197 protein-coding genes and 3 tRNA genes (2 of these 200 only partly in view) are annotated in these 230,686 nt (G+C 69.9%); 111 read left to right on the forward strand and 89 right to left on the reverse strand.

Translation table 11 applies throughout. The features are described from left to right. On the reverse strand, positions 1 to 1,437 hold the 5' portion of the coding sequence (gene mfd, locus J2Y46_RS18355; RefSeq protein ID WP_310244300.1) for a transcription-repair coupling factor. Its footprint begins 2,190 nt before the window's first position; the window shows 1,437 of its 3,627 coding nt (coding positions 1-1,437); its start codon is at positions 1,435 to 1,437; its stop codon lies beyond the left edge, outside the window. A 70-nt stretch (positions 1,438 to 1,507) separates the two neighbouring features. Here mfd and J2Y46_RS18360 point away from each other — a divergent pair, with 70 nt between their 5' ends. Continuing rightward, complete coding sequence (locus J2Y46_RS18360; protein ID WP_310244302.1) at positions 1,508 to 2,155, forward strand: hypothetical protein; 648 nt, start codon at positions 1,508 to 1,510, stop codon at positions 2,153 to 2,155. A gap of 19 nt (positions 2,156 to 2,174) precedes the next feature. Here the strand turns inward: J2Y46_RS18360 and pth are convergent, their stop codons facing one another. Both pth and J2Y46_RS18370 read right to left on the reverse strand, forming a co-directional pair. After that, positions 2,175 to 2,759 (reverse strand): aminoacyl-tRNA hydrolase, encoded by a 585-nt coding sequence (gene pth / locus J2Y46_RS18365; RefSeq protein ID WP_310244305.1) that lies wholly within the window; start codon positions 2,757 to 2,759, stop codon positions 2,175 to 2,177. Between the two features lie 122 nt (positions 2,760 to 2,881). Further along, complete coding sequence (locus J2Y46_RS18370; protein WP_045299803.1) at positions 2,882 to 3,526, reverse strand: 50S ribosomal protein L25/general stress protein Ctc; 645 nt, start codon at positions 3,524 to 3,526, stop codon at positions 2,882 to 2,884. A 281-nt stretch (positions 3,527 to 3,807) separates the two neighbouring features. Between J2Y46_RS18370 and J2Y46_RS18375 the strand changes: the two genes are divergently transcribed. Further along, the gene (locus tag J2Y46_RS18375) at positions 3,808 to 3,930 is read left to right on the forward strand and encodes a hypothetical protein (RefSeq protein ID WP_262927523.1); all 123 of its coding nucleotides are present in this window, start codon (positions 3,808 to 3,810) and stop codon (positions 3,928 to 3,930) included. Here the strand turns inward: J2Y46_RS18375 and J2Y46_RS18380 are convergent. Next, positions 3,915 to 4,691 (reverse strand): FadR/GntR family transcriptional regulator, encoded by a 777-nt coding sequence (locus tag J2Y46_RS18380; RefSeq protein WP_045299805.1) that lies wholly within the window; start codon positions 4,689 to 4,691, stop codon positions 3,915 to 3,917. The two genes, J2Y46_RS18375 and J2Y46_RS18380, sit on opposite strands and share 16 nt — an antisense overlap. A 149-nt stretch (positions 4,692 to 4,840) precedes the next feature. On the opposite strand from J2Y46_RS18380, the gene J2Y46_RS18385 reads away from it, so the two are divergent. The 3 genes from J2Y46_RS18385 to gndA all read left to right on the forward strand — a co-directional run bounded on the left by J2Y46_RS18385 (position 4,841) and on the right by gndA (position 8,401). Further along, entirely contained in the window at positions 4,841 to 6,241 is a 1,401-nt protein-coding gene (locus J2Y46_RS18385) for a gluconate:H+ symporter (RefSeq protein ID WP_310244313.1), read from the forward strand. Then, positions 6,238 to 6,774: a gluconokinase gene (locus tag J2Y46_RS18390; RefSeq protein WP_245619599.1), complete on the forward strand. Its 537-nt coding sequence runs from the start codon at positions 6,238 to 6,240 to the stop codon at positions 6,772 to 6,774. The genes J2Y46_RS18385 and J2Y46_RS18390 overlap by 4 nt, the downstream gene beginning before the upstream one ends. 178 nt (positions 6,775 to 6,952) lie before the next feature. Further along, on the forward strand, positions 6,953 to 8,401 hold the full coding sequence (gndA, locus tag J2Y46_RS18395) for an NADP-dependent phosphogluconate dehydrogenase (protein ID WP_310244318.1): 1,449 nt from the start codon (positions 6,953 to 6,955) through the stop codon (positions 8,399 to 8,401). A 95-nt stretch (positions 8,402 to 8,496) separates the two neighbouring features. Here gndA and J2Y46_RS18400 read toward each other — a convergent pair whose 3' ends face one another. Then, the gene (locus tag J2Y46_RS18400; RefSeq protein WP_310244320.1) at positions 8,497 to 9,840 is read right to left on the reverse strand and encodes an FAD-binding oxidoreductase; all 1,344 of its coding nucleotides are present in this window, start codon (positions 9,838 to 9,840) and stop codon (positions 8,497 to 8,499) included. Between the two features lie 99 nt (positions 9,841 to 9,939). Here J2Y46_RS18400 and J2Y46_RS18405 point away from each other — a divergent pair, with 99 nt between their 5' ends. Then, a complete protein-coding gene (locus J2Y46_RS18405) occupies positions 9,940 to 10,929 on the forward strand; it encodes an SDR family oxidoreductase (protein WP_310244323.1) in 990 nt (329 codons plus the stop codon). Positions 10,930 to 10,947: 18 nt separating this feature from the next. Here J2Y46_RS18405 and J2Y46_RS18410 read toward each other — a convergent pair whose 3' ends face one another. From J2Y46_RS18410 to J2Y46_RS18420, 3 genes are all read right to left on the reverse strand, one after another. After that, positions 10,948 to 11,673, reverse strand: a complete 726-nt coding sequence (locus J2Y46_RS18410) for an ABC transporter ATP-binding protein (RefSeq protein WP_045299813.1) — start codon at positions 11,671 to 11,673, stop codon at positions 10,948 to 10,950. Between the two features lie 64 nt (positions 11,674 to 11,737). Next, complete coding sequence (locus J2Y46_RS18415; protein ID WP_310244708.1) at positions 11,738 to 13,213, reverse strand: ABC transporter permease; 1,476 nt, start codon at positions 13,211 to 13,213, stop codon at positions 11,738 to 11,740. A 169-nt stretch (positions 13,214 to 13,382) separates the two neighbouring features. Further along, positions 13,383 to 14,675, reverse strand: coding sequence for a vanadium-dependent haloperoxidase (locus J2Y46_RS18420; protein WP_310244327.1), 1,293 nt, complete (start codon positions 14,673 to 14,675; stop codon positions 13,383 to 13,385). A gap of 222 nt (positions 14,676 to 14,897) precedes the next feature. Here J2Y46_RS18420 and J2Y46_RS18425 point away from each other — a divergent pair, with 222 nt between their 5' ends. After that, positions 14,898 to 15,626, forward strand: coding sequence for a response regulator transcription factor (locus J2Y46_RS18425; protein WP_045299819.1), 729 nt, complete (start codon positions 14,898 to 14,900; stop codon positions 15,624 to 15,626). Between the two features lie 182 nt (positions 15,627 to 15,808). Next, on the forward strand, positions 15,809 to 17,203 hold the full coding sequence (locus J2Y46_RS18430) for a sensor histidine kinase (protein WP_396653215.1): 1,395 nt from the start codon (positions 15,809 to 15,811) through the stop codon (positions 17,201 to 17,203). Positions 17,204 to 17,219: 16 nt separating this feature from the next. Here the strand turns inward: J2Y46_RS18430 and J2Y46_RS18435 are convergent, their stop codons facing one another. The 8 genes from J2Y46_RS18435 to J2Y46_RS18470 form a co-directional block, all read right to left on the reverse strand. Then, on the reverse strand, positions 17,220 to 18,782 hold the full coding sequence (locus tag J2Y46_RS18435; RefSeq protein WP_045299822.1) for an FAD-dependent oxidoreductase: 1,563 nt from the start codon (positions 18,780 to 18,782) through the stop codon (positions 17,220 to 17,222). Between the two features lie 5 nt (positions 18,783 to 18,787). Further along, positions 18,788 to 19,342 (reverse strand): MOSC domain-containing protein, encoded by a 555-nt coding sequence (locus J2Y46_RS18440; protein WP_045299824.1) that lies wholly within the window; start codon positions 19,340 to 19,342, stop codon positions 18,788 to 18,790. Then, positions 19,339 to 20,274 carry an FAD:protein FMN transferase gene (locus J2Y46_RS18445; protein ID WP_045299826.1) on the reverse strand — a complete coding sequence of 312 codons (936 nt, stop codon included), beginning with the start codon at positions 20,272 to 20,274 and terminating at the stop codon, positions 19,339 to 19,341. Before J2Y46_RS18445 ends, J2Y46_RS18440 begins: the two co-directional genes overlap by 4 nt. Positions 20,275 to 20,277: 3 nt before the next feature. Beyond that, entirely contained in the window at positions 20,278 to 20,757 is a 480-nt protein-coding gene (locus tag J2Y46_RS18450; protein WP_045299828.1) for an FMN-binding protein, read from the reverse strand. Between the two features lie 76 nt (positions 20,758 to 20,833). Beyond that, positions 20,834 to 23,605, reverse strand: a complete 2,772-nt coding sequence (locus J2Y46_RS18455) for an HAD-IC family P-type ATPase (RefSeq protein ID WP_045299830.1) — start codon at positions 23,603 to 23,605, stop codon at positions 20,834 to 20,836. Positions 23,606 to 23,662: 57 nt separating this feature from the next. Further along, the gene (locus J2Y46_RS18460) at positions 23,663 to 24,697 is read right to left on the reverse strand and encodes a ribose-phosphate diphosphokinase (RefSeq protein WP_045299833.1); all 1,035 of its coding nucleotides are present in this window, start codon (positions 24,695 to 24,697) and stop codon (positions 23,663 to 23,665) included. Further along, positions 24,672 to 26,144 carry a bifunctional UDP-N-acetylglucosamine diphosphorylase/glucosamine-1-phosphate N-acetyltransferase GlmU gene (gene glmU / locus J2Y46_RS18465; protein ID WP_045299835.1) on the reverse strand — a complete coding sequence of 491 codons (1,473 nt, stop codon included), beginning with the start codon at positions 26,142 to 26,144 and terminating at the stop codon, positions 24,672 to 24,674. The genes J2Y46_RS18460 and glmU overlap by 26 nt, the downstream gene beginning before the upstream one ends. A 1-nt stretch (position 26,145) precedes the next feature. Then, positions 26,146 to 26,217, reverse strand: a tRNA-Gln gene (locus tag J2Y46_RS18470). Positions 26,218 to 26,316: 99 nt separating this feature from the next. Between J2Y46_RS18470 and J2Y46_RS18475 the strand changes: the two genes are divergently transcribed. Then, entirely contained in the window at positions 26,317 to 26,820 is a 504-nt protein-coding gene (locus J2Y46_RS18475; protein ID WP_045299837.1) for a MarR family winged helix-turn-helix transcriptional regulator, read from the forward strand. A gap of 7 nt (positions 26,821 to 26,827) precedes the next feature. Here J2Y46_RS18475 and J2Y46_RS18480 read toward each other — a convergent pair whose 3' ends face one another. Beyond that, on the reverse strand, positions 26,828 to 28,642 hold the full coding sequence (locus J2Y46_RS18480; RefSeq protein WP_045299839.1) for an ABC-F family ATP-binding cassette domain-containing protein: 1,815 nt from the start codon (positions 28,640 to 28,642) through the stop codon (positions 26,828 to 26,830). Between the two features lie 120 nt (positions 28,643 to 28,762). Here J2Y46_RS18480 and J2Y46_RS18485 point away from each other — a divergent pair, with 120 nt between their 5' ends. The 4 genes from J2Y46_RS18485 (at position 28,763) to J2Y46_RS18500 (ending at position 33,704) form a co-directional block, all read left to right on the forward strand. Beyond that, a complete protein-coding gene (locus J2Y46_RS18485) occupies positions 28,763 to 30,448 on the forward strand; it encodes an FAD-dependent oxidoreductase (RefSeq protein ID WP_045299841.1) in 1,686 nt (561 codons plus the stop codon). Continuing rightward, on the forward strand, positions 30,445 to 30,735 hold the full coding sequence (locus J2Y46_RS18490) for a metal-sensitive transcriptional regulator (RefSeq protein WP_157005555.1): 291 nt from the start codon (positions 30,445 to 30,447) through the stop codon (positions 30,733 to 30,735). Before J2Y46_RS18485 ends, J2Y46_RS18490 begins: the two co-directional genes overlap by 4 nt. A 41-nt stretch (positions 30,736 to 30,776) precedes the next feature. Further along, positions 30,777 to 30,938 (forward strand): hypothetical protein, encoded by a 162-nt coding sequence (locus J2Y46_RS18495; protein WP_169748700.1) that lies wholly within the window; start codon positions 30,777 to 30,779, stop codon positions 30,936 to 30,938. A 120-nt stretch (positions 30,939 to 31,058) separates the two neighbouring features. Continuing rightward, positions 31,059 to 33,704, forward strand: coding sequence for an AMP-binding protein (locus tag J2Y46_RS18500; protein WP_310244344.1), 2,646 nt, complete (start codon positions 31,059 to 31,061; stop codon positions 33,702 to 33,704). Here the strand turns inward: J2Y46_RS18500 and J2Y46_RS18505 are convergent. The 6 genes from J2Y46_RS18505 to J2Y46_RS18530 all read right to left on the reverse strand — a co-directional run bounded on the left by J2Y46_RS18505 (position 33,679) and on the right by J2Y46_RS18530 (position 40,917). Beyond that, positions 33,679 to 34,800, reverse strand: a complete 1,122-nt coding sequence (locus tag J2Y46_RS18505; protein ID WP_310244347.1) for an ABC transporter ATP-binding protein — start codon at positions 34,798 to 34,800, stop codon at positions 33,679 to 33,681. The genes J2Y46_RS18500 and J2Y46_RS18505 overlap by 26 nt on opposite strands. After that, positions 34,797 to 36,272, reverse strand: a complete 1,476-nt coding sequence (locus tag J2Y46_RS18510; RefSeq protein ID WP_310244350.1) for an iron ABC transporter permease — start codon at positions 36,270 to 36,272, stop codon at positions 34,797 to 34,799. Before J2Y46_RS18510 ends, J2Y46_RS18505 begins: the two co-directional genes overlap by 4 nt. 77 nt (positions 36,273 to 36,349) lie before the next feature. Then, positions 36,350 to 37,399 carry an iron ABC transporter substrate-binding protein gene (locus J2Y46_RS18515; RefSeq protein WP_310244353.1) on the reverse strand — a complete coding sequence of 350 codons (1,050 nt, stop codon included), beginning with the start codon at positions 37,397 to 37,399 and terminating at the stop codon, positions 36,350 to 36,352. Positions 37,400 to 37,492: 93 nt separating this feature from the next. Next, positions 37,493 to 38,863, reverse strand: coding sequence for a GNAT family N-acetyltransferase (locus J2Y46_RS18520; protein WP_310244356.1), 1,371 nt, complete (start codon positions 38,861 to 38,863; stop codon positions 37,493 to 37,495). A 63-nt stretch (positions 38,864 to 38,926) separates the two neighbouring features. Further along, on the reverse strand, positions 38,927 to 39,853 hold the full coding sequence (locus J2Y46_RS18525) for a 4-(cytidine 5'-diphospho)-2-C-methyl-D-erythritol kinase (protein ID WP_045299852.1): 927 nt from the start codon (positions 39,851 to 39,853) through the stop codon (positions 38,927 to 38,929). Beyond that, on the reverse strand, positions 39,850 to 40,917 hold the full coding sequence (locus J2Y46_RS18530; RefSeq protein ID WP_045299854.1) for an aldo/keto reductase: 1,068 nt from the start codon (positions 40,915 to 40,917) through the stop codon (positions 39,850 to 39,852). The genes J2Y46_RS18525 and J2Y46_RS18530 overlap by 4 nt, the downstream gene beginning before the upstream one ends. A 176-nt stretch (positions 40,918 to 41,093) precedes the next feature. Here J2Y46_RS18530 and J2Y46_RS18535 point away from each other — a divergent pair, with 176 nt between their 5' ends. Further along, a complete protein-coding gene (locus J2Y46_RS18535) occupies positions 41,094 to 42,680 on the forward strand; it encodes a stealth conserved region 3 domain-containing protein (protein WP_310244360.1) in 1,587 nt (528 codons plus the stop codon). Here J2Y46_RS18535 and J2Y46_RS18540 read toward each other — a convergent pair. Then, positions 42,628 to 43,548: a phosphodiesterase gene (locus tag J2Y46_RS18540; protein ID WP_310244363.1), complete on the reverse strand. Its 921-nt coding sequence runs from the start codon at positions 43,546 to 43,548 to the stop codon at positions 42,628 to 42,630. The two genes, J2Y46_RS18535 and J2Y46_RS18540, sit on opposite strands and share 53 nt — an antisense overlap. Positions 43,549 to 43,665: 117 nt before the next feature. Beyond that, positions 43,666 to 44,526, reverse strand: a complete 861-nt coding sequence (rsmA, locus tag J2Y46_RS18545; RefSeq protein ID WP_310244366.1) for a 16S rRNA (adenine(1518)-N(6)/adenine(1519)-N(6))-dimethyltransferase RsmA — start codon at positions 44,524 to 44,526, stop codon at positions 43,666 to 43,668. Between the two features lie 180 nt (positions 44,527 to 44,706). Here rsmA and J2Y46_RS18550 point away from each other — a divergent pair, with 180 nt between their 5' ends. Then, complete coding sequence (locus J2Y46_RS18550; protein WP_045299862.1) at positions 44,707 to 46,167, forward strand: sugar porter family MFS transporter; 1,461 nt, start codon at positions 44,707 to 44,709, stop codon at positions 46,165 to 46,167. Between the two features lie 76 nt (positions 46,168 to 46,243). Continuing rightward, a complete protein-coding gene (locus tag J2Y46_RS18555) occupies positions 46,244 to 47,548 on the forward strand; it encodes an MFS transporter (protein WP_045299864.1) in 1,305 nt (434 codons plus the stop codon). A 12-nt stretch (positions 47,549 to 47,560) separates the two neighbouring features. Here J2Y46_RS18555 and J2Y46_RS18560 read toward each other — a convergent pair whose 3' ends face one another. The 4 genes from J2Y46_RS18560 to J2Y46_RS18575 all read right to left on the reverse strand — a co-directional run bounded on the left by J2Y46_RS18560 (position 47,561) and on the right by J2Y46_RS18575 (position 51,755). Continuing rightward, positions 47,561 to 48,082 carry an NUDIX hydrolase gene (locus J2Y46_RS18560; protein WP_310244369.1) on the reverse strand — a complete coding sequence of 174 codons (522 nt, stop codon included), beginning with the start codon at positions 48,080 to 48,082 and terminating at the stop codon, positions 47,561 to 47,563. An 18-nt stretch (positions 48,083 to 48,100) separates the two neighbouring features. Further along, positions 48,101 to 49,012, reverse strand: a complete 912-nt coding sequence (locus J2Y46_RS18565; RefSeq protein WP_310244372.1) for a TatD family hydrolase — start codon at positions 49,010 to 49,012, stop codon at positions 48,101 to 48,103. Then, entirely contained in the window at positions 49,012 to 50,592 is a 1,581-nt protein-coding gene (metG, locus tag J2Y46_RS18570; protein ID WP_045299868.1) for a methionine--tRNA ligase, read from the reverse strand. The genes J2Y46_RS18565 and metG overlap by 1 nt, the downstream gene beginning before the upstream one ends. A 146-nt stretch (positions 50,593 to 50,738) precedes the next feature. Then, a complete protein-coding gene (locus J2Y46_RS18575) occupies positions 50,739 to 51,755 on the reverse strand; it encodes a LacI family DNA-binding transcriptional regulator (RefSeq protein ID WP_310244376.1) in 1,017 nt (338 codons plus the stop codon). A 197-nt stretch (positions 51,756 to 51,952) separates the two neighbouring features. On the opposite strand from J2Y46_RS18575, the gene J2Y46_RS18580 reads away from it, so the two are divergent. The 5 genes from J2Y46_RS18580 (at position 51,953) to J2Y46_RS18600 (ending at position 60,708) form a co-directional block, all read left to right on the forward strand. Then, the gene (locus J2Y46_RS18580) at positions 51,953 to 53,971 is read left to right on the forward strand and encodes a beta-galactosidase (protein WP_310244380.1); all 2,019 of its coding nucleotides are present in this window, start codon (positions 51,953 to 51,955) and stop codon (positions 53,969 to 53,971) included. 42 nt (positions 53,972 to 54,013) lie between these two features. Beyond that, positions 54,014 to 55,243: a maltose ABC transporter substrate-binding protein gene (locus J2Y46_RS18585; protein ID WP_310244383.1), complete on the forward strand. Its 1,230-nt coding sequence runs from the start codon at positions 54,014 to 54,016 to the stop codon at positions 55,241 to 55,243. A gap of 154 nt (positions 55,244 to 55,397) precedes the next feature. Further along, complete coding sequence (locus J2Y46_RS18590) at positions 55,398 to 57,017, forward strand: ABC transporter permease subunit (RefSeq protein WP_310244386.1); 1,620 nt, start codon at positions 55,398 to 55,400, stop codon at positions 57,015 to 57,017. After that, positions 57,017 to 57,937 (forward strand): sugar ABC transporter permease, encoded by a 921-nt coding sequence (locus J2Y46_RS18595; protein ID WP_045299877.1) that lies wholly within the window; start codon positions 57,017 to 57,019, stop codon positions 57,935 to 57,937. The genes J2Y46_RS18590 and J2Y46_RS18595 overlap by 1 nt, the downstream gene beginning before the upstream one ends. A gap of 41 nt (positions 57,938 to 57,978) precedes the next feature. Next, on the forward strand, positions 57,979 to 60,708 hold the full coding sequence (locus J2Y46_RS18600) for a glycosyl hydrolase 53 family protein (protein WP_310244388.1): 2,730 nt from the start codon (positions 57,979 to 57,981) through the stop codon (positions 60,706 to 60,708). A gap of 16 nt (positions 60,709 to 60,724) precedes the next feature. Here the strand turns inward: J2Y46_RS18600 and rsmI are convergent, their stop codons facing one another. Next, positions 60,725 to 61,543 carry a 16S rRNA (cytidine(1402)-2'-O)-methyltransferase gene (gene rsmI / locus J2Y46_RS18605; RefSeq protein ID WP_045299881.1) on the reverse strand — a complete coding sequence of 273 codons (819 nt, stop codon included), beginning with the start codon at positions 61,541 to 61,543 and terminating at the stop codon, positions 60,725 to 60,727. Between the two features lie 23 nt (positions 61,544 to 61,566). Between rsmI and J2Y46_RS18610 the strand changes: the two genes are divergently transcribed. Then, positions 61,567 to 63,150: a phospholipid carrier-dependent glycosyltransferase gene (locus tag J2Y46_RS18610; RefSeq protein WP_310244391.1), complete on the forward strand. Its 1,584-nt coding sequence runs from the start codon at positions 61,567 to 61,569 to the stop codon at positions 63,148 to 63,150. Between the two features lie 6 nt (positions 63,151 to 63,156). Here J2Y46_RS18610 and J2Y46_RS18615 read toward each other — a convergent pair whose 3' ends face one another. Then, positions 63,157 to 65,007 carry a DUF255 domain-containing protein gene (locus tag J2Y46_RS18615; protein WP_310244394.1) on the reverse strand — a complete coding sequence of 617 codons (1,851 nt, stop codon included), beginning with the start codon at positions 65,005 to 65,007 and terminating at the stop codon, positions 63,157 to 63,159. Positions 65,008 to 65,035: 28 nt separating this feature from the next. After that, positions 65,036 to 65,872: an aldo/keto reductase gene (locus J2Y46_RS18620; RefSeq protein ID WP_045299885.1), complete on the reverse strand. Its 837-nt coding sequence runs from the start codon at positions 65,870 to 65,872 to the stop codon at positions 65,036 to 65,038. A 79-nt stretch (positions 65,873 to 65,951) separates the two neighbouring features. On the opposite strand from J2Y46_RS18620, the gene hrpA reads away from it, so the two are divergent. Both hrpA and J2Y46_RS18630 read left to right on the forward strand, forming a co-directional pair. Beyond that, positions 65,952 to 69,896, forward strand: a complete 3,945-nt coding sequence (gene hrpA, locus J2Y46_RS18625; protein WP_310244398.1) for an ATP-dependent RNA helicase HrpA — start codon at positions 65,952 to 65,954, stop codon at positions 69,894 to 69,896. 29 nt (positions 69,897 to 69,925) lie between these two features. Next, complete coding sequence (locus tag J2Y46_RS18630; RefSeq protein ID WP_310244401.1) at positions 69,926 to 70,867, forward strand: NADP-dependent oxidoreductase; 942 nt, start codon at positions 69,926 to 69,928, stop codon at positions 70,865 to 70,867. A gap of 26 nt (positions 70,868 to 70,893) precedes the next feature. On the opposite strand, the gene J2Y46_RS18635 is transcribed toward J2Y46_RS18630, so the two are convergent. Beyond that, complete coding sequence (locus J2Y46_RS18635; protein WP_310244406.1) at positions 70,894 to 71,745, reverse strand: sulfurtransferase; 852 nt, start codon at positions 71,743 to 71,745, stop codon at positions 70,894 to 70,896. 115 nt (positions 71,746 to 71,860) lie between these two features. On the opposite strand from J2Y46_RS18635, the gene J2Y46_RS18640 reads away from it, so the two are divergent. The 11 genes from J2Y46_RS18640 to J2Y46_RS18690 all read left to right on the forward strand — a co-directional run bounded on the left by J2Y46_RS18640 (position 71,861) and on the right by J2Y46_RS18690 (position 84,304). Continuing rightward, positions 71,861 to 73,231 (forward strand): O-acetylhomoserine aminocarboxypropyltransferase/cysteine synthase family protein, encoded by a 1,371-nt coding sequence (locus tag J2Y46_RS18640; RefSeq protein ID WP_045299893.1) that lies wholly within the window; start codon positions 71,861 to 71,863, stop codon positions 73,229 to 73,231. Between the two features lie 62 nt (positions 73,232 to 73,293). Next, positions 73,294 to 74,151, forward strand: coding sequence for a hypothetical protein (locus J2Y46_RS18645; RefSeq protein WP_310244409.1), 858 nt, complete (start codon positions 73,294 to 73,296; stop codon positions 74,149 to 74,151). A 48-nt stretch (positions 74,152 to 74,199) separates the two neighbouring features. Then, positions 74,200 to 75,192, forward strand: a complete 993-nt coding sequence (locus tag J2Y46_RS18650; protein ID WP_045300068.1) for a Gfo/Idh/MocA family protein — start codon at positions 74,200 to 74,202, stop codon at positions 75,190 to 75,192. A 1-nt stretch (position 75,193) separates the two neighbouring features. After that, positions 75,194 to 76,069: an NYN domain-containing protein gene (locus tag J2Y46_RS18655; protein WP_045299897.1), complete on the forward strand. Its 876-nt coding sequence runs from the start codon at positions 75,194 to 75,196 to the stop codon at positions 76,067 to 76,069. 71 nt (positions 76,070 to 76,140) lie between these two features. Beyond that, the gene (locus J2Y46_RS18660; protein ID WP_045299899.1) at positions 76,141 to 77,343 is read left to right on the forward strand and encodes an ROK family transcriptional regulator; all 1,203 of its coding nucleotides are present in this window, start codon (positions 76,141 to 76,143) and stop codon (positions 77,341 to 77,343) included. 123 nt (positions 77,344 to 77,466) lie between these two features. Next, positions 77,467 to 78,510 (forward strand): sugar ABC transporter substrate-binding protein, encoded by a 1,044-nt coding sequence (locus tag J2Y46_RS18665; RefSeq protein ID WP_245619601.1) that lies wholly within the window; start codon positions 77,467 to 77,469, stop codon positions 78,508 to 78,510. 51 nt (positions 78,511 to 78,561) lie between these two features. Then, positions 78,562 to 79,494 (forward strand): ATP-binding cassette domain-containing protein, encoded by a 933-nt coding sequence (locus J2Y46_RS18670; RefSeq protein WP_310244414.1) that lies wholly within the window; start codon positions 78,562 to 78,564, stop codon positions 79,492 to 79,494. Next, entirely contained in the window at positions 79,491 to 80,738 is a 1,248-nt protein-coding gene (locus J2Y46_RS18675; RefSeq protein ID WP_310244417.1) for an ABC transporter permease subunit, read from the forward strand. Before J2Y46_RS18670 ends, J2Y46_RS18675 begins: the two co-directional genes overlap by 4 nt. A gap of 297 nt (positions 80,739 to 81,035) precedes the next feature. Next, a complete protein-coding gene (locus tag J2Y46_RS18680; RefSeq protein WP_045299903.1) occupies positions 81,036 to 82,115 on the forward strand; it encodes a sugar ABC transporter substrate-binding protein in 1,080 nt (359 codons plus the stop codon). Between the two features lie 93 nt (positions 82,116 to 82,208). Next, positions 82,209 to 83,039 carry an ATP-binding cassette domain-containing protein gene (locus J2Y46_RS18685; protein ID WP_045299905.1) on the forward strand — a complete coding sequence of 277 codons (831 nt, stop codon included), beginning with the start codon at positions 82,209 to 82,211 and terminating at the stop codon, positions 83,037 to 83,039. Then, positions 83,036 to 84,304, forward strand: coding sequence for a sugar ABC transporter permease (locus tag J2Y46_RS18690; protein WP_045299908.1), 1,269 nt, complete (start codon positions 83,036 to 83,038; stop codon positions 84,302 to 84,304). Before J2Y46_RS18685 ends, J2Y46_RS18690 begins: the two co-directional genes overlap by 4 nt. A gap of 63 nt (positions 84,305 to 84,367) precedes the next feature. On the opposite strand, the gene J2Y46_RS18695 is transcribed toward J2Y46_RS18690, so the two are convergent. The 3 genes from J2Y46_RS18695 to J2Y46_RS18705 all read right to left on the reverse strand — a co-directional run bounded on the left by J2Y46_RS18695 (position 84,368) and on the right by J2Y46_RS18705 (position 87,350). After that, the gene (locus tag J2Y46_RS18695; protein ID WP_045299910.1) at positions 84,368 to 85,075 is read right to left on the reverse strand and encodes an NAD-dependent deacylase; all 708 of its coding nucleotides are present in this window, start codon (positions 85,073 to 85,075) and stop codon (positions 84,368 to 84,370) included. After that, positions 85,072 to 85,692: a hypothetical protein gene (locus J2Y46_RS18700; protein ID WP_310244420.1), complete on the reverse strand. Its 621-nt coding sequence runs from the start codon at positions 85,690 to 85,692 to the stop codon at positions 85,072 to 85,074. The genes J2Y46_RS18695 and J2Y46_RS18700 overlap by 4 nt, the downstream gene beginning before the upstream one ends. A gap of 125 nt (positions 85,693 to 85,817) precedes the next feature. After that, positions 85,818 to 87,350, reverse strand: coding sequence for a CitMHS family transporter (locus J2Y46_RS18705; RefSeq protein WP_310244422.1), 1,533 nt, complete (start codon positions 87,348 to 87,350; stop codon positions 85,818 to 85,820). Between the two features lie 181 nt (positions 87,351 to 87,531). Here J2Y46_RS18705 and J2Y46_RS18710 point away from each other — a divergent pair, with 181 nt between their 5' ends. Both J2Y46_RS18710 and J2Y46_RS18715 read left to right on the forward strand, forming a co-directional pair. Continuing rightward, positions 87,532 to 89,184: a sensor histidine kinase gene (locus J2Y46_RS18710; RefSeq protein WP_310244425.1), complete on the forward strand. Its 1,653-nt coding sequence runs from the start codon at positions 87,532 to 87,534 to the stop codon at positions 89,182 to 89,184. Beyond that, positions 89,181 to 89,837, forward strand: coding sequence for a response regulator (locus J2Y46_RS18715; RefSeq protein ID WP_045299916.1), 657 nt, complete (start codon positions 89,181 to 89,183; stop codon positions 89,835 to 89,837). The genes J2Y46_RS18710 and J2Y46_RS18715 overlap by 4 nt, the downstream gene beginning before the upstream one ends. A gap of 13 nt (positions 89,838 to 89,850) precedes the next feature. Here the strand turns inward: J2Y46_RS18715 and J2Y46_RS18720 are convergent, their stop codons facing one another. From J2Y46_RS18720 to J2Y46_RS18740, 5 genes are all read right to left on the reverse strand, one after another. After that, complete coding sequence (locus J2Y46_RS18720) at positions 89,851 to 91,383, reverse strand: ATP-dependent DNA ligase (protein ID WP_310244428.1); 1,533 nt, start codon at positions 91,381 to 91,383, stop codon at positions 89,851 to 89,853. 96 nt (positions 91,384 to 91,479) lie between these two features. Continuing rightward, positions 91,480 to 91,881, reverse strand: a complete 402-nt coding sequence (locus J2Y46_RS18725; protein WP_310244431.1) for a hypothetical protein — start codon at positions 91,879 to 91,881, stop codon at positions 91,480 to 91,482. Continuing rightward, on the reverse strand, positions 91,878 to 92,642 hold the full coding sequence (locus J2Y46_RS18730; protein ID WP_310244434.1) for an LLM class flavin-dependent oxidoreductase: 765 nt from the start codon (positions 92,640 to 92,642) through the stop codon (positions 91,878 to 91,880). The genes J2Y46_RS18725 and J2Y46_RS18730 overlap by 4 nt, the downstream gene beginning before the upstream one ends. Then, entirely contained in the window at positions 92,639 to 93,514 is an 876-nt protein-coding gene (locus tag J2Y46_RS18735) for an LLM class flavin-dependent oxidoreductase (RefSeq protein WP_310244436.1), read from the reverse strand. Before J2Y46_RS18735 ends, J2Y46_RS18730 begins: the two co-directional genes overlap by 4 nt. 218 nt (positions 93,515 to 93,732) lie before the next feature. Further along, on the reverse strand, positions 93,733 to 96,291 hold the full coding sequence (locus J2Y46_RS18740; RefSeq protein ID WP_310244439.1) for an ATP-dependent Clp protease ATP-binding subunit: 2,559 nt from the start codon (positions 96,289 to 96,291) through the stop codon (positions 93,733 to 93,735). Between the two features lie 168 nt (positions 96,292 to 96,459). Here J2Y46_RS18740 and J2Y46_RS18745 point away from each other — a divergent pair, with 168 nt between their 5' ends. Beyond that, on the forward strand, positions 96,460 to 96,831 hold the full coding sequence (locus J2Y46_RS18745; RefSeq protein ID WP_045299928.1) for a VOC family protein: 372 nt from the start codon (positions 96,460 to 96,462) through the stop codon (positions 96,829 to 96,831). A 79-nt stretch (positions 96,832 to 96,910) separates the two neighbouring features. On the opposite strand, the gene J2Y46_RS18750 is transcribed toward J2Y46_RS18745, so the two are convergent. Both J2Y46_RS18750 and J2Y46_RS18755 read right to left on the reverse strand, forming a co-directional pair. Continuing rightward, complete coding sequence (locus J2Y46_RS18750) at positions 96,911 to 97,375, reverse strand: DUF3817 domain-containing protein (RefSeq protein WP_310244442.1); 465 nt, start codon at positions 97,373 to 97,375, stop codon at positions 96,911 to 96,913. Positions 97,376 to 97,438: 63 nt separating this feature from the next. Continuing rightward, positions 97,439 to 97,858, reverse strand: a complete 420-nt coding sequence (locus J2Y46_RS18755; protein WP_082497048.1) for a MarR family winged helix-turn-helix transcriptional regulator — start codon at positions 97,856 to 97,858, stop codon at positions 97,439 to 97,441. Positions 97,859 to 97,948: 90 nt separating this feature from the next. Between J2Y46_RS18755 and J2Y46_RS18760 the strand changes: the two genes are divergently transcribed. Beyond that, on the forward strand, positions 97,949 to 99,052 hold the full coding sequence (locus tag J2Y46_RS18760; RefSeq protein ID WP_310244446.1) for a methyltransferase: 1,104 nt from the start codon (positions 97,949 to 97,951) through the stop codon (positions 99,050 to 99,052). 11 nt (positions 99,053 to 99,063) lie between these two features. Here J2Y46_RS18760 and J2Y46_RS18765 read toward each other — a convergent pair whose 3' ends face one another. Beyond that, a complete protein-coding gene (locus J2Y46_RS18765; RefSeq protein WP_310244449.1) occupies positions 99,064 to 99,747 on the reverse strand; it encodes a hypothetical protein in 684 nt (227 codons plus the stop codon). A 299-nt stretch (positions 99,748 to 100,046) separates the two neighbouring features. Here J2Y46_RS18765 and J2Y46_RS18770 point away from each other — a divergent pair, with 299 nt between their 5' ends. The 21 genes from J2Y46_RS18770 to J2Y46_RS18870 are packed head-to-tail and all read left to right on the forward strand — an operon-like array spanning position 100,047 to position 126,944. Next, complete coding sequence (locus J2Y46_RS18770; protein ID WP_045299936.1) at positions 100,047 to 101,687, forward strand: phage tail sheath C-terminal domain-containing protein; 1,641 nt, start codon at positions 100,047 to 100,049, stop codon at positions 101,685 to 101,687. A gap of 17 nt (positions 101,688 to 101,704) precedes the next feature. Continuing rightward, a complete protein-coding gene (locus J2Y46_RS18775; RefSeq protein WP_056369810.1) occupies positions 101,705 to 102,226 on the forward strand; it encodes a phage tail protein in 522 nt (173 codons plus the stop codon). A gap of 9 nt (positions 102,227 to 102,235) precedes the next feature. Continuing rightward, on the forward strand, positions 102,236 to 102,976 hold the full coding sequence (locus J2Y46_RS18780) for a hypothetical protein (RefSeq protein ID WP_052676824.1): 741 nt from the start codon (positions 102,236 to 102,238) through the stop codon (positions 102,974 to 102,976). Next, complete coding sequence (locus J2Y46_RS18785; protein WP_310244454.1) at positions 102,973 to 103,620, forward strand: hypothetical protein; 648 nt, start codon at positions 102,973 to 102,975, stop codon at positions 103,618 to 103,620. Before J2Y46_RS18780 ends, J2Y46_RS18785 begins: the two co-directional genes overlap by 4 nt. Continuing rightward, entirely contained in the window at positions 103,617 to 104,942 is a 1,326-nt protein-coding gene (locus tag J2Y46_RS18790) for a DUF4255 domain-containing protein (RefSeq protein ID WP_310244458.1), read from the forward strand. The genes J2Y46_RS18785 and J2Y46_RS18790 overlap by 4 nt, the downstream gene beginning before the upstream one ends. Further along, entirely contained in the window at positions 104,939 to 106,810 is a 1,872-nt protein-coding gene (locus J2Y46_RS18795; RefSeq protein WP_310244459.1) for an ATP-binding protein, read from the forward strand. Before J2Y46_RS18790 ends, J2Y46_RS18795 begins: the two co-directional genes overlap by 4 nt. Further along, a complete protein-coding gene (locus tag J2Y46_RS18800) occupies positions 106,807 to 107,067 on the forward strand; it encodes a hypothetical protein (RefSeq protein WP_045299944.1) in 261 nt (86 codons plus the stop codon). Before J2Y46_RS18795 ends, J2Y46_RS18800 begins: the two co-directional genes overlap by 4 nt. Further along, positions 107,064 to 110,315: a DUF4157 domain-containing protein gene (locus J2Y46_RS18805; protein WP_310244463.1), complete on the forward strand. Its 3,252-nt coding sequence runs from the start codon at positions 107,064 to 107,066 to the stop codon at positions 110,313 to 110,315. Before J2Y46_RS18800 ends, J2Y46_RS18805 begins: the two co-directional genes overlap by 4 nt. After that, complete coding sequence (locus J2Y46_RS18810) at positions 110,312 to 110,812, forward strand: hypothetical protein (protein WP_310244467.1); 501 nt, start codon at positions 110,312 to 110,314, stop codon at positions 110,810 to 110,812. Before J2Y46_RS18805 ends, J2Y46_RS18810 begins: the two co-directional genes overlap by 4 nt. Continuing rightward, positions 110,809 to 112,491: a DUF4157 domain-containing protein gene (locus J2Y46_RS18815; RefSeq protein ID WP_310244470.1), complete on the forward strand. Its 1,683-nt coding sequence runs from the start codon at positions 110,809 to 110,811 to the stop codon at positions 112,489 to 112,491. The genes J2Y46_RS18810 and J2Y46_RS18815 overlap by 4 nt, the downstream gene beginning before the upstream one ends. Then, positions 112,488 to 113,132, forward strand: coding sequence for a hypothetical protein (locus J2Y46_RS18820; protein WP_310244473.1), 645 nt, complete (start codon positions 112,488 to 112,490; stop codon positions 113,130 to 113,132). The genes J2Y46_RS18815 and J2Y46_RS18820 overlap by 4 nt, the downstream gene beginning before the upstream one ends. Before the next feature lies 1 nt (position 113,133). Beyond that, positions 113,134 to 113,508: a LysM domain-containing protein gene (locus tag J2Y46_RS18825; protein ID WP_310244477.1), complete on the forward strand. Its 375-nt coding sequence runs from the start codon at positions 113,134 to 113,136 to the stop codon at positions 113,506 to 113,508. Further along, positions 113,501 to 114,640: a hypothetical protein gene (locus J2Y46_RS18830; RefSeq protein WP_310244480.1), complete on the forward strand. Its 1,140-nt coding sequence runs from the start codon at positions 113,501 to 113,503 to the stop codon at positions 114,638 to 114,640. Before J2Y46_RS18825 ends, J2Y46_RS18830 begins: the two co-directional genes overlap by 8 nt. After that, positions 114,637 to 115,164, forward strand: a complete 528-nt coding sequence (locus tag J2Y46_RS18835; RefSeq protein WP_045299955.1) for a phage baseplate assembly protein V — start codon at positions 114,637 to 114,639, stop codon at positions 115,162 to 115,164. The genes J2Y46_RS18830 and J2Y46_RS18835 overlap by 4 nt, the downstream gene beginning before the upstream one ends. Before the next feature lie 8 nt (positions 115,165 to 115,172). Further along, positions 115,173 to 115,490, forward strand: a complete 318-nt coding sequence (locus J2Y46_RS18840; protein WP_310244481.1) for a hypothetical protein — start codon at positions 115,173 to 115,175, stop codon at positions 115,488 to 115,490. Then, positions 115,487 to 115,861 (forward strand): GPW/gp25 family protein, encoded by a 375-nt coding sequence (locus tag J2Y46_RS18845; RefSeq protein WP_045299959.1) that lies wholly within the window; start codon positions 115,487 to 115,489, stop codon positions 115,859 to 115,861. Before J2Y46_RS18840 ends, J2Y46_RS18845 begins: the two co-directional genes overlap by 4 nt. Continuing rightward, positions 115,858 to 118,581: a putative baseplate assembly protein gene (locus tag J2Y46_RS18850; RefSeq protein WP_310244485.1), complete on the forward strand. Its 2,724-nt coding sequence runs from the start codon at positions 115,858 to 115,860 to the stop codon at positions 118,579 to 118,581. Before J2Y46_RS18845 ends, J2Y46_RS18850 begins: the two co-directional genes overlap by 4 nt. Next, positions 118,578 to 121,127 carry a baseplate J/gp47 family protein gene (locus J2Y46_RS18855; protein ID WP_310244487.1) on the forward strand — a complete coding sequence of 850 codons (2,550 nt, stop codon included), beginning with the start codon at positions 118,578 to 118,580 and terminating at the stop codon, positions 121,125 to 121,127. The genes J2Y46_RS18850 and J2Y46_RS18855 overlap by 4 nt, the downstream gene beginning before the upstream one ends. Further along, a complete protein-coding gene (locus J2Y46_RS18860) occupies positions 121,124 to 123,301 on the forward strand; it encodes a hypothetical protein (protein ID WP_310244490.1) in 2,178 nt (725 codons plus the stop codon). Before J2Y46_RS18855 ends, J2Y46_RS18860 begins: the two co-directional genes overlap by 4 nt. A 21-nt stretch (positions 123,302 to 123,322) precedes the next feature. Continuing rightward, positions 123,323 to 126,541, forward strand: coding sequence for a DUF6519 domain-containing protein (locus J2Y46_RS18865; RefSeq protein WP_310244494.1), 3,219 nt, complete (start codon positions 123,323 to 123,325; stop codon positions 126,539 to 126,541). A gap of 13 nt (positions 126,542 to 126,554) precedes the next feature. Beyond that, complete coding sequence (locus tag J2Y46_RS18870; RefSeq protein WP_310244496.1) at positions 126,555 to 126,944, forward strand: hypothetical protein; 390 nt, start codon at positions 126,555 to 126,557, stop codon at positions 126,942 to 126,944. A 288-nt stretch (positions 126,945 to 127,232) separates the two neighbouring features. On the opposite strand, the gene J2Y46_RS18875 is transcribed toward J2Y46_RS18870, so the two are convergent. Genes J2Y46_RS18875 through J2Y46_RS18890 form a run of 4 tightly spaced genes read right to left on the reverse strand, consistent with a single transcriptional unit; the run spans position 127,233 to position 131,584 of the window. After that, positions 127,233 to 128,447, reverse strand: a complete 1,215-nt coding sequence (locus tag J2Y46_RS18875) for a family 1 glycosylhydrolase (RefSeq protein WP_310244498.1) — start codon at positions 128,445 to 128,447, stop codon at positions 127,233 to 127,235. Between the two features lie 38 nt (positions 128,448 to 128,485). Next, positions 128,486 to 129,379, reverse strand: a complete 894-nt coding sequence (locus J2Y46_RS18880) for a carbohydrate ABC transporter permease (RefSeq protein ID WP_310244500.1) — start codon at positions 129,377 to 129,379, stop codon at positions 128,486 to 128,488. A gap of 1 nt (position 129,380) precedes the next feature. Beyond that, a complete protein-coding gene (locus tag J2Y46_RS18885) occupies positions 129,381 to 130,304 on the reverse strand; it encodes a sugar ABC transporter permease (protein WP_310244503.1) in 924 nt (307 codons plus the stop codon). Next, the gene (locus J2Y46_RS18890; RefSeq protein ID WP_084695627.1) at positions 130,301 to 131,584 is read right to left on the reverse strand and encodes an extracellular solute-binding protein; all 1,284 of its coding nucleotides are present in this window, start codon (positions 131,582 to 131,584) and stop codon (positions 130,301 to 130,303) included. The genes J2Y46_RS18885 and J2Y46_RS18890 overlap by 4 nt, the downstream gene beginning before the upstream one ends. A 163-nt stretch (positions 131,585 to 131,747) precedes the next feature. On the opposite strand from J2Y46_RS18890, the gene J2Y46_RS18895 reads away from it, so the two are divergent. Then, positions 131,748 to 132,746, forward strand: a complete 999-nt coding sequence (locus J2Y46_RS18895) for a LacI family DNA-binding transcriptional regulator (RefSeq protein ID WP_045299977.1) — start codon at positions 131,748 to 131,750, stop codon at positions 132,744 to 132,746. Positions 132,747 to 132,772: 26 nt separating this feature from the next. Here the strand turns inward: J2Y46_RS18895 and J2Y46_RS18900 are convergent, their stop codons facing one another. The 6 genes from J2Y46_RS18900 to nrdH all read right to left on the reverse strand — a co-directional run bounded on the left by J2Y46_RS18900 (position 132,773) and on the right by nrdH (position 138,272). Next, positions 132,773 to 133,237: an alpha/beta fold hydrolase gene (locus J2Y46_RS18900; RefSeq protein ID WP_211255928.1), complete on the reverse strand. Its 465-nt coding sequence runs from the start codon at positions 133,235 to 133,237 to the stop codon at positions 132,773 to 132,775. Between the two features lie 38 nt (positions 133,238 to 133,275). Then, a complete protein-coding gene (locus J2Y46_RS18905; protein ID WP_310244505.1) occupies positions 133,276 to 134,226 on the reverse strand; it encodes an alpha/beta hydrolase in 951 nt (316 codons plus the stop codon). Positions 134,227 to 134,444: 218 nt separating this feature from the next. Beyond that, positions 134,445 to 135,419 carry a class 1b ribonucleoside-diphosphate reductase subunit beta gene (gene nrdF, locus J2Y46_RS18910; RefSeq protein ID WP_045299980.1) on the reverse strand — a complete coding sequence of 325 codons (975 nt, stop codon included), beginning with the start codon at positions 135,417 to 135,419 and terminating at the stop codon, positions 134,445 to 134,447. Positions 135,420 to 135,452: 33 nt separating this feature from the next. After that, complete coding sequence (gene nrdE, locus J2Y46_RS18915) at positions 135,453 to 137,552, reverse strand: class 1b ribonucleoside-diphosphate reductase subunit alpha (protein ID WP_045300088.1); 2,100 nt, start codon at positions 137,550 to 137,552, stop codon at positions 135,453 to 135,455. 38 nt (positions 137,553 to 137,590) lie between these two features. After that, on the reverse strand, positions 137,591 to 138,037 hold the full coding sequence (nrdI, locus tag J2Y46_RS18920; RefSeq protein WP_084695628.1) for a class Ib ribonucleoside-diphosphate reductase assembly flavoprotein NrdI: 447 nt from the start codon (positions 138,035 to 138,037) through the stop codon (positions 137,591 to 137,593). Position 138,038: 1 nt separating this feature from the next. Further along, a complete protein-coding gene (nrdH, locus tag J2Y46_RS18925; protein ID WP_045299982.1) occupies positions 138,039 to 138,272 on the reverse strand; it encodes a glutaredoxin-like protein NrdH in 234 nt (77 codons plus the stop codon). A gap of 404 nt (positions 138,273 to 138,676) precedes the next feature. Between nrdH and J2Y46_RS18930 the strand changes: the two genes are divergently transcribed. After that, complete coding sequence (locus tag J2Y46_RS18930) at positions 138,677 to 139,885, forward strand: MFS transporter (protein ID WP_045299984.1); 1,209 nt, start codon at positions 138,677 to 138,679, stop codon at positions 139,883 to 139,885. Positions 139,886 to 139,935: 50 nt separating this feature from the next. Here the strand turns inward: J2Y46_RS18930 and J2Y46_RS18935 are convergent, their stop codons facing one another. Further along, a complete protein-coding gene (locus tag J2Y46_RS18935) occupies positions 139,936 to 140,340 on the reverse strand; it encodes a pilus assembly protein CpaE (protein WP_310244509.1) in 405 nt (134 codons plus the stop codon). Between the two features lie 65 nt (positions 140,341 to 140,405). On the opposite strand from J2Y46_RS18935, the gene J2Y46_RS18940 reads away from it, so the two are divergent. Continuing rightward, positions 140,406 to 141,164 (forward strand): alpha/beta hydrolase, encoded by a 759-nt coding sequence (locus J2Y46_RS18940; protein ID WP_310244512.1) that lies wholly within the window; start codon positions 140,406 to 140,408, stop codon positions 141,162 to 141,164. Between the two features lie 15 nt (positions 141,165 to 141,179). Here J2Y46_RS18940 and J2Y46_RS18945 read toward each other — a convergent pair whose 3' ends face one another. Then, positions 141,180 to 142,187, reverse strand: coding sequence for a TIGR00341 family protein (locus J2Y46_RS18945; RefSeq protein WP_045299990.1), 1,008 nt, complete (start codon positions 142,185 to 142,187; stop codon positions 141,180 to 141,182). On the opposite strand from J2Y46_RS18945, the gene J2Y46_RS18950 reads away from it, so the two are divergent. From J2Y46_RS18950 to J2Y46_RS18975, 6 genes are all read left to right on the forward strand, one after another. Next, positions 142,186 to 143,388 (forward strand): acyl-CoA dehydrogenase family protein, encoded by a 1,203-nt coding sequence (locus J2Y46_RS18950; RefSeq protein WP_396653212.1) that lies wholly within the window; start codon positions 142,186 to 142,188, stop codon positions 143,386 to 143,388. The genes J2Y46_RS18945 and J2Y46_RS18950 overlap by 2 nt on opposite strands. A 97-nt stretch (positions 143,389 to 143,485) precedes the next feature. Next, a complete protein-coding gene (locus tag J2Y46_RS18955) occupies positions 143,486 to 143,965 on the forward strand; it encodes a hypothetical protein (protein ID WP_045299991.1) in 480 nt (159 codons plus the stop codon). Positions 143,966 to 144,173: 208 nt separating this feature from the next. After that, positions 144,174 to 145,451 (forward strand): DUF445 domain-containing protein, encoded by a 1,278-nt coding sequence (locus tag J2Y46_RS18960; RefSeq protein WP_045299992.1) that lies wholly within the window; start codon positions 144,174 to 144,176, stop codon positions 145,449 to 145,451. Positions 145,452 to 145,525: 74 nt separating this feature from the next. Continuing rightward, positions 145,526 to 145,876, forward strand: a complete 351-nt coding sequence (locus J2Y46_RS18965; RefSeq protein WP_310244523.1) for a gamma-glutamylcyclotransferase family protein — start codon at positions 145,526 to 145,528, stop codon at positions 145,874 to 145,876. 20 nt (positions 145,877 to 145,896) lie between these two features. Beyond that, positions 145,897 to 146,793: an agmatinase family protein gene (locus tag J2Y46_RS18970; RefSeq protein WP_045299993.1), complete on the forward strand. Its 897-nt coding sequence runs from the start codon at positions 145,897 to 145,899 to the stop codon at positions 146,791 to 146,793. Then, positions 146,790 to 147,263, forward strand: a complete 474-nt coding sequence (locus J2Y46_RS18975; RefSeq protein ID WP_045299994.1) for a histidine phosphatase family protein — start codon at positions 146,790 to 146,792, stop codon at positions 147,261 to 147,263. The genes J2Y46_RS18970 and J2Y46_RS18975 overlap by 4 nt, the downstream gene beginning before the upstream one ends. A gap of 12 nt (positions 147,264 to 147,275) precedes the next feature. On the opposite strand, the gene hutI is transcribed toward J2Y46_RS18975, so the two are convergent. From hutI to hutH, 3 genes are read right to left on the reverse strand one after another with little or no spacing between them, the layout of a single operon-like run. Then, positions 147,276 to 148,469, reverse strand: a complete 1,194-nt coding sequence (hutI, locus tag J2Y46_RS18980) for an imidazolonepropionase (RefSeq protein WP_045299995.1) — start codon at positions 148,467 to 148,469, stop codon at positions 147,276 to 147,278. Positions 148,470 to 148,481: 12 nt separating this feature from the next. Further along, the gene (gene hutU, locus J2Y46_RS18985) at positions 148,482 to 150,191 is read right to left on the reverse strand and encodes a urocanate hydratase (RefSeq protein WP_045299996.1); all 1,710 of its coding nucleotides are present in this window, start codon (positions 150,189 to 150,191) and stop codon (positions 148,482 to 148,484) included. 2 nt (positions 150,192 to 150,193) lie between these two features. Further along, positions 150,194 to 151,765, reverse strand: a complete 1,572-nt coding sequence (gene hutH, locus J2Y46_RS18990; RefSeq protein ID WP_045299997.1) for a histidine ammonia-lyase — start codon at positions 151,763 to 151,765, stop codon at positions 150,194 to 150,196. Positions 151,766 to 151,853: 88 nt separating this feature from the next. Here hutH and J2Y46_RS18995 point away from each other — a divergent pair, with 88 nt between their 5' ends. Continuing rightward, positions 151,854 to 152,618, forward strand: a complete 765-nt coding sequence (locus J2Y46_RS18995) for an IclR family transcriptional regulator (RefSeq protein ID WP_245619603.1) — start codon at positions 151,854 to 151,856, stop codon at positions 152,616 to 152,618. A 9-nt stretch (positions 152,619 to 152,627) separates the two neighbouring features. Here the strand turns inward: J2Y46_RS18995 and J2Y46_RS19000 are convergent, their stop codons facing one another. Both J2Y46_RS19000 and J2Y46_RS19005 read right to left on the reverse strand, forming a co-directional pair. Continuing rightward, entirely contained in the window at positions 152,628 to 153,104 is a 477-nt protein-coding gene (locus J2Y46_RS19000) for a YbaK/EbsC family protein (protein ID WP_045300098.1), read from the reverse strand. Between the two features lie 15 nt (positions 153,105 to 153,119). Next, positions 153,120 to 153,917, reverse strand: a complete 798-nt coding sequence (locus tag J2Y46_RS19005; protein WP_056369745.1) for a methyltransferase domain-containing protein — start codon at positions 153,915 to 153,917, stop codon at positions 153,120 to 153,122. 192 nt (positions 153,918 to 154,109) lie between these two features. Between J2Y46_RS19005 and J2Y46_RS19010 the strand changes: the two genes are divergently transcribed. The 3 genes from J2Y46_RS19010 (at position 154,110) to J2Y46_RS19020 (ending at position 157,853) form a co-directional block, all read left to right on the forward strand. Next, positions 154,110 to 155,186: a Glu/Leu/Phe/Val dehydrogenase family protein gene (locus J2Y46_RS19010; RefSeq protein WP_045300000.1), complete on the forward strand. Its 1,077-nt coding sequence runs from the start codon at positions 154,110 to 154,112 to the stop codon at positions 155,184 to 155,186. A 179-nt stretch (positions 155,187 to 155,365) separates the two neighbouring features. Further along, the gene (locus tag J2Y46_RS19015) at positions 155,366 to 156,958 is read left to right on the forward strand and encodes an AMP-binding protein (protein WP_045300002.1); all 1,593 of its coding nucleotides are present in this window, start codon (positions 155,366 to 155,368) and stop codon (positions 156,956 to 156,958) included. Between the two features lie 82 nt (positions 156,959 to 157,040). After that, positions 157,041 to 157,853: a ZIP family metal transporter gene (locus J2Y46_RS19020; protein WP_045300004.1), complete on the forward strand. Its 813-nt coding sequence runs from the start codon at positions 157,041 to 157,043 to the stop codon at positions 157,851 to 157,853. Positions 157,854 to 157,877: 24 nt separating this feature from the next. On the opposite strand, the gene J2Y46_RS19025 is transcribed toward J2Y46_RS19020, so the two are convergent. From J2Y46_RS19025 to J2Y46_RS19035, 3 genes are all read right to left on the reverse strand, one after another. Beyond that, a complete protein-coding gene (locus J2Y46_RS19025) occupies positions 157,878 to 159,110 on the reverse strand; it encodes an MFS transporter (RefSeq protein ID WP_310244537.1) in 1,233 nt (410 codons plus the stop codon). Then, positions 159,107 to 159,706: a winged helix-turn-helix domain-containing protein gene (locus tag J2Y46_RS19030; protein ID WP_310244540.1), complete on the reverse strand. Its 600-nt coding sequence runs from the start codon at positions 159,704 to 159,706 to the stop codon at positions 159,107 to 159,109. The genes J2Y46_RS19025 and J2Y46_RS19030 overlap by 4 nt, the downstream gene beginning before the upstream one ends. A 128-nt stretch (positions 159,707 to 159,834) precedes the next feature. After that, entirely contained in the window at positions 159,835 to 161,082 is a 1,248-nt protein-coding gene (locus J2Y46_RS19035) for a glutamyl-tRNA reductase (RefSeq protein WP_310244543.1), read from the reverse strand. 17 nt (positions 161,083 to 161,099) lie between these two features. On the opposite strand from J2Y46_RS19035, the gene hemE reads away from it, so the two are divergent. From hemE to hemL, 6 genes are all read left to right on the forward strand, one after another. Next, positions 161,100 to 162,158: a uroporphyrinogen decarboxylase gene (gene hemE, locus J2Y46_RS19040; protein ID WP_045300012.1), complete on the forward strand. Its 1,059-nt coding sequence runs from the start codon at positions 161,100 to 161,102 to the stop codon at positions 162,156 to 162,158. Then, positions 162,151 to 163,356: an FAD-dependent oxidoreductase gene (locus J2Y46_RS19045; RefSeq protein WP_310244549.1), complete on the forward strand. Its 1,206-nt coding sequence runs from the start codon at positions 162,151 to 162,153 to the stop codon at positions 163,354 to 163,356. The genes hemE and J2Y46_RS19045 overlap by 8 nt, the downstream gene beginning before the upstream one ends. 174 nt (positions 163,357 to 163,530) lie before the next feature. Further along, the gene (gene hemQ, locus J2Y46_RS19050; RefSeq protein WP_045300016.1) at positions 163,531 to 164,214 is read left to right on the forward strand and encodes a hydrogen peroxide-dependent heme synthase; all 684 of its coding nucleotides are present in this window, start codon (positions 163,531 to 163,533) and stop codon (positions 164,212 to 164,214) included. Then, positions 164,211 to 165,128 (forward strand): hydroxymethylbilane synthase, encoded by a 918-nt coding sequence (gene hemC, locus J2Y46_RS19055; RefSeq protein WP_310244553.1) that lies wholly within the window; start codon positions 164,211 to 164,213, stop codon positions 165,126 to 165,128. The genes hemQ and hemC overlap by 4 nt, the downstream gene beginning before the upstream one ends. A 50-nt stretch (positions 165,129 to 165,178) precedes the next feature. Next, positions 165,179 to 166,105, forward strand: a complete 927-nt coding sequence (gene hemB / locus J2Y46_RS19060; protein ID WP_396653216.1) for a porphobilinogen synthase — start codon at positions 165,179 to 165,181, stop codon at positions 166,103 to 166,105. Next, positions 166,102 to 167,418, forward strand: coding sequence for a glutamate-1-semialdehyde 2,1-aminomutase (gene hemL, locus J2Y46_RS19065; RefSeq protein ID WP_045300019.1), 1,317 nt, complete (start codon positions 166,102 to 166,104; stop codon positions 167,416 to 167,418). The genes hemB and hemL overlap by 4 nt, the downstream gene beginning before the upstream one ends. A gap of 134 nt (positions 167,419 to 167,552) precedes the next feature. Here hemL and J2Y46_RS19070 read toward each other — a convergent pair. From J2Y46_RS19070 to galU, 4 genes are all read right to left on the reverse strand, one after another. Continuing rightward, positions 167,553 to 167,625, reverse strand: a tRNA-Ala gene (locus tag J2Y46_RS19070). A 66-nt stretch (positions 167,626 to 167,691) separates the two neighbouring features. Further along, positions 167,692 to 168,717 (reverse strand): large exoprotein, encoded by a 1,026-nt coding sequence (locus J2Y46_RS19075; protein WP_310244556.1) that lies wholly within the window; start codon positions 168,715 to 168,717, stop codon positions 167,692 to 167,694. Positions 168,718 to 168,854: 137 nt separating this feature from the next. Then, positions 168,855 to 169,484, reverse strand: a complete 630-nt coding sequence (locus J2Y46_RS19080) for a GNAT family N-acetyltransferase (RefSeq protein ID WP_045298292.1) — start codon at positions 169,482 to 169,484, stop codon at positions 168,855 to 168,857. Between the two features lie 23 nt (positions 169,485 to 169,507). Next, on the reverse strand, positions 169,508 to 170,395 hold the full coding sequence (gene galU, locus J2Y46_RS19085; RefSeq protein WP_045298290.1) for a UTP--glucose-1-phosphate uridylyltransferase GalU: 888 nt from the start codon (positions 170,393 to 170,395) through the stop codon (positions 169,508 to 169,510). A gap of 80 nt (positions 170,396 to 170,475) precedes the next feature. Between galU and J2Y46_RS19090 the strand changes: the two genes are divergently transcribed. From J2Y46_RS19090 to mscL, 3 genes are read left to right on the forward strand one after another with little or no spacing between them, the layout of a single operon-like run. Continuing rightward, on the forward strand, positions 170,476 to 171,072 hold the full coding sequence (locus J2Y46_RS19090) for a 5-formyltetrahydrofolate cyclo-ligase (RefSeq protein ID WP_045298288.1): 597 nt from the start codon (positions 170,476 to 170,478) through the stop codon (positions 171,070 to 171,072). Positions 171,073 to 171,092: 20 nt separating this feature from the next. Beyond that, complete coding sequence (locus J2Y46_RS19095; protein ID WP_310244561.1) at positions 171,093 to 171,392, forward strand: FmdB family zinc ribbon protein; 300 nt, start codon at positions 171,093 to 171,095, stop codon at positions 171,390 to 171,392. Positions 171,393 to 171,435: 43 nt separating this feature from the next. After that, positions 171,436 to 171,858, forward strand: coding sequence for a large conductance mechanosensitive channel protein MscL (gene mscL, locus J2Y46_RS19100; RefSeq protein WP_045298283.1), 423 nt, complete (start codon positions 171,436 to 171,438; stop codon positions 171,856 to 171,858). On the opposite strand, the gene J2Y46_RS19105 is transcribed toward mscL, so the two are convergent. Together J2Y46_RS19105 and J2Y46_RS19110 are read right to left on the reverse strand one after the other, a co-directional pair. After that, entirely contained in the window at positions 171,855 to 172,073 is a 219-nt protein-coding gene (locus tag J2Y46_RS19105; RefSeq protein WP_045298281.1) for a hypothetical protein, read from the reverse strand. The two genes, mscL and J2Y46_RS19105, sit on opposite strands and share 4 nt — an antisense overlap. After that, entirely contained in the window at positions 172,060 to 175,806 is a 3,747-nt protein-coding gene (locus J2Y46_RS19110) for an AAA family ATPase (RefSeq protein WP_396653217.1), read from the reverse strand. Before J2Y46_RS19110 ends, J2Y46_RS19105 begins: the two co-directional genes overlap by 14 nt. A gap of 211 nt (positions 175,807 to 176,017) precedes the next feature. On the opposite strand from J2Y46_RS19110, the gene J2Y46_RS19115 reads away from it, so the two are divergent. The 3 genes from J2Y46_RS19115 to J2Y46_RS19125 all read left to right on the forward strand — a co-directional run bounded on the left by J2Y46_RS19115 (position 176,018) and on the right by J2Y46_RS19125 (position 178,253). Further along, the gene (locus tag J2Y46_RS19115; RefSeq protein ID WP_310244566.1) at positions 176,018 to 176,614 is read left to right on the forward strand and encodes a methylated-DNA--[protein]-cysteine S-methyltransferase; all 597 of its coding nucleotides are present in this window, start codon (positions 176,018 to 176,020) and stop codon (positions 176,612 to 176,614) included. Positions 176,615 to 176,807: 193 nt separating this feature from the next. Next, on the forward strand, positions 176,808 to 177,731 hold the full coding sequence (locus J2Y46_RS19120) for a LuxR C-terminal-related transcriptional regulator (protein WP_084695531.1): 924 nt from the start codon (positions 176,808 to 176,810) through the stop codon (positions 177,729 to 177,731). A gap of 168 nt (positions 177,732 to 177,899) precedes the next feature. Continuing rightward, on the forward strand, positions 177,900 to 178,253 hold the full coding sequence (locus tag J2Y46_RS19125; RefSeq protein WP_045298277.1) for an Lsr2 family protein: 354 nt from the start codon (positions 177,900 to 177,902) through the stop codon (positions 178,251 to 178,253). 45 nt (positions 178,254 to 178,298) lie between these two features. Here the strand turns inward: J2Y46_RS19125 and pntB are convergent, their stop codons facing one another. Beyond that, a complete protein-coding gene (pntB, locus tag J2Y46_RS19130) occupies positions 178,299 to 179,714 on the reverse strand; it encodes a Re/Si-specific NAD(P)(+) transhydrogenase subunit beta (RefSeq protein WP_310244569.1) in 1,416 nt (471 codons plus the stop codon). Next, complete coding sequence (locus J2Y46_RS19135) at positions 179,711 to 181,258, reverse strand: Re/Si-specific NAD(P)(+) transhydrogenase subunit alpha (RefSeq protein ID WP_310244570.1); 1,548 nt, start codon at positions 181,256 to 181,258, stop codon at positions 179,711 to 179,713. Before J2Y46_RS19135 ends, pntB begins: the two co-directional genes overlap by 4 nt. Before the next feature lie 286 nt (positions 181,259 to 181,544). Between J2Y46_RS19135 and J2Y46_RS19140 the strand changes: the two genes are divergently transcribed. The 6 genes from J2Y46_RS19140 (at position 181,545) to J2Y46_RS19165 (ending at position 187,331) form a co-directional block, all read left to right on the forward strand. Beyond that, positions 181,545 to 182,537, forward strand: a complete 993-nt coding sequence (locus tag J2Y46_RS19140) for a phosphodiester glycosidase family protein (RefSeq protein WP_310244572.1) — start codon at positions 181,545 to 181,547, stop codon at positions 182,535 to 182,537. A 4-nt stretch (positions 182,538 to 182,541) separates the two neighbouring features. Continuing rightward, positions 182,542 to 183,696, forward strand: a complete 1,155-nt coding sequence (locus tag J2Y46_RS19145; protein WP_310244574.1) for a bifunctional glycosyltransferase family 2/GtrA family protein — start codon at positions 182,542 to 182,544, stop codon at positions 183,694 to 183,696. Further along, a complete protein-coding gene (locus tag J2Y46_RS19150; protein ID WP_310244575.1) occupies positions 183,693 to 184,313 on the forward strand; it encodes a DUF4956 domain-containing protein in 621 nt (206 codons plus the stop codon). The genes J2Y46_RS19145 and J2Y46_RS19150 overlap by 4 nt, the downstream gene beginning before the upstream one ends. Next, the gene (locus J2Y46_RS19155) at positions 184,310 to 185,167 is read left to right on the forward strand and encodes a polyphosphate polymerase domain-containing protein (RefSeq protein WP_310244577.1); all 858 of its coding nucleotides are present in this window, start codon (positions 184,310 to 184,312) and stop codon (positions 185,165 to 185,167) included. The genes J2Y46_RS19150 and J2Y46_RS19155 overlap by 4 nt, the downstream gene beginning before the upstream one ends. Beyond that, positions 185,119 to 186,894 (forward strand): carbohydrate-binding domain-containing protein, encoded by a 1,776-nt coding sequence (locus tag J2Y46_RS19160; RefSeq protein WP_310244580.1) that lies wholly within the window; start codon positions 185,119 to 185,121, stop codon positions 186,892 to 186,894. Before J2Y46_RS19155 ends, J2Y46_RS19160 begins: the two co-directional genes overlap by 49 nt. 155 nt (positions 186,895 to 187,049) lie before the next feature. Beyond that, positions 187,050 to 187,331: a Fe-S cluster assembly protein HesB gene (locus tag J2Y46_RS19165; RefSeq protein WP_310244581.1), complete on the forward strand. Its 282-nt coding sequence runs from the start codon at positions 187,050 to 187,052 to the stop codon at positions 187,329 to 187,331. Positions 187,332 to 187,399: 68 nt separating this feature from the next. On the opposite strand, the gene J2Y46_RS19170 is transcribed toward J2Y46_RS19165, so the two are convergent. The 3 genes from J2Y46_RS19170 to J2Y46_RS19180 are packed head-to-tail and all read right to left on the reverse strand — an operon-like array spanning position 187,400 to position 190,481. Then, complete coding sequence (locus J2Y46_RS19170; RefSeq protein WP_310244584.1) at positions 187,400 to 188,443, reverse strand: glutathione synthetase; 1,044 nt, start codon at positions 188,441 to 188,443, stop codon at positions 187,400 to 187,402. Positions 188,444 to 188,466: 23 nt separating this feature from the next. Then, positions 188,467 to 189,681, reverse strand: a complete 1,215-nt coding sequence (locus J2Y46_RS19175) for a tyrosine/phenylalanine carboxypeptidase domain-containing protein (RefSeq protein WP_310244587.1) — start codon at positions 189,679 to 189,681, stop codon at positions 188,467 to 188,469. Next, a complete protein-coding gene (locus tag J2Y46_RS19180; RefSeq protein WP_310244588.1) occupies positions 189,678 to 190,481 on the reverse strand; it encodes an N-formylglutamate amidohydrolase in 804 nt (267 codons plus the stop codon). The genes J2Y46_RS19175 and J2Y46_RS19180 overlap by 4 nt, the downstream gene beginning before the upstream one ends. 157 nt (positions 190,482 to 190,638) lie before the next feature. Between J2Y46_RS19180 and J2Y46_RS19185 the strand changes: the two genes are divergently transcribed. Beyond that, positions 190,639 to 190,710, forward strand: a tRNA-Arg gene (locus tag J2Y46_RS19185). A 209-nt stretch (positions 190,711 to 190,919) separates the two neighbouring features. Here J2Y46_RS19185 and J2Y46_RS19190 read toward each other — a convergent pair. Next, positions 190,920 to 192,050, reverse strand: a complete 1,131-nt coding sequence (locus J2Y46_RS19190) for a tyrosine-type recombinase/integrase (protein WP_310244590.1) — start codon at positions 192,048 to 192,050, stop codon at positions 190,920 to 190,922. A gap of 736 nt (positions 192,051 to 192,786) precedes the next feature. Here J2Y46_RS19190 and J2Y46_RS19195 point away from each other — a divergent pair. Together J2Y46_RS19195 and J2Y46_RS19200 are read left to right on the forward strand one after the other, a co-directional pair. After that, positions 192,787 to 193,773, forward strand: coding sequence for an alpha/beta fold hydrolase (locus J2Y46_RS19195; protein ID WP_310244592.1), 987 nt, complete (start codon positions 192,787 to 192,789; stop codon positions 193,771 to 193,773). After that, on the forward strand, positions 193,770 to 196,259 hold the full coding sequence (locus tag J2Y46_RS19200) for a toll/interleukin-1 receptor domain-containing protein (RefSeq protein ID WP_310244594.1): 2,490 nt from the start codon (positions 193,770 to 193,772) through the stop codon (positions 196,257 to 196,259). Before J2Y46_RS19195 ends, J2Y46_RS19200 begins: the two co-directional genes overlap by 4 nt. A 123-nt stretch (positions 196,260 to 196,382) precedes the next feature. On the opposite strand, the gene J2Y46_RS19205 is transcribed toward J2Y46_RS19200, so the two are convergent. Then, on the reverse strand, positions 196,383 to 197,477 hold the full coding sequence (locus J2Y46_RS19205; protein ID WP_310244595.1) for a DNA cytosine methyltransferase: 1,095 nt from the start codon (positions 197,475 to 197,477) through the stop codon (positions 196,383 to 196,385). An 81-nt stretch (positions 197,478 to 197,558) separates the two neighbouring features. Here J2Y46_RS19205 and J2Y46_RS19210 point away from each other — a divergent pair, with 81 nt between their 5' ends. From J2Y46_RS19210 to J2Y46_RS19230, 5 genes are all read left to right on the forward strand, one after another. After that, positions 197,559 to 200,138, forward strand: a complete 2,580-nt coding sequence (locus J2Y46_RS19210; RefSeq protein ID WP_310244598.1) for a Z1 domain-containing protein — start codon at positions 197,559 to 197,561, stop codon at positions 200,136 to 200,138. Then, positions 200,138 to 201,109: a PD-(D/E)XK motif protein gene (locus J2Y46_RS19215; protein WP_310244602.1), complete on the forward strand. Its 972-nt coding sequence runs from the start codon at positions 200,138 to 200,140 to the stop codon at positions 201,107 to 201,109. The genes J2Y46_RS19210 and J2Y46_RS19215 overlap by 1 nt, the downstream gene beginning before the upstream one ends. Continuing rightward, positions 201,106 to 202,956: a hypothetical protein gene (locus J2Y46_RS19220; RefSeq protein WP_310244605.1), complete on the forward strand. Its 1,851-nt coding sequence runs from the start codon at positions 201,106 to 201,108 to the stop codon at positions 202,954 to 202,956. Before J2Y46_RS19215 ends, J2Y46_RS19220 begins: the two co-directional genes overlap by 4 nt. 82 nt (positions 202,957 to 203,038) lie before the next feature. Then, positions 203,039 to 203,830, forward strand: coding sequence for a hypothetical protein (locus J2Y46_RS19225; protein WP_310244608.1), 792 nt, complete (start codon positions 203,039 to 203,041; stop codon positions 203,828 to 203,830). After that, positions 203,827 to 204,573, forward strand: a complete 747-nt coding sequence (locus J2Y46_RS19230) for a hypothetical protein (protein ID WP_310244611.1) — start codon at positions 203,827 to 203,829, stop codon at positions 204,571 to 204,573. The genes J2Y46_RS19225 and J2Y46_RS19230 overlap by 4 nt, the downstream gene beginning before the upstream one ends. A 155-nt stretch (positions 204,574 to 204,728) precedes the next feature. Here the strand turns inward: J2Y46_RS19230 and J2Y46_RS19235 are convergent, their stop codons facing one another. Next, positions 204,729 to 205,193, reverse strand: coding sequence for a very short patch repair endonuclease (locus tag J2Y46_RS19235; protein ID WP_310244614.1), 465 nt, complete (start codon positions 205,191 to 205,193; stop codon positions 204,729 to 204,731). Between the two features lie 198 nt (positions 205,194 to 205,391). Here J2Y46_RS19235 and J2Y46_RS19240 point away from each other — a divergent pair, with 198 nt between their 5' ends. Continuing rightward, on the forward strand, positions 205,392 to 208,133 hold the full coding sequence (locus J2Y46_RS19240) for an AAA family ATPase (protein ID WP_310244616.1): 2,742 nt from the start codon (positions 205,392 to 205,394) through the stop codon (positions 208,131 to 208,133). Between the two features lie 282 nt (positions 208,134 to 208,415). On the opposite strand, the gene J2Y46_RS19245 is transcribed toward J2Y46_RS19240, so the two are convergent. Then, on the reverse strand, positions 208,416 to 209,261 hold the full coding sequence (locus J2Y46_RS19245; RefSeq protein ID WP_310244618.1) for a hypothetical protein: 846 nt from the start codon (positions 209,259 to 209,261) through the stop codon (positions 208,416 to 208,418). A gap of 57 nt (positions 209,262 to 209,318) precedes the next feature. Here J2Y46_RS19245 and J2Y46_RS19250 point away from each other — a divergent pair, with 57 nt between their 5' ends. After that, positions 209,319 to 209,507: a hypothetical protein gene (locus tag J2Y46_RS19250; protein WP_310244620.1), complete on the forward strand. Its 189-nt coding sequence runs from the start codon at positions 209,319 to 209,321 to the stop codon at positions 209,505 to 209,507. Positions 209,508 to 209,764: 257 nt separating this feature from the next. On the opposite strand, the gene J2Y46_RS19255 is transcribed toward J2Y46_RS19250, so the two are convergent. Then, complete coding sequence (locus J2Y46_RS19255; RefSeq protein ID WP_310244622.1) at positions 209,765 to 210,577, reverse strand: nuclease-related domain-containing protein; 813 nt, start codon at positions 210,575 to 210,577, stop codon at positions 209,765 to 209,767. A gap of 181 nt (positions 210,578 to 210,758) precedes the next feature. Here J2Y46_RS19255 and J2Y46_RS19260 point away from each other — a divergent pair, with 181 nt between their 5' ends. Next, a complete protein-coding gene (locus tag J2Y46_RS19260) occupies positions 210,759 to 211,727 on the forward strand; it encodes a G5 domain-containing protein (protein WP_310244623.1) in 969 nt (322 codons plus the stop codon). Between the two features lie 223 nt (positions 211,728 to 211,950). Here the strand turns inward: J2Y46_RS19260 and J2Y46_RS19265 are convergent, their stop codons facing one another. Further along, the gene (locus tag J2Y46_RS19265) at positions 211,951 to 213,261 is read right to left on the reverse strand and encodes an ATP-binding protein (protein ID WP_310244625.1); all 1,311 of its coding nucleotides are present in this window, start codon (positions 213,259 to 213,261) and stop codon (positions 211,951 to 211,953) included. A 417-nt stretch (positions 213,262 to 213,678) separates the two neighbouring features. On the opposite strand from J2Y46_RS19265, the gene J2Y46_RS19270 reads away from it, so the two are divergent. Next, positions 213,679 to 215,100, forward strand: a complete 1,422-nt coding sequence (locus tag J2Y46_RS19270) for an LA2681 family HEPN domain-containing protein (protein ID WP_310244628.1) — start codon at positions 213,679 to 213,681, stop codon at positions 215,098 to 215,100. Between the two features lie 27 nt (positions 215,101 to 215,127). Next, positions 215,128 to 216,342, forward strand: coding sequence for a hypothetical protein (locus J2Y46_RS19275; protein ID WP_310244630.1), 1,215 nt, complete (start codon positions 215,128 to 215,130; stop codon positions 216,340 to 216,342). A 240-nt stretch (positions 216,343 to 216,582) separates the two neighbouring features. Here J2Y46_RS19275 and J2Y46_RS19280 read toward each other — a convergent pair whose 3' ends face one another. The 3 genes from J2Y46_RS19280 to J2Y46_RS19290 all read right to left on the reverse strand — a co-directional run bounded on the left by J2Y46_RS19280 (position 216,583) and on the right by J2Y46_RS19290 (position 219,287). Next, on the reverse strand, positions 216,583 to 217,923 hold the full coding sequence (locus J2Y46_RS19280) for a hypothetical protein (RefSeq protein WP_310244632.1): 1,341 nt from the start codon (positions 217,921 to 217,923) through the stop codon (positions 216,583 to 216,585). 38 nt (positions 217,924 to 217,961) lie between these two features. Further along, positions 217,962 to 218,960: an HNH endonuclease gene (locus J2Y46_RS19285; RefSeq protein WP_310244634.1), complete on the reverse strand. Its 999-nt coding sequence runs from the start codon at positions 218,958 to 218,960 to the stop codon at positions 217,962 to 217,964. Positions 218,961 to 219,107: 147 nt separating this feature from the next. After that, positions 219,108 to 219,287, reverse strand: a complete 180-nt coding sequence (locus J2Y46_RS19290) for a helix-turn-helix domain-containing protein (RefSeq protein ID WP_310244636.1) — start codon at positions 219,285 to 219,287, stop codon at positions 219,108 to 219,110. Positions 219,288 to 219,403: 116 nt separating this feature from the next. Between J2Y46_RS19290 and J2Y46_RS19295 the strand changes: the two genes are divergently transcribed. Further along, a complete protein-coding gene (locus tag J2Y46_RS19295; protein WP_310244638.1) occupies positions 219,404 to 220,018 on the forward strand; it encodes a hypothetical protein in 615 nt (204 codons plus the stop codon). Between the two features lie 717 nt (positions 220,019 to 220,735). Here the strand turns inward: J2Y46_RS19295 and J2Y46_RS19300 are convergent. Then, a complete protein-coding gene (locus J2Y46_RS19300; RefSeq protein ID WP_310244639.1) occupies positions 220,736 to 221,314 on the reverse strand; it encodes a DUF998 domain-containing protein in 579 nt (192 codons plus the stop codon). A 452-nt stretch (positions 221,315 to 221,766) separates the two neighbouring features. On the opposite strand from J2Y46_RS19300, the gene J2Y46_RS19305 reads away from it, so the two are divergent. Continuing rightward, a complete protein-coding gene (locus tag J2Y46_RS19305; protein ID WP_268776129.1) occupies positions 221,767 to 221,892 on the forward strand; it encodes a hypothetical protein in 126 nt (41 codons plus the stop codon). Between the two features lie 173 nt (positions 221,893 to 222,065). On the opposite strand, the gene J2Y46_RS19310 is transcribed toward J2Y46_RS19305, so the two are convergent. Both J2Y46_RS19310 and J2Y46_RS19315 read right to left on the reverse strand, forming a co-directional pair. Next, positions 222,066 to 222,794, reverse strand: a complete 729-nt coding sequence (locus tag J2Y46_RS19310; RefSeq protein WP_310244641.1) for a DUF72 domain-containing protein — start codon at positions 222,792 to 222,794, stop codon at positions 222,066 to 222,068. Between the two features lie 27 nt (positions 222,795 to 222,821). After that, on the reverse strand, positions 222,822 to 223,277 hold the full coding sequence (locus J2Y46_RS19315; RefSeq protein ID WP_056369975.1) for an SRPBCC family protein: 456 nt from the start codon (positions 223,275 to 223,277) through the stop codon (positions 222,822 to 222,824). A gap of 243 nt (positions 223,278 to 223,520) precedes the next feature. On the opposite strand from J2Y46_RS19315, the gene J2Y46_RS19320 reads away from it, so the two are divergent. From J2Y46_RS19320 to J2Y46_RS19340, 5 genes are all read left to right on the forward strand, one after another. Continuing rightward, complete coding sequence (locus J2Y46_RS19320; protein ID WP_310244643.1) at positions 223,521 to 224,798, forward strand: cytochrome P450; 1,278 nt, start codon at positions 223,521 to 223,523, stop codon at positions 224,796 to 224,798. Positions 224,799 to 225,017: 219 nt separating this feature from the next. Then, on the forward strand, positions 225,018 to 225,506 hold the full coding sequence (locus J2Y46_RS19325) for a GNAT family N-acetyltransferase (RefSeq protein ID WP_045298365.1): 489 nt from the start codon (positions 225,018 to 225,020) through the stop codon (positions 225,504 to 225,506). Positions 225,507 to 225,800: 294 nt separating this feature from the next. Then, on the forward strand, positions 225,801 to 226,811 hold the full coding sequence (locus J2Y46_RS19330; protein ID WP_310244646.1) for an acyl-CoA dehydrogenase: 1,011 nt from the start codon (positions 225,801 to 225,803) through the stop codon (positions 226,809 to 226,811). Next, positions 226,808 to 228,190 (forward strand): bifunctional PIG-L family deacetylase/class I SAM-dependent methyltransferase, encoded by a 1,383-nt coding sequence (locus J2Y46_RS19335; protein ID WP_310244648.1) that lies wholly within the window; start codon positions 226,808 to 226,810, stop codon positions 228,188 to 228,190. Before J2Y46_RS19330 ends, J2Y46_RS19335 begins: the two co-directional genes overlap by 4 nt. Then, a complete protein-coding gene (locus J2Y46_RS19340) occupies positions 228,187 to 228,909 on the forward strand; it encodes a glycosyl transferase (protein ID WP_310244650.1) in 723 nt (240 codons plus the stop codon). Before J2Y46_RS19335 ends, J2Y46_RS19340 begins: the two co-directional genes overlap by 4 nt. Before the next feature lie 935 nt (positions 228,910 to 229,844). Here J2Y46_RS19340 and J2Y46_RS19345 read toward each other — a convergent pair. After that, positions 229,845 to 230,057 carry a hypothetical protein gene (locus J2Y46_RS19345; protein WP_045298244.1) on the reverse strand — a complete coding sequence of 71 codons (213 nt, stop codon included), beginning with the start codon at positions 230,055 to 230,057 and terminating at the stop codon, positions 229,845 to 229,847. A gap of 394 nt (positions 230,058 to 230,451) precedes the next feature. Next, on the reverse strand, positions 230,452 to 230,686 hold the final stretch of the coding sequence (locus J2Y46_RS19350) for a glycosyltransferase family 4 protein (RefSeq protein ID WP_310244653.1). The gene runs 905 nt beyond the window's last position; the window shows 235 of its 1,140 coding nt (coding positions 906-1,140); the start codon falls outside the window, past its right edge — the gene reads right to left on this strand; it ends in the stop codon at positions 230,452 to 230,454.

Genomic DNA, 230,686 nt, shown 5'->3' on the forward strand with positions numbered 1-230,686 from the left:
GAGCTTCGCGTCGGCGGACTCGAACCCGCGCTCCAGTGCGCTGAGCACCACATGCGCGACGCCGGGCTCGGGCGCGTGCATCACCTCGTCGACCTTGCGCGCCGCAATGCCGCGCTCGGCGAGCACATCGCGGGCGCGCTCCACGAGTCCGGCTCCGGATGCTGCCACGACGACCCGCCAGCCGTCCGCGAGCAGTGCGCCCACGTGGTCGGTGGCGCCTTCGACGTTGCCCTGGAACGAGGGCACGGCCGCACCGGCAACCCGAATGGCGGCGGCGGCCTCGAGCGCGACGTCGATGTCGTCGTCGATGAGACCTTCCGCGGCGGCATCCGCGTGTCCGGAGTCGAACGCGCTGAGCGTCCACCAGACGCCGCTGCGATCGCGGGCCGCCTCGCGGAGCTCGGGCAGGGTCAGGAAGTCCCCGGCACCCAGGTCGATCGGGGTGCTCGCACCGGCGGTCGCGGCGCTCCACGCCGCATCGAGGAACTCGCGGTTGGTCTCGCCGAGGGTGATCGCACGCGTCACCGCGCGCTCGGGGTCGACCAGGGCGACCGCGGAGCCCTCGGGCAGATAGTCGACGAGGGTCACGAGGCGGTCGACGACGGCAGGCAGCAGCGACTCCATGCCCTCGACGGGGATGCCCTCCGACATCTTCTCGAGCATGCCCTTGAGGCCGGGGAACTCGTCCTTGAGCTGACGGGCGCGGCCGCGGACGGCCTCTGTCAGCAGCAGCTCGCGACTGGGCAGGAGGGTGACCTCGCGCACCTCGCCGGGGAGCGACCGCTGGTCCGCAACCGAGAACGCCCTCATCTCGTCGACCTCGTCGCCGAAGAACTCGACGCGGTACGGATGCGGCGCGGTCGGCGGGAAGACGTCGAGGATGCCGCCGCGCACGGCGAACTCGCCACGCCGCGACACCATATCGACGCGGTGATAGGCGAGCTCGACGAGGCGCGTCGACACGTCGCCGAGGTCGTGGCCACGGCCCCCCACGACGAGTTCGATCGGATCCACCGAGGTCAGGCCCGCGGCAAGGGGCTGGATCGCGCCGCGCACCGACGCCGTGATGACCAGCGGCGTCGCGGCATCCCAGCGCGCGATGCGCGTGAGGATGTCGAGGCGCGCACCGACCGTCTCGGCACTCGGGCTGAGGCGCTCATGCGGCAGTGTCTCCCACGCGGGGAAATGCACCACCTCGGCACCGGGCAGCAGCGCGCCCAGCGCGGGACCGAGCGACTCGGCTCGTCGCCCCGTCGGTGCGACGAGCAGCACGATCGGCGGCTTGCCCGCGGCACGGCGACGCTCGAGCAGAGCCGCGAGGAGGGGAGCGTCGAGTCCTTCGACGAGCGAGAAGTCGGCATCGACGGATGCCGCGGCCAGCGCGTCCCGGAAAGGCTCAGCCTGTTCGAGGGCGCGCACGATCCCGGGAACTGTCACCGGACGAGTCTACGACCCGCCACGGACACGGGGATCCGCCGTGGACCGGGCCCGCTCCTAGGATGAGGCTGTGAGCCAGCCCGACACACCCCAGAACCCGCCTGCTCAGCCCGCGGAGTGGGCGCCGCCGTCGGCCGCGCCGTTCGGGACGCCGACCGGCGAAGCCCCCGCCCCGGGGTATCCGGGTGCCGCGGCGGCGACCCCGCAGGGATGGGCGACTCCCCCGGCGGGCGCGTACGCACCGCCTCCCGGATACGCGCCCCCCGCGGGCTATCCGGTGCCGCCGGCCGCAGCATCCGTCATCGCGTACGGTGCTCCCGCTCCCGTCAAGCGCAGCGGCGCACTCGGGATCGTCGCGCTCGCGCTCGCACTCGTCGCCACGATCGGCGCGAGCCTGCTGGCCGCGATCGCAAGCTTCAACATCGGGCTCGGCGCCGGCCGCGAGATCTCGTCACGGCCGTTCACCGGCGACTTCGACTGGTCGGTCCTGACGCCCGTGCGCGACTGGGTGCTGATGGGCGAGGTCTCGTTCTGGGTCGGCACCGCGATCGGTGTGTGGGCTCTCGTACAGGGGATCATCGCGGTCGTGAAGGGACGCGGCCGCGGTGTCGGCATCGCTGCCGTCGTGGTCGCCGCACTCGGTCCCGTCGCCTTCGCCGCCGTGGTGCAGGGCTTCCTCACCGCAGGCCTCGCCGCCGGAACCGGCATCGGCGGCTGACCTTGAAGGACGCCCCCGTCTAGAGGCGGGGCGCGTGGTGCTTCTGCTGGGTGGCGAGCAGGCCCTCGGCCACCAGCTGCTCGACCGCGTCGGCGGCGTCGCCGACCAGGATCGGAAGGTTCTTCCGCTCGGTGGCGCCGAACGGGTCCAGTACCCAGTCGGCGGCGTCCTGGCGTCCGGGAGGCCGGCCGATGCCGACGCGCACGCGCGGGAACTCCGGTGTGTCGAGGGCCTTCGCCACGTCGCGCACGCCGTTGTGACCGCCGTGGCCGCCGCCGACCTTCAGCTTGATCGTGTCGAACGGGATGTCGAGCTCGTCGTGCACGACCACGACGTGGTCGGCGTCGATGCCGTAGAACTTCGCGAGCCCCGCCACGGGTCCACCCGAGACGTTCATGAAGGTGTTGGGCTTGGCGAGGATGAGCTTGGGTCCGCCGGGGCGCAGCCACGTCTCGACGACGCGGGCGTTCGCCTTGTGAGCTTTGAACGATTCGCTGCGCCGGCCGGCGAGCTCGTCGACGACCAGCTGCCCCACGTTGTGCCGCGTGAGCTCGTAGCGGGGGCCGGGGTTGCCGAGCCCCACGATCAGCCACGTGTCTGCCATGTCATCCATCCTGCCCGAGCCCGCGCCGCGTCGTCGGCGCGGACCCCTCGGCAAAAGCAGCGAGGGGGTGCGGCACCCGCCGCACCCCCTCGCCGGAAACGATCCGATCGCTCGGCGTCCGATTACTCGGCGGCGGCCTCCGCGGCCCCCTCCGACGCCTCCGACTGCTCGGCGGCGAGCTCGGCGTCGGCCTCGGCGATCTCCTCCTCGGCCGCGAGCGCAGCCGCGGGGACCGAGATGGCGACGATGAGCAGCTCGGCGTCGGCGATGAGGACCGAGCCCTTCGGCAGCTTCAGGTCGGCCGCGGTGATGTGCGTGCCGTCCTCGAGGCCTTCGACGTCGACCTCGATGTGCTCGGGGATGTGCGTCGCCTCGGCCTGCACGGTGACGGTCGTGTTGTCGAGGTTCGCGATGGTGCCGGGGGCGGACTCGCCCACGACCACGATCGGCACCTCGATCTCGACCTTCTCGCCCTTCTTCACGACGAGGAGGTCGATGTGCTCGATGATCTGGTGCACGGGGTCCTTCTGGACGTCCTTGACCAGCGTGAGCTGCGACTTGCCGTCGAGGTCGAGCTCGAGCACCGCGTTCGCGCGGCGGATGAGCAGCGAGACCTGGTGGCCCGGAAGAGCGACGTGAACGGGGTCGCTGCCGTGACCGTAGATGACGGCAGGGATCTTGCCGGCGGCGCGGAGGCGGCGGGCGAAGCCCTTGCCGAAGCTCTCGCGGAACTCGGCGTGGACCTTGGTGTCGGGCTCGTTCGACATGGGATTCTCCTTGGCGGGCGCGGTGCCCTGTTCTGAGTCGGCACGTGGCCGTTCCGAATCGGCCTGCGCGGTGGCGGGCCCGGGTATTGGGGATGTCTTCGACTCGAACGCACGCGCGTGAGGAAAGCCCGGGGGCCGGCATCACCGCGTCGATCACGGATGCCGCAGCCCGCCGCGATCGACAGGCGCGAGGCATCCCTCGCCGAAGTTCGGACATGAGTCTACCAGCGCCCCCGCTACGATGAGGAACGCACCTGCTTCCCGCTCACACGGAGGACCCTATGGACTACGGCTTCGCAAGCCACGCTCTTCTCTGGCTCATCGGCGCCATGGCCGCCGTGGGCGCTCTCGGCACGGTGCTCGCGTTCTGGAGCCTCGGCCGCCAGGGCTACCGCAAGGACTGACCTCGCCGCCCGGGTCCTGAGCGCTCGCGCTCCTCGGGCACTCCTGCGAGCTCGCCCGCGACGGCTTCGTCCATCGCGGCATCGGATTCGCTGACGATCCGCGACATCGCCTCGAATGCCGCATCCGCCTCGCCGCTCGCGACCGCGAACGCGACGTCGCGATGCCAGCGCACCGCATCGGGGTTCGCCTCGTGCGGCATCAGCGCGTGACGCGTTCGGCCTTCGAGAACCGCCTGCACCACTCCCCCGAGCACCCCGAGCATCGGGTTTCCGGATGCGCTGAGCAGCGTGCGGTGGAACTGCACGTCGGCGTCGAGGTACTCGGCCTCCGCGGCCTGCTGGTCATGACGCGCCATGGCCAGCGCCGCCGCCACGAGTTCCTGGCGCTGCGCATCGGTCGCGTTGGCGGCCGCAAGCCGCGCCGCGACCGGTTCGACCGCGCCGCGGAGTTCGCCCAGTTCGCGCAGCTGACGCGCGCGCCCGGGCCCGTCGAGACGCCACGAGATGATCTCGGGGGCGTAGACGTTCCACTGCTCCACCGGCAGCACCTCGATGCCCGCCTTGCGACGCACCTGGACGAGACCGAGGGATTCGAGGACCCTGACCGCCTCGCGCGCCGCCGATCGGGAGGCGCCCGAGGACTCCGCCAGCTCAGTGGTCAGCAGGCGCGATCCGGCGGGATGCTCGCCGTGCACGATCGCGGCGCCGAGCCGCTCGACGAGGGCGTCGTGAACGGGACTGCCGTGAGGTGTGTCGGCCATGGTCCGATTGTGCCGCACCACGCTCGTTTCGTCCGACATTCGAGCGTCGTGCACTTTTTATGTCGTACATATTGACAGCCACGGACGATCACGTCAGACTAAACAGCAGCCCGGGTCAAAGACCGACCCCGTTTCGATCAAGGACGCTCATGGATCTCTCCGGACTTCTCTCCCTCACCGCCGCCGCGGCCGAAGTGACGCCCGTCGGCCCGCCGTGGCAGCTGCTCACCGCCGCCGTGATCGGCATCGCGATCATCGTTGTGCTGATCACGTGGCTGAAGGTGCACCCCTTCCTCGCCCTGATGATGGGCGCCATCGCCACGGGGATCATCGCCGGATTCGAACCAGGCAAGACGATCGCCAGCTTCACGACGGGCTTCGGCGCGACGATGGGCGGCGTCGGCATCCTGATCGCCCTGGGCGCCATCTACGGCAAGCTCCTGGCCGACTCCGGCGGCGCCGACCGCATCGTCGACACCCTCGTCGCCCGCGCCACGCCCCGCAGCCTCCCCTGGATCATGGGCTTCATCGGTGCCATCATCGGCCTGCCGATGTTCTTCGAGGTCGGCCTCGTCCTTCTCGTGCCGGTCATCATCCTGGTCGCGCGTCGTTCGGGCCTGCCGCTGATGAAGATCGCGATCCCGGCGCTCGCGGGCCTGTCCGCGATGCACGGCCTCGTGCCGCCGCATCCCGGCCCGCTCGCCGCCATCGACATCCTCGGCGCCAACCTCGGCCTCACCCTCGCCCTCGGCGTGCTGATCGCCATCCCCGCGGTGATCGTGGCAGGCCCCTTGTTCTCGGGCCTCGCCGCGCGGTGGGTACGCGTCCCCGTGCCCGATCTGTTCGTCACCGCGGAGGACGAGGGCGAGCAGCAGACGCGGCGCCCCTCGTTCGCCGCCACGCTCGCCAGCATCCTCCTTCCCGTCGTGCTCATGCTCGCCCGCGCGATCGCGGACATCGTCGCGCCGGGCTCGACCGCCCCCGCCAAGGCCGTCGTCGACTTCCTCGGCACGCCCGCCGTCGCGCTCCTCATCGCCGTCATCGTCGGCTTCTTCGTGCTCGGCGGCGGAGCCGGATTCGGCCGCGCCGAGATCGCGAAGTCGGTGGGCTCGTCGCTCGGCCCGATCGCCGGCATCCTGCTCATCGTCGGCGCCGGCGGCGGTTTCAAGCAGGTGCTCGTCGACACCGGCATCGGCGACGTCATCGCGAACCTCATCGCCGAGTCGGGTCTCTCGATCCTCTTCCTCGCGTGGCTCGTGGCCGCCGTCATCCGCGTCGCCACCGGATCCGCCACAGTCGCCACGATCACCGCGGCCGGCATCCTCCAGCCGCTCACCGTGGGCCTCGACCCGGCGATGTCGGCACTGCTGGTGCTCGCGATCGGCTCGGGATCGGTCTTCCTCTCGCACGTCAACGACGCAGGCTTCTGGCTCATCAAGGAGTACTTCGGTCTCAGCATCACGCAGACGCTCAAGAGCTGGACGGTTCTCGAGTGCCTCATCTCGGTCGTCGGACTTGTCGGCGTCCTCGCCGTCAGCGTGTTCGTATGAGCGCCGAAGGGAGAACCCGGATGCTGTCGACCCCGCCGATCCTCGTCCTGATGGGCCCGTCGGGCACCGGCAAGTCGACCGTGGGCGCCATGCTGTCCGGCAGGCTGGGGTGGGCGTTCCAGGAGGGCGACGACCTGCATCCGGCCGCGAACGTCGAGAAGATGCGGCGCGGTCACGCGCTGACGGACGCGGACCGGATCCCGTGGCTCGAGCTCGTCGCAGCGTGGATCGACGAGCGCCGCGCGGCGGGCGAGCCCGGGATCGTCACCTGCTCGGCGCTCAAGCGCAGCTATCGCGACATCCTGCGCCGTGACAACGTCACGTTCGTGAACTTCACCGGAGACGTGGCGGTCGTGCGCGACCGCATGATGCGGCGACAGGGGCACTTCATGCCGCCGGCGCTGCTGGACTCCCAGTTCGCGACGCTCGAGGCGCCTGGGCCCGACGAGCAGGCGATGGACGTCGACATCGCGTTGCCGCCCGAGGACCAGGCAGCGCTCGTCGCGTCGGCGCTGCGGCTCGAAGGTTCATGACGCTCCGGCGGAGACCGACGACGCTCCCGGGCTAGGCTCGTCACGTCAGCCGCGAGCCGCCCCGCCCGAACCCCCACGCTCACAACCGGCCGCCTCGCGGCGTGAGCAGCCGGCCATGTCGTGTAACACGAACAGGTCAGACTTTAGGCTGAATAGCAACGAAGACAGGAGCTCGAGAGTGTCCGAGAATGCAGCGAACATCGGTGTGGTGGGTCTTGCGGTGATGGGGTCGAACCTCGCCCGCAACCTCGCCAGCCGCGAGGGCAACACGGTCGCGGTCTACAACCGCAGCCGGTCGAAGACCGACGAGCTGACCGCGGCGCACCCCGAGGCCGAGTTCGTCCCCGCCTTCTCGTACGAGGAGTTCGCCGCGTCGCTGCAGAAGCCGCGCGCCGCGATCATCATGGTCAAGGCCGGCCGCCCCACCGACGCGGTCATCGACTCTCTGGTCGAGGTGTTCGAGCCCGGCGACATCATCGTCGACGGCGGCAACGCCCTGTTCACCGACACCATCCGCCGCGAGAAGGCGGTCCGCGAGACCGGCATCAACTTCGTCGGCGCCGGCATCTCCGGCGGCGAGGAGGGCGCGCTCAACGGTCCGTCGATCATGCCCGGCGGCTCGGACGAGTCGTGGGTCACCCTCGGCCCGATCCTGAAGTCCATCGCCGCGGTCGCCGAGGGCGAGCCGTGCGTCACGCACGTCGGCCACGACGGCGCCGGCCATTTCGTGAAGATGGTCCACAACGGCATCGAGTACGCCGACATGCAGCTCATCGCCGAGGCGTACGACCTGATCCGCCGCGGCACCGGCAAGAGCCCCGCCGAGATCGCGGACGTCTTCGCCGAGTGGAACCAGGGCGAGCTCGAGTCCTACCTCATCGAGATCACCGCCGAGGTGCTCCGCCAGACAGACGCCGCCACCGGCCAGCCGCTGGTGGACGTCATCCTCGACCAGGCCGGCGCGAAGGGCACCGGCGCCTGGACCGTGCAGACCGCGCTGTCGCTGGGCGTCCCCGTCTCGGGCATCGCCGAGGCCACCTTCGCCCGCTCGCTCTCCTCCCACCCGGAGCAGCGCGAGGTCTCCCGCGACCTGCCCGGCCCCGAGGAGGGCCTGAAGGTCGACGACGCCGACTCGTTCATCGAGGACGTGCGCCTCGCCCTGTACGCGTCGAAGATCGTGGCCTACTCGCAGGGCTTCGACGAGATCCGCGCCGGCGCCGCCGAATACGACTGGACCATCGACCTGGGCGCCGTGTCGAAGATCTGGCGCGCCGGCTGCATCATCCGCGCCCAGTTCCTCAACCGCATCGCCGACGCCTACGCCGCCGAGCCCGAGCTGCCCGTGCTGCTCACCGCGCCGTACTTCGTCGAGGCCCTCGGCCGCGCGCAGGGCGCGTGGCGGCGGATCGTATCGGCCGCCGCAGGCGCCGGCATCCCGGCCCCCGCGTTCTCGTCGTCGCTGTCGTACTACGACGGCCTGCGCGCCGAGCGCCTGCCCGCCGCTCTCATCCAGGGTCAGCGCGACTTCTTCGGCGCCCACACCTACAAGCGCATCGACAAGGACGGCACCTTCCACACCCTGTGGTCGGGCGACCGCACCGAGATCGAAGCCGAAGACACCCACTGACTGACGCCTCGAGCGCGCGTCCGAGGGCGGATCCCCTGCAGGGGATCCGCCCTCGGCGTCTCAGCCCGCGACGGTTCGCTGGGCGCACTAACCGGTCAGCCGGCGTGACCGTTCGGGCCGGGCTTGACGTTGTGGTTGCGGCAGAACACGTTGCCCGGGTCCCATTCGCGCTTGACCGCGGCGAGTCGGGCCATGGTCGCCGGCGGGTACATCCGTTCGGCGAACGCGGCGTCGGTCGAGACGGTGAAGTTGCCGTACACGCCCGAGCCTTTCGCCTCGATCGCATCCCACTCCGCGATGACCTGCGCGCGGGTCGCGTCGTCGAGCATGCCCGGCACGTCGAAGGCGCCGGCCATCGCGAACCACGTCCCGTCGCGGGCGGGGAACGCCGAGTCGTCCTGCGCCACGTCGCCGTACGCACCGCCCAGCGAGCGGAGGAACGCGACGGACGCCGGGTGCTGCTCGCGGAAGGACACGAGCCTCTCGATCGCCTCGTCGTCGAGCACCGGCAACAGGGTGTTGCCGCCGACGAAGCCGGGCATCGGCTGCTCGGGGTCGAACTCGGGGGCCTCGAGCAGCACGTCGGGATACTCCTGCACCCCGAACTCGCGCTCGGTCACTCCGGGCGCCCCCGCCAAGGGCGCGAGCGCGCGACGCGCCGCCTCTTCGTCGGTACCGATCCACACCGCGGTGATCGAGGCGCCCGCGGGTGCGCTCGGGTCCATCGCGGGCACATCCATGTAGGTGACGGTGAGGCCGCGCGGGGCATCGGCCATCAGGTCGCGCAGCACGCGGATGATCGGGCGGGCATCGCCCTCGATGCCGTAGACCGCGTGCACCACCCCGTCGAGAGGGTGCGCCTCGAAGTCGAACCGGGTGACGACACCGAAGTTGCCCCCACCGCCGCGGAGTGCCCACAGCAGCTCGGGGTGGGAGGAGTCCGTCGCCTCGACCACGTCGCCGCGCGCGGTGACCAGCTGCGCGCCCACGAGCTGGTCGGACGCCAGGCCCCAGGCGCGCACCATCCAGCCGATGCCGCCTCCGAGGGTGAGGCCGCCGACCCCGACCGATGCGGTGTCGCCCGAACTGATGCCCAGCCCGCGCTCGGCGAGCGCGTGTGCGACGGAGCCCCACTGCGCTCCCCCGCCGACGCGGACGCGGGTGCCCTCGACCTCGATGTCGTCGAGCGCGGAGATGTCGAGGGTGAGGCCACCCGGCACCCCGCCCCAGGCGCTGTGACCGCCGCCGCGGATCATGATGTCGAGCCGCTCTGCTGTGGCGTAGCGGAGCGCGCCGCGCACGTCGTCGACGGTGGCGGCGCGGATGACGGCGGCGGGTGAGCCGATGCCGGAGTGGAAGCGGCGGGCGGATTCCCATTCGGAATCGCCCGGACGGATGACGGTGCCGACGGAGCCGGCGCTGAGGTCGTCGTTGCTCATGACGGCCAGGCTAGGGGTCGGCGCCGACATCGACCAGTGTTCAGCAGGCTGAGTCCCCGGGGCCGTGGCGCGTGGTCGGACCGGCGTAGGCTCGCGAGGGTGACGAGCATCCTCTACATCGGCGGCACCGGAACCATCAGCGCGGCGTGCGTCCGCCGCTCCGTCGCCCTCGGGCACGACGTCGCGGTCCTGAACCGCGGCGGAGCCCGGCGGCCCCTCCCGCCGGAGGTCGAACTCATCGGGGCCGACATCCGCGACGCCGTGGCCGTCCGCGCCGCGATCGGCGATCGGCGATTCGACGTGGTCGCCGAGTTCCTGGCGTTCTCGCCCGAGCACATCGCGACCGACCTCGACCTGTTCGAGGGGCGCACCGGGCAGTACGTGTTCATCAGCTCGGCCTCCGCGTACGTGAAGCCGCCGCGCCGGCTTCCGGTGACCGAGTCGACGCCCCTGCGCAACCCGTACTGGCAGTACTCGCGCGACAAGATCGCGTGCGAGGACGTGCTGGTCGCCGCCCACCGCGAGCGCGGCCTGCCCGTCACGATCATCCGTCCGTCCCACACCTACGACGAGCGGCTGCTGCCGACCCTCGGCCATTGGACCGACATCGCCCGTATGCGCGAGGGGCGCCCGGTCATCGTGCACGGCGACGGCACGAGTCTGTGGACCATCACGCACAGCGACGACTTCGCGGTCGCGTTCACGGGCCTGCTCGGCAACCCCGCCGCGATCGGCGAGGCGTTCACGATCACCGGCACGCACGCGCCGAGCTGGAACCAGATCTACGGGTGGCTGGCCGATGCGGCGGGCGTGGCGTCCCCCGACCTCGTGCATGTCGCCTCCGACACGATCGCCGCGTTCGAGCCCGAACTCGGGCCCACGCTCATCGGCGACAAGGCGCATTCGATGGTCTTCGACGTGTCGAAGGTGCAGCAGCTCGTCCCCGAGTTCCGCACCACGATCACCTTCGACGAGGGTGCGCGGCGCATCCTCGCCTACTACGACGCGACCCCCGACGCGCAGCAGATCGACGAAGGCCGCGATGCGCTCTTCGATCGCATCGCGGCCTTCGTCCGCTCGGCCGGCTGAGCGCCGATCGGGTCCTGATCAGCGTGTGATGTCGCGCACCGTGCCCTTGTCCAGGCGCAGGCGTCGCCGGGCTCGACGCGCGACGGCCGAGTCGTGGGTCACGACGATGAGGGTGAGCCCCTCGTCGCCCAGCGCCTGGAGCACCGTGAGGATCTCGTCGCGCATGCTCTCGTCGAGGTTGCCCGTCGGCTCGTCAGCGAGGAGCACGCGCGGCCGCTTGACGATCGCCCGTGCGATCGCGACGCGCTGCTGCTGACCGCCGGACAGCTCGCCGGGGCGGTGGTCGGCGCGCTCGGCGAGGCCGACGTGCGCGAGCGCCTCGGTGACCCGGGCGCTGCGCTCGTCCTTCGACAGCCCCAGCGGCTCCAGCGCCATGTCGACGTTCTCGTGAGCAGTGAGTGTGGGGATGAGGTTGAACCCCTGGAACACGAAGCCGATCTCGTGCGCGCGGATGCGGCCGAGCTCGCGGTTGTTCGCGGTCGCGATGTCGATCTCGCCCAGGTGCACCGAGCCGGCGGTCGGGCGATCGAGCGCGCCGAGCAGCTGCAGCAGGGTCGACTTGCCGCCGCCGGTCGGGCCCTGGATCGTGACGAAGTCGCCCGCGTCGATCGTGAGGTCGACGCCCGCGAGCGCCGTCACGACGCGGCCCTTCTGCGTGTAGGTGCGGGTGACGCCTTCGAGGCGGTATAGCGCCTGGGGCGCAGCATCCGCAGCCGCTGCCGGCTCGGTGTCGATCATGGTCATGACGTGCTCTCCCGTCGGTGAGGTGGGTTCGGGTTGGATGGGGATGGAGTCCGACATGGGATGCTCAGCCCACCGATCGCAGGGCTTCGGCGGGGCTGAGCCTGGCCGCGCGCCAGCCGCCGAACGCGCCGGCGACCAGTCCGCCGAGGACCGCGATGCCGACCGCCGCGACGACGACCCACAGGGTGATCGGCGCCGACAGCACGATGTCGGTGCCCGCGGCCTGCATGGTGTTGCCGAACGCACCGCCGCCACCGCCCATCGGGCCTGTCTGACCGCCGTCAGGGCCGAAGCTCTGCGCCGCGGGGGCCGTGGAGATCGTCGGCGAGATGAGGTTGATCAGGGCGATGCCGGCGAAGCCGATGACGAGGCCGATCACACCGCCGATCGCACCCTGGACGACGGACTCCCCTGCGACCTGGCCGACGACGCGGCCGTTCGACCAGCCGATGGCCTTGAGCGTGCCGAACTCGCGCGTGCGGCGCGAAACGCCCGAGATCGTGAAGAGCACGGCGAGCACCAGCGCGACGGCGAGCACGATCAGCGACAGCCAGGTGCCCAGGTTCGTGATGAGGGCCGAGGCGCTCGAGAGCGATCCCGACACCGTCGAGGCGAGGTCCGCCTGCGAGCTCACCGTGGCGTCCGGGAGCTCCTCCTGGAGAGCCGTCTGCACCGACGCGATCGCGTCGGAGGACTCGGCCTGCACGTACACGGTGGACACGACGTCGCCGGCGCCGGCGAGCTCCTGCGCAACGCCCAGCGGGATGTAGACGTCGGACGCGGTGTCGGCCTCGTCCGAGGTCGAGGCGACGATTCCCACGATCTCGAAGTCCTGGCCCCCGACATCGATCGTCTCGCCCACGGCCAGGCCGGCCGTCGACGCGTAGGCCGCATCGAGCACGGCGACGTACTCCCCCTCGTCGGACGACTCGAGACCCCGGCCGTCCGAGACCTCGACCGCCGAGAGCGGACCGACCGCGTCCGCCGACGGGTCGATGCCGAGCACGGTGAACGAGTCGACGCCGAAGGAGCCGCCGCCGAAGCCGCCGCCGCCGTCGCCCTGCTGCGGCGGCTGGCCCTGCGTGCCCGTGCCCGAGTCCGTCGCGTCATCGGGCCGCTGCGGCAGCTCCCCCGAGAACGTCATGTTGGTGAGGCTGAGTGCTGCGGATGCTGCGGACACGCCCTCGACGCCGGTCACGGTGTCGAGGGCCGAGGCGTCGAGCGTCGAACGCATGGGCTCGGTCACGAGCCGGGACTGGCTGAGCTCCGTGGTGCCGTCGTCGGTGGTCGAGCCGCCGTCCTGGCCGAAGTCGAACCGTGCGCCGCCACCCTCGCCGGGCTCCGCCTGGGCGCCGGTCACGGTGAGGTCGGTGCCGACCCCGTACACCGACTCGAGGGCCTGCGCCTGGGCCGCGCTCACCCCGGCGGCGAGGGAGTTCACGATCATCACGAGGGCGATCGCGATCGCGAGGCCGGCGGCCACGATGATCGTCTGCTTCTTGCGGCCGGCCAGCTCCCGCCGCAGATAGGTCACGTACATGGGTCTCCTCTTGGCGGGCGGAATGCCGGCCATCGACGTGACGCTACGAAGCGGCGTGATGCGCACCCTCAGCGCGACCTATGCACCCCTTATGAACGGTGAGACGACAGTCGCGGGACGAGACCCCGGGTTCTCCCAGGGTCTCGTCCCGCGACGGGGTCTCACACGGCTAGTCGTGCGAACGCTGGAAGTGGTGGGCGAGCTCCCAGGACGACACGCGCTTGCTGATCTGGACGCCGTCGTCCACCGCTGAGCGGAAATGAATGCCGCCCCAGACGCGAGCATTGCCGACCTCTTCGGTCAGATCGCGCGGGCGTTCGAACGTGCGATCGCCGAGTCCGGTCAGGCTGGGGACGGTGAAGTCGATCCGCTGCGTTCGGAGGAACTTCGCGACCACCTGCCCGCCCGCTGGCGTGATGCACGAATGCGCGCTCGGATACTCCGGGTGATTGGGCGTCGCAGGCAGCAGCGGTGACCACGACGGATCGCCGACGGTCCGCTGGTTCCCGTCGGTGTCGCCTGCGCGGATCGCGGTGATCGGACGCCAGAACGCGTAGTGGTACTTGGCGTCGAAGCAGGCGATCAGGGCATCCGCGTACGTCACCGAGACCATCGCCATGAATCGTGCGGCGTCCACCACGCCGAGCTGGTGGTCGAGGACGAAGGCGCGGAACGCGCCGCGGGCCTGCTGGACCGGCGGCTCTCCCCAGAACCGGGCGGCGAGTGTCTGATCGGGCGTCCGTGTGGTGCTGGTGCTCGATCCGACCGCCTTCGCCTCCTCGTAGTCGCGAGCCCATTTCCGACTGTCGAGGTCGGGCGGCCCGCCAGGGCGGAACTGGTCAGCGGACTCGAGTCCGAAGGGCTTCATCAGGCCGAGGTACGCGCCGATGGGCGGCGTCGGCGCGGTGGGGAGCCACACACCCGGAACGGGTGGGTCCGGCGGGGCGTAGGTCACCGCAACCCGGAACCCGTCGTCGGCGCGCTGGGCGATGAGCTCGCTCGCCACCTCCGCACCGGTCGCCACCCCGTCGGTCTCGGCCTGCCCGTCGGGAACCGCCACGAGTGCGGCCGTGTAGGCGGGTTCGACGATGGAGGCGGCCTGCCCCGGCAGGTAGTGCAGCAAGATGCCGCGCGCGGCGGCGGCCACGGCCGCCTCCGCCGAGGCGCCACCGGGGGCGTCCATGTCGACCGCGAACGCCTCGTAGCCGCCTTCCACGGCCATCACCGCGTCGTAGACCGCGATGGCCACGTACGCGAAGATCGTGTGCCCCTCCGCCGGCGACAGCCCGGCGGCCGTGAACGCCTGCGTGCCGACGGCGTCCCAGTATGCGATGGATGAATCCGGGGAACTGGTCGCCTCGGATCCGGGGTCGGCGGCCGCCGGTCCGGCGAGCCCGCTGATCGACGATGTCACGAGCACCGGCACGAGGAGCCACGCCGCGTTCGAAGCCTTCGACCTCATTGTCATCTCCTCTGTCTTCGAGCTTGCGCTGGTAGGTGTGCGATCGCCGTTGTGCCACATGCCGGTATCAGCCCGGTACCGGCGGCTGAAGGGACCCGGCAGTTCCTGCGACCGCGAGGGTCCGGCACGGAACCACCGCGGGTCGCCGTCGACCGCTGCACTCACAGCCGGCGCATAGCGGGCTCCATAGGAATCGCATAGGAAGGCCCGCACAATGGACGCATGACCAACCCCGCACCCGCCCTGCTGCGTCCCGACGGCTCGAACCTCCGCGTGCTCGTGGTCGACGACGAGCAGATGCTCACCGACCTGCTGTCGATGGCGCTGCGCATGGAGGGATGGGAGGTGCGCACAGCGGGCTCCGGCTTCGAAGCCCTGCAGTCGGCCCGCGACTTCGAGCCCGACGCGATGGTGCTCGACATCATGATGCCCGACCTCGACGGCATGGCCGTGCTGCAGCGGCTGCGTCAGGCGGGCGACGACGTTCCGGTGCTCTTCCTCACCGCGAAGGACGCCGTCAGCGACCGCGTCGCGGGGCTCACCGCCGGCGGCGACGACTACGTCACGAAGCCGTTCAGCCTCGAGGAGGTCGTGGCACGCCTGCGCGGGCTCATGCGCCGCGCCGGCACCGCGCACGCCGCAGGCGCCGAGCCGATCCTCCGCGTCGGCGACCTCACCCTCAACGAGGACAGCCACGAGGTCGAGCGCGCCGGCACCGAGATCGAGCTCACGGCGACCGAGTTCGAGCTGCTCCGGTACCTCATGCGCAACCAGCGCCGCGTCGTGTCGAAGGCCCAGATCCTCGACCGCGTCTGGAACTACGACTTCGGCGGTCGCTCCAGCGTGGTGGAGCTCTACATCTCGTACCTCCGCAAGAAGATCGACGCGGGACTCGAACCTCTGATCCACACCGTGCGCGGCGTCGGCTACATGATCAAGGCGCCGCAGTGACGGACGAGAGGACTCCCGAACCCACGATGATGGGGGCGACGGATGCCTCGACCGGCGCACGCGCGCAGGCCGAGGCATCTGCTGCACCCGTGGAGGACACCGAAGACGCGCTCCCCCGGCGAGCGCCGTGGACCCTCCAGCGCAAGCTGATCGTCACGGTCGTCGGAATCACGTCGTTCATCATGGTGCTCGTGGCCGTCGCGACGAGCGCGATCCTCGGACAGGTGCTGGAACAGCAGCTCGACGCCGAAGTGAAGGCGGAGCAGCAGAGCGTCAATTACATGAGGCCGCTCCTTGCCAATGGCCTCACCGCGGAGCAGATCCTGGAGGAGCAGCCCCGGCAGCTGGGATACTTCCTCGCAGTGCAGTCACTGCCGGGAGACGCCAGCGCTGCCGTCGTCGACCAGAACGGCGAGGTGGTCGCCCTGACCGATGACCAGATCGCCGAGATCAGCGGAAGCGTTCAGGGGCAACGGGGCCAGCTCGTTGTGACCATCGACGACCTCGGCACCTACCGCATCGAAGGCGTGTCGTTCGGCGGCACCACCATCATCGTCGGCCTGTCCCGCGCCGGGATCACCGAGACCCTCACGCGCATGCTGATCACGATCGGCCTGCTCACCGCGGGCGGCCTGCTGCTTCTCGCCGTCGCGACCGCGTGGACGATCCGCCGGGGCCTCGCGCCCCTGCGCGCGGTCGCCGACACCGCGGCACGCGTGTCGGCGCTGCAGCTCGACCAGGGCGAGGTGTCGATCGCCGAGCGCGTGCCGGTGCGGCAGGCCGATCCGCGCACCGAGGTCGGCCGCGTGGGCGCCGCGCTCAACACTCTGCTCGACCATGTGGACGAGTCCCTGACCGCCCGCCAGCGCAACGAGGAGCGCATGCGCAGCTTCGTCGCCGACGCCAGCCACGAGCTGCGCACGCCTCTGGCGTCGATCCGCGGCTACTCCGAGCTGTCGCTCACCGCACTCAGCCGCGGCCAGAGCACGGCCCTCGAGACGACCGAGGCGTCGCTGGAGCGCATCCAGGCGCAGTCGCTGCGCATGACGTCGCTCGTCGAGGACCTGCTGCTGCTCGCGCGGCTCGACGAGGGCCAGGAGCTCGTGTACGGCACCGTCGACCTGACGCGGCTCGCGATCGACGCCGTCGGGGACGTCACCCCGACCGGACCCGACCACGAGTGGGTGCTCGAGGTGGGCGACGAGCCGGTGCTCATCGCCGGTGACGCCGGGCGGCTGCATCAGGTCGCCGCGAACCTGCTCGCCAACGCCCGCACGCATACGCCGGCCGGCACGACGGTCACCGTGAGCGTCTCCCGCAACGGCAAGGACGCGATCCTCCGCGTGCACGACGACGGCCCCGGCATCGATCCGTCCCTCGAGGACGAGCTGTTCGAACGCTTCTCGCGCGCCGACCGCTCTCGTGCCCGTCAGACCGGCGGCACTGGCCTCGGCCTCTCGATCGCCCGGGCCATCGTGGATGCCCATGGCGGCAGCATCCGTGTCGCGAGCAAGCCCGGCGACACGACCTTCGAGGTCCGACTGCCGGCCCGCCCCGCCGACCCCGTGGCGAACTGACCCGCGAGGGCGCGAGTCAGTAGCCGCTGAAGGCGTCGGTCGTGATCGAGCGGGCCTTCTCGAGCGCGGGGGCGAGCTCGGCGATCAGCCCCGCCGGCCCGGAGATGTACGCGTGGCGCGCGGCGATGTCGGGGACGACGCGCACGAGGCCTTCGGCGTCGAGGCGGACCCCCTGCGCCCACACCCAGTGGGCGGGGAGGTCGGCCGGCCGGTCGCGCGTGAACACCACGACGCGGGCTCCGGATGCCTCGATCTCGTCGCGGTACGCGAGCTCCGACGAATCCGACGCGACGTAGACAAGGACCACATCGCGATCGACCCCGTTCGCCTTGCCCTGGGTGAGCTGCGACACGAACGGCGTGACACCGATGCCGGCCGCCACCATCAGGATCGGTGCCGCATCGCGCTTGGGGAGCAGGAAGTCGCCCCAGACGCCTGTGATGGCGAGCTCGTCGCCCGGCTCCACCAGCGCGAGCGCCTTCTTGTACGAGCTCAGCGGCTTCGTGGTCTTGCCCTCCTTGAAGGCGACCTTCACGAACGGCAGGTCGGCGGGCGCCGACGCGATGCTGAACTCGCGGCGGGTGCCGCGCGCGTCGGGGTGCCGGTGCGGCACCTCGAGCTCCAGGTACTGGCCCGGCAGGAACGCGAGCCGGTCGTGCACCCGGAACGTGAGCTCCTGGACGGTCGGCGTGGGTTCGGCGCGCGCGACCAGTGTGAGCCGCACGGCCGTGCGGACGGCGAACGCGAAGGCCACCAGGTTGCCGACGAGGAGTGCGCGCTCCTGGCCGAGGGTGATGTCGCCGATCGCGATCGGCCACCCGGCGAGCACGCCGACGACACCGGCGACGACGAACTGCTGCCACCGCCGGGGCGGGAGCGTCAGCGGCTCCGACAGCATGAACGCGCCGAGGAAGAGGAACGGCGACGACCACAGCACCGGCCACAGCAGATCGAGCACGTCGATCTCGAGGCCGGCGTCCTGGTACTGCACCGAGGTCCGGATGACGCCGACGGCCACGGCGGTCACGAGGAACACGAGGATGACGCGCACCTTCTCCGTGCGCACGAGCACGGCGAGGCCCAGCAGGATCACGGGTGCGGCGAGCGCGGGCGTGCCCACCCACCACGAAGACGCGCCAAGGTCGGGCCACGCCAGGCTCAGCAGGGTGAGCACGGTCGCGCCGACCGCCGCGGGGTTGAAGACATGCCGGCCGCGCCAGGCGAGGACGTACTTCGACAGCGACGCGACCGCGGCGGCGATCGCGATGCCGACCAGCGGGACGAACTCGTACGTCGGACGCAGCACGAACAGCAGGATGTGCGCCGTGATGAGCGACGATTCGAGGCGCCACGGGAGGTTCAGCACGCGCTGGGCCGCGGCATCCACCCCCACGCACACGGCCGAGAGCACGGCGAGCGTCGCGACCAGCTGCAGCGGGTCGGGACCGACCAGGTCGAAGAACGACAGCAGCAGCGCGACGGCGGCGAGGGCTGCGAGCGCGAAGTAGACGAGGCGGTACATCGACATGCGGCCGAGCACCGCGAAGACGCGGTTCCAGAGAGCGGTCAGCGATCCCATCCGCGTCACACCGGCTGCAGGGGCTCGAAGCGACCCGCGGGCGGGATGACACGGATGCTGTCGCCCGGGCGCACGACGCCGCCTGCGAGCACGACCGACATGACGCCCGCCAGACGCACGGTGGCGCCGCTGTCGTCGATGGAGACCAGTTCTTTCATGAGCCCTTCCGAGAGTCCGTTGATCTGCGCGCAGGGGTTGCGTAGGCCGGTGATCTCGATCACCGCGCCCTCACCCAGCTCGAGCCGCGTGCCGCGCGACAGCCCGAGCAGGTCGACGCCGGCCGTCGTGATGTTCTCGCCGAGAGCACCCGGAGCCACCTCGTGGCCGCGTTCGGCCATGTCATCGAACAGCTCGGCGTGGATGAGGTGCACCTGCCGCAGGTTGGGCGTCGTCGGGTCCCGCCTGATGCGGGAGAGATGCTGCACGGTGATGCCGGCGTGGGAGTCCCCCTCGACGCCGATCCCGGCTATCAGGGTGATGCTCTCGCGTGTCGGCTTGCTGAAGCGATGCGCGTCGTCGCGCGAGACCGCGACGACGTGTCCGGAGGGAGGCTCGGTCACCTTCCCAGGCTATTCGGTCGCGAAACCGGCGCGGTCACGGGTCCGACATCCGGGCGCACGAACAGCTCGGCGCGGCAGCCGGGCGACCACTCGACGCGGCCGTCGGTGGTCATGCGCACCCACTCCACGCCCCACTCATGTGCCAGGCGCGGGCCGCCGTCGAAGAACAGCGACGTCGCGATCGCGTCGGCGGTCATCGCGTCGGCCGCCACCGCCCAGGTCGCCGCGATCGCCCGGACCGGCTGTCCGGTGCGCGCGTCGAGCACGTGGTGCAGGGTCGAGCCCCTCGCGGACGGCCACGCGCGCCGGTTGATCGCCGACGCGCACAGTGCGGCATCCGTCACCTCCCAGACGCCGATCGCGCGACGAGGATCGAACGGATGCTCCAGCCCGATGCGCTGCGGACGCCCCCGTACGACGAGGTCGCCGCCGGCGTCCACGGTGAGGTCTCCGGACTCGGTGAGAATGAGGATCCCGAGCACGAGATCGACGAGGCGTCCCTTGCCGAGCGCGCCGACGTCGACGGTCGCCGGCTCGGTGAGGGCGAGCCGGCCATCCTGCCAGGTCAGACGCTCGCGCCAGTCGAACGGCGCGGCGAGCGGCCCCGCGTCGTCGAACGAGTACTGCGCGTCATAGCCGAGCGCGTCGAGCGAGTCCCCGACGAGCGGGTTCACGGCTCCCCCGGTGGCCTCCGACACGGCAGCGAGGGCATCGAGCATGGGCGCCGCGTCCTCGGGCGAGGGAAGAGATGCCGCACCGCCGGCCAGCGCACTGACGTCGGAGTCGTCGCGGAAACGCGACCACGCCCGGTCGAACGCGTCGATCCGCGTCGTCACCTCGCGCCGCACCTCCTCGGGCAGCGGGCGCTCGGTGACGATCTCCCACGTCGTGCCGATGGCGTCGAAGCGCCATGACGCCGGCACCGCGCTCATGGGCTAGCTCGCCGCTTCGGACTTGATCGTCTCGATCGCCTCGTTGAAGCCGCTGCTGGTGAGGGACGATCCGGCGACGCGGCTGACCTGGATGTCGTCGATGTCCTCCCCCACGACCACGTCGGCGATGCCCCCGATGAACTGGCCCTGGTACTGCTCGGACTCCCGCTTCTGCGGGTCGCCGGTCACCTCGACGGCGGTGATGACGTCGTTCTCGAGGGTCACCGTGACGTTGATCGTCTCGACCGACTCGGGCGTCGCGTACGAGCCGTCCGCCGAGTACGTGCCGTCGGCGTAAGAGCCAGAGGCCGTGCCGGAGTCCGTCGAGCCGGAGTCCGTCGACGACGCCCCGCTGTCGGTCGTCGTGCGTTCCTCGGCCTCGGAAGCTGTCGCCGCGCAGCCCGACAGGAGGGCGATGCCGGCGACGGCGGTGAGGGCCGCGCCGGCGCGGACGGGGCGGGAAGCGAGTGCGGTGCGGATCATGATGGTCCTCCTGGCTCGGGTCGGGCTCGTGGCGTCGACGCGATATCCGCGTCGGATTGGATCCTTTCAAGCCCGCCTATGAGCCGCCTTTGAGAGATGCGGCAGTGCGCGATGAGCCTCGCCGAGCCCGCAGCACCGCCTTCAGCACCTCCACCGCGAGGAAGATCCCGATCGACACGCCGATCGGGAGGATCCAGGATGCCGCGGGCAGGGGCCGCGACTCGAACAGCACGTTCATGAACGGCACGTACGTGTAGACGAGCTGCAGCCCCACCAGCGCCAGCGCCGACCACCACACCACCCTGTTGCCGCGCAGCACATCGAGGGTGAGGCTCGAACGGGTGAGGAACCGGCAGTTGAACAGGAACGCGAGCTGCCCGAACGCGAGCATCAGGACGGCCTCCGTGCGTGCCACCTCGAGGTCGGCTCCGGCCGCCGACACCCCGTAGAACACGCCCATCGCCGCGCCGCCGATGAGCAGCGACACGATGAGGATGAATCCGAGCTCACCGCGGTTGATGATCGGACCGCCGCTCGCGCGGGGCGGACGGCGCATGATGCCGCGCTCGGCGGGCTCGTACGCGAGGGCCAGCGAGAGCGTGACGGCGGTGACCATGTTCACCCAGAGCACCTGCACGCTGGTGAGCGGCAGCGCGAGGCCGAACACGACAGCGACCAGGATGACCAGCGACTGCGCCCCGTTCGTCGGCAGGAGGAAGACGATCGACTTGCGCAGGTTGTCGTAGATGCGACGGCCCTCGGCGATGGCGCTGCGGATCGTCGCGAAGTTGTCGTCGGCGAGCACGAACTCGGCCGCTTCCTTCGTCGCCTCCGTGCCCTTGATGCCCATCGCGATGCCCACGTCGGCGCGCGTCAGGGCGGGGGCGTCGTTGACACCGTCGCCGGTCATCGCCACGACCTCGCCGTGCGACTGCAGCGCGCGCACGATGCGGATCTTGTGCTCCGGACTGGTGCGCGCGAACACGTCGACGCCCTGCACCACCTCGCGCAGCTGCTCCTGGCTGAGCGCTTCGAGCTCCGCGCCGGTGAGCACCTCCGCGTCCGCGCCTGCCAGGCCCATCTCGTGCGCGATCGCGAGGGCGGTCCCGGCGTGGTCGCCGGTGATCATCTTGACCCGGATGCCGGCGGTGTGGCAGTCCGCGATCGCCTCGACGGCCTCGGGCCGGGGAGGGTCGACGATGCCCCACAGGCCGATGAACTCGAGGTCGACCAGGTCGTCGAGCGCGAACTCGTCCGTCGTGGGACGCACCGGTTTGCGTGCGGCCGCCAGGACGCGCAGGCCCTGGCCGCTGAGTCTGGCGACCGCGTCGTCCCAGCGCGCGAGATCGAGCGGCTCGGAGCCGTTCACGCCGCGCTGCGTGAGCGAGCGCTCGAGCAGGCGGTCGGGCGCGCCCTTCACGAGGATGGCACGTGACACCTCACCCGCCTCGCCTCCCGAACGCGCGCCCTCGTTCAGCGTCGCCATGAGCTTGTTGGCGGAGTCGAACGGGATGACGGCGACCCTGCGCCCTCCGGTGCTTCCGACGCCGCCCTTGATCGCGACGGCCTTGAGGGCACCCTCGGTGGGCTCGCCCACGAGGCTCCACGAGCCGTCGTCGGCTCGAACGATGTGCGCGTCGTTGCACAGGGTCGCGATCGCGAGGATCGCGGCGAGATCGCCCCCGCCCCCGGCAACCGGCTCTGCGTTCGCCGCCACGATCTCGCCTTCGGGCGCGTAGCCGAGGCCGGTGACGTCGTAGTCCGCAAGGGGGGTGACGATGTGGCGCACCGTCATCTCGTTCCGGGTGAGCGTGCCCGTCTTGTCGGAGCAGACCGTGGTGACCGAGCCGAGGGCCTCGACCGCGGGCAGCTTGCGCGTGATGGCGTTGTGGCGGGCCATCTGCTGCACGCCGATGGCGAGCGTGATCGTGACGAGCGCGGGAAGGCCCTCGGGGATCGCGGCGACGGCGAAGCCGATGGCCGCCGAGATCAGCTCGTCATACGGCATCCCGTGGAGGAACCGCCCGATCATCATCATGACCGCCGCCATACCGAGGATCACCACGGTGAGCACGCGACCGAAGCTGTCGAGCTGACGGGTCAGCGGGGTGGCCAGGGCGTCAGCCTCGTCGGCGAGGCTCTGGATGCGGCCGAGCTCGGTGGTCGGGCCGGTCGCGGTCACGACGCCCCGGCCCTGCCCGGCGCTCACGATCGTGCCCGAGAACGCCATCGACCCGCGGTCGCCCACGCCCGCGTCACCCGCGACCGGATCGGTCGCCTTGGACGACGGCACCGACTCGCCCGTGAGCGCGGCCTCGTCGATGCGCAGCTGGTTCGCCTGCAGCAGCCGGAGGTCCGCAGGCACCTTGTCGCCCGGCATCAGTCGCACCACGTCGCCGGGTACGAGATCGGCCGCCGCAACGGTGACCCAGCCGCCGTCGCGCCGCGCGCTGGCGTCGGCCGACAGCATGCCTCGGATGCCCGCGAGCGCCTTCTCGGCGCGGCCCTCCTGGACATACCCGATGACCGCGTTGATGATCGCGACCACCATGATCACCCAGAAGTCGAGCCAGTCGCCCATGAGCGCCTTGATCACCGCGGCACCCAGCAGGATGTAGATCAGGGTGTCGTTGAAGTGCGCGAGGAAGCGCAGCCACCCCGGCTTCCGCGCGGGCTCGGGCAGGCGATTCGGCCCCGCCACCTCGAGCCGTTCCGCGGCGTCAGCGGTGCTGAGACCCCCGGCGTCCGCTTCGAGATGCTCCAGCACATCGTCTGCGGGGACGGCCCACGGGCGCGCGACGGTCAGCCGGGCCTCCGTCAGCGGTCTGGACTCGAGCGGCTGCGACATTTCTGGATCGTCCTTCCGTCGCCGCCGCGGAGCCGGGGTCTCGACTCGGCGCCGGCGTCAGGCGGCCCCGTCGAACATGCTGGTGACGGAGCCGTCCTCGAACACTTCGTGGATCGCACGTGCGAGCAGCGGTGCGATAGGCAGAATCGTAAGCGTCGAGAAGCGCTTCTCCGCGGGGATCGGAACCGTGTCGGTCACCACGACCTCATCGACCGCGGGGCTCTGCAGGCGCTGAGCGGCCGGGTCGCTGAAGATCGCGTGCGTGGCGGCGACGATCACCTTGACCGCGCCGTTCGCCTTGAGCGCCTCGGCGGCCTTCACGATGGTGCCGCCGGTGTCGATCATGTCATCCACGAGGAGGCAGACCCGACCGTCGACGGCGCCGACGATCTCGTTGACCGTCACCTGGTTGGCGACGTTCGGGTCGCGGCGCTTGTGGATGATCGCGAGCGGCGCACCGAGGCTGTCGGACCACTGGTCCGCGACGCGCACGCGCCCGGTGTCGGGCGAGACCACCGTCAGGCGCTCACGGTCCTGAGCGCTCAGCGTGTTCTCGAAGTACTCGAGAAGCACGGGCTTCGCGAACAGGTGGTCGACGGGCCCGTCGAAGAAGCCCTGGATCTGCGCGGCGTGCAGGTCGACGCTCATGACGCGGTCGGCACCCGCCGTCTTGAAGAGGTCGGCGACGAGGCGGGCGCTGATCGGCTCGCGGCCGCGGCCCTTCTTGTCCTGACGCGAGTACGGGAAGTACGGCGCGACAACGGTGATGCGCTTCGCCGACGCGCGCTTGGCGGCGTCGAGCATGATGAGGGTCTCCATCATCCACTCGTTGACCGGCGGGCCGAAGCTCTGGATGAGGAACAGGTCGCACCCGCGGATCGAGACCTCGAAGCGGGTCAGGATCTCGCCGGACGCGAAGGTGCGGTACTCGGTCGGCACCAGCTCCGTACTCAGCTGCGCGGCGACCTCGGCCGCGAGCTCGGGGTGGGAACTGCCTCGCGCGATGACGAGACGCTTCTTCGTCTTGGCTACGAGTCCCGGGGCGATGTCATTCGCCCGGTCGAGTTCAACGGTCTTCTTCTTGCGCGCCATCGTCCGCCTTCTGTGCGCTGCGGGCCCTGGCGGCGACATCCGCCGCTCCGGTACCCGGTCTGTTCTTCTCGACCCACCCCTCGACGTTGCGTTGAGGGGCGACGCTGAGAGCGAGGGCACCGGCGGGTACATCCTTGCGGATGACCGCCCCGGCCCCGGTCTTCGCGCCGTCTCCGATCCTAACGGGCGCCACGAAGACGTTGTGCGAGCCGGAGTGGACCTCGTCGCCGATCTCGGTGCGGTGCTTCGCCAGGTCGTCGTAGTTCGCGGTGATCGCGCCGGCACCGAGGTTGACGTGCTTGCCGATCGTCGTGTCGCCGATGTACGACAGGTGCGGCACCTTGCTGCCCTCGCCGATCGTCGAGTTCTTGGTCTCGACGAACGTGCCGATCTTGCCCTTGTCGCCGAGGTACGTGCCGGGGCGCAGGTAGGCGAAGGGGCCGACGGTGGCCTTCGCGCCGATCACGGCGAGCGTCGCGTCGGTGCGGGTGACGGTGGCGTCCTCTCCCACCTCGCAGTCGACGAGGCTCGTGTCGGGGCCGACGAGGGCACCCGACGCGATGACGGTCGCCCGCAGGATGTGGGTGTTCGGCAGCACCGTCACGTCGGGTGCCAGCTTCGCGTCCACGTCGATCCACGTCGTCGCGGGGTCCAGGATCGTCACCCCCTCGAGCTGCCAGCGCCGCACGGTGCGCGCGTTCAGCACGCGAGCGGCCTCGGCCAGCTGCACGCGGTCGTTGACGCCCAGTGCGGCCGCGGCATCCGGAGCGGCCTGGGCCGCGACGAGGAGACCGTCACCCCGCAGCAGCGCCACGACGTCCGTCAGATACTTCTCGCCCTGCGCGTTCGCGGTGCCCACGAGAGCCAGCTCGGTGCGCAGCGCCTGCATCTGGAAGACGTACACCCCGGCGTTGATCTCGGTGACCGATGCCTCGTCCGCCGTCGCGTCCTTCTGCTCGACGATGCGCGACACGGCACCATCGGCGTCGCGGATCACCCGACCGTAGCCGGTCGCGTCGTCGAGCGAGGCGCTGAGCACGGTTGCGGCCACAGCGCGGTCGCGATGGGTGCGCACGAGCGCCTCCAACGTGTCGGCCTCGAGGAGCGGCACATCGCCGCTCAGGACGAGCACGTCGCCCGTGAAGTCGCCGAGGGCGTCCAGCGCCACCTCGACCGCGCGGCCCGTGCCGGGGATCTCGTCCTGGTCGACCACGACCACGCCCGGAACGGCCTTCACGACCGCCTCGGCGACGAGGTCGCGCTCGTGGCGCACGACGACGACGACGCGCTCGGGCTCGAGGGCGATCGCGGTGTCGAGCACGTGCCCGACGAGCGGACGCCCGCCGATGCGGTGCAGCACCTTGGGCACCGCGGACTTCATGCGGGTGCCTTGCCCTGCGGCCAGGACGATGACGGCCAGTGCGTTGTCGCGGGTCGTGTCGGTCATGCTCCGCCGCCAGGACTCGAACCTAGACCTCACAGCTCCAAAGGCTGTCGTGCTGCCATTACACCACGGCGGACCGCGGCGCTCCCGGGTGCCGGGCGCCGCCTGTCAAGTCTGCCAGACCGCACACCCGCCGCTGAGCCCGTCGAAGCGCCGCGCTCGGGATAATGGGGGCATGACGGCGCAGAGCGACGAGGTGGACCGCATCGTCGAGGCGTGGACCACGCAGCGTCCCGACCTCGACTTCTCGCCCCTCGGTGTGCTGTCCCGCGTGGACCGGCTGTCCCGGCACCTCGACCGCGCGCGCCGCGACGCGTTCAAGCGCAGCGAGCTCGAGCCCTGGGAATGGGACGTGCTGTCGGCGCTGCGGCGCGCGGGCGAGCCGTTCCAGCTCAGCCCGAAGCAGCTGCTGCAGCAGACGCTGGTCTCCAGCGGAACGATGACCAACCGCATCGACCGACTCGTCGGGCGCCGGCTGGTGCGCCGCGAATCAGACCCCGATGACGGCCGCAGCATCCTGGTCACGCTCACCGACGAGGGGAAGATCCGGGTGGATGCTGCGATCACGCGTCTCGTCGACGCCGAAGCGCTCCTGCTCGACGCCCTGTCACGGGGCGACCGCGACCGGCTCGCCGCCCTGCTTCGCAAGCTCAGCCTGGGATTCGACGCCGCGGACTGACCCGCGCTCAGCCGAGCTGCTCGGTGAGCTCGAACCAGCGCTCCTCAACGCCGTCGCGCTCCTTCTCGAGCTCGCCGATGCGGGCCATCTCGGCGCCGAGCCCGACGTAGTCCGACTGGTCGTGGTCGGCGAGCGCCGTCTTCGCGGTGGCGATCTGCGTCTCGAGCTTCTCGAGGCGCCGCTCCAGCGACGCGACCTCCTTCTGTGCGGCGCGCAGCTCCTGCCCCGACAACGACGGCGTGGTGGATGACGCGGATGCTGCGGCTGCAGCATCCGTCGCCTTCGATGTCGTCGGGCCGGCCGAGCGCTCACGCTCGCGCAGGCGAAGATATTCGTCGACGCCACCGGGGAGGTGGCGGAGGTGGCCGCCGAGGATCGCGTACTGCTGGTCGGTGACGCGCTCGATGAAGTACCTGTCGTGCGAGACCACCAGGAGCGTGCCGGGCCAGGAGTCGAGGAGGTCCTCGATGGCGGCGAGCATGTCTGTGTCGAGGTCGTTGGTGGGCTCGTCGAGGATGAGCACGTTCGGCTGCTCGAGGAGGATCAGCAGCAGCTGCAGGCGGCGCTTCTGCCCACCGGACAGGTCTTTGACGGGGGTCGAGAGCTGGGCGCTCTGGAATCCCATGCTCTCGAGCAGCTGGCCCGGAGTGAGCTCCTGCGCCTTCGAGCCGCTGCCGAAGGTGTATGTGGTGCGCAAGCGCGAGATGACGACGCGCACCGGGTCGTCGAGGTGCTCCTCGAGTTCGTCGAGGCGCTGCGTGAGCGTCGCGACCTTCACCGTCTTGCCGCGCTTCACGCGGCCGGCGGTCGGCTCCACGTCACCGGAGACGAGGCCGAGCAGCGTCGACTTGCCCGCGCCGTTGACGCCGAGGATGCCGGTGCGCTCCCCGGGAGCGATGCGCCACTCGACGGGATGCAGCACCTCTCGGTCGCCATACGAGACCGCGGCGTCGAGCAGGTCGACGACGTCCTTGCCGAGCCGTGAGACGGCGAGCGAGCGCAGCTCGGTGACGTCGCGGATCTCGGGCACGTCGGCGATGAGCACATTGGCGGCGTCGATGCGGAACTTCGGTTTCGACGTGCGCGCCGGCGCGCCGCGGCGGAGCCATGCGAGCTCCTTGCGGGCGAGGTTCTGGCGGCGCTGCTCGATGACGGCCGCCTGGCGGTCGCGCTCGACGCGCTGCAGGATGTAGGCCGCGTAGCCGCCTTCGAACGGCTCGACGATGCGGTCGTGCACCTCCCATGTGGTGTTGCACACCTCGTCGAGGAACCAGCGGTCGTGCGTCACGACCAGGAGGCCGCCCTGGTTCGCCGGCCAACGGCGCTTGATGTGCTCGGCGAGCCACGCGATCGCCTCGACGTCGAGGTGGTTCGTCGGCTCGTCGAGGAAGATGACGTCGTAGTCGCCCACGAGCAGCGCCGCGAGCGACACGCGTCGCCGCTGACCGCCCGACAGGCCCGTGACCGGACCGTCCCACGCCAGGTCGCCGAGCAGGCCCGCGATGACGTCGCGCGTGCGCGCGTCGCCGGCCCACTCGTGATCGGGGCGCGCGCCGACGACTGCTTCCCGGATCGTGAGGGCGTCGTCGAGGGTGTCGGCCTGATCGAGCACGCCGACGCGCACGCCGCCGCGGACCGTGACGCGGCCTCCGTCGGGCTCGAGCCGCCCCGCGAGCATCGCCAGCAGGCTCGACTTGCCGTCGCCGTTGCGGCCGACGACGCCGATGCGGTCGCCCTCGTCGATGCCGAGCGACACCCGGTCGAAGACGACCTTGGTCGGGAATTCCAGGTGAAGGGCCTCGGCCCCCAGAAGATGTGCCATGTCCCCTCAAGGCTAGGCGACCGGCAAGGACCGCTCCCGACGATTTCGCGCTTGATACCCCCTGGGGTATCGTAGATCTCTCGAGAACATACCCCTGGGGGTATCGAGGGAGGAGATGTCATGCGGATTGTGATCGTCGGTGGAGTCGCCGCGGGAATGAGCGCGGCGGCACGCGCGCGCCGTCACGACGAATCGGCGGAGATCGTCGTGCTCGAACGCGGCGAAGAGGTGTCGTTCGCCAACTGCGGCTTGCCGTACCACGTCAGCGGCGAGATCGAGAAGGCGTCCTCGCTCCTCCTCCACACCCCGGCGTCTCTGCGGGCGGCACTCAACCTCGACGTTCGCACGCGCCACGAGGTGCTCTCACTCGACGTGGACGCGCGCACCGTCACCGCGCAGTCACCGCGCGGCCTGGTGACACTGTCGTACGACGCGCTCGTGCTCGCCCCGGGCGCCGCGGCCGTGCGCCCGCCGATCCCCGGCATCGACTCGCCTCGAGTGCACACGCTGCGCACCGTGTCGGATGCCGTCGCCCTGCGCGAGCGCGTGACCGGCGGCGATCGCCGCGCCGTGGTGCTGGGCGCGGGATTCATCGGCCTGGAGGCGGCCGAGGCGCTTCGCGCGGCCGGCCTGGAGGTCGACCTCATCGAACGCGCCGACCATGTGCTGCCGCCGCTCGAGCAGGAGCTCGCGACCCTGGTGCGCGGCGAACTGGCCGGGCTCGGCATCCGAGTCCACGACGCCGTGGCCGCCGCACGTATCGAGGCCAGCGCCGACGCAGACACCGTGCATCTCGACGACGGCACGGTGATCGATGCCGACCTCGTCGTGCTGTCGGTGGGCGTCGCCCCCGACACGGGGTTCGCGCGCGACGCCGGCCTCGAGACGGCACGCGGCGCCATCCTCGTCGACGAGCGCGGTCGCACCTCCGCCCCCGGGGTGTGGGCGGCGGGCGATGCCACCGCGAGCCCCAGGGCCGTGACCGGCGCAGTCGCGCCGGCCGCGCTCGCCGGCCCGGCGAACCGGGCCGGCCGCCTCGTCGCCGACGACATCTTCGGCATCGCGGATGCGCGCCGGATCCCTGCCTCGTTCGGCACCGCGATCGTGCGCGTGGGCGGCCTCACCGCCGGGCTCACGGGAGCGAACCGCGCGTCCCTCGACGCCGCCGGCATCGCCTACCGCACGCTCCACCTGCACCCGAACCAGCACGCCGGCTACTTCCCGGGAGCCACCGCGCTGCACCTCGTCGTCCACATCGGCGCCGAGGACGGACGACTCCTGGGCGCACAGGCCGTCGGCGCGGAGGGTGTCGACAAGCGGATCGACGTCATCGCCACCGCGATGCGCGCCGGGTTCGCGGCATCCGATCTCATCGATCTCGACCTCAGCTACGCACCCCCCTACGGGCAGGCCAAGGACGCCGTGAACCTCGTCGGCATGGTCGCCGAGAACGTGCTCGCCGGACGCCTGCGGCTCTGGCACGCCGCCGAACTCGACGACGTCCGCACCGAGTCGCTCGTGCTGGATGTCCGGTCGGCGGTGGAGTTCGCAACCGGACACATCCCGGATTCGCTGAACATCCCGCACACCCAGCTGCGCGAACGGCTCGACGAGGTGCGGGACGCGGCCGACGGCCGGCCGGTGCGCGTGCTGTGCGCAGCGGGCGTCCGCTCGAACATCGCCCACCGCGTGCTCGCGAACAGCGGGTTCGACTCGGCATCGCTGTCGGGCGGCATCCAGACGCTCGAGCACTGGTACGGTGCCCGCATCGATCGGATCCTCACCCGCGAAGGAGCCCCCGCATGATGATCACCGGCACCCCCGAAGAGCAGGCCGCCACCCGCAAGCGCATCGCCAATCGCCTGAAGCGCGCGTACGGCCAGCTGGCCGGCGTCATCGCGGCGGTGGAATCGGATGCCTCGTGCCGCGACGTCGTCACGCAGCTCGCGGCCGTCACCAGCGCGCTGGATCGCGCGGGCTTCGCCATCGTGTCGGCGGCGATGCGCGACTGCGTCGCCGACCCCGAAGGCGCTGCGGGGGGCGAAGGCCTCACGGCCGACGAGCTCGAGAAGCTCTTCCTCGCCCTGGCCTGACGCCGGTCGCGGGATCATCCGAATCGAAAGGAACGACATCCATGTGCAGCAGGATCACGTGCACCACGTGCGGCAAGGCCACCTGGGCCGGTTGCGGCCAGCACGTCGAGCAGGCGCTCGCCGGCGTGCCGCAGACTCAGCGGTGCCAGGGACACGAGCCCGCGCCGCGGCGCGGCTTCTTCGCGGCGCTGCGAGGCCACTGAGCGGGCGCCATCGGAGTCACAGTTCGGGCATCGTCAACCGGACAGATTAGGCTAGGCATACCTTGGACTTGCGTCGGCGACTCTCCCCCGGCGGCGCGTCAGGAGAAAGCCACTCCCTCTATGACCGCGACTGCGCCCGCCCTCGGCCTGTCCCTCCTCGGAGGGGATCCCGACCACACCGCGCTGATCGCCAACGGCACGCGGCTCGACTACGCGGAGCTGCGCGATCGGGTGACGCGACGCCGTGACGAGCTCGGCGACGTGCGGCGGCTCGTGATGATCGCCGCGGGCAACGCCGTCGAGCCGATCGTCACCTATCTCGCCGCGCTCGAAGGCGGACACCCGGTGCTCCTGGTCTCCGGCGACGACGACGAGGCCGCGCGGGCACACCGCGCGTCGCTGATCGCACGGTTCGATCCGGACGTCGTCGCCCACGACGGGGCCTCGGGCTGGACGCTCGACGAGCGGCGGGCCGGCAGCCGCCACGAGTTCCACCCCGATCTCGCCGTCCTCTCGAGCACGTCGGGCTCCACCGGCTCGCCGAAGCTCGTGCGGCTGTCGGCCGAGAACGTCCGCAGCAACGCGGCGGCGATCGCCGAGTACCTTCGGCTGACACCGAGCGATCGGGCGGCGACGACGCTGCCGCTGCAGTACTGCTACGGACTGTCGGTGATCAACAGCCACCTGCTGACCGGGGCGAGCCTGCTGCTCACCGAGCGCTCCGTCGCCGACGACGAGTTCTGGGTCCGGGCGCGCGCGCACGCCGTCACCTCGTTCGCGGGCGTCCCGTACACGTTCGAGCTACTCGAAGCGCGAGGCTTCGACGGTGGCGACCTCCCGTCGCTGCGCTACCTCACGCAGGCCGGCGGACGGATGGCACCCGACGCCGTGCGGCGATTCGCACAGCTCGGCCGGGAGCGCGGGTTCGAGCTCTTCGTGATGTACGGGCAGACCGAGGCCACCGCCCGCATGGCGTACCTCCCGCCCGGCCTCGCGATGACGCACGCCGGCGCCATCGGACGCCCCATCCCCGGCGGCGCCTTCCGCATCGACGCCGTCGACGGTGCCGAGTCCGGCGAGCTCGTGTACGAGGGCCCGAACGTCATGATGGGGTACGCCCACGGACCCGAGGACTTCGCCCTCGGGCGCACCGTGACCGAGCTCCGCACCGGCGACGTCGCGCGGCTGCGCACGGATGGGCTGTACGAGATCGTCGGCCGCATGAACCGCTTCGTGAAGGTCTTCGGCCTGCGCCTCGACCTCGATCGCGTGGAGAACCTCCTCGCCGACGAGGGGATCGAGGCCCGCGCGGCGAGCGCCGACGAACGGCTCCTGCTGTTCGCGACCTCCGAGCGCGCGGCCTGCCGGGCACGCGAGCGCGCCGCCGCCCTCACGGGCGTCCCGGCGCGGGTGATCGGCGCGTACGCGGTGACCGAGTTCCCGCGGACGTCCAACGGCAAGCGCGACTATTCTGCGCTGGTGCGCTTCGCCGGCCCGCACGACCGCACCACGGCCGCCGCGGCGCCAGTGACCCCGGCCGCCGTCACGCCCGAGGCCGTGCGCGACCTGTACGCGTCGCTCCTCGGCGAGCCCGGCGCCGGTCTCGACGACTCGTTCGCCGGACTCGGCGGCGACTCCCTGAGCTACGTCGAAGTCTCCCTGCGCCTCGAGGACATGCTCGGCGCGCTCCCCCGGGACTGGCCGACGCGCTCCCCGCGCGAACTGGCGGCATCGCCCTCGCCGACCCCCGTCGCGAACGTGGAGACGGATGCCGCGCACACAGGTGCTGCGACGGCGACCGCCGTGCGCCCCTGGCGCCGCCGCCTCGCGTGGACGCGCCTCGAGACGCCGGTCGTGCTGCGGGCGGCGGCGATCTTCCTCATCGTCGCGACCCACGCCGATCTCTTCGCCCTCAAGGGCGGCGCGCACCTTCTCCTCGCCGTCGCCGGGTACAACCTCGCGAGATTCCAGCTGGCACCCGTTGCCGGAACCGCGCGCCTGCGGCGCCTCGCGCGCAGCGCCGCCCAGCTCGCGGTCCCCGCGGTGCTGTGGATCGGCGCGGTGGCGCTCGTCACCGGCCGATACGCGCCGACGACCGTTGCGCTCGTGAACAACTTCGTCCCTGACGACGGCCGGTGGAACGAGCAGTGGCAGTTCTGGTTCCTCGAGGCGATGCTCTGGTCGTTCGCGGGCGCCGCGGCGCTGTTCGCGGTGCGCCGCATCGATCGGCTCGAGCGCCGGGCGCCGTTCGCGTTCGCCCTCGTCGCGCTCGCGGTCGCGCTCGCCGCCCGCTTCGCGATCGCCGGCCCCACCGCGGAGTACGTGCAGCGGTACTCCGCCCCGGTCGTCCTGTGGCTCGTCGCGCTCGGATGGCTCGTGGCGCGCGCGGACACGACCGCCCGGCGGATCCTCGTCTCCGTCGTCGCTGTCGCGGCGACCTTCGGTTTCTTCGGCGAGCCGTGGCGCGAAGCGATCGTGGCGGGCGGGATCCTCGTCCTCGTCTGGGTGAGCGCCATCCCGCTCCCCCGCCCGGCGGTGCCCCTCGTCGTCACGGTGGCCGGCGCATCCCTGTTCGTCTACCTCACGCACTGGCAGGTGTATCCGCCGTTCGAGCAGAGCGCACCGTGGCTCGGCACGCTGCTGTCGTTCGTCGTCGGCGTGATCGCCTACCGCCTGTACGTCAGCGCCGGCGCGGGCGCCGCAACCGGGTGGGCGCGGCTGCGCCGCGCGACGACGCCGCTCAGCCTGCGGATGCGCCGCGCGTGACGACGCTTCCCGTCGCGGTGGTCTCACCCGCCGCGGCGTAGAGCACGACGCCGCCTTCGACGATCACACGCACAGCTGTGCCGGGCGCGAACGCGGCCGCGCGGTGCTGTGGCACGCGGTACATCAGCTCGGCCTCGAACTCACCGGTGCCGACGCGCAGCCGCAGGTCCGCGGTCGACCCGGCGGGACGCACCGCGACGACGGTGCCGTTGGCCACAGGGGCCAGCGTGGCTGCCGCCCCGTGTGCCGCCGCGGCCACTCGCAGCTGTGCGGGGCGCACCATCGCGCGCACGCGCGAGGCACCGCCCGACAGGTCGTGGCGCACGGCCAGCCGGCCGAACCCGCACTCGACACCGTCCGCGTCCGAGCGCGCAGGAACCACGAGCGCATCGCCGAGGAACAGCGCCACGCTCGCGTCGATCGGCGCGTCGTACACCGCCATCGGGTCACCCGACTGCACGAGGCGACCTCCGACGAGAACACCGACCTGGTGCCCGAACGACAGGGCCTCGTGCTGATCGTGGGTCACCAGCACGGCGGTGACGCCGCTGCGCTCCAGCACGTCGACGACGGCGTCGCGCGTCGCCGACCGCAGGCCCGTGTCGAGCGCGCTGAACGGCTCGTCGAGCAGGATCACCCTGGGATTCTGGGCGAGAGCGCGCGCCAGGGCCACCCGCTGCTGCTGGCCGCCGGACAGCTCGTGCGGCATCCGCGCGGCGAGGTCCGGGTGCAGCGACGCCAGCTCGAGCAGTTCGCGCACGCGGCCTGCGCGACCAGGTCCGCGCGGGAGCCCGAAGGCGATGTTGCGCGCCACCGAGAGGTGCGGGAACAGCGCGCCGTCCTGCGCGACATAGCCGATGCCGCGCCGGTGGGTGGGCACCGTCCTGCCGTGCCCCGACAGCTCGCGGCCGCCCAGGCTGATCACGCCGGCGTCGGGGTCGACGAACCCCGCGACCAGGCGCAGCAGCGTGGTCTTGCCGCTTCCCGAGGCGCCGACGAGCGCGAGACGCGTACCGCGGGGAACGTCGAGCGAGACGTCGCGCAGCACCGCGGTGCCGCCGTACGCCTTCGACACGCCCTCCAGCCGAAGAGTCATCTGAGGGTCCTCCCCGTCGCGTGCGTGAACATGAGGGCGACCGCGGGCACCGACAGGAGCACCAGGAGCACCGCGTAGGGTGCGGCGGTCGGGTAGTCGAGGGCGGACGCCGCCGACCAGAAGCTCGTGGCCACCGTGCTCGTGCCGGTCGGGGCGAGCAGAAGCGTCGCGGTGAGCTCGTTGGCCGCGCCGAGCGCCACGAGGGCGGCGCCCGCACCGATCGCCGGGAGCAGCAGCGGCACGGTGACCCGCAGCCGGGCGGCGGCAGGAGGCACCGCCAGGGCGCGCGCGGCCTCCTCGAGCGATTGCGGCACCTGCGAGAGTCCGGCGCGCAGCGGCACGAGCGCCCGCGGCAGGAAGATCACGACATAGGCCGCGACCACGGTGAACGCGGTCTGGTAGAGCGACGGCACGAAGGCGAGGGTGACCGCCACGAACGAGAGCGCCACGATGATCGCGGGGAGGCTGCTGGCGAGGTAGGCGGCGCCCTCGAGCAGCCGCGCCAGCCGTCCCGGATAGCGCACCGCCAGCCACGCGAACGGCAGGGCGACGGCGATCGTGCACAGCGCGCCGGCGAGCGCGAGGCCCAGCGTCTGCAGCGCCGCGACGCCGACATCGCCGAAGGCCGCGGCATCCGCCCTCAGGAGCCACCGGACGACGCTCGTCAGTGGCACCACGAGTGCGCCCGCGAGCACCGCGGCCACTGCGGCGAGCGCCGGGAGCGTCAGTGGGCCGAGCCCCAGGGTCTCGGCCGGGTGCGGAGAGCCGCCGCCGACACGGGCGTAGTGGGCGCGGCCGCGGGCGGCCGACTCGGCGCCGAGGAGGATCAGGCACAGGAGCGCGAGCACCAGCCCGAGGGCGGCCGCGTTGGGGCCGGCGAACATGCTCTCGTACGCGACGACGATGGCCGTGGTGAACGTGTCGAAGCGCAGGAACGCGAACGCGCCGTACTCGGCCAGGAGGTGAAGGGCGACCACGAGGGCCCCGCCGAGCACCGCCAGCCGCAGCTGCGGGGCGACGACACGGAAGAACACGGCCCACGACCCCATGCCGAGGGAGCGCGCCGATTCCTCGAGCGCAGGATCGAGACCCCGGATCGCCGCCAGGGCGGGCAGGTACACCAGCGGGAAGTAAGCCAGCGTCGCGACCAGCACCGCTGCCCACAGTCCGTTCATCGACGGGAGCGCGCTGGCCCAGCCGTAGCTCGCGACGAACGCGGGGATCGCCAGCGGGGCGGCCAGAGCGACCTTGAAGACCCCGCGACCCGGCAGCGTCGTGCGTTCGACGAGCCAGGCGCCGCCCACGCCGAGGACGACGGTCGCCGGCACGCCGATCGCCACCAGCAGCACCGTGTTGACGAGCAGCTCGCCGACCTTCGGCCTGAAGACGAGGGCCGACAGCTGGTCCCACCCCATCGCGAACGCCGCCTGGACGACGTATCCGATCGGGACCAGCGCGCCGAGGGCCAGCACCGCGACGACGACGACCAGCCCGGCGGGCGGACGCTTCTCGGTCGTGCCGCGCGCGGGTGTTCGCGCCTGGAGCTGGGTCAGAGGAGTCCGGCTTCCGTCATGAGTTCGATGACCGCGGGCCCGTTGAGCGTGGACGGGTCGATCACGGGTGCGTCGAGCTCGGAGAGCGGGGGCAGCTCGGGCTTGGCCGCGACGTCGGAGGCGACGGGATACTCGAAGCTGTAGCCCTCGCCGAGGATCTTCTGCCCCTGCTCCCCCGCGATGAACGCGAGAAACTGCTGCGCCTCGTCGGCGTGGGGCGCATTCTTCAGCACGCCGCCGCCGGAGATGCTGACGAAGGCACCCGGATCCTGGTTGCCGAAGTAGTGCAGCTTCGTGTCGGCACTGTCTTCGGCTGCAGCGTCCTGATCGCGGAACCAGTAGTAGTGGTAGATGATGCCCATCGGCACCTCGCCGGCGTTGACCGCCTTCATGGTGACGATGTTGTTGCGGTACTCGACCGCGTTCTCGGCCATGCCGTCCAGCCAGTCGCGCGCACCGTCCTCACCCTGGGTCGCGAGCACGGCCGACACGATGGCCTGGAAGTCGGCCTTCGCGGGCGCGGCACCCCACTTGCCTTTCCATTCCGGGTCGGCGAGATCGAGAAGGGATGCCGGCAGCTCGCTCTCCGAGATCAGCTCAGGGTTGTACACCAGCACCGTCGAGCGGGCCGCGATCCCGGTCCAGAGGCCGGACGCCGGGCGGAACTGCTCGGGAACGAGCGCCAGCGTGGATTCGTCCACGGGAGCGAAGAGGTCTGCATCTTCGACCAGCGACATCGCGGGCGAGTTCTCCGTGAGGAACACGTCGGCCTTGGATGCCTTCCCCTCCTGGACGAGCTGATTGGCCAGTTCGCTGTCGTCGCCGTTGCGGAGCACGACCTCGATCCCTGTCTCGGCGGTGAACGCGTCGGCCCACTCCTCGGTGAGCTGCTCGTGCTGCGCGTTGTATACGACGAGCGCGTCCGGATCGGCGGCGTCATCTCCTGCCGCTCCGCCGGCGCAGCCGCCCAGGGCGAGGCCGGCGAGCACGACCGGCACGACGAGGAAGCGGCGCAGGCGCGCGGAAGACGGGAGGCGTGAAGGCATGGGGAACCCCTCGAGTACAGACAGGTAAGGCAAGCCTAAAGCAACTGATCGGCGAGTTTCGTCCGGTTCCGTTCCCCTCGTGCTCCGGAGGGCTCAGTACCAGATGCTCAGGCGCGGCGCCGTGTGCCACGAGAGCACGCGCGCAGCCTTCGCCAGCGCATCGGATGCTGCATCCCCCGCGCCCGTCACCGTCACGCGTCCTGCCGCCGCCAGGGTCGCGAGCGACACACCGCCGAGGTACGTGGCCGAAAGCTCCGTCACCCCGAGCGTGACCGTGACCGCGTCGATCGTCTCGCCCTCGCCCAGGCTCCGCACGCGGGCGGCGCCGGCCTCGTCGGCTTCGAGAAGGTAGCGGCCGGCGGCGATCCCGAGCGAGTCGGAGACGTCGAGCACCAGTACGCCGGGGCCGCCGTAGCGGCGGGTCTCGAGCGCGGCGACGACGTCGATGATCCGCACGTACTGGTGGTCGCGCACGCTGACGTTCGCCGCGCGCTGGTCGGCGATCATCCACAGCAGCGGCTCGTCGACCGACAGCTCGGCCGCGTGCACCTCGGCCACGAGGTCGAGCTCGAGCAGGAACCGCCACAGCGCGGCGTATGCGTCGTCGGTCTCCGCCAGCAGGTAGTGGACCGAGACGGTCGCCTTCGTGAAGTCGTCGTGGTTCTCGCGGACCGCGTACACCGCGACCCCGCGCACGTCGCCGGCGGCGTCGGAGTATTGCACGGCACGCTTGTCGGCGGTCTTCTCGGCGGCGGGGTTGGTGCCGGCGAACCCGTCCCAGTGGCTGCCCGGCACTTCGATCTCGCCCGGGCGGCGGTGCCGCACCCGCTCGTGCAGGACCGGCAGGAGCTCGCGCACACGCTCGCGGCTGATGAAGTCGATCCGCCCGGCGGGCTGCGGGCCGATCCAGCCGGCGCGCTTCGTCTCGATCCGCCAGGAGGCTCCGGCTCCGGCGGGCGCGAACCCGTAGCGGCCGTACAACGGCGACTCGCTCACCGTGAGCATCGCCATCGGGATGCCGGCCGCCTGGGCCGCTCGCAGCTCCCCCTCGAGCATCGCGCGCGCGACGCCCTTGCGCCGGTGCGTCGGGGCGACCGTGACCGCCGAGATCGCGCACGAGGGGATCATCGCCTCGCCGGGCACCGTGAGCTCTCCGAGCCACGACGCGATGGTCGCGACGGGTGCGTCCATCGGCGACTCCGGGTCGAAGACGCCGGTGAGCCGCCGGTAGCCGCTGCGCTCGCGCGCGGCGGCGATCTGCTCGGCAGTGCGCTCGCCGTCCTGGAAGCCGCGCGCGACGGACTGCAGCCAGCCGGCGTACTCGTCGCTGTCGACGGCGATGCGTCGGTAGTCCAGCCCGTTCGTGGCGAGCCGGCTCGCCGACTCCTCGTCGACCGGACCCGCGCGGAAGGCGGCGCGTTCGGTCTCGCCGACGCGGCCGTATGCGGCTCGGGACGTGCTCATGGGATCTTCCTCTCCACGCCCGCGGGCGGGCTCAGGTGCGTACGCGACCGGTGACGGACCGACTCAGGTGACCACGCGCGCGCCGGCGACCGGCCCATGCACGTGGAGCGCCTCGTAGCCCGCGGCCGACAAGGTGATCTGCAGTTCGAGCGCCGACTCCGGGTCGACGGTCAGGAATGCCAGCGTAGGGCCCGACCCCGACACCATTCCCGCCAGGGCGCCGGACTCCTCTCCGAGCTCCAGCACCTCGCGAAGCTCGGGACGCAAGGACAGCGCCGCGATCTGCAGATCGTTGCGCGTGTGCTCGGCGAGCGCGATGGGGTCTGCGGCCCGCAGCGCGTGGAGCACACCGGGCGCCACCGCCGGCACGCGAGCGCCCGCGTTGATGTCGGGCCTCGCACGAAGCTCGTCGAGGTGCCGGTACACGTCGGGAGTGGAGAGCCCGGCGCCGGACGGCACCACGACCCAGTCGAAGCGGCCCTTCGCCAGCGCGGGGCTCAGCTGGTCGCCGCGCCCGGTGCCGACCGCCGTCCCGCCCATCAGGGCGAAGGGCACGTCGGCGCCGAGGCGGGCGGCGAGCTTGTGCAGCTCGGCGGTCCCGAGCTCGGCCTCCCACAGCGCATCGCACGCGACGAGGGCGGCAGCAGCATCCGCCGACCCTCCTCCCATGCCGCCCGCGACCGGCACGTGCTTCACGATGTCGAGGTGCACGCCGCCCGCGTGGCCGATGCGCTGCGCGACGAGCCGTGCGGCGCGGACGGCCAGGTTGCGGTCGTCGGCGGGAACACCGGTCACATCGACGGTGCCCGATATCGACACGGTGAACTCGTCGGAGGGCGATGCCCAGACGTCCTCGTACAGCGACACCGCCTGGTACGCCGATGCGACGTCGTGGTACCCGTCGTCCTGCGCGCCTCCGACCTCGAAGAAGAGGTTGATCTTTCCCGGCGCCCGCACCCGGACGCCGGAGGCTTCGAGAGCCTGACTCACCGGTTCGCCGATTCCGCCCAGAGGTCCACGTCGATGCCGTCCGACAGGGCGTCGATGCGCTCCTGCTCCTCCACCGTGAAGGACGGACCCTCGAGCGCCTTGAGGTTCTCGTCGAGCTGCGCGGGACGCGAGGCGCCGATGAGCGCGGACGCGACGACCGGGTCGCGCAGCACCCACTGGATCGACATCTGCGCGAGCGTCTGCCCGCGCTCCTTCGCGATGACGTCGAGCGACCGCAGCGTCGACAGCCCCTTCTCGCTCAGCGAGCCGTTCGGCAGCGACCCGCGCTGCTGCGCGCGCTCGGCCGAGCCGTCGCCGAGATACTTGTCGGTGAGCAGTCCCTGCGCGAGCGGCGTGAACGCGATCGCCCCCATGCCCTCCTGCTTGAGCACCCCCGTGAGGCCGTCCTCGACCCAGCGGTTCAGGATCGAGTACGCCGGCTGGTGGATGACGAGCGGGGTGCCGAGCGAGCGGGCGACGGATGCCGCGACCGCCGTCCGCTCGGCGCTGTAGGACGAGATCCCCACGTAGAGAGCCTTGCCCTGGCGCACCAGCGTGTCGAGCGCGCCCACGGTCTCCTCCACCGGGACATCGGGATCGACGCGGTGCGAGTAGAAGATGTCGACGTAGTCGATGCTCATGCGCTTCAGAGACTGCTCGGCGCTGGAGAGGAGGTACTTGCGCGAGCCGCCGTTGCCGTACGGGCCGTGCCACATGTCGTAGCCGGCCTTCGACGAGATGATGAGCTCGTCGCGGTAAGGGGCGAAGTCCTCGCGCATCATGCGCCCGAAGTTCGTCTCGGCGGTGCCGTAGGGCGGGCCGTAGTTGTTCGCCAGGTCGAAGTGGGTGATGCCGCGGTCGAACGCGTGACGCAGCAGCGCCCGCTGGTCGTCGAACGGGATGTTGTCGCCGAAGTTCCACCAGAGCCCGAGCGACACGGGCGGCAGCGTGAGCCCGGAGGTGCCGACGCGGCGGTAGTCCGCGCCGGCATAGCGGTCGGCGTCGGCGGCGTAAGGGCGGTGGAGGTCTCCTCCACGGGACAGGTAGCGCGCGTCTTCGGTCACCGGTCCAGGCTAGCGAGGTCGGCGCACGCGCGCAGGTGGCGCGACGCGGCACACGGACGTGCCCCGTGTCAAGGGTCTACGTCCGAAACGTGGTCGTAACGGACGCTCCCTATCGTGGCGACACGGGGGAACGCTCGCATTCGAGCGCGTCTGCCGACCCACGAAAGGAGGACCGCATGACCCTGCTGTCCGCATTGCCGCGCGCGACGGACCCGTGGAGCGTGCTCACAGAGCGAGGCGACGTGGTCGCCGACCGCGGCATCCTCCACCTCGTCCACGACGACGTCTCCCCGCACGAAGCCCGCGAGGCCGATCTGCTGCTCGTTGCGGACGCCCTCGCCGACGCCGGCATCGAGACCCTCCTGGTGCGTCACGACCACACCGTGCCCGCGCTGGTCGTCGACGTCCGCGACCGCGAGGCTGTGCAGGCGGCGCTCGCCGCCGTCTGCACGCGGGAGCCGCTGTACGTCAAGGCCAAGGGGCGCGCGCCCCTGCTCGCATGCGATGCCGCGGACGTGCCCGACGCGCCCACGGCGGTGCGGGTCTATCGTCCGCGGCTCAGCCGCACCGGCTCGCTGCGCTACGGACCGTCGTCGGGCGTCCACCTGGAGTTCTGGCGCTTCGAGGACGACGTGATCGAGGCACCCCGCGACAACGCCGTGCTGCGTCGCCGCACCGCGACCGAGGACGTCGCATACGAGCTCGTCGAACGTCACGGGCGCGCCTGGCGCACGATCTCCGGGATGTTCGACCCCCAGCCACTCGAGGTGACGGAAGACATCGACATCGTCTTCTCGTGGGTGGACGGGTCGTCGAGCGAGTTCCGGCGTCAGCGCGCGGCCCAGCTCTCCGAATACGTGGTGGGCGAGGGGGACGACGGACCGGCTCGCTACCGCCACGTCGACGAACTCCGCTACGCGTTGCGCAGCGTCCACATGTACGCGCCATGGATCCGTCGCATCTTCATCGCGACGGACTCCCCCGCGCCCGCCTGGCTCCTCGATCACCCGAAGGTCACGATCGTGCGCAGCGAGGAGTTCTTCGCCGACCCGTCCGTGCTGCCCACACACAACTCGCACGCCGTCGAGGCGCAGCTGCACCGCATCCCCGGCATCGCGGAGCACTTCCTCTACTCGAACGACGACATGTTCTTCGGGCGCGCCGTCGAGCCCGAGATGTTCTTCACCCCGGGCGGTGTCACCAAGTTCGTCGAGTGCGGGGTGCGCATCGGCGCGGGCGAGCCCGCTCTCCACCGCAGCGGCCACGACAACGGACTCCGGGTGAACCGCGCGCTGCTGCAGGAGCGGTTCGGACGCACGATCGTCCGCGACCTCGAGCATTGTGCGGCTCCGCTGCGGCGCAGCGTCATGGCCGAGCTCGAGCAGGCGTTTCCCGAGGAGTTCGCCCGGACCGCGGCATCCCGTTTCCGCTCGGCGACGGACATCTCGGTGACGAACAGCCTGTACCACTACTACGCCCTGCTCACAGGACGGGCGGTCGCCACTCGTCTCCCCCGCGTGCGGTACGTGCAGACGACGGTCGCCGCGGGACTTCGGCGCATGGAGCGACTCGAGGAACGCTGCGACGTCGACATGTTCTGCCTCAACGACGGCGGCGAGGTCGAGGTCGCCGAAGAGGTCCGCGTGCGAGCGATCCGCAGCGCCCTGGAGCGCATGTTCCCGGTGCGAGCACCATGGGAGCGGGACGAGGTCAGCGCAGCACGGCGATCGGCTCGGTCGGCGCATCCTTCCGCGCGGCGCTGAGAGGCACGACCCCCGCTTCCCGGAGCCGGCGGCGTGCCTCGTCCGCGTCGATGTGCTCGAGGGCGCGCGGCGCCTCCACCGGGACGACCGAATGCACCACGGTGTCGTCGTACACGTGCACGAGGTTGAACGCCTGCGCGCCGTCTTGAGGACGCGTGCCGCCGACGGGCACCGTGAGGTCCTGCGCATAGCAGGTCGAAGACGCCACCGACACCGGGATGCCGGCGAACGTCGCGAACGTCGAGTAGTGCAGGTGACCGGCGATGATGGCCCGCACGTCGGTGCCGCGCAACACGGCCGCGAGCCGGCGCTGGTCGTGCAGCTCGACGCTCGCCGCGAGCGGCAGCACGCTCGGCACCGGCGGGTGGTGCATCGCGAGGATCGTGCCGAGGGGCGCGGGGGTGGCCAGCACGTCGGCGAGCCAGGCGAGCTGCTCCTCGCGCAGCTCGCCGTGGTGGTGCCCGGGCACGCTCGTGTCGAGCGTGATCACGCGGAGGCCGTCCAGCTCGTCCACCCGATCGACGGGGCGCGCATCGGATGCCTCGCCGTACAGGCCCGCCCGGAACGCCCCGCGCTCGTCGTGGTTGCCCATGACCCACAGCACCCGTGCGCCGATGCGCTCGGCGAACGGGTCGACGAGCGCGCGCAGCGCGGCATACGCGCCCGGTTCGCCGAGGTCCGCGAGGTCGCCGGTGACGATGATCGCGTCGGGACGGATGCCGCTGGCATCGATCGCTCCGATGGTCTGCGCGAGCCGCCTCGCGCCGTCGACGGAATCGAAGAGGCGCGGCGTCGAGGGCGCGCGCAGGTGCGTGTCGCTCAGGTGCAGCAGAACGCGTTCAGGGTCCGGATACTCGGCGGTGCGCATGTCGGGTCACTCCGGTCCGCCGTGAGGCGAGGTGCCGTGGAACCGGACGGCGGACTCTGGAATGTTACCGGCATGTTTCGCACGACGGCCGACGGCACGGTGAAGATCTGCTGAATTTCAGCTTTCCGCCATGGTTCCCGAGGCTCGCGCGATGCGCACGTAGTCGTCGATCGAGAGGTCCTCGCCGCGGGCGGTGGGCGCGACCCCCGCGCTCTCCAGGATCACGGATGCCGCAGCCGCCGATCCCCCGAGCACGCCGGCCGTCGCCTGCCGGAGCATCTTGCGCCGCTGCTGGAACGCGGCATCCACGATCGCGAAGGTGCGCCTGCGCAGCTCCTCGTCGCCGCGCGGCTCGACGGCGCGATGGAAGCCGACGAGCACGCTGTCGACGTTGGGGACAGGCCAGAAGACCTGACGAGACACAGTGCCGGCAAGACGCCACGGCCCGTACCAGGCCGCCTTGACGCTCGGCGCCCCGTACACCTTCGACCCGGGCGGGGCGGCGAGTCGCTCCCCCACCTCGGCCTGGACCATCACGACGCCGCGGTCGAGCGCCGGGAAGTGCTCGAGGAAGTGCAGCAGCACCGGCACGCTGACGTTGTACGGCAGATTCGCCACGAGCACGGTCGGGTCGCCCGGCAGCTCGGTGACGCGCAGCGCGTCGGCGTCGACGACGGTGAGCGCACCGTCGGCGACCCCGTGGGCGGCCGCGGTGGCAGGCAGCCGCTCGGCCAGCCGGTGGTCGATCTCGACGGCGGTGACGGATGCACCGGCCTCGAGGATGGCGAGGGTCAGCGAGCCGAGACCCGGCCCCACCTCGACGACGCGATCGCCCGGCCGGACCTCGGCGACGTGCACGATCTTGCGGACGGTGTTGGCGTCGACGACGAAGTTCTGCCCGAGTTTCTTGGTCGGCGTCACGTCGAGTTCGGCGGCCAGCGCGCGGATCTCGGCCGCACCGAGGAGAGTCACGGGCATGCGTTCACTGTACCCACGGTGACGTCGCCTTCCGGTCCGGTGCGGGGACGCACAGCGTCGGAGGCTCCGGGCGACACACCGGTTCGGGATGCTGCAGACCGGCGTGTCGGGCGAGACCTCCGATCCTGTGCACCGCGTGCCCTCTGCCGCCGGGGCGACCCGAACGCTAGCGTGACCAGCATGAACTCGACCGGATCGATCCCCGCAGACGCGTTCTCACTCCGCAGTCCCTACGGGCGGCGGGCGATCGGCCTGTCGGTCGCGGCCGCCGTCGGCGGATTCCTCTTCGGCTTCGACTCGTCGGTGATCAACGGCGCCGTCGACTCCATCTCGAAGGATTTCGGGCTCAACGACGTCATCACGGGGTTCGTCGTCGCGATCGCGCTGCTCGGCTGCGCGGTCGGTGCGATCATCGCCGGCAACCTGTCGGACCGGTGGGGGCGACTCCGGGTGATGTTCATCGGCGCGATCATGTTCTTCGCGAGCTCGATCGGCGCCGGTCTGGCGTTCTCCGCATGGGACCTCGCGTTCTGGCGCGTGATCGGCGGTCTGGGCATCGGCATCGCGTCCGTCGTCGCCCCCGCGTACATCGCCGAGATCGCGCCGCGTCAGGTCCGCGGTGGTCTGGCGTCGCTGCAGCAGCTGGCGATCACGATCGGCATCTTCGCGGCGCTCCTCTCGGACGCGCTGCTGGCGAATGCGGCGGGCGGCGCAGACAGCGTGCTGTGGTTCGGGCTCGAGGCGTGGCGGTGGATGTTCCTGGTCGGTGTGATCCCCTCTGCGGTCTACGGCATCCTGTCGTTCACCGTTCCCGAGTCGCCCCGTTACCTCATCTCCAAGGGCCGCACCGACGAAGCCCGCGAGATCTTCTCGCGGCTCATCCCGCCGGCCGATCTCGACCAGTCGATCCGGGAGCTCCAGAAGGCGATCGAGACCGACCGCAAGAACGCCGGCGTCTCGATCCGCGGCCCGGTGCTCGGGCTTCAGCGGATCGTCTGGGTCGGCATCATCCTCTCGGTGTTCCAGCAGTTCGTGGGCATCAACGTGATCTTCTACTACTCGACGAGCCTGTGGCAGTCCGTGGGCTTCGACGAGAGCGATTCGTTCACGATCAGCGTCGTCACGTCGATCACGAACGTGCTCGTCACACTCATCGCCATCTTCCTCGTCGACCGCGTGGGCAGGCGCCCGATCCTGCTCACGGGCTCCGTGATGATGACCGTCTCGCTGGGCCTCATGGCGCTGTCGTTCGTGTTCTCGACGACCGACGCCGAGGGCGCCGTCACGCTCCCCGCGCCGTGGGGGCCGATCGCCCTCGTCGCCGCGAACGTCTTCGTCGTCGGCTTCGGCGCCTCGTGGGGACCGCTGGTGTGGGTGCTGCTCGGCGAGATCTTCCCGAGTCGCATCCGCGGCAAGGCGCTGGGCGTCGCGGCCGGCGCCCAGTGGATCGCGAACTTCCTCATCACCATCTCGTTCCCCGCGATGTCGTCGTGGTCGCTGCCGCTCACGTACGGCATGTACGCACTGTTCGCGGCGCTGTCCTTCGTGTACGTGGCGTGGCGCGTGCCCGAGACCAAGGGCATGGACATCGAGCAGACCGAGACGTTGTTCACGCACAAGGGCGCCGCGAGCACGACCTGACCGCGCGCGAGACGCGGGTCGGATGCCGAGCGCCGCGCGTACCTCGGGCGTCCGCGGCCCCTCATAGGATGGCGGGATGCCTTCGCTCGGGGAACTGATCGCACCGCGGCGCCTCGGAACGGACTTCCGGTGGCTGCTCGCGTCGTCGTGGACCAGCAACCTCGGCGACGGCATCGCGCTCGCGGCCGCGCCGCTGCTGATCGCGTCGCTCACGTCGTCGCCGGTCCTCGTGGCGGCTGGCGCCATGATGCAGTTCCTGCCGTGGCTCCTCTTCGGCCTCCTCGCGGGCGCCGTCGCCGACCACCACGACCGGCGCCGGCTCGTGATGCTGGCGAACGGGCTGCGCGCGGTGATCGTGGCTGTGCTCGTGGCGTTCCTCGTCAGCGGACAGGCCACCGTGTGGCTGGTGCTGGCCGTGGCGTTCCTCTACGGCACCGCCGAGGTCTTCGCCGATTCCGCCGGCAGCACGCTGCTGCCGATGCTCGTGAAGCCGGCCGACCTCGGCATCGGGAATGCCCGCATGCAGGCCGGCTACCTCGTCGCGAACCAGCTCGCCGGGCCTCCGCTCGGGGCCTTCCTCTTCGCCGTGGGCTCGTTCTGGCCGTTCGTGCTGCAGGTGCTGTGCGTGGCGCTCGCGGTGCTGCTCATCGCCCGGATCGCGCGCACGCCGGTGCCCGAACACCCGGACTCGGAGCGCGGGACCAAGGCGCACGCCATCCGCGAGGGACTGCAGTGGCTGCGCCACAACGCACCGGTGCGCACGCTCGTCATCATCATCCTGGTGTTCAACGTCACCTGGGCCGCCCCCTGGGGTGTGCTCGTGCTCTACGCCACGGAGCACCTGGGAATGGGACCGGTCGGGTACGGCGCCCTCACGACTGCGGCCGCCCTCGGCGGCATCATCGCGATCTTCAGCTTCGGCTGGCTCGAGAAGCACGTGTCGTTCGCGACGCTCATGCGGATCTGCCTGTCGCTCGAGGTGCTCATGCACCTCTCGTTCGCCCTCACCACCTCGCCCGCTGTGGCCTTCGCCATCATGTTCGGCTTCGGCCTGTATGCGTTCGTGTGGGGCACCATCTCGACGACCGTCCGCCAGCGCCTCGTGCCGATGCAGCTGCAGGGCCGCATCGCCTCGGTGAACATGGTCGGCGTCTTCGGCGGCCTCGTGATCGGGCAGTTCATCGGTGGCATCCTGGCCCAGGTGTGGGGACTCACCGCGCCGTGGTGGTTCGCCTTCGGCGGCTCGCTCATCACGCTGCTGCTCGTATGGCGCTCGATCTCGCACATCGCGGCCGCGAAGCCGGTGCTCGATGCGGATGACGCAGAGGAGGTCGCCGGCGAGGACGAACCCGGCGCCGGCGGGATGCCGCTGATCGACTGAGCAGCGCCCGCCCTAGCCGCGCGGAGCGGTCACGAGCTCAGCCAGACGGTCTCCGAAGTGGGCGAGCCGGGGAGTCCACGGCCCCGCCATCTCGCCGGCCGTGCCACGGCGCATCGCCTCCGCGAGCGGGGCCCAGAAGCTCTCGCACACCTCGTCCGGGTCGAGCGCCAGGACCGGGTCGCCGGCCACCTGCGCGACGTAGAAATCGAACAACGCGGTCCGCTCGGTGAGGCGGCCGACGAGCCGCAGGTCCGCGGCCCGGACCTGCACGCCGGTCTCCTCGTGCAGTTCGCGCACGGCAGCCTGCTCGCTGGTCTCCCCCGTCAGCGCGCTCCCTGCCGGGAACTCCCACGTGAGGCCCCAGTCCTTGCCCTGGGCACGCCGGGTGAGCAGCACGAGCCCGTCGCCGCGCACCACGCACACCGACGCCACGATGTGGAACAGCCCTTCGGGGAACGCGGGATCGCCGCGGCGGTGGGTCCGGCCGATCGGTGCGCCCGCCGCATCCGTCAGGTCCCACAGCTCGTCGTCCACGATGTCCCCCGGTTCCGGTCAGTCCTCGAACGCTCCGTAGACCTCGAGCGTGTTCGCCGCGATCTGCGCGCACAGCTCGTCGAGGTCGACGCCGAGCTCGGCGGCCATGAAGCGCACCGTCACCGGGATCAGGTACGGCGCGTTCGGGCGGCCGCGATGCGGGGTCGGCGTGAGGAACGGGGCATCCGTCTCGACCAGGATCCGCTCGCGCGGGATCACCGCGAGCGCGTCGCGGAGGTTCTGCGCATTGTTGAAGGTGACGTTGCCGGCGAACGAGAGCCAGTAGCCGCGTTCGCCCGCGACGCGCGCCATGTCGGCGTCGCCCGAGAAGCAGTGGAAGACCGTGCGCTCGGGGGCGCCGACGCGCTCGAGCGTGGACAGCACGGCGTCATGCGCGTCGCGATCGTGGATCTGCATCGCGATCCGGTGCTTCTTCGCGAGCGCGATGTGCGCCTCGAAGCTCTCGAACTGCGCGGGCCGGCCGTCCTCGTCGGTGCGGAAGAAGTCGAGCCCGGTCTCGCCGATCGCCCGCACGCGCGGCTGCGCGGCGAGCTCGTCGATCACCGCGATCGCCTCGCTCAGACGCCCGGCGGCGTGGTACGCGGGTGCTTCGTTCGGGTGGATGGCGACCGCCGCGAGCACGCGGGGGTGGGATGCCGCCGCCCACGCCGACCAGCGGCTCGAGTCGATGTCGCCCCCCGCCTGCACCACGCCGACCACGCCGACCTCGCCCGCCCGCTCGAGCTGCTCGTCGAGCGACAGGCCGACGCCGTCCTCGATCTCGAGATGCGCGTGGTTGTCGTACACCGGAATCGCGAGGGGCTCGGGCGACGCCGGGTACGTGACGTCACGCGATCCCTTCTCGCGGGTGCGCACGTACTGCGACGGGTCTGACCCCGCGTCGGGATACGGGACCGGCGGTGTCGCCATCAGACCGACTGCTCGACGCGCGGGAACAGCGGTGCGAGGCCGTTCACGCTGGAGCCCGGCTTCAGAACGCCCCACGCGCCCGCATCCCGGATGGGCTGGTCCTGCAGACGCCCGATGGACTCGGCCGCGCCGAGCGCGATCCAGAGCTTCTCCGTCGAGACGGGCATGACCGGCGACAGCAGGACGGCGAGGGCGCGCAGGCCCTCGGCCGCGGTGTAGAGCACCGTGCCGAGGCGCTCGCGCTCGGCGTCGTCCTTGGCGAGCGCCCACGGCTCGTTCTCGGTGATGTACAGGTTGAGCGCGTCGACGATCGTCCAGATCGCGTGGATCGCCTCATCGATGCGGAACCGCTCGATCGCGGCGTCGGCGTGGGCGGCAGCATCCGCCACCGTCTTCTGGATGTGCAGGTCGGCGTCGGTGTAGGCGCCCGCCGGCGGCACGACACCCTCGAAGTACCGCTCGATCATCGCGGTCGTGCGCGACGCGAGGTTGCCGAAGCCGTTGGCGAGCTCGGCCTGGTAACGGGCGGAGAGATCCTCCCACGAGAACGAGCCGTCCTGGCCGAACGCGATCGCCGACAGGAAGTAGAAGCGGTAGGCGTCCGAGCCGAAGACGTCGGTGATCTCGGTCGGCGCGATGCCGGTGAGCTTCGACTTCGACATCTTCTCGCCGCCGACGAGCAGCCAGCCGTGGGCGAAGACGCCGCGCGGCACCTCGAGGCCCGCAGCCATCAGCATCGCCGGCCAGATGACGGCGTGGAAGCGCAGGATGTCCTTGCCGACGATGTGGTACGCCGGCCAGCGGCGGGCGAACTCCTCGGGGTCCTCGCCGTAGCCGATCGCCGTGGCGTAGTTGAGCAGCGCGTCGACCCACACGTAGATGACGTGCGACTCGTCCCACGGGAGCGGGATGCCCCAGTCGAAGGCCGAGCGCGAGATCGACAGGTCCTTGAGCCCGTTCTTCACGAACGACACGACCTCGTTGCGCGCTGATTCGGGGCGCACGAAGTCCGGGACAGTCGAGTAGAGCTCGAGCAGCTTGTCCTGGAACTCGCTGAGCTTGAAGAAGTAGTTCTTCTCCTGCAGCAGCTCGAGGGGCTTCGAGTGTATGGCGCAGACCTTGAGGCCCTCGAACGCGCCGGTGCCGTCGACGATCTCGGACTCGGGCTTGAACTCCTCGCAGCCCACGCAGTACAGCGCCTCGTACTCGCCGGCGTAGATGTAGCCGCGGTCGTAGATCGCCTGCACGAACTGCTGCACGCGCTCCTCGTGACGCTGCTGCGTCGTGCGGATGAAGTCGTCGTTGGCGACGTCCAGCGTCTTCAGCAGGGGGAACCACGCCTCGGTGACGAGCTTGTCGACCCACTCCTGGGGCGTCACGTTGTTCGCCGACGCGGCGCGCATCATCTTCTGGCCGTGCTCGTCGGTGCCCGTCAGCATCCAGGTGTCGTCGCCCGCCTGGCGGTGCCAGCGCGCGAGGGTGTCGACCGCCACGGTGGTGTAGCCGTGGCCGATGTGGGGCACGTCGCTCGGATAGTAGATCGGCGTCGTGATGTAGAAGGACGAGGGGCCGGAAGTCACCCGACGAGTCTAGTCAGCGCGGATGCCCCGCCCGCCGCTGTGACCGGACGCCGCCGTCCGGACCCGCCGATGCGCCCGAACGTAACACTCGGGCCCTGCGTTTCACGGGCGCCGTACGTCACGCGGTCGCGGCGACGCGCGTCGCCTCAGGCGCTGTCGCGGACGACCAGCGTCGTCGGGAGCGTGATGGGCGCGGGCCGCGCGCCGCCGATCACCTCGAGCAGCGTCGACACCATCTCGCTGCTCAGACGCTCCCAGGGCTGACGCATCGTCGTGAGGGCCGGCTCATGCGTCGCGGCGAGACCGGAGTCGTCGAATCCCGCCACGGCGATGTCTTCCGGCACGCGCAGGCCCGCCTTGCGCAGCGTGGCGATGGCGCCGGCGGCCATCATGTCGCTGGCGGCGAAGACGGCGTCGATGTCACGGGTGCGCTCCAGCAGTCGCGCCATCGCGAGCGCGCCCGACTCCTGGCCGTAGTCGCCCTCCTCGACGAGGGCGGGGTCGAAGTCGTCCCCCATCTCCTTCTCGAATCCGACGAGGCGGAATCTGCCACCCGGCGTGTCGTGGGGTCCGGCGATCATCGCGATGCGCCGGTGCCCGCGTCCGCGGAGGTACCGCGTCATCTCGCGGGCCGAGGCGATCTCATCGACCGAGACGGTCGGCACCTGGGCTTCATGGCCGAGCGGGATGCCGCAGCACACGGTGGGCACGCCCGCCTCGAGCAGCTCGTCGACCAGCGGATCGGACTCGTGCGACGAGATGAGCAGCACGCCGTCGACGTGCCCCGCGCTCACGAAGTGGGCGACGTTGGCGCGCTCCGCCGGCGTGCCGGCGACCAGCAGCACGAGCGTCATGGACCGCTGCGCCAGAGCCTCGGCCGCGCCGCGCAGCAGGAGCGCGAACGTCGGGTCCTGGAAGAGCAGGTGCTGCGGCTCGGTCAAGAGGAATGCGAGCGAGCCCGCACGCCCGGTGGCGAGACTGCGCGCCGCGTGGTTCGCGGTGTACCCGGTGCGCCGGATCGCCTCTTCGACGGCCACGCGCGCGTCGGGCGACACCCAGTGCCCGCCGTTGATCACCCGTGACACGGTGCCGCGCGAGACACCCGCGGCCGCCGCGACATCGCGGATCGTCGGTTTGCGTCGCACGGACGTCGTCTCCTCCACGACGAGCGACTCTACCCCCGTGACGGGGCGAATCGCGCGCAGACACGATGCCGACTGTGACCGGTCACAGTTACGTAACGGTTCCCAGACCGAGCCTGCGTCGAGGCATCCGTCCGGGTAAGACTGTGACCGGTCACAGCCTTCACGTGGCCCGAAGCGAACTGCAGCACGAACTGCACCGACCCGATGGAGCGTCCATGACCTCGCCCGACCGCTGGCCCGAGATCCGGGGCATCGCCTACGGAGGCGACTACACCCCCGAGCAGTGGCCGCGAGAGGTGTGGCACGAGGACGTCGCCCTCATGCGCGAGGCCGGCGTCAACCTGGTCAGCGTCGGGATCTTCGCCTGGGCCCTCATCGAGACGAGCGAAGGGGTCTTCGAATTCACGTGGCTCGACGAGCTGCTCGACCTGCTGCACGAGAACGGGATCTCGGTCGACCTCGGCACGCCCACGGCATCCCCGCCGGCGTGGTTCTTCGCGAACCACCCCGACGCCCGGGTGGTCTCGCGCGACGGCGTCACGATGGGGTTCGGCGCACGCGGCATGGCATCGCACGCATCACCCGCCTACCGTGAGGCGATCGTGCGGATCGCGTCGGCGCTCGCCGAGCGCTACGGCTCGCACCCCGCGGTCGTCATGTGGCACGTCCACAACGAGTACGGCGTGCCGGTCGGCGAGGACTACTCCGAGCAGTCGGTGCGAGCCTTCCGCGGTTGGCTGCGCGAGAAGTACGCCACGCTCGACGCGCTCAACGCGGCGTGGGGCACCACGTTCTGGGGGCAGCGCTACGGCGAGTGGGACCACGTCGGCGCCCCGGCGGCGGCACCCTCCGTCGTCAACCCCGCACAGCGCCTGGATTTCGCCCGCTTCACCGACGCGCAGCTGCGCGCCTGCTTCGTCGCCGAGCGCGACGCGATCCGCGCCCACGCGACGCAGCCCATCACCACGAACTTCATGGCGAACCAGAGCTGGACCACCGACCTCTGGGCATGGGCCCGCGAAGTCGACATCGTCTCGGACGACCACTACCTGTGGGCGGCCGACCCCGAGGGCGAGATCGGCCTCGCGATCGCGGCCGATCTCTCCCGCTCGGTCGGCGGCGGCACGCCGTGGATCCTCATGGAGCACTCCACGTCGGCGGTCAACTGGCAGCCGCGCAATGTCGCCAAGCGGCCGGGTGAGATGGCCCGCAACTCCCTGACGCATCTCGCACGCGGGGCCGACGCGATCCTCTTCTTCCAGTGGCGCGCGTCACGCTCGGGCGCCGAGAAGTTCCACTCGGCGATGATCCCGCACGCCGGCACGTCCTCCCGCGTCTGGCGCGAGGTCGTCGAGCTCGGCGACGCGCTGGAACGCCTCGAAGAGGTGCGCGGTTCGCGGGTCGCGGCGGACGTCGCCCTCCTGTGGGACTTCGAGTCGTTCTGGGCGCAGGACCTCGAGTGGCGCCCGTCGGTCGACGTGTCGCACGCCGACCAGATCCGCGCGTTCTACGAGCGGCTGTGGCGCGACGGCATCACCGTCGACTTCGCCCTGCCCGGCCAGGACCTCTCCGCGTACAAGCTCGTGGTCGCCCCGGCGCAGTACCTGCTGAGCGCCGCGGACGCCGCGAACCTCACCCGCTACGTCGAGGCCGGCGGCACGCTCGTCGTCTCCTTCTTCTCGGCCATCGTCGACGAGAACGACGCCGTGCACCCGGGCGGCTTCGTCGCACCGCTGCGCGACGCGCTCGGCCTCGTCGTCGAGGAGTTCCTTCCGCTCCGCGAGGGCGCCCGGCACACGGTCGGATGGACCGGCTCGACCGCGGAGACGCTCGTCGCGGACGCCTGGCAGGAGGACCTCGTCCTGCACGGTGCCGAGGTCAAGGCGACGTACGTCGACGGTCCCGGCGCCGGCAAGGCGGCGATCACGCGTCACGCGCACGGCACCGGGCACGGCTGGTACATCAGCACGCGATTGGATGCCGCGAGCCTCGGCACCGTCATGTCCGACGTGTACGCCGACGCCGGCGTCGCCCCCTCGGGCCACCCCGAAGGCCTCGAGGTCGTCGTCCGCCGCGGCGACGACGCGGACTACGCGATCGCGATCAACCACCGCGACGACGACGCCTCCCTCGCGGCATCCGGTGTCGAGCTCCTCACCGGCGCGGACGTCGACGGCGAACTCCTCGTGCCCGCCGGCGGCGTCGCGGTCGTCCGCACGCCGCACACCCCCTGACCCACACGAACCCTGCAACACCACATCACCGAAAGGGAAACCATGCGAAAGCAGATCGCACTCGGAGCGCTGGCGCTCACGGCAGCGGTCGTCCTCGCCGGCTGCGCCGGCGGAGGCTCGTCCGACAACTCCGACGACGCGGCCGACAGCGGCGCCGAGCTCGTCGTCTGGACCGACGAGGAGCGCCGGACGGCCGTCAAGGATGCGGCGAAGGCCTTCGAGGAGGAGACCGGCGCCACCGTCAAGATCGTCAAGAAGAACTTCGAGGACCTCCGCAACGACTTCATCGCGCAGGTGCCGACCGGCGAGGGCCCCGACATCACCGTGGGCGCGCACGACTGGCTGGGCGCGCTCGTCGCCGCCGGTGTCGTCGACACGATCGACCTCGGCGACAAGGCGTCGGAGTTCGAGCCCGTCGCCCTCGAGGCCATGACCTACGACGGTCAGCTGTACGCGCTCCCCTACTCGCTCGAGACGATCGCGCTCGTGCAGAACGTGGACCTCGTGGGCGCCGAGGCCCCCACGTCGTGGGACGACATGATCCAGAAGGGCCTGGCGTCCGGCGCCGAGCGTCCGTTCGTCATCAACACCGCCGGCGAGACCGGCGACGGCTACACGATGTACGGCTTCCAGACGTCGTTCGCCGCCCCCGTCTTCGTGCAGGACGCGTCGGGCTCGTACACCACCGAGGTCGGCATGGGCGGCGCCGCGGGCGAGGCGTTCGCGACCTGGCTCGGCGCCAACGGCACCTCGGGCACCGGCTACATCTCGACCACCGTCGACTACGACATCAACAACGAGCTGTTCAACAGCGGCAAGGCGCCCTACACGATCCAGGGTCCGTGGGCGATCAGCGCCTACACCGACGTGAAGAACATCGCCGTGAACCCGATCCCCTCGGCAGGCGGCGAGACGGCTGCCCCGTTCGTGGGCGTGCAGGGCTTCTACCTGAGCTCGCAGTCGAAGAACGCGCTGCTCGCGCAGGAGTTCCTCGTGAACTACCTCGGCACCGAGGAGGCGCAGCGCGCCCTCTACGAGGCCGACCCCCGCATCCCGGCGTGGTCGACGCTGGCCACCGAGGTCTCGTCCGACCCGATCATCGCGGGCTTCCTCGCGTCGGCGCAGAACGGCGTCCCGATGCCGAGCATCCCCGAGATGGGCTCGGTGTGGGATCTCTGGAACGCCGCGCAGTCGCAGATCATCAGCGGCGCCGACCCCGTGTCGACGTGGAACACGATGGTCGCCGACGTCCAGGCCGCGGTCGAGGGCTGATCCCGGCCGGCTGAACCCGACCACCGACACGGTGGCCGACATGCTCCGGGAGGCGGGTGAGTGCCTCTCCCCGCCTCCCGGATCCCAACCTCTTCCCGGATCGACCCGATCCCCCTCACGCCCGGCGATGAGGCCCCGTGACAGGAGCAGACGCATGACGGTGGACGCCCCCACCCTCCCCCAGGCGCCGGCACAGACGCCGCCGCCCGAATCGCACGCCCGCCGCTGGCGCGGCCCCGGCTGGGGCTTCCTCGCGAAGCTCGCCCTGATGGCCCTCGTGAACGCCTTCGGCGTGATGACGCTGCTGAGCGCATTCCGCGTCGAGTCGTGGGTCGTGTTCTCGGCGACGCTCGTGCTGCTCCTCGCCGCCGACGTCGTCTACTTCACCAAGCGCGCGCTGCCGCTCAAGTACCTGCTGCCGGGCCTGGCCTTCCTGCTCGTCTTCCAGGTCTTCATCTTCGGCTACACCGCGTACATCGCCTTCACCAACTACGGCACCGGTCACGCCGGCACCCAGGAGCAGGCGGTCGAGGCCGCGCTCATCCAGGGCGAGCGTCGCATCGAGGACTCCCCCACCTATCCGCTCTCGGTCGTCGAGCGCGTCGGCGAGGTCGGCTTCGCGATCGTCGACGAGGACGGCGACGTGCTCGTCGGCTCCGCCGAGCAGCCGCTCGAGGACGCCCGCGGCGCCGAGGTCGGCAGCGCCGGGTCCCCCACGGAGGTCCCGGGCTGGGAAGTCGTGCCGCGCGCCACGGTCATCACCGACGCCGCCCTGCAGGAGCAGATCGCGAGCCTGCGCGTGCCGGTCTCCGAAGACCCCAACGACGGCTCGATCCGCACGCGTGACGGCTCTTCGGGCGCCGTCTACGAATCGACGCTGGTATGGGATGCCGAGGCCCAGACCATCACCGACACCACCACCGGCACCGTCTACACCGCGAACGACGAGGGACTGTTCGTCGCCGAGGACGGCTCGGCTCTCCCCACGGGCTGGTACGTCAACGTCGGGTTCGACAACTTCTTCCGGCTGTTCACCGACCCCGCGCTCGCACAGACGCTGCTCTCCGTCACCGTCTGGACGTTCGTCTTCGCGACGTTGTCGGTCGTGCTGCCCTTCGCGCTCGGCCTCCTGCTCGCCCTCATCTACAACGACGCGCGCCTCAAGGGCCGCCGGTTCCTCAGGACGCTGTACATCCTCCCCTACGCCTTCCCCGCGTTCATGTCGGCGCTGCTGTTCCGCGGCATGTTCAACGCCGAGTTCGGCGTGATCAACGACCTGTTCTTCTTCGGCGCGAACATCAACTGGCTCGGGGACCCATGGCTCGCCCGCGCGGCCGTCGTGTGGGTGAACCTGTGGCTCACGTACCCGTACTACTTCCTCGTGTGCACCGGCGCGCTGCAGGCGCTCCCGCAAGACACCCTCGAGGCGGCATCCCTCGACGGCGCCGGCCGATCACGGCAGCTGCGCTCGATCATCCTCCCGCTCGTGCTCGTGGCCACCGCGCCCCTGCTGATCTCCTCGTTCGCGTTCAGCTTCAACAACTTCACCGTCATCTACATGTTCAACAACGGCGGCCCGGCGATCCCCGGTGCCCCGTACGCGCTCGGGGCCACCGACATCCTGATCTCCGCCATCTACGACATCTCCGGTGTGTCTGGCGGTGCCGCGGACTACGGCCTCGCGAGCGCCCTGTCGATCCTCGTGTTCGCCGTCGTCGGGGGCATCTCGGCGATCGCGTTCCGTCAGACCCGCAAGCTCGAGGAGTTCCAGTGATGTCCACCGCCACCGATGTCGCCACGGGACCGACCACCCGCGCACCCGGCGCCCCTCGCGACCGCCGCAGCGCACGCCGACGCCGCTGGCTGCTCGAGGTCGGCTGGAAGTACCTGCTCGCCGTCGTCGTGATCTTCTACGCGATCTTCCCGCTCGTGTACGTGCTGTCGGCGTCCCTCAACCCGAACGGCACGCTCGCCGCCAGCAACGCCCTCTTCAGCGTCGTCGACCTGTCGAACTACGCCGCCCTCGGCGAGACGAGCTTCTGGACGTGGGCGGGCAACACCCTCCTCATCGGCGGCATCGCCTCGGTCGGCGCCGTGCTGATGGGCGCCGCGGCCGCGTACGCGTTCTCGCGCTTCCGGTTCTCGGGCCGCCGAGCGGGGCTCACCGGACTCCTCATCATCCAGATGTTCCCGCAGGCGCTCGCGTTCGTCGCGATCTTCCTGATGCTGCTGGGTCTCGGCGAGGTCGTGCCGGCACTCGGCCTCAACTCCAAGATCGCGCTCATCTGCGTGTACCTCGGCGGCGCGCTCGGCGTGAACACGTTCCTCATGTACGGCTTCTTCAACACCGTGCCGATCGAGATCGACGAGTCCGCCAAGATCGACGGCGCATCCCACGCCCAGATCTTCTGGCGGCTGATCTTCCCGCTCGTGACGCCGATCCTCGCGGTCGTGGCACTTCTCGCCTTCATCGCGGCGTTCGGCGACTACATCATCGCCAAGATCGTGCTCGTCTCGGAGGACAACTGGACCCTCGCGGTCGGCATGTACCAGTGGGTCTCGAACCAGCTCGCCTCCAATTGGGGTCTGTTCGCCGCCGGTGCGGTGATCGCCGCGATCCCCGTGCTCGTCCTGTTCCTGTCGCTGCAGCGCTACATCGTCGGCGGCCTCACCGCGGGGTCCGTCAAGGGCTGATCCTCAGCCGCCCCCAGATCAACGTCGATCGGAGAACCCACGTGTCTCACCACCCTCGTTCCGCGCGCCTCGCGGCAGTCGCGGCATCCCTCGCCCTGGTCATCACCGGGCTCGCGGCATCCCCCGCCGCCGCGGACGCCGGCCCCGTCGAGGCCGGCATCACCGTCCCGAAGGTCGAGAACCTCGCGGCTGATTTCATCAGCGGCGTCGACGTGTCGTCGGCGATCGCGCTCGAGGAGTCCGGTGTCGTCTTCCGCGACGCGGCCGGGCAGCCCGCCGACCTGTTCGACGTCCTCGCCGACGCCGGCGTCACCGACGTCCGCGTACGCGTGTGGAACGATCCGTTCGACGCCGCCGGCAACGGCTACGGCGGCGGTGACAACGACGTCGCGCACGCCGTCCAGATCGGGAAGCGGGCGACGGACGCCGGACTCGGTGTGCTCGTCGACTTCCACTACTCCGACTTCTGGGCCGACCCCGCGAAGCAGAAGGCTCCGAAGGCCTGGGCGGCCGAGACCCTGGCCGAGAAGGCCGTCGCGGTGAACGACTTCACGACGGATGCGCTGGAGGAGCTCAAGATCGCGGGCGTCGACGTGCAGATGGTGCAGGTCGGCAACGAGACCAACAACGCGGTCGCCGGTGTCAGCGGGTGGGACGGCATGGCGCAGATCTTCTCCGCCGGCTCGGCAGCGGTGCGCGCGGTGTTCCCGAGCGCCCTCGTCGCGGTGCACTTCACGAACCCCGAGTCCAGCGGGCGCTACGCCGGCTACGCGGCGAACCTCGCTTCACGCGGCGTCGACTACGATGTGTTCGCCTCGAGCTACTACCCGTACTGGCACGGCACCGTCACGAACCTCACTTCGGTGCTGAAGAACGTCGCCGACACGTACGGCAAGAAGGTCATGGTGGCCGAGACCTCGTGGGCGTACACGCTCGAGGACGGCGACGGCCACGGCAACGTCATCGACCTCCCCTCGGAGGCCACGGAGTACCCGGTCAGCGTGCAGGGGCAGGCCGACGCCGTGCGCGACGTGATCCAGGCGGTCGCGAACGTCGGCACCGCGGGCATCGGCGTCTTCTACTGGGAGCCCGCGTGGCTCCCCGTCGGACCGCCCTCGGCGCTCGATGCGAACAAGGCGCTGTGGGAGGCGCACGGATCGGGCTGGGCCTCGAGTTACGCCGGCGAGTACGATCCGGACGACGCCGGCCAGTGGTACGGCGGCTCCGCGTGGGACAACCAGGCGCTGTTCGCGCACGACGGCACGCCCCTGGAGTCTCTCCACGTGTTCGCCTACGCCCGCACCGGCGCCGTCGCGCCGCGCGAGGTCACCGCGGTCGCGCCCGTGAACCTCACCGTCGCCGAGGGCGATGCGCTCGCCCTCCCCGCCACCGTCACCGTGTCGTACAACGACGGCTCGTCCGAGACGCAGCCGGTCACGTGGTCCGACGCCGCGAAGTGGATCGACGGCCCCGGCACCTATTCGATCGCCGGCGTCACCGCGTCGGGCCTCGCGGCGACGGCCACGCTCGTGGTCGCGCAGAAGAACCTGCTTCGCAGCCCCGGGTTCGAGGGAGACAACGGCGCGTGGACGAAGACAGGCGGCGGCCTCACCATCGGCGCGTGGGACGACCCGCGCGCCGGTGAGCGCTCGGCGCATTTCTGGGCCGCGAACGCCTACTCCTTCACCCTGTCGCAGCGCGTGGACGCCGTCCCCGCCGGATCGTACGTCGTGCGCGGCGCGCTGCAGGGCGACGGAGAGGATGCCGCGAGCAGCGTGCGCCTGATCGTCTCGAGCGCGTCCGGCGAGGCATCCGTCCCCTTCTCGATGGACGGGTGGCGCAACTGGTCGGCGCCGACCAGCGCACCGATCGACGTGCCCGCGGGCGGCAGCGTCACCGTCACCGTCACCGCGACCCTCTCCGGCGGGGCGTGGGGCACGATCGACGACATCGAGCTCGTGCGCGCCACGCCGACCGGTGTCGATACCTCCGCCCTCGCCGCGGCACTCGCGGACGCCGAGGCGATCGAGACGTCCGGCCACACGCCCGCGACTGCGGCCGCCCTGCAGGCGGCGATCGAGAGGGCGCACATCGTGCTGTCGGCGGATGCCCCGTCCCGCACCGCCGTCGACGCAGCGACCACCGCCCTGGCCGGCGCCGTCGACGGGCTGCTGGTGCTCGACGCGGCCGCCAGAGCTCCGGGCCGCGGCATCCTGTCGCACGACAACGGGTGGGACACCGGCCTCAAGGACGGCGCGTACACCGTGCGCATGAACCTCTGGTGGGGCGAGAACGCGACGAAGCTGCGCCTGTTCGAGAACGGCGAGCGCATCGCCACCGCGGCACTCGGGTACGGAGGCGTCGGCGCGCAGTCGGCCGAGATCCCGGTCACCGGGAAGAAGAACGGCGTCTACGTCTACACCGGCGAGCTCGTGAACTCGAAGGGCACCACCGCGCTGCAGCCGGTGACCGTCACGGTGACCGACGCGTCTCCTGGGAAGCCCGTGCTGAGCCACGACGACAAGGATGGCGACGGCACCTACACGCTGACCGCGGACCTCTGGTGGGGCACGAACGCGACGAGCTACCGCTTCTACGAGGGCGCCACCCTCATCGGCGAGGGTGCCCTCGTCGCGGCGACGCCGGGCGCGCAGCGTGCGACGCTCTCCGTCACCGGCGCCACGCGCGGCACGCACACCTACCGCGTCGTCTTCGCGAACGACGCCGGCGCGGCCACGAGCAAGGACCTCGCCGTCACCGTGCGCGGATGACCTCGCGGCGCCGTCGCTACCCGCGGACGGAGAGCGCGGCCTGATAGAGCTCGCGGCTGGAGTGTCCGGTGAGTCCGGACACTTCGGCCGCGGCCTCTTTCAGACGCGTGCCGCCGCGGACGAGCTCGAGCACCTGCGTGACCGCATCAGGGAACGCGACGCCGCGCGCGGGCGCGCCCTCGACGACGATCACGAGCTCGCCCCGGACGCCGGACCCGGCCCACGAGGCGAGCTCGGCGAGGGTGCCGCGCGCGACCTCCTCGTGCAGCTTCGTCAGCTCACGGCACACGGCACCGCGACGATCGTCACCGAACTCGGACGCCATGTCGGCGAGCGTCGCGGCGACGCGCGACGGCGCTTCGAAGAAGACCATGGTGCGCGTCTCGGTGCTCAGCGCGCGCAAAGCCGCACCGCGCTCCCCCGCCTTGCGGGCGACGAAGCCCTCGAACGTGAAGCGGTCGGTCGGCAGCCCCGATACGGCGAGCGCCGTCACGACCGCGCTCGGCCCGGGGATCGCCGTGACGTCCACGCCGGCCGCTGCGGCCGCCGCGACGAGGCCGTAGCCGGGGTCGCTCACGGTGGGCATTCCGGCATCGCTCAGCACGAGCACGTCCTGCTCGCGCGCGAGCTCCACGAGCTCTGGCGCCCGCTCCTTCTCGTTGTGGTCGTGCAGCGCGATGAGCCGTGGCCGGTTCGCGATGCCGAGCGCGGCCAGCAGACGCTGGGTCGTTCGGGTGTCCTCCGCGGCGACGATGGTCGCCTCCTCAAGGGCCTCGACCAGCCGGCGGGACGCGTCCCCGAGGTTTCCGATCGGGGTCGCCGCGAGGATGATCACCCCCTCAGCCTAAACTTGACCGGGTGACGGATGCCGCGCGGCTCGAGGCCGACCAGCCCGCCGCGCCGCTGAACCCCCCGGCACGACCGAGCGTCTACGACCGCTTCGCCCGCCGGCTGAGCGAGGACGCGCGTGCACGGCGGCTGTATCGGTGGCTCGGTCCTGCGATCGTCCTGGTGATCGCCGCGGTCCTGCGGCTGTGGAACCTCGCCGCGGCGCACGACCTGATGAACCAGTTCGACGAGACGTACTACGTCAAGGACGCCTGGACGCTGCTCCGCCTCGGGTACGAGGCATCCTGGCCCGCGGGCGCCAACGAGAGCTTTCTTTCGGGCGATGTGAACGTGTTCACGACCAATCCGTCGTTCGTGGTGCATCCGCCCCTCGGCAAGTGGATCATCGCGCTGGGCATGGCGGTGCTCGGGCCGGACTCCGGCTGGGGCTGGCGCATCACGACGGCGCTCCTCGGCATCGGCTCGGTGCTGGTGCTCATGCTCATCGCGAAGCGCCTCACCCGCTCGACCACGTTCGCCGTCGTGGCAGGCCTGCTCATGGCGGTCGACGGCCTCGCCATCTCGATGAGCCGCATCGCGCTGCTCGACACGTCGCTCACGTTCTTCGTGCTGCTCGCCTTCCTGTTCGTGCTGCGCGATCGCGAGCGCACGATGACGCGTATCGCCCACATCGTCGCGGCCCGCTACGACGGTGACGCGCCGCCCTCCTGGGGACCGGTCCTCTGGAACCGGCCCTGGATCATCGCCGCGGGCGCCGCGCTCGGGGCGGCCAGCGCCGTGAAGTGGTCGGGCGCGTGGGTGCTCGCCGGGCTCGGGGTCTACCTCGTCGTCACGGACGCGCTGGCCCGACGCCGCGCGGGCGTGCTGTTCTGGCCGACGGATGCTGTGCGCCAAGGCTTCGCCACGTTCGTGCTGTTCGTCCCGGTCGCCCTCGTCGTCTATGTCGCGTCGTGGTCGGGCTGGCTGTTCGGCTCAGGAGGCTACGACCGCCAGGCCGGGAGCAACCCGCTCCAGAGCCTCTGGATCTACCACGTCGCGATGTACAGGTCCACGGCCGGGATCACGTCCGGGCACTCCTACGCGAGCCCGGCGTGGCAGTGGCCGCTGCTGTGGCGTCCCACCGGCGTCTACTACCACCACGATGCGATGGGCGTGAACGGCTGCACGTCCCCGAGCGGCTGCGTGGATGTGATCTCGACGATGCCGAACCCGCTGATCTGGTACGCCGGGGTGGCCGCCGTGCTGTACCTCGCGTACCGCTTCGTGGTGGCGCGCGACTGGCGCTACGCACTCGTTCTCACCGGGGTCGCCGTCACCTACGTGCCGTGGCTGTTCCTGCCCGAGCGCACGATCTTCCAGTTCTACACGGTGCTGATCCTGCCGTTCATGCTGCTTGCGCTCACCTTCGCGCTGGAGGACATCGCCGGTTCGCCGTCGGCGGATTCCCACCGCCGGCTCACAGGTCAGCGCCTGGTGCTGGTCTTCCTCGTCGTCGCGCTCGCACTGTCGGCGTTCTGGTACCCGATCATCTCCGCGATGACGGTGCCCTACGACTTCTGGCACCTGCACATGTGGGTGAACAGCTGGGTCTGAGAGCGATCACGCCTCGAGTGCGGCGACGTCCGTGACCGGCAGCCGGCAGGCGAAGTCCCGGCAGTCGTAGGCGGTCGGCCGCCCGTCGCGCTGCTCCTTCCCGGCGAGCAGCTCGAATCCCGCTGCGGCCCATGAGAGCGACTGTTCCGGCGACACGATGATCACGACATCGGCACGGATGCTGCGCGCCGCTGTCGCGAGCGCGGCGTGGGCATCGTCCGTGACGACGACGACCTGTCGCGGCGGCTCCGCGAGGCCGGCGGCGACCCGCAGGAGAGCGCCGTACGCGAGCGGCTGCGCGAGGGCCGCGGGAGCGTAGGCGGCGACGAGCCGCTCGGCGATCGAGCGATAGCTGTCTCCGGCGCCCAGCATCCAGAGCGCCGCGGCGGCCTCCGCGACCGACGCGGCACCCGACGGCTCGTCGGCATCGGAGGCGGTATCCGGCGCTCCGATCCCCTGCCGGGACAGCACCGGGTCGCCGCCTCCGGGGACGGCGACACGGTGCTCTGCATCGACGCATGCGTCGACCAGCTCTCGCGCCCGCATGGCATACGCGACCTCCCCGGTGGCGACGGCGAGCGCGATGAGACCCGCGGCGAGCTGGCCGTGGTCGGCGAGCGTCGCTTGGGCGCGCGACGGCACCTCGTCGAGCGAGGCGCGCAGCAGCCGGCCGTCGGCGGCGACGTTGACCTCGAGCACGGCGTCCGCCGCCCAGCGCGCCGACTCGATCCACGACGGCTCGTCCAGCCGCACGCCGGCACGCGCGAGGGCTCCGATCGCGAGGCCGTTCCAGCCGCTGACCACCTTGCCGTCGACGGCCGGGGGGTCGAGACCGACGCGGTCCGCGGCATCGCGGGCGTAGTAGCCGCCCTCGCTGCGGGCACCGTCGATCCACGACTCCGAGTCCTGTGCGGCGCCGAAGCCGCCGCCCGGCTGCTGCAGCACGTCGCGCAGGAACCCGGCGATGCCGCGCGCGACGTCGTCGCGCGCGGGGACCGCCGCCATCGCGACGTCGAGCAGCTGGGAGTTGTCGGTCAGCATCCGCTCGTAGTGCGGCACCGTCCAGTCGGGCCGGGTCGCGTAGCGGAAGAACCCGCCCTCGACCGCATCGCGCAGCGGCGAGGCAGCCATCGCGGTGAGGGCACGATCGGCGACGGCGGACGCCTCGGCGGCGTGCTCGCGGAGGACCGGGGTCTGCAGGAAGCGGAGCGCTGTGGCGACGGGGAACTTGGGGGCACCGGCGGCGGGCTCGCCGAAGCCGCCGTGCTGCGGATCCTCCCGCCCGGCGAGTGCGCGTGCGGCGCCGACCAGCTCATCCGCGGACGGGGTGGACGCATCCGCGTCGGGCGCCGATCGGCGGACCTCGGCGAGCGCACCGGCGACGGCATCCGCCGTCTCGTCGATCTGGTCGCGCCGCTCGGTCCACGCCTCGTGCACCGCCGCGAGCACCTGGCGGAACGCCGGGATGCCGGCGCGAGGCTGCGGCGGGAAGTACGTCCCCGCGTAGAACGGCCGCCCTTCGGGCGTCGCGAACACGGTCAGCGGCCAGCCGAGGCTCTGCGAGAACGCCGAAGCGGCGGCCATGTAGGCGGCGTCGACCTCGGGGTGCTCCTCGCGGTCGACCTTGATCGACACGAAGCCGGCGTCGAGCTCGGCGGCGGTCGTCTCGTCCTCGAAGGACTCCCGAGCCATCACATGGCACCAGTGACACGTCGAGTAGCCGATCGACACCATGACAGGCACGTCGCGGCGTCGTGCTTCTGCGAACGCCTCCTCGCCCCACGGGAACCACGCGACCGGATTGCCCGCGTGGGCTCTCAGGTACGGGCTCGTCGCGTCCGCGAGGCGAGGGTTCACGGTATCCGCTCCTGCCGCCCGCGAGCGGTCAGTTGACCTCGTCGGGGTGCGCGCTGACGCGACCCGTGCCGTCGCCCGGCTCCATCGCGTCGATGGCGGCGATCTCGTCGGCGGTGAGCTCGAAGTCGAACACGTCGAGGTTCTCCTCGAGGCGCTCGCGGCGCACCGACTTCGGGAAGACGATGAAGCCCTTCTGCAGGTGCCAGCGCAGCACGGCCTGAGCCGGCGTCTTGCCGTGCGCCTCGGCGGCCGCGGCGACCGGCGCTGCACCGAACAGGTCGTACTTGCCCTGCCCGAGGGGTCCCCACGACTCGATCTTCACATCGTGGGCGGCGGCCCAGTCCGTGATGTCGCGCTGCTGGTGGGCGGGGTGCAGCTCGATCTGGTTGACGGCCGGGACCACTCCGGTGGCCGACACGATCTTCTCCAGGTGCGGCACGAGGTGGTTCGAGACGCCGATGCTGCGGGTCAAGCCGGCGCCCCGCAGCTCGATGAGCTTCTCCCACGCGTGGAGGTAGTTGTCCTGCGCGGGGGTCGGCCAGTGCACGAGGTACAGGTCGACCTGCTCGAGTCCGAGCTTGGCGAGGCTCTCCGCGATCGCGGCGTCGGGCTCGTCGCCGTCGTGGCGGTCGTTCCAGAGCTTGGTGGTGATGAACAGCTCGTCGCGCGCGATGCCGCTCGCCGCGATGGCCGCGCCCACGCCCTCCTCGTTGCCGTAGATCGCGGCGGTGTCGATGTGGCGGTAGCCGACCTCGAGCGCCTCGGCGACGGCCCGCTCCGTGTCCGCCGGCGGCACCTTGAAGACGCCGTAGCCGAGCTGAGGGATCGTGTTGCCGTCGTTGAGGGTCACGCTGGGGACTGTCATGGTTCCCAGCCTAGGCGCGCGGACGCGGCGTCGGACGGGACGATCCGGCGCCCGGCCGGAAGGGATACGATCGAAGGCTATGTCCGCGCCCGAACCCGTCATCTCGTTTCCGCCGGAGCTCCCTGTCAGCGCCGCGCGCGAGGAGATCGCGCGCGCTGTGCGCGACCACCAGGTCGTGATCGTCGCGGGCGCGACCGGGTCGGGCAAGACGACGCAGCTGCCGAAGATCGCGCTCGAGCTCGGGCGGACGCGCATCGCGCACACACAGCCGCGCCGCATCGCCGCGCGCACGATCGCCGAGCGCATCGCCGAGGAGCTGCAGGTGCCGCTCGGCTCGGCAGTCGGCTACAAGGTCCGCTTCACCGACAAGGTGTCGGAAGACACGCGCATCGCGCTGATGACCGACGGCATCCTCCTCAACGAGATCCACCGCGACCGGCTCCTGCGCCGCTACGACATGGTCATCGTCGACGAGGCCCATGAGCGCTCGCTCAACGTCGACTTCCTCCTCGGGTACCTGCGGCGCATCCTGCCCAAGCGCCCCGACCTCAAGGTCGTCGTCACGAGCGCGACGATCGACCCGGAGAGCTTCGCGAAGCACTTCGCGAAGCCCGACGGAACCCCGGCGCCGATCATCGAGGTGTCCGGCCGCACGTATCCGGTCGAGATCCGGTACCGCCCGCCCGCACGGCCGGCCAAGGGCGAGGAGGAGTCCGACGACGTCGACGGCATCACCTCCGCCCTGCGCGAGCTCGACCGCGAGGCCGCCGGCGACGTGCTCGTGTTCCTCCCGGGCGAGGCCGAGATCCGCGATGCCGCGGACGCGGTGCGGGGCATGTACGCGAAGGACGCCGCACCCACAGAGGTGCTCCCCCTCTACGGGCGCCTGTCCGCCGCCGAGCAGCACCGGGTGTTCGAGCGGTCGCGGGTGGCCGGCATCCGTCGTCGTGTCATCCTCGCGACGAACGTCGCCGAGACGAGCCTCACGGTGCCGGGCATCCGCTACGTCGTCGACACCGGAACGGCGCGCATCTCGCGCTACAGCCACCGCAGCAAGGTGCAGCGGCTGCCGATCGAGGCGGTGTCGCAGGCGTCCGCTCAGCAGCGGTCGGGGCGCGCGGGCCGCACCAGCGACGGCATCGCGATCCGGCTGTACTCCGAGGAGGACTTCGACACCCGGCCCGAGTTCACCGAGCCGGAGATCCTGCGCACCAGCCTGGCCTCGGTCATCCTCCAGATGCTGTCGCTCGGCTTCGGCGACATCTCCTCCTTCCCGTTCCTCACGCCTCCGGACTCCCGCGGAGTCAAGGCGGCTCTGGACCTCCTCGTCGAGCTCGGGGCAGTGCGCACGTCGACAGGTTCAGGAAGCGGCGGGGGTCATCCGACGCTCACCGACCTCGGCCGCGAGATCTCGCGGCTGCCGATCGACCCGCGCTTCGCCCGCATGCTCGTGGAGGCGCGCCGCACCGGCGTGCTGCGGGACGTGCTCGCGATCGTCGCGGGGATGTCGATCCAGGACGTGCGCGAGCGCCCGGAAGAGCGTCGCGAGGAGGCCGATCGCCTGCACGCGCGGTTCACCGACCCCTCCAGCGACTTCCTGAGCCTGCTCAACCTCTGGAACCACCTCCAGGAGAAGCAGGCAGAGCTGGGCTCGAGCGCGTTCCGGCGCCTGTGCCGCGCCGAGCACCTCAACTACGTGCGGGTGCGCGAGTGGGCCGACGTGCATCGTCAGCTCAGCGCACTCGTCAACGCTCCTCGCAAGGCGGCACCGGGCACGGCCGACCCGGACGAGCTCCACAAGGCGATCCTGTCGGGGCTGCTCTCGCACCTCGGCATCCTCGACGAGCGCACCACCTCGACCGCCACGCGGGGCCGCGCCGGCTCCGACCGCACCGACCAGCGCCGCGGCGCCGAGTACCTCGGCTCGCGTGGCACGCGCTTCGCGATCTTCCCCGGCTCCGGGCTCAAGAAGAAGCGGCCGATCGCCGTCATGGCCGCCGAGGTCGTCGAGACGAGCCGCCTGTTCGCCCGCACCGTCGCCGCGATCGACCCCGCCTGGGCAGAACCGCTCGCGGGCGACCTCGCCAAGCGCTCGCTGAGCGAGCCGCACTGGTCGAAGGCGTCGGGTGCGGCATCCGCGTACGAGAAGGTCACCCTCTTCGGCCTCGAGATCGTGCCCAAGCGCCGTGTGCAGCTCGCGCGCTTCGACCGGCCGTTCGCGCGCGAGCTGTTCATGCGCCACGCGCTCGTCGAGGGCGAGTGGGACTCTTCGCACCTCGACAAGAAGCTCACGGCGTTCGAGCGCCGCAACCTCGAGCTGCGGCGACGCCTCGAGAAGATCGAGGAGCGCGAGCGCCGCCGCGACATCCTCGTGGGCGACGAGGCCGTGTTCCGGTTCTACGACGCCCGCATTCCCCGCGACGTGTTCGACGCGCGCTCCTTCGAGGCCTGGTGGAAGGATGCCTCGGCCCGCACGCCGCGCCTGCTCGACATGACGGAGGCCGACCTCGTCGACGAGGCATCGCGCGGCGACGAGCGCGACTTCCCGGCGCGCTGGACCCAGGGCGACCAGGTGCTCTCGCTCGCATACCGGTTCGAGCCCGGCGCCGCCGACGACGGCGTGACGGCCGTCGTTCCGCTGGCCCTCCTCGCGCAGCTGCGCCCCGACGGCTTCGACTGGCAGGTGCCGGGCATGCGGGACGAGCTCATCACGGCGCTGCTGCGCTCGCTTCCCAAGTCCATCCGCCGCCACGTCGTCCCCGCGGCGGACTGGGCTGCGACGTTCGCCGCCGACCTCGCAGGGCAAGGCCCCGAGGCTCACGACGGCCTTCCGCCGATGCCGCTGCGCGATGCGCTCGCGGCGCGCATCCAGCGCGTCGTGAGCCAGCCGGTGAGCGCGGCCGACTTCGAGATGGAACGGGTGCCCGGGCACCTGCAGGTATCGTTCCGGGCCGTCGACGAGCGCGGGCGCGGGGTGGGATCAGACCGCGACCTGGCCGCGCTGCAGGCACGGCTCGCCGATCGGGCCCGGGCGTCCGTGTCTCGTTCGCTCACCGCGACGGCGCCGGCGATCGGGCGCGGCAGCCAGGCCGCGAAGGGCCCCGCGGCCCGCCTCGCGGGAACACCCCGCGACGCCGCGCGGCCCGAGTCGACGTTCGCCGAGCGCACCGGCCTCACCGACTGGACGTTCGGGGACCTGCCCGACGTCGTCGACACCAGGGTCGCGGGCGGCGTCGTGCGCGGCTATCCCGCGATCGTCGACGAGGGCGCCTCGGTCGCGCTCCGGATCGAGACGACCCCCGAAGCCGCAGCCCGCGCGACCCAGGCCGGCGTCCGGCGCCTCGTGCTCCTGTCGGTCGCGTCGCCGTCGGCCTACGTGCTCGAGCACCTGACGTCCGCCGAGAAGCTCGCGCTCGCGGCATCGCCGTATCCGTCCGCGAAGGCGCTCATCGAGGACGGCCGCGTCGCGGTGGCGGACGCGGTCATCGCACGCACCGTGGCCGACGCCGTCGTACGCAGCAGAGCCGGCTTCGAGACGGTGCGCGATGCGTTCTCGGCCGCGGTCGTCGACGAGCTGTTCCAGACGGTGTCGCTGACCGCCCGCATCCTGACGGCCGCGCGCGACGTGGAGCGCGCGATGCGCGACGCGAACTCGCTGACGCTGCTCGGCGCGCTGAACGACATCAAGGGGCAGCTGGCGGGCCTGGTGTTCCCGGGCTTCGTGTCCCGCACCGGCACCGGACGGCTGGCGCAGCTTCCCCGCTACCTGCGCGGGGCGCTCGATCGCGTGCGGACGCTCGCCGACAACCCGGGCCGCGACCGCCAGCGGATGACCGAGTTCGAACGCGCGACGACCGTGTTCGCCGAGGCCGGCGGCGTGATCCCGCCGGCGGATGACGCGCCGTTGCCGCTCGTGCACGCCCGGTGGCTGCTCGAGGAGTACCGTGTGAGCCTGTTCGCGCAGTCCCTCGGCACGGCCGAGCCGGTGTCGCTGCAGCGGATGCAGAAAGCCCTGAGGGAATAGCCGCCTCGACGACAGGAGTTGCCCCCGTCATGACCACTGCGATCGCCTACACCGAGTTCGGGGGCCCTGAGGTCCTGCATGAGATCCCCGTACCCGAGCCGGTGCCCGCACCCGGGCAGCTTGCGATCCGCGTCACGGCTGCCGGCGTCAATCCGATCGACGCGAAGCTCCGCTCGGGCCGGCGGCCGTCGGCGGAGATCGTCGATCCGCGCCGCATCGGCGCCGACGGCGCCGGAGTCGTCACCGCGGTCGGCGAAGGCGTCGACGGGTTCCGTGTGGGTGAGCCGGTCGTCTTCACCGGGGCGTTCGGCGCCTACGCGACCGAGATCGCGGTTCCCGCCTCCCACGTCTTCCCTCGCCCGCCGCAGGTGAGCGCCGCCGAAGGCGCCGCTCTGGGCATCCCGGTCGGCACGGCGTACCAGGCGCTCCGCTCGCTCGCGGTGGGCGGCGACGACACGGTGCTCGTGCACGCCGGGTCGGGCGCCGTCGGCCAGGCGCTCATCCAGTTCGCCGTGCTGTGGGGGGCGACCGTCGTCGCCACGTCGTCCGAAGGCCGATTCGACCGCGTCCGCGAGCTCGGTGCCATCCCGGTCGCGTACGGCGACGGGCTCGCCGACCGGGTGCGCGCGGCGGCTCCGCAGGGCGTGACCGTCGCGATCGACGCCGCCGGCACGGACGAGGCCCTCCGCACCTCGCTCGATCTGGTCGCCGACCGGCACCGGATCGCGACGCTGGTGCGAGGACGGGATGCCGCCGGCCTCGGCATCCGCGCGTTCTCGGGCGGCTCGCCCGAACCGCTCACCGGGCAGCAGCAGGTCTGGCGCACCGAGGCGGTGCCCGTCGCGCTCGCGCTCATGGCCGCCCGACGCTTCTCGGTCGAGCTCGGTCCGTCCTTCGCGCTCGCCGACGCCGCCGAGGCGCATCGCGCGGCCGAGACGGGCGTGGCGGGCAAGATCACCCTCGTGCCGTGACCCGTCGAGACCGGCCACCGCGCCGGTCACACTGAGCCGGTGACCTCCGCGGGCGCCGGCCCTGTCGCGACCGGGCGTCCGGGAGTGTTCGACCATTGGCTCCACGAGCCCGGGTAGATCCGCAGCTCCAGCCCGGCGAGCTCGGCCGCGAACACCGCCTGCGCGGCGGTCACGCCCGAACCGCAGTACGCCGCCGCGGTCACGCCGTCGCCGACGCCGACCGTGCCGAACAGCGCGCGCAGACTCGCAGCATCCCGGAATCGCTCACCGTCCATGTAGGCGCCGGTCGGGAGGTTCACGGCGCCCGGGATGTGGCCGGCGATCGGGTCGATCGGCTCGACCTCGCCTCGGTAGCGCTCGGCGGCACGTACGTCGATGAGCACGCCCGACGCGGCGAGCGCGGCGGCCTCGTCGATCGACAGCACGGGCTCGGCGATCGGCGCGAGCCGGACCGCACCCGGCTCGGGCGTGACGGGTCCGGACTCCACCGGCAGGCCGGCCGCGGTCCAGGCGCCGAGGCCGCCGTCGAGGATGCGCACGTCGGCGATGCCGGAGCGGGTCAGCAGCCACCATGCGCGCGAGGCGCCCAGGGCGCGATCGTCGTCGTAGACGACCACCGTGTCGCCGTCGTCGATGCCCCAGCGGTGCGCGGCCGCCTGCAGCGCTTCACGAGGAGGAAGCGGATGCCTCCCCTCGTCGGGGCGACCGTGCTGCGAGAGCTCCGTCTCCATGTCGACGTACACGGCGCCGGGCACATGCCCCTCGAGGTGCTCGGCGCTGCCGTCGGGGCGGTCGAGGCGGTAGCGCACATCGAGCACGCGCACGGCGGAGGACCGGAGGAGATCGTCGAGTTCTGCGGGGGTGATCAGCTGCGCCACCCGACCATTCTGGCGCGCCGGCGCACTACCGCCCCTCCACCGGCCCCGGGCCGGGCTCGCAACAGTTCGACACACGACGCACCGCCCCGGGCGCCGCGGCTCGACAATGGTCTGCATGCCTGAACAGACTCGTCCTGCCGCCCCTCGCTCGTTCGCGACGGCGCAGGTGCAGGCCGGGTTCGACTCCGGCATCGCGGAGAACACCGCCATCCCCTCCATCCACCAGTCCAACGGCTTCGAGTTCCGCTCGCTCGCCGAGGCACGCGACCTCTTCGCGCTGCGCAAGGACGGCAACATCTACAGCCGTGCGGCGAACCCGACCGTGCTCGTGTTCGAGCGCCGTGTCGCGGAGCTCGAGGGCGGCATCGCCGCGGCCGGTGTCGCATCGGGGCAGGCCGCCGTCGCCGTGGCACTCCTGGCGCTCGCCAAGCAGGGCGAGCACATCGTCGCCGCCCGTCAGCTCTACGGCGGCACCGTCGACCTGCTGCAGGACACGTTCGCCGACTGGGGCATCGAGGTGACGTTCGTCGACCAGGACGACCTCGCCGCGTGGCGCGCCGCCGTTCGGCCGACCACCCGCGCGCTGTTCGCCGAGTCGATCTCGAATCCGATCGCGCAGGTGCTGGACCTCGGCGCCGTCGCCGCCGTCGCCAAGGAGGCGGGCGTGCCTCTGGTGATCGACAACACCGTCGCGACGCCGTACCTGCAGCGCGCGAAGGACTTCGGCGCCGACATCGTGGTGCACTCCGCCACGAAGTTCCTCGGCGGCCACGGCACGTCCCTCGGCGGCGTCGTCGTCGACCTGGGCACCTTCGACTTCACGGCGGAGCCCGAGCGCTGGCCGCAGCTGACCCAGACGTATCCGCGCGTGCCGGACGGCAGCCTCGTCGAGCGCTTCGGCGAGACCGGGTCGCCGTACATCGCGCTGGTCAAGACGAAGTACGTGCATGACCTCGGTCCGTCGCTGTCGGCCTTCAACGCCTTCCAGCTGCTCCAGGGCCTCGAGACCCTCGACCTGCGCATGGAGCGGCACACCGCGAGCGCCCTCACGGTCGCCCGGTTCCTCGAGACGCACCCCGCTGTGTCGCGCGTGCACCACCCGGGGCTGGAGTCGAGCCCGTGGCACGCACAGGCGCAGACCTATCTCCCCGACGGCGTGAGCTCGGTGTTCGCGTTCGACCTGCCCGCCACCGGCGACGCCGAGGCGGACTTCCGGCTCGTCGAGGCGTTCATCTCGCGCCTGCAGGTGATCCGTCTGGTGGCGAACATCGGCGACGCGCGCAGCCTGGTCGCGCACCCGTCGTCGATGACGCACAGCCACATGTCGCCGACGCAGCTCGCCGAGGCGCACATCGGCCCGACCACGGTGCGCCTGTCGATCGGCCTCGAGGACGCCCGCGACATCGTCGACGACCTTGCCCGCGCTCTGGACCAGGTCCCTGCCGCCCAGCGCCGCGGCGAACTCGCGGAGAGCGTCGCCCGCTAGCCGCGAGTGCTCCGCACGCCCGGCCCTTGCACCCGTCGGGCAGGGTCGGTAGTTTCACGACCATGGCGCGGTCTCTGGGGAGCCTGGCCGTCCTCTCGCTTATCGTGCTGCTCGCTGGGTGCACACCCGCAGCGGGCGATACCGCAGCGCCCTCGCCATCGCCGGAGGGTCCGACGGCATCGTCGACGCCGACGCCGACCAGCCCCGGACTCGACGGGGAGTGGATCGTGGATCTCGCGGACCCGGATCCGGGCTGCATCATGCTGCTCGGCTATCGTCACCTGACGGTCGCCGGCGAAACGGGAACTCTCGATACCGGCGAGACCCCGCTGGCCGGGCCCGTCGAACTGCACGGCGACGCCGTCACGATGCACCTGGAGCGCACGGCGCCGACCAAGGATGCGATCGACATCACCGCAGCACTCGGTCAAGACGGGGTCGCGCGCGGGACGGGCGAGGCCGGCGGCATCCATCCCGGCGGGACGAACGGCTATGCCTGCACGATCCCGCTGTCGCTCGTGCCCGCCGGCGCCGTCGCCGACATGCCGCCCTTCGACACGATCGACGGAACGTGGTGCGCGGCCTACGACCGGACCAGCTGCATGACGATCGCCGACAGCATGGTCGCCGACCTGGACAACCCGCCCCACTCGAAGCTCGACGATCCGACGCCCGGCGGCTTCGGCGACCCCTGCTACGGGAGCGGGATGACGCCGATCGACCCCAACGGCGGCGGCGGCGCCGCGCTGTACTTCTGTCCGAAGGGCTATGCGATCCAGACCGGCAGCGGCGGGGTGGAGGGCGAGATCATCGCCGAGCACGACAACGTCGCGTTCGACCGGCTCTACCTGACTCAGAACCCGCCGTACCTGGGGGTGTACTTCCGCGAGGACGATCTCGCCGCCGCGCTGCAGCAGTAGACGGCCTCCTCCGGGCACGGGGGGCATCGCGCCACTAGCCTCGTGTTCATGAACTCGCCCTCCTCCCCCCGCTGGGGGATCCTCGGACCGGGCGGCATCGCCCGTGCGTTCACCAGCGACCTGCGCACCGCCGGGCTCGACGTCGCCGCGGTGGGCTCGCGGCGACGCGAGACCGCTGAGGCGTTCGCCGCCGACTTCGCCATCCCGCACGCCCACGGCTCGTACGAGGAACTCGTCGCCGATCCGGACGTCGACATCGTCTACATCGCGACGCCGCATCCGATGCACGCGGCGAACGCCCTCCTCGCCCTCGCAGCGGGCAAGCACGTGCTGGTCGAGAAGGCGTTCACCCTCAACGCGGCGGAGGCCCTGGAGGTACGCGACGCCGCAGCGGAACGCGGACTCCTCGCGATGGAGGCGATGTGGACGCGGTATCTGCCGCACATGGTCCGCATCCGCGAACTCGTGGAGTCGGGCGCCCTCGGCGAGGTCCGCGCCGTCACCGCCGACCACACACAGCTGCTGCCCTCCGACCCGGCGCACCGCATCAACGCGCTGGAACTCGGCGGCGGTGCCCTCCTCGACCTCGGGGTCTACCCGGTCTCGTTCGCGTGGGACATCCTGGGCGAGCCCCTCTCCATCGCCGCGGCCGCCCGCATCGGCGACGCGGGATCCGACACCGAGGTGGCGACGATCATGACGCACGCGTCGGGTGCGCTGTCGACCTCCATCTCCGCATCCCGCGCAGCCGGCCCCAACACCGCGACGATCATCGGCACAGAGGCCCGCATCGACATCGACAGCGTCTGGTACACGGCCACCTCGTTCCGCCTCGTCAGCCCCGACGGCACGGTGATCGAGGAATTCCGCTCCGACATCGACGGCCGCGGCATGCAGTACCAGGCGCTCGCGGCTGAGCGGTACCTCGCCGAGGGCCGCACCGATTCCGACGTGCTGCCGATCGACGAGACCGTCGCGATCATGGCCACGCTCGACGAGATCCGCGACCTCGTCGGCGTCCACTACCCCGGTGAGGAGTGACATGCCCGACCTGCAGAGCCCCCGCGTGGCGGTGTACCTGGACTTCGACAACATCGTGATGTCGTGGTACGACCGCGTGCACGGCAAGAACTCCTACTCGCGCGACCGTCAGAAGATCGCGACGGATGCCTCGGACCCCGAGATCGCCGAGCGCCTCGCCGCCGCGACGATCGACGTCGGCGCCATCATCGACTACGCGACGTCGTTCGGCACCCTGGTGCTCACCCGGGCGTACGCCGACTGGTCGGCGCCGGTCAACGCGGAGTACCGCTCCCAGCTCGTGGCGCGCGCCGTCGACCTCGTGCAGCTCTTCCCCGCCGCCGCGTACGCGAAGAACGGCGCCGACATCCGCCTCGCCGTGGACACCGTCGAGGACATGTTCCGCCTCCCCGACCTCACGCACGTGGTCATCGTCGCCGGCGACTCCGACTACGTGCCGCTCGCCCAGCGCTGCCGCCGCCTCGGCCGATTCGTCGTGGGGGTGGGCGTCGCGGGATCGACCGCGAAGTCGCTCGCCGCGGCGTGCGACCAGTTCGACTCGTACGACGCGCTCCCGGGTGTGGCGGCTCCGCCGACCGGGAAGAAGGATGCCGCGCCGCAGCGCGCGTCCGGCAGCCGGCGCTCGAGGAAGGCCGCCGTCGACCCGACCGAGTCCCTCCTCGAGCGCGCGCTGCGGCTCGAGAGCGACAAGGAGGGCGTGGAGTGGCAGCACGCCTCGGCGGTGAAGAGCCTCATCAAACGACTCGACCCGTCGTTCAGCGAGAAGGCCCTCGGGCACAAGAGCTTCTCCGAGTTCGTGAAGGCCCACCCCGGCGTCGCCGAGGTCGACGAATCCGGAAACATCGTCCTCATCCGCCTGGCCGCCGACCGGCGCTGAGTCCGGCGGGCGCGACACCGCGTGATCCCACGGCCGACCTGGGAAATCGGCCGTGGGATACAGTGTGAGCTGTGGCACGCCGTCAAGCCCCGCCGGGCTCGCAGACCTCGCTCCGCGAGGCCAATCGCGCGCGCGTCATCGAGTCTCTGAAGCGCCACGGCCGTCTCACGCAGATCGAGCTCGCCGGCAGCACGGGCCTCTCGCCCGCCACCGTCTCGAACATCGTCAAAGAGCTGACCGCATCGGGCCTGCTGCACACGTCGTTCACCACGAGCAGCGGACGCCGCGCGACCCTCGTGTCGCTCGCCCGCCGTCTGGGACTGGTCGCCGGCGTCCACTACAGCTCCCGCCACCTGCACATCGCGATCGCCGACACCGCGCGCACGATCGTGACGCAGTCGTCGCTCCCGCTCCCACTGGACCACCGCCACGACTCCGAGCTCGACCGCCTCGCGCTGCTGCTCGGCGACATGATGGAGTCCCTCGGCGGATCCATCACCGACCTCCTCGGCGTCGGGCTGGCCCTGCCCGCGCCGATCGACCCCCGCACCGGGATGGTGTCCACACCGGGGCTCCTGCGCGGCTGGGAGAATGTCGACGTCGCCGAGAGCCTGGCCATCCGCATCGGCCGCCCGGTGCATGTCGACAGTGAGGCGAACCTCGGCGGACTCGCCGAGGCCCGCGAGGGCAACGGGCGGTCCGCGGCGTCGTCGGTGTTCATCCGCGTGGGCCACACGATCAGCGCCGGACTCGTCGTGAACGGCGATCTCTTCCGCGGCGTCAACGGCAAGGCCGGCCAGATCGGCCACGTGACGCTCGACGAGAACGGCCCCATCTGCCGCTGCAGCAACCGCGGATGCCTCGAGACCTACGCCGGCGGCCCCGCCCTGCTGTCGCTGTTCCCGCCCAGCGAAGGCATGCACCGCCTCGGCGACCTGCTGCACGCCGCCGAACTCGGCGACGGCGCCGCACGCCGCGTGATCGCCGACGCCGGCCGCCACATCGGGATCGCCGCCGCGAGCCTGTGCAACCTGTTCGACCCCGAGATCATCGTCGTCGGCGGCGAGCTCGGTCAGGCCGGCGAGATCCTCATGGCCCCGATGCGCCACTCGCTCGAGCGCACCGCGCTCCCCTCTGCAGACGGCCTCCCCGAGATCGTCGGCGCCTCGTTCGGGGAGTGGGCCGAGACGCGCGGCGCCATCGCGATCGCCCTCGACCACGTCACGGTCGACGCCCAGCTTCCGACTGCGCCGTCGCTGCCCATCACCGCATAGGCTCGTCCGATGCCCCGTACGCGACTGGATCGGCCGCGACGGCGCCCGATCGGGCGTCGCGCGCCGGCGACAGCCTGGCCTTCACACCCGCAGGCTCGCCCCAGCGCGCCGGCGCTGCGGGGGGTGGGCGCAGGAACCGGCCTCCTCCTCGCCGCGGCGTTGCTGTCGGCCTGCTCCGGTGCACCCGCGCCGGGCGGAACCCCCTCCGACGACACGATCGCGCTGCTGCTGCCCGACGCGAAGACCGCACGGTACGAGACGTTCGACCGGCCGATGTTCGAGGCCCGCGTCGCCGAGCTCGGCGACTACGAGGTGCTCTACGCCAACGCCGACCAGGACGCCGCGAAGCAGCAGCAGCAGGCGGAGTCGGCGCTGACGGCCGGGGCCGGCGTGCTCGTGCTCGATCCGGTGGACGCGAACGCGGCCGTCAGCATCGTGAGCTCGGCCAACGCGAAGGGCGTGCCCGTCATCTCGTACGACCGGCTCATCGCCGGCGGCGACCTGGCGTACTACATCTCGTTCGACAACGAGAAGGTCGGGGTGCTGCAGGCCACCGCGTTCGTGGAGGGCGTGCACGCGGAGGACGACGGCAGCGGCATCCTGATGGTCAACGGCTCGCCCACCGACAGCAACGCGGCGCTGTTCAAGCACGGTGCCCACAGCATCATCGACGGCAGCGGACTGCGCGTGCTCGCCGAGTACGACACCCCCGGGTGGAGCCCTGAGAAGGCGCAGGAGTGGGTGTCGGGCCAGATCGCCCAGCACGGCGGCGCCATCGCCGGGGTGTACGCGGCGAACGACGCGACGGCCGGCGGCGCCATCGCGGCGCTGCGGGTCGCCAACGTCGAGCCCCTCCCGATCGTGACGGGCCAGGATGCCGAGCTCTCCGCGATCCAGCGCATCCTCACCGGCGACCAGTACATGACCGTCTACAAGGCGATCAAGCCGCAGGCCGAGCTCGCCGCCGAGGTCGCGGTCAAGCTGCTCCACGGCGAGGAGGTCACCGCTCCGCTCGAGATCCAGGGCACGCCGGCCACTCTGCTCGACCCGGTGGCCGTGACGATCGACGACATCATGGACACCGTGGTCGCCGACGGGTTCTGGACCGTCGAAGACATCTGCACCCCGGCGTACGCGGATGCGTGCGAAGCGGCGGGCATCGGGTAGGGTCCTGACTCTGACAGGGGTCGGCTGGGGATCGATGAGGACGAGGCGAGGATGTCGATGACGCACCCGCGGGCGGGACGCCCGCGCGAACGCGTGCTGACGATGCGCGGCATCGGCAAGCGCTTCGGCGCGGTCAAGGCGCTCACCGACGTCGACTTCTGGGTCAACGAGGGCGAGGTCGTCGCCCTCGTCGGCGACAACGGCGCCGGCAAGTCGACGCTCGTGAAGGTGCTCGCCGGTGTGCACCCGCCCGACAGCGGGTCGATCGAGTTCGACGGCGAGCCGGTGGGCATCGACACCCCGGCCGACGCCCAGGAGCTCGGGATCGAGACGATCTTCCAGGACCTCGCACTGTGCGACAACCTCGACGTTGTCGCCAACCTGTGGCTGGGCAGGGAGCTGCGCGACGGTGCGACGCTCGACGAGGTCGACATGGAGCAGCGCACCTGGACCCTGCTACGCGAGCTGTCGGCGAAGATCCCGTCGGTGCGCGTGCCCGTCGCTTCCCTCTCGGGCGGACAGCGCCAGACCGTCGCTATCGCGCGGTCGCTCATCGGGGAGCCCCGCGTCGTGATCCTCGACGAGCCGACCGCCGCGCTGGGCGTGGCGCAGACCGCCGAGGTGCTGAACCTCATCGAGCGGCTGCGCGAACGCGGGCACGGCGTCATCCTGATCAGCCACAACATGGCCGACGTCATGGCGGTCGCCGATCGCGTGGTCGTGCTGCGCCTGGGCCGCAACAACGGCGTCTACAACGTCGCCGACGTCACGAGCGAGACGCTCATCGCGGCCATCACGGGTGCGGTCGATCACCCGTCCGCCCGACGGGCACCGGAGCGGGCGGATGCCGCGCCGCCTCCGCCGGCGACGGGCCAGCCGCTCGACGAGCCGCCGCTGGACGAGCACACATCCGGCGGCACCGTGATCCGCATGCCCCGCGCCGGTTCCCGCACGCCTCGTCCCCATGGGGACGGGTCGCGATGAGTCCGCACGGCGACGAGCGCCTGGCCGAGCCGATCGCGCAGGAGCGCCTCCTCAGCGGCAGCGGCATCCGTCACGCGCTCGAGGCGTTCGTCTCCCGCGTCCGCGGCGGCGACCTGGGGGCGCTCCCCGTGGTGCTCGGCATCGCGGTGATCTGGACGGTGTTCCAGCTGCTCAATCCCGTGTTCCTCTCCAGCGAGAACCTCGTGAACCTCACGATGCAGTGCGCGGCGATCGGAACCATCGCGCTGGGAGTGGTGCTCGTGCTCCTGGTAGGCGAGATCGACCTGTCCGTGGGCTCGGTGTCAGGCCTCGCCGCGGCCGTGCTGGCTGTGACCTTCGTGCAGCTGCAGTGGAACCTCGTGCTCTCGCTGATCGCGGCCATCGCGATCGGCTGCCTCGTCGGGCTGCTCTACGGCTTCCTGTACACGAGGTTCGGGCTGCCGAGCTTCGTCATCACGCTCGCCGGTCTGCTCGGCTTCCTCGGGCTGCAACTGTGGGTGCTCGGCGAGACCGGGTCGATCGCGATCCCGTTCGACTCGTGGCTCGTGCAGTTCGCGCAGCAGATGTTCCTCCCCGCGTGGGCCTCGTACCTGGTGGCCGTTCTCGCGGTGGCCGCCTTCGCGTGGTCGCTCGTACGACGATCGCGGCGGCGCGCGGCGGCCAACCTCGTGAGTCAGAGCTACGGCGAGATCGCCGTGCGCAGCGGCGTCCTTCTCGCCTTCCTGCTGGCCTCCACCTGGTACCTGAACCTGTACCGCGGCATCGGCGTGATGTTCCTGTTCTTCCTCGGGCTGGTGGTGGCGATGAACTTCGCCCTGACACGCACCCGCTGGGGCCGCGCGGTCTACGCGGTCGGCGGGTCCGTCGAGGCGGCCCGGCGCGCCGGGATCCGGGTGGATCGCATCTACCTCTCCGTCTTCGCGATGTGCTCCACGCTCGCGGCGGTGGGCGGGATCCTCGCGGCCGCACGGCTGGCTTCGGCGAATCAGAGCTCGGGAACCGGAGACGTCAACCTCAATGCGATCGCCGCCGCCGTCATCGGCGGGACGAGCCTGTTCGGCGGGCGCGGATCGGCCTTCTCGGCCCTGATCGGCATCGTGGTCATCCAGTCGATATCGTCGGGCCTGACTCTGCTCAACCTCGACTCGTCGGTGCAGTTCATGGTCACCGGCGTCGTGCTCGTGCTCGCCGTGATCGTCGACTCGCTGTCGCGCCGCACCCGCGCCGCGACGGGTCGAGCCTGAGCACGCTGCACCCTCGCTGTCTTCACTTGACGAACGCTCCCAGCGGGAGTACAGGTTGTGAGAGGGCTTCGCCTACGCGAAAACAGGCGTTCTCATCCACTTTGCACGCATTCTGCACGGTAAACGCTCTCTAGGGGCCCGGCGAGCGGGTCCGCGCAGCGTCCGACCCGGTGCGTTGCCAAAGCGTTATGTTCAAGACTTGACGATAAGAATCCGTGTCGTCGATGATCGCATCAGCGCGATGAACGCCAGGGACGATCCTGGGGACTCGCCCGCTTCAATGACGAAAGGCAAGAGATGAAGAAGTCTTCGATCCTCGCCGTGGCCGCCCTCACGGGCGCCGCCGCGGTGATGCTGGCCGGCTGCTCCAGCAGCGGCAACGGCAACGGTGGGTCCACGGAGGCCGGCGGCGACGCCGCCAGTCGCGCTTGCGTGATCCTGCCGGACGCGGCCTCGTCGCCGCGCTGGGAGAACTTCGACCGCAAGTACCTCCAGGAGGGCCTGGAGGCGGCCGGATTCGACGCGGACATCCAGAACGCGCAGGGTGACGTCAACAAGTACTCGACGATCGCCGACCAGCAGCTCACGCAGGGTTGCGGCGTCATGCTCCTGGTCGACTACCAGGGCGCGGCCGAGGCCGTCGCGACGAAGGCCAAGGCCGAGGGCATCCCGGTCATCGCCTACGATCGCCCGTTCACCGGCGCCGACTACTACGTGTCGTTCGACAACACCGAGGTCGGACGCCTGGAGGGCCAGACAGTGCTCGACGGTCTCGAGACCGCCGGCAAGGACCCGGCCACCGCGATCGTCGTCTACATGGGCGGCGACCCGACCGACGGCAACGCAGCGATGTTCCACGACGGCGCCGTCGAGGTCATGGAGGCCGCCGGCATCAAGGCGGCTGCCGAGCCTCCCGGGGTGTGGGACCAGGCCAAGTCGCAGACCAACTTCGAGCAGGCGCTGACCTCGCTCGGCGGCAAGGTCGACGGCGTCTGGGTCGCGAACGACACCAACGCGGCGGGCGTGATCAAGGTCCTGCAGGACAACAACCTGACCGGTGTGGCCGTGTCGGGCCAGGACGCCAACGTCGCGGGCCTGCAGAACATCCTGCTCGGCTGGCAGACCGCCACGGTCTACAAGCCGGTCAAGGACGAGGCCACGGCCGCCGTCGACACCGCCGTCTCCCTGCTCAAGGGTGAGGACGTCACCGCGCAGGCCAAGCTCGACGACGGCACGCCCTACATCCAGGTCACGCCGATCCTGGTCGGCCCCGACAAGGTCAAGGACGTCGTCGCCGCCGGCGACGCCGACTACGACGACGTCTGCACGCCGGACGTGATGGCTGCCTGCGAGCAGTACGGAGTCACCGCCCAGTAATGGAGCGGTCTGCGGACTGAGCCGCAAGGGGCGTCGCGCCGCACGGCGTGACGCCCCTTCGCGCCGGACTACGGCATTCCCAAGGAAGCGAGCATGTCAGACACATTCACCACCGCCCCGGCCACCACGGCCGGCGCCGAGCCGATCATCCAGCTGGTCGGCGTCAAGAAATCCTTCGGACCGGTCAGCGTCCTGAAGGGCGTCGACCTGAAGGTCCACCCCGGCAAGGTCACCGCCCTCGTGGGCGACAACGGCGCCGGCAAGTCCACGCTCATCAAGGGCCTCGCCGGCGTGCAGCCCTACGACGAGGGCGAGGTCCTGATCGACGGCCAGCACCGCGATCTGCACGCCCCGCGCGATGCGTCCGGCCTGGGCATCGAGGTCGTCTATCAGGACCTGGCGCTGTGCGACAACCTCGACATCGTGCAGAACATGTTCCTCGGCCGCGAGGAGCTCTCCTTCGGCACCTTCGACGAGGGCCGCATGGAGAAGGAGGCCTCCGACACGCTGCGTTCCCTCTCGGTGCGCACGGTGAAGTCCGTGCGTCAGAAGGTGTCCAGCCTTTCCGGCGGCCAGCGGCAGACCGTGGCGATCGCCCGCGCCGTGCTCAAGAAGGCGCGCGTGGTCATCCTCGACGAGCCGACCGCGGCGCTCGGCGTCGCGCAGACCGAGCAGGTGCTGAACCTCGTCAAGCGCCTGTCGGAGCAGGGCGTCGCAGTGATCCTGATCAGCCACAACCTCGCCGACGTGTTCGAGGTCGCGGACGACATCGCCGTGCTGTACCTCGGCCAGATGGTCGCGCAGATCCCGACGTCCTCGACCACCCGCGACGACGTGGTCGGCTACATCACCGGCACCAAGACACCCGCCGGCGTCTCGATCCTCGACACGTCGACCGTTCGCACCGAAGGAGGCGCGGAATGAGCAGCAACGTCACCCGCACCGAGGCCGCTCCCGACCCACTCGCCAGCGACATGATCGGCAGCGGCGTCGAAGGCGGTGTCGGTGATCAGATCCGCGCGTGGTGGCAGCGCGTGCGAGGCGGCGACATGGGCGCCCTCCCCGCGATCGGCGGCCTCGTCGTCCTCGGAGCACTGTTCTCGATCCTCAGCCCGTTCTTCCTCACCGAACGCAACTTCGCCAACCTTCTCAACCAGGCTGCGACGCTCGTCGTGCTCGGCATGGCGCTCGTGTTCGTGCTGCTGCTCGGCGAGATCGACCTTTCCGCGGGCGTGACCGGCGGCGTTGGCATGGCGCTGTTCGTGGTCCTCAACGCGCAGTTCGGCATCCCGTGGCCGCTGGCGCTGCTGATCGGGTTCGGGTTCGGGTTCCTCACCGGCGCATTGATAGGTTTCTTCGTGGCGAGGGTCGGCATCCCGTCGTTCGTCGTCACCTTGGGCCTCTTCCTGGGCTTCCAGGGTCTCGCGCTGGTCATCATCGGCCCGGGCGGCCTGTTCCGCCTCGAGGTGCCCGAGCTCATCGCGCTTCAGAACGGCAACCTGCCGGTGTGGGGCGGCTGGGCGATGCTGGTGATCATGCTCGCCATCTCGGCGGGGACGTCGTTCTGGGACCGAGCGCGTCGCAAGCGCGCGGGCGTTCCCAACCGGGCTCTGTCGATGGTGTGGATCAAGCTCGCCGCGATCGCCGTCATCGGCGGCATCGTCGTGTATGTGCTGAACCAGAACCGCGGCCAGTCCGTGATCGAGGTCGCCGGGGTGCCGATCGTGGTGCCCGTGGTGCTCGTCATCCTCTGGATCGGCACCTTCCTGCTGGATCGCACCAAGTTCGGCCGCTACATCTACGCGATCGGCGGCAACGCGGAGGCGGCTCGCCGGTCCGGTGTGAAGGTGCGCTGGATCAAGTGGTGGGCGTTCGTGATCTGCTCCAGCCTGGCCGTGTTCTCGGCTCTGCTGAGCGTCGCCCGCGTCGGCTCGGTCGACGCGACCGTCGGGCGCGACATCGTCCTGTCGGGTGTCGCGGCGGCAGTCGTCGGCGGCGTCAGCCTGTTCGGCGGCAAGGGCCGTCTGATGCATGCGGCGATCGGCGCGCTGGTGATCGCGACGATCACCAACGGCCTCGGCCTGCTCAACCTGCCCGCCGGCGTCAACCTGCTGGTCACCGGCGGCGTGCTGATCCTCGCGGCCACCGTCGACGCCCTCTCGAGGGTGCGGTCGGGCGGCGGACGCTAACGCGTCGCGACAGCACGCGACGAGCGCCGGGTGGTGGGCCCACCACCCGGCGCTCTCATGTGTCTAGCGCGATGCGCTCCGTGCGGCGATCACCTCGTCGGCCCACGCCGGTACGAGCTCGCTCGCGAGGCCCGCCCGTGTCTCGTCGAACGCCACGGCCGGGTCGCTGGGCTCGAGGTTCAGCTCCACCGTGCGCGCCCCGAAGGCGGCGGCGAGCGCGACGTATCCCGCAGCCGGATACACCTCCCCCGACGTGCCGATCGAGACGAACACATCGCACGCGACGACCGCCTGCTCGATGCGATCGAGTTCGTACGGCATCTCGCCGAACCAGACCACGTCGGGGCGCAGCATCCGTTCTCCGCATTCCGGGCAGGCTGGGCCGTCGATGAGGTCGGCGTCCCACTGGGGGCGCGATCCGCAGGCCAGGCAGAGCGCGCGCCGCAGCTCGCCGTGCATGTGCACGAGGTTGCGGGTGCCGGCGCGCTCGTGCAGGTCGTCGACGTTCTGCGTGACCACCAGCAGGTCGTCGCCGATCGCTCCCTCCAGCCGGGCGAGCGCGCGGTGCGCGGCATTCGGGACGACGGATGCCACGGCCCGCCGTCGCGCGTCATAGAACGCCTGAACGCGGTCGGGGTCGCGCTCGAACCCCTCCGGCGTCGCGACGTCTTCGATGCTGTGCCCTTCCCAGAGCCCGTCGGCCCCGCGGAACGTGGGCACGCCGCTTTCGGCCGAGATGCCTGCGCCGGTCAGTACGACGATGCGGTTCATCGCACGGTGGCGGGCGCGACGTGCGACAGCACGCGCTCCCAGACGTCGGCCAGGATGAGCCGCGCATCGGGATCGTCCGTCCTCGGCACCATCTCCACCCGCGCCGACGCCAGGTGCTTCTTGAACCACTCCGCGGCGCCTGACGCGGCGGTCGGATCCGCCTGGCCGTTCATGAGGAGCGTTTTCGCGGCGATGCGGTCGAGGAGCTCAGCGACCTCGCTCGCACCGAGCTCGGACTCCGGCCGGGGGACGGCGACGAGCGCCAGCCTGTCGACGTTCTCGCCGAGATGGGCCGCGACCATGACCGCGAGCTCGCCGGCCTCGCCGACTCCCACGAGACCGACCGGGCGCCCGTGCGACTCCTCCGTGACGAACCGCGCGATGGCGCTCGCGGTCGCTTCTGCAGGGGTCGCGCCACGGTAGGCGGCGGGATCGTCGATGTCGTCGATCGTGAGCCCCACCGCGACGATCCTCGCGTCACGCCGTGCGGTGGCATCCGGGCGTGGATCAGACAGGGTCGAGACCCCTGAACGCAGCAGCACGACGGTCCGCTCCGCGCCGGGCGCCCCGAAGCTGCGGTTCTCGTACGAGGCGTCGGGTGCGGCTCCCTTGGTCATGGCGAAATTCTACGTTCACCGACGCCCTGCCACCGCGAGAATCCGGTGGAGGGCCGAGACCGTGGGTACCACCCACGGTCTCGGCCCCCGGTTGGATTCTCGCGGAGAGAGGTCGTCGAGTCGGGTCAGGCCATCAGCGGGATGGCGCCGACCACCACGCCGACCGCGAGCATTGCGAGCGACACGATCGTGGCGCGCCACAGCACCTTCTTGTGGTGGTCGCCGAGGTTCACGCTCGCCAGCGACACCAGCAGGAGGATCGCCGGCACCAGCGGGCTCTGCAGGTGCACGGGCTGGCCGGTGATCGATGCCCGCGCCATCTCGACCGGGGCGATCCCGAAGTGCTCCGCGCTCTGCGCGAGCACCGGCAGGATGCCGTAGTAGAACGCGTCGTTCGACATGAAGAACGTGAACGGGATCGACAGGATGCCGGTGATCACGGCAAGGAACGGGCCGAGCGAAGCCGGGATCACGGTCGTGATCCAGGTGGCCATGGCGTCGACCATGCCCGTGCCGTTCAGCACGCCGACCAGCACGCCGGCGGCCAGCACCATCGACACGACGCCGACGATGCTCGGAGCGTGCGCGACGATCTCGTCGGCCTGGCTCTTGAGCTTTCGGAAGTTGACCACCAGCGCGATCGCGGCGCCGACCATGAAGACATACGCGAGCGGGAAGATGTCGAGCACCAGCAGCACCATCACCACGAGCGTGAGCGCCAGGTTGAACCAGATCAGCTTCGGCCGAAGCGTCGCGCGGTTGGGGTCGAGCATCGTGTCCGCCATGGCGGTGTCCTCACGGTCCACCACCGCGGTCGCCGCGGGCACGCCGCCGTGACCGCCGGCGAGGGTGACGATGTTGCCGGTGCGCAGCGTCGCACGGGCACCAGGCTTCGTGTCGGCGCCGCGGAAGATCCGCGGGCCGGCGAGCGAGCCGCCGTCCCCGAGGCGCGAGGCGTCGATGCTGCCGATGCGCTTGCGCTCCGACAGGCCGAGGAACCACGAGAACGTCAGCGCGATGACCAGGCCGGCCGCGAGGGACGGCAGCATCGGCACGAAGATGTCGGTCGGCTGCAGGCCCAGCGCGGTCGCAGCACGCACGGTCGGACCACCCCACGGCACGATGTTGAGCGTGCCGTTCATGAGGCCTGCGACGCACGTGAGCACGACCGGGCTCATGCCCAGACGGAGGTAGATCGGCAGCATCGCGGAGGTCGTGATGATGAACGTCGTGGACCCGTCGCCGTCGAGCGACACCGCTCCCGCGAGGATCGCCGTGCCGAGCACGACCTTGGCCGGGTCGTCGCCGAGCAGTCGCGTGATCGCGCGGATCAACGGATCGAACAGCCCGACGTCGATCATGATGCCGAAGTACATGATCGCGAACATGAGGAGGGCGGCCGTCGGAGCCATGCTTCCGATGGCGTCGATGATCATGTCGCCGAGCCCGAGCCCCGCACCGGCGAACAGGCCGAACACGGTGGGCACGAGGATGAGCGCGACCATCGGCGTGAGCCGCCGCGTCATGATGAGCGCCATGAACACGAGCACCATCGTGAACCCGAGGGCTACCAGCACCCATTCGGGTGGGACGAAGGCTGTCGCGTAGCCTTCGTCGGCCTCGGCGGCCTGGAGGAGGAACGGTGCTGCCGCGTTCATGTCGACTCCTTCGTCGTGGGGTGCGTCAGGTCTCCCGCACCATTTCGCGGTGCGTCTGAGTGAGGTTAGGGTCGAGCGCCGGACCAGCGCGCGGTAAGTCGCATTCCCTCACGTTCTGCGCGTAGCGTGTGTTCTGCGCATTCTGCTCACGCGCACTCCGCTCACACACCCAGGAGGTGCCATGCGCTTCGCGACACGGCTGCTGCTGGTCCAGCTGGCGACGGTCGCCGCCGTCGTCGCCGTGTGTGCACTCGTCTTCGGTTGGCTGGGCGTGCGTCAGCTGCGCGCGGAGTCCGAGGCAGCCGCGCTCAACATCGCCCGCACCGTCGCCGAGGACCCCGACGTCAAGTCCCTCGTCGCCGAGTTCTCAGCGGACCCGGGAACTCCGGATGCCGCGCACCTCCGTGACGGTCCGCTGCAGCAGATCGCCACCGATGTGGCCGACCGCACCGACGCGCTGTTCGTCGTCATCACCGACGATCACGGCATCCGTCTCGCCCACCCGAATCAGGACCTGCTCGGCCAAGTGGTCTCGACACCCTTCGCCGAGGTGCTCGAGGGCAACGAGGTGGTCGACTGGGAGGTCGGCACCCTCGGCGAGTCCGCTCGCGCGAAGGTGCCGATCTACGCCGAGGCCGGAGGCACTCCGGCGGGCGAGGTCAGCGTCGGCTTCGAGCGTGCGAGCGTGTTCGACGACCTCCCTGCGCTCCTGACGACGATCGCGGTCGCCGCGCTCGGCGGAGTGGCTCTGGCGACGCTGGCGACACTGCTCCTGCGGCGGCGCTTCGAACGGCTGACCCTCGGACTCCAGCCCGAGGAGCTCGTGGCGCTCGTGCAGAACCAGGCCGCGGTGCTCGAAGGAGTCGGAGACGGCGTCGTCGCCCTCGATCCCGACGGTGTGGTCCGCGTGTGCAATCAGGCCGCGGAACGGATGCTGGGACTCGACGACCCCGTCGGCCGCCGGTTCGACGAGCTGGCGCTGCCGGAAGACGTGCTCCGGGCCGTGCGCGAGGGCGCCACCGCCGTGGAGGCTGTCGTGGGCGACCGCGTGCTGTACCTCGACACGCGTCCGGTGCGCCGCGACGCCCGCGCGCTCGGCGAGATCGTCGTGGTGCGCGACCGCACCGATGTCGAGGCGCTCGCCGGGCGGCTCGAGACCGTCCGCGCCATGACCGAGGCTCTGCGCGTGCAGCGGCACGAGTTCGCCAATCGCCTGCACGTCGCATCCGGGCTGATCGACGCCGACCGCGTCGACGAGGCGCGCGCGTTCCTCGGCGACCTCACCGAGCGCGGAGCCGTCGACTTCGCCGTCGCCGGCCTCGAGCGGGTTCCCGACGCCTTCCTCCAGTCCCTTCTGGGCGCGACGGGCGCGGCGGCGCGTGAACGGGGCGTGAGCGTGCGGGTCTCCGACGACACCCTGCTGCTGAGCGAGGTCGCGCTCCCGGAGGACGTCGCGGCGATCCTCGGCAACCTGATCGGCAATGCGGTCACCGCGGCCGTGGCCGGCGATGAACCCCGCTGGGTCGAGGTCGCGCTGCTCGACGACGACGATGAGCTCGTGGTCACGGTCGCCGACTCGGGCCGCGGCATCCGTCCGCCCGGGAGCGATCCGTTCATCCGCGCCGGATCTCGCGAGGCCGATCCAGGTCGCAACGACGCGGTGCACGGACACGGCTACGGTCTGCCCCTCTCCCGGGACCTCGCCCGCCGTCACGGCGGCGACGTGTGGGTCATCGATGCCGGCGGCCACGGTTCGGGCGCCGTGTTCGGCGCGCGACTTCCGGGCGCGCTGCGCCGCGACACCGCTGTCCGCCGACAGGAGAAGAACGCATGAGTCAGCCCATCCGTGTGCTCGTCGTCGACGACGACTTCCGCGTCGCCGGACTGCACCGCGACGTCGTCGCCTCCCGCACCGGCTTCACCGCGCTGGACCCCGTGCATTCGCTGGGGGCCGCGCGCCAGGCCGTGCGCGCCCACGCCCCCGACCTGCTGCTCGTGGACGCCTTCCTCCCCGACGGCGACGGAGTCGAATTCATCGCGGGTGTCGACGTGGATGCGTTCGTGCTGTCGGCTGCGACGGATGCTGCGACTGTCCGTCGCGCGCTGCGCGCCGGCGCGCTCGCGTACCTGACGAAGCCGTTCGACGCCCGCGTGCTGGCGGAGCGCCTCGACCGCTACGCCCGCATGCGGAATCTCCTCGCCACCGACCGTCCACTGGAGCAGGAGCAGATCGACCGCGCCCTGACGATCCTCCACGGCAGTGCGGAACCTGCCTCCGTCGCCCGATCGGCGACGGAGCAGCGGATCCTCGAGGGCCTCGGCGACGACGAGGCGTCCGCGGCCGAGGTCGCCGAGCGGGTGGGCATCTCGCGCGCGACCGCGCAGCGACACCTCGCCACGCTCGCCGCACGCGGCCAAGTCGAGGTGCGGCTGCGATACGGCACCACGGGGAGGCCGGAGCACCGCTACGTCTCCGCCCGCGGATGACGGGGTGCGGCCCTCACCCTCGAAGCAGGGCGCGGAGCGACTCGATCGTGTCGGCTTCATCGGGACGCTTGTCGGGGCGGTAGCCCTTCACACGCGCGAAGCGCAGGGCGACACCGCCCGGGTACCGCGTCGATCGCTGCACGCCGTCGATGGCGATCTCGACCACCGTCTCGGGGCGCACGTGCACCGCGTACGCCGAGCGGTGGGTCTCGATGGTCGGGAAGTGCTCGCTCTGCCACCGCAGCGTCGCGTCGGTGAGCCCCTTGAAGGTCTTCCCCACCATCACGAAGCCGCCCGGTTCGCCGAACATCCCCTCCGGGTCGCGGGCACCCAGGTGCAGGTTCGACAGCAGCCCGGTGCGACGGCCGGACCCCCATTCGACGGCGAGCACCACGAGGTCGTAGGTGAGCACCGGCTTGACCTTGAGCCAGCTCTTGCCGCGCCGTCCGGCGGCGTAGGGAGCGTCGAGCGCCTTGACCATGACGCCCTCGTGGCCCGCGGCGAGCGCCTGACGCGAGAACTCCTCGGCCTTCACCGGGTCGTCGGTGACGACGCCCGGCATGCGTGCGTCGCCGACAGCTCGATCGAGCAGCTCGAGGCGCGTCGCCAGCGGCTCGTCGATCAGGTCGCGTCCGTCGAGGTGGAGGATGTCGAAGAACCACGGCCTCAGGACGGTGGCCGCCGCGTCGTCGCCCATCGATCCGAACCGCGACATCGTGTCTTGGAACGGCCGCGGGCCGCCGTCCTCGTCGAGCGACAGCGTCTCGCCGTCGAGGATCACCCGCTCGGCGGGCAGTGCCCGCACCGCCTCGACGAGCTCGGGCACGCGGTGGGTGATGTCGGCGAGGCTGCGCGTGAAGACTCGGACGTCGTCGCCGTCGCGGTGCACCTGGATGCGTGCACCGTCGAGCTTGTACTCGACGGATGCTGCGGCCCCGAGCGTCTCGAGCGCCTCGCTCGTCGATCCCGCCGTCGCGGCGAGCATCGGCAGCACACCGCGCCCCACTTGGAGGCCGACCGCGGAGAGTTCATCGGCGTCGCCGGTGAGCGCGATGCGCGCGGTCGCGCCCAGGTCGCCGGACAGCATCGCGGCCCTCCGCACGACGGGCGCCTCGCGCTCGGAACCCTTCGCGATCGCATCGAGGAGCACACCCTCGAGCGCACCGGTGCGCAGCTCGCCGATCATGACGCGCGCCAGGAAGTCCCACTCCTCGGCGGTGGCGGCGCTCGCGAGTGCGTCGAGCTCGCCGCGGCGCGCGAGGACCGAGCCCGGGCCATCGGCCCCCGCCAGTCGGCTGAGGGATGCGTCGACATCGAGCACGGTCAGCGTCGGCGTATCGGCGTGTACGACATCGAGGCCGGTGAGACTGCGCCACCCGACGCCGAGCCGCCCCTGCCGCGGGTTGGCGGTGAGGAAACCGATGGCGGGAGCGACCTCATCCGGCTGAAGCCCGCGCAGCAACGTGGCGAGGACGGCGATCTTGGCCAAGCGCGACGAGGTCGACGCGACCTCGCCCGTCGCGGTCACCAGCTCGTTCAGCAGCACATCGGCATTCTGGCACCGGTCCCCGACACCTGTCCCGGGCTCGACGGCTGTGCCGCCGCTGGGCGACCGACCGATCGTGGGCCGCGACCGGCCGACTCATCGGCCGCGTCCGACTGTTCCGCTCGTGCCCCACAGGGCCCACACGACGAGCAGCGGCTGCAGCAGCAGCCGGACGAACCGGGCCCGATCGGTGCGCAGCATGGGCGCCGGCCGGCGCGTCCGCCACTGATGGACGTTGCCAGGGAAGACCGCCACGAAGAACGCGGCCACCGCCCGACCCACGCGGCGGCGCTCGGCGGGAAGCGCCACGAGAGCACCGCCCAGCATCAGCTCGACGACGCCTGACGCGACGACGATCGTGTCCTCGTCGGTGTGGAAGAGCCGCGTCGCCCAGTCGGGGACGACGATGCGGTAGCCGCGCCTCCCCCACGTCAGGTGCGACGCGCCCGCGGTCACCAGCAGCGCCGCGAGCGCCCAGCAAGCGATGATCCGCGTCACGCGACTGCCCCACGGACCGCGTCGATGAACCGGAGGTGCTCATCGAGGCTGCCCGAGGCGGTGATCGCTCGGAGGACCACCTCGTCGGCGGCGGCGCGATAGGCGGCGATCCGGTCACGCAGCGCGACAGGTCGGATGACGGTGTCCGCCGCCTCGACACCCAGGCGCGCGAAGTTCGCCGCGTACGCGGGGTACCCGGTGTAGCGCCGTGCCTCCTCGTCGAGCGCCGCTGTCGCGGCGGGGTCGGCAGCCGTCCGCACGTACAGCGCGACGTGTGCCGCGCCGGCCCGCTCGTGCGCCCGGCGTGCCTGCTCCGCAGCGATCTTCGGTGTCAGCCAGCTGAGCAGGAGCCCGTCAGACGCCTCCGCCCCCGCGCGCCGCATCCTCGGGCCGAGAGCGCCGACCACGACGCGCGCCTCGGTGCGCGCGCGGAGGGCGGTGGCAGCATCCGTCACGCTTTCGACCGCCCCGGAACGAAGCTGCCCCGAACCGATTCCGAGCATGAGCCGGTCGGCGGGGATTCCTGCGGCGCCCGCGAGGATGTCGTCGGGCGTGCGACGGTCGATCGGGAGCACTCCCGTGGCGAGCACGAGCCGCTCGGTCGCGCCCGCGGCGGCAGCGAGCACGGCGAGTGCATCATGTCCGGGGGTGTCGTTGACCCACAACGCGTGCAGTCCTGCGGCCTCGGCGGCCGCCGCGACGCGCGCTCCGACGTCGGCGCCGGCCGCCGCAGCGATCCCGATCGAGAGCGCCGCGATCATGCTACGCGCACGCCGACGAGGCGGGAGACCTCGGCGGCCGCCCGGTAGAACTCGGCGATGTCGCTGCGCGACGAGGGCAGGAGCACCACGTCGTCCACCCCTGCGTCGAAGAAGCGCTGCGCGCCCGCGGCGACGTCTGCCGGCTCGCCCCACAGCGCGCGCTCGGCGGGATCGGGCTTGTCGCCCACGTCGGTGATCGCCCGGGCCTCGGCATCCGCGCCGAAGGCGGTGACGACGTAGGCCACCACGTCGTGGTCACCGGCGCGACCCGACGCGGCCCGCGCCTCGCGAATGGCGGCGGTGGCGATGGCGTACTCCCCTGCCGTGTGCCCGCTGTCGAGCACGGTGCCGTCGGCCACCTCGCCGCTCAGCCGCAGCGTCTTGGGACCCTCTGCGGCCGCATACACGAGCGGCGGTGCGACCGGCGGATAGTCCAGGCGCACGTCGCGGACGGTGACATAGCGTCCGTCGACGCTCACCTGGTCGCCCGCGAGCAGGCTGCGCAGCGTCGGCACGTACTCGCGCATCAGGGTCAGCGGCGAGGCGACGCGCGCCCCGACCTGCCCCATCCAGTCGAGCACGCCGTGACCGACGCCCGGAAGGAGCCGACCGGGGAACAGCCGCTCGACCGTGGCGATCTCCATCGCCGTCGCGGCGACGTTCCTCAGCGGCATCGGAGCGATCCCGATGCCGATGCGCAACGTCTCGGTCCACGCGAGGGCCGCGCCCACCGTGGCGAAGGCGGACTGGCGGAAGCAGTCCTCCCAGATCCAGAGCTCGGGCAGGCCCGCCGACTCGGCGGCCAGCACCGCGTCGCGGAACTCGTCGGGGGTGTGGGTGTACGGATTGAAGATCGCGCCGATGCGGGTCATGAACCCACTCTGTCAGGTGCCACCGACCCGCACCGCGGCCGCCGGCATCCGTGCACCCGCATCTTCGACAGGTCAACCGGGGTTCTACAGGAGAATTCGGGCTGGATCTGTCCGGCGCAGCTCCGGTTGACCTGTCGAAGCGGAGGAACGCCCACCCCCATGCATGCCGAGAGGCGCCGGGCCCGAGGGCCCGGCGCCTCTCTGCCCACCGTGTCGGGTCAGGCGGCCACCGCGAAGGGCGAACCGGCGACCACCGACAGCGCCGCCGCCGAGGCATCCACCGTCACCGTCCCGCCGTCCACGAGCGCGCCCGTGACGAACAGGTCGGCGATGCGGTCGTCCACCTCGCGCTGGATGAGCCGCCGCAGCGGCCGCGCGCCGTACTCGGGCTCGTAGCCGTTCGAGGCGAGCCAGGCCACCGCCGAGTCCGTCACGACCAGCGACACCTCGCGCCTTGCGAGCCGCGCGTCGGACGCGCCCAGCAGCAGACGCACGATGTTCTGCAGCTGCGGCTCCTCGAGCTTGCGGAACAGCACGATCTCGTCGATGCGGTTGAGGAACTCCGGCCGCATCGCCTCGCGCAGCTTGCTGAAGACGCGGTCGCGGAGGTCCTTCTCGGATCCGAAGCCGGTCGCCCCTCCCCCGTCGGCGAGGAACCCGATCGCGCCGCCGCGCGACGCGAGGAACTCCGAGCCGAGGTTCGAGGTCATGACGACCACTGTGTTGCGGAAGTCGACCGTGCGCCCCTGGCCATCGGTGAGGCGCCCGTCGTCGAGCACCTGCAGCAGCAGGTTGAACACGTCGGGGTGCGCCTTCTCGATCTCGTCGAACAGCACGATCGAGTACGGGTTGCGCCGCACGCGCTCGGTGAGCTGTCCGGCCTCGTCGTAGCCGACGTATCCGGGAGGGGCGCCGACGAGGCGGGACACGGTGTGCCGCTCGCCGAACTCGCTCATGTCGAACCGGATCACCGCGGTGTCGTCGTCGAACAGCGAGCCTGCCAGGGCCTTCGCGAGCTCCGTCTTGCCGACACCGGTCGGGCCGAGGAAGAGGAACGACCCGACCGGACGCCGGGCGTCGCCCATGCCGGTGCGGTTGCGGCGGACCGCCTTGGCGACGGCGGTCACGGCGTCGTCCTGCCCGATCACGCGGTCGTGCAGCTCGTCCTCGAGGGACGCCAGCCTCTCACGCTCGGTCTCGGTCAGGCGGTTCACGGGGATGCCGGTGGCCCGGCTGATCACCGCGGCGATCTCGGGTTCGTCCACGATGGCGTCGGTGCGCACGGCGGCGCCCGCGGCAGTGGCACGCTCGAGGCGGTCCTGCACCTCGGCGATCCGGTCGCGGATCTGCGACGCCTCCTCGTAGTGCTCCGCCGACACTGCGGCGTTCTTGTCGGCCTCGAGCGTCGCGAGCCGCTCGATCAGCCCGCTCACGTCCACCTTCGACCCGAGGCGCAACCGCAGCCGGGCGCCCGCCTGGTCGATGAGGTCGATGGCCTTGTCGGGCAGCACGCGCTCGGTGAGGTACCGGTCGCTGAGCTCGACGGCCGCACGGAGGGCCTCGTCGGTGTAGACGATGCCGTGGTGCTCCTCGTAGGCCGGCTTGAGGCCGCGGAGGATGAGCACGGCGTCCTCGATCGACGGCTCGCCCACGCGCACCGGCTGGAACCGCCGCTCGAGCGCGGGGTCCTTCTCGATGACGCGGTACTCCTTGAGCGTGGTCGCCCCTACGAGGTGCAGCTCGCCGCGCGCGAGGCGGGGCTTCAGGATGTTGCCCGCGTCCATGCCGCCGTCACCGGCACCACCGGCGCCGACCACCGTGTGCACCTCGTCGATGAACACGATCAGCTCGCCCTTGTGCGCGGCGATCTCGTCCATCGTCTTGGTGAGGCGCTCCTCGAAGTCGCCGCGGTAGCGGGTGCCTGCGAGCATCGCCGGCAGGTCGAGGGCGACCACGCGCTTGCCCAGCAGCTGCTCGGGCACGGAGCCGTCGACGATCGCCTGGGCGAGGCCCTCGACGATCGCGGTCTTGCCGACGCCCGCCTCGCCGACGAGCACGGGGTTGTTCTTGGTGCGGCGGCTGAGGATCTCGATCGTCTGCTCGATCTCGTCGGCGCGCCCGATCACCGGGTCGAGTTCGCCCGCGACGGCGCGCGCCGTCAGGTCGGTGCCGTACGTGTCGAGCATGGGGGTGTCGGATGCTGCGCCCTCGGGCCGCATCTGCGCTTGCGTGCTCTCGCCCGGCGTCACGGTCTCGCGCGCGCCCTGCATGAGCGCCTCGGCCGTCACGCCGGCGCGGGCCAGCACCTGGCCGGCGGGCGTGTCCTGCGCGAGCACGAGCGCGAAGAAGAGGTGCTCGGGGTCGACGTAGGTCGAGCCCGACGAGCGGGCGACCTGGAAGGCATGGAACAGCGCACGCTGCACCGACGAGGTCACGACGGCCCCGTCGACGTCCGCCGCCGCCGTGGCGGCGGGCAGGCGCTCCTCGGTGGCGCGCGCGATCGCGTCGGCGTCCGCGCCGATGCGCTGGACGGCGTCCCGCGCCGGCGCCTCGCTCACGAGCATGCGGAGCACGTGCAGGGCGTCGAGCTCCTGCTGGCCGCGGTCGAGCGCGTACTTGCCGGCCCGCTGGAGGAGCTCCTGCGTGCGGGCGCCGAGGTAGCGGCTCAGGTCGATCGAGCGCTCGGCGCGCGCGCGCTCGCCCGCGAGGTAGCGCGCCAGGAACTCGTCGAACGAGCTCGCGTCGTCGCCGGCATGGGGGGTGAAGTCTTCTGGCATTCCATCTCTCCTGAAACTTGAGCGGAGGAGTATCAAGTTTTGAACTTGATACAGACATTGTCAAGTTCAACCGCTCACGTCCGCACGTATTCCCCAGCGCCGGATGTCGCACCCCCGGCGTAACGTCTCGTCTACGGGGGACCTGCTTCAGAGACGAGAGGGAACACGATGGACTGGAAGATCGAGCTCATCTTCGTGCCGGTGACGGATGTCGATCGCGCGAAGGAGTTCTACGAGCGGATCGGCTTCAACGCCGATCACGATCAGACGCCCGTCGACGGACTCCGCTTCGTGCAGATGACTCCGCCCGGCTCCGCGTGCTCCATCGCCTTCGGCACCGGGCTGGGCAACGATCTCGAGCCCGGCCGCCAGAACACGATCCAGGTCGTCGTGCCCGACGCCGACGAAGCGCTCGCGCATCTGCGCGCCAACGGCGTCGAGGGGCGCGGCGTCGACGAGCAGGACTGGGGCAGGTTCGTGCAGTTCGACGACCCCGACGGCAACACCTGGACCCTGCAGCAGTTGCCCGCCTGGCGCTGAGCCGCGGCACCGCCACTGATCACGACGCGACTCGGCCGCCTCGCTCCCGAGGGAGAGAGGCGGCCGGGGTCGGGTGTCGTCAGTCGCGACCTCCGGGCGGGCCCAGGATGAGGAGCACGACGAACAGCAGCACGACCGCGAGCGCGATCAAGGCGCCGAGCACCCAGGGCCGCCGCAGGAACCACCGCATCAGCCGGTCGTACCAGGTGGCGTCGCGCGGGTCGTCGGTGGCCTCGAGGCGCCAGGCACCCGCGAGGCGGCCGCTGCGCTGGAGCCACAGCTCCGCCGGGATCGTGGCGTACGGGATGACGGCGCTCACGAGCGCGAGCACCGTGGGTCCGACGCGCCAGCGGTTGTTGAGGGCGACGAGGATCACGGTCGCGCCGTACGACAGGAAGATGAAACCGTGGATGCCGCCGCCGATCGTGACGCCGAGCGCCCAGTCGGTGGTGGCGCGGATCACGAGACCGGCGATGAGGAGCGTCCACGAGATCGCCTCGAGGATCGCGAGCGCACGGAACAGGGTGTGAGGGTTTCGGAACACACCTTCAGCCTAACTGAAAGCGCTTCAGGCTTTCTGAAGGTTGGCCGTGCGCGGCATCCCGACCTATTCGGGCGCGAGCCCGAACGGCTGTTCGTGCAGCCCTTCCAGCGCAGTGGCGAGCGCCGGCGCCCCCGCGGCGAGCCCGGCGTCGAGGGCCGCCAGCCGCTGCTCGGCGGCCTGCAGCACCTCGCTCCCCCGGTCGGTCACGCGCAGATCGGAGGCCGCGCCCGCGTGCTTCGTCGCATCCGCGACGAGCCCGTCGGCGACAAGGGTCTGCACGGCGGTGTGCGCCGACTGCACGGTGATCTGCGAGCGCCGCGCGAGCTCGCTGAACGAGATGCCCGGCGTCGCCTCGATGTGGGCGAGCAGCCCGTACTTGCGGGTCGTGAGGCCGAGGTCGCGCAGCTGAGCGCCGAGGTGCGCGTCCCACACTGCGGCCACGGTCAGCAGTGAGATGACGGGACTGAACGCACGGTCTGGCACCGTTGAATGCTAGTCCCGCTGCCGCGGGACGGCACGCATTCGCCCGCAGTTCCCGGAACCGGACGCGGCCGGTCCGGCTACCGTGGGACGGTGACATTCTCGCTCGAGGGCCTGCGCCGGTGGCCCGACGTCGAGGCTCCCGACCTCGTCGCGACGGATGCTGCGGACCGGCTGCTCCTGGACGAGTCCGCCGCCGCCCGCACCGGCGCCGGCGACGGTGAGCTCGTGGTGATCGGCGACGGTTACGGAGCGCTCACGCTGGGCGCAGCGTCCGACGGCGGCCGCGGCATCCGCGTCCATCAGGACCCGCTCACCGGCGAACGGGCGCTGGCCGCCAACGCCGAGCGGTTCGGCCTCAGCGACGCCTTCGTGTCGCTGCCACTCTCGCCAGAACTCGTGCGCGGCGCGCGCGTCGTGCTGATGCGGCTGCCGCGCTCGCTCGACGCGCTCCGCGACATCGCGCGGCTGATCGCCGCGCACGCGGCACCCGACGTCGTCGTCTTCGCCGGCGGTCGTGTGAAGCACATGACGCTCGCCATGAACGACGTGCTGCGCGAGAGCTTCGCCCGGCTCGACGTCACCCATGCCCGCCAGAAGTCGCGCGTGCTCGTCGCGCGCGGACCTCACGACGGCCGCGACCCGGCGCCGGTGCGCGTGACGCACGACGGGATCGTCGTGTGCGCTTTCGGAGGCGCCTTCGCGGGCGCGTCGATCGACATCGGCACGAGGTTCCTGCTGGAGCAGCTTCCCCCGCTCCCCGACGGCTCAGCCATCGACCTCGCCTGCGGAACCGGCGTGGTGGCGACGGTGCTCGCGCTGCGGCATCCATCCCTCCACGTGCTCGCCTGCGACCAATCGGCGGCGGCGGTCGCCTCCGCGCGGGCGACCACGGAGGCGAACGGCGTCGCCGACCGCGTCGAGGTCGTCCGCGACGACATGCTGGGGGCGCAGCCGGACGCGAGCGCGACCTTCATCGCGCTGAACCCGCCGTTCCACTCGGGTTCCGCGGTGCACGAAGGGATAGCTCCGCGGATGTTCGCAGAGGCCGCCCGCGTGCTGCGGCAAGGCGGCGAACTCTGGGCGGTCTGGAACTCCGGCCTGCATTACCGCCCCGCGCTGGAGCGGGCGGTCGGGCCGACGCGGCAAGTCGCGCGCAACGCCAAGTTCACGGTGACGGCGTCCACCCGCCGCTGAGGAGCCTGCGTCTACTCGCCGGCTTCCGGGGTCGGCTCGGGCCCGGTCGTCGGTCCGAACAGCACCCACGCACCGTCGGTGCACTCGTAGAACTCGACCGCTGCGGTGTCGATGTACACGTCGCCGTCGGCGGTGCAGGCGTCGTCGGCGGGCCCCGATGTGCCGAGAATCACTTGTGTTCCCGGGGAACCGGGGGCGCCGCTGGGTCCCTGAGCACCCGAGGCCCCCTGCTCGCCCTGAGCACCCTGCTCGCCCTGTTCCCCCGCCGGCCCCTGCTCGCCCGTGAGGTTCTCGGCAGCCGCCTCGCGGAGATTGCCGACGAGCGTCCACGCGTCGTCCTTGAAGAGGTACACGTCGGCGTCGAGGATGTCGATGTAGACGTCGCCCTCGTAGCCCTTGCCCTCCTCGGGCGCGCCGGAACCGGCGCGAACCGCCGACCCGGCGGGGAGGATCTCGGCGAGCACGTCCTCGTACTCGGGCGACGCGGTGGCCGAGGCGGAGGGTTCGGGTGCCGGCACCGGCGCGGCAGTGTCGACCGAGCGCGCGAGCCAGGATCCGAGGAAGGCGGCGAAGAACGACAGCAGCACGAGGCCGAGCCCGAACCAGATGAGCGTGCCGCGCGTCACCGGAGGTGCGACGGGTGCGGCTGCCCGCGGGGACGCGGGATCCTCGGTCGATTGCACATCCTGGACCACGGCACCTCCCCTTCCACCGCGTGCGTCGTCGTCGCCGGACTCCCACAGCCTCGGCGTGACTCAACTGTAGGAACGCGGGCGCCCCGTGTCACCTCTTCGCCGGGAATTCGTCCCTGCACGCCGGGCCCTTGACAGCCCTCACCGTGAGGGATTGACTCTCGAATCGAGGTCCTTGCATTTCCCACCGTGGCCGTCGAGGCCACGCCGACGACGCCACGTGGTGGGGTCGCCACCCTCCCGTCGGCTTCGGGTACCGCCGGCGGGGCCCCCAGATCGATGCATCCTCTCTGGAGACAGCCATGCCGTCCCAACTGACCTATCCCGGCGTGTACATCGAGGAGGTGGCCAGCGGGGTCCGCACTATCGTCGGGGTCTCCACCTCGGTCACCGCCTTCGTGGGGCGGGCGCCCCGCGGACCAGTGGACAGACCCATCGTCGTGACGAACTTCGGTGAGTACGAACGCACGTTCGGCGGACTGTGGAAGCTCAGCCGGCTCGGATTCTCCGTCCGCGACTTCTTCCTCAACGGCGGCGGTACGGCCGTGATCGTCCGCGTCGTGAATGATGCGGCCTCCGACGCCGACGATCCGGCATCGTCCTCCGTCGACCTCGCCCTGGACGCCGGCGCGGATCTCCTCACGCTCCAGGCAGTCGACGTGGGCCTGTGGGGCGACGGCCTGCGCGTGCGCATCGACCACGACACGCGTCCCGAGGACCCCGCGCTCGGCGATGAACCCGACACCCTGTTCAACCTCACCGTCCGCGACGGCGCGACGGGAGTCATCGAGGCGCACCGCAACGTCGTCCTCACGCCCGCAGATCATCCGCGGCTGCTGTCGCGGGTGCTCGACAACGAGTCGGACCTCGTGCGCACGGCAGGGACGGTGCCCGACAGCAGTCGTCCCAAGGTCCACACCGGCACTCCCGCCGCGGGCAAGACGATCTGGGACGACATCACGCCGACGCCGGGCGATCCCTCGCAGGAGGCGAGCCAACGGCTCGCAGGCGGAGACGACGGCGACGATCTCGTCGCCGCCGATGTGAAGGGCTCGCTCGGCGCCAAGTCGGGGATGTACGCGCTCGAGGATGCCGATATCTTCAACCTTCTCGTCATCCCTCCGTATCTGGGGGTGTCGCCCGACGGTCCCGGCGGCGAGGTCGAGGCCGATGTCGTCACCGAGGCGGCGACGTACGCCGAGGCCCGGCGCGCGTTCTACGTGATCGATGCACCGCCGACCTGGGACTCGGTCGGCGACGCCAAGTCCGGCCTCGCGTCGCTCGGGACGGTGAGCGCCAACGCAGCCGTGTACTTCCCGCGGCTGCGGCAGACCAACCCGCTGCGCGACAACCAGCTCGAGACGTTCGGCGCGTCGGGCGCGGTGGCCGGCGTGCTCGCACGGACCGACGCGACCCGCGGCGTGTGGAAGGCCCCCGCGGGCCTCGAGGCCACCCTCAACGGCGTGCCTGAGCTCTCCGTCCCGTTGAGCGACGGCGAGATCGGGCAGCTCAACCCGCTCGGCATCAACAGCCTGCGCGCGTTCGCCGGCGCCGGCCGCGTCGTATGGGGGGCACGCACGCTGAAAGGCGCGGACTCGCTCGCGAACGAGTGGAAGTACATCCCGGTGCGGCGCACGGCGCTCTTCATCGAGGAGTCGCTCTTCCGCGGGACCCAGTGGGTGGTGTTCGAGCCCAACGACGAGCCGCTGTGGGCGCAGATCCGCCTCAACGTCGGCACGTTCATGAACGACCTCTTCCGGCAGGGCGCCTTCCAGGGCAGCACGCCGCGCGACGCGTACTTCGTCAAATGCGACAAGGAGACGACGACCCCGTCCGACATCGATCGGGGAATCGTCAACATCCACGTCGGGTTCGCGCCGCTCAAGCCCGCCGAGTTCGTCGTCATCCGACTGCAGCAGATCGCCGGCGCGAGCGCCGTCTGAGCCGAAGGAATCGGGACATGGCACAGTTCAGCGTCAACGCCAGCAGGTTCGACCCGTACAAGAACTTCAAGTTCCGTGTGAAGTGGGACGGCAAGTACGTTGCGGGCGTCAGCAAAGTGAGCGGCCTCAAACGCACCACAGAGGTCGTGGAGCACCGCGAGGGCGGAGATCCGTCGACGTCGCGCAAGTCGCCCGGCCGGGTCAAGTTCGAGGCGATCACCCTCGAGCGCGGCGTCACGCACGACGTCGAGTTCGAGCAGTGGGCGAACAAGGTGTGGAACTTCGGGTCGGGGCTCGGAGCGGAGGTGTCGCTCAAGGACTTCCGCAAGGACCTCATCGTCGAGCTGTACAACGAGGCGGGCCAGCTCGTGATCGCGTACAAGGTGTTCCGCGCGTGGGTCTCGGAGTACCAGGCGCTCCCCGACCTCGACGCCAACGCCAACGCCGTCGCCATCCAGACGCTCAAGCTCGAGAACGAGGGCTGGGAGCGGGACTACGCGGTCGTCGAGCCGTCCGAACCCGTTTTCGCCGAACCCTAGGAGCCGACGGTGGCCGCCGCCGCAGCCTCTCCGGTGCGGGCCAAGACGATCCTCGACCTCGCCGACGCGGCGCAGGGCGAGGCGCCGATCGCGCGTGCGCTGCGGGTCGCGGCGGCAGCCGGCGAAGATGCGGCGGGTCTGCGCGATGCGCCGCTCGGGCACCTGCACGCCGCCACCCTCGGCTTCCACAGCGCGCTCGCCGGCCGGCGGCTCGAGGCCGTCGTCACGTGCCCGGCGTGCACATCGGCCGTCGAGTTCGCCCTCGATGCCGACTCCCTGCTCGGGCTGAGCGGCGCGGCGGCCTCGGGCGACCTGACCGTGCCCACGGAGGCCGGCGCCTGGCTGGTGCGCTGGCGGGTGCCGACGGCGGGCGATCTCGCGGAGGTCGCGGGGCGAACGGATGCTGCCGCCACCCTTCTCGCGCGGTGCTGCGATGTCACGGGCCCCGGTGGCGAGGACGCGACGCTCGCCCCGGCCGAGGTGGTCGAGCGCATCGAGGCCGCGCTCGCCGCCGCCGACCCGCTCGCCGAGGTCTCCGTCGGGCTCGAATGCCCGGAGTGCGGCGCGCTGTTCGACGCCGACGTCGACCCGATCGCCTTCGTGTGGCGTGAGGTCGAGTCGCGCGCCCGGAGGGTGCTGCGCGAGGTCGACGTGCTCGCGCGGGCCTACGGCTGGACCGAGGCCGAGGTGCTCGCGCTCCCGGAGCAGCGCCGCGCCGCCTACCTCGAGATCGTGCGGGAGGGAGCATGAGCGGCTACCTCGCACGTCTCGCCGCCCGCGCGGGTGGGGCTCCCGCCGCCGCGGGTCCGCGGCTGCCTTCTCGTTTCGAACCGAGCACCCGCGACGGATCGACGGATGCTGCGGCGCCCCCGGCGATCGGCACGGCCGCGGAAGCCCCCGCCCGGGCCGGCCTGCCGGGTCCGCCGAGGAGCACCGACGCCCGCGCACGGGTCGAGCCGGTCGCCCGGGCTCGCGACGAGGGCGATCGCGCGATCCCCGCGCCCTCTCACTCGGATGACCGCGGCCGGCCGGCGACGGGAATCGCACCGGAGGCCGGTACCGCGAAGCCCGCCCCGGAACGCTCGGCTGTTGGGGTCCACTCCGAGCGCAGCGACGCCCCGGCCGCGACGACTCCTCTCACCGCCACTGCCCGCGTCGAGGCCATGCCGGTTCGCCGCGCGGAACCTCCGATCGCCGCAACGCCGGCGGTGCGCGCGAGCGCGCGGGACGAGGCATCCGTCCCCGCTGCCGAGCCCGATGTCGTGCACGTCACCATCGGGCGCATCGAGGTGCGCGCCGGGGTGACGGCGCCCGCCACCGCTCCCCGCAGCGCGCGCCCGGCGCGCGACCCCGAGCGGACGCTGCACGACTACCTCTCGCGGAGGCCACGATGAGCGGCCCGCTCGCGATCGGGGGCGTCAGCGCGGTGCTGCGCAACCTGCTCGACAACGGCATCGTGCAGGCCGGGCCCGCCGTGGGCACGGTGAAGGTGACCGCGCTCGCGCCGGACGCGATCAAGCTCAACGAGCCCGACAGCGAGCCGAGCCTCAACCTCTTCCTGTACCGCGTGAGCCCCAACGCCGGATGGCGCAACGCGGGGCTTCCCGGGTTCGACTCCGCGGGCACGCGCACGGCGAACCCGCCGCTCGCGCTCGATCTGCACTATCTCCTCACCGCCTACGGGACAGCGGACTTCGAGGCCGAGATCCTGCTCGGGTACGCGATGTCGATCCTGCACGACCAGCCGGTCCTCGATCGGGCGTCGATCCGGACGGCACTGCAGGCCGGCGTGGTGAGCGGAAGCATCCTGCCGCCTGCCTACCAGGCGCTGGCGGCCGCGGACCTCGCCGATCAGGCGGCCGAGATCACGGTCACGACCGAGCCGATCGACTCCGAGGAGATGTCGCGGCTGTGGTCGGCCATCCAGGCGAACTACCGCCCGAGTGTGGGCTATCTCGTGACGGTGGTGCTGATCGAGGCGACCAAGCCGGTGCGCAGCGGGCTGCCGGTGCTCACGCGGGGCGATCCGGCGGCGAACGGCGGGCGGGAGCCCGGTGTCTTCGTGCACCCGGATCTGCTGCCACCCGTCCCCACGCTGTTCCGCGTGGTCCCGCCGGCGCCGCAGCCGGCCGCGGCACTCGGCGAGAGCGTGCGCGTCGAGGGGGCCCACCTCGACGGGACAGGCGTGGAGGTGCGCTTCTCGCATCCTGCGCTCGCCGCGCCGATCGTCGTGCCGATCGGCGTCAACACGCGCCGCGACGTCGTCGACGTGCCCCTCCCGGCGAGCCCCGGGGCGGACGCCGCATGGCCCGCGGGCGTGTGGACGGTGCGCGTCTCGCTGACACCGCCCACCGAGACGATCCCCCGCGAGACGAACACCGCGGCGATGCTCCTCGCCCCCGTCATCCGGTTCGGCGGCGCCACCGGCGCGGTCCGTGACGGCGGCACCGGTGACGTCACCGCGACGATCGAAGTCTCGCCCGAGGTCCGGCCCGGTCAGCGGGCGACCCTCGCGCTCGGCGGCGCCGTGGCGCGGGCGCAGCCGCACGCAACGGTGACCGACACGCTGGTCTTCGCGTGCGGCGACGTCCCCGGCGGGCCGCAATGGGTGCGCCTCGCCGTCGACGGCGCCGAGAGCCGGCTCATCCTGTTGAGCCCGAAGATCCCGCCGGACCCGCCCGCGTTCGATCCGGTGCAGAGGATCACGGTCCCATGAGCACCACCGCCGCATTCGGCGAGCCGGACCCGCCGCGCGACGCACCGCGCGAGCGGCTCGTGTCGGAGCTCGCCCGCATCGCGGCGCTGCTGCGCGGCGATGACGCGCCCCGACCCAGGACCGACGACTCACCGCTTGCGGACCTCGGCCACCGGCTCGGGCTCTCCGCGTTCGAGTGCGACGTGCTCATGCTCGCCGCCGCCGTGGAACTGGACGCGCAGGTGGCGTCTGATGTGGCGGCGGCGCAGGGCGGGACGCCGTCGCCGACCTTCGGGCTCGCGCTCTCGGTGCTGCCCGCGGCGCACTGGGACGCGCTCTCGCCCGACCGGCCCCTGCGACGTCGGCGGCTGGTGAGGCTCGGGGCCGGCGACATCCTGGCGCTGCGTCCCCTCCGCATCGACGAAGCCGTGCTGCACCGCCTCACCGGCCTCGGGCCGGGCCGTCTCGACGGACTCGTCGCCGACCCGCTCGCGGGCGGCCTCACCGCGGCGCAGACCGCGCTGGCCGATGAGCTCGCCGCCGCGGTGCGCGCGGTCGACGGGCGGGTGCTCGTGCGGCTCGACGGCGCGGATGCCGACACGCGAGCGGGCGTCGTCGCCCGCCTGGCGGCGTCCCTCGGGGGCGGCGTGCTCTCCGTGCGGGATGCCGCGGCCGCCGAGCGCGACCCGGCCGACACCGCCGCCGTGCTCGACCGGGAGGCTGTCCTCGACGGGCGGCTCATCGCCACCGACGACGCGCGACTGCTCGCGCTGCTGGAGGCCGAGGTCGTCGTCACCGACGGCCCCGGAGACGTCGCCGGCAGGGTCACCCTCGCCCGCACCGTGCCCCTGCCCACCGCAAGCGAGGAGGCGGCGCTGTGGCGCGCAGCCCTGGAGGTCGACGCGACGAGGACCGCCGACGCGATCGTCGTCGCCGAACGTGAGCTGTCGCAGCACTTCCGCCTGCCCGCGGGGGTCGTCGCCGCGGTCGCCGCCGAGTGGCTCGGCCTCACCGACCGCGATGTCGCGACCCTGCGCCGCCTTGTTCGCGAGCGCTCCCGCACGGGCTTCGGTGCGCTCGCACAGCGCATCGAGCCGCGCGCGAGGTGGGACGATCTCGTGCTGCCCGAGGGCCAGCGCGAACTGCTGCGCGAGATCGAGCGGCACGTGCGTCACCGCGCGACCGTGCTCGACGACTGGGGGTTCGCGAGCCGCTCGGACCGCGGACTGGGGGTGACCGCGCTCTTCGCGGGCGAGAGCGGCACCGGCAAGACGATGGCGGCCGAGGTGCTCGCCGCGTCCCTGGGCCTCGACCTCTACCGCATCGATCTCTCCGCGCTCGTGAGCAAGTACATCGGCGAGACCGAGAAGCATCTGTCGACCGTGTTCGACGCTGCCGAGGCATCGGGCGCCGTGCTGCTCTTCGACGAGGCGGATGCGCTGTTCGGCAAGCGCAGCGACGTCAAGGACAGCCACGATCGCTACGCGAACCTCGAGGTCGCGTACCTGCTGCAGCGTATGGAGTCCTATCGGGGCCTGGCGATCCTCACCACGAACCTGCGGGGCAACGTCGACCGGGCGTTCCTTCGCCGCATCCGGTTCGTCGTGCAATTCCCCTTCCCCGACGAGGCGTCGCGCGCCGAGATCTGGCGGCGCGTGTTCCCGGCCGCGACGCCGCTCGCGGACGTCGATCCTGCGGCGCTCGCCCGCATCCAGCTCAGCGGCGGCGCCATCCGGCAGATCGCCCTCTCGGCGGCCTTCGCCGCCGCCGGCGAGGGCGTCGCCGTCGGTGCCGAGCACCTGCTGCGCGCCGCCACGCGCGAGGCGGCGAAGTCCGAGCGCGCGCTCACCGCCACAGAGACCGGGGCGCTCCGAGGCGGTGCGAGATGACGCGCATCGACATCGACATCGAGCGCCTCGTGCTGCGGGGCGTTCCGGCCGAGCTCGCCGAGGGGATCGGGCCGCTCATCGCGGAGCGCCTGAGCGAGCTGGCGACCGCCGACCGGCGCGGCGACGAGCCGCCGCGCTGGGCCGCCGCGCCGCGCCGTGCGCGGCCGGTGACCGATCGCGAGGACCTCGCCGCCCAGGTGGCGCGCAGCACGTGGGCGACGGCCCGCGACCGGATCCGGGAAGGGGCGCCGCGATGAGCAGGACTCCCGCTCCCCCGGCGAAGGGCACGGATGCCGCACCCCCGCGGCGCGTGTCGCATCGCCACGACGCGACGGAGCGCCAGGCCGACCGGGCCGCGGACATCGTCGCTCGCGGCGGGAGCGTGACGGGCTGGTCGTTCGCGACCGTGCCGGCCGAGGCATCCGTCCATCGTGACGAGGACCAGCCCAAGAAGCTCGAGGACAAGCCGCGACCCCAGGCGGAGGCCTACAAGGAGGGCGCGGGCAAGGCGGTGGAGGCGGCCACCGAGACCGAGCTGCCCAGCGGCAAGAAGGTCCGCGAGGTCATCGAGGACAGCCCGCTGCTGTCGGCCGTCGCCGCGAGCGGCCTCGCGGTCTCTGGGAAGGATGTACCGCTGCCGCTCGGGTCGATTCCGAAGGTCAAGGACATCGTGCCGCCCGGTCTGAGCGTCGGTGTGAGGGCCGAGGGCGTCCCCGGGCTTCTCGCGGGCGATCCGCGCCCGGGCGGCCGCGGCGTGGGCTTCGGCGACGTCGGGCTCGGACTCACGCTCGGCTACACGGAGCAGTTGCCCAAGGGAGGCGGGAAGCGACAGAGCGCGGCCGACAGGAAGACGGCGGCGATCGCCGCCGACACCGCACGGCTGAGGAACGACCCGATCATCAAGAGCCTCCAGGCGCAACAGGACAAGAAGGTCAGCGACGCCGCGATCGCGTCCGTCGTGGCGCGGCAGAAGTTCGCCCCGGCCGGTCAGGTGCCAGGTCTCCCCTTCCCACTCGTGCCGCCGCTCGCCGCGCCGAAGTCCGAACAGCAGAAGAAGCCCGAGGACGCCGTCAAGGCGGAGGAGCAGAAGAAGCGCGAAGAGGTGCAGCGTGCCCCGGCGACGACGAGCGAGGCGGCGCCCACGGAGGATTTCGACACGACGGGAGTGGATGCCGCGACCCGAGGCGGCGGCCGGGCGCTGGATCCGAGCCTCAGGCATTCGATGGAGGCGCGCTTCGGCTACGACTTCTCGTCGGTGAGGCTGCACGACGACCCGCAGGCGGCGAGCGCAGCCGCCGGAGTCGACGCCACGGCGTTCACCGTCGGTGAGCACATCGTGTTCGGCTCGGGCCGCTTCGACCCGTCGAACCCGGCGGGTCGACACCTCATCGCCCACGAGCTCGCCCACGTCGTCCAGCAGCGCGGGGGCGCCGCACCACGCTCCACCGGGGCACCGGCCCGCGTGCAGCGGCGGAGCTTCTGGGAGAAGCTTGCGGTCTTCTTCGGCGCCGAGGGCTCATGGAGCGACGCCGAGCTCCTGGCCTACGTGAAGGCGATCACGAAGGCCGGATCGCACGACGGCTCGTACGACGCCGACAACAAGGCCCGCGCGGTCGTGCGCAGATGGAAGGCCGGCAGCCCGGGATGGGAGCTCACGGGGAAGCAGATGGGCCTGCTCATCGACGAGATGATCGACGGACCCACACTCGACGACGACGAGGACGCCATCCTCGATCTCGTCGAGCTCGCCACGCCGGACGAACTGCTGGTGGTGTTCCGCGAACCGGCGAAGCGCTACGCGTCGCTCGAGGACAATCTCCATGGCGCCCAGCAGGATCGCCTCGACGATCTCGTCGCCCGGCGCTTCGCCGGAGGGGGCAAGGCTCTCTCCCGGGGAACCGTCGAAGTGGTCGGGCCCGAGATCCCCGCCGGGTCGCCGTCCTTCGCGTTCGACGGCGCCCGCTTCGACGCCCGGTTCGAGGAGGACTACTACGGCGACGACCCCGCTGCGGTCGTCGCCCGCCTCTCCCCCGCCGATCGCCGGAAGGCGCGGGACCATGTGCTGCACACGACGCGCCCCCGATGGCAGGGCGAGTTCGAGGCGGTCACCCGGGAGCGAGTCGCGGCGACGGACGACGCCGAGCGCCGGCGGCTCGCGAAGAAGGAGCGGAAGCTGCGTCACAGAGTCCGCGCACTCGACCTGTTCATCGCCGACACGCTTCATCGCGACCTGCCCGCCTCCGCCGACGACGCCCTCGCCACCACCTCGCCGGTCTCCGGCGACAAGGCGAAGGCAGCGCGCGACGCGCTCACCCCGCCTCGCCCGGTGAAGCCGAAGCCGACGCCACCCACCACACCGCCGGACCCCGCGACAGCGCCGACGGCCGCGTCGACCACGGCATCGGCGAAGCCGAAGAAGTCGGCCGCTGAACGCCGCAGGGAAGCAGCGGCGAAGCGCAAGGAGGAGGCCGCTCGCAGGAAGGCCGAAGCCGAGGCGAAGGCGAAGGAGGAAGCCGAGCGCAAGGCGATGTTCGCGCCCGGAGGCAAGTACCGCACGCTGGTCGCAGCGGCCCTGGCGGTGAAGATCGACAAGGCTTACGAGAGCGCCCGCGCGGCGGGCACCGCGTCCAAGCCCTCCGAGATAGAGCGCATGGCGAAGCCTGCGAAGGATGCGACCGACGGCGTCTTCGGCAACTTCTACAACCCGGGTGCGCGGCCCGAGTTGACCTTCGGCGGCGACGGCAAGCCGCAGACGCTGTTCTCCTGGCACCACCGGCAGACCACCGCCGTCAAGTCCGCCGATCCGGCCGACCGCGTCGCGTGGGCCCTGCAGCAGATCCGCTACTACTTCCGCTCGGACGCCGCGTTCGACGCCATCAACGCCGAGTGCGACGCGCGGCCAGAGACGATCGGCGACAAGCGCAACGACGAGGCGCAGGCACTGGAGGACGTAGCCCAGGCCGCCGTGGTCGACGGGGTGAGCGAGAAGTGGGAGGACGATCCCCAGACCACCGCCGACAAGCTCATCTACATCGACCGCAACTGGGGCGGAGCACAGGTCGGGGGGCAGATCTACGTGGACATGTTCCAGACCGGCGACGTCGACGAGGACCGCGCGGCACGGTGGGACATGTTCCAGACCCTCATCCACGAGTACGGCCACACCCTCGCGCACGCGGACTACCGGCGGTACGCCGTGAGGCTGAAGGAGAAGTCGGAGCGGGAGTGGAACACCCTCATGGAGGGCGTCGACAGCCTGCTCACGGATGTCGTGTGGTCGAAGAGCGGTCGTCGGCTCCTGTCGCACCGGCCGACGCGCGAGTCGGTCGAGGGCAGATCCTGGGCCGCGCTGCCACCCATCACCGTGACCCCACCCGGCGCGTACACCTCGATCACCGAGGCGCAGCGCCTCGTCGACGTCGTGGGCGCCGACAACGTGTGGACGGCCTACTTCCTGGGCAAAGTCGACCGCATCGGCGGCACGGCGAGCGGGAGTCGGCCATGACGGATGCGCTCTCACGGCTCCTCGACGCCGCCGACGTGTCGGGGTGGACCGGCCTGCCCGCCGACGCCGCGGAGACGCTCGGCATCGTGGCCGGCACCGCATCGACGTTCGACGGGCTGCTGGGCGATCCGCCCGCGGTCACCTCGTGGGTCCCGCTCGCGACACGGTCGTTCAGCGACGGCTTGCGCGCGTGGGTCCGGGAGGGCCGCGTCGTCCTGGTCGAGGGCGTCATGCCCGTGGACGGTGACGGAGGCCTTCTCGCCATCCCCGAGCTCGGCGAACCCGACGCCGAGCTCGACCACGTGTTCGGGCCGCTGACGATCACCGGCGGCGAGCGCGTCTACGCCGCGCGCGGTCTCGCCGTCTGCGTCAATCCGAACAGCGGTGTGCTGCTCGCGGTGCGCGGATACGCGCCGACGACGCCCGAGGACTACCGCCGGCGTCCGAGGCCCGTTCCGGTGCCGGAGCTGCGTTTCGCGGGACGGGGTGCGCCGTGAGTCTCGCGCATGTCCACTCCGCTGCTCCCGCGTCCGATCGCCCGAGCGGGGTGCACGCGGTCGGGCATGCGGACGCGCCCGCCGAGCGCATGGCGGAGCGGTTCGCCGAGGCATCCGTCGCCGCTGCTCCGTCCCTCACCGGCTGGTCGTTCGCGGCGGTGCCCACGCACGGGTCGGCGGCATCGACAGAGCTCGACGTCCGGCTCGACGGCGAGGGGCGCGCCCTCGACTCGGCCGAGCGGCTGGCTGCGCCACCGGGCCTCGACGCGGGCGACGTCCGCGTGCATACGGATGCCGCGGCCGCCGACACCGCCGAGCGCGCGGGTGCGGAGGCGCTCACGGTCGGCCGTCGCATCGCGTTCGCGCCGGGGCGTGAGCAGCGCGGCACCGAGGAGGGCCGGCGCAGGCTCTCGCACGAGCTCGCTCACGTCGCGCAGCACCGGATCGGCGGTCCTCCCATCGTGCGCCGTCAGCCGAAGGCTCCTGTCGCGCCGGCGACGACGCTCATGGCCCTCCCGGAGGCCGATCGCAAGCGCATTCAGATCACGGCGGACATGCCGGTGAGCATCCCGTCGCCCGACACGTCGTTCCAGGCGAACGCCACGCCGTACACGCCACCCGCGAAGACGACGATCACGATCGACGGCTCGGCGAGCGCGGTGCCGGCGAAGGGCATGCAGAATCTCGTCGGGCAGCTGATGGATGCCACGCCCACAGTGCTGCCGGAGAACAGCACGATCACCCTCAGGCTCGACCTCGCCAAGCACGGCGGGATCGACGGGCTCTACCGCTTCACCCACGCCGCGCCGCCGGCACCCGCCGGTGGGACGGCGACGACGAGGGTGCTCGTCGAACAGCTCGGCGCCGCGACCGCACCGCCCGGTCAGGCGGTCCCCGGACCGCCCGAACCCGGAAAGAAGCCGCCGCCCGACCCGATCGCCGGGAGGATCAAGACCGCCGGCATCACGCATTCCCTCACCGGCGGCCAGCTCGAAGCCCTGCGCGGCGCGGTGTCACGTGTCCCCGCGGCGCATCTCGCCCTCGTGCAGGGCATCACCGTTGTCGTCGGTGACCCGCCTGCGGGAGAGGACGGGGAGTACGACGCGGGAACGCATACCGTCACGATCCGCAAGACCGCCTTCGACGCGTCCGACGTGCGCTTCGCCGGCAAGGGCTCCGCTCTCTCTTACGCATCGCAGGTGATCCTCCACGAGATCGGGCATGCGATCGATGACCGCAACATGCGCAAGGCGATGGCGAAGTACACATCCGCCGGCGCGGCCCAGGCGGCCACGCTCGCGAAGCACGCCGACGCCGCCGGCAACTACCCTCTGGGCGGTCCGGCAGAGAAGGCGATCAAGGCTGCGGAGGGCGCGACCAAGACCGCGCGAGATGCCCTCGCCGCGACGACGACGGAGTCCGGGTCGACCGTCAGCTTCAGCGGCACCACCGCGAACGTCGACGAGGGCGGCGACGCCAAGGGCAAGCCGTTCCGCGAGGCGACGGAGAAGGACGGGGGCGCGGCGACCCAGTACGGCACCACCGCCTGGAAGGAGAGCTACGCCGAGGCGTATGCGCTGTACGTCTCGTCCCCCGAGCTGCTGCAGTCCCTGCGTCCGGCGACCTACGCGTACTTCGACAGCGCGCTCCCGAAAGACAAGGCGGCGAAGCGGCCATGACTTCACCCCGGCTCATCAAGGGCGGCCTCGTGCAGGTCGACGTCAAGAGCGGGCGGACGCTGCGCACGATCGCCCTGCAGTACAACCCCGACTCCCTCAGTCGCACGATGCAGGTGCAGGCGGCGGGCGAGTCGGGGGGCGACAGATCCCAAGCGCTGCGCATCAAGGGCGCTGCGGCCGAGACCATCAAGGTCGAGGCCGAGATCGACGCGACCGATCGGCTCGAACACCCCGATCAGAACCGGACGGCGGCCGAGGTCGGCATCCATCCGCAGCTCGCTGCGCTCGAGCTGCTCGTGCAGCCCACGAGCGACGCGCTGCAGGGCAACGACTCGATCGCCCGTGGCGGCGCGCTCGAGGTGCTCGCGATCGAGACGCCCCTGCTGCTGTTCGTGTGGGGACCGAACCGCGTCGTGCCGGTGCGCATCACCGACCTCTCCATCACGGAAGACGCGTTCGACGCGCAGCTCAACCCGATCCGGGCGACGGTCTCGCTCGGCATGAGGGTACTCACCGTCGACGACCTCGGTTTCGAGCACCGCGGCGGTCAGCTGTTCATGGCGCACCTCCGCTCCCGCGAGGCGCTCGCCAAGAAGGCCGGCTCGGCGCCGCCGTCGGCGCTGGGCGTGAAGGAGCTCTGACATGGTGGATCCGCTGCAGCAGCTGCTCTCGGCCGGCGTCGTGCCGCAGAATCCGCTGCCGCCCACGAGCCGGTACGCCGGTGTCGGCACCGCCCAGCACGTGGCCGACGCGGAGCCCGGCGTCGAGCCCGTGCCCGTCGCATTCCTGCGGCGACGGCTGGTGCCGAAGCCGGAGCGCTTCAGCACCCTCTACGAGGTGCGGTGCGTCGAGGGCGACCGGCGCGACCTCCTCGCGGCCCGGCACTACGGCGACCCCGAACTGTGGTGGCGCCTCGCCGACGCCAACGGCGTGATCGACCCCGCCGGCATGGCCGGCCCTCCCGGGCGTATCGTGCGCGTCACCCTGCCCGTCGACATGAGGGGGGCCGATGGCTGAGCTGTCGTCGCAGCCCGTGCGGCTGCACCTGTACGCGGGACCCGCGATCGCCGTGCCGGCTCCGCAGTCGCTCGTGGAGGCGCTGCGCGAGGTGACGATCGAGAACGGCTCGGGCGACACCCAGAGCGGGTTCGAGCTCGTCTTCGATGTGCCCAAGAAGTCGCCCCTCTCGACGCTGTTCCTCCTCACCGGGGGCGTCTCGATCCCGCTCCTGCGCATCGTCCTCGCCGTGACGATCGGCGGGTCGACGGAGGTCCTCGCCGACGGCGTGATGACCGACCACGAGTTCAAGACCGACGGGACGACCGCAACGCTGCACGTCAAGGGCAAGGACCTCACCGCCGTCATGGACATCTTCGAACTCGACGGCATCCCCTACCCCGCGATGCCCGTCGCGGTGCGCGCGCTCGCCGTGCTCGCGAAGTACGCGGCGCTCGGCGTCGCGCCCCTGGTCATCCCCGCGCTCGTCGAGGACCCGCCGATCCCCACCGAGAAGATCCCCCGCCACCAGGGCACGGACTACGCGTACCTCAAGAGCCTCGCCCACGAGGCGGGCTACGTCTTCTACATCGACCCTGGTCCAGTCCCGGGCCTGAGCAAGGCCTACTGGGGACCGGAGGTGCGTCTCGGCATCCCGCAGCGCGCGCTCGACGGCGGGCTCGACGGCCCGCACGACAACGTGACCGGGCTGAACTTCACGCTCAACAAGGAGGCGAAGGAGCTGCCGGTCGTGACGGTGCACGAGCCCTGGAGCAAGGCGCCGATCCCGATCCCCATCCCCGACATCAATCCGCTTCGACCCATGCTCGGCCTCGTGCCGCCGCTTCCGCCGAAGCTCACCTTCCTGCCCGGCACGGCGAAGCTCAGCGCCCCGGCGGCGATCATGAAGGGCATCGCGTACGCGGGGCAGCACGACGACATGGTCACCGGCACCGGTCAGCTCGATGTCGCCCGCTACGGCCGCGTGCTCAGATCGCGCGGGCTCGTGGGGGTGCGCGGCGCCGGCGACGCCTTCAACGGGCTCTACTACGTGAGCAGCGTCACCCACAAGATCGCGCGCGGCAGCTACACGCAGTCGTTCACCCTCGCCCGCAACGCCCTTCTGTCCACCGTCCCGGAGGTGCCCGTATGAGCGACACAGAGACCGCCGTCGCCACCAAGAAGCTCTTCGGCAAATACCGGGGGACGTGCGTCAACAACATCGACCCGATGCAGATGGGGCGCATCCAGGTGCTCGTCCCGTCGATCGGCATCCCGCCGAGCTCGTGGGCGATGCCGTGCCTGCCCGTCACCGGCACCCAGACCGGCGTCTTCACCGTCCCGGCCATCGGGGCGGGCGTCTGGGTGGAGTTCGAGGGCGGCGACCCCGACTACCCGGTGTGGGTCGGCGGCTTCTACTCCCCCGCCGATGTGCCGGCAGCCGCGCGCATCGTGCCGCCCGGGGTGTCGGGCCTCACCTTCCAGACGCTGCTGAGCAACTCGATCACCATCAGCGACACGCCGGGGCCCACCGGCGGCATCCTCATCAAGACCACGACCGGCGCGATGATCTCGGTCAGCGACGTCGGCATCACGATCAGCAACGGCAAGGGCGCCGTGATCTCGATGGTCGGTCCGACCGTCAGCATCAACGCGGGCGCCCTCACGGTGACGTAGGAGGAAGGATGCCGGGACCCGTGCTCACTCAGGCCACTTCCGTGCTGTGCTCGCACGGCGGGGTGGCGGCGGCGGTGTCGCCCTTCCCGCGGGTGCTGGTGGCGGGCGCGCCCGTCGTCACGCTCGCGACGCAGTACGCGATCGCGGGATGCTCCCTCTCGACGTCGTCGGGCCCGTTCGACGTCAGCGGGCAATGGGTCGCCGGAGCCGTCCGGGTGCTGGCGGGCGGAGTCCCCGTCGCCGTAGCGACCGGGTCGTCCCTCACCGTCGCGACCGGCGCGCCGCTGATCCCGGGCGCCGTGCAGCCGAGGGTGGTCGCGTCATGAGCGGTACCCTCGACTTCCCGTGGGCCGTGGACGGCACCGGGCGCACGGCGACCACCGGACGCGACGAGCACGTGCGCGACCTCATCGAGCAGGTGCTGCTCACCTCCCCCGGCGAGCGCGTCATGCGGCCCGAGTTCGGAGCGGGGCTGCTCGCGCAGGTCTTCGCACCCGGCGGACCGGAAGCGGCCGCGGCATCCCAGTTCCTGATCCAGGCATCGCTTGAGCGCGAGCTCGCGAACGTCATCGCGATCGAGTCGGTCGAGGTCGAAGCTCGCGACGCAGCCCTCGTCGCGACGATCGCGTACGTCGTGCGGGCGACCGGATCGCACGAGGTGCAGACTTTCCGCACCCCGCCGGGGGTGTCGCCATGACCTGTTACACGTGCGGCGATCGGCGCCGCCTCATGGCGGTGAAGCTCGCGGGGGTGCTCAACGGCATCGAGTTCCTCGAGGTGCGCGACCACGAGGAATCCGTGGCCGACCTGCGCCAGCGGACGCTCGTCGTCCGCCTGCTGCTGCCGGTGCCGGCGGGTCTCGACCGCACGTGGATCGCGCTCGAAGGCGGCGAGCGCATCCGCCCGGTCGCTGTGGAGTGGGCGAGGGCCGGCACGGACCTCACCGGCTCCGAGCTCGGCCTCATCGACGGGTACGACGACCCCGCGACGCTGCTCGTCGTGCGCACGGCACGGTGGGGCGACTTCTCCCTCTATACGCTCCGCGTGCGCACGCCCGGAACCACCGACCCGCCGACGGGCTTCGACCCGCTGCTGGCAGGTGTGCCCTTCTCGTTCAAGGTGGAGTGCCCGAGCGACCTCGACTGCCTCCAGCCGTGCACCTGCCCGGCTGGTGTGCACCACCCGCCGCCGATCGACTACCTCGCGAAGGACTATCAGGGCTTCCGCCGAGTCATGCTCGAGCGGATGGCGCTGCTCGCACCGGGATGGACGGAGAGGTCGTCTGCCGACATCGGCGTCATGCTCGTCGAGCTGCTCGCCTACGCCGCCGACGAGCTGTCGTATCGGCAGGACGCCGTGGCGACCGAGGCCTACCTCGGAACTGCCCGCAGCCGCATCTCACTTCGACGCCACGCGCGCCTCGTCGACTACCGCGTGCACGACGGCGCGAGCGCCCGGGTATGGGTGCGGCTCCTCGTGGGCGAGGGCGCCGTCGACGTCCCTCTCGCGGCGGGCACGCGGCTGCTCACGCGCGTTCCCGGAGTCGACGACCAGCGCCTGGAGAAGGACACGCGCGACTACGAGCGGGTCATCGACGCGCAGCCTGTCGAGTTCCAGACCGTGCACGGCGCGCTGCTCGACCACGACCTCTCCGAGCTGCGCTTCTGGACCTGGGGGCGCCTCGACGAGACACTGAAGCCCGGGACGACATCGGCGACGCTGCGGGGCGATCACCCTGCGCTGCGCGCGGGCGAGGTGCTCGTGCTCGCCGAGACCGTCTCCCCCTCGACGCGCGTCGCGGCGGATGCCGACCCCAGTCGCCGTTTCGCCGTGCGACTGGTCGAGGTGCGGGCGTCGAAGGACCCCTCCGGCACCCTCTTCGACGGCGGCGAGGAGGACGTCACCGAGATCCGCTGGCACGAGGACGATGCCCTTCCCGCCGCGCTGTGCATCGCCGTGGACGGGATCGAGACCGCGGTCGCGTGGGGCAACATCGTGCTCGCCGACCACGGGGCGACCGTCGCCGGCGAGAGCGGAGACGGCGAGCCGCTGGGGGCCGTGCCGCTCGCGCGACTCGTGCGGGCCGGCGCCGACTGCGACGACGAGGGCGGACGCGTTCCCGCCCGGTACCGCCCCTCGCTGATGCAGTCGCCGCTCACGCGCACCGTCGTCCATGATCGCGAGGTGCTCGCGACAGCCCCGTTCACCGCGGCTCTGGAGGCCGAGCTGCAGGGCAGCGCGTCGAAGGATGGGCTGCAGGCGCTCTTCGCCGCCGCGGGCATCGCGCAGATCGGCGACGAGGCCATCGTGCGGGGATCAGGGATGCTGCACTCCCTGAGCTTCGGCGGGCGCGCCTGGCTGCTGCGCGAGAACGTCACCGACGACACGCTCGAGGTGCTCGAGGAGTGGGAGTCGGCCTCTGCGGTCCGCTCGGGCGATCTCCGGTCCGCGGCGCCGGCGGTGACGCTCACGGGCGAAGAGCCCGGCGGCGCCGGGCACGAGTGGCATCCAAGCCCCGATCTCATCGCGAGCGACGGCGAGCACCGCGCGTTCGTGGTCGAGCAGGAGCACGACGGGACGGTGCTGCTGCGGTTCGGCGACGACGAGCACGGCGCCCGGCCAACCGAGCGCACCGCCTTCCGCGCGACCTACCGCGTCGGCAACGGCGTCGCCGGCAACATCGGGCGCGAGAGCCTCGCCTACCTCGTCGGGGACGAGAACGACGTCGTCGGGGTCGTGAACCCGATGGCGGCGTTCGGCGGCGTGGACGCCGAGACCGGGGACGAGATCCGGCGCGACGCCCCGGCGACCCTGTCGATCCAGGAACGGGCGGTGACGACCTCGGACTACGCGGCCAAGGCGCAGCTGCATCCCGGAGTCGAGAAGGCTGAGGCGACATTCCGCTGGACCGGGTCGTGGCACACGGTGTTCGTCACGGCGGATCGCCGGGGCGGACGCGGGGTCGACGCCGGGTTCGAGGCGGCCTTGCGCGCGCAGCTCGAGCGCTACCGCATGGCGGGGTACGACCTCGAGGTCGACGGGCCGGCGTTCGTGCCGCTCGACGTCTCGCTGTTCGTGTGCGTCGAGCACGGCCACCACCGTTCCTCGGTCGCCCGCGAGCTGCGGTCGGCACTGTCGGACGCGGTACTGCCCGACGGGCGGTTGGGGTTGTTCCACCCCGACCGCTTCACGTTCGGCAGGCCCGTCTACCTCTCGACGATCCTCGCGGCCGCTCACGCGGTGCCGGGCGTCGAGTCCGTGGAGGTCCTGAGCTTCCAACGACAGCACGAGCCGTGGTCGAGCGGCATCGATTCCGGCGTCCTGCCGATGGGGCGCCTCGAGATCGCGAGGCTCGACGACGATCCCGACTTCCCCGAGCGCGGGGTGCTCGCGCTGACCTACGGGGGCGGATCATGAGCGCCCACCGCTCGGCTTGCGGCTGCGCCGCGTGCCGTGCGGCTGCTGCACCGCCGCTGCCGGTCGCCAACCGTCCGGGCCTGCGTTCCATCCGGTACCGGTCGGGCACGCACGGCGACTTCCTCTCGGCCATGATCGCAGGGCTCTCCCGCGACACCAGTCCGCCGACACAGGCGATCCCTCCCGCCATCGACCCGCCCCAGCCGCACGAGGCGCGGCCGGCGCTGCGGGGGCTGCGCACACGCGACGCCGACGACGCGACCGTCGCGCTCCTCGACGCGTTCGCCGTGACCGCCGACATCCTCACGTTCTACACGGAGCGCCTCGCGAACGAGGCGTATCTCGGCACCGCGACCGAGCGCACGTCGCTGCAGGAGCTCGGCGCCCTCGTCGCGTATCGCCTCGGTCGCGGTGCGGCCGCCGAGGCCGCCCTCGCGTTCTCGCTCGAGAAGCCGCCGGCACCCCTGCCCGAGTCGATGAAGGATCCCGGGATCGCTCCGCCCGCCGTGCCCACCGCGCTCACGCTGCCCGTCGGGCTTCGGGTGCAGAGCGTGCCGGGGCCGGACGAAAGACCGCAGACGTTCGAGACCGTCGAGCAGATCGAGGCACGCCCCGAGTGGAACGCCCTGCCCGTCGTGCCGACCCTCCCCTTCCCCCAGGTGGCCGCGCCGACAGAGGCGTGGTTCGAAGGCACCACCCTGGGGCTCGCGCGTGGCGACGCGCTCCTGTTCACGGGACCGGAGCTCGGCACCGAATGGGACCTTCGCAGCCTCGACTCCGTCGAGGTCATCGAGAAGGCCGGCGTGACGCACGTCACGTGGTCCGGCGGCGTCGCGTCCACCATGCCGCCGTCGATGCCGATCACCGACTTGCGGGTGTTCGTGTTCCGCCGCCGGTTCGCGGTCTTCGCCCACAACGCTCCCGTCTGGGTGCTCGCCGACCCCGAGGCCGACCCGCCGACGTACCTCAATCCCGACACCGACAGCGGTTTCCTCGCGACCACGTCCTCCGGCGACACGACCTCCACGTTCCTCGACGGCGCCCACCCGGAGCTCCCGATCGGGTCGTGGCTCGTGCTCGACGCGGCGGCGACCAACGGCCGGTTCCGCGTCGCGAGCGTGCGGGAGGCCTCGCTCGCGATCTGGGGCGTCTCCGGCAGGACGACGGCACTCGGCCTGACAGGACCCGCTCTGGGCGTCGACCTCTCCCCGCGTGACGTGACGGTGCTCGCCGTCCCCGAGCCGCTCACGCTCGCCGGGGTTCCGGTCACCTCCGCGATCGCGGGCACGACGATCCTCGTCGACGGAGACGCGCACGAGATGGTCGCGGGACGCACCGTGATCCTGTCGGGGACGGATGCTGCGGGCACGACGGTCAGCGAGCCGGTCGTGGTCGCATCCGCCGAGCCCGTCCCCAGCGGCAGGACGCTTCTGACGCTCGCGTCCGCGCCGACGATCGCCCCCACCCGCTCATCCGCCGTCGTCTTCGGCAATGCCGCCCGCGCGACGCACGGCGAGACCGTGACGCAGCTTCTCGGCTCGGGCGACGCCCGCGTGCCGTTCGCCGCGTACCGCCTGCAGCAGTCCCCCCTCACCTTCGTCCGTGCCGAGACACCGCGGGGCACCGCGTCGACCCTCGAGGTGCGCGTCGACGACGTGCGCTGGACCGAGGTTGCGACGACGGCCACCGCCGGGGCGACCGATCGCGTGTACGAGACGCGGGACGACCCGGACGGCGGGATCAGCGTCGTGTTCGGCGACGGCGTCCACGGCGCGCGGCCATCGACGGGATCGACGAACGTGCGTGCCCACCACCGCAAGGGCGTCGGCGCGGCGGGCAACGTCCGCAAGGACCAGCTGGGCATCGCCCTCGACCGACCGCTCGGCCTCAAGGGCGTGACGAACCCCGCACCCGCCGTCGGCGGCGTCGATCCCGAGACAGAGGCCGACGCACGGCGGGCCATCCCGATCCCCGTGCGCACCCTCGGCCGCACGGTGTCGCTCGTGGACTACGCCGACTTCTCGCTCGCATTCGCCGGCATCGGCAAGGCACGGGCGGACGTGCTGCCGGCGAATGGCGGACCACTCATCGTGGTGACGGTGACGGATGCTGCGGGCGCGGCGCCGCCCCTGCAGATCGTCGAGCGGCTCGAGCGCGAACTCCGGCGCTGGGGCGATCCGCTCGTGAGGGTCGCGGTCGTGCCCGTCCGGCTGGTGGACTTCCGGATCGCCCTCAAGGTCGACACCGACCCAGATCGTGAGCGCGGGAAGGTGCTCGTGTCGCTCGAGCGTGCTCTGCGCGACACTTTCGGCGCGGTCGCCCGGGAGCTGGGCGATCCGGTCCATGCCTCCGAGCTCGTCGCGGTCGCCGCATCCGTCGTCGGCGTGGTCGGGATCGATCTCGACCAGTTCCACCGCGGGACCGCACCGGGCCTCGCCAAGCGCCTGGTCGCGGCATCCGCTGCTCTCGCGGTGCCCAGTCCGCTCGGCGCCGAGCTGCTGGCGCTCTCGACCGACCCCTTCCCGCCCCTCCAGGAGATGCCATGACCGAGCCCGAGGCCGCAACGGCCGCCGCGCACCTCTGGCAGCTTCTGCCGGCGGTCTATCGCCTCCGCGACGGCGAGGCGGGAGGCGTGCTCGCCGAGCTCCTCGATGTCTTCGGCGATCAGCTCGAGGTGCTCGCAGAGGAGCTGGCGCAGCTGTACGACGACCAGTTCGTCGAGACGGCCGCGCCGTGGGCGACGCCGTACGTCGGCGGCGTCGTCGGGTACCGGCCGATCCACGGCGTCGTGCCCGAGGTGGTCTCGCCGCGCGCCGAGGTCGCGAACACGGTCGCCTATCGCCGTCGCAAAGGGACCGCCGCGGTGATCGAGCAGCTCGCCCGCGATGTCACCGGGTGGCCGGCCCGCGTCTACGAGTCGTTCGAACGCGTCGCGACGACGCAGTACCTGAACCACACGCGTCCGCATGCGGCGGCGAGCGCGGGACTGCGGGAGCACGAAGCCCTCCACCACGTCGTGCAGCAGGGAGCCGCGTTCGACGACCTCGCGCACACGGCGCACGCCCGTCCCCTTGCTTCGACCTGGCGGGAGCGGCGGGGTCGCTACGGCATCGTGAAGGTGCCGATCTTCCTCTGGCGCACGCAGCCGGTGCTCATCGAGCGCTCGCCCCTCGCGCCTGACCCCTCCGCCGATGGCCGCAGGTTCCGGTTCGACCCGCTCGGCGCCGATGTGCGGCTGTTCAGCCAGCCACGGATCGAGACCGACATCGCGCACCTCGCGGAGCCGCCCGACGTGCCGCTGCCTCTCACCGTCCGGTGGGCGGCCGACCACGCACCCGCCGTCTACGGGCCGACGATGTCGCGGGCGCGCCGGTCGATCCTGCTCGAGCGGCAGACGGGTGGCGGCGAACCCGAGGCCATCCCGCTCGCGGTGGTCCGATTCGCCGACCTCTCCGATGTGCCGGGCGGCGGCGGGGCATGGGCGCACGAGCCCGCGGCGGGCGACGTGCACATCGACCCCTCGCTCGGCCGCGTCTGGTTCGGAGAGCCGTTCGGCGCCGACGAACGGGTGCTCGCGACCTTCTCGATCGGCATGGCGGTGCCCGTCGGGGCGGGCAACCGACGCCGGGGCGACGACCCGCTCCCCTTCCCCCGCCGCACGGCCTCGGCGGGCGGATCCCTGCAGGCCGAACTCGATCTCTCGCAAGAGGCGGGCACGGTTCTCATCGTCGACTCCGACCGCTACCCGCAGAGTGTGACGATCACCTCGCTCACGCCTGACCCGACGGCCGGCGACGACACGGCGGTGTGCCTCGCCGCCGACGCCGGCGCGCGGCCCTTGCTGGAGCTCTCGTCGCCGCTGAGACTCGACATGGCGGCGAAGAGCACGGTGGTGCTCGACGGCCTGCTCATCTCGGGTGCCCCCGTCGTGCTCGACGAGATCGACCCGCCCGATCGCGAGCCCCGCACCATCGTCATCCGCGACACGACGCTCGTTCCGGGCATCACCCGCACGACCACCGGGGCGCCGGCCTCGCCCACCCGGGCGAGCCTGATCGTGCTCGACCCGTTCGCCTGCGTGCGGATCGAACGCAGCGTCGTCGGTCCGATCATCGCGGTCGAGGGCGCGACGATCGAGATCGTCGACTCCATCGTGGACGCCTCGTCGCGGACCGGCGTTGCCGTCACCGGCCGCGACGGCACGTCGCCGCGCACGGTGTCGGCCGTCGCCGACTGGGAGACGGGCGACGGCACCGCGGCCGCCGGCGACCTCGACATCGTCGCGTCGACGATCGTCGGCAGCATCCGCTGCATCCGATTGGATGCCTCGAACTCACTGCTGCTCGCGGCCCTGGCCGAGGGTGATCCTCGGCCGCGCCCCGTGCACGCCGAGCGGACGCAGCAAGGGTGTGTGCGGTACTCCTTCCTGCCGGACGGGTCTCGCACCGGCCGACGTTTCCACTGCGCACCCCGTCCCGACGACCCCCTCGCGGTGCAGCGGGCCTCACGCCCGCGCTTCGGCTCGATGCGCTACGGCGACCACGACTACCTGCGGCTCCACGAGGGAACGCCCGACCGCATCCGGCTCGGCGCCGACGACGAGGGCGAGATGGGTGTGACGCACCGCCTCTACGCGCCCCAGCGCGAGACGAACCTGCGCATCCGCCTCGACGAGTACCTGCGGTTCGGCCTCGCGGCCGACCGCATCTTCGCGACATGAACACGGGAAGAGGACGAACTGATGGGTGCTGACCTCAGCAGTGTGCCGTTCGACGCACGCAAGGATCACTCCGGCGTCGTGCTGCAGCAGGGCCGTCTGCTGTTGGACGGCGATTGGAACGAGCTCGTCGCCATCCTCGAGCGGCGGCTGCGCGCGAACGTCGCCGACCTGGACGGACCCGGGCCGCAGACCGGCATCCAGGGGACGGCCGCGGTGTCGAAGGTGACCCCGGACGCCTTCAGGCTGGCGATCGCGGGCGGGGATCTCGCGATCGGCCGAGGGCGGCTGTACGTCGACGGCCTCGTCGCCGAGAACCACGGCGCCGAACCCGGCGACACGTTCGACCCGATCCTCGCCGAATCGGTGGGGCCCGACACCGTGACCTATTCGGCGCAGCCGTACCTGCCCGCCCCACCGGATCTCCCCGCCGACGGCACCCACCTCGTGTACCTCGACGTATGGCCGCGCGAGGTCACACACCTCGAGGAGCCGGGCCTGATCGAGCCGGCGATCGGCGTCGACACGACGGCGCGCACGCAGACGGTGTGGCAGGTGAAGCACTTCGCCGTCCCCGCGGGCACGACGTGCGGGACCCCCGACGACGACATCGAGGGGTGGACCGCGTTGACCGCGGCCTCCGGCGCACGGCTCACGGCGGAGACGATCTCGGTCGCCGACGACGACCCGTGCGAGCTGCCGCCGACCGGCGGGTACCGCGGGCTCGAGCACCAGACGTACCGGATCGAGATCCACGACCCCGGCGAACCGGGAACCGCGTCGTTCAAGTGGTCGCGCGACAACGGGTCCGTGGCGAGCGCCGTCGTCGAGGTCCTGGACGCCGGCGCCGCGGTGCGCCCCGCGTCGTTGGGCCGAGACGACGTGCTGGGCTTCCACGACGGCGACTGGGTCGAGGTCGTCGACGACCACCGCGAGCTGCGGGGCGAGCCCGGCGAGCTGCGCCGCATCGAGGTCGACGACGCCGAGGGGACGATCGCCTTCGCCGGGTCGGCGCTGCCCGCCGACCTCCAGCTGACGATCGACGAGGCGGCCGAGCGCCACCTCCGCGTGCGCCGCTGGGATCAGGTAGGCGTCGTCAAGAACACCGCGGGCGGCACGGTCGTCGACCTCGACCAGGCCGCCGCGACCGGCGCGATCCCGGTTCCGGGGACGGCGGCCGATCGGATCGTGCTCGAGCACGGGCTCGTCGTCGGCTTCTCCTCCGCCGGCGGAGCGTTCCGCACCGGCGACCACTGGATCGTGCCCGCACGAGCGGCGGATGCCGCGGGCGACATCTCGGGTGCGGACCCGCTGCTCGATGCAGCGCCGCCACTCGGCATCCATCACCACTACGTCCGGCTCGGCATCCTCACCTCAGGGGGTGTCACCGACTGCCGGCCGAAGTGGCCGACGCCCGGTGAAGGCAACTGCGACGAGTGCGGCTGCGAGTGCACCGTCTGCGTGACGCCGGTGTCGCATGTCAGCGGCGAGCTCACCATCCAGGACGCGGTCGACAAGGTCAAGGCCGCCGGCGGCGGCACCGTCTGCCTCGCGATCGGGCTGTACCCGCTCCGTGAGCCGGTGCGCGTCGACGGTGCGACGTCGCTGCGCATCCGCGGACAGGGCGCCGGATCCATCGTCGTGGCGTCGGCCTCGGACGGGTTCGTCGTCACCAAGAGCAGGTTCGTCACGATCGAGGATCTCGCGGTCCTCGCCGCGAACGACTCCGCCGTGGTGCTCGACACGACGGTCGCGGCGAGGGTGGAGCGCGTCACCGCCCTCGTCCTCGCGCAGGAGGGCCCGTCGCGATCCGCCATCGCGCTCGCCGGGACCGCGCTGCTCACCACCCTGCGCGACAACATCGTCGCCGGTCCGACCGGCATCGGCCATGCAGGCGCCGGCGCGGAGGATCGGCGACGTGTGCTGCTCGTCGCCGAGTTCGAGGCGAGCGACAACATCGTCATCGGCCGCGACTTCGGGATGCGGCTCGACGGCACCACCGCGTTCCTGCTCGCCAACCGCGTCGCCGACAACACCGTCATCCGGGGTCGCGAAGGCGGCATCGTCGCCACCGGCTTCGTCTATCCCAGCACGGTCATCCCCGGCAGCTCCTTCGCGATCGAGGACAACACGGTGATCGTCGGCGGCACCGGGATCTCGGTCTCGGAGGGCGGATTCGCGATCACCCGCAACCAGATCGGCGCGCCGCGCTCCGACCAGCCGGCTCGCACCGACGGCATCGCCATCGTGCCGACACCCCCGGGCGAGCTCGTGCGCGACGTGGTGCGCATCGACGGCAATCGCGTCCGCGGCGTGGGCGGCCACGGCATCGTCGACTACGCGTCGGTGCAGACGCTCGAGGTCACCCACAACCGCGTGGAGCTCGCCCAGCACGGCATCGTCATCGACGAGAAGGCCGCGGTCGAGATCGCCACGGTGTCGGGGAACACGCTGATGGACATCGGCTCCCGCGACACCGACGAGGCGGCGGGGGTCTTCGCGATCCGCGTCGTCAACGCCGCGCACGCCTCCGTCCAATCGAACACCGTGCGCGGTGTCGGCACGGCGCGCAGCATGGGCAGCGAATCGATCGGGATCGACGTCGTCGCCGTCGCAGAGTCGCTCGTCGCAGGCAACACCGTGGAGCGCGTGGGTCCGGTCGACGGCGGCCGCGGTGAGATCGGCATCGCCGTGCGTGGATTCGCGCGCTCCCAGATCGAGGGCAACGCGTCGCGCAGGTACCCCGCGGACCCCGATTTCGACCCCAACGGCGGTCGCTTCATCGGACTGCTCGTCGGCAGCGGCGACGACCGCGACCTCGAGCTCGGCCTCACGAAAGCGGGCGGCATCGTAACCGGACTCGGCCCGTTGGTCTTCGGAGTCGCCGCCGCAGCGGCGGTCGGATCGGCCCGCATCGTCGCCCCGCTCGTGACCGTCGACGCGAACATCGTCGCCGGCGGAGCCGCCGATGCGCCCCCCGCGATGATCGTCGGGCTGCGCGGCGATGCCATCGTCACCTCGAACCAGATCCGCGGCAACCGGGAGTTCGGCACGACCGCGCTGCGCCTGCGCGCGGAGACCGGCGCCGTCGCCCAGAACCGGTTCTGGGGCGGCAGAGAGCCCACGGCCGACCTGTTCCTCTCGGGGGCGTCGGTCCTCGGCAACATCTCGACAGGGATCCTGTTCCTCAACGGCGCGCCCGTCCCCCCGCCGTGGGACGCCCTCAACGTCATCGGCATCTGAGAGAGGCAGCATCATGACTTCCACGTCCAAGCCCAAGCCTCAGCCCAAGCCCCGCCGCCGGTCGAAGGCTGACGAGGCGCCGCGCGAGGATCGCGTCGCCGACGATGCGGCCATCACCGCGCTGCTCGACGTGCTGACCGACAGCGTCGCGGCGTTGCCCGAAGTTCTCGAACGCGGCGAGGAGGCCCGCCGGGCTCGCGCCGAGTCAGCCCGCGGACTGCTCGGCTCCCGTGAGCTCAGGGCAGCGGCGCGACGCGTGCCCGAACTCGGCACGAGCATCGAGTCAGCCCGCGCGGAGCTGGATCGTCAGGACGCGGCCGCCGAGCAGGCGCGGTCCCAGCTGCACGATGCGAGCAAGGAGTGGCTCATGGCCCTCAAGGCGCTGCGTAACCCGGGCGCATGACGCGGGGGTTGACCGGGGGGCCGACGCGAGAATGCCGGCGCCCCCGGTAGCCGCGAGCTCGGGACCCACGGCCGGGGTGCCGGACCGGGGCTCCGGCGCTATCCCCCACTGAAGAGACAACGCCCTAGGGAATCTATTACGCGAGTTTCGGGCGGCTTTCTGGAACGGGTTCACGGCGCAATATCGGGCCGGAGGTGAATGGCTGATCCGGGCCGATTTCGACGGCCACGGGAGTACGGATGCCGCGGCCCGCGGCATTCGTCCTCCCGTTCCGGTGGAAACCGCCGCTCAGACGGCCAGCTCCACTCGAGGCGTCGCGGGGATCTCGTTCCGCTGCGCGAGCCCGCCCAGCCAGCCGAGACTCGGCTTCGGAGTGCGGGCGAACGTCTCGTGATCGACGGCGATGAGCCCGAACGTGGGCCGGAACGACCCCCACTCGTAGTTGTCGAGCAGCGACCAGTGCAGGTACCCGCGCACGTCGCAGCCGTCTGCGATGGCCTCGGCCATTCCCGCCAGTGCACCCGTCGTGTAATCGATGCGCCGGGCGTCGTCGGAGGTCGCCATCCCGTTCTCGGTGACGATCATGGGGACGCCGCCGGTGACCTCGCGGGTGTGGCGGAGGGCGTGACCCAGCGCCTCGGGGTAGTACTCCCACCCGGTGAGCGTGCGCTCGGTGCCCTCGGGCCACTCCTGGGGGCCGTAGCCCAGCTCGTCGTCCGTCGGGCCGATGATCGTCCGCAGATACGACTGCACACCGATGAAGTCGTCGTTCCGCGACTGCTCGAGGAAGAAGTCCTCTCGCCAGTACTGCCACTCGTCGCGCTGCCTCTCCCAGCCGGGCACCGCCTGGAACACCTGGTTCGCCACGGTCCATCCCGAGCGGATGCCGCCGACCCCGCGCAGGACCTCGGTCGAGGCGTGATGCGCGTCGGCGATCGCCTGGGCGACGAACGGCGACGGCCCGGGGAAGTTGACCCCGTTCTCGGTGTCGATGCGCGCCTCGGTCTGATTGACCATCATGTTCGGCTCGTTGATCGTGACGACGAGGTCGACGTCGTCGAGGATCGTGGCGGCGATCTCGGTGAAGCGCCGGAACCGGTCGGTGCTCTGCTCCGAGTACCAGCCGCCGGAGTGGTCCCACCACCGCGGGAAGGTGAAGTGGTGCAGCGTCACGATCGGCTGCACGCCGTGGTCGCGGCACGTGTCGATCATGCGACGGTAGTGCGCGAGCTGCGCCCGCGAGACCACCCCCTCCTCGGGCTCGATGCGCGACCACTCCAGTGAGAAGCGGTACGCGGTGAGCCCGGCATCGGCCAGCAGCGCGATGTCCTCGGGATAGCGGTGGTAGGAGTCGCACGCGTCACCCGACGGCTCCGGGATCTGCGTGCCCGGCGCGTACTCGTTCTCCCAGTGTCCGGTGTTGACGTTGCCGCCCTCGATCTGGTGACCGGCGGTGGCCGCTCCCCAGATGAACCCCTCGGGTGCGGCGATGACACTGCTCATGAATGCTGTTCCTTTCTTGTGGAGGTTGCGGGATCGGGTCACTTGATCCCGGTGAGCGCGATGCCCTGGATGAAGTGGCGCTGCATCGCGATGAACAGGATGAGCACCGGGATGATGATGAGGAACGACCCCGCCATCTGCAGCCCGTAGTCGGACCCGTGCCCGCCGGCCTCGGCCGAGAAAAGCGCGAGCGACACCGGGAGGGTGTACATCGAGTCGTCCTGCGAGATGATCAGCGGCCACAGGAAGCTGTTCCACGAGCCCATGAACGTGAAGATCGCGAGGGTCGCCAGCGGCGCCTTGCACAGCGGCAGCACGATCTGGAAGAACGTGCGGAACTCCCCCGCGCCGTCGATCCGTGCCGCGTCCAGGAGCGAGTCCGGGATCTCGAGCATGAACTGCCGCATCAGGAAGACGCCGAAGGCGCCGACCATGCCCGGCAGGATCAGCCCCCAGTAGGTGTTGACCATGCCGAGGTTCGCCACCAGGACGAACTGCGGGATCAGCGTGACGATGCCGGGCACGAACAGCGTCGCCAGCACGACGACGATGATGACGTTCTTGCCCCGGAAGTTCATCTTCGCGAGCGCCCAGCCCACCATCGACGAGAACAGCAGCGTCGTGGCGACGGTCACGACCGCGAGGAACACCGAGTTGAAGAACGGCCGGAGGATGTCGAACTCGAACAGCCACGCACGGAAGTTGTCGAGCGTGGGATGCTGCGGCCACCAGGTGACCGGGCGCGCCATGATCTCGGCCTTGGTCTTGAAAGCGCCGAGCACCATCCAGACGAACGGCAGGACGGTAGCGGCCAGGCCGACCGAGAGGACGGCCAGCACGGCGAGGTTGCCCCACCGGATGGGCTTGCGCGGTGCCCGTGTGGGTGTGCTCACCGTGTCGGTTGCGGCGGGTCTTTCGAGCGTTGTCGTCATGTCAGGTCCTCTGACGGAAGAAGCGGAACTGGATGATCGCGAGGATGCCGACGAGCGCGAACAGCACATAGGCTCCCGCGGCGCCCACCGAGTAATTGCCGTACTTGAACTGGTTGTAGACCTGGAGGGCGATCGAGGTGGTCGACTCCAGCGGGCCGCCGTTGGTCATGACGAAGGGCTCGTCGAAGAACTGCATATAGCCGGTGGTCACGAGGATCGTGTTCAGCAGGATCGTCGGCATCATCATCGGAATGGTGATGCGGAAGAACTTCTGGACCGCATTCGCACCGTCGATCGACGCGGCCTCGTTGACATCGGCGGAGATGCCCTGCAGCCCCGCGAGGAAGATCACCATCGACGCGCCGATGTTGCGCCAGATGGCCATGATCGTGATCGCCAGCAGCGCGGTGTTCGGATCGCTCAGCCAGTTCGGCCCCGAGATCCCGACCCAGCCGAGGATCGTGTTGAGGACGCCGGTGTTCTGATACATGATCCGCCACACGACCGCCACGGCGACGATCGTCGTGATGACCGGCGTGTAGTAGCCCACGCGGAAGAACGTGGCCGCCCGGCGACTCACCGAGTTCAGCAGCACCGCCAGTACGAGCGCGAGGAACAGCGTTGCGGGGACGCCGACCACGACGAACATCAGCGTGTTGAACAGCGCCCGCTGGAAGGACGGGTCGGTGAGCACCGCGACGAAGTTCTCGAATCCGACGAAGTTGACGTTGAACGGGTTGCGGATGTCCCGCGCACGAAGATCCGTGAACGCCATCGCCAGGGAGCTGACGAGCGGGATGAGCCCGAACACGCCGAACGTCAGGACGAACGGGGCGACGAAGACCCACGCGATGGCGGCGGAGCGCCGCCGCTGCGCGGCCAGGGAAGCAACCTTCCCCGGCCGCGCCGCCTGAACGGATGTCACCACCCGAAGCCGATCGTGTCGGCCTGCGCCTGGATCTCCTTCGCCGCGTCGGCGCTCGAGATCTCACCGCGGGCGACCTGCTCCGAGTACTTGCTGATGAGGTCCGAGATCTGCGACCACGCCGGGTAGTTCGGCGTCGCCACCGTGTTCTGCAGCTGCTCCGTGAGCGTCTTGGTCACCGGGTTGTCCTGGATCGGTGCGTAGTCCCCCGCCGCGATGTTGGCCGGGAGCTCACCCTGCAGGTCGTACCACGCCTCCTGCTGCTCCTGCGCGCTCATCCACGACAGCAGCGACCATGCCGCCGACTTGTTGTCGGACGCCGAGAACACACCCAGGTTGCCGCCGCCGATGTACTGGTCGTTGTTCCCGCCGGGACCGGCCGGCGAGACGGTGTAGCCGACGGAGTCCATCGTGAATCCCTCGGGTGCAGTGCCCTTCTCGATCTCCTCCTGGTAGATGTCGAGCATCCACGGACCCGAGATGAACATCGGCGTCCCGCCGTTCTCGAACGTCGCGTCGGTGTCGCCCATCGGCGCCTCGCCGCGCTGGAAGTAGCCGCCGTAGTAGTCGAGGGCCTCGATGAACTCGGGGGTGTCGATCGTCCACGCGTCGCCGTCGGTCATCGAACCGCCGGCCTGCGCGTCGAACGGCACGATGACCTGCGCGGGCTGTTCGGTGGGCTTGGGCAGGCTGAAGCCGAAGGTGCCGCCGGGGCGCGAGGCGAACGCCGCCGACATCGCCTGTGTCTCCTCCCACGTCGTGGGCGCCGAGAGGCCGAGCTCGGCCGCGATGTCGGCGCGGTAGAAGAGGAAGCGGGTTTCGACGTACCACGGCATCGCGTACAGGTCGGTCTCGCCGGCCACGGAGTCCACGGCGGCCGGGTAGAAGTCGTCGGTGTCGTAGACGCCGTCCGGGACGGCGTCGAAGGCGCCCATTCCGATGACGGTCGCGGTCTGGTCGGCGCCGGTCATGATGATGTCCGGTCCCTTGCCGGCCGCCGTCGCCGTCTGCGCCTTCGTGATCACCTGGTCCCACGGCACGTCCGTGACCTTGATGCTGGCGTCCGGGTTGGCCTTCAGCCAGTCCTTGGTGAGCTTCTCCAGGTTGTCGGCGTGGCCGCCTGCCGTCCAGATCTCGACGACGCCGGACGCCTTGCCCTCCGCGGCCGGGGCGACCGACGATCCCTCGGCGGCGCCGTCCGCGCCGCGACCGCAACCGGACAGGACCAGGACGGCGCCCAGCGCCATCGCAGTGATCGCCGTGACTCGCATCCCTTGCATGCTCACTCCTTCGTGTGTTTTCGATACGAAAGCTCGAAATTTCGTGCCTCAGAGTGAGACTATAGAGCGATGGATGGGCGGCAGTCCAGCGAAGGTCGAAGAATCGACCACCGATCGTCGTCGATTGCCGCTAGCATTTTCGGAAAGTTGATCCGGAGGAACAATGGCAGTCCAGCTCGCCCAGATCGCGACCGAGGCAGGAGTCTCCATCCCGACGGTGTCGAAGGTGCTCAACTCCCGACCCGATGTGTCCCGAGCCACGCGAGATCGTGTGGCGGCGGTCCTCGAGCGCCACGGCTACGAGATCCGGATGCGCCCGAGGATGGCGACCGGATTCCTCGACATGCGCGTCGTCAACCTCGACCAGGCATGGTCGGAGGCCGTCGTCCGCGGCGCCGCAGAGGCGGCGAAGGCGCACGGCAAGGACCTCGTCCTCGCCGTCGAGCCCGACCCGGAGGACTGCGACGAGTGGGTGATGCACGCGCTGGAACGGGGATCCGACGGGTTGCTGAGCGTGGTCGCGGTGCCGAGCCCCGAGGCGCGTGTGCAGCTCGCGGAGGCGGGCATCCCCCTGGTCGTCGTCGATCCCCTGCACCGGATGCCCGAGGGGACGTTCTCGATCGCGGCGACGAACTTCCAGGGTGCGTTCGACGCCGCGCAGCATCTCATCGAGCTGGGCCACCGCCGAATCGCGACGATCACCGGTCCCCTGGACCAGGACAACGGCATCGCCCGGCTCGCCGGCTTCCAGGCGGCGCTGCAGCAGGCGGGGGTTCCCGTGGACGACGGCCTGATCATCCGCACCCAGTATGGGATCGACCAGGGCTACGACGCCACGCGGATCCTCCTCACCCGCGACTCCCGGCCGACCGCGATCTTCGCCGCAAGCGACGACAGCGCGCTCGGGGCCATTCGCGCCCTCCGCGAGGCGGACCTGCGCATCCCCGATGACATGTCGGTGATCGGCTTCGACGATCTCCCGCACTCATCCTGGATCGACCCGCCCCTGACCACCATCCGCCAGCCGCTCGCGCAGATGGGCAGCGCCGCCGTCGACGTGATCGTCCGCGTACGCGCCGGCCGTCACCCGCACCCCGCGGCGCGCACCGAGCTGTCGACGACGCTGGTCGTCCGCTCGTCGACCGCCCCACTGCGAGGCTGACGCGGACCGGTGTCCTGCGGTTGCGGTCAGGGCGTTCCCGCGCCGTCACCGGGGGTCTCGGCGACGGCGAGGATCGCATCGGCGAACGCCCGCGGCGCCTCGGCGGGCAGGTGATGACCGGCGTGGGGAACCTTGCGGTGCTCGCGCCAACCGGCGAAGAGGTGGGCGTCGTGGCTGCCGTCGGATGCCGGGAAGTTGCCGTCCGCTGTCCCGTCGAGGGTGATCGTCGGCACGCTGATCGGCGGAAGCGCGGCGAGCTGCGCCTCGACGTCCGCGTAGGCGTCGGCGCCCTCGGCGAGGCCGAGTCGATGCCGGTAGGAGTGGATCACGACGTCGACGTAGTCGGGGTTGTCGAACGCACGAGCAGCACGTACCAGCTCCCCTTCGCTGAAGTCCCACTCGGGCGAGTTGCGTCGCCAGATCACGCGGGCGATCTCGCCGTCGAGGACGCCGGCGGGGACATGGCGGATCCGCACGTTCGCATCGATCATGAGGGACTCCTCGGGAGGGTGGGTCGGGTCCGGTGGGGTCAGTCGCGGGCGAACGCCTTGCGGAGCGTGTGGATCGCCTGGTCGATCGCGGCGGTCGTCGCGGCCGACGGGCGCAGCGGGTTGAGCATCATGAAGTCGTGGATGGTGGCGTCGTAGCGCACGAGCGTCGTCGACACACCCGCTTCGATGAGCTTGCGACCGTAGGCTTCGCCCTCGTCGCGCAGCACGTCGTTCTCGTCGACGATCAGCAGAGTCTCGGGCAGCCCCTTGAGCTCGTCGGCGGGCGCCTGAAGCGGTGACGCGGTCACGTCGCTGCGCTTGTGCACGTCGGGGAGGTAGTTGTCCCAGAACCACGCCATCGCGTCGGCACGCAGGTGGAAGCCCTCCGCGAACTCGCGATAGCTGGCGGTGTCCTGCCGCGCGTCGGTGACCGGGTAGTACAGCGACTGGTGGATGAATCTGACACCGCCGCGCTTCTTCGCGAGGATCGCGAGCACCGCCGCCATGTTGCCGCCGACAGAATCTCCGGCGACGGCCAGGCGCGCAGCATCCAGTCCCTTCTGCCTACCGTTGTCCATGATCCACCGGGCGGTCGCGTACGCCTGTTCGACGGCGACGGGATGCTGCGCCTCAGGCGAACGCGTGTACTCGACGAACACGATCGCAGCGCGGGCGCCCGTGGCGAGGTCGCGCACCAGGCGGTCGTGGGTGCCCGCGTTGCCCAGAACCCAGCCGCCGCCGTGGACGTAGAGCACCACGGGAAGCAACCCCGTCGTGCCGGCCGGCTTGACGATCCGGACCCTGACGTCGCCGACAGCAGCCGGCACGGTGATCCACTCGTCCTCGACATCGGGAAGCTCGACCGGCCCCGACTGCACGTCGTCGAGCAGCTTTCGCGCGCCGTCGACGCCGCGTTCGACGAGGGTGGGCGGAGCTGCCGCCGCCTCTGCCAACGCGCGTGCCTCCGGTTGCAGGATGTGTTCGGTCATGTCGCAGACCCATCTGTGTGTGGTGATCGGTTCGTCGGATCCGCCGGCATTCACCGGCTTGAACACAAAGACCGGGCAGAGCGCGCAGTTGTGACAACCGCACGGCGATCAGCGTTCCGCGGGATGCCGGCGTCACAGATCACATCGCTGCACGAGGATCGGGCGGGCTGAAAAACACGAAAGCCCGCGGAAACCGCGGGCTTTCGATAGTTCGAGTCTCAGAAGTCCCAGTCCTCGTCTTCCGTCGCCTCGGCCTTGCCGATGACGTACGACGAACCGGACCCCGAGAAGAAGTCGTGGTTCTCGTCGGCATTCGGCGACAGGGCCGACAGGATCGCCGGATTCACGTTCGTGACCGTCGAGGGGAACATCGCCTCGTAACCCAGGTTCATGAGGGCCTTGTTGGCGTTGTAGTGCAGGAACTTCTTGACGTCCTCGGTGAGACCGACCCCGTCGTAGAGGTCCTGCGTGTACTGCACCTCGTTGTCGTAGAGCTCGTAGAGCAAGGAGAACGTGTAGTCCTTGATCTCGTCGCGCTTGGCCTGGTCGACCGTTTCGAGTCCGCGCTGGAACTTGTAGCCGATGTAGTACCCGTGCACGGCCTCGTCGCGGATGATGAGGCGGATGAGGTCGGCCGTGTTGGTGAGCTTGGCACGGCTCGACCAGTGCATCGGGAGGTAGAACCCCGAGTAGAAGAGGAACGACTCGAGCAGCGTCGAGGCGACCTTGCGCTTGAGGGGCTCGTCGCCGCGGTAGTACTCCATGACGATCTGAGCCTTCTTCTGAAGGTTCTCGTTCTCGACCGACCAGCGGAACGCCTCGTCGATCTCCTTCGTCGAGCACAGCGTCGAGAAGATCGACGAGTACGACTTCGCGTGCACCGACTCCATGAACGCGATGTTCGTGTAGACGGCCTCCTCGTGCGGAGTGATGGCGTCGGGGATGAGCGACACCGCGCCCACCGTCCCCTGGATCGTGTCGAGGAGCGTGAGCCCCGTGAACACGCGCATCGTGAGGGTCTGCTCCTCGGGGGTGAGCGTGTTCCACGACTGGATGTCGTTCGACAGCGGCACCTTCTCGGGCAGCCAGAAGTTGTTCACGAGGCGGTTCCACACCTCGAGGTCCTTGTCGTCCTGGATGCGGTTCCAGTTGATGGCCTGGACGTGGTCCAGGAGCTGGAGCTTCTCGCTCATCGTCCTTCTTCTCTCGGAATCCTGATCAGACCGTCAGAGCGTGCAGCTGACGCACTCGCTCATGTCGGTCCCCTCCAGCGCCATCTGGCGGAGGCGGATGTAGTAGATCGTCTTGATGCCCTTGCGCCAGGCGTAGATCTGGGCCTTGTTGATGTCGCGCGTGGTCGCGGTGTCCTTGAAGAACAGCGTGAGCGACAGGCCCTGGTCGACGTGCTGCGTGGCGGCGGCGTACGTGTCGATGACCTTCTCGTAGCCGATCTCGTACGCGTCCTGGTAGTACTCCAGGTTGTCGTTCGTCATGAACGCCGCCGGGTAGTAGACGCGGCCGAGCTTGCCTTCCTTGCGGATCTCGATCTTCGCGGCGATCGGGTGGATCGACGACGTCGAGTTGTTGATGTACGAGATCGAGCCGGTCGGCGGCACCGCCTGCAGGTTCTGGTTGTAGATGCCGTGCTGCTGGATGGAGGCCTTGAGGGCGCGCCAGTCGTCCTGCGTGGGGATGTGGTGGCCGGCGAACATCTCGGCGACCTTGGCCGTCGCGGGAACCCACTCCTGCTCGATGTACTTGTCGAAGAACTCGCCCGACGCGTAGGTGGAGTCCTCGAACCCGTCGAAGGTCTCGCCGCGCTCGATCGCGATCCTGTTCGACGCGGTCAGCGCGTGGAACAGCACCGAGTAGAAGTAGATGTTCGTGAAGTCGACGCCCTCTTCCGACCCGTAGTAGACGTGCTCGCGGGCGAGGTAGCCGTGCAGGTTCATCTGGCCGAGACCGATCGCGTGCGACCGGTCGTTGCCGTCCTCGATCGAGCGGACCGAGGCGATGTGGCTCTGCTGGCTGACCGCCGTGAGGGCACGGATGCTGGTGTCCACGGTCTTCGCGAGGTCGCCGCCGTCCATCGCCAGGGCGATGTTGAGCGAGCCCAGGTTGCACGAGATGTCCTTGCCGATCTGGGCGTAGGACAGGTCCTCGTTGTACGTGGTGGGCGTGTTCACCTGCAGGATCTCGGAGCACAGGTTGGACATGTTGATCCGGCCCTTGATCGGGTTGGCCTTGTTCACCGTGTCCTCGAACATGATGTACGGGTAGCCCGACTCGAACTGGATCTCGGCGAGGGTCTGGAAGAACTCGCGCGCGTTGATCTTCGTCTTCTTGATGCGCGGGTCGTCGACCATCTCGCGGTACTTCTCGCTGACCGAGATGTCGCCGAACGGCACGCCGTAGACGCGCTCGACGTCGTACGGGGAGAACAGGTACATGTCCTCGCCGTTCTTCGCGAGCTCGAACGTGATGTCGGGGACGACGACGCCCAGCGACAGCGTCTTGATGCGGATCTTCTCGTCGGCGTTCTCGCGCTTGGTGTCGAGGAACTTCATGATGTCGGGGTGGTGGGCGTTGAGGTACACCGCACCCGCACCCTGACGCGCCCCGAGCTGGTTGGCGTACGAGAAGGAGTCTTCGAGGAGCTTCATCACGGGGATGATGCCGCTGGACTGGTTCTCGATCTGCTTGATCGGCGCACCCGCCTCGCGGATGTTCGACAGCAGCAGCGCCACGCCGCCGCCGCGCTTGGACAGCTGCAGCGACGAGTTGATGCCGCGCGAGATCGACTCCATGTTGTCTTCGATGCGCAGCAGGAAGCACGAGACGAGCTCGCCGCGCTGCGCCTTGCCGGCGTTGAGGAACGTCGGCGTCGCAGGCTGGAAGCGCCCCGAGAGGATCTCGTCGACGAGGTTGGTGGCCAGCAGCTCGTCGCCGTCGGCGAGGGCGAGCGCGGTCATGACGACGCGGTCCTCGAAGCGCTCGAGGTAGCGCTTGCCGTCGAAGGTCTTGAGCGTGTAGCTCGTGTAGTACTTGAACGCGCCGAGGAACGTCTCGAAGCGGAACTTCTTGCCGTACGCGAAGTCGTTGAGCTGCTGGATGAACGCGAACGAGTACCTCTCGAGCACGGCGGGCTCGTAGTACTCCTTCTCGACCAGGTAATCGAGACGCTCCTTGAGGGAGTGGAAGAACACCGTGTTCTGGTTCACGTGCTGCAGGAAGTACTCCCGCGCAGCGCGCTTGTCGGCGTCGAACTGGATCTTGCCGTCCGCGTCGTACAGGTTGAGCATCGCGTTGAGGGCGTGGTAGTCCATGCCCTCGAAGCGTGCCTGCGTCTTGAAGTCGGTCTCCGTCAGAGTTCCCACCAGCGTTCCAATCCCGCGCTCACGCGTTCCACATCTTCAGGCGTGCCGAATACCTCTAGCCGGTACAAGTGCGGCACGTGACACTTGCGGCTGATGATGTCGCCGGCGACGCAGAAATGCTCGCCGAAGTTGGTGTTCCCCGCGGAGATGACTCCCCGGATGAGGCTCCGATTGCGCTCGTCGTTGAGGAAGCGGATGACCTGCTTCGGAACAGCGCCCTTCTCGACTCCCCTGCCCTGGCCTCCGCCATAGGTGGGTGTCACGAGGACGTACGGCTCGTCGACCACGAGCGCCGGATCCGTGGGGTGAAGCGGGATCCGGACCGCTCGAGCGCCGAGTTTCTCGATGAAGCGTGCGGTGTTGCCCGACACGCTCGAGAAGTAGACCAGCAGTGGCGCGTCCGTCGCGACGCGCTGCGTCACGACCGCCGACATGTCAGGCCAGACGCGAGGCGAGTTCGTCGATCTTGTCGGGACGGAAGCCCGACCAGTGGTCCTCATCGGTGATGACGACCGGCGCCTGGAGGTAGCCCAGCGCCTTGACCTGCTCGAGGGCCGTGGGGTCCTCCGAGAGGTCGTGGATTTCGTACTCGATCCCCTTGGAGTCGAGTGCTCGATACGTCGCCGTGCACTGCACGCACGCGGGCTTCGTGTAAACCGTGATCGCCATGTCGATTCCGTCTCCTCAGTGCTTCCCCCGGTGGCATCCGGTGCTCTTTCCCGGTAGTCCCCCCACCGGGAGTCCAATACTACATATGGGTACCGACATTCGATAGCACCACAAGGGCTAGTAGTTACATCGGTGTGATTTTCCACCGTTCTCCCCATGTACAACACAGGTTGTCCACGGATTCATCCACAGCCGACAAGGTCTGGAAAAGGCCAGGATCACGGGGCTTTCGAACGCCACGGCCGCATCCGTCCACAGGGTGCAGGCTAGCCAGCGCCTCCGACATCGGATTCGCCTGTGGACAACGCTCCCGGCGTGTCGCGGGCGTGTCGCGCACGGGTGTGCTTCGAGGTCGTCGCCGGGGCCGTGCGAGGACATCCCCGGGCGTGCCGTAACGTTGTCGGGTGGCCGGCTACCGGGAACTTCTGCGCACCCCCGGGGTGGCCCGCATCATCGCGGCGCAGCTGACCGCGCGCTTCCCGAACGGGATGATCAGCCTCGTGATCCTCCTGCACATCGAGGGGATCACCGGCTCGTACGGCGCCGCCGGCATCGTCCTCGCGGCGGTGTCGATCGGCCAGGCGCTCGCCGGTCCTGTCACGAGCCGCTGGATGGGCCGCTGGGGCATGCGCCGAGTGCTGACCCTCACCACCGTCGTGGCCGCGGCATCCCTCACGGCGATCGCACTCCTCGTCGTCCCGGTGCCGGTGTACATCGTCCTCGGGTTCATCGCGGGCGCCGCCACACCGCCGATCGTCGCGGCGGTGCGCACGATCTACGCCAAGATGGTCAACTCCACGCAGCTGACGGCGCTGTACTCCCTGGACGCCTCGCTGCAGGAGTTCATCTGGATCCTCGCCCCGGTGCTCATCACCTTCGTGGCGACGCAGGCCGGCACCGTCGTGGGTCTCATGCTGGTCGTCGTGATCCTGGTGGCCGGTGGCGCCTGGTTCATCCTCTCGCCCGAGGTCGGGCGCGTGCGCATCCCGCGCAGCAAGCGCTCCTTCGGCACCGTGCTCACCCGTCCGCCGATCCTGCTCGCGACCGTGATCGGGTTCCTTCTCATCGGCTCGTTCGCGGCCGTCGAGGCGAGCGTCGTGGCGACCTTCGATCACGGCGGACTCGAGGCGGGACTCGTGCTCGCCGTGTTCTCGATCGGCAGCCTGGCCGGCGGGCTTACCTTCGGGCACCTGCCGATGGGCCGCTGGGCCATGGCGCGTCGCCTGACGGTCGTGGCCATCGGGCTCGCGCTCACCGCACTGTGGGTCAACGTGTGGTGGATCGGCGCCACGCTGTTCGTCGCCGGCATCGGCATCGCGCCGGCACTGGCCGTGCTGTCGGCCGTGACCACCGCGAGCGTCAAGTTCAGCGACACCGCCGAGGCGTTCGGCTGGGTCGGCACGGGTCAGCTCATCGGCGCCGCCGCGGGCTCGGCCGTCGCCGGCATCCTCATCGACGGCCCGGGCGGCGTGACGGCCGCGTACACCTCCGCCGCCGCGTTCTGCGCGCTGGGACTCCTCGTCGCGATCGTGTTCGCGCGGGGCCTTCCCGACTTGCGCGTGCGCGGCGCGAGCCCGATCCCCGACACCGAGCCGGTCACGACGATCGGCTGAGCCGACCCGACGTGCGCAGCGCCCTCACGATCGGCGTGCAGGCGCCCGGGTCACGCGAGACGACGGAGCATCTCCAGCAGGGCGAGCGCGTAGGCATCGGCGGGCTCGGGATGCTCGAACACTTGCCGCTCGCCGCCGAGCACGATCTCGACCTCGTGGTTGTCGGGCAGGCGCCGCAGCGACCGGAAGGCACCGCGCAGCATTTCGCGAAGCTGGTGCTCGTAGGGCAGCCACAGCGCGTCCTCGAGGGCGACCGAATCCAGCGCCCACTCGGTCGTGCCGTTGAAGGCGAGGATGCGCCCGGTCGGGTACTCGCGCGGCTCGATGGTCATCTCGCTGACGGTGAAGACGTCGGCCTCGAACTCCGGCTCGTCGAGCTGGAAGCGGTCGCCCGAGTGCGGGTGCCACACCAGGCCCGCCTCGCGCAGCGCCAAGGCCAATTCCGTCGAGATCATGCCAACCTCCGCTCCCATCCTGCCGTGCGCACGGGCGCACAGGGCCGCGCTCCTAGGCTGAGCGTATGCCTACCGCCGTCACTCTCCCCTGCGTCTCGTGGGGCTCGGCCTCGGCCGGGCATCGCGCTCTGCTCATCCACGGCCTCGGGTCGAACGGCGCGCTGATGTGGCGCTACGGCTCCGCCCTCGCAGATGCCGGATGGCAGGCGGATGCCGTCGACCTGCGCGGGCACGGGACGGCTCCACGCACGCTCGACTACACCTTGGCGGCCTACGCCGCGGACGTCTCCGAGACCCGCCCTGCCCACGACAGGTCGTGGGACCTCGTGATCGGCCACTCACTCGGGGGTGCGGCATCCGTTCTCGCCGCCGCGGCGGATGCGTCGTGGACGCGCCGCCTCGTGCTCATCGACCCCGCGATCGCGCTCACCGACCACGATCGCGACATCGTGCGCGACAGTCAGACCCGCTCGTTCGACGACCCGTCGCAGGCGGCTGTTCGGGCGGAGCACCCGCACTGGCATCCGCAGGACATCGAGCTGAAGGCCCTGTCGGCGCAGCAGGCGAGCCGCTGGGCCGTGGAGCAGACGAGCGCTCAGAACTCGGACTGGGACGTCACGGATGCGGCGCTTCGCATCGCGGTGCCGACCCATGTGATCGCGTCCGATCCGGGCGTGTACTCGATCTTCCGCGGCAAGCCGGCGGAGGCCGCGGTGGCACCCAACCCGAACTTCACGGTGTCGGTCGTCGCCGACGCGGGCCACTCCCCACACCGCGATCAGCCGGAGGCGACGATCCAGGCGCTGTTCGCCGCACTCGCGTGAGCCCGGCGAGCGGGCTCACTGCACCGTGATCTCGACGCCCTGGCCGACGTCCACGATCACACCGACGAAAGACGGCAGCACGCTCGCGAGCTCTTCGCGCAGGTCGTCGACCGGCGGGGTCTGACCGTCGTCGGTCGTGACCGCGACGGTTCCGGTCGCGCCCGACCAGTCCACGCCGTACACCCGAGCGCCGTCGTCGGCGCTGAGCCAGTCGGTCGCGGCGTCCTGGATGACCACCGACCACCGCGCCAGCGCCACCGACACCACGGAGTTCACGGCGAGCGGCACGGTGACGACCACCGCGAGCACCGTGACGATCACATAGGCGCGGCGCCGGTTGGCGACAGGCGACGAGCCGGGGTCGCGTGCGTACCCGGCGAGGGTGAAGACGATGCTGCCGGCGATCACGAGGGCGACGACATTGGAGAGGAACAGCCACAGCGCACCGAGCGCGTCGTTCCAGAGTCCCTGCCCCGCGCAGACGCCGACGACCCCCAGGGGCGGCACGAGCGAGATCGCGATCGCGACGCCGGGGAGGACGGCGCTGAGGTCCTTGCGGCACATCGCGAAGCCGCCCGCGAAGCCGGTGGCGAGCGCCGCCACGAGATCCATGAAGCTCGGCGAGGTGCGGCCGAGCACCTGCGAGTTGGTCTCGAGGCTCTCCGGCGTCGCGACGAACAGCGAGAACGCCAGGCCCAGCACGATCACGATGACCAGCCCGAGCAGCACCCACATGATCGACCGCACCACGATGCTGAGGTGCCCGGTGACGATGCCGAGCCCTATCGCGAGGATCGGTGTGCCGAGCGGCGCGATGATCATCGCGCCGATGACCGTCGCGGTGGAGTCGGTCAGCACACCGGCGATCGCGATGATTCCGGCCAGGGTCAGCATGATGAGGAACCCGCTGCGTTTGCCGGCGCGGTCGCCGGAGCCGAGGTCGAGCGCCTCCGTCACCTCCGCCGCCGTCTGCCGCTGCGTCGGCGGGATGAGCGCCTGGAGCATCCCCGAGAGCGTCGCCATGCGCACATCATCGCGCAAGAATGGCGTGGTGGCGTCCTTCGAACCGAGCGAGATCCTGAACGACGAGCTGTTGGAGCGTCTTCGTGTGCGGGCGGCCGTGCACGACCGCGAGAACACCTTCCCCGACGACGATCTGGCCGACCTGAAAGATGCCGGGTACCTTGCGATCCTCGTGCCGGAAGAGCTCGGCGGGTCCGGGCTGGGACTGGCCGAGGCATCCGTCCTTCAGCAGCGCCTCGCGGGCGCGGCCCCTGCGACCGCCCTCGCGATCAACATGCATCTGGTGTGGACGGGCGTCGCAAAGGTGCTCGCCGACCGCGGGATCGACGCACTGCGATTCGTGCAGGAGGGCGCGGTCGCCGGCGAGGTCTTCGCGTTCGGGATCAGCGAAGCAGGAAACGACCTGGTGCTGTTCGGGAGCGGGACGGATGCCGCGCCCCTCCCCGACGGCGGATACTCGTTCACCGGCACCAAGATCTTCACGTCCCTCGCGCCGGTGTGGACCCAGCTGGGCCTGCACGGACTCGATACTTCCTCGCAGGACGCGCCGCAGATGGTCTACGCGTTCGTCCCGCGCTCCGAGGTGCGGGCCGGTCGCGTCGTCGTGCGCGACGACTGGGACACCCTCGGCATGCGGGGCACGCAATCGCGCACGACGGAGCTGCACGACGCCGTGGCGCCCGCCGACCGGGTCGTGCGCCGGCTCGCCCCGGGCCCGAACCCCGACCCGCTGGTGTTCGGCATCTTCAGCGTCTTCGAGATCCTGCTGGCGTCCGTGTACACCGGCATCGCACGGCGCGCGCTGGACCTCGCCGTCGGCGCCGCCGGCCGGCGCACGTCCAAGCGCACCGGCAAGGCGTACAGCCAGGATCCCGACATCCGCTGGCGCATCGCCGGCATGGCGCTCGCATACGACGCGCTGCCGCCGCAGATCGAGGCGCTCGCCCGCGACGTCGACGACCTCGCCGACCACGGGGCGAGGTGGTTCTCGCTGCTCGCGGGACTCAAGCACCGGGCCGTGACGGCCGCGAAGCAGATCGTCGACGAGGCCGTGCTCGTCGCCGGCGGATCCTCGTACTTCCAGGGCAACGAGCTGAGCCGCCTGTACCGCGACGTCCTGGCCGGTCTCTTCCATCCGTCCGATCCCGAGTCCGCGCACTCGACGGTCGCCACCGCGTGGCTCGGGCCCATCGAGGACTGACCCTTCCGCCGGCGTCCGCTTCGGCGCTACCGTGGCATACCGGCCGCGCATCACAGGCCGCTCCCCTTGTCACATCCCGCGTCATCGGAGGAGCACCATGCGTACCAGGAACATCGCCGCAGCGATCGTGCTCGGCGTCATCGGCGCCGTGGGCGTCGCCCTTCCGGCCTACGCCGACCACAACGGCGGCGCAGAGCTGTACGACCCCGACATCCCGAACGGATGCTACGCCGGGGCGATCATGACGGGCACGCCGCCCGTCGACATCTTCACCTCGACGTACACCCTGGTAGAGAAGGCCGGTTCACTCCACCTCGTCTGCTACTTCCGGGTGCCGGCGTACGTGCCGGCGTCGGGCGAGGGCACCACCGGCGATTGGAAGGGCGAGTGGTTCGCGCCGACGAGCCCGACCGTCTCCCGGAACGCGGGCACGTGCCTGCCGCCCGGCGTCGACGCGGCGAGCGAGCTGTACCGCGACGACGAGACCCGTCATGTTCCGCACGCCGAGGCGACGATCGTCGCGTACCGGACCTCGATCGTCATGTACTGCTCGTGGCCGCTCAGCCAGCTGCCGTAGCGCGCTCGCGCGCGTGAGCACACGGCCGCAGGGCCGGCGGCCGTGCGAGGATCGATGAGGACATCACCCGATGTACCCCTGAGACGTCTCGCGGAGAGACGTCGTCCTCGGGAGGCGCGATGCAGCAGGTCATCCTCGGCGAGCGGATCCTGAAGGGTCCGCTCCCGCCCGGCAGGCAGCGATCCCGGGGTTCGGGGAGGGTGCCGCGATGAGCGGCGCGCGCACGCCGACGGCCCTGCTGAGTCCGGCCGACCAGGAGCGACGACGGGGCCTTCGCACCATGAAAGGCGTCGCGCTCGGCGCGCTCGTGTTCATGGCGGTGCTCTTCGCGTTCTCGTTCGCGTTCCAGCAGGATGTTCCGGCCCTCGCCTACGTGCGGGCGGCGGCCGAGGGCGGCATGGTCGGCGCCCTCGCCGACTGGTTCGCGGTCACGGCGCTGTTCCGGCATCCGCTGGGCATCCCGATCCCGCACACCGCGATCATCCCCAGCCGCAAGGACGAGATCGGCCGCAACCTCGGCGAGTTCGTCGAGACCGAGTTCCTGCGCGCCGACGTGGTGCGCACGAAGCTCGACCAGACCGCGATCGCCGCGCGCCTGGGCGACTGGCTGAGCGCACCCGTGCATGCCGAGCGGGTCGCGGCGGAGGCATCCGTCATGGCGGGCAGCGTGCTGCGCGCGCTCAGCGACGACGACGTGCGCGACGTCATCGAGGAGCTCGCCCGCGAGCACCTCATCGCGCCCGAATGGGGTCCGCCGCTCGGCGAGTGGCTCGATCGCATCATCGCCGCCGGGGCGCATCACGGCGCGGTGGACCTCGCCGCCGACACCATCGCAGCGTGGCTCGCCGCCAACAAGGTCGCCTTCACCGGCGTCGTCTCACGCCGGCTGCCGGCGTGGGTGCCGTCGGTCGCCCACCGCTTCGTCGACGACACCGTGTACAACGAGGCCGTCAAGTTCGTCGCGGCGGTCCAGGCCGACCCGCGGCATCCCGCCCGCATCGCGATCGACGGCTACCTCGCGCGCCTCGCCGGCAACCTGCAGCACGACCCCGCGACGATCGGGCGCTTCGAGGACGCGAAGCTCGCCGTGTTCGACAGCCCGCGCGTGCGCGAGCTGGCCGGCGAGGCGTGGGCGACGGCGAAGGCAGGTCTGCTGCGCTCCCTCGCCGACCCCGAGAGCGGACTGCGGCGGCGGGGCGTGGAGGCGCTGGTGGAGATCGGCGAGCGCTTGACGACGGATGCTGCGCTCCAGCACCGCGTGGACACCTGGGTCACCGACGCCGCCGTGTTCCTCGTCGACCGCTACCGCCACGACATCGCCTCGATCATCACCGACACGGTCGAGCGGTGGGATCCCGCCGAGACGACGGAGAAGATCGAGCTCATGGTCGGGCGCGATCTGCAGTACATCCGCCTCAACGGCACGATCGTCGGCGCGCTCGCGGGCCTCGCGATCTTCTCGATCGCCCACGCGCTGCTCGGGTGACGCGTCTCGGCGAGCCGTGTTAAGAGTGCGTGAAGTCCGGGTCGATCGAGGCCGCGGAGCGTTACCCTGATGCCGTGTCCGCGGACGAGCCCACCCAATACCTCTTCAGCTACGGCACGCTGCAGAACGACGACGTGCAGCTCGACACGTTCGGGCGCCTGGTCGAGAGCGAGCCGGACGCGCTGCCCGGGTACACCGTCGACTACGCCGAGATCGAAGACATGCGGGTCGTCGATCTGTCGGGTCTGACGGTGCACCCGATCGTGCGCGAGACCGGGAACCCCCTCGACAAGGTCGTGGGAAAGGCCCTGCTCGTGACCGACGACGAGCTCGACGCGGCCGACGAGTACGAGGTGTCGCTGTATCGACGCTGCGCCGTGGTGCTCGCGAGCGGTCGCTCCGCGTGGGTCTACGTCGCGGCGTGAGCGCCCGGTACCGTCGACACGTGACGCTTTCCCACGATCCCTCGTGGCCACGCGCAGGTGCGTGGCCCCCTCTCGAAGACGGGAGGTGGGATGCCGCGATCCTCGGCGTCCCCGCATTCCGCACGTCCCTGTCTCCCACCGGCGCAGGCGCCACGCCCGCGGCGATCCGCGAGGCCCTGCGCCGCTACAGCCCGACGCTCCTGGGACCTCCCCCGGTCGACCTGAACGACGTGCTGCGCATCGCGGATGCGGGCGACGTCGCCGAGCCCGACGGGCCCGAGGGCGAGGCATCAGTGCGTTCCACGGTGACGCGGCTGCGCGAGCGCGCGGATCTCGTCGTCGCGCTCGGCGGCGACAACTCGCTCACCTACGCGGTGGCGCAGGGCGCCGCAGCGACGGGGCTCATCACCATCGACGCGCACTTCGATCTGCGCGACGGCGTCTCGAACGGCTCCCCGGTGCGGCGGCTGGTCGAGGACGGTCTCGACGGGCGGCGGATCGTCCAGCTCGGCATCGCCGACTTCGCCAACTCCGTCGCGTACGCGCGGCGCGCGGCGGAGTACGGCATCACCGTCGTGACTTTGGACGACCTGCGCCGTCGCGGCGCCGCCGACGTCGCGGCCGAGGCGCTCGAGATCGCCGGCGCCGGCGGCGGCCCGCTCCATCTCGACATCGATGTGGACGTGTGCGACCGGTCCGTGGCGCCCGGGTGCCCGGCATCCGTCCCCGGCGGACTTGCCGCCTGGGAGCTGCGGGCGCTCGTGCGCACCCTCGCCGCCGACACCCGCCTGCACAGCGCCGACATCGCCGAGGTCGATGCCACGGCGGATGCCCCCGACGACCGCACGGTGCGTCTCGCGGCGCTCTGCGTCCTCGAACTCCTCGCCGCCAAGGCCTCCGGAAAGGTGACTTCATGATCCGTCTCGCACTGGTGCGGCACGCCAAGTCGGAGTGGGGCAACCCCGGCCTCGACGACCATGACCGCCCGCTGAACGACCGGGGCATGCGCGATGCGCCCCGCATGGCCGCGCGGCTCGCCGCAACCGGGTTCCGTCCCGACGTCATCCTCTCGAGCACCGCCGTTCGTGCGCGGACGACGGCCGAAGCCTTCGCCGCCGAGCTCGGCGTGGCCGTCTCGCTGGACCCCGAGCTGTACGGCGCCCCGGCGCACACCTTGCTCGCAGCGGCCGCGGCCACGCGTGCGGCGACGGTCATGGTGGTCGCGCACGATCCCGGGATGAGCGCCCTCGCGGCGAGCCTCTCGGACGACGACATCGACCACATGCCGACGTGCGCCGTCGCGACGTTCATCTGGGTGCAGGACGACTGGGACGTCGCGAGCTCCGTCGATCCCGACAACTGGACGTTCGACACGCCGCCCCGCTGACGCCGACGACGGTCAGAGCGCGGCACCGCCGATCCACACGGTGTGCACAAGCGGCACGCCGGGGCGGTAGGCGAGGTGCACGCGGGTCGGCGCGTCGAGCATCACGAGGTCGGCGCGCATCCCCGGGGCGAGTGCGCCCACGTCGTCGCGGCGCAGCGCCTTCGCTCCGCCTGCGGTCGCGGCCCACACCGCCTCGGCGGGCGACATCCCCATCTCGCGCACCGCGAGCGCGATCATGAGGGGCATCGAGCTCGTGAAACTCGACCCCGGGTTGCAGTCGCTCGCGAGGGCGACGGTCGCTCCGGCGTCGATCAGGCGCCGTGCGTCGGGGTACGGCTGGCGGGTCGAGAACTCCACGCCCGGCAGCAGCGTCGCGACCGTGGTCGATCCCGCGAGCGCGGCGACATCGTCGTCGGACAGATACGTGCAGTGATCGACGGATGCTGCGCCCAGCTCGACGGCGAGACGCACCCCCTCGCCCGGTCCGAGCTGGTTGCCGTGCACCCGTGGCTCGAGGCCGTGCGCGACGCCCGCGGCGAGGATGCGCCGCGACTCTTCGGGCGTGAACGCCCCGCGCTCGCAGAACACGTCGATCCACCGGCTGTGCGGGGCGCAGGCGCGGAGCATCGCGTCGCAGACGAGCTCGACGTACTCGACGCGTCGCTCGCTGTACTCTGCAGGCACCACGTGGGCTCCGAGGAACGTGACCTCGGGCGTGACTTCCGCGGCGAGGCGCGCGAGTCGCTCTTCGTCGGCGACGGTGAGCCCGTAGCCGGTCTTGATCTCGAAGGTCGTCGTTCCCTGGCCGTGGAGCTCGGCCACGAAGGCGGCGAGGCGCGCCCGCAGCTCCTCGTCGCTCGCGGATCGGGTCGCCGCGACGGTACGCCGTATGCCCCCTGCGGCATACGGCGTACCTGTCATGCGCGCCTCGAACTCGTCGGCGCGGTCGCCCCCGAACACGAGGTGCGTGTGACTGTCGACGAACCCGGGGATGACCGCGCGGCCCCCGGCGTCGACGAGATGGGCCCTGGCGCTCGCACCTGCGAAGCGCGCAGCGACGGCGGCTGCCTCGCCCCCCGCCCCGACCCAGGCGATCCTGTCTCCCTCGATCAGCACGGCCGCGTCGTGCAACGTGCCGAGTGCATCGCCGTGAGCGGCGACATTGGTGGTCAGTTCGCCGATGTTCGTGATGAGCGTCGCAGTCACAGCATCCGTCCGTCAGTCACCGAGCATGGGTACGTTCAGACCGCGTTCGCGCGCGACGTCCTTCGCGCGGTCGTAGCCGGCGTCGACGTGGCGCATGACGCCGGTGCCCGGGTCGTTGGTGAGCACGCGCTCGAGCTTCTCGGCGGCGAGCGGGGTGCCGTCGGCGACGGTGACCTGACCGGCATGGATGCTGCGACCGATGCCGACGCCACCGCCGTGGTGGATCGACACCCACGCCGCGCCCGACGCCGTGTTGAGGAGCGCGTTGAGGAGCGGCCAGTCGGCGATCGCATCCGAGCCGTCGGCCATCGCCTCGGTCTCGCGGTAGGGCGAGGCGACGGAGCCCGCGTCCAGGTGGTCGCGGCCGATCACGATCGGTCCCGACAGCTCGCCCGAGGCGACCATCTCGTTGAACTTCAACCCGGCGAGGTGGCGCTCCTTGTAGCCGAGCCAGCAGATGCGTGCCGGCAGGCCCTCGAAGTGGACCGCGTCGCCGGCCTTGTCGAGCCAGCGCACCAGACCGGCGTTGTCGGGGAACAGGGCTTTGACGGCCTCGTCCGTCTTGCGGATGTCCTCGGGGTCTCCCGAGAGCGCGACCCAGCGGAAGGGTCCGCGCCCCTCGGCGAACTGCGGGCGGATGTACGCGGGCACGAAGCCCGGGAACGCGAACGCGCGGTCGAAGCCGCCGAGCTGCGCCTCGGCGCGGATCGAGTTGCCGTAGTCGAACACCTCTGCACCGGCGTCTTGGAATCCCACCATCGCCGCGACGTGCTTGGCCATCGAGCCGCGGGCGCGGGCGGTGAACGCCTCGGGGTCACGCGCCGCCTCGGACTTCCAGTCCTCGAAGGCGATGCCCACGGGCAGGTACGCCAGCGGGTCGTGGGCGCTGGTCTGGTCGGTGACGATGTCGACGGCGACCTCGCCCGCGCGGTGGCGCAGCAGCACGTCGCCGAAGACCTCGGCGGCGTTGCCGACGACGCCCACCGACAACGCCTCGCCGGCGGCCTTCGCAGCAACGACCCGGGCGAGGGCGGCGTCGAGGTCGGTCGTGTACTCGTCGAGATAGCCGTGCTCGACGCGGCGAGCCAGCCGCGACTCGTCGACGTCGACGATGAGCACCGCTCCCCCGTTGAGGGTCACCGCCAGCGGCTGCGCGCCGCCCATGCCCCCGGCGCCGCCGGTGAGCGTGAGTGTGCCCGACAGGTCGTCGCGCCCGAGCGACCGCGCCACGGCGGCGAACGTCTCGTACGTGCCCTGGAGGATGCCCTGCGTGCCGATGTAGATCCACGACCCCGCGGTCATCTGGCCGTACATCGTGAGGCCGAGCTCCTCGAGACGGCGGAACTCCGGCCACGTCGCCCAGTCCCCCACGAGGTTCGAGTTGGCGATGAGCACCCGCGGCGCCCACTCGTGCGTGCGGAAGACCCCGACCGGCTTGCCCGACTGGACCAGCAGCGTCTCGTCGGGCTCGAGCTCGTCGAGCGTGCGGACGATGGCGTCGAACGCCTCCCACGAACGAGCCGCGCGCCCGGTGCCGCCGTAGACGACGAGGTCCTCCGGGTGCTCGGCGACCTCGGGGTCGAGGTTGTTCATGAGCATGCGCTTGGCTGCTTCGGCGCCCCAGCTCTTGGCGGTGCGCTCGGGACCGCGCGGCGCGCGCACGGCGCGTTCGCCGAGCCCGCGAGCGGCCGACGCGGTCGTCGAGGTTGTGGGAACGGACATCGTCACTCCTTCGTGGTGGTCTGGTAGGCGGCGGCCGCGACGGCGCCGGACGCGACGAGCACGGTCACGGCCTCGATCTCGGGCGACAGGTAGCGGTCGGGGCCGGGTCCGCCCGCGACGGTGCGCACGAGATCGCGCACGGCACCCGTGGCGGCGGCCGGTTCGAGCGGCGCCCGCAGGTCGATGGCACGCGAGGCCGTGAGCACTTCGATCGCGAGCACGCGCGACAGTCCGTCGATCGCCCGACGCAGCTTGCGCGCGGCGGCCCACCCCATCGACACGTGATCCTCCTGCATGGCCGACGACGGGATGGAGTCGACGGATGCCGGGACCGCCAGCCGCTTCAGCTCCGAGACGATCCCCGCTGCGGCGTACTGGGCGATCATGAAGCCCGAGTCGACGCCGACTTCGTCGGCGAGGAAGGGCGGCAGGCCGTTGCTGCGCGCGCGGTCGAGGGCGCGGTCGGTGCGCCGCTCCGAGATCGAGGCCACGTCGGCCACGGCGATCGCGAGGAAGTCCAGCACGTACGCGACCGGTGCGCCGTGGAAGTTGCCGTTCGACTCGACGCGCCCGTCGTCGGTGATCACGGGGTTGTCGACGGCCGCCGCGAGCTCCCGCGAGGCGATGAGCAGGGCGTGATCGGCGGTGTCGCGGGCCGCGCCGTGCACCTGCGGCGAGCAGCGCAGGGAGTACGCGTCCTGCACGCGGGTGCAGACGGCGGGGTCGCGGTGGGACGCCATGATCCCCGAGCCCGCGAGCACCGCCCGCAGGTTCGAGGCCGACACAGCCTGCCCGATCTGCGGCCGGAGCGCCTGCAGGTCGGCGGCGAACACTGCGTCGGTGCCGAGCTGCGACTCCACCGACATGCCCGCGGCGACATCCGCCGTGTCGAGCAGCACCGAGAGGTCGTGGAGCGCGAGCAGCAGCATCCCGAGCATGCCATCGGTGCCGTTGATGAGCGCGAGCCCCTCCTTCTCGCGCAGCACGAGCGGGGACACGGATGCTGCCGCCAGCGCCTCGGCCGCGTCGACCTCTTCGCCGGCGGCGGTGCGCACACGACCCTCGCCCATCGCGGCGAGCGCGACATGCGACAGCGGCGCGAGGTCGCCGGAGCAGCCGAGCGAGCCGTACTCGCGCACGATCGGCGTGATCCCGGCATTGAGCATCGAGGCGTAGGTCTCCACGACGACGGGGCGGACACCCGTGTGACCCGTCGCCAGCGTCTGCAGGCGCAGCAGCATCAGAGCGCGCACGACCTCGCGCTCGACCTCGGGGCCCGTGCCGGCCGCGTGCGAGCGGATGAGGCTGGCCTGCAGCTGCATGCGGCGCTCGGGGGCGATGAACGTGGTGGCGAGGGCGCCGAAGCCGGTCGAGATGCCGTAGTGCGGCTCGGGATCGTCGGCGAGGCCCTCCACGAGGGCGCGGGTCGCCGCGACGCGCGCGACCGCCTCGGGGGCGAGCTCGACGACGGCGCCGTGACGGGCGACGGCGACGACCTCGTCGGGACGCAGCGGCGCCGCGCCGACGGTGACGACCGCGACGTCGGCGGCGGAAGTGGGCGTGACGATGGCCATGCTCCGATTCCACACCCGGACCGTGGCGCGCGACAGCGGGTCGTGGCATCCTCTGTCTGTGATTCCAGACAGCAGTACCCGGCCTCAGGTGCCCGCCGCGGACCAGACGCTGCGGATCCTGTCGTACCTCGCGCGCCAGCGCGGGCCGGTCCCGGCGCGCACGATCGCGACCGCGCTGGAGCTCCCGCGCTCCACCGTGTACCACCTGCTCGCGGCGCTGCAGGAGCACCAGTTCGTCGTGCACCTGCCTGAGGAGCGGCGCTGGGGGCTCGGCATCGCCGCGTTCGAGCTCGCCGGCGGGTACTCGCGCCAGGAGCCGCTCGCGCGGCTCGGCCGGCCCGTGCTCGCCGACCTCGTCGATCGCGCCGGCGAGAGCGCGCACCTCGCCGTCATGCATGGACGCGACGTGCTCTACATCGTCGAGGAACGCGCGCCGCGCCGACCCGCACTGGTGACGGATGTCGGCGTCCGCCTGCCGTCGCACCTCACCGCGACGGGCCGCGCGATGCTGGCGGCGCTTCCGCGCGAGCAGGTGCGGGCGCTGTTCCCGGACGCCGCGGCCTTCGCGGACCGCACCGGGCGAGGCCCCCGGCGACTCGGCGAGCTGCGGGAGCTGCTCCGAGGGGTGCGGGAGCGCGGGTGGGCCTCGGAGGACGGCGAGGTCACCCTCGGGCTCGGGTCGGTCGGGGTCGCGGTGCTCGACCACGTCGGCTGGCCCATCGCCGCGATCGCGGTGACCTTCCCCACCGACGGCGCGCGCGAGGCCGCGGACTTCGCGGAGCTCGTCGCCCCCGTGGCGGCCGAGCTGGGCCGTCGCATCGGCGGCGCCCGTCCGGCCACATCGAAACTCTGACGCGCGAGCTCAGTCGACCTTCATGACGGTGCCGCCCGTCAGACGTACCAGTTCGTCGTAGGTCATCGGGAAGACGGTGTGCGGCGTGCCGCCGGCGGCCCAGATCTCGGGGTAGCCGGCGAGGTCCTCGTCGACGATCGTGCGCAACGGCGCCGGGTGGCCCGTCGGCGCGACACCGCCGATGGCCTGGCCGGTGGCCTGTCGCACCTGCTCTGGCGTCGCGCGCTGGATCCTGCCGTGTCCGAGGCGCTCGGCGAGGGCTGCGGTGTCGACGCGGTGCGCGCCGCTCGTCATCACGAGCAGCGGTGCGCCGTCGCTGAAGAACACCAGGCTGTTGGCGATCGCGCCGACCTCGACCCCGAGCGCCTGGGCGGCGAGGACCGCGGTGGATGCCGCATCCGGAAGCACCACGATGTCACCGGGGATGCCGGCGGCGCGGATCGCATCGTGGACGAGGCGACTGCGGGCGGGGAGCGAGTCGGGGATGGTCACCGGCTCAGCCTAACGACGCGGTCCGCGCGCGAGGATCTCGCCGTGGGGCATGAGGAGCCAGCCGTCGTCGGCGGCGGCCCACTCGCGCCAGCCGTCCGAGATGCGCTGCAGCAGCGCGTCGTCTGCGCCGGTCGCGCGCGCCGAATCGGCGAACGCCGACTGCAGCACGCGGTCCGCCCACATCCCGCCCCACCACGCGCGGTCGGCCTCGTCCTCGAAGAGCCATAGCGAGGCCGTGGCACGGATGTCGGCGAGCCCCGCCTCCTGCGCCCACGCCTTCAGCCGGCGTCCGGCTGCCGGCTCACCCGCGACGCTGCGGTGCGTCGCCAGGTACAGCGCGAGCCACTCGTCGAGCGCGGGGATCAGCGGGTACCAGATCACGCCTTCGTAGTCGACGTCGCGCGCGGCGACGACGCCGTCGGGGCCGGCGACGCGCCCGAGCTCGCGCAGCATGTCGACCGGTCGATCCACGTGCTGCAGCACCTGGTGCGCGTGCACGACGTCGAAGCCGCCGTCGTCGAAGGGCAGCGCGTAGGCGTCGCCCACCTCGAACGACAGATTCGGCGCCGCGTGGTCGGCCGCGGCCTGCGCGACGACGCCGGCCGAGGCATCCGTCCCGACCACCCGAGCGGGTGCGACGCGGGCCGCGAGGTCCGCGGTGATCGTGCCGGGCCCGCTGCCCACATCGAGGACCGAGACGCCTGGCCCGAGGTGCGGCAGCAGATATGCCGCGGAGTTCTCGGCGGTGCGCCAGCGGTGCGACCGCAGAACGCTCTCGTGGTGGCCGTGGGTGTAGGCGTCTGGCATTCGTCGATGCTACCGACGGCGCACACACTGCTGACGCGTGCGCAGAACTCACACCGACGACCACGCAATGTGCCCACTCGCCGTCGACACGGTTGAACAATTCGCAGAATCGGTGTCCAATGAGAGTGGATGCCGCAACGCCGCGGCGTCCGCAGCGCACTGCCCACGAGGCCCGCCGAAGGAAGAACCGCGATGACGCACACCCTGCCCCTGCCCGATTTCACACACGAGCGGGTGGAGGTGATCACCGGCCGCCGCAGCGGCCTGTTCATCGCCGTCGCGCTGCACTCGTCCGTGCTCGGCTCCGCCCTCGGCGGCGCGCGCCTGTGGACGTACCCGCACTGGAGCGACGCCCTCGGCGACGCACTGCGCCTGTCGGCCGCCATGACCCTCAAGAACGCCGCGGCCGGCCTCGACGCCGGCGGCGGCAAGTCCGTCATCGCCCTGCCTCCCGGCACCACGCTCGACACCGACCGGCGCCGCGCCGCGTTCCTCGACCTCGGCGACGCGGTCGAGTCGCTGCACGGCCTGTACCGCACCGCCGAGGACGTCGGCTCGACGACCGAGGACATGCTCGTCGTCAGCGAGCGCACGGAGCACGTCGTGGGCCTGCCCGACGCCGTCGGCGGCTCCGGCGAGCCCGCCGGCCCGACGAGCCTCGGCGTGTACGAGTCGCTGCGCGCGACCCTCGAGCGCGTCGCGGGCACCGCCGACGTCGACGGACGCCGCATCACGATCTCCGGCCTCGGCCAGGTCGGCAGCCGCCTCGCGGTGCGCCTGTCCGCCGAGGGCGCGCGCCTCACCGTGACCGACGTGAACCCCGCCAAGCGCGACCTCGCCACCGAACTCGGCGCGGAGTGGATCGCCCCCGGCGAGGAGCACCTCGTTCCCGCCGACGTGTTCGTGCCGGCCGGCATCGGCGGGCTCCTCACCGACGAGGTCATCGACGCCCTCGACGCGAAGGCCGTCTGCGGCCCGGCGAACAACCCGCTCGCCGACCACAGCGGCGCGGCCCGCCTCGCCGGTCGCGGCATCCTGTACGCCCCCGACTTCGTCGTCAACGCGGGTGGCGTGATCTACCTCGACCTCGAGGCGAAGCGCCTCGGCACGCGCACCGAGATCATGGAGCGCGTCGGCCAGATCGGCGACACCGTGCGCCGCATCTTCGACGAGGCCTCCTCGCGCGGCGTCACGCCGCTCGAGGCCGCCGAAGGGCTCGCCGCGGAGCGCCTGGCCGCCGGCGGCCGCCAGCCCGCACTCGCGCACTGACCCGGCACGCGCCCGGCCACCGGAGGGGATGGCCGGGCGCGTTGCACCCTCTTGACACTGCGTTCCACCCATCGCGGAATCGCGTTCCACAATCCTCGGCGCGAATGGCATGATGGTCGCACGGCCGGGCCTGGGCCCGCCGACGACGACCGTCATGCCGCCCGATCGAAGGAGATCCGGTGTTCACCAGTCCCGAAGCCGATATCGAGATACCCGAACTCGACGTGTACGACTACCTCTTCGCGAGCCTGACCGACGAGGATCTGGGGCGCGTCGCGCTCATCGATCCCGCGACCGGGGCGGAGACCACGTACGGCGCGCTGCGCACCCAGATCGACCTGTTCGCGGGCGCCTTGGCGGCGCGCGGGGTCGGCGTGGGCACGGTGCTCGGCCTGCTCTGTCCGAACGTGCCCGCGTTCGCGACGGTGTTCCACGGCATCCTGCGCGCGGGAGCCACCGTCACGACGGTCAACTCGCTGTACACGGCGGGCGAGATCGAGAAGCAGCTGCGCGATGCCGGGGCCACGTGGCTCGTCACCGTGAGCCCGCTTCTCCCACAGGCCCAGGCCGCCGCCGAGGCCGTCGGCATCCCTCACGAACGCGTCATCGTGCTCGACGGCGCATCGGGTCACCCGAACCTCCGGGAGCTGCTCGCCGAGGGCGCGCCCGCACCCGACGTCTCGTTCGACCCGGCGACGCACATCGCGGTGCTCCCCTACTCGTCGGGCACGACCGGCATCCCCAAGGGGGTGATGCTCACGCACCGCAACCTGGTCGCGAACGTCGCGCAGTGCCGCGTCGCCCTCGACCTCGCCGAGACCGACCGCGTGCTGGCGGTGCTGCCGTTCTTCCACATCTACGGCATGACGGTGCTGCTCAATCTCGCGCTGCGCCAGCGCGCGAGCCTCGTGACGATGCCGAAGTTCGACCTGGTCGAGTTCCTGACGAACATCCAGCGGTTCCAGTGCACGTACCTGTACATCGCGCCGCCGATCGCGGTCGCGCTGGCCAAGCACCCGATCGTCGACCAGTTCGACATCTCGAGTGTGCGCACGGTCTTCTCGGGGGCGGCTCCGCTCGACGGCGAGACGGCCGAGACGGCGGGCCGCCGCATCAACGCGCGCATGATGCAGGGGTACGGCATGAGCGAGCTGAGCCCCGTCTCGCACGCGATGCCGGTCGACCGCTACGACATCCCGGTGAGCTCGGTCGGCGTGATGCTGCCCAACACCCTCAACAAGCTGATCGACACCGAGACCGGCGAGGAGATCACCGAGCTCGGACCGGACGGCGTCACCAAGGCGGGCGAGCTCTGGGTCAAGGGACCCAACGTCATGCTCGGCTACCTCAACAAGCCCGATGCCACGGCAGAGACGCTCGATGCGGACGGCTTCCTGCACACCGGCGACATCGCCGTATACCACGAGGGCGGCTACTTCTCGATCGTCGACCGGGTCAAGGAGCTCATCAAGTACAAGGGCTACCAGATCGCTCCCGCAGAGCTCGAGGCGCTCCTCCTCGGCCATCCGAAGGTGATGGATGCCGCGGTCATCGGCGTGCTCGACGACGACAAGCAGGAGATCCCCAAGGCCTTCATCGTCGCCGCCGCCGACTCCGGCCTGACCGGAGACGAGGTCATGGCGTTCGTCGCCGAGCACGTCGCCCCGCACAAGAAGGTGCGCCGCGTGGAGTTCATCGACGCGATCCCGAAGTCCAGCGCCGGAAAGATCCTCCGCAAAGACCTGCGCGCCCGCGAGGCCGCGACGGTCTGACACCACGCTCCGCGAGAGAACGGATGCCTCGGCGAACGCGTTTCGCCGAGGCATCCGTTCGCGCGGCCACTAGTTTGGCGCCATGGAAGGACTCTGGCTGGCCGCGCTGAGCGGACTCATCGGCGGCGGAACGCTGCTCGTCGGGGCCGCGGTCGCGTGGTACATCGACATTCCGCAGCGCATCGTCGCCGGGATCATGGCCGTGGGTGCGGGCGTGCTCATCTCGACGCTGGCCTTCGAACTCGTCGAAGAGGCGGCGGCCGACGGAGGGCTGGTTCCGACCACCGTCGGGTTCCTGGGCGGCGCGATCCTCTACATCGTCGCGGACCAGCTGATCTCGCGACGCAGCAGGCAGCGTGCCGCCGGCTCGCCTCAGCTCGACGCCTCCTCGGTCACCGAGTACTCCGACGGTGACGCGATCCCCGCGAACATCGTCGCCCGCCGTGCCGGGGCACAGGCGGTGAGCGGAGCGGGGCTCGTCATCGCGGTCGGCGCGCTGATCGACGGCATCCCGGAATCCATCGTCATGGGCCTCTCCGTCCTCCAGGGCGGGATCAGCATCCCGATCGTCGCGGCGATCGCCATCAGCAACTTCCCCGAGGGACTCGGCTCGACCGCCGCCCTCAAGCGCGGCGGCTCGAGCGGGCGGTACGTCGCCCTGCTGTGGAGCGGGATCGCGCTGATCACCGTCGTCGCGTCGGTGCTCGGCTACGTCGCCTTCCAGTCGGCGTCGCCGAACCTGATCGCCCTCATCACGACGATCGCCGCCGGCGGCCTCCTCGCGATGGTGTGCAACACGATGATCCCCGAGGCGTTCGACGAGCAGCAGGCACTGACCGGCCTGTGGGCGACGATCGGCTTCCTCGGCGCGTTCCTCCTGCACGAGCTCACCTGAGCCGGACGATCGGAGCCGCAGCGTTCACTCCCCCGGTGCCGCCGCGACGGCGACGGTGCGGCGCGCCCGGAGCGCGGTCGCCGCGCCGGCCAGCACGGCCCCGACAGCCAACCAGATGAGCACGCGGTAGTCGACGACGAGGAGGAGTCCCGCACCCGCGATCGATACGAGGGTCTGCGGCAGGTTCACGACCACATTGGCCGCGGCGCCGGTACGGCCCTGCAGGGCGTCGGGCGTGAGGCGCTGGCGGAGGGTGGAGAAGGCGACGACGGTGATCGGGATGCCGATCCCCATCACGAACATGCCGGCGCCGCCGAGAACGACCGAGCCGAAGGCGAACGGCACGCTGCCGACCGCGATGAGAAGGAGCCCGAGGGCGGCAGACCGCCCCTCACCCCACCGGGTCACGACGGTCGCCGACAGGAGCCCGCCGAGCACGGCGCCCGCGCCCTGGACGGGCACGAGCACCCCGATCGCGACAGGGTCGACGTGCATCGCATCGAGGGCCGGGAACACGATGATGTTGAGCAGTCCGGTCGCGCCGAAGCCGATCGCCGCGGCGATCGTGATGACCCGGAGACTCTGCGGTGCGAAGAGCTGCTTGAAGCCCGCGACCAGCTCGCGGAGGGAGCCGCGCCCGGGGTCACGCTCCGGAGCCGCACCGCCGACCGGCAGTCCCGCGACGATGACGGCAGCCACGGCGAAGCACGCCGCGGTGAGCACGATGACCGCCGGTGCGCCGAGCCAGACGTACAGAGCCGTGCCGATGAGCGGCGACACGAGACGCAGCCCGTTGTCGATCGTCGACAGCACGCCGTTGCCCGATGCGAGCTGGTCGTCGCGCAGCATCGCGCGGATGATGCCCGACTGCGCCGACGCCGTCACGTAGCCGGCCGCACTGTAGAGGAAGACGACGGCGTACACGAGCCACAGCTGCGCCGTGCCCGACACGAGCAGCAGGGACAGCACGAGGGGAACGAGCGCGACGTTGTTGAGCACCAGGAGGCGGCGCCGCGGCATCCTGTCGGCGAGCATCCCGATGAAGGGCGCGAGGATCGCCGGCAGACCCAGCGCGACGAAGACGAAGCCGGCCGCGACGTCCGATCCGGTGAGCTCCTTCACCCAGACCGCGACCATCAGGAACAGGGCGCTGTCGCCCAGGTTGGTCGCGACCCAGCCCGCCGCGAGCCGCGGAAACCCCGGCGCCGACCATGCGACCGGACCGCGCCGGACTCCGCGCTCCGTGCCGGCGGTCACTTCTCGTCCTCCGGTTCGGGGTTCACCACAGCGAAGAACCGGGAGTAGCGGGCACCCGGCGGCCGCTTCGACGGATCGGTGTGCCGGCCCGCGAACCGGTCGGTGATCTCCTGCACATCGCGGCTGAGCTGTGCGAGCTCTTCCGCGGTCGCCCAGAACGACGAGCGCGTGAACGTCGTCGCCTGCACCCATTCGTCGTTCTCGCGATCGATGCGTGCGAACCAGTCCATCACGCGGAGGAACTCCGACTCGAGCCCCATCGACGCGACCGCCTGCACCGCGAGCAGCGAACCGGGCACCTCCGGATCGGGCCTCATGTCGAAGTCCGCGACCTTCACGCGCCACGGCTTCTCGCGGCCGCGCCGCTCCGCCCGCTCGATGTAGCCGTACTTCTCCAGCATCCGCAGGTGGAACGAGCAGCTCGCGGCCGACTCCCCCAGCGCCTCGGCGCACTCCGTCGCCGTGGCCTCCGCCACGTCGCCCAGGTGGTCGAGCAGGGCGATCCGCACCGGGTGCGCGAGCGCCCGGATGCGCTCGGGATCGGTGATGCGCTCACGGCGCGCCGACCGCGGGAACGGCTGGTCGTCGGTGGTCATGGCGACGACTTTAGATTCTAAAGACTCCTTTCGCAAGACTTCTTTAGAATGACGTCGCACGGATGCTGCGGGGCGCGGGGGACGCGAGAGCGGAGGGACTCCTCCAGCGGCCTACCCGGACGTGGGGATCAGGCGGTGGCCCAGAGGCCGTCGTCCTCTGCGGCGCCGGGCGCCTCGATCGACAGGCCGTGGAGCAGTTCGAGGGCGGCACGCGCCTCGTCGATGCGGCCTTCGACAGCGAGTTCGCGGATGCGCACGGACGGACGGTGCAGCAGTACGCCCGCAAGATGTCGCAGCGCGGCCTCGACCTCGTCGCCGGCGCCGCGCGAACGGGCCCGGGCGATCTCATCGTCGACGATGTTCAGGACGTCACCGCGCAGTGCGGTGATCGCGGGTCCGGCCTCGCGGTCGGCGTGGAACTCGGTGGCGGCGTCGCCGACGATCGCACGCGCGTCAGCGTGGGCGCTGAACTCGGCGAGCGGTGCGTGCAGCCGGATGGTCTCGAGGTCGAGCAGTTCGACCGCCTCGACCGCGCCGACGGCGGGGTCGACGTTCCGCGGGAGCCCGAGGTCGATCACGAGCACGCGTCGCCCGGGCGTGAACGCGTCGGCGTGCACGACGGCATCTGCCGTACACGTGATGACGACGTCGGCCTCGGCGACGGCGGCGACGAAGTCCGACACGGGGATCAGCCCGTGCTGCGCGGCGAACGACTCGGCACGACCGGACGGCGAGAAGACGTGGATGTCGCCGGCGCCGCGGGCGCGGAGCGCCTCCACCGTGCGGACGGCGTACTTTCCAGTGCCCACGAGGACGATCTTGGCGGCGGCCCACTCGGCGACGCGGCTCGACGCCAGCTCGAGGGCGAGGCGCACGAGAGAGCGGTGCGCTCCGCGCAGCTGCGTGCGGTTGCGTACGCCGCGGCTGGTGTGGGTGGCCTTCTGGAACAGGCGCTCCAGCTCGCTCGAGGTCAGGCCGTCGGCGCGCGCGGCGTCGAGCGCGCGACGCACTTGGCCCGAGATCTCGTCTTCGCCGACCGACATCGATTCGAGGCCGCTGGTGACGGCGAAGAGGTGGGCCGCAGCATCCGCCCCCTGATGGACCGCGACCGACGCGCGCAGCAGATCGACGGAAACGCCGGATGCGTCGGCCATCGCCTCGATGACGGACTCGGCCGCGACCGCCTCGCCGCCCGTGAGCGGCTCGTCGATGTCGAGATAGGCCTCGAAACGGTTGCAGGTCGCGAGCACGACGGCGCCGGAGACGAAGATCTCGTCGTCCACAAGGGCGCGCGTCGCGGTGGGCGCCCCCACAGAGAGACGCTCCAGGATGTCGAGGCTCGCGTTCCGATGGTTCGCGGTCAGACAGAGGAGCACGGACCTAATCTTAACGTGTGTCGTTGCATGACTCTCACCCTTCCGTCCTTCAGAGAAACGATCCCCCCGCGCTGATACGCGCCTATCGCGGCGAACGGCCGGCTCGCACGCCGATCTGGTTCATGCGTCAGGCGGGTCGATCGCTGCCGGAATACCGCGAGCTGCGGGTGGGCACCGACATGCTCGACGCCTGCCTGAATCCCGAGCTCGCCAGCGAGATCACGCTGCAGCCGGTGCGCCGGCACGGCGTCGACGCGGGCATCTTCTTCAGCGACATCGTGATCCCGGTGCGCCTGTCGGGCGTCGACGTGCGCATCGTCGCGGGTCGCGGCCCGGTGCTCGAGAACCCGGTGCGGACGGCGGAGGATGTCGCATCCCTGCCCCCGCTGGACCCTGCGGCGCTCGCCCCCATCCGCGACGCGGTCGCGCTCACGGTCTCAGAACTCGGCACGACGCCGCTCATCGGCTTCGCCGGTGCTCCGTACACGCTCGCGTCGTACCTCGTCGAGGGAGGTCCGTCGAAGGAGCAGCTCAAGACGCGGGCTCTCATGCACTCCGATCCCCAGACGTGGGCCGCGCTGCTGACGTGGTGCGCCGAGATCACCGGCGCATTCCTCGCCGCCCAGATCGAGGCAGGCGCGTCGGCCGGGCAGCTCTTCGACTCCTGGGCGGGCTCGCTCAGCCTTTCCGACTACACGCAGCACGTTGCGCCATTCTCCGCCCTGGCCCTCGACGCCGTGCGCCACCTCGACGTGCCTCTGGTGCACTTCGGCGTCGGCACCGGCGAACTGCTCGCCGCGATGCGCGACGTCGGCGTCGACACCGTGGGCGTGGACTGGCGTCTCCCGCTCGACGAGGCGGTGCGCCGTCTCGGCCCCGACGTCTCGGTGCAGGGCAACATCGACCCGGCGCTGCTGCGCGCCCCGTGGCCGGTGCTCGAGGCGCACATCATCGACGTGCTCGAGCGCGGGCGCGCCGCCCGTGCGCACGTCGTGAATCTCGGGCACGGCGTCCCGCCTGACACCGACCCGACCGTGCTCACGCGCATCGTGGAGTTCGTCCACGCGAATGGCTGACTTCAGCGTCGTCGGCGGCGGGGTCGCCGGGCTCGTCGTCGCCCGCCGCCTGGCTGCCGCGGGCGCCTCGGTGACGGTGTTCGAGGCATCCGGCCGGCTCGGCGGAACGATCGCGCGCCACGACGTCGGAGGACTCGCCCTCGATGCGGGGGCCGAGAGCTTCGCGGTCCGCGGCGGTGCCGTCGAGGCGCTGCTCGTGGAGCTGGGCCTCGCCGGCGACATCGTCGCTCCCGCTCCGGGACCGGCGTGGCTGCAGCCCGTCACGGGCGACGCCGTCCCCCTGCCCGCGACCGCGCTGCTCGGCATTCCGGCGGACCCCCTCGCCGACGACGTCGTGCGAGTGGTCGGCCTCGCCGCGGCCGAACGAGCCGTCGCGCTCGACGCGCGGCCGGTCGGCGCCGTGCCCGCGGTGCTCGGTCCGCTCGTGCGGGAGCGCCTCGGCGCCGACGTGCTCGACCGGCTCGTCGCACCGGTCGTGCACGGCGTGCACTCGCAGCACCCCGACGAACTCCCGGTCGCTCGCGCCCATCCTGCGCTCGCGCACGCCGTCGAGAGTGCGGGCTCGCTCAGCGGAGCCGTCTCGCGTCTGCGTGCCGCCGCAGCGCCGGGCGCCGCGGTCGCGGGGATCCGCGGTGGCGTCAACCGCCTCGTGCCGGCTCTCGCCGACGACCTCGTGCGGCGCGGTGGCGACATCCGTCTCGGGACGCGGGTCGGCGACGTCGGCGCTCTCGATGGCACCGTCGTCGCGGCCGCGCCGGGTGTGGCCACCCCAGCCGCGCCGGGTCGCCGCATCGACCTCGTGACGCTCGTCGTGGAGCAGGACGAGTTGGATGCCGCTCCCCGCGGCACCGGGCTGCTCGTCGCCGCCGGGGCGCCGGTGGGCGCCCGGGCCCTCACGCACGCCACGGCGAAGTGGGCGTGGCTCCGTGAAGCCGCCGCCGGGAGGCACGTCATCCGGCTCTCGTACGACGAGACCCCCGCGGACCCGGTTGCCGCAGCGGTCGCCGACGCGGAGACACTGCTGGGCGTGCGACTGCCGGTCGTGGTCGACGCGGCCCAGGTGTTCTGGGTGCGGCCGGCCGCAGCATCCGTCCCCTCTTCGGGTCCCACGGTCGTCGGCGAGACGGTAGCCGGATCCGGCCTCGCCGGCATCGTCGCCCACGCGGAGCGCACGGCTGCGGATCTCCTGGCGCGCTGACCGGAGTTCCGCCGAGCTCACGCGGTCCGGACTTCGCATACCTTCCGGGCCGCCGACCCGCGAAGTCCGGACTTCGCACGAGGGAGGCGGAGGATGAGCCCCGGGCTGCAGGCGGGCACGGAATGAAACGGCGCTCCCGGAAACTGCCCATGCGCGGGATGGAAAGATGGGAGCATGACCGACCCCGCGGCGAACTCCCCCACTGAAACCCTCGGCTACACCCTGTGGGCGGTCTTCCGCCGCGAACCGTCCGCTTCCGCCCCTGCCGGCGATCTGACCGCCGCGGTCGCCGAGGTCGAGGCATCCGGGGTCACCGTCCGCGGGTTCTACGACGTGTCGGGCCTGCGCGCCGACGCCGATCTCATGATCTGGCTCACCGGAGTCGGGATCGCCCCCGAGGTGCTGCAGTCCGCACTCCGCACGCTCCGCCGCGCCGAGCCGCTCGCCTCTCTCGTGCCGGTCTGGAACGCCATGGGCGTGCACCGCGACGCCGAGTTCACCGCCAGCCACCTGCCGGCGTTCATGCGCGACAAGGATCCCGAGGCCTGGCTCACGGTCTACCCGTTCGTGCGGTCGTACGACTGGTACATCCTCCCCGACGACGAGCGACGCCAGATGCTCGCCGACCACGGTCGCAAGGGCGCCGCGCACCGCTCCGTGCTGAGCAACACCGTCGCGTCGTTCGCGCTCGGCGACTACGAGTGGATCCTCGCCCTCGAGGCGCCCGAGCTCGTCGAGCTCGTCGACCTCATGCGCGATCTCCGTCAGACCGAGGCACGCCGCCACGTGCGCGAAGAGGTGCCCTTCTACACCGGACGCCGCATCGGCATCGACGAGATCGCCGAGGTGCTGGCGTGACCACCCTGCGCATCGGCACGCGCGGCAGCACGCTCGCGCTGACGCAGACCGGCATGGTCGCCGACGACCTCGCCGACGCGTACGGCGTCACGACCGAGCTCGTCACCATCACCACCGACGGCGACCGCTCGAACGAGCCGCTGTCGCGTGCCGGCGGCACCGGCCTCTTCACCGGCGCCCTCCGCGACGCGCTCCTCGCCGGCGAGTGCGACGTCATCGTCCACTCGCTCAAGGACCTCCCGACAGCGCCTCACGACCAGCTCGTCGTCGCGGCGATGCCCGCGCGCGAAGACCCCCGGGACGCGCTCATCGCCCGGGACGGCCTCACGCTCGACAAGCTGCCGGCGGGCGCCCGTGTCGGCACCGGCTCCCCCCGCCGCATGGCGCAGCTGCGCGCCCGCCGCCCCGATCTCGAGGTCGTCGACATCCGCGGCAACGTCGACACGCGCCTCGGCAAGGTGACGAGCGGAGAGCTGGATGCCGTCATCCTGGCCGCCGCGGGCCTCACCCGCATCGGCCGCACCGATGTCGTGACCGAGTTCCTCGACGCCGACCGCTGGCCGACGGCGCCCGGTCAGGGCGCGCTCGCGGTCGAGGTGCGCCGCGGCGAGGAGGACCTCGTGGATCGTCTCGACCACGCCGAGACCCGCGCTGCCGTCGAGGCCGAGCGCGAAGTGCTCGCCATCCTCGAGGCCGGGTGCTCCGCCCCGGTCGGCGCACGCGCCGTCGTCGACGCCGGGCTGCTCCTGCTCTCGGCGAGCGTCTACAGCCTCGACGGCACGACGACGCTCACCTCGTCGCACGCCACCGTGTGGCCCGAGGACGAGGGCGATCCGTCACGCGAGGTCGCAGCATCCGTCGCCCGTGAACTGCTCGATGCCGGCGCCGCCGGCCTGACGGGAGAACGCCCTTGACTGTCCTGGGACCCACCGACCGCCCGCGCCGGCTGCGCGCGACCCCCGCGATGCGGCGGCTCGTCGCGGAGACCCGCCTGCACCCTGCTGAGCTGATCCTGCCGCTCTTCGTGCGCGAGGGCGCGAGCGAGCCGGTGCCGATCTCGTCCATGCCGGGCGTCGTGCAGCACTCGACCGAGAGCCTGAAGCGTGTGGTGGCGGATGCCGCGGCCGCCGGCATCGGCGGCATCATGCTGTTCGGCGTGCCCGAGCACAAGGACGCGGTGGGCTCCGGCGCGACGGATCCCGACGGCATCCTCAACGTCGCGACGCGCATCGCCGTCGCCGAGGCCGGGGACGCGCTCGTCGTGCAGACCGACCTGTGCCTCGACGAGTTCACCGACCACGGCCACTGCGGCGTGCTCGATGCGAAGGGCTACGTCGACAACGACGCGACCCTGGAGCGCTACCGCGACATGGGCGTGGCCCAGGCCGAAGCGGGCTCGCAGCTGCTGGGACTGTCGGGCATGATGGACGGCCAGGTCGCCGCGGTGCGCGACGCGCTCGACGACTCCGGTCACGGCAGCACCCCGATCCTCGCTTATGCGGCGAAGTACGCCTCGGCGTTCTACGGACCGTTCCGCGAGGCCGTGCAGTCCTCGCTCGAGGGCGACCGCCGCACCTACCAGCAGGATCCGGCCAACCGCCGCGAGGGGGCCCGCGAGCTCGACCTCGACATCGCAGAGGGCGCCGACATCGTGATGGTCAAGCCCGCGATGAGCTATCTGGATGTGCTGGCGGATGCCGCGGCGACCAGCCCCGTCCCCGTCTGGGCCTACCAGGTGTCGGGCGAGTACGCCATGATCGAGGCGGCCGCCGCCCACGGGTGGATCGACCGCCGCCGCGCGATCGAGGAGTCGGTGATCGGCATCCGCCGTGCCGGCGCCGACGCCGTGCTGACCTACTGGGCCCTGGAGCTTGCGGAGTGGATCCGATGACGACGAACGCACAGGAATTCGCCCGCGCGCGCGGCGCCATGCCGGGCGGGGTGAACTCGCCGGTGCGCGCCTTCGGCTCGGTGCACGAGACGCCGCGCTTCTTCGTGTCGGCGTCGGGCCCGTACGTGACCGATGTCGAGGGGCACGAATATGTCGACCTCGTCGGGTCCTGGGGTCCCGCGATCCTCGGCCACGCCCACCCCGCGGTCGTGAAGGCGGTTCAGGATGCCGCGGCCCACGGCCTCGGCTTCGGCGCGAGCACGCCGGGCGAGACGGAGCTGGCCGAGCTGATCGCCGCGCGCGTCTCGCGAGACGGCGAGGCGAAGCCGGTGGAGCGGGTCCGCCTCGTCTCCACAGGCACCGAGGCGACCATGACCGCGATCCGCCTTGCGCGCGGGGCGACCGGGCGCGACCTCATCGTGAAGTTCGCCGGGCACTACCACGGGCATTCGGACGGGTTGCTGGCCGAGGCGGGGTCGGGCGTCGCGACGCTCGCGATGCCGGGCTCCGCGGGCGTTCCCGCCCCGATCGCCGCGCAGACGCTGGTGATCGCGTACAACGACCTCGACGCCGTCCGGGAGGTGTTCGCGGCGCGCGGCGACGACATCGCCGCCGTCATCGTCGAGGCGGCGCCCGCCAACATGGGCATCGTCCCGCCCGCGGACGGCTTCAACGCGGCCCTCGCCGACATCGCGCACGCGCACGGCGCGCTGCTGATCCTCGACGAGGTGCTCACCGGCTTCCGTGTCGGCCCCGCCGGCTGGTACGGCATCGACCCGGTGGCGTTCTCGCCCGACCTCATCACGTTCGGAAAGGTCGTGGGCGGCGGGCTCCCCCTCGCCGCGCTCGGCGGGTCCGCCGCGCTCATGGACCTGCTCGCACCGCTCGGCCCGGTGTACCAGGCCGGCACGCTGAGCGGCAACCCGCTCGCCGTCGCCGCGGGACGCACGACGCTCGACCACCTCGACGACGCCGCCTATGCCCGCATCGACGGCGCGGCGACGACGATCGCCGATGCCGCCGCATCCGCTCTCTCCGATGCCGGCGTCACGCACGTCGTGCAGCGCTCGGGCAACCTGTTCTCGATCCAGTTCGCGGCCGAGGCGCCGACGGACTACGACACGGTGAAGGCGCAGGAGGCGTTCCGCTATCCGCCGTTCTTCCGCGCGATGCTCGCCCAGGGCGTCTCGCTGCCGCCCTCGGTGTTCGAGGCCTGGTTCGTGTCGGCCGCGCACGACGGCACCGCCGTCTCGCGCATCGTCGAGGCTCTTCCGGCCGCCGCGCGCGCCGCCGCCGAGGCCACTGCCGACTGAGGCCGCCGGACGCCCCTCCAGGTGAGCGCCCCACCATCGTCATCGCAGGGACGCGGGCGTGCGCAACGGGCCGCTGCGGCTCGCACGACGGAGGGAAAGCAGAAGGCCCCCACGCCGTGGGGGCCTTCTCTCGGTGGACCTGAGGGGAATCGAACCCCTGACCTCCTCGATGCGAACGAGGCGCGCTACCAACTGCGCTACAGGCCCTTGAACCTCGAAAACACTATCACGGTTCGACACCCGCTCCGAATCGACGGAGCCCGCGTGAGAGGCCTATTCGCCGGCCGCGCGACGGGTCAGCAGCTGCCGCACGTGCGCCTCGATCTCGGCGTCGTCGACGTATCCCATACGGGCGTATTCGGACTCCGCGGAGGCCGTCCGCGCGGTCCGCGCGACGTCGATCGAGGGCGGCTGCTGCGCCGCCGCACGGGCTGCCATCGCCTCTTCGAGGGCGGCCTGCCGCAGCGCCGCGCGAGCTGCTTCGCCATCCAGCACCGCGGCCGCCCGTGAGCCCGCCGACGCCGTGAGCGGGCGGGGAAGGTCGCGCGGCGCCCATTCGCGCTGTTCGCGCTCGAGGGCCACATCCTGCAGCTGCGCGATGCGGCGGGGCGCAGCATCCGTGGCCCGCGACACGGCACGCGCGGCGACGCGGGAGAGGCGGCGAAGAATGAGACCGGATGCCGCCACCAGGCCGACTCCCACCCACATCAGGGTCTGCGCACCGGCCGTGATGGTCTCGTACACACCCCATGCGGCGATTCCGAGGCCCACGACGCCCGCGAAGGTCGCTGCGAGCCGGAACCGGCGCCGGGCGCGCGCACGGCGCGCCGCCGGAAGAGAACGGACCGAGGCGAGGTCGGAGCGCGCGTCGGCGGCCGCCTGTGCACGTTCGGCGCGGGCGCGCTCCAGATCGACGCGCGCGGCGGCCTCGGCGGCGACGCGGTCGGTGCGCGCCCGCTCCACGCCGATGCGGGCGGCGGCCTCGGCGGCCTCGCGCTCAGCCTTGGCGATCTCGAGGTCGACGCGGGCGCCCTCGAGCGCCGCGTGCTCGCGCTCGGCCAAGGCGCGCTTCGCGAGCTTCTGCTGCGCGGCGGCGGTGCGGGCGTTGAGCTCGAGCCTCACCTCCTCGGGCGTCTCGCTCGTCTCGGCGAGCACGCGGAGAGCCTGGTTCAGGCGGACGGCGTTGCGTTCGGCCGCGTCGAACTGCCGGCGGCTGTGCCACGACGGGAGCAGATACACCAGCCAGAGCGCCACGGCGACGAGAACGACGACTCCCCCACCCCACACCTGCCCGCCCATGGTCACCACGGTAAGCGACCGGACGGCGGTGTCCCCCACATCCGTCCGCGTGTCACGCAAGACGGGTCGTCTCGTGTTTCCGTCAGCGCGATTTGGGCCCGCCCGTCGGCAGGGGTGGAGATCGGCAACCGGACGACCTATGCGTGCAGCCGGTCCGCGGGCGGAACCGTGGCCGCATCCTGGGGAACGCGACCCGACACCCAGCGCTGGAGCACACCCTCGGGAACGTCCTCGCGGACGAGGGCGAACGCGTAGTGGTCGCGCCAGTCGCCGTCGATGTGGATGAAGCGTCGGCGCAGGCCTTCGTAGCGGAAGCCGAGCTTCTCGACCACGCGCAGGCTGGCCCGGTTCTCGGGACGGATGCAGATCTCCATGCGGTGCAGCCGCAGCTCGGAGAAGCAGATGTCGGTCGCGAGGGCCACCGCCGTCGGAGTGATGCCGCGCCCGGCGAACCGCTCGCTTACCCAGTACCCGATCGTCGCGGACGCGAGCGAGCCCCGGGCGACGCCCCACACGTTCAGCTGGCCCGCGATCTCACCGTCGGACTCCATGACGAACGGCACGCCGGCGCCGTCGCGGTACTGCTGCAGCAGCCGTCGGATGCCGACACGCATGTCGAACGACACCGGGCCGTCGGGACTGGTCGCCTCCCACGGGCGCAGCCAGCCGCGGTTCGAGAGCAGCTCGTTCTGCAGCACGCGCGCGTCGCGCTGGCGGACGAGCCGGATCGCCACCGAGCCGTGCCTGCGGGGAGCCGACAGATCCACGAGACCCCCTCGAACGGGCGGCGTCAGAGGTTCGCCGCGAAATCCTTGAACCAGGGACGCAGTGCGGGACCGAGATCTTCGCGATCGGCCGCCAGCTGCACGATGGCCTTGATGTAATCCACCCTATCGCCGGTGTCGTAGCGACGGCCACGGAAAACCACGCCGTAGACGCCAGGGCCATCGGGGTCGGCCGCGAGCTCCTGAAGTGCGTCGGTGAGCTGGATCTCGCCGCCCTTGCCGGGCTCGGTGCGCTCGAGGATCTCGAACACGTTCGGCGAGAGGACGTATCGGCCGATGACGGCCAGATTCGACGGTGCGTCCTCGGCCTTGGGCTTCTCGACGAGCCCGTTGACCTTCACGATGCCGTTGCTGTCGGTGGACTCCACCGACGCGACGCCATAGAGGTTGATGTGCTCGGGGTCGACCTCCATGAGGGCGATGATCGCCGCTCCGGTGCGCTCGTGCTCCGCGATCATCGTGGTGAGCAGCTCGTCGCGCTCGTCGATGAGGTCGTCACCGAGCATCACGGCGAACGAGGAGTCGCCGACGTGGGCCTTCGCGCGCAGCACGGCGTGACCGAGACCCTTGGGCTCGCCCTGGCGCACGAAGTGGATGTCGGCGAGGTCGCTCGACTCCAGCACCCGGTGCAGGCGGTCGATGTCGCCCTTGTCCTTCAGCTTCTCCTCCAGCTCGGGGACCGAGTCGAAGTGGTTCGAGATCGCGTTCTTGTTGCGCCCGATGATCACCAGGATGTCGTCGATGCCGGCCTGCGCGGCCTCTTCGACCACGTACTGGATCGCCGGCTTGTCGACGACGGGAAGCATCTCCTTCGGCATCGCCTTCGTCGCGGGAAGGAAGCGGGTGCCGAGGCCCGCAGCGGGGATGACTGCCTTGATGGAGGTGTGCGCCATGGGGAGAGTCTAGGTGCGGCGACCAGGCCTTCTCGCCCGGACGGACGGTGTGCGATACTGCGCGCCGTACAATCGACACCATGTCCGACGCGATCGCCGATGCCAAGCGCGCCCTGCGCGCCGAGCTCCGCGAGCGACGCCAGTGCCTCTCGCCGCAGGCGCGCGAGACCGCCGAGGCGGGCATCCACGCCCAGCTCGACGCCCTGGTCGCCGAGCACGGCGCCCGCTCGATCTCGTGCTTCCTCTCGACCACGGCAGAGCCGGGCACCCGCTCTTTCGTGGCGGATGCCGTGGCCCGCGGCATCCGTGTCCTGCTCCCCGTGACGCGCGCGGACGGCCTCCTCGACTGGGCGGTCGCCACCCCCGAGGGCGACATCGCCGAGGGCATGTACGGACTGCCCGAGCCCGTCGGCGAACTGCTGGGCCCGATCGCGGTCAACGACGTCGACCTCCTCGTCATCCCCGCGGCCTCCGTCGACCGCACCGGGATGCGGCTCGGCTGGGGACGCGGCTTCTACGACAAGACCCTCGGGTCGATGGAGCGGTGCCCTCCCGTCTACGCGGTCGTCTTCGACTCCGAGTTCGTGGACGAAGTGCCGAGCGACGAACTCGACGAGCGCGTCACGGGTGTCATCACGCCCACGCGCACCATCACCCTCGCGCCCACGCGGCGCTGACAGCCGAACCGAGAGAATCCATGCCCACTTACGCCTACGCCTGCAAGCAGTGCGGTCACCGCTTCGACGCCGTGCAGTCCTTCGCCGACCCGACCCTGACCGAGTGCCCGGAGTGCGGCGGAGTGTTGCGCAAGGAGTACGGCTCGATCGGCGTCACCTTCAACGGTTCGGGCTTCTACCGCACCGATTCCCGCGCCGGCGCGAAGTCCGGCGGGTCGGGATCGGGCGGCGGAACGGATGCCCCGGGTGGCGCGTCCTCGTCGACTTCGACATCATCGAAGACCGAGGCGAAAGCCTCGCCCGCGTCGTCCGGAGCCTGATCCTCCGGCGCCCCAGGCGCGGGAGACACCTCAGGGGGTACTCGTGATCAAGGGTTTCAAGGAATTCATTCTCCGCGGAAACGTCATCGACCTGGCCGTCGCGGTCGTCATCGGCGCCGCATTCACGGCCGTCGTCAACGCGATCGTCTCGAGCATCATCAACCCGATCATCGCGCTGGTGTGGAAGCCGGATGCGAACGGCGAGATCGGCATCACGGTGAACGGTCTGTGGGGGCCGGTCACCTTTCCGATCAGCGATCTCATCAACGCGCTGATCGCCTTCATCGCGGTCGCGATCGTCGTCTATTTCGTCTTCGTGCACCCCATGAACGTGCTCAAGGAGCGCGCGGCCGCGAAGGCCGGCATCACCCCTGCCGACGAGGAGCCGAAACTCCCGACCGAGCAGGAGATCCTGGTGCAGATCCGCGACATCCTCGAGAAGCAGAGCACCAGCTCGCGGCTCTAGTAGTGCGGCGGGACGTCGCGCCGCAGGCGCTCATCGTTCGGACCGGCTGAGTCGGATGCTGCGTTGCCCTGGCCCTTGCGGCCGGCTGGGGGCGCGGCATCCGTCGTCTTCTCGTCGGCCGGGATCGGCTCGGCGGTGGTTCCCGGTGCGGGCGTCAGCTTCGCGCGACGGGAGCCCTTGACACGCTCGATCCGCTGCCGGTCACTCGAGGACATCGATGGGCTGGGTCTCGTTGTCGACCCGGGGAGCGTCGGGCGGCACGCCCAGCATCGCGGCGATGCGCTGCGCGACGTCGGCCGGGTCGCGATACAGGTCGAACGAGTGCACGCGCACGTAGTGCCAGCCGAGCCGGCGCAGGATCTGCGGGCGCAGCCGCAGCGACTCGCGCAGCGACTCCCCGATCGTCTCGGGATCGCTCTCGACCACGACCGCCTTGCCGTCGTACTGCGCGACGAGCGGCAGCAGGCCGCGGTAGTGCACGTCGACGGAGAGCCCGGCACGACGCAGTTCGCGGGCGAGCGCGCGCGTGAGGGGGTCGGCGAGGTCCTCGAGCCGCGCCTCACGGGACCTGGCCGCGATGCCGCCCAGGATCGACATGAGCGTCGCGGCACCGTATTCGAGGCGACCGTCGTCGAAGGCCGACGGACGGATCGACGACACGATCACCATGGAGCGGCGTGCACGCGTCATGCCGACCGTGAGCAGCCGCTCGCCGTCGGGCGACGACAGGTCGCCGAAGTCGCTCAGCACACGGCCGTGCTTGGTGAGTCCGTAGCCGAGCGAGAAGATCACGCGGTCGCGGCTCTCGGCGACGGACTCCTCGAGGGTGAGCACCGCGAACGGCTCAGCGGTGTCGCGCGAGACGAAGTCGGCGACGTCGGAGCGTCCGGCGAAGGCGGCCTCGACGGCGGCGCGGATGCGCTCGGCGTGCCGCACGCTCGCGGTGACGACCATCAGCGATTCGGTGCCCCGGTTGACGGCGTGCTCGACCACGAGGGTCACGACGCGGGCCACCTCCGAGTCCGGGCTCTCGACGGCTCCGGTGATCGGGTCGGGGGTGCCGTGGCCGCCTTCGACATAGTCGACCGCGAGGCTGCCGCGCCCCAGGTACGACCCCGCCCACGGCAGCGAGACGAGCTCGCCGCCGTAGAACGCGTCGTTGACGAGTGCGGCGAGATCCTCCCCGCCGGCCCGGTAGCTGCGGGTGAGCGTCTCGACGGGCAGCAGCTCGGCGAGGCGCTCGAAGACACTCGTGCTGTCGAAGGGCGCCTCGTCGTCATCGGCGTCGACGAGCGCGCCATCGCCGTTGGTCGAGGGCGGCGCAACGGCGGCCGACATCGCGGAGCCTGCGGAGACGTGGAACGGCGTGGGCTTCTGCGTCACGGGGTCGCCGAACGCCACGACCTGCCCCGCGCGGCGCAGCGCCGGTGAGGCCTCGGCAAGGCACAGCGCCCCGGCATCCGCCAGTACGACGACGTCGAACGCGACCGCCTCGGGGATGCGGGGCACCTCGTAGGGCGAGGCGAGCCAGACGGGCGCCACGGTGCGCGAGAGCGTCGGCGCCACCGCCGCGAGCTCGGCGGGCGTGATGGCGCCCCGCTTCAGCGCCTGCTTCAGCCCGTCGGCTTCGGAGCGGTGGTCGACGATCCCGATCCGCCACTGCGTGGCGAGATGGGCGGCGAGGAGCGGACCGGATGCTGCGGCATGAGCTTCGTCGACGAGCCGGAAGTCGCGCTCCAGCCGGTCGACGACGGCGGTGTTCGCGCCGAGCACGGCACGGTCGGTGCGCAGCAGCAGCTCGAGCGCCGACTGCCACCACGCGTACTCGAGCTCGGCGGCCACCTCGTCTTCGGGCACGTGCCGCACCGACAGCTCGAGGAGGAGCGGTTCGAGGCCCATCGCGGCGAGCTCGGAGCGCAGCGTCGCCCGCTCCTTGAGGTTGTCGAAGACGTCAGAGTCCGCGGCGAGCCCGGCGAGCGTGCGGACGAGCTGCTTCACCGGGAGCGTCGCGAGCCTGTCGGCACCGGTTCGGCCGAGCACGGCGTCCACTTCGCCGAGTTCGGCGTCGACCCGCTGCCAGGCGACCTGCACGTCGCCGAGGCCGAGCGGCAACTCGGGGGTCACGCCCACATCGACGTACCGCTGCCATTCGGTGCGCTGCTGCTGGATGCGCACCAGCGCCTCGTACATGTCGGGCACGTGGACGCCGGGACGCAGATACTCGCGCGAGAGGCGGCGGAGACGGCGCCGGTTGGCGCCGTTCATCTCCGGCGAATCGCGACGAGGCGCGTGCGCCTGGATGAGCTCGGCCAGCGGCCGCTCGAAGACGGTGAGGCTGAACTTGTCGAGCGAGTCACGGATGCCGCGCAGCAGGCGCAGGTACACGCCCAGCTCGGCGACGGTCTGGAACGGCCGCATGCGCGTCTGCGCGATGAGCTCGTATCCGCGTTCCAGCAGCGTCGGCACGTCACTGCGGTGCAGCTTGCCGGCGAGCGCGTGCGCCCCGCGGGCCTCCTCCACCGTCGCGAACGTGACGCCGTACCAGGGCGAGTCGTCGGGGCCGAAACGGAACTCGCCGAGTCGCGCGGCGGCGGAGAGCTTCGCCGCCGCATCCTCCCGCCTCGATGCGAGGCTCGCGAGGGCGTCGGCGTCGAAGCGCGCCTCGGTCGCCGGGGCGACGCCGCGCTCGGCGAGTTCGGCGAGCTCGCGCAGGATGTCGAGCACCGACACGCCGAAGTCGGGATGCTTCGCGGTCACGGCCGAGCGGTAGTCCCGGAGTACGCCCCGCAGCCGCACCAGCGCATCGTCGATGTCGGAGACCTTCGGAACCTCGGCCTTCTCGTTCCGGCCGATCGCTCGGATGAGATCACGCTGGAGGCGGTCGGGCGAGACGGCCAGGCCCGGGAGCCCGATGCCCGCGAGGCGATGCCGCACGCCGTCGAGCGTCGACCGGCGCGCGCTCACCACCAGGACGCGCTTGCCATCTCGCACGAGCGCGCCCACCGCGTTGATGACGGTCTGCGTGCCGCCGGTGCCGGGCAGCGTGTGGATGACGAGGGACTGGCCGTCGGCGATGCGCGCGAGCACCCGCTCCTGCTCGGAGTCGGCGTCGAGGAGCAGCGTGTCGGCGGCGGGGGCACGCTCGTCGGGGCTCGTCGGCACCGGTCCGTCCCGGCGGACCGTGAGCGATTCACGGTCGGCGACGTGACCGGCGAGCGCGTTGAGAACCCGATGGTCGAGATCCGACGCGTCCAGCGCCATGTCGCCGCCGACATCGGCGAAGGTCGACACGAGCAGACGCGGCTTCACGGCGTAGCTCTCGATCGACGCGGTGAGCGCACGGATGTGGTCGATCACCGGCTGCGGCTTGAAGACGCCGCCCTCATATGCCAGAGCAGCGAGGCCCCCGGCGTCGATCATGATGCCGAAGTGCGTGCGCATCGCGCGGATCAGCTCGGGGTTGACCGCGAACGTCCCGTGCAGCTTGAGTTCGAAGTCGCCATGGTGGCGTCGGATCGCCAGCGGGCGGAGCAGCACGGGCGCGCTCCACGTGATCCCGGCGACGCGCCAGGTCGCAAGACCGACCGCGAGCCGCACGGTGTCGAGTCCGCGGGTCGTGCGCAGCTCCTGGTCCTTCGCGGTGATGCTCTGGGCCGCGAGCCGGGCGTTGCGCAGCGCGACCTCGTCGCGGAAGAGGTTCGACAGCAGCGTCGACCGACCGGTGATGAACTGGGGCAGGCTTCCGGGGTGCGCCTTCGTGATCTCGATCGCGGCATCCTGCCCGTCCACGAAGTGCAGCAGAGTCGACCTGCCGCCCAGGGCGGCGGACTGCAGCCGGAGCCGATCGCGCTCGGTCTCGGCGACGTGCACGACGGTGACGTCGGGTTCGGCGAGACCCAGATCACCCGGGGTCACGTCGTACCCGCGCTCGGCATCTCCTGAGCCCAACACGGCGCTGCGTTCTGCTCGCCACACACGTGCCACCCTAGAGGCGACGTGTGCCCGGCTCTTGCAATGGACCTGAGTTTCGCGGTATTGGACCGTCGGGCAACAGCGTCCGGACGACGCCCCTCCTCCCCCGCGGACGTGCCGCGCCTCGTTCCCACAGATCCTGCCGACGACCGGCGACGGCGTCCCCGACGCGCGCCAGGATGGTCGCATGACCCCGGAGGATCCGCCCCGCTACCGCGTCCACCCGTCGCCCATCGGCGACATCCTGATCGTCACGACCGGCGACGGCATCGTGACCCTCCACCCTTTCGACGGCCCGCTGCACTCCGAGATCGAGCGCATCGCCCTGCAGCTGCGCGCCGTCCCCGTCCCCGATGACGACACGGACGCCGCCGCCCCCAGTGCCGCCGACGCGTTCGAGAGCGCGGTGACGCAGCTCGACGAGTACTTCGACGGCGACCGCGAGGAGTTCGATCTGCCGCTGGACTGGCGGCTCGTCCGCGGCTTCACGCGCGCCGCGCTGGAGGCCGTGTGCGACATCCCCTACGGCGAAACCGCGAGTTATGGGGAGGTCGCGATCGCGGCCGGCACCCCCCGCGCCGCGCGCGCCGTCGGGACCGCGTGCGCCACCACGCCGTTCTCCGTCGTCGTGCCGGTGCATCGCGTCATCCGCGCCGACGGCTCGCTCGGTGAATACGGTGGGCGACCTGAGGTGAAGCGGTTCCTCATCGATCTCGAACAGGGGCCGAGCCTTCCGGCCGCCCCGACCGCCGCCGATGCACCCGAGACTCCGGCTCCGCACTGAAGCCGAGCCGGTCGAGGCTGCGGGCGTGTAGGCCGCCCGCACGCTGCGAGGTCCGCGCGGCACAGCGACGCCCGCGGGCCTCGCGATCCTCCTCGAAGACACGTCCCGTCCGCCGAGGGCGATACCCCCGAATGGTAAGGTCGACGCTACGAGAAGGGCGGCGAGGACGCCGTCACGCCGGAAGCAGGTAGCCGTGGGCGCGTCCCTCCCACATCGCGCACCGGCCCCCGATCACACAGGTGCGGGGGTCCGCGCCGTCGTGGATGCGCTCGACGGGGATCCCGGCGACGCGCAGGCCCTCGATCACGCGGTGGCCGAGCTCGTGCGCCGCACTCGCTTCCCGGTCGCCTTCGGCGGGCTCGCGCTCGGCGACGCGATCCACGTCACGTCCATCCACGGCGCCCGCACCCGCAACCTCCAGGGGCTCGTCGTGGAGGCCTCTCGCGGTCTCGGTGGGCGCGCGCTCGTCGAGAAGCGGCCGCGGCTCGCGCTGGACTACGGGTCGTCACGCAGCATCACGCACGACTACGACCGCGCCGTCCTCGGTGAGGGGATCGCGACGCTGTTCGCCGTCCCCGTCATGGTCGGCGGGCGCGCCCGCGGCGTCATCTACTGCGGATCGTGGGCCGAATCCCCCGTCGGAGACGTCGTCGCCCGCCCGGCTTTCGCGGTGGCGGAGGAGCTTTCCAGCGAACTGCGCATCCGCGACGAAGTTCAGCGGAGACTGACACTCTCCCCCACGCGCGCTGCACCGGCCGCGATGCCAGCGACCACGCGTGAGGAACTGCGCGAGACGTACGCGGAGCTGCGCAGCATCGCGGCGATCATCGACGACCCCGCGCTGCGCGCGCGCCTGGACCGCCTCGAGCAGCGGCTGGCCGCGCTCTCGCATGACGCATCGGAGCCGGCGGTCGAGCTGGACGTGCGGCTGTCGCCGCGCGAGATCGACGTGCTCGCCTGCGCGGCGCTCGGCTCGACCAACGCCGAGATCGCGGCGACCCTCGACCTCAAAGAGGGCACGGTCAAGTCGTATCTGCAGTCCGCGATGGCGAAGCTGGATGCCTCGACCCGGCACGCCGCGGTCGTCACCGCGCGTCGCGCCGGCATCCTTCCCTGATCTCCGCCGTCGGCGCCGCGGGCAAGAGGTCCGCCGGATCGCCGCCATTCCGGACAGTCGCGTCCGAATTTCCCTCGATCCCCCGAAATTGCCTCGCAGGATCGCGGTTATCCACCGCCGCGGAATTCATCAATAGGCTGTGGCGACAATTCGGCGTATTGTTCCCTCATGGCCCGTAGAATCGTTCACCAGCTCGTCGATGACATCGACGGAACCCTTTTGGAAGCCGGCGAAGGCGAGACCGTCCTGTTCTCGCTCGACGGCGTCGCGTACGAGATCGACCTCACCGACGAGAATGCCGCCGCACTGCGCGGCGCCCTCGAGCGCTACACCAACGCGGCGCGCGCGGTGTCGTCCGCCCGAGCGACGTCCAGCGCCGCCTCAGCCGGACGCAAGCGCCGCCGCAGCGGACAGCAGGATTACAGCGGCGTCCGCGAATGGGCGAAGCAGAACGGCTACCAGGTATCCGAGCGGGGCCGGGTTCCGGCATCCGTTCTCGAAGCCTACGAGGCGGCGCACTGACGCATGCCGCCTCGCGGCCTTTCATCGACGATTCGCCGAAAGCTTTCACGAGCGTGAGAGCTGGAAGAGAATCTCGTCGACTTTCTCTTTGGCGTCTCCGAAGAGCATCTGCGCGTTGTCGCGGTAGAAGAGCGGATTCTGCACGCCCGCGTATCCCGACGCCATCGAGCGCTTGAACACGATGACGTTGTCGGCCTCCCAGACGCGCAGCACCGGCATTCCGGCGATCGGGCTGGAGGGATCCTCGGCCGCGGCCGGATTGACGGTGTCGTTCGCGCCGATCACGAGCACGACGTCGACGCCCGACAGGTCGTCGTTGATCTCGTCCATCTCGAGCACGATGTCGTAGGGCACCTTCGCCTCGGCGAGGAGCACGTTCATGTGGCCGGGAAGGCGTCCGGCGACGGGGTGGATGCCGAACCGGACGTCGACGCCCCGCTCGCGCAGCTTCTGCACGAGGTCGGCGACCCCGTGCTGCGCCTGCGCGACCGCCATGCCGTAGCCGGGCGTGATCACGACGGTGGAGGCGCCCGCGAGGAGGTCGGCAGCCGCCTCGGCGTCGATCTCGCGGTGCTCGCCGTGATCCTCGTCGCCACCCGTGGGCGCCTCGATGCCGAAGCCGCCGGCGATCACCGACAGGAACGACCGGTTCATCGCCTTGCACATGATGTAACTGAGGTATGCACCCGACGAGCCCACGAGCGCACCGGTGACGATGAGCAGGTCGTTGTTCAGCAGGAAGCCCGCCGCTGCCGCCGCCCATCCCGAGTAGCTGTTGAGCATCGAAACGACGACGGGCATGTCGCCACCGCCGATGGAGGCGACCAGATGCCAGCCGAGCGCGAGCGCGAGGAGGGTCACGGCGATCAGGAGCCACAGCTCGGGCGTGATCACGTACCAGACCGTGAGGACGAGGAACGCGGCCAGGGCGCCGAGGTTGAGGGCGTTCTTGCCGGCCAGCATGAGCGGCTTGGACGAGATGCGCGCCGACAGCTTGAGGAACGCGACGATCGACCCGGTGAAGGTCACACCGCCGATGAAGACGCCGATGAACACCTCCGCGTGGTGGATGTCGGCCAGCACCCCGGTGAGTCCGGTGTCATAGAGGGCGCCGTTCCAGCCGACCAGCACCGCGGCCAGACCCACGAAGGAGTGCAGCAGCGCGATGAGCTCGGGCATCCCGGTCATCTGGACGATCCGCGCTCGCCACAGCCCGATCGCGGCGCCGACGAGCACGGCGACGACGAGGAGGGTCATCCCGAGCGCGCCTGACGGCTGCCCCCACGCCCCGGCCGCCACCAGGACGACCGTCGCGACGAGCGCGATGGCCATACCGACGATGCCGAACACGACCCCGCGACGGCTGGTCTCGTGCTTGCTGAGCCCTGCGAGGCTGAGGATGAACAGGAGCGCCGCGATGATGTAGGCGGCGCCCGCGACCTGGCCGGCGACCGCGATCATCGGGTGTCACCCTTCTGGAACATCGCGAGCATGCGCCGCGTGACGGCGAAGCCGCCGAAGATGTTGATGGACGCGAGCAGCACCGCGACGGCGGCGAGGATCTGCACGGTGAGATCGGGGACGGTGATCTGCACCATGGCGCCGACCACGATGATGCCCGAGATCGCGTTCGTGACGCTCATCAGCGGCGTGTGCAGCGCGTGCGCCACGTGGCCGATGACGTAGAACCCGACGACGATCGCAAGTGTCAGCACCAGGAAGTGCTGCGGCAACGGCGGCGGCGCGAACGCGCAGATCGCGAACAGCGCGGCGATCCCGGCGACGATGAGGCCGGTACGGGCGCCCGCCGACATCGGCTTCTTCGGCGCCACGACCGCCGGGGCGGCGGCTGCGGCCCTCGCCGGCGCGGCCGACACCTGCACGGGGGGCGGGGGCCACGTGACCGCACCGTCCTGCACGACGGTGACGGTGCGCTGCACGACGTCGTCGAAGTCCAGGGTGAGCTCGCCGTCCTTGCCGGGGGTGAGCAGCTTGAGCAGATTGACGAGGTTGGTCGCGAACAGCTGCGACGCCTGCTGAGGCAGCCGACCGGGAAGGTCGGTGTATCCGAGGATCACGACGCCGTTGTCGGTCACGACCCTCTCCCCCGCGACCGACCCCTCGACGTTGCCGCCCTGGCCCGCGGCCATGTCGACGATGACGCTGCCCGAGCGCATCGAGGCCACGTCCGCGGCGGTGATCAGGCGCGGCGCCGGGCGCCCGGGTATGAGCGCTGTCGTGATGATGATGTCGACGTCGGCCGCCTGCTCCGAGTAGATCTCGGCCGCGCGCTTGTCGTACGCCTCGCTGGTCGCCTTCGCATACCCGTCGGACGAGACCTGCTTCGCCTCCTCCGGGACGACGACCTCGAGGTACTCGCCGCCGATCGACGCGACCTGGTCGGCGACCTCCGGGCGCGGGTCGGTGGCCCGCACGATCGCGCCGAGGCTGGAGGCCGCGCCGATCGCCGCGAGTCCCGCGACGCCGGCGCCCGCGATCAGCACCTTCGCCGGCGGCACCTTGCCTGCCGCCGTGACCTGGCCGGTGAAGAAGCGCCCGAACTCGTGCGCAGCCTCGACGACGGCGCGGTAGCCGGCGATGTTCGCCATCGAACTCAGCACGTCCATCGACTGTGCGCGGGAGATGCGCGGCACCGCGTCCAGCGCGATCGCGGTGATACCCCGCGTGGCGAGGGACTCGACCAGATCCGGCCGCAGTGCGGGACTCAGCATCGCGACGATCGTCGCCCCGTCGGCGAGCCGGTCGATCTCGCCAGGCGTCGGCGCGTTGACCTTCAGCACCACGGGCGCCGACCACGCCGTCGCACCGTCGACGACGGCCGCACCGGCCTGCGCGAACGCGGCGTCGGGGAACGACGAGGCGGCCCCGGCCCCGGCTTCCACGACGACGTCGTACCCCAGGGCGATGAGTTTCGGGACGGTGGTCGGAGTCGCGGCCACCCGGGTCTCTCCGGGCGCCTCGGCGACGATGCCAATGCGGGTCATGCGTTCCTCTGGGTCGGGTGCGACAGCGTCGGCTGCGGCGACAGGGAGGTCCGCGAGACCTCCTTCGGTGCTCGCGGCGACGCCTCCACCATGTCAGACCGCGATGCAGATATCCCGTGCATTGCGACCCGACACGATGACAAGAATCACAGAATTTGCTCCGCGCGCACCACAATCCCCGTTCTTCCGTCGCGCGCTGCGGTCTGGCCGAACGCACATGCTCGCGCCAGGCGGTTCATAGCGCGCGGCGAAGGTCGTCGTAAGTCGGACTCATATCCATGGAGGCATGGACAACAAGAGCAGTGCGAACAAGGGCACCCGCAAGCGTCGGGTCCGAAACGCCGTCATCGCCTCCGGCCTCGTCGTCGCCCTGTCGGGAGGCGCAGGGGCCGTCTGGGCGACCGACCGCTTCCTCGTCGAGCATGTCGAGATCGCCGACGTGTCGGAGTACGAGGCGCAGAACTCCACGGTCGACTCCACGGCGGAATCGACGACGAATGCCGGCGCCACCGTCACCGGCACGTCGTACGCGGACGGCGCCACATCGATCACGATCTCGACCGTCACCGAAGGCTCGGGCTCCGACACCGTGACCTACTACGTCGCCGACGTGACCCTGTCGGACGCGACCACGCTGCAGAGCGCCTTCGCGAAGGACCAGTTCGGCGAGAACATCACCGAACTCACCAGCAGCATCGCCGCCGACAACGGCGCGATCTTCGCGATCAACGGCGACTACTACGGGTTCCGCGACACCGGCATCGTGATCCGCAACGGGGTGGTCTTCCGCGATGAGCCCGCCCGCGAGGGGCTCGTGTTCTACACGGACGGCCGCGTCGAGGTGTACGACGAGACGACGACGACCGCCGATGAGCTGCTGGCCGACGGCGCGTGGAACACCCTGAGCTTCGGCCCCGCGATCGTCGAGGACGGCACCGTCGTCGACGGCATCGAGACGACGGAGATCGACACGAACTTCGGCAACCACTCCATCCAGGGCGACCAGCCGCGCACCGCCGTCGGCGTGATCGACGAGAACCACCTCGTGTTCGTGGTCGTCGACGGACGCCAGTCCGGGTACAGCGCCGGCGTCACCCTCACCGAGCTCGCCGACATCATGCTCGACCTCGGCGCCACCACCGCGTACAACCTCGACGGCGGCGGCTCGTCGACGATGTACTTCAACGGCGAGGTGGTCAACTCGCCCTCCAACGGCGGCGAGCGCGGCACGAGCGACATCCTCTACATCGCCGACGCGTCCGCGGCCGACGCGGAGTGACGCCGTGATCGTGCTCATCCCGGCCTACGAGCCGGGTTCGCGCCTCGAACCGGTCGTCGCCGGATTGTTCGCCGCCGACCCCGACGTCGAGGTGGTCGTCGTCGACGACGGGAGCGGCCCGGCATACGCGCCGATCTTCGCCGTCGTCGCGGCGGAGGGCGCGACGGTGCTGCATCACGACACGAACCTCGGCAAGGCCGCAGCGCTGCGCACCGGGTTCGACCATGCGATGGCCGCGCACCCCGGTGACGATGTCGTCACGGCCGATGCGGACGGGCAGCACACGGTGCACGACATCCGCCTGGTCGCCGACGGTCTCCGCGAGGACGCCGCCGGCGGCGCCCCGACGCTGATCCTCGGCTGCCGCGCGTTCACCGGCCGCGTTCCGCTGCGATCTCGTGCGGGCAATGCCGTGGCCCGGGGAGTGTTCCGGCTCGCTGCCGGCTGGACGCTGAGCGATACGCAGACGGGGCTGCGCGGCATCCCCTCTGAATTGCTCGCGTGGGTGCGCGACCAGCCGGGCGAGCGATTCGCGTACGAGCAGAACGTGCTGCTGCGCTGCCGGCGCGACGGGGTCGCGACGCGTGAGGTGCCGATCGAGACCGTGTACCTCGACGGCAACGCGTCGAGTCATTTCCGCCCGATCGTGGACTCGCTCCGCATCATGCTCCCGCTGCTGCTCTTCGCGGGATCGTCGCTGCTGGCGTTCGCCGTCGACACCGTGATGCTGCTGGTTCTCCACGCGCTCACCGGCCTTCTCGTGCCGTCCATCGTGGCGGCGCGCGGCGTGAGTGCGTCCGTGAACTTCGTCATCAACCGACGCGTCGTCTTCCGCGCCGGTTCGACCGGCGCGCTCTCCGAACGCGGACGGATGCTGCGGCAGGCCGCCCGCTACGCCGTGCTGGCCGTCGCACTCCTGGCATCGAACATCGTGTGGCTGGATGCGCTCACACGCTTCGGCGTCCCGCTCGTCGTGGCCAAGGTCGCGACCGAGGCGGTTTTGTTCGTGACGAGCTACGGCGTGCAGCGCACCTTCGTGTTCGGCACTCAGCAGCCCCGTGCCGAACTCGTAAGGCGGGCTGACTCCCGCCATAGGAACCCCATAGCGGCAGCGGGTCGACTGGATCACACCGAACACCCCACCCGGAGGAACCCATGACCACCAGTGCACTGATCCTGATCGGCATCGACCTCGCTGCCGCCCTCGTGCTGAGCCTCGGCCTGTACTACCGCCGGCACCACCGCCGCGACCTCGTCGTCGCGTTCCTGGGGGTGAACGTCGGCGTGATGGTCGTCGCCGCCGTCCTCGGCACCGCCGAGGTCGCGCTGGGGCTCGGGCTCGGTCTGTTCGGCGTGCTGTCGATCATCCGGCTGCGCTCGTCCGAGATCTCGCAGCGCGAGGTGGCGTACTACTTCGCGGCGCTCGCGATCGGCCTCGTCACAGGACTCCCCCAGACCGATCCGTGGCCGGTGGCGGCGCTCGTCGCCCTGATCCTCGCGGTGCTGTGGGGCGCCGACCACCCGGCCCTGCTCTCGCGGGCGCGCCACCAGGTCGTGCGCCTCGACCGGGCGATCTCCGACGATCGCGAGCTGCGCGCCGAACTCGAAGAGCGCCTCGGCGGCACCGTCGCCTCGACCACCGTCCAGGAGCTCGACCTCGTGAACGACACGACGCTGGTCGATGTCCGCTACCGGATCCCGCGGGCAGCCGTGCGACCCACCACGAGCCTGGCCACCGCGGCGACCGCGCCCGCGATGCAGACGGCGGCGCGATGACCGCCTTGGACCGCTTCGACCGGGTCTCGCTCGACGCGCTCGTGGCCGAGGCATCCCTCCTCACTCGCGTCGACAGGAAGTACGTCGTGCCGCGCGCGGGCCTCGAACCGGTGCTCGCCGCGCTCGACCCCGGCACTCGTGTGCTCGAGATCGATGGCGCCCGCGACTTCGCATACGAGTCCGTGTACTTCGACACCCCCGACCTGCTGAGCTTCCACATGGCCGCGCAGCCCCGACGACGACGCTTCAAGCTGCGCACGCGCAGCTACCTCGACACAGGCACGTCCTACCTCGAGATCAAGACGCGCGGCGCCCGTGGCACGACCGTCAAGGACCGCGACGAGTACGACCCGCGACACCGCGACCGGCTCACCGACGACGCCCGCGACGATGTGGCGGACGCGTTCGCGGCGATCGGGGTCGCCGCAGACCGGGCGGATGAACTCGACGCGACGCTGCTGACCCGCTACCGCCGAGCCACCCTGCTCGCCGCCGGCGGAGCGGGCCGCGCCACCATCGACATCGCGCTCGAGTGGATCGAGCCCGACGGGGGCGGTTTCGCCCTTCCCGGCCTCGCCATCGTCGAGACGAAGTCGGGCGCCCGGCCGTCCGATGTGGACCGCGCGCTGTGGCGGGCCGGTCATAGGCCCGCGACGGTGAGCAAGTACGCCACCGGCCTCGCGGCGCTTCATCCGACCCTCCCCCGCAATCGCTGGGCGCGGCTGCTGCGCGGTCCGTTCGACATCACGCACCGCGCCGCGCACACGACCCACCCGACCATCGCCATCACCAAGGAGGACGCATCATGCCCCGCCAGCCCCACCGCCGCCCTATCGAGCACCGTCGCCGCCTGATCCTGGCGGCCGCGCCCCTGGCCGTCGCCGCGCTGGTGCTCGCCGGCTGCGCGACGCAGACCGTCGCATCGACGAACACCGCGACCACCGACGCCACGACCACCGAGACCGCGGCAGTCGTCGACTCCGACCTCAGCGCGGCGGCGGTGCTCGCCGCGAACGCCGACGTCACGGTCGTGAAGGACGACGAGTGGGGCGAGACGGATGCCGCGGACATCACGCTCTCGGGCAGCTCCGCGTCGAGCGACTCCGGGGCCGTGAGCGTCGACGGCTCGACCGTCACCATCACGGAGGCCGGGGTGTTCCGGCTCTCCGGATCGCTCGACGGCCAGGTGGTGGTCGCCGCGCCCGGGGACGCGCAGGTCGTGCTGATCCTCGACGACGTCGAGATCGCAGCATCCGACTCCCCTGCCATCACCGTGACGAGCGCGGATGACGTCGCCATCTCGCTGGCGGCCGGCAGTGAGAACAGCGTCTCGGACGCGTCGTCGTACGCTGACGACGCAGATGCGAACGCCGCGATCTACGCCGACACCGACCTCACGATCTCGGGCACCGGCGCGCTCTCGATCTCGGGCAACGGGAACGACGGCGTCACGAGCACGGACGACCTGGTGATCCTGTCGGGCGAGATCACGGTCGACGCGGCCGATGACGCACTGCGGGGCAAGGACTCGCTCACCGTCGAAGGCGGCACGCTCGAACTCACCGCCGGCGGTGATGCGTTCAAGAGCGACCAGGCCGACGACGCCGCACAGGGCTTCGTCGCGATCACCGGCGGCACCGTGACGGCCACGAGCGGCGACGACGCCATCGCCGCGGCGACGGACGCCGTCGTCACGGGCGGCACCCTGTCCCTCACCGCGGGGACGGATGCCTCGACCTCGGACGACTCCCCCAAGGGGGTCACCGCGGGCGTCGTCGTCGCGATCGACGGCGGCGACGTCACGATCGAGGCGGCCGACGACGCCGTCCACTCCGACGGATCGGTCGGCATCGGCGGCGGGACCGTCACCGTGTCCGCGGGCGACGACGGCATCCACGCCGAGCAGCGGCTCGAGATCCGCGACGGCGACGTCACTGTCGCGGAGTCGAATGAGGGCCTCGAGGCGACGGATGTCGCCATCTCGGGCGGCACGGTCGACATCACGTCGAGCGACGACGGCGTGAACGGCGCCGGCGGGACCGCATCCGACACGCAGGGCGGCGGCATGGGCGGCGGCATGAGCGGCGGCGGCGAGCAGGACACCGGCGAGACCATCACGATCTCCGGCGGGAACGTGCGCGTGGCCGCGGTCGGCGACGGCCTCGACTCGAACGGCACGATCTCGATCACCGGTGGGACCACGGTCGTCAGCGGTCCGAGCTCGGCCGGCGGCCAGGGCGCGCTCGACGCCAACGGCGCGATCACGATCGACGGCGGCGAGGTGTTCGTCGCAGGATCCGTGCTGGTGACGCCGACGGGTTCCCAGCAGTGGGTCGCCGCGACCGCCAGCGGTTCGGCGGGCGACACCGTTGAGGTGACGGATGCCTCGGGCACCGTGATCGCGAGCTTCGACGCCGATCAGAGCTTCGGCGCCGTGTTCTACAGCGGGCCCGGGGTCGCCGACGGCGGGTCGTTCACGATCACGGTGAACGGCGTGACGGCGGCGACGGTGTCGGAGGGGGTCGACGTGTCCGGCGGAGGCATGGGCGGCGGTATGGGCGGCGGCGGCCGCCGTCCCTGATCCGGCGGTTTCGGTCGCCGCATGCGCCGGGCTGCGGGCGGCGACCGAACGTGGGAAGTCCCTCCGAATGCACGCCGCACGGCGCGTAGAGGTTGCATACCGACGTCGATCTCGGAATCGTGGCCGGTCCGGAACCGCAAACGGAAAGGAAAAGCATGCTCACGCTGACCCAGACCGCCGCCGAGGCCGTCGAAGAACTCGTCGCCCGTGTGCCCCTTGCTGACGAGGGCGGTGTGCGAATCCGCGACACCGGGGGCTCGGAAGGATTCGAGCTGAGCGTCGCGCCTGCCCCGGGGCCGGCCGACACTGTCGTCACCGAGGGAGGCGCCCGCGTCTTCCTCGACGAGAGGGCTGCGGCCGCGCTCGACGACCGCGTGCTCGACGCCGAACTGTCGAACGACGGTGCCGTGCGCTTCGCCCTGGGATCCCAGGGCTGATCTCGGCGCTTCGGGCCCCGGCATCCGTTATCGGGTGTCGGGGCCTTTGTCGTGCGCCGTCCTGATCGTCACGCGGTCGCGAGCTGGACGTTGGGGAATTCACTGCCGTAGTGCTCGCGCATCCCTGTCTTGCGCTCCAGGTCGTCGATGACTGCCGAGGCGAAGTCGATGCCGTACAACGCGGCACAGGATCCGAGGCCCCCGGGCGAGAACACGTTGACCTCCATCAGCTTGTCGCCCGCGATGTCCAGTCCGACGAGGAACATGCCGTCGGCGAGGAGCTTCGGGCGTACCGCATCCACCAGGTGGAGCATCTCGTCGGTGACCCTCACCGCCTCGGCCTTCCCGCCGACGGACATGTTCGACCGCACATCCGTCTCCCCGGGCCTCCGGCGGAATGCGGCGTGCACGCCATCGATCTCGAGCGCTCGGCCGTTCATCACGAACATCCGCACGTCGCCGTCCTTCGCCGCGGGAAGGTACTCCTGAGCCACCACGTACCCGTCGCGGGCGATCGCCTCGACGATCTGGGCGATGTTCCGTTCCCGCTTCAAGTCGACCAGGAACACACCGGAACCACCCGAGCCCTGCAGGGGCTTGAGCACCGCACGCCCCCCGAGCTCGTCGATGAACTCGCGGACCCGATCCTCGTCGCGTGTGATCAGCGTGCGCGGGCGCACCACCTCCGGGAAGTGCTGGAAATACGCCTTCGACGTGGCGTCGGCCAGGGAGCGCGGATCGTTGACGACGAGGACGCCCGTCTCGGCGACCATCCGCCCGAACGCCAGCCCGGCCGTGCTCGCCCACGCCGTGTCCGCGGCTTCGGCCGCCGGGTCGGCGCGGAGCATGAGCACATCGAAGTCGTCGAGCCCGGTGCGCGCCCGGGTCGCGGACTGCACGTCTTCGAGGTAGCGCTCGAGTGACCGGTAGCGCTTGCCGGAGGTCGCGGTCGCGGTGATCGCCGAGAGCGATCCGTCGGGTTCGTAGCCGAAGTCCCGAAGACCCATGAGGCACACGTCGTGCCCGCGTGCGGCAGCGCTCATCGCGAGACGCGTCGTCGAGTAGATGGGCTGCTCCGTGGCGATGTCGTTGACGACGAAACCGATTCTCATGTGGGCTCCTCAAGCAGGGGTGGCTAGGCGTTGACCAGCGACACCAGGTCGTCGGCACGGGCGGCATCGTGAATCCTGCCGGCCGTCTGAGCCTCCGACAGGTAGCGCGGCGTGAGGCGAGCCGGTGCGAGCAGCCCGCGGTCTGCCAGGTCCTGCACGAGAGGCAGGTCCTCGAGTGAGAACTTGCCCAGGAAGAGGAGGTCGAGCACACCGCCATGCGCCACGTGCTCCAGGAGGGCCAGCAGCCCGCGCAGGTAGATGGCGTCCTTGGTGAATCCGCCGGCTCGGTACACCCGCATGGCGACGCTGTAGGCGCTGCCCGCGGGCAGGCCGTGACCGGTGAGCAGACGATGCGTCTCGACGAAGCTCGCGCCGCCCACCAGCGCGTGCACCGCGACCACACGCGCCGCGAGTTGGCGCAGCCGAGAAGCCGTCAGCCCGCCGCACGCGATCTCCGCGAGAACCGCGAGGCCCTCCTGCGTCTCGTCGTAGTGAGCAAGCCCGGCGCCGAGCATGCGGATGGGCTGCGCGAGGCCGTTGACCTGCGTCACGAGGTGTGTGCCCACTTCGTGCTGCAGGAGGGCATCGACGCGGGGGGCGGCCACGGCCGCGTTCCGCGAGATGAGGAGTGTGTTGCCCTCGACCAGCACGCCCGAGACGTCGTCGCGGATCTCGGCGTGGAGCTCCGCATCCGGGTCGATCGACCGGTAGTGGGCGATCTCGGCCTTGGCAGCCGCGAGGAACGTCTCCGCGCCCACGGATTCCTGTTCGAGCTTCCCGTACGGGAGCCGGCTGAGCAGATCGTCGGCGATGTCCACGAGCGCCGGCAGCACCGGCCCGTACTGTGCGATCGACAGCTGCAGGAACTCGGGCGTGTTCCGGGCGCGCAACATCTCCACCCGCAATGTCATCTCGCGCTGCCGGTTGCGCAGCAGCGCCGCAAGGGTGGTGTCGCTGACGGCGTCGAGCGGCAGTGCAGCCACCTGGGCATCGAGCACCGCGGGGTCGACATCCAGGGCGCGATACTCGAACACGGGGTCGACCTCGGGGTCGGCAAGGAACTGCGCACGGACGTCGTCCGCGTTCACCGGTGTCATCTCGAGCAGGAATCGCACCGTCCCCGCGAGCGACGCCATGGCATGGTCCGCCGCCAGGTCGGCGGCCGAGAACGCGCCCTTCTCGATGACGTCGGTCTCGGGCCCGCCGGCGCCGGAGGCATGCGTCGGGTCGCTCGTCACGGTGTCGCCACCTCGACGAGCGCTTCTCGGAGCGCTGGGATCGTCGACGCCACCGCGCGTGCGAGCTCGTCGATGCGAGCGTGATCCGCCTCGCCGGTCCACTCGTCCATGAACGTCTTCTTGAACTCCAGCGCGAGCACGGCAGCTCTGCCTGGGTAACGAGCGTGTGTCCAGGCGGCGAGCTGCTGCCCGCGGAAGCGGACGTTCTCGCGCACGTCGAGTGGTCCCGCTGACGTCCCGGCTTGAGTGAGCGAGTCGATGAAGGCGTCCGCCACGGATCCGAAGCGGTCCCGGTCGAGCGATCCCGTGCCGACGTTCACTTCGGGATTCTCAGCCCAGGGGGCCTCCGACGCCGCCGCACCCTCGCGGCGGTGGTTGTAGGAGTGGATGTCGAACACCACGAACGGGCCGCGTTCGGCGACCACGTCCAGTCGCCGGCCGAGCTCCCCGTAAAACGCGTCGTAGACCTCGAGAGATCGCGCGACGACAGCCACATCGAGGGGTGGATCACGCACGACCTCCAGCCCCCACGCCTCCTCCGCCGAACGGTAGACGGCCTTCTCTCGCGAGCGGTTCAGGTCGACCTCGAAGCGCGACCGACGCACCACGACGCGGGCCGGGACGAGTGCGCCGATCTCACCGGTGTGCGGGTCTTCCTCCCGGAGCCGATCCTCATCGGACAGGATCAGCTCGGCCGCGACCTCCGGCCGGACGTCGTGCCCATTGTGAATCGCCGTGGCGATGAACTGTCCGCTCCAATCGCCGACGAATTCGAACGCGGAGCGCTCCGTGATGACCATCAGCCCATTGTTTTCCCGGGCGGAGCCGGGCCTCAAGGTCTTGACAGGGCTCCGGAGCCCCCGTATCCGCGCGAGGGAGCCTGGCGGTACACGCGATCGGGCCGCCTTGCCGCGCGTGGGCCGGGCAGGACTTCCCGTCATAGACTGGATGCCGCCTGCCTCTGTAGCTCAATGGAAGAGCAGCTCCGTCCTAAGGAGAGGGTTGGGGGTTCGAGTCCCTCCAGGGGCACAGTATCTTTTTGCCTCTGACCAGGTATTTCTTCTGTGGTCAGACCACCTAGAAGGCGTTTTTGGCCGCTTTTTGGCCGCATTTGAGAAAGCTATGAGCCGAAGGGAACGCCCCACGCAGCCCGTCGTCCGGCGTCTCAAAGCGACGAAAACGAGCATCTTCGGCGTGTCGAGCCGCCTCGGAAAACTGAGCAATCTGCTCTCCGCGGGTTACTGCGGTCGGGCGTAGCGGGTCTGCGGACCCGCGGGCAGCGCCACGAGCGGCATGGCGTCGTTGAGGCGCGATGCGACGGCATCCAGATCGTCGTCGAAAAGGTCGGCGTAGGTGTCGAGCGTCATGGCCGCCGAGGCGTGCCCGAGCATCCGCTGCACGGCTTTCACGTTGGCGCCGGAGCTGATCGCGAGGGAAGCGGCGGTGTGGCGGAGGTCGTGAGGCGTCAGTCGGGGGATCGATGGATCCACAGCCTGCGCACGCCGGACCGCGTTCGCGAACCACCCCTGTGCGCCGGAGTTGCGCATGTGGTTGACGCCGTCGCCGAAGAGCAGCCCTTCCGGGCCCTTGCCAGCACAGGCCTGTTCGATCATCGGCGCGAGGCGCTCCGGGTAGGGCACCGAGCGCTTCTCGTGCGTCTTTGGCGTGCCGACGTGGATCTCGTAGGCGATCATCACCGCGTTCTCCTCGATCACGAAGCGCCGTCGGAGGCGGTTCACGCTGCGGACCCGCAGTCCGGTCGCCTCACCCCAGCGCAGGCCGGTGTACGCCAAGGTCAGGACCATAGTCGGATACGCCGAGCACGCCGCCAACGTCGCCACCTGGTCATGCGAGAGATAGACACGGCGCTTGCCGGGCCCGCGCTGAGGGAGGTTGCGCACATGGCGGGCCGGATTGCTCGCGAGGCGGCGATCGTCGATCGCGACGTCGAGGATGCCGGCGAGGACTCCTAGGGCGCGGATCACCACGGTCCGCGACTTCTGCGTCGCGAGGTCGGACACCCAATCCTGTACTTCGGAGCGCCGGATCGACCAGATCTCCCTGTCCGCCCAGACGGGAGCGACGTGGTTCTTCCACGCCCGCTCGAGCGTCATGTAGTACGAAGGCTTCGACATCGGCGGCTGCTTCGACCGCAGCCAGCTGTCGGCGAACATTCGGACTGGCACCCGCGACGCCACGGGATCGATGTACTCCCCCTTCGACTTCGACACGGTGACCATGGACAGGTAAAGCTTCGCCTCGCGCATCGTCGTGAAGCCCCGCTTCTGCGTCTCGGCGCCATCCGGCTTGCGGTAGCGCACGCGGTAGCGGCGCCCCTTCGCCGTCTCGTACGGGGTGATGGTGCCCATCTCGCCCTCCGCTCATGCCGAATTCAGGGTCAGTATCGGGCCAGTGTCGGACACTCATCGGACGCCGTCAATGCGGCCGGTGAGAGATGTGGATAGATGGCGAAAGACGTCGTCGACTGGCGTTGAGGTGGAGGGGCGCCTCCCTCCGACGCCGAGAGTGTAGCGGTCGGGCCCGACTCCGTTCTCGCCGCTCACTTCTTGCAGACTCCGCGCTGGCGCGCATCGCTTAGCAGCCGTTCGACGACGAGCACTGCGCCGCGCCCGATCGCTGAACGGCTGGATGTCGAGGAAAGCTCAATCTTGGTCGCGCGCCGTCTCGAAAAGGGCGATCACGGGGCCGGGACGGTGATGACGCGGCCGTCGGCGACGTCGTCACTGAAGAGCACCGCGCTTCACCGACAGGTTGCATTTGCTCGCGCTGGACCGCCGTGTGGAGCACTTTGGTGTGCTTTTGTCTGCCGATGGTGATCGAGAAGGCGGTTCTCGATGGTGTTCGCATCCTCCGACGGCGAGAGCTCGGCGGAGTGTTGACGACTTCGTTCCAGCTCGGTCTGGTGCGGACGTCCGTCAGATTGGGTGAGAATCCTCCAGCCGACGTAGCAGTGGATAGAACATACTTGCTCGAGACGATCCGTCGACGGTCCGCTAGTCTATCGCCGAGCGTCCATCTCGCAGGGGACGCGTCCGGGCCTGACAATCGGTCGCAGAGCTCGCGACCGAGACGGAGGGACGTGCGGTGACCCGTTCGTTTCCTCGTGATCCCTCTTCTCGACTCGTCCGCATCTCACCTCCCGGCAATGACGCGTCCGCGACCCTCGACGTCGTGTTCGTTCATGGCCTGGGTGGAAGCATCGATACAACATGGGGCGCCGGCGAGTCGACCTGGCTCCACTGGCTCTCGGACGACCATCCAGGCGCGGTAATTTGGTCGCTCGGGTATCCGGCGGCCGCAACCAAGTGGACTGACCGCGGTAGTGGCATGTCTCTGCCTGATCGGGTCCCGACGCTGATTGATCGCCTTCGCGATAACGGCATTGGCTCGCGGAAGGTTGCATTCGTGTGCCATAGCCTCGGGGGGCTCATCGTCAAGCAGATGTTGCGCCATGCCGAGGGTGTGCAGCTGTTGGATATCCAGACGATATCTACGTCAACCATGGGTGTTGCATTCCTAGCGACACCGCACTCGGGGTCGACCCTCGCGACCTTTATCGGAACGGTTGGCCCGGCGAGGCCGACACTTACCACTCTCTCGCTTCGAGCTCACTGTTCTCATCTCGAGGAACTCGGAAACTGGTATAGGCAGAACGCGGGCGCCTTGGGAATTCAAACTGTCGCATACCGCGAGACGCGCAAAACGCGGCGATGGTTCGGAGCAGTTTTGGTTGTGAATCCAACTAGCGCCAACCCGGGCATCACCGACTGCGTCACCACACCGATCGACGCAGATCACAGTTCGATCGCCAAGCCACAAGATCGGGATGCTGACGTCTACCTCGGCATCTCCCGCTTCATCACCCGTCTGCAAGATCGAGCAGCGTCCGAACAGGATGCGAAGGCCGAGTCAGGCCTCAACAGCCTCGAGAGCGCGATCACTCCGCCAGCCGACCTCGTAGAGAAGATCCGCGAAATCGATGCAATGAAGGACATGGGTCTGATCACTTCCGGCGAAGTTGCGGAAGTTCGAACTGGCATACTGTACAAGCACTACGGGATTCTTCAATGAACTGGCCCCTGACCAACGGCAGCATGCCTTCGATCCGCGCTCAGCGCTGGGACACGTTCGTATCCTTCGCCCAAGAAGATCAATCGATCGCTGATCTGCTCATCCACCAGCTGCGAAGTGGCGGGACATCGGTCTGGCAGCCGGATGGAACTTCTAGTTCCATGGTTAGTGAATCAACCGCGGAAGCCGTCTATTCGTCCGGATCTTTCGTCGCCATCGTCAGCAAAGCAAGTCTCCGATCCCCCGCCGTTGAGTTTGAGACCCAGATTGCGCGGTCTTTCCTGCCGGACTCGAGAATTTTCCCCGTAGTCTTAGCGGGCGCAAATCTTCCTGAACTTCCGAGTTGGCTCTCTAATCGGCATTACTTGCATCTGTCAGATGAGAATCATCTGCAACCAGTTGCGAATGCGCTGCGTATTCACATCGCCAATCTCAGCAGCCCCGCATCGAGCGTGGAACGGTTGGCGGTCCGGGGCACTATGCCTGGCCGTCGACCGCTAGCCGGTGCCGAAACGTATCTCAATCGTCTGCGGGCAAAGTCGCTTGGCGTATCGCTACTTATTGGACCAGCCAGCACCGAAAAAACGGCTTTGGCGGCGGAGTTCGTGTACCGCGAGTTCTCTCGTTACGCAGGTGTTCATTGGATCGATACGCAGTTGCGGTCACATAGGGACTCATTTGCACGGCAAATTAGGTCGACTGAAAAGGCAATGCGGGCGGGCCACCAGCTCCTTGTGATCGATAGTTGCGATGACAACCCAACGCCGCGATGGTTCGAACGGATTCTCGAACGTCACGCGGCTAAAAACCGCATTCTGATAACGGCTCGGCGAGTGCCCAATTCACCCAGACTTTACGTGGTGGGGCACGACGTACTCGATCTTGACGCAAGCTCAGTTCAAGGCGAGACCAGTGCTCAGGGCGTGCGTGCGTTCGAAGAAGTGTTGCGCTGGGCGCCGTCTGCCGGCCGAGGATGGGAGTCGATCAGCGATTCAGGATCAGATGAGTCCGCTGACGTGCTCGAACGGCTCGCGTTGGCAGCCTTCATCCCGGATCTGTGGGTCCGCGGCGACCTCCGACGTGAGGGCGATGAGGAGCTCATTTCGCTCCTCGTGGACCGAGAATTGCTCACCGCCAGCGCAAACGGAATGGAGCTGGACCCCCAGCTAATCGACCTCATCCTGGCGGCCGCATCTTCGGAAATCGTTGCGAGTATCGCACGGCGCCTCCTGGACTTGCTTCCTGCGCCGACTTCCGCGGACGCGTCAAGCCTTCTGCGCCACATTTCTCGTTTTGTCGAACGAGTGTCGATTGACGAACGCTACTTTGGCGATTCAGTCGTGCTGCTGTGCATTTGGACGGGTACAGTATGGCGAGAGTCTGGTCGCCCTCAGCAGGGCCTCGAGGCTGCTCAGTTGGCGACCTTCATGAGTCGGTTGCGGACCAAGCCTGAGACTCGACTCAGCGCGTTCGGCCTCGCCGCGACCCTCGCCGCCGACTTGGGCGACCACCATCGCGCCTCACAACTGCAGCAGGCCGCTATTGAGGAGGCCATCGAAATGCTCGGCTTCGACCATCCGCTTACCCTCGCGGCACTTGCTGATCTAGGCAATACCATGCGCCTGCAAGGACGCCACGCTGAATCAATCGCGGCCTTGTCTCATGTCCTGGCGCGCTACGGCGAAAGCGCCACCCCGTCCGATGGACGCTTGGCGGTCGAACTCAGCCTCGCGACCAGCTACCGGGAAGCGGGTCTCGTGGAGCAAGCGCTGGAAGTACTGGATAGGACGATCGTCGCGGATCCCGACTTGAAAGTCCGCGTTGACCAGGAACGAGCCGCCGCCTTGCTTGCGAGGGGGGACGTCGCCGACGTGCTGCCGTGGCTACAGGAGCGCCTTCAGGCGGCAGAGTCAGTGATCGAACGGATCGAGGCGCTAGTTCGCGTGGCCGCTGCCTACGAGAAGAATGGTCAACTCGATGCCGCCGAGCGCAGTCAAGAGGAGGCCATAGCGCTGTGTGAGGTTCATCTGGGCGCGACCCACCCGATGACGCTGGAAGCGCGACAGAACCTCGCGCTCATAGTGGGAGCGACCGGAAGAGCCGTGGATGCTTGCGACATCCTCAGAGACGTATCTACCAAGCGTGGTGAAGTGCTGGGCACGGCCCATCGGGACTATCTCGAATCAGTTGTGCTCTGGGCAGCGTCAGCAGCTCGGGCAGGTCGAGTCGATGAATCTCTCGCGCTTTACGAACAGGCGACACGTCAACTCGCCGAGACAATCGGCGAACGCGCAGTGGGCACTCTCAAAGCAAGAGAGCAGATGCTTCGGCTGCGTGTGGCGACGGCGGCGCCGGGAACACTTGAGGATCTGCGCGCCCTGGCAGCAGACGTGGAAGGCGTACTCTCGGCAGGGCATCCCATGACGTCGCGGGTGAGGAGTCTGCTAGCCAGTGCTAGCCGTGACTACGCGAGCGAGCGCGAGTGAGGCCGACGTCGGCCGCGAACCGTCACGCCGCCCGAGACGATGGGTACATCGTGCCTGTGAAAGTCAATGGAATGCTGAATCGCCGCACGCCAGCACCGCGAAAATCAAGCACCCCAAGACGAGTCAAATGGTGTCGGCGAGCAACTGGCCGATCGCGGCGCCGAGCGGGATGGGTACCGCGTTCCCGATCTGGCGCGCGATCTCCGTCCGCGAGCCAACGAATCGGTGGTCGTGGCCGAAACCTTGAAGCAGCGCGGCCTCATAGTGGGTAATTGCGCGGTCCTCCTGCGGGTGCAGATACCGCCCCTTCTCCGGTTTGAAGAACTCAGTCCGGATCGTCACCGACGGGCGATCCCAGTGAAGTCGACCCATGACATCCCCAGACCCACTCTTGTGCTTGACCCAGCAAGGCGCCATAAGGTCGGGATAAGGCTCGAGGTCCCTCCGGTTGCCGCCGGCTGGAATGACTGCAAAGCGGCGGCGGGATAGCTCAGTGTAATTGCGGCTCCAGTGCATATCTCGGGCAGCGAACTCCCCGGCGAAACGCTTCCCCCTGAACTCAGTTAGGCGCGAGCCAAGAAGCGAGTCTCGATCCGGTGCCCCGGGCACTCGCCCGAGGACGTCCCAAACCGTCACATGAGCGCTCAGTTCGCCGTTCGGCTTCGCCGCGTGGGTGGGGGCCGGGAAGCCCGGAAATCCGAGATCCCGGCGATAGCCGACAATGACGGTACGCTTCCTGCTCTGAGGTGCGCCGTAATCTGCAGCATTCAGGACTTCAGCCCGGAAGTCGTAGTCCGCGAGCGACCCACCTCGACCCGTCGCGGCCTGAAACTGCACGTACTGCGGAGATTTCTTGAACTCGGCCACGTTCTCCACGACGAAGAACTTCGGCGCAGCTAGGCGAATTGTCCGCGCGTACTCCTGCCACAGGGAGTTGCGTTCGTCCTCGACGTCCTGCTTGCCGAGACTCGAGAAGCCTTGACACGGGGGGCCACCGATGATGACATCCGCATTGGGAACCTGTTCCTGGTCGAGCCAAGTCTTGATGTCTCCCGCGTAGACCAGGCCTTTTCCATAGGTGGCCTCGTACGACGCAGCAGCCGCTAGATCCCACTCGACCGCTGCCACGACACGAAACCGATCTGAGGCTGCATGGAGACCTGCCGTCAATCCGCCAGCACCAGCGAACAGATCGACGACCCGAATCTCAGAAGGCATGATCGAAGTCTAATTCGCCCTTCCGACGCACGCGGTCGGCACGCCGGCTGAGACTGCGCTCGGCATCCCGCTAGTCTGCGATTGAGCAAGCTGAAGGGGAATGACGCCATGGCGGTCGACACCGACTCGTTCGAGATTTTCGCCACGTTCGCCCGCCAGTACGGCGTGGACGTCGCGATAGTCAGGTTCACGTCGATGCTGGGCGTTGACGCGGCAACGGCGCTCGGTCAGCACTACAGGGACAGGGTCGCGGCCGTCCAGAATCTGGATCCACCCATCTTGAGTGCGGGCGGCGAGGCGTGGTATCCCGGGCCTTCAGCGGAAGCCATCTACTGGAACCCATTGCGTACCGTGTTCGCAAAGGGAAAGGAGCGAGTCGCGCTCCCGAGTATCGACCACGCGTCAAGTGTTGTCGTGGCCCACACCCCCGACCCCAGGCGGCCCGCATTCGACTCGAAGGGGCTCGTCGTTGGCTACGTCCAGAGCGGCAAGACGACGAACTTCATGTCGGTAGTCGCAAAGCTCGCGGACGAGGAGTATCGGCTTGTGATCATCCTGGCTGGTGTACACAACGGCCTTCGCAAGCAGACTCAGCAGCGTCTGGAGGAACAGCTCCACGCTCAGAATCCCACCCGTTGGCTCCTGCTCACCGGCGCGGTCGGGGATTTTCAGCAGCCGCCGAATCCGCCCGTCACGGTGTTCAGCGACCCGACGAAAACCGCGCTCGCGATCGTGAAGAAGAACGCCACCGTATTGACCCGGCTGATCAAGTGGTTGGATACGGTCTCCGGGCGGAAGGCCCTCGAGGACATGCGGGTCTTGATCATCGACGACGAAGCGGACCAAGCGTCGGTGGCGACCGCGTCGATCAATCCCAAGATTCGGAAACTGCTTGATATCACTCCGCGTCATACCTACATCGGTTACACGGCGACGCCATTCGCCAACGTGTTTATCGACCCGACGTCGGACGACCTCTATCCGAAGAGCTTCATCCTCAATCTGCCGACTCCCAACGGTTATTTCGGCCCCGAGCGCATTTTCGGCAACGACCTCCCTTCCGACGACCCCGCAAGCGATGACGGCTTTGACATGATCCGGGTCGTTCCCGATGCGGACGTACCCATGCTGAGGCCGGTCAACCGCGCAGCTGCGCAGAACTTTCGCCCCGTCATCACGGCCGACTTGCGGCGTGCCATCCTTTGGTTCTGGCTCGCCACAGCGGCGAGGCACGCGCGAGGAGACGCCACGGCGCACAGCACCATGTTGATCCACACGGCGATCCCAGTGGCGACGCATCAAGCCTTCAAGGCACCCGTGACCGCCGTGCGAAACGAGCTATTGGACGAGCTGAGCGACCCGACATCGGCCGTCCACGCAGAGCTCCGCGACTTGTGGGACGACGAATCCGCAAAGGTGCCGGCTGAGACGTGGGACCGTGTGCAGGAGACCTATGACCAGATCGCCCCTTATTTGGCGACGGTGGTCGAGAGCACACGTGTCATCCTCGACAACTCCTATAGCCAGGAGCGGCTGGTGTACGAGGACGACAAGCCCCTCGTCGCAATCGCCATCGGCGGAAACACTCTGTCGCGTGGTCTCACGCTCGAAGGACTCGTGGTCTCATTCTTCGTGCGATCCGCAAGCACCTACGACACGCTCATGCAGATGGGCCGATGGTTCGGCTACCGCCACGGGTATGAGGATCTGCCCCGCATCTGGATGACAGCGGATCTACGCGACTTCTACCGCCACCTCGTTGCGGTGGAGCGCGAGATGCGCGATGACATCGACCACTATCAACGGCAGAATCTCACGCCGCTGGAAGTCGCGGTTCGAGTAAAGACTCATCCCTTCTTGAGGATCACCGCGAAAATGGGCGCGGCCCAGCCTGCGTATGTGTCATTCGCCGGACGCCGGCTGTACACCCGGTACTTCAGACCTGACGATGCAGGCTGGCTGGATCAGAACCTCAGGGCCGCAGATCGACTCCTCAGTGCGATCAGCGACAACGATCAAGAGACTAACGGATACGCAACTCTCTTCCGGGATGTCACTTGGAGCACTGTGCGACAGTTTCTTGGTTCCTACCAAGTACATGACGATTCGCCCGATATGGATCGCAGGCTCATGAACGACTACATCGAGCGGCAAGTCTCAGACACCCCCGCATCCCTCGAAAAATGGTCCGTTGCTGTCGTCGAGGGTCCGCCGTCCAGCCCGTCGGAAAGGGTCGAGCTAGGGGGGCGTGAATGGAAGTCCGTCATCCGTGCTCGCCTCGACGGCGAGCGATCGAAGGCTGACATCAAGACCCTGATGAACCCGCGCGACCGGGGAATCGACCTCGGCAGGACGCTTAGCGAGCTCGACGCGATGAACGAACAGCAACTCAGAGAGCTCCGAGACGGTACCCCGCTGGGCAAGAACCGCGGTCTGCTCGTCATCTATCCCATCGATCGTGTGAGTGATTCGACACGCGCACTCCGCCATCCTCTGGCCGCGGCACGACCAGTCATCGGTCTCGGCATCGTGTTCCCCGGCGAGCCGGCCACTCGGAATCAGCTTGCTGCTCAAAAGGTGGCGGTTGATCTCACGGGAGTCATCACGGAGGATCCGGCCGCCTACGAGGACGACCTCGAGGGCCCCGAAATGGATGTGTAGTGGCTGAAACGCTTACGCGAGCGATGCTGCGCGGCGATTGGCAGGTCCTCGAGTCTTCAGAGGTTGACAACTTCGCCTCGCTGCCGATCCGAGGTCTCGAAGCCGAGGGCGCACGTCTGGCGCTCGACGAGAACGGAGCTCGGCACCTGTTGGTTCGAACGGGCATTCCGGCACGAGAGTGGAGCGAAGCAGATTCTCCGCTCAAGGACGCGGTCCGCACCCTGACCTTCGGCGGGGTGCGCGAGAGCTTTCTCGATGTCCGGTGCGCCACTCCGAGACTCTTCGACGTGTTCGACGAGCTGGTCCTCGACGTACTGGAAGCGAGCGCCGGCACGGCGGATCCCGGTGCGGCGATCGATAGATCGCTTGGCCAATGGCGCGCCATGTTCCGAGCGATGAGCGTTGGCGCGTTCGGAAAGAACCGACGATACGGCTTGTTCGCTGAGCTCACAGTGCTGTCGGCATGCGTCGAACACATCGGTGCCAGCGCAATCCAAATGTGGACGGGCCCGCTGGGGCGGCCACACGACTTCGAGCTGCCTAACGGCTGTCTAGAGGTTAAGGCCGTTGCGAGCACATCGACTGACGTGACAATCCACGGATTTGGCCAACTTGCGATCGATCGGGCGACGCTCGACTTACTCGTCTTCAGCGTCGCGGAATCGGCGGACGGCAGCACCCTCGCCGAGATGATCCGGTCTATTGAGACTCGAGTTGGGGCAGGCGCACTAACCGCCGCGTTGGCGCGGATCGGATACGCCACGCCCGGACCGGATGAACGGCTCGTGATAACGGACTCGTTCGCGATCCGAGTCACCGGTCAGCTGCCAGCACTTACGGTTGAAACAGTCGATGCGTCGGCACTAACCGGAATCAGCCACGTCGAATACGCGATCCCTCTTGCGCTACTCACCGAGCACGCCGACGCGAGACCGGTCGCCGCACTGATCGCGAGTGGGATGCACCGATGAATGCGACATGGAAGTCTCAAACGTTCGACGCTGAGGGGTCGACAACAGCGGCGGGAATCCTTCGGCAACTCGGGCGGCCCAGCCTGGACGAGTTCACAATTCTGGTGCGAGAAGCCGCGCAGAATAGCTGGGACGCTCGTACAGGCGAGCTGGACGTCACCTTCTCGATACGGGTCGAGCGGATCGGTGACCGCGCGCCGACCTGGCAGCGCTTGCTCCTGCCTGGACCGCCAGGACTCTCTGTTCCCGGCTTCGACCAATCGGTCGACGCGGATTCTTGGTACCTGGTAGTAACGGATCGTGGGACCGGCGGCCTGTCTGGCCCGATCCGTGCCACCGACCGCCCTGAAGCCGGCGAGCGAAACGACTTTGTCCAGTTCCTCCGCAATGTCGGCGAGCCACGGGACACGGCACTCGGCGGCGGTACTTACGGGTTTGGGAAGGGGATCTTCTACCGCACGAGCACCGTCCGCACGATCCTCGCCGACACGCAGATCCGCAACCGCGCGGGCATCGAGCGCAGATTCTTCGGCGCTTCTCTCGGCAAGGACTTCTGGGATGAACATGGAAGGAGACACACCGGGCGACACTGGTGGGGCACGGTCAACGACGGAGTGGTGGATCCGCTCGTCGGTGAAAGTGCGACTCGAGTGGCGAGTGAGCTTGGGCTTCCGAGCTTTGGTGCAGACGAAACGGGTACGAGCATCGTCATACTCGGCGCAGACTTAGGTCTCGTGGGCGACGAGGACGAGCCGGGCTTCGCGGACCCGACCGCGCTTGGTGCTCACCTCGCGTCAGCCGTGCTTTGGAACCTGTGGCCGAAGTTCAGGAGCGTCGCCCCTGACCAGGACATCGCGATGAACTTCTCAGTCATTGTCGATGGAGTCCACATTGTCATCCCCGAACCCGCGTCCGTGCCTTCGCTTCGTCCCTTCGCGGCGTCGGCGATGTCGTTGGGCACGGCCCAGGGCAGAAGCTACCGCCGAACAGCGTCTCCGCGTATCCACGTAGGCGATCTTGCAGTGGTAGGCGGGCTCGCGCCGCACAGTGAAAGCGCGGTCGTGAGCTCCGCGCGTCCGTTCGACGGGCCCCCGCACCATGTCGCGCGCATGCGACAGGCTGGTCTCGTCGTCGACTACTTTCCGGGCCCCCCTCACCCTGACCCGCTCGCGGCATATGGAGGCGTATTTCGAGCGAGTAGCGAGGCTGATGAGTATTTCGCGGCCTCGGAGCCGCCCACCCACGATCGCTGGAACCCGGAGGGTTTGGACAAGGCCTCCCGCGCGGTAGTGGACGCAGCGCGGCGCTGGATAAGGGACGATCTCAACTCCCGCTTCGCCGCGGCCCCCGGGCAGGATTCGGAGAGCTCGTCCGGTGGCCTCGGACACGGATCCAGGCGGCTAGCGGGGCTGGTAGCCGCAATAAGTGCGACTGCGCCCGACCCAGTGGGCACCGGTTCCCCGAACCGTCGTGGTACGGGCGCCGCAGGGGCGTCGGTCAGTCGTTCGGCTGCCGCCCACGTCGTCGGAGATCCTTGGATCGATTCCTACCTCGACGGTCTAGGAGTGTTCGTGCGGGTGCGTGTCGACGATCCAACCGCCATCTCATCTATGAGAGGGCACTTCGACATCGTGCTCGACGGCGGAACCCGAGAAGCCGAAGCGCCACGCGGGGCCGATGGGCCAAGCGTGCTGGGCTGGATCGCTGCCGAAGATTCCACCTTCCGAGCCGGTGCGAGCTTGAATGAGATCGGTGATCACGGGGAGTGGATAGTGGTCGGGGAGCTGAGCGACTCGGTGGTCACGCGCTTCCGCCTCGAGCTGACTGGAGTTCCGGGTGGCGCGTGAGATATTGCCCTATCGCCCAGCACCAGAGGCGTCAGTCGACTTTCACGGGTGGCTGCTCTCCGGCTTGGATAACCCCGACCCCTTGCCTACCTACCTCGAGGGGTGGGATGCGGAAACCGACGTACGCATCGAACGACGAATTCAGTGTGATCTGGGCGCATTGCGCGCTGCCACCGGTTTGTTCGACCCGACTCCCCTCGTTGTATCAGTGAGCTGGATCAATCAGCAGTCTTACATGACGGGGTGCCTCTATCGAGAGCCGCTGTCGACGGACCAGTTGGTTCGGGTCACTTTACCTTCGGCGAAACTGGGTGGATCCATTCAGGTGATCACCTCCATATCCGTCGGCACAACTGACCAGACACGTCCCCTCGGGACAGCTAGGTGGGCGGGCTCGGTTCTCGCGCGCGACGAGCACACGCTGGTTCTTGAAGGCGGTGGACCGATGTTTCCGATCGCCGCGGTAGATTTCGCTTCAACGAAGTACTCGCCCGCCGCGAGCTTCGTTCTGCAGATTCCCGGCGATCTTGCACTGCCGGTCCTCGGAAGCGTTCTACTGCTAGTCAATACTCGGGACAAGGAACTGAGCGCTGCGCTCGCTGCAGCGAAGCCCGATCCGCGCGACACAGTGTTGCTGAGCGAACTAGAGACGTCCATCGGGGCGCAGCTCATCGCAGAGGCAGTCGCTAGACGTGGCGAGCTTGAATCGGAGGATTGGCCGGAGCAAAGCGCCGGCAAACTCCTCGCGGGCTACCTGAGCCTTGCAGACGAGCATAGGGTCGGGGAAGCAGTGGCCACAGGCGATCCCGCGGCCATCAATTCCGCATACATCGGCGCGGCCAGGGCGAGCGGATTCGGCCGGAAGATCATATGAGCACTCTTTACCCACGGCTCCCTCGCCCGATCGCTGAGAGGCTTTTCGACCAGGCAGACACGCTGACGCCCGCCACCGAGCACCCGGGGCAGATCTTCGCCCCGGTTGGGGGGAGGCGAGCGCGGCCAGAAGACCTTGCTCGATTGGGTACGCAGCTCCGCGACCTCGCAGGCGAGTTCGGCTTTCCAGTTCCACCTCTGAGGGGTTCACGGATCGAGTTCGATCGTCGGAGCGCGCAACTGATGGTCGAAGCGATGGATCTTTCGTGGAGCGAGGCTGCCGCGCACGACGTATGGTCGTTCGTCGCCTTAGTCGTGGCTCCCGACGTCACGCGTTGGCGATTCCGGCCCGACAATCGTGAACGGTGGGTGGCAACCGACCTCACCAGACACACGTGGGCGCGCGCTTGGTGGCGAGGGACGGTGTTTGGGGCGAGACCGGATCTGCTCGCGGCGCTATCAGAGAGTGACCTCAACCAGATTCTCGAACGAAGGATCATTGGCGGTGATCCGCGCCTCGCCGTCGCACTTGCGGATGCGCTGATCGCAGCGACTGAGGGTATCGAAGCGCAACGCCGCCCGTTGATCCGTGACGCCGCCGCGCGCCTCCGACGACGCCTGGCGTTCATCGATCCTCGGGCGCTCGATGACGCGGCCGTAGTCGACCTCTGCGCGACACAGATCAGTGAGTCGCTGGAGCTGCTCCCGCGAGAGCCCGACTCTCGCGACATACACGAGGAGTGAACAAGCGCTAGCGGCAGATGGGCGGCAGGTACACGTGAGGCCAGCTACGGGTCAAGAGGGGGCGTGGTCGGGCAAGCTAGCCGCCGAAATTCTGAACGCGGACCGCATCGATACACCAGTGTCTTCTGCCTCGCTCGCATAGAGTCCCGTCTGGCCTATGCCACTGCTTGAAGTGTCTCGCTGATCTGCCGGGCGATCTCCGAGGGGTCTTCATGCTCCCAGAAGCGAAGGACGGTCCATCCTGCGTCTCGGAGCGACGCATCCGTTTCGCGATCGCGTTCGACGTTTCGCCGCAGCTTTGGTAGCCAGTAGTCGGCGTTTTGACGTGGTTGCGTGCCATGAGCTGGACAGCAATGCCAGAAGCACCCATCGATGAAGATCGCAACCCGCGGTCGGGTAAACACGATGTCTGCGCGTCGCCGACCGCCGAGTGGGGCGAAGTCGACGCGGTAGCGGAAGCCCTCGGCGTGAAGGATGGTCCGTACAGCGCGCTCAGGGCCCGTGTCGCGTCCGCGATTGGACCGCATAGAGCGGGCTGTGCGTTCCGAACTGGCCCAGGACATGGCACATACGCTAACGCGACCGGAGCCATGCCAGACCGCGACGTGCGGGAATTCCATTCGGATGAGCTAGGGAACTAGACCTAGAGTCGCGATGGTCCAGAGCCCACGCTCCAGACTGGAGACGCGAGGGAATACTCCAGCGATGCACGCAGGCACCGTAGGTGGGCTGACGCCCTTTAGAAGCACCCTCCCACACTTACCTGCAAGCCATAAAAATGCCTGGATAGCCGGAAAAAAACACCCTATCCTGACGGCATGCGCGGAGGCCTCGAACGATGGAAGCGGGGTGTCGACTCTAGAGGGGTTCGACAGGCCATCGGCTATGCGCTCGAGGGCACGTGCGATGCTCATCTTCAGCGCTCCCCCGGCGTTGACGCGCTCGAAGCGTACAGTGCCGCATCCGATTCCACCGTCTCACGATTCATCGCGGCGAACGGCGTCATCACCTCGGACCAGCTCACGGCCGGCGGGCTCCGCGTCTGGCTCACCGGACACGACCCGGTCACCGGGGAAGAGCGCGGCCATCAGCGGCTGAGCCCCGACGCCGACCTGCTGCTCGACGGAACGCTCAACCACCCGAAGTCGTACAGCATCGCCGCGCTGCTGCATCCCGAACTCGCCGCCGAGTTCGAAGCGCTGCAGGACCGTCTGCGTGACCGCATCCTGCTCACGTGGCAGACGGAGCTCAATGCGCGGCGCGGGCACGGCGGGCTCATCCGCGAAGAGATCACCCGCATCGAGGTGGTCGAGCTGCAGCATCGGCGCTCGCGCGCGTTCGACCCGCACATCCACCGGCACCTCTGGCTGAACATCAAGGTGCTCGGCGCGGACGGCAAGTGGTCGAACCTCGACTCGCGCGTCGCGATGAAGCTGCACACCGTCGTCAACGCCGAAGGCGAGCTTGCCGCCCGCACCGATCCCGCCTGGATCGCCGCGCTCGCCCCGCACGGATACGCGCTCGACGACACCGGCGAGATCGGCGAACTCGCGGGCGCCGTCCGACCCGTCTCGCGTCGGTCGGCGCAGATCGAAGGCAACCGCGCGCGCCTGATCGCGGAGTGGTCGGCGGCGCACGGAGGATCTGCGCCGAGCGTGGAGGTGCTGCAGCAGATCGATCGCCGAGCGTGGGCGGTGGCGCGTCCGAACAAGCCGGTCGATCTCGACGAGGCGTCGTGGGAGGCGCGCGTCCGCGACGAGCTCGCAGTGATCGATCCGAGCCTGACCGCCCCGCGCGCACCCATTCCCGTCGCCGCGATCGATCTGGATGCCGTCGACCTGGACCTGCTCGCTGCACAGGCGGTCGTCGACGCGGACGAACGGTCCACCTCGTGCGGCGGGAGGTTCAGCCTCTTCGACATCCGCGCGGGAGCGATACGCGCCCTCTCGCGCACGGGCGTCGTCGTGGAGCGCGACCGGCTCGACGACGTGATCGCCGAGATCACGTCGCGGGCCATGCGTGCTGTGTACCGCCTGGTCGCGGCGGATACGCCGGCGCACGTGAAGGCGTTCATGGCCACCGAGACCGTGCGCGCCAAGGTGCGCCTCGCCGGCCTCCTGGACGCGCTCGCCCGCCCGGGACGCTCCCTGCTGCCGGGCGAGTTGCTCCGGCTCGCCCCGAACGCGGATCTGTCGATATTGGATGCCTCACAAGGCGTTGCCGCGCGCGCCATCGCCGGCACGGACGGGCTCGTGACGGTGACCGGCCCCGCGGGCGCGGGAAAGACGACGATGCTGCGCGCGGCGTGCGCGGCGCTCACGTCGCAACGGCGGCGGATGCTCGTCGTCGCCCCCACCCGGAAGGCTGCGTCGGTGGCGTCGCGCGAGGTCGGGGCCGCGGCAGCCAGCATTCATGCTCTGCTACTGAACCATGGCTACCGATGGGGCACCGACGAGGCGGGCGCGCAGGTGTGGACCAGGCTTCGGGTGGGAGAAGTCGACCCCGGCACGGGCGCCGTCTACGGCGGACCGACCCAGTACGTGTTGCGTTCTCGCGATCGGATCGTCGTCGACGAGGCCGGCATGGTCGACTTGCAGACGGCGAACGTCCTGGTCGAGCTCGCGATCGAGCAGCGTGTCGGGCTGGCGTTCGTGGGTGACACGCATCAGGCGTTGCCGGTCGGACATGCGGGCGCGATGGGCTCTGCGATCCGGCACGCGAACGCTACGGTCGAGCTCGACACGGTGCACAGGTTCCGCGATCCCGACTACGCGGCGCTCACACTGCGGCTCCGGGATACGGGCGATCGCGAGCGTGCGCTGGTGGTTGCGGGCGAGCTCGCCGAACACGGTCACGTCGAGCGAGTAGAACATCACGACGCGGCGCGTGAGCGGATGATCGACGCGTACTTCGACTGGCACGCGCGCGGCAAGCGGGTGATGCTGGTGTCTGGCACGAATGCTGAGGCGGATGCGATCAACGACGCCATCCAGCAGCGGCGAGTCGAAAGAGGCGAGCTCGACATTCGCGTCACCGCGTGGGGAATGGGCGAGCAGCGGATCCTCGTCGGCGACACCGTCCAGACCCGCCGCAACGACCGGCTCACGGGCGTCGAGAATCGCGCCCAGTGGATCGTGCGCGGCATCCGCGAGTCGGCCGTCGACCTCGTGTCCGTGAGCGACAGCGGCGAGGTGGCGCACGTGTCCACTGAGTACGCGCGCGAGCACCTGCAGCTCGCTTACGCCGCCACCGTGCACGGCGTGCAGGGCGACACTGCCGACGCATCGGTGGTCGGACCCGACGTCGATGTCGCGGGACTCTACGTGGGCCTCACGCGCGGGCGGCTGAGCAACGTCGCGATTGTTGTGGCGCAGACAGACGCCTCGGCCCGCGAGCGCCTCGCGGAGTCGATGCAGCGCGGCACTCCCGAGTTGACGATGCAGGATGCTCTGCGCGCGGCTCAGGCGGAGATGCGACGTGCGGCGCGGAGCGGGGAGGGGGCGATGGCCACGGGCCGGGTGGCCGGGGCGCCGAGTGCGGGACGCGGGATCGGGCTGTAGAGGTTCTCGACGATCTGATCCCCGCAGACGGAGCGCTGAAACCGTTGCTATTAGGCGCGGTCGGAACCGAGAACCGGGACAATAGCAATCGCAAGGGCCGGTTTCTCGCGACCGACCTTTCAAGGGCCACAGCTTGCGATCCGGGAAGCGCTCCGCGACCTGAACGTCATTTCGTTCATCTACGTGGAGGGCGGAGACGGCCCGATGTGGATTCGCGGCCGGAAGGGCTACACGAACTTCGCTGAGTCGATTGGGTAGCGCCCGAGCTGCGTCTCACGTGCGTTACCGCGTTGGTCGCACGACTCCCGTGGTGAACCACTGCACGAGAGTCGCGGCGAGGATGACAGCTGCCCTGGCTTCTTCGAGGGTGGCGTCCGCGTAGTCCGGCCTCCCATGCCTGCTCTCGTGCCCGCGCCAGAGGGTACGCAACATCGCCGCAAGGGTCCTCGCACCCGGAGCCTTCTCGCTGTCGCGAAACACCAGCGTCCACTTGGCGTTGTCTGCTTCGAGAATCGAGAACAGGTTGGCGAGTGTGGGTTCCGGCACCGAAGTTGGGATCACGGTTAGCGCGGCAGTCTCCACCGCGACGACAGCGTGGCCGAAGGCTACCGACGGGCGCGGGTTCACTCCGTACGCGTCTGACCACGCTTCCTGAATTTTGCGTGATGCCACGTCGGTGGCTGAAAGCACACCAGCCATCGCTTCCCTCACGCCGTTGGGCACGCGTTGCGTCAGGGCGGCGTAGGTTCCTGCGCGGACCACCGTCCACGCTGACCCGCCGTCGCTGAGCACGTCTTCGAGGGGTAGCTTCTTGGTGCTCTGGGAGACATAGTGCCTGCTGAGACCATAGTGAACGAGATTGGTGAACACGGCATCGTTAACGCCCCTCAACTGAGGCAGAACCGCGTCACGCCACTTGTGATATCCGCCAGACCTGAACCCGATGTCAGTTTTCACCGCGTTCTGAAAATCGACGAAGAAATCTGCCTTGGCCCAGCCGCCGTCAATGCCTGCCCGCTCCGACAGCCAGGGATAGATGGCCTCGCGCAGGTAGACGGGAAAATCTTCTGTCAGCACATCTTCTCGACCCGTCCGGACGACAGGTCTCCACTGCGGCTGTTCAATCACCCGCCCAGGCTATCGAGACACGAGCGGTTTCCCCTGCCGCGTCGATGTGGTGTGCTCATGGCGAATCAGGTCTGGGTCGGCGGCGTGAAGCTTGAAATCCTGTCTGGTGATGTGAGTCACTTTGATCAGGCAGTGCGAGAGCACATCGATGCGGGCGGCGGATGGCTGGCCTACAGCCAGGAACGCCATCACTACCAACTGCACATCACTGCCGGCACAGACATCGTGATCGTCTACGACCACTGACACAACGATGCCCGCTCCCACAGGGCCGCTCTGAATGGGCGTCCGATGCGTAGCGATCACCCGGGAGGGGAGCGCATCCCACCAAGGCGGGAAGCAAGAGTGCTGATGACACCTTCGCTGGACCGTGAGTGGCGTGCCGAAACTCAACGCCTTCTCGATCTCCAGACCTAGCAGTGCGACCGATCTGCGACGTCGACCCCTAGCTGCGTCTGAGAGAAGGGCGGGCCTGCTCGCTTCCGATTCCTGACCGCGGTCCGTCACGCGGCGGGGAACGCCTTCCCGAGACGGGAGTGGAGGGTGCCGACATTGATGTTCCGCGAAGCGGCCCCGGTCATCCGTTTGATGAGGAGCCTGGGCCCTAGCACGTGGATGCTATCGACGGTGAACGAGCCACCGATGAGGGGCCAGTCCGCTTCGAGGAAGCACAGCACACCAAAGACGGGAGAGGCTTCGTCGCCGGCGGCTGCGGTGACACACTCGGCCTGGGCCCGCACCCCTGCGATGAGTTTGGTGCCGTCGCGGCCGCCGATCCGGAGGTGCTCGGTGCGAGGCCGAATGAGGCCACCTTCTACGTGGAGCGCGGGGCGTTTGTTCTTGTAGCGTTTCGCGTCGATCACCCACACACCGGTGGGCCCCACGACGATGTGGTCGATGTTCGCACGAGTGCCGGGTATGCGTCGGTCGTGCAGCGTCCGGAAAGTGTCGGGCAGATCGGTGAGGCGTTGGGCGAGGAGTTCCTCGCCGATGGCTCCCTGCGCCCATGCCTGGGTGCTCTGCGGGTCGTCGGAGAGGGCCAGGATGAGCCCACCGAGCTTGGGGTGCGCGGTGCGGATACGCTGTTCCCGGTTCTGCTTACGGCGTTGGTACTCGCGGCGAGCGGAGGCTCCGGCGGTCCCCGTTTCCGGTTCGGTCGTCTCGGCCGTACATGGGCACTGTACGCAGCGCACGGTGCGGGTGCCGCGCTCGTAGACGGCGTCCGTTCCCGCATCGAGCGGTGTCCCGCACAGATGGCAGGTGCCGGCGTACCGCAGCCGCATGCGCTTGTCGTCTGGCCCCAGTTCCAGCGTCACGACGCCGACCGTACCAGCCACAACCCACCGAGTCGCTGTCTCTTTGATACACGAGCGCAGGCCCGGGGGGGCGATCCTCAAGGTCCGGTCAGGTTTGCCCAATGCCGGTTCGTATTGGCGACATTGGGTCTTGGTGGTGGCGCGGCGACGGCTAGGGTCGGAGAGATTCTGGGGAGATTCAATGACGATGCAGCCGCCTGGGTGGTATCCCGATCCGGTCAACGCCGGCCGGCAACGCTGGTGGGACGGTAACGCCTGGGGCGCTCACGTCACCAGCAACGGCACCATCTGGGTCGAGCCGTTGCCTCCGGTCGCGCCGACCACGGGACGCTCTTCCCGGCGGATGCCGGTCTGGGCGTGGGTCCTCATCGGCGCGATCGCGCTGATTCCCGTCATCTTGCTGTCGCCGGTTGTCGCCGTGATCGCGTTGGTCATCCTTATCACCGGCATCGTGGCGCTGGCGAAGGGCACCCGCACCTGGCTGCGCCTGAACTCCCGCAAAGCCGCCATCGCGGTTACGGCCTCAGCCGCCGCGGTGCTGTTGGTCACCGGAAGCGTGAGCGCTGCGGTACTTCCGAAAGCCGGCACTGGGTCCAACACGGAGGCGGCCCATTTCGCCGCGGCATCGCCGAGCAAAGCGCACGAGTCCGACGGGTCAAGCACGTCACACGCGACCCCGACGCCGACACCCACTCCGGTGGCGAGCACGCGTGAAGAGTTCGTCACCGAGGCGGTCCCGTTCACCGAGACCCGGGTCGATGACGGCGCCCTGCCTGCCGGGCAGACTCAGATCCGCACCCCCGGGCAGAACGGCGAGAAGACGCTGACCTACCGCGTTCACCTGCTCGATGGGCAGGAGGTCAGCCGGGAGCTCGTCTCGGAAGTCGTCACGACGCAGCCGGTCACCCAGGTGATCGCGAACGGGACGTACGTCGCACCACCCCCACCACCCGCCCCGGCCCCCGCGGCGCCAGCCGGCAACTGCGACTCCAACTACGCCGATGCCTGCGTCCCCGTCGACAGCGACGTCGACTGCGCCGGCGGTAGCGGAAACGGCCCCTCCTACTTCAGCGGCATCGCACGCGTCGTCGGCCGCGACATCTACGACCTCGACCGCGACGGTGACGGGTACGCCTGCGAACCCTACTAAGCCGAACACCGCCACGGTCGTTGGGTGGTGCCCATTCCGCTCGTCGCTGGTTGGTGATGCCCATCGCTGATATTCAAGAGCGCTCGCGAGCCTCCTCATCCGCGCAGTGCCCGAATAGGGATTCGACATGCACGCGGCCCCTTCCACTCCGTCCGCAACGAATGATCTAACTCCGCAATTGGAGATGCGCCGACGCCGTCGCAAGTGTCTGAGAGGCCGCCACCTAAGACTGCTCTGGTCCGAAGACCTCGGCCTGGAGATCTTGCAGCAACTCTCGCGTCACGCCCCTCCAGTTGAATCGCTGGAGGAGGTCCAAAGCTGCATCGACGGCGAGTTCTCGCGGGCCCGTGAGTCCTTCTTCCGCGGAGAGGTAGATCTCGTAGTCCCAGGCCTCGTCGTTGTAGGTGTAGGTGCCGTGGAGACCCGCTCGGCCTCCGTGCGCAGCCACGAGCACAAACCTCCGGATGTTGTGGAGTGCGAGTTCGACGCGGATGCGCTCGCCATCGAACTGCGCCCGCTGCAGTCGACCCGCGAATTCGATCGCCTCGGTGAAGTGGAGAAGCGGCATCCAGACTGGAAGGTAGCCATCGATCGGTTGCCGGTCATCGAGGAAACCATCGGGGTCTGGGCCGAATTGCTCGATAGCGCGGCAGTCGAAGAACTGACCACTCTCGTAAAACTGCCATGACTCCGGGTGCATGGTGGTGATCTGTTCGCCCGCCCAGTCCCGTCCGCTCGTCGGTTGCTGGACCCACGGGAAAGGCCAGCCACGTCGGCGAACGGTGGCATTTTGCACGGCCGGAAGCAGCTCAGTGAACGGTACGCGACGTGGGTCGAACATCTCGGGGTGGATGGTGGTCACGATCTGCGGCAGCGCCGGGTCGAGGTGGAATCCGTCGTCGCGGGCGTGTTGTATCTGGGCGGCGAATTGGTCGCGGGCGGCGGCTACTTCCCCTTGGCCGAGCTGGATTCCGGCGCGCTGCGCCGTCTCCAGAAAACGAGCAAGTTGCTTCTCGGTGGCAAGAGCGATAACTTCGCGCAATTCGTTCTGCGTCAACGAGGCGGAGCTCTCCGGCTTTGCCATTGAGCGGGTGTAGAGCTGCTTCGCAGCGATGCGCTGGGGGTAGTCCTTCTTGCTGAGGATCGGGATCTCGGAAAACTCCGCGACCTCGATGATCGCGACGAGACGGCCGTTTGGCAACCGGCCTTGACCGAGCTGAATCCGGACCGGCGGATCTGCGTAGGAGTTGATCTGATCCGACACGTCGTCAAACGAGAGCCACTGCCGAAGTTGATCGTTCGTGAGTCCAGACTCGGCTGCGTCGATTCCCGCCTCGCTGAGCCCGATGATCACGTGCCCGCCATCGCGTTGATTCGCGAGCGCGAGGACAGCACGCGCGACGTTTGCAAGGAAGGACCGATCGGTGCGGTCGCCTGCGCTCTTGAACTCGACACTGCGCTGTTCGTAGCCGACCTCGATGATAGCCGCGAGCTGTTCATTGTCGAGCACGGTCAGCCTTTCGCCCACGATCACGCAACCTCTACACCGCTGCGCCCAAGGGTACCGACGGCTGCGTACCGGACGGCCCGTGGGCAGCGTTAACCTCGTGCTTAGTGCGGGGCAAACGCACAACTTCGTTCGCCGCCCGGATTGGGATCATGACCGCGCTGCTTGGACGACCCCAGCGGTTGATGGTCCCACCGGGCGACACTGAAGCGCCCTCGGTGGCGGCTACGGCTGTTGTTGGAGTGTGCCAGTAGTGTGACGGGACGACGACAGGGGATCGCGATGCCGAAACAAGTACCTCGGACATGGGCGCAGCGTCGAGACACTCTCGCGAGGTCGGCGTCCGCAGGCCACAGGGGCACCATCGCGCAACTGACCGCGTTCTCGGAAGACATTGATGACGCGCTGGCGTCAGGTCATCTTAGCGGGGTCCAATGGTCACAGTTGAAGTTCAGCTGTTCATCACTGCTGATCAACCTTGGCGCGTTGCGTGCGAACCAGGACGCAGTCGCTGCGGGCATCCAGTGCGCGCGCGATGCTCTCGACCGCGGGCTGGTCCACGAACTCGATGGCCAACTCAAGTACAACGTGGCGAACGGACTCTCCGCGCTCCATCACCTCGACTTGGCCGAGTGGCGTGGTAACGAACCGACGCAGCCCCGCGGGGTCTTCGGGCTTCGCGATCGCGATCGACTCCGTGCTACCCGTACGCTGTTCGCCGCTGCCGGGCATTCGGACGAGCCAGCAGACGTACGCGGTCGCGCGCTCTGCAACCTGGGGAACACACTCGACCACTCCGGCCGATGGCTTGAGGCGTACCAGGCATATGTCGACGCCCTTGCAGCGGATCCGACGAACGGGAACGCGGCGGGCAACGCAGCAGAACTTCTCAGGGTTCGCGCTGCCCGCAAGCGGGGCCTGAGCGGGCACTACGCGGCCGTCTACGACCGGTACAGAGAGCAAGCCCGACGACACAGAGCCCGCACGGTGGAACTCGCCGGCGAAGAGGTGGCTCGGCGCTGGGATGCACTCCCACCTTCGGGCAGCACGGGACATACATCTCACGATGGCGACCCTCTCGACGCGTACCAGCAGTGGATCAAGGACCACCGCCTCGCGCTGACAGTCGCGGTCGAGGGATTGGGGTCGGACGAGCCGCGATGGGACAGCGCGATGGTTGAAGCGGTCACGGTTCCGATCGGCGAGCCGGATCCGCCGCCGATCTTCACATCCATGAATGTCCTCAAAGCGGAGTACCTCGTGGCCCGGCGGCTTGCGTACGAGGGCGAACGACTCCTCGGTGAGTCACCGTATGCTCAGCACCCCACCGACACCGGGGTCTATGCCGACACGCTCGACATGTCTCTCTATGGTGAACCCCCAGCGCAACTCATCCTCGCCCAGCGGGCGACACTCGATTTACTCGACAAGATCGCCGTTGCTGCAAATGACCACTTCGGGACTGGGGTGTTACCGAGGAAGGTCACATTCGCGAACTACTGGAGCGAAGGCGAGGGCGCCCAACTTCGAGCAGGGCTGCCAATTCCGGAACAGGGAGCCAGCGGAGCGGTGGCGCTGGCCGAGCTTTCATTCGATGTTGATGTAGAGGGTCTCTATCCGGAGGCCAAAACCCTTCGCAACGCCGGAACCCACCGTCTGGTTCATCTCACGCATCATGCCCCCAGCGGTGTTACGGAGCTCGCGCACAGCAGCATCGATGCCGATGCTCTGGTACAAGCAGCCCATCAATCGCTCCGCGTGGCGCGAGCCGCATTCATCTACTTCATCGACCTAGTTCAAGACCAGCAGGATGCAATATCGGATGGCGAGTTGTTCACTACGCTGCCACTCCCAAATCAGCACTGACCCCCGCCTGATCCAGAGAGGATCCGAATGACTGAGGAGCCGCGCGACGGCCGTGCCGTACCGACCTTGACAGACGAGGACGAGGCCTTCGCATTGGCCCTCATCGGCATCCGAGATCGAGAGTTGCGTGGTTTTGCTGCCCCCAGCGCGTCGTTCGAAGCGGACTCAGCCACTGTCCAATATCGGTTCGCCCCATCGGCCGCCAGCGTCGCCGACATCATCGAGATGGTTCTCGGTGTGACCCGAGCGCGGCACCAGCCCGCGTACGAGAAGGTCGCTTGGATCCGTGAGTTTGACTTCCGGCGCACCACCTGCCGACTTCAATGGGGAAAGTTCGGACTCCGGCTGACCATCCTGCTCTCAGAAGAACGCGACGAGGGCGCGGATGAGCTCGGTAAGGAGGTGGAGCGCCGACTTACGGCCGCGGCCACGAGCCTCTATCAGCGCGCAATCTATCCTCGCGTGCAACGCGAACTCCGCGAGAACCGTGCGACCGTTGTCAACCAATTCGCTCGATATCGTGGAGCGGTCGACTTCCACCTTGCACATCTGCGGCAGATGCGCAATGCCGGGGTGCCCGAATCCCGCCCCATTCGCGATGACTCGCACGACGCACTGCTGTCAATTCTCGAGCGCGCGATGGCGGAAGCCGCCCATCGAAGAGAAGTCGCCTATGTCTGCACCGCTGTTATCGCGACGTACTTCGCTTATGTCCAGCACGCCCTGGTCGTGTTGTCGGCATTCTCTCCAGCGGCGCTGCGACCGGTCTTCTCGTTGCAGAAGTTGCTCAAAGCAGGTTGGGCGGACCAGTTCGACGTTGCCTTTCCCGCGCCGCATGCGGGTCAGATCAGCCGAGCGAAGCATGCACTGAACCACATCGCCAAGAACCACCGTGGACGCCTGCTACACGGCGGCGGCGGCCATCCCGCTGATGGAGTCGTCGTGCAATGGGCGCCAGGACGCCGCAGCTTGGTAAGCGAGGACGGCAAGCCGAGCGCGCAGTTCATGCTCTTGCAAGCGCCGCTGAGCGCCGAAGAGGTCGACGACATCCTCGAACGAATCAATCACGTCGACGAGGCACTCGAGAGCCATCCTTATTTCCACTGGCTGAGGTCTGGCCTGGAGGCCGACTTTCACTCACAAGCGATCGAGTATGCGCTCCGCATGACCAAAGAGGGCAAAGCTTCGGAGTATATCGGGTACGCAAACGACTCATTCGACAGGGCCGTCAACTGGGATTGAGGCTCAATCGGCGATCGCATCGCGACCGTCCCCCACTAGGCACTTGAGCGCGTAGGAAAAGTCATTCCCCCGGGGACTGGTGCGCACGCGCGCACGTTCCGTCAACGGCCACTGCCCGCATAGGGGTCCCGCGAGCACGGCATATCACCGAGCGGCTCAAGGTCGCGGAATCAATCTTGCGGAGCGTTCCCGGGCAGTGGGCCGAGTGGCCTGGCGCTCCATCCTCTCAATCAACACGGCCTAGGGGACTGGCGGCTCCACCCGCCTCACGTTGTACGTGATGCTCGACTCGAGCTGACCTTTCGGGAAGAGCACCGTGAACTGCTCGCCATCCCAGAAATGATGTGCGGCGCCGGGGATGAGGGACATGTCGAGCGGCCGCTTGGCACGGGGGTTATGGAAGACGTTGAGGCCATCCGTCCATGCCTCTTCGTAGCCCTCCGTCACTTGCGTGGAAAAGTTGACGCCTCCGCTGGGGTCGTCCGGATCGCGTCGACGCCCAAAGTGGATCAAGTCAACATTTGGGGAACCGAACCCCGCCCCTACGCCGATGCGGTTGAACTTGGAGATCGTGCCAGAGGCATTGAATAGCACAGCACTGATGTTCTCGGCGTCAGGCTGGAAGAAGAAGCCGGAAGGAAAGGTCTTGGTTCCCCAGACGTGCTCTTTGATTTCTCTGACTACGAAAGTGCCATCGGCGACGGCGTCTACGTTGCGTCCGTAGAGGTAAACCTGTAGGGCGTTGCCGCTGTAGGTCATTGAAAGTTGGTGGTGGAAATCCTGCACCGCGATCGTCAGGGGCAGTCCTGCCGCGTGCGGAAGCTCCCAATAGCGCTTCTCGAGCTTCTTGAGCAACACATTCGAATAGCGAGAAACGACAAAGTTCTCGACGTATAGGTCGGCTTCCGCCTTGGTAGTCGGGCGCGCTGGTTCCGCTCCAGGTTGCACCGGGTTCGCCGTTGTTGCTTCGACGAGAAACTGTCCGTCATCTCCGGTCGCGAGGAAGTCAGGCGCTGGAATCGGGAACGACACTTGATGACCCAGTTCGCGCAGCATCATGAACAGGTAGAGCTCCCAGATACGTGCATCGAATCCGTCTGACTGAAACTGCTGGACGAAGTTGCCGTCTTGGTTCTCCAGCCACGGCATCAGGTAGCCGACGACTGCGCGCGCGGCCACATAGTGCTCATCGGCGCTCAGAAGCTTGAACCGCTCGTGGAGCTTTGATGGCGCAACGACCGGAGTAAAGAGGTCGACCTGCTTTCCTTCGTCGCCCTGCTCATACACGGTCGTGCCGGCGGCGTGCATAGCTACGACGAACAAGGAGGCCGCCGCGAGGGCGACGCCCGGCGTGGCAGATTCGGGGGTTTGGTGCACCCACCGATATCTACCGGCGAGATCGCGACCAAGAAGCGCAACGTGGTGCTTCAACTCGATGTTCCAGACAAGCACCGCAAAGACAGAGCCGTCGGTGCTCTGGTACCAGCCGACCTCATGGCCGAACTGACTGCGCGCTTCCCAGCGGGACAGTCCTGCAACCACGTCGAAGCGAGTTGGCGATATCGGGTTGAGGAAACGCACCAGTCACCTTCCGGGATTCGAGAGTTCACATTCGCGGGCTAAGCGGCGCGAAAGCGGTTCGCGTGGTGCCAAGCGAGCGCGCCGCGGTCGGGCGCGAGTTTTGGGTTCTCCGGCACGCGGATCCTGAACCCGGCGGCCTCCTTCTTGTAGAACTCGACGCCGTTCCAGCCACGTGCGCGGAGCACTGGACTGACCCGCAGGCGGAGATCGGCATCGATGCCGAGGTAGCCGCGGTCATAGAGGGTGTGCACGTCGGACCTGAGCAAGAGAGCATTGGACACCTGGTGCGTACCGCCATCGTGCGCATAGTCGCGAATGTGCGCGGCCTCCAAGCTCGGGTAAGTCTTGCTGCTCGTCACTGCGCAGCGAAAGTCGTAGGCTTCGTCGACCGCGCGGCGGAACCTGCCTTGCCCCATCCGTGGGTTGATCAGAACAGGATCGCCGTACTTCGGCCCGTCCCACTCGATCACCGTGCTGCGAAGGTCGGTGTCCCAGCCGTAGTCCACGCGAGCACTGCCTTGCATCAGCTGAAATGCCTGTTGCACGTACTCCGAGTCGGGTTTCCGTTCTCGGCCGAGCGTCTCATAGCCCTCGATGGTGACGTTGTTGAGCGACCAGTTCGGTGGTTGCGGGAGTTCATCACCGCGCGGTGCGAAGAACGCGTTGCGGAGGATGATGCAGCCAATGGTGGGGTCGGGATCATCTGCCCACTGCTTGCTCGAACGGTATGCCCGCACGCGGTCGAGCAGTTCCTGTTCGGTCGCAACCCCGTTTCCTTGTCCCCAGATCGCCCACGCTTCGCTGACGGGCATCTCGAAGTACTCCTCGAAGAAGCCGCCGCCAACGAGCGCGTAGCCGGGAATGTCAACATCGCGGTGAGCACCGGGTCGCTTCGTCTTGAATAGGAAGGGTCCGCCTTCCGGCAGCGCCTTGAACCCGTGTGGGGAAGGCTGCCAGAAGTTCACATCTGTGATCGCGGCACGGTCCCGCAAGAAGGCGGCCCAGCGACTGTCAGTTACTCCGACAACAATCCGCACGCCACGATGCTAGCGGCCACCTGTTGCACCACGTCCGCGCCTACCATCACGCGTGCAGAGTTCCCGCCCGCGCGCGATGCCCGGATGGGAATCGCGCCAGGCCTGCGCTCCGTTGGGCATCGGCAGCGCGCCCCCGCTGGTCCGCTATCAGGCGTCGATGCCGAAGGCACGCAGCAGCGGGACACGCGGGATCATGCGGCGCGGGCCCAACTGGACCGTGGGGATCGTCCCGCTCTCTATGCCGAGCTTGATGGTGCGGTAGTCGACGCCGACGAGCTTGGCGGCATCCTTCATCGTCAGTGCGAGTGAATTCGGTGTCTTGTTCATGACCTCTTCCTTCCCGTGAGCAATGCGTGACATCACTTGCGCACACCGTACTCCCCCCGTGAGCAAAGCGCGACACCAATTGCTCACCACGTCCGAATCGTGGGACACTCGCCGTTGTGAGTGAGCTCATCGTTGAAGCGATCGACCCCGAACGGATCCACGTCGGCGACGGCGTGCACATGCCCTCAAGGTGGGATGCGTTCGCGACGGGCGAGCCGGGCAACCTGGGTGCGATCCGCGTGCACGTCGTCTATGACGAGAAGCTGCGACGGTCGGTCGCCGCATCCGTCCGAGTGGATCGGCCGGGAGAGGGCGAGGAGGTCACCGCCGCCTCGCTGCGGGAGGTGAGTGTGCTCCAGCTCGTCCAGCGGTCTGCGGTGCGGGTGGTCACGGTGCAGCGCAGCGAGGGGCCGTCGATGACGTTGAGCGAGTACCTCGCCGACGTGCAAGCTCATGCATCTAATCGCGAGTACGCCGAGACCGTCCTTGAGGCGGTGAGGCTCTACCGGATCGCCACTGCGGTGAACATCGCGCCGCTCAAGCTCGTCGCGGACCAGCTCGGCGTGAGCGTCAGCACGGCCACACGGATGATGGCGCGGGCTCGCGAAGCCGGGCTCGCGGAGGACCTGATCACCCGCGAGACCTACAACCGGATGCGCGCCGACGAAGAGCAGCGGACGCGCCCGCATCAGCTCCCGGACTCTCCGTCAGGCCCCTCACTCGGGCGTTGATGCCACTGAAGAGCATCAACAAGCATTCATGCACATTGCCAAGCAAAATGCGTCAATCTATGCAGAACGCTCAAACTCGGTCTCGCTACGCCAAGCTCAATACAGTCTTGGCCGCATCTGCTTCTGGCATGGGCTGAATGCCGCTCCATAACAACGATTCGTGCCCGCATTTTGGCCGCATCCTATTCGTAGCTGGCTGTTTTCGGACGCCGGTTGATGTCACCCTGACCTTGAACACCCGCGTAATTCCGCGGAAGTTGTCGTTTCGCGTTGCTATGCGAAATGCTCAAAACGTGTTCGAGTCCCTCCAGGGGCAACACCCTTCTTTACCTTCTTGACCAGGGGTTTATTTCGGAGCTAGGAGGCCTGACCCGGGCATTCGCCGGACACAGTAGCGCCGGCCATTCGCCGTCTCGTACGGGTTCACGCTGCCCATTGCCCGCGGCCCCGCCTCCGTCTGCTGGCCGACCGCGTAGTTCAAGCCCTCGAGCCCGTCGCGATTGCAACCGGTCACGTTCCGGCTTTCGAAGCTTCGATTTCCATCGATACAACGGGCCGAGTGGCGCCGAGGTCATCCCCTCCCCGCGACGGAGAGGGTGAAGCCCGAGGCGAGTCCTTCTTCGAGTGCGTCGTCATACAGGGCACTGAAGGTTCGGCGGAGGTGTCGGCCGAGGCAGCACTTGACGCCGCCCCCGCGTTCGCGACGGCGCTGCTGCATCACACGACGGACAGAACACCGATAGCGGCGACCACCACCCATCCCAGGTAGGCGAGAAAGCAGAACCTGTCCGGCCATCCGATTCGGATCCCAGGCGAGCCGCCCCTCCCGTGCGCGGGAGCGGCGGCGACGAGGAACCACACCAGGCCGGCGAACGGAACAACGGAAGCGACTGCCAGCACCCATCCGAGCGCGCTCGCCACCCCAACCCCTGCGAACAGCGCCGCGGGCGGAAAGCCGGCCAGCAGCACACCGCCCAGGACCGTGTGCGCCCTGCCCACGGGCGTGGCCTGTGCACGCGGAGTCATGATCGGATCGGCGTCGATGAACGCTGCACCGAGCGCGCCCAGCGCGACGGCGGCAAGTCCGATCGTCCACGCGCCGCCGAACGGCCACAAGGCGACGCACGTCGCGGCAGGGCTGATGGCCATCGTGACGAAGGCGAGGCGCATGACCCACCCGTATCGCCCGACGGAGTACTCGCTGATCATCCGCCAAGACGGCTCATATTCGGGCTTGAGGACATGAAGGATCGCGATCAGCCCAGCCGTGATGCCGCCGGCGACGAGCGCAGTCATGGCTGCGATGGCCGTGGCGCTCAACATCGGACAGCCATACCTGTAGCGGCCACGGGCATCCTCCTGCGCGGCTTTCTATCCCCACCGTAGCTCGCCATCCGCGGCTGAGCCGCCTGGACCACCCCCGTTAGGGTGAGTGGTCGCCCGATCCCCGGCGGTCCGAAAGAAGGCGGCGCCCTCGAGTCGGTGCCAGGACCAGAAGGCGAGGCCGACGAATATCGCGCCGAAGCGGATCCTCGCGCTGGCGGCCAACTCCAACGCGGGACTCGTCATCGACTGTGACGGCGGCGGTCGCCTTCGTGTCGGTGATCGCATCGTCGCCGGGGCAGCGTGACGGCCGAGCGTGACGCGATGCGCTCGGGGCGGAAAGGCCGGCCGCTGTCAAGCCCCATCGTCGGTCTCACGCGCAGAAGCAGAATCTATTCGCTGGATCAGCGTGGAGGCACAAGAAGATGAGAACGATCAGACCCATCGTCCGATACGGCTTCGACAAGGACGAACTGCGTGATCAAGCCGACGACTTCGAGGACGCACTGCGCGCCGAGATGATCGATGCCGGGGTGATCGAAGACTGGTGATTCTCGAACCCAGCATTCGCCTCGCCGGGCGGCACTTCCGACTCCAGTCGGTGGTCAACTTCGCATCGATCATTCGCGATACGAGCATTGCCCGATCCTAAGCTCCGGCACCACCTGGCTGGTCTCCATCCCTCGCCTTCCCTCATAGGCCCGCGAGCGTCTAACCCGGACCTCTAGACGCCGAGCAAGCGCTTGAGGGTGAGGGCGTTGCGGACGGCGTTACCCTCTCCGTCGTTGTTGAAGTAAGCGAACACGTCCCGACCCGAACGATCCCATTCGCGGATGCGCTCCGCCCACCACTGCAGATCCTGGTCGGAGTAATAGCCACGGTAGAGATGGTCATGGTGCGGGCCGTGCAGCCGGATGTAGACGAAGTCGGCCGTCGCCCGCAGGATGCACGACAGGCCCGCACCGCTCATCACGCAGTACGCGGCGCCGTGATCCTCGAGCAGCCGGAACACTTCCTCCACCTCCCAGGTCGGATGACGCAGCTCCACCGCGATCCGCATCCAGTCGGGCACTCGTTCGAGGAAGTGGCGCAACCGTGCGTCGTCGCGCGGCAGCGTCGGCGGCAGCTGGACCAGCACCACAGCCCGCTTGTCGCCGAGCTCATGCCAGCCCTCCGACATCCGCTGCACCCACACCTCGGGGGAATAGAGCTTCTTCGCGTGGGTGAGGCCGCGGGGCGCCTTGACCGACATGGCGAAACCGTCAGGAAGCCGTTGCCGCCAGCTGCGGAAGCCGCCGACTGGCGGCCAGCGGTAGAAACTCGCGTTGAGCTCCACGGTGTCGAACGCGGACGCGTACGTGCAGAGCCGCGCTCCGGAAGCAAGACCGACCGGATAGAGCACGCCCTCCCAGTGGTCGTAACTCCAGCCGGACGTCCCGATCCGGATGGTCATCGCACGCCCGCTGAAGGGCGTCGTCGCCTAAGCGTCGACGTCGCCGCGCCACGCACCGCTCGCGCTGCCCTGCGCCTCGATGAATTCCTTGAAGTTCTTCAGATCCTTCTTCACCGCATGGCCCCCCGCGCCCACCAGGGCGCCCAGTTTCTCGACCAGGCCCTCGGGCGCCCAGTCCAGCTGCACGGTGACACGACTGGTCGTGTCCGTGAGCTTGTGGAATGTGACCACTCCGGCGTGTTCGGTGTCTCCGCCCTTGCTGGTCCATGCGACCCGCTCATCCGGGTGCTGCTCCGTGATCTCTGCATCGAACTCGCGCGTGAAGCCGCCCACCTTCACTGTCCAGTGGGTCAGAGTGTCATTGGTCTGTGTGATCGATTCGACCTCGTCGAGGAACTTCGGGAAGGTCTCGAACTGGGTCCACTGGTTATAGGCGGTGCGGACGGGAACGTCCACGTCGATCGTCTCGATGATCTGCACGATGGGGTACTCCTCGCTGGATGTCGGATCCTGTTCTCCTATTAGGCAGGACCGTGCTCGGCCGTGCTCAGGGGTTGACAAGGACGTCGTGGAGCGACAGCTATCACACTCGCGTCTCTACCGCTTCCCCCTGCACATTTTGGGTGGCGGTTGCGAGGGTGAAGCATGGCGATCTCCGAGCCCGAACCGCAGTCCGACAGCCCGCGCACCGAAGGCCGGCCACGTGCCGAAACGCAAGGGAGGCTGGTGGATGACGCGGCCGGTGTCCTTCTTCGCGGCTACCGCTTCGGCGCTCACGTCTGGCGTCGCGTCGCGCGTGGAGCGCGCGCCGCACCCATGCGACTGCTGGGTGGGGACGCGATGCTCGTCCGTGGGGTGGAGGGGGTGAACCTTTTCTACGACCAGGACCGGATCGCACGCCACGGCGCCATGCCGGCCATCGTGCAGGAGACGCTGTTCGGTAACGGTTCCGTGCACAGTCTCGATGGCGAGGCGCACTTCCACCGCAAGAGCACGTTCGTCGAGGCCGCATACGAGGACGAGCAGGTGGAACGCCTCGTGCCGTTGCTCGAGCACGAGTGGGAGGGCGAGCTCGGCGACTGGCTCGAAGGGGGACGACGCAGCGCATACGACGCTGCGGTGGGTGCCTTCGGACGAGCCATCATGCGGTGGGCGGCACTGCCGGGAACGCGGGATGCGCAGACCCGGTGGGCGCGACGGCTCGCCCAGATCGTCGACGGATTCGGAGCGCCGTACTCGCCGGCCTTTCCGAGGGCGATGGTGAATCGCTGGTGGTCGGATCGACACGCTCAGCAGTTGGTCGAGGCCACGCGAGCGGGGGATCTTACGCCTGGGGCAGAGACGGCTCTGTTCCTGTGGGCTTGGCATCGCGACGAGAACGGCGACCTCTTGCCGCCGCGCGTCGCGGGGGTGGAACTGCAGAACACCATGCGACCGATGATCGCCGTTGCGAGGTTCGTGGCGTTCGCGGCGAAGGAGCTGCACGATCGCCCTGCGTGGAGAGAGCGCATCGCGGCCGAGGTGTCCGAGCGAGCTCGATTGCAAGGGGGACCGGCCGCCACGATGTTCGCGCAAGAAGTGCGCCGCACCGCACCGTTCGTGCCGATGCTGCCCGGCTGGACTCTGAAGGACGTCGAGCTGGACGGTGTCACGCTGTCCAAGGGCGACCGAGTGGTCCTGGACATCCTCGGCACGAACCTGGATGACCGGTCTTGGGAGAGCGCGGAGCGGTTCGATCCGGAGCGATTCCGCGGCGTCGACGATTACGAAGCGCTCACCGCGTTCATTCCGCACGGCGGAGCCGAGGTCCGCACCGGCCATCGGTGCCCAGGCGAGAAGCTCGCGATCGTCGGACTCTCCACCGCCATCGCAACGCTCAGCGACCCTCGTATCTCGATCTCGGGAGTCGGACTGGGTGTGAACCGTCGACGCCTGCCCACCAAGCCGCGGTCCGGAGGGCTCGTCCGTGCAGCGCCGTCAGCGTCGCGGTGTCCCTTTCACTAGCCTGGAACGTCATGCCGCCGGCGTCGCCCGCCTCGCCGTTTGTCAAGCACCGCCCACAACCTTCCCCAGCGTGCTTCGATGATGCTTCCGCGTCGGGCCGTCGGAGATGCCGTGCAGCCCGTGGCCGGAGTATGGAAGGCGGTCATCATGACTGACGCTCCTGACGCGTTGCGGAGCAATGCGGGATCCGGGAAACCGGTCCGAGACGTGGACGAGGTGATGGTCCGTCCCATTCACCCCGACGACGCGGGCGAAGTGCTCACCGTGCAGCGAGCAGCGTTCGTCCAGGAGGCGCTGATCTACCGCGACCCTGACATGCCCGCACTCACCCAGACACTCGAGGAACTCGAAGCGGAGCTCGCTGACAACCTCGGATTCGTGGCGGGAAGGCGACAGCGGATCGTCGGCGCCATTCGGGCTGTCGCGGACGGCGACCTCCTGCTGATCGGGCGGATTGCGATCGCTCCCGACCAGCAGGGCGAAGGAATCGGCGGGATGCTGCTCGACGCGGTCGAAGAGCGCGGCTGGTCGGTCGGATGCCGCGAGGCAGAGCTCTTCACCGGTTCGCACAGCGACGCCAACGTGCGGCTCTACACCAGGCGGGGGTATCGCGAAACGGAGCGGGTCGACCAGGGCGACGGTACGGCTCAGATCTTCCTCCGCAAGCAGCTGCGCAACGACCCCTCCCCCGGCTCGTCGGGGGCTTAGGCCCCCTTTCCCGGCCGATCCGCAGGGCGGTTCCCCGGTCCCCCGCGGTCGATGAACCTGGCATGCAGCGCCCCTCGGTGTCAAGGCCGGCGACGCCGCCGTGATGGCCACCTACGCTCGCCCGAGAGCAGAGCGTCATCGATGATCAGGAGGAACCCGCGTGGCACGAGTGACAAGACGGACCTCAGCCCCTCGCCCGCTGGAGGTCGGATCATGATCACGAGTGCCCGACGGACGCAGCAGCCTTCACTGCTTTCTCCTGGAATCCCGGGCGAGCCTGCCTCCACTGGCGCTATGGCCGATGCCGAGTCGGGGGTGTCGCTCGGCCACGACATTCCCGCCACCATCGGATGGTCCGTCGCCATTGGGAACTCGCTCCCCACCGTCGGCACCGGCGACACGGTGGAGCTGTGGGATAGTCTCGCCGCGACCGCGTACCGCGATGTCGCCGCTGCGCGTGTGCTCGAGCCGCATCTGGATGCACTCGGCATCCTCGAGCAGGCGGGCACGAACCTCGCATCCGGCGCCGATCCGTGGAATCTGTCAGCGATCGGGGTCGACGAGGACTCGTCGTGGGGCGTCTTCGCGGCGGAAGGGCCGGGTCTGCGGGTGGACGCGCACCAGAGCGCTTCAGGCTGGACCCTCTCCGGCAGGAAACCGTGGTGCTCTCTCGCTGCCCATCTCTCCCACGCCCTGGTGACGGCCTTCGTCGGCGACCAGCGCCGGCTGTTCGCGGTCGCTTTGGATGAACCAGGGGTGCGCCCGCATGACGGACCGTGGGTGGCGCGGGGCCTCGCCGATATCGTCAGTGCCCCTGTCGATTTCGACAGCGCGCCGGCTGTCCCGGTCGGTGAGGTCGGGTGGTATCTCTCACGTCCGGGGTTCGCCTGGGGCGCCATGTCGGTCGCTGCCTGCTGGTGGGGTGGCGCGCTCGGGGTTCGAGACGCGCTCCTCGCGTCGGCGGCTTCGGAGCGCGCCGATCAGCTCGCGTTCGTGCACTTCGGTCGAGCGGATGCTGCGCTCTGGGCGGCGCGCGCAGCGTTGCGCGAGGCCGCCCATCTTGTGGACACGCAGGCGAACCTCGACTCGAGGCTGCTCGCCGAGCGTGTGCGTGCCGTGACGGCCGATGCCGCGACCACGACACTGGCCGAAGCGGACGCGGCCCTCGGTCCTGGCCCGCTCGTCACGGACTTGTCGTACGCACGCCGAGTCGCCGATCTTCACCTCTATCTGCGACAGCACCACGGTCTCCGCGACGCTGCCCGGCTCGGCCGGCTTGCGGTCGAAAGCGAGACGTCCGGATGAGTGCCGCATTCAGTCACCTCGAGGCCGGTACGCCGGAGTCGGTGTGGCACGACGAGTTCGCCCGGCGCTCGCTCCGGCCGCTGGACGTCCAATTCGAGGTGCTCGTCGTCGTCGCGGCGCACCCCGACGATGAGACCCTCGGCGCCGGTGGGCTGCTTCACCGGGCAGCTCGTATCGGGGCCCGTGTGGTGGTCGTGATCGCCACCGATGGTGAAGCCTCCCACCCTGACTCTCCGACGCACGACCGCGACACGCTCGCCCGGCTGCGCCGCAACGAAGTCACCCAGGCCATCGCGATCCTCGCACCGGACGCCGAGGTGCACTTCCTCGGCCTTCCCGACGGACTCCTCAACGAACGCAAGGGGCACCTGCGGGAGCGACTCGGCGCGATCTTCGACATCCACCGCACGGCCAACCCGAGACGTGTGCTCGTCGTCGCGCCCTGGTCTCAGGACCGGCACCGCGACCACCGCATCATCGCGGAAGTCACGAGCACCATCGCCCTCCACCGACGATTCACCTCCCTCGAGTACCCGGTATGGGCGTGGCACTGGGGGACGGTCGATGACCTGCCGTGGGACCGCGTCGTCGCCCTCCCGCTCGCAGACGACGAACTGCACGCCAAGCGGGACGCCCTCGCCTGCCATGTCAGCCAGATCTCGCCGCTCTCGGAACAGCCGGGGGACGAGGTGCTGCTGCACCTGGGCATGCAAGACCACTTCCACCGCGACATCGAGGTCTTTCTCGCTGCAGAACCGGAAGACGCGCAGGCGGACAGCCTGGATGCCGACTGGTTCGAAGAGTTCTACCGTCGCAACGGCGACGACCCGTGGGGATTCGAGTCGCGGTGGTACGAGCAGCGCAAGCGCGCACTCCTGCTTGCGGCGTTGCCCGCGCCCGAGCTGGGCGACGTGTTCGAGATCGGCTGCGCGACGGGGCTGCTCACCGCCCAGCTGGCCGCACGCGCGCGCGAAGTGATCGCGATGGATGCTGCGACCGCCGCTGTGGAAGCAGCCCGCGACCGCCTCGCCGCCGAGACGCGGGTATCGGTCCGGCAGGGTCGCATCCCCGAGGACTGGCCATCCGGCCGATTCGACACCATCATCTTCTCTGAAGTCGGGTACTACCTGTCTCCGGCCGACCTGCAGCACACGCTTCTCCTGATCGAGGCCTCGCTCGCCGACCACGGCCACGTCGTCGCCTGCCATTGGCGTCACACGGTCGCGGAGTATCCGCAGACCGGCGACGAGGTGCACGAGGCTCTCCGATCCGTTCCAGGGTGGGAGACCGCCAGCCTGCACGTCGAGAGGGACTTCGTGCTCGAAGTGTTTGCGCGTCGCCCTGCGCGATCCGTCGCAGAAATGGACGGGCTCGTATGAGGCGCGAGCAGACCGACGTCATGGTCGTCGTCATGCCCGTCCGGGACGAGGAACTGCTGCTCGGCGCGGCGCTGTCGGCGTTGACGGTGGCCGTCGAGACGGCGTCGCGTGCGGGCATCCGCTCGGAGGTGCGCGTCGTGCTCGACGCGTGCACGGATGCATCCGCTGAGGTCGCATCCCGGTTCGGCTTCCCGACGCTCACCTCGACCGCGGAGCGTGTCGGAGCGGCGCGCGCGCTGGGTATCTCCCACGCCATCGATGCGCTTGCCGATGTGCCCGTCCGTCGCATCTGGGTTGCGAACACGGACGCGGACTCCCGGGTCCCGGCGGGATGGCTCACCAACTTCCGCGCGATCTCCCGCGTCGCAGACGTGTGCGCGGGCACGGTGCGGCCGGACTTCGATGACTTGTCAGCCGCTCAGCAGGCGCTCTGGCTGCGCACTCATGTCCGAGGCAGACCCAACGGCAACATCCACGGTGCCAACCTGGGCATCAGAGCGACCACTTACCTTGCCGCAGGCGGATTCGCGCCGATCGGCGAACACGAGGACGTCGACCTGATCGCCCGATGCCGGAGCAACGGCGCTGTCGTCGCGGCCAGCGACGACGCCGAGGTCATCACCTCGGGCCGCCTCATCGGACGCACCGCCGGTGGCTACGCGGGGTTCTTGCGTCGCCAAGTCTCCGACCTTGCCGCCGGGGCGACGGACCCGCTGTGAAACCGACGAAGCACGAAGGCGACTCCTCATCCTCCGCCCGGGTACTCCCTTTCCGGTTGTCGTGCCCGGGCGGATAATCAGGGCATGGACGCGCCGCGAGGGTCGGCCGACTCCGAGCAATGGGAGGAGTTGCAGCGCCTGCGAGGACGCGCTTACGGACCGAATGCGGACATCGTAGGCGATCCTGCGGCTCAGGCTCGACTTCTTGAACTGGAGGCCGCCCACCGTGGAGAGCGAGCCCCCGTCCTCGATACCAGCGCAGCGCGCCAAGCCCCTGTCTCGGAACGCGTCCCGGTCCCTGAGCCCCTCGAGGGTTCGCGCGGGGCGTCGACATCTGTCCCGGAGCTCGTCAGCGCGGCAGCCGCCGAGCATGAGGCTGACGCAGGGTCGGTCGCTGAGAACGTCCCCGCTGGAGTCCCGGTCGTCGATCCCGAACCGATCGACCGAACTCACTCGCCTCCGTGGTGGCGCCGCCGCCGCAATGCCTCGTATCCGGTCGCAGCCTCGAGCGCCAGCACGTCGTACGCCACGCTCGTGCGAAGGTCGACGGGACTCGGACGCACTGTCGAATCCGCCGCCCACTGCTCGAGCAGGTCCGATGGCCGGCGCTTGTCAGCCTCGGCACGAGCCGCCGCGAGGAGCTCACCGCGGCGACTGCTCGGCGAAGTACGGCCTCGATGCCCCATCGATTCATCATTCAATCGATCGGAGTTCCGCACAACCGGCGCTCAAGCCGGTGGATTTGCGTGCTGACGAGTTTGACATTGGGCGGGCTCGAGCTTCATGCGATCGCATCGCCTGTATACCCCGCCCGCTGCGTTGCGCGCTCGGGCAGGTCGACAGGGCGCTGAAGTCGAGTACGAAGCCCCGGCGTCGGAGCGGGTTGAGTTGGGGAATCGGATCTGCCAGGCGTCGGTTCGCCCGAGACCCGACGCTCACGTGCCGAGGCGTTGCGTCTCGTCAGTCCACCTGCTCGCGAGGGGCCGAAGCCGTGGGGCGAACCGTCGTCCGTGATGCGCGCAGTACAGAAGCTCCGAGCCGTTCACGGTCGCGGCAATGTATGCCTGCGCGCCACACGCATCGCAGCGATCCTGCGACGTGAGGCGTGAGGGGACGTGTTCGATGGGGGCGTCTGCGTTGGGAACCATGATGGAGCGCTCCTTTGGTTCGGGGCGTGGAGATGACCCGCGTATGAGGTCGTGCGCTGACATCTCCTGTTCGGAGCTGATACCCCGAACGGATGGGTACGCCCCGGCCAACGCGCGGGTTGCGTCGGGCGCACCTTCGGTAGCCAGTCCGGGGTCCGCTTCTCGCTGAGAACGAGCGGCAGATCATAGAGCGAGCCGGGCCGACGGACATTCGATCGCCATCCACCACTTCCCGTCATCCACAACGCGAGTGACGCCGCACCGACACCCTCGGAGAAGAACAGCGCGACGAAGCACCCATGAAGATGGCAATGCACGCAGGCACCATTGTGTAAATCGGCAGCGATCAGGCAAGAAGCGGCGTACCGTGTGGCGTCATGCGTGAAGTAGGGGACTAGGCCCATTCGGCACCTCGGTGACGCCGTAGGGTGTCGGACCTGCGCGACGGGCTGCTGGATTCCAGCACCTGACGGTAGACGCGTTCGTACGCGGCGGCCATCACAGGCAGGTCGAAGTGCGTCGCTACGCGCTCGCGGCATGCACCGGGGTCTAGATCGTCGGCGCGGGCGATCGCCGCTGCAAGGCCATCGGCTGCGTCGACGATGATCCCGGTGCGGCCATCGTCGATG

The sequence above is a fragment of the Microbacterium sp. BE35 genome (genome assembly GCF_031457705.1).
GTDB classification, from domain to species: Bacteria; Actinomycetota; Actinomycetes; order Actinomycetales; family Microbacteriaceae; genus Microbacterium; species Microbacterium trichothecenolyticum.

Coding starts and splice junctions, on each gene's coding strand:
- pth (WP_310244305.1), bottom strand. CDS start 2,759: ATGGCAGACACGTGGCTGATCGTGGGGCTCGGCAACCCCGGCCCCCGC.
- J2Y46_RS18370 (WP_045299803.1), bottom strand. CDS start 3,526: ATGTCGAACGAGCCCGACACCAAGGTCCACGCCGAGTTCCGCGAGAGC.
- J2Y46_RS18375 (WP_262927523.1), top strand. CDS start 3,808: ATGGACTACGGCTTCGCAAGCCACGCTCTTCTCTGGCTCATCGGCGCC.
- J2Y46_RS18380 (WP_045299805.1), bottom strand. CDS start 4,691: ATGGCCGACACACCTCACGGCAGTCCCGTTCACGACGCCCTCGTCGAG.
- J2Y46_RS18385 (WP_310244313.1), top strand. CDS start 4,841: ATGGATCTCTCCGGACTTCTCTCCCTCACCGCCGCCGCGGCCGAAGTG.
- J2Y46_RS18390 (WP_245619599.1), top strand. CDS start 6,238: ATGAGCGCCGAAGGGAGAACCCGGATGCTGTCGACCCCGCCGATCCTC.
- J2Y46_RS18400 (WP_310244320.1), bottom strand. CDS start 9,840: ATGAGCAACGACGACCTCAGCGCCGGCTCCGTCGGCACCGTCATCCGT.
- J2Y46_RS18410 (WP_045299813.1), bottom strand. CDS start 11,673: ATGACCATGATCGACACCGAGCCGGCAGCGGCTGCGGATGCTGCGCCC.
- J2Y46_RS18415 (WP_310244708.1), bottom strand. CDS start 13,213: ATGTACGTGACCTATCTGCGGCGGGAGCTGGCCGGCCGCAAGAAGCAG.
- J2Y46_RS18420 (WP_310244327.1), bottom strand. CDS start 14,675: ATGAGGTCGAAGGCTTCGAACGCGGCGTGGCTCCTCGTGCCGGTGCTC.
- J2Y46_RS18425 (WP_045299819.1), top strand. CDS start 14,898: ATGACCAACCCCGCACCCGCCCTGCTGCGTCCCGACGGCTCGAACCTC.
- J2Y46_RS18430 (WP_396653215.1), top strand. CDS start 15,809: ATGGTGCTCGTGGCCGTCGCGACGAGCGCGATCCTCGGACAGGTGCTG.
- J2Y46_RS18435 (WP_045299822.1), bottom strand. CDS start 18,782: ATGGGATCGCTGACCGCTCTCTGGAACCGCGTCTTCGCGGTGCTCGGC.
- J2Y46_RS18445 (WP_045299826.1), bottom strand. CDS start 20,274: ATGAGCGCGGTGCCGGCGTCATGGCGCTTCGACGCCATCGGCACGACG.
- J2Y46_RS18450 (WP_045299828.1), bottom strand. CDS start 20,757: ATGATCCGCACCGCACTCGCTTCCCGCCCCGTCCGCGCCGGCGCGGCC.
- J2Y46_RS18455 (WP_045299830.1), bottom strand. CDS start 23,605: ATGTCGCAGCCGCTCGAGTCCAGACCGCTGACGGAGGCCCGGCTGACC.
- J2Y46_RS18460 (WP_045299833.1), bottom strand. CDS start 24,697: ATGGCGCGCAAGAAGAAGACCGTTGAACTCGACCGGGCGAATGACATC.
- glmU (WP_045299835.1), bottom strand. CDS start 26,144: ATGACCGACACGACCCGCGACAACGCACTGGCCGTCATCGTCCTGGCC.
- J2Y46_RS18475 (WP_045299837.1), top strand. CDS start 26,317: ATGACGGCGCAGAGCGACGAGGTGGACCGCATCGTCGAGGCGTGGACC.
- J2Y46_RS18480 (WP_045299839.1), bottom strand. CDS start 28,642: ATGGCACATCTTCTGGGGGCCGAGGCCCTTCACCTGGAATTCCCGACC.
- J2Y46_RS18485 (WP_045299841.1), top strand. CDS start 28,763: ATGCGGATTGTGATCGTCGGTGGAGTCGCCGCGGGAATGAGCGCGGCG.
- J2Y46_RS18490 (WP_157005555.1), top strand. CDS start 30,445: ATGATGATCACCGGCACCCCCGAAGAGCAGGCCGCCACCCGCAAGCGC.
- J2Y46_RS18495 (WP_169748700.1), top strand. CDS start 30,777: ATGTGCAGCAGGATCACGTGCACCACGTGCGGCAAGGCCACCTGGGCC.
- J2Y46_RS18500 (WP_310244344.1), top strand. CDS start 31,059: ATGACCGCGACTGCGCCCGCCCTCGGCCTGTCCCTCCTCGGAGGGGAT.
- J2Y46_RS18505 (WP_310244347.1), bottom strand. CDS start 34,800: ATGACTCTTCGGCTGGAGGGCGTGTCGAAGGCGTACGGCGGCACCGCG.
- J2Y46_RS18515 (WP_310244353.1), bottom strand. CDS start 37,399: ATGCCTTCACGCCTCCCGTCTTCCGCGCGCCTGCGCCGCTTCCTCGTC.
- J2Y46_RS18520 (WP_310244356.1), bottom strand. CDS start 38,863: ATGAGCACGTCCCGAGCCGCATACGGCCGCGTCGGCGAGACCGAACGC.
- J2Y46_RS18535 (WP_310244360.1), top strand. CDS start 41,094: ATGACCCTGCTGTCCGCATTGCCGCGCGCGACGGACCCGTGGAGCGTG.
- J2Y46_RS18540 (WP_310244363.1), bottom strand. CDS start 43,548: ATGCGCACCGCCGAGTATCCGGACCCTGAACGCGTTCTGCTGCACCTG.
- rsmA (WP_310244366.1), bottom strand. CDS start 44,526: ATGCCCGTGACTCTCCTCGGTGCGGCCGAGATCCGCGCGCTGGCCGCC.
- J2Y46_RS18550 (WP_045299862.1), top strand. CDS start 44,707: ATGAACTCGACCGGATCGATCCCCGCAGACGCGTTCTCACTCCGCAGT.
- J2Y46_RS18555 (WP_045299864.1), top strand. CDS start 46,244: ATGCCTTCGCTCGGGGAACTGATCGCACCGCGGCGCCTCGGAACGGAC.
- J2Y46_RS18565 (WP_310244372.1), bottom strand. CDS start 49,012: ATGGCGACACCGCCGGTCCCGTATCCCGACGCGGGGTCAGACCCGTCG.
- J2Y46_RS18580 (WP_310244380.1), top strand. CDS start 51,953: ATGACCTCGCCCGACCGCTGGCCCGAGATCCGGGGCATCGCCTACGGA.
- J2Y46_RS18585 (WP_310244383.1), top strand. CDS start 54,014: ATGCGAAAGCAGATCGCACTCGGAGCGCTGGCGCTCACGGCAGCGGTC.
- J2Y46_RS18590 (WP_310244386.1), top strand. CDS start 55,398: ATGACGGTGGACGCCCCCACCCTCCCCCAGGCGCCGGCACAGACGCCG.
- J2Y46_RS18595 (WP_045299877.1), top strand. CDS start 57,017: ATGTCCACCGCCACCGATGTCGCCACGGGACCGACCACCCGCGCACCC.
- J2Y46_RS18620 (WP_045299885.1), bottom strand. CDS start 65,872: ATGACAGTCCCCAGCGTGACCCTCAACGACGGCAACACGATCCCTCAG.
- hrpA (WP_310244398.1), top strand. CDS start 65,952: ATGTCCGCGCCCGAACCCGTCATCTCGTTTCCGCCGGAGCTCCCTGTC.
- J2Y46_RS18630 (WP_310244401.1), top strand. CDS start 69,926: ATGACCACTGCGATCGCCTACACCGAGTTCGGGGGCCCTGAGGTCCTG.
- J2Y46_RS18640 (WP_045299893.1), top strand. CDS start 71,861: ATGCCTGAACAGACTCGTCCTGCCGCCCCTCGCTCGTTCGCGACGGCG.
- J2Y46_RS18645 (WP_310244409.1), top strand. CDS start 73,294: ATGGCGCGGTCTCTGGGGAGCCTGGCCGTCCTCTCGCTTATCGTGCTG.
- J2Y46_RS18650 (WP_045300068.1), top strand. CDS start 74,200: ATGAACTCGCCCTCCTCCCCCCGCTGGGGGATCCTCGGACCGGGCGGC.
- J2Y46_RS18655 (WP_045299897.1), top strand. CDS start 75,194: ATGCCCGACCTGCAGAGCCCCCGCGTGGCGGTGTACCTGGACTTCGAC.
- J2Y46_RS18670 (WP_310244414.1), top strand. CDS start 78,562: ATGTCGATGACGCACCCGCGGGCGGGACGCCCGCGCGAACGCGTGCTG.
- J2Y46_RS18675 (WP_310244417.1), top strand. CDS start 79,491: ATGAGTCCGCACGGCGACGAGCGCCTGGCCGAGCCGATCGCGCAGGAG.
- J2Y46_RS18680 (WP_045299903.1), top strand. CDS start 81,036: ATGAAGAAGTCTTCGATCCTCGCCGTGGCCGCCCTCACGGGCGCCGCC.
- J2Y46_RS18685 (WP_045299905.1), top strand. CDS start 82,209: ATGTCAGACACATTCACCACCGCCCCGGCCACCACGGCCGGCGCCGAG.
- J2Y46_RS18690 (WP_045299908.1), top strand. CDS start 83,036: ATGAGCAGCAACGTCACCCGCACCGAGGCCGCTCCCGACCCACTCGCC.
- J2Y46_RS18695 (WP_045299910.1), bottom strand. CDS start 85,075: ATGAACCGCATCGTCGTACTGACCGGCGCAGGCATCTCGGCCGAAAGC.
- J2Y46_RS18700 (WP_310244420.1), bottom strand. CDS start 85,692: ATGACCAAGGGAGCCGCACCCGACGCCTCGTACGAGAACCGCAGCTTC.
- J2Y46_RS18705 (WP_310244422.1), bottom strand. CDS start 87,350: ATGAACGCGGCAGCACCGTTCCTCCTCCAGGCCGCCGAGGCCGACGAA.
- J2Y46_RS18710 (WP_310244425.1), top strand. CDS start 87,532: ATGCGCTTCGCGACACGGCTGCTGCTGGTCCAGCTGGCGACGGTCGCC.
- J2Y46_RS18715 (WP_045299916.1), top strand. CDS start 89,181: ATGAGTCAGCCCATCCGTGTGCTCGTCGTCGACGACGACTTCCGCGTC.
- J2Y46_RS18730 (WP_310244434.1), bottom strand. CDS start 92,642: ATGATCGCGGCGCTCTCGATCGGGATCGCTGCGGCGGCCGGCGCCGAC.
- J2Y46_RS18735 (WP_310244436.1), bottom strand. CDS start 93,514: ATGACCCGCATCGGCGCGATCTTCAATCCGTACACCCACACCCCCGAC.
- J2Y46_RS18740 (WP_310244439.1), bottom strand. CDS start 96,291: ATGCCAGAAGACTTCACCCCCCATGCCGGCGACGACGCGAGCTCGTTC.
- J2Y46_RS18745 (WP_045299928.1), top strand. CDS start 96,460: ATGGACTGGAAGATCGAGCTCATCTTCGTGCCGGTGACGGATGTCGAT.
- J2Y46_RS18770 (WP_045299936.1), top strand. CDS start 100,047: ATGCCGTCCCAACTGACCTATCCCGGCGTGTACATCGAGGAGGTGGCC.
- J2Y46_RS18775 (WP_056369810.1), top strand. CDS start 101,705: ATGGCACAGTTCAGCGTCAACGCCAGCAGGTTCGACCCGTACAAGAAC.
- J2Y46_RS18785 (WP_310244454.1), top strand. CDS start 102,973: ATGAGCGGCTACCTCGCACGTCTCGCCGCCCGCGCGGGTGGGGCTCCC.
- J2Y46_RS18790 (WP_310244458.1), top strand. CDS start 103,617: ATGAGCGGCCCGCTCGCGATCGGGGGCGTCAGCGCGGTGCTGCGCAAC.
- J2Y46_RS18795 (WP_310244459.1), top strand. CDS start 104,939: ATGAGCACCACCGCCGCATTCGGCGAGCCGGACCCGCCGCGCGACGCA.
- J2Y46_RS18800 (WP_045299944.1), top strand. CDS start 106,807: ATGACGCGCATCGACATCGACATCGAGCGCCTCGTGCTGCGGGGCGTT.
- J2Y46_RS18805 (WP_310244463.1), top strand. CDS start 107,064: ATGAGCAGGACTCCCGCTCCCCCGGCGAAGGGCACGGATGCCGCACCC.
- J2Y46_RS18810 (WP_310244467.1), top strand. CDS start 110,312: ATGACGGATGCGCTCTCACGGCTCCTCGACGCCGCCGACGTGTCGGGG.
- J2Y46_RS18820 (WP_310244473.1), top strand. CDS start 112,488: ATGACTTCACCCCGGCTCATCAAGGGCGGCCTCGTGCAGGTCGACGTC.
- J2Y46_RS18825 (WP_310244477.1), top strand. CDS start 113,134: ATGGTGGATCCGCTGCAGCAGCTGCTCTCGGCCGGCGTCGTGCCGCAG.
- J2Y46_RS18830 (WP_310244480.1), top strand. CDS start 113,501: ATGGCTGAGCTGTCGTCGCAGCCCGTGCGGCTGCACCTGTACGCGGGA.
- J2Y46_RS18835 (WP_045299955.1), top strand. CDS start 114,637: ATGAGCGACACAGAGACCGCCGTCGCCACCAAGAAGCTCTTCGGCAAA.
- J2Y46_RS18840 (WP_310244481.1), top strand. CDS start 115,173: ATGCCGGGACCCGTGCTCACTCAGGCCACTTCCGTGCTGTGCTCGCAC.
- J2Y46_RS18845 (WP_045299959.1), top strand. CDS start 115,487: ATGAGCGGTACCCTCGACTTCCCGTGGGCCGTGGACGGCACCGGGCGC.
- J2Y46_RS18850 (WP_310244485.1), top strand. CDS start 115,858: ATGACCTGTTACACGTGCGGCGATCGGCGCCGCCTCATGGCGGTGAAG.
- J2Y46_RS18855 (WP_310244487.1), top strand. CDS start 118,578: ATGAGCGCCCACCGCTCGGCTTGCGGCTGCGCCGCGTGCCGTGCGGCT.
- J2Y46_RS18860 (WP_310244490.1), top strand. CDS start 121,124: ATGACCGAGCCCGAGGCCGCAACGGCCGCCGCGCACCTCTGGCAGCTT.
- J2Y46_RS18865 (WP_310244494.1), top strand. CDS start 123,323: ATGGGTGCTGACCTCAGCAGTGTGCCGTTCGACGCACGCAAGGATCAC.
- J2Y46_RS18870 (WP_310244496.1), top strand. CDS start 126,555: ATGACTTCCACGTCCAAGCCCAAGCCTCAGCCCAAGCCCCGCCGCCGG.
- J2Y46_RS18875 (WP_310244498.1), bottom strand. CDS start 128,447: ATGAGCAGTGTCATCGCCGCACCCGAGGGGTTCATCTGGGGAGCGGCC.
- J2Y46_RS18880 (WP_310244500.1), bottom strand. CDS start 129,379: ATGACGACAACGCTCGAAAGACCCGCCGCAACCGACACGGTGAGCACA.
- J2Y46_RS18890 (WP_084695627.1), bottom strand. CDS start 131,584: ATGCAAGGGATGCGAGTCACGGCGATCACTGCGATGGCGCTGGGCGCC.
- J2Y46_RS18895 (WP_045299977.1), top strand. CDS start 131,748: ATGGCAGTCCAGCTCGCCCAGATCGCGACCGAGGCAGGAGTCTCCATC.
- J2Y46_RS18900 (WP_211255928.1), bottom strand. CDS start 133,237: ATGATCGATGCGAACGTGCGGATCCGCCATGTCCCCGCCGGCGTCCTC.
- J2Y46_RS18905 (WP_310244505.1), bottom strand. CDS start 134,226: ATGACCGAACACATCCTGCAACCGGAGGCACGCGCGTTGGCAGAGGCG.
- nrdF (WP_045299980.1), bottom strand. CDS start 135,419: ATGAGCGAGAAGCTCCAGCTCCTGGACCACGTCCAGGCCATCAACTGG.
- nrdE (WP_045300088.1), bottom strand. CDS start 137,552: ATGGACTACCACGCCCTCAACGCGATGCTCAACCTGTACGACGCGGAC.
- nrdI (WP_084695628.1), bottom strand. CDS start 138,037: ATGTCGGCGGTCGTGACGCAGCGCGTCGCGACGGACGCGCCACTGCTG.
- nrdH (WP_045299982.1), bottom strand. CDS start 138,272: ATGGCGATCACGGTTTACACGAAGCCCGCGTGCGTGCAGTGCACGGCG.
- J2Y46_RS18935 (WP_310244509.1), bottom strand. CDS start 140,340: ATGATCTCGACGGAATTGGCCTTGGCGCTGCGCGAGGCGGGCCTGGTG.
- J2Y46_RS18940 (WP_310244512.1), top strand. CDS start 140,406: ATGCCTACCGCCGTCACTCTCCCCTGCGTCTCGTGGGGCTCGGCCTCG.
- J2Y46_RS18950 (WP_396653212.1), top strand. CDS start 142,186: ATGCGCACATCATCGCGCAAGAATGGCGTGGTGGCGTCCTTCGAACCG.
- J2Y46_RS18945 (WP_045299990.1), bottom strand. CDS start 142,187: ATGGCGACGCTCTCGGGGATGCTCCAGGCGCTCATCCCGCCGACGCAG.
- J2Y46_RS18955 (WP_045299991.1), top strand. CDS start 143,486: ATGCGTACCAGGAACATCGCCGCAGCGATCGTGCTCGGCGTCATCGGC.
- J2Y46_RS18960 (WP_045299992.1), top strand. CDS start 144,174: ATGAGCGGCGCGCGCACGCCGACGGCCCTGCTGAGTCCGGCCGACCAG.
- J2Y46_RS18975 (WP_045299994.1), top strand. CDS start 146,790: ATGATCCGTCTCGCACTGGTGCGGCACGCCAAGTCGGAGTGGGGCAAC.
- hutU (WP_045299996.1), bottom strand. CDS start 150,191: ATGTCCGTTCCCACAACCTCGACGACCGCGTCGGCCGCTCGCGGGCTC.
- hutH (WP_045299997.1), bottom strand. CDS start 151,765: ATGGCCATCGTCACGCCCACTTCCGCCGCCGACGTCGCGGTCGTCACC.
- J2Y46_RS19005 (WP_056369745.1), bottom strand. CDS start 153,917: ATGCCAGACGCCTACACCCACGGCCACCACGAGAGCGTTCTGCGGTCG.
- J2Y46_RS19010 (WP_045300000.1), top strand. CDS start 154,110: ATGACGCACACCCTGCCCCTGCCCGATTTCACACACGAGCGGGTGGAG.
- J2Y46_RS19020 (WP_045300004.1), top strand. CDS start 157,041: ATGGAAGGACTCTGGCTGGCCGCGCTGAGCGGACTCATCGGCGGCGGA.
- J2Y46_RS19030 (WP_310244540.1), bottom strand. CDS start 159,706: ATGACCACCGACGACCAGCCGTTCCCGCGGTCGGCGCGCCGTGAGCGC.
- J2Y46_RS19045 (WP_310244549.1), top strand. CDS start 162,151: ATGGCTGACTTCAGCGTCGTCGGCGGCGGGGTCGCCGGGCTCGTCGTC.
- hemQ (WP_045300016.1), top strand. CDS start 163,531: ATGACCGACCCCGCGGCGAACTCCCCCACTGAAACCCTCGGCTACACC.
- hemB (WP_396653216.1), top strand. CDS start 165,179: ATGCGGCGGCTCGTCGCGGAGACCCGCCTGCACCCTGCTGAGCTGATC.
- hemL (WP_045300019.1), top strand. CDS start 166,102: ATGACGACGAACGCACAGGAATTCGCCCGCGCGCGCGGCGCCATGCCG.
- J2Y46_RS19075 (WP_310244556.1), bottom strand. CDS start 168,717: ATGGGCGGGCAGGTGTGGGGTGGGGGAGTCGTCGTTCTCGTCGCCGTG.
- galU (WP_045298290.1), bottom strand. CDS start 170,395: ATGGCGCACACCTCCATCAAGGCAGTCATCCCCGCTGCGGGCCTCGGC.
- J2Y46_RS19090 (WP_045298288.1), top strand. CDS start 170,476: ATGTCCGACGCGATCGCCGATGCCAAGCGCGCCCTGCGCGCCGAGCTC.
- J2Y46_RS19095 (WP_310244561.1), top strand. CDS start 171,093: ATGCCCACTTACGCCTACGCCTGCAAGCAGTGCGGTCACCGCTTCGAC.
- J2Y46_RS19105 (WP_045298281.1), bottom strand. CDS start 172,073: ATGTCCTCGAGTGACCGGCAGCGGATCGAGCGTGTCAAGGGCTCCCGT.
- J2Y46_RS19115 (WP_310244566.1), top strand. CDS start 176,018: ATGACCCCGGAGGATCCGCCCCGCTACCGCGTCCACCCGTCGCCCATC.
- J2Y46_RS19125 (WP_045298277.1), top strand. CDS start 177,900: ATGGCCCGTAGAATCGTTCACCAGCTCGTCGATGACATCGACGGAACC.
- pntB (WP_310244569.1), bottom strand. CDS start 179,714: ATGATCGCGGTCGCCGGCCAGGTCGCGGGCGCCGCCTACATCATCGCG.
- J2Y46_RS19135 (WP_310244570.1), bottom strand. CDS start 181,258: ATGACCCGCATTGGCATCGTCGCCGAGGCGCCCGGAGAGACCCGGGTG.
- J2Y46_RS19140 (WP_310244572.1), top strand. CDS start 181,545: ATGGACAACAAGAGCAGTGCGAACAAGGGCACCCGCAAGCGTCGGGTC.
- J2Y46_RS19150 (WP_310244575.1), top strand. CDS start 183,693: ATGACCACCAGTGCACTGATCCTGATCGGCATCGACCTCGCTGCCGCC.
- J2Y46_RS19155 (WP_310244577.1), top strand. CDS start 184,310: ATGACCGCCTTGGACCGCTTCGACCGGGTCTCGCTCGACGCGCTCGTG.
- J2Y46_RS19160 (WP_310244580.1), top strand. CDS start 185,119: ATGCCCCGCCAGCCCCACCGCCGCCCTATCGAGCACCGTCGCCGCCTG.
- J2Y46_RS19165 (WP_310244581.1), top strand. CDS start 187,050: ATGCTCACGCTGACCCAGACCGCCGCCGAGGCCGTCGAAGAACTCGTC.
- J2Y46_RS19170 (WP_310244584.1), bottom strand. CDS start 188,443: ATGAGAATCGGTTTCGTCGTCAACGACATCGCCACGGAGCAGCCCATC.
- J2Y46_RS19180 (WP_310244588.1), bottom strand. CDS start 190,481: ATGGTCATCACGGAGCGCTCCGCGTTCGAATTCGTCGGCGATTGGAGC.
- J2Y46_RS19190 (WP_310244590.1), bottom strand. CDS start 192,050: ATGGGCACCATCACCCCGTACGAGACGGCGAAGGGGCGCCGCTACCGC.
- J2Y46_RS19200 (WP_310244594.1), top strand. CDS start 193,770: ATGAACTGGCCCCTGACCAACGGCAGCATGCCTTCGATCCGCGCTCAG.
- J2Y46_RS19205 (WP_310244595.1), bottom strand. CDS start 197,477: ATGCCTTCTGAGATTCGGGTCGTCGATCTGTTCGCTGGTGCTGGCGGA.
- J2Y46_RS19220 (WP_310244605.1), top strand. CDS start 201,106: ATGAATGCGACATGGAAGTCTCAAACGTTCGACGCTGAGGGGTCGACA.
- J2Y46_RS19230 (WP_310244611.1), top strand. CDS start 203,827: ATGAGCACTCTTTACCCACGGCTCCCTCGCCCGATCGCTGAGAGGCTT.
- J2Y46_RS19235 (WP_310244614.1), bottom strand. CDS start 205,193: ATGGAATTCCCGCACGTCGCGGTCTGGCATGGCTCCGGTCGCGTTAGC.
- J2Y46_RS19240 (WP_310244616.1), top strand. CDS start 205,392: ATGCGCGGAGGCCTCGAACGATGGAAGCGGGGTGTCGACTCTAGAGGG.
- J2Y46_RS19250 (WP_310244620.1), top strand. CDS start 209,319: ATGGCGAATCAGGTCTGGGTCGGCGGCGTGAAGCTTGAAATCCTGTCT.
- J2Y46_RS19260 (WP_310244623.1), top strand. CDS start 210,759: ATGACGATGCAGCCGCCTGGGTGGTATCCCGATCCGGTCAACGCCGGC.
- J2Y46_RS19275 (WP_310244630.1), top strand. CDS start 215,128: ATGACTGAGGAGCCGCGCGACGGCCGTGCCGTACCGACCTTGACAGAC.
- J2Y46_RS19290 (WP_310244636.1), bottom strand. CDS start 219,287: ATGAACAAGACACCGAATTCACTCGCACTGACGATGAAGGATGCCGCC.
- J2Y46_RS19300 (WP_310244639.1), bottom strand. CDS start 221,314: ATGACTGCGCTCGTCGCCGGCGGCATCACGGCTGGGCTGATCGCGATC.
- J2Y46_RS19305 (WP_268776129.1), top strand. CDS start 221,767: ATGAGAACGATCAGACCCATCGTCCGATACGGCTTCGACAAGGACGAA.
- J2Y46_RS19310 (WP_310244641.1), bottom strand. CDS start 222,794: ATGACCATCCGGATCGGGACGTCCGGCTGGAGTTACGACCACTGGGAG.
- J2Y46_RS19325 (WP_045298365.1), top strand. CDS start 225,018: ATGGTCCGTCCCATTCACCCCGACGACGCGGGCGAAGTGCTCACCGTG.
- J2Y46_RS19330 (WP_310244646.1), top strand. CDS start 225,801: ATGGCCGATGCCGAGTCGGGGGTGTCGCTCGGCCACGACATTCCCGCC.
- J2Y46_RS19335 (WP_310244648.1), top strand. CDS start 226,808: ATGAGTGCCGCATTCAGTCACCTCGAGGCCGGTACGCCGGAGTCGGTG.
- J2Y46_RS19340 (WP_310244650.1), top strand. CDS start 228,187: ATGAGGCGCGAGCAGACCGACGTCATGGTCGTCGTCATGCCCGTCCGG.
- J2Y46_RS19345 (WP_045298244.1), bottom strand. CDS start 230,057: ATGGTTCCCAACGCAGACGCCCCCATCGAACACGTCCCCTCACGCCTC.